The organism is Leclercia sp. UBA1284 (assembly GCF_002308415.1).
Lineage (GTDB): Bacteria > Pseudomonadota > Gammaproteobacteria > Enterobacterales > Enterobacteriaceae > Enterobacter > Enterobacter pneumoniae.
Genome location: NZ_DBUS01000007.1, coordinates 383,674 through 596,326 on the forward strand (window position 1 = coordinate 383,674; position 212,653 = coordinate 596,326).

At 54.8% G+C, this 212,653-nt stretch carries 195 protein-coding genes and 4 tRNA genes; 92 read left to right on the top strand and 107 right to left on the bottom strand.

Annotated elements, in window-relative coordinates:
• Positions 1-199: 199 nt before the first annotated feature.
• Positions 200-1,783, top strand: coding sequence for a methyl-accepting chemotaxis protein (locus B3511_RS16570; protein ID WP_286783826.1), 1,584 nt, complete (start codon positions 200-202; stop codon positions 1,781-1,783).
• 36 nt (positions 1,784-1,819) lie between these two features.
• On the opposite strand, the gene B3511_RS16575 is transcribed toward B3511_RS16570, so the two are convergent.
• From B3511_RS16575 to tamA, 5 genes are all read right to left on the bottom strand, one after another.
• Positions 1,820-2,170, bottom strand: coding sequence for a type II toxin-antitoxin system ChpB family toxin (locus B3511_RS16575; protein WP_286783827.1), 351 nt, complete (start codon positions 2,168-2,170; stop codon positions 1,820-1,822).
• Positions 2,164-2,415: an AbrB/MazE/SpoVT family DNA-binding domain-containing protein gene (locus B3511_RS16580; protein ID WP_040077462.1), complete on the bottom strand. Its 252-nt coding sequence runs from the start codon at positions 2,413-2,415 to the stop codon at positions 2,164-2,166. The genes B3511_RS16575 and B3511_RS16580 overlap by 7 nt, the downstream gene beginning before the upstream one ends.
• Before the next feature lie 223 nt (positions 2,416-2,638).
• A complete protein-coding gene (locus B3511_RS16585; RefSeq protein ID WP_040077463.1) occupies positions 2,639-2,983 on the bottom strand; it encodes a gamma-glutamylcyclotransferase family protein in 345 nt (114 codons plus the stop codon).
• Between the two features lie 2 nt (positions 2,984-2,985).
• On the bottom strand, positions 2,986-6,762 hold the full coding sequence (tamB, locus tag B3511_RS16590) for an autotransporter assembly complex protein TamB (RefSeq protein WP_286783828.1): 3,777 nt from the start codon (positions 6,760-6,762) through the stop codon (positions 2,986-2,988).
• Positions 6,759-8,492 (bottom strand): autotransporter assembly complex protein TamA, encoded by a 1,734-nt coding sequence (tamA, locus tag B3511_RS16595; protein ID WP_040077465.1) that lies wholly within the window; start codon positions 8,490-8,492, stop codon positions 6,759-6,761. Before tamA ends, tamB begins: the two co-directional genes overlap by 4 nt.
• Positions 8,493-8,715: 223 nt before the next feature.
• Between tamA and msrA the strand changes: the two genes are divergently transcribed.
• Both msrA and B3511_RS16605 read left to right on the top strand, forming a co-directional pair.
• The gene (gene msrA / locus B3511_RS16600; protein ID WP_040077466.1) at positions 8,716-9,357 is read left to right on the top strand and encodes a peptide-methionine (S)-S-oxide reductase MsrA; all 642 of its coding nucleotides are present in this window, start codon (positions 8,716-8,718) and stop codon (positions 9,355-9,357) included.
• Between the two features lie 193 nt (positions 9,358-9,550).
• Positions 9,551-10,888, top strand: a complete 1,338-nt coding sequence (locus B3511_RS16605) for a hemolysin family protein (RefSeq protein ID WP_207292873.1) — start codon at positions 9,551-9,553, stop codon at positions 10,886-10,888.
• Between the two features lie 66 nt (positions 10,889-10,954).
• On the opposite strand, the gene B3511_RS16610 is transcribed toward B3511_RS16605, so the two are convergent.
• Entirely contained in the window at positions 10,955-11,161 is a 207-nt protein-coding gene (locus tag B3511_RS16610; RefSeq protein ID WP_012015808.1) for a DUF1107 domain-containing protein, read from the bottom strand.
• A 328-nt stretch (positions 11,162-11,489) separates the two neighbouring features.
• On the opposite strand from B3511_RS16610, the gene B3511_RS16615 reads away from it, so the two are divergent.
• Entirely contained in the window at positions 11,490-12,047 is a 558-nt protein-coding gene (locus B3511_RS16615) for a YtfJ family protein (protein WP_040077468.1), read from the top strand.
• Here B3511_RS16615 and cysQ read toward each other — a convergent pair.
• Complete coding sequence (cysQ, locus tag B3511_RS16620) at positions 12,041-12,781, bottom strand: 3'(2'),5'-bisphosphate nucleotidase CysQ (protein WP_286783829.1); 741 nt, start codon at positions 12,779-12,781, stop codon at positions 12,041-12,043. The genes B3511_RS16615 and cysQ overlap by 7 nt on opposite strands.
• 190 nt (positions 12,782-12,971) lie before the next feature.
• Between cysQ and B3511_RS16625 the strand changes: the two genes are divergently transcribed.
• Positions 12,972-14,915, top strand: coding sequence for a bifunctional 2',3'-cyclic-nucleotide 2'-phosphodiesterase/3'-nucleotidase (locus B3511_RS16625; protein ID WP_046886405.1), 1,944 nt, complete (start codon positions 12,972-12,974; stop codon positions 14,913-14,915).
• A gap of 33 nt (positions 14,916-14,948) precedes the next feature.
• Here B3511_RS16625 and B3511_RS16630 read toward each other — a convergent pair whose 3' ends face one another.
• On the bottom strand, positions 14,949-15,329 hold the full coding sequence (locus B3511_RS16630) for a winged helix-turn-helix transcriptional regulator (RefSeq protein ID WP_212478340.1): 381 nt from the start codon (positions 15,327-15,329) through the stop codon (positions 14,949-14,951).
• A gap of 89 nt (positions 15,330-15,418) precedes the next feature.
• Between B3511_RS16630 and B3511_RS16635 the strand changes: the two genes are divergently transcribed.
• The 3 genes from B3511_RS16635 to B3511_RS16645 all read left to right on the top strand — a co-directional run bounded on the left by B3511_RS16635 (position 15,419) and on the right by B3511_RS16645 (position 18,214).
• Positions 15,419-16,267, top strand: coding sequence for an SDR family oxidoreductase (locus B3511_RS16635; RefSeq protein ID WP_233803582.1), 849 nt, complete (start codon positions 15,419-15,421; stop codon positions 16,265-16,267).
• A gap of 81 nt (positions 16,268-16,348) precedes the next feature.
• The gene (locus B3511_RS16640) at positions 16,349-17,173 is read left to right on the top strand and encodes an AraC family transcriptional regulator (RefSeq protein ID WP_212478342.1); all 825 of its coding nucleotides are present in this window, start codon (positions 16,349-16,351) and stop codon (positions 17,171-17,173) included.
• Positions 17,174-17,248: 75 nt separating this feature from the next.
• Positions 17,249-18,214 carry a DMT family transporter gene (locus B3511_RS16645; protein WP_046886402.1) on the top strand — a complete coding sequence of 322 codons (966 nt, stop codon included), beginning with the start codon at positions 17,249-17,251 and terminating at the stop codon, positions 18,212-18,214.
• Between the two features lie 7 nt (positions 18,215-18,221).
• On the opposite strand, the gene B3511_RS16650 is transcribed toward B3511_RS16645, so the two are convergent.
• Positions 18,222-19,871, bottom strand: coding sequence for a methyl-accepting chemotaxis protein (locus B3511_RS16650; RefSeq protein WP_212478343.1), 1,650 nt, complete (start codon positions 19,869-19,871; stop codon positions 18,222-18,224).
• 243 nt (positions 19,872-20,114) lie between these two features.
• On the opposite strand from B3511_RS16650, the gene ytfE reads away from it, so the two are divergent.
• Entirely contained in the window at positions 20,115-20,777 is a 663-nt protein-coding gene (gene ytfE / locus B3511_RS16655) for an iron-sulfur cluster repair protein YtfE (RefSeq protein WP_046886400.1), read from the top strand.
• Between the two features lie 62 nt (positions 20,778-20,839).
• On the opposite strand, the gene cycA is transcribed toward ytfE, so the two are convergent.
• Entirely contained in the window at positions 20,840-22,249 is a 1,410-nt protein-coding gene (gene cycA / locus B3511_RS16660; RefSeq protein ID WP_040077479.1) for a D-serine/D-alanine/glycine transporter, read from the bottom strand.
• 307 nt (positions 22,250-22,556) lie between these two features.
• A complete protein-coding gene (gene fklB, locus B3511_RS16665) occupies positions 22,557-23,177 on the bottom strand; it encodes an FKBP-type peptidyl-prolyl cis-trans isomerase (RefSeq protein WP_040077480.1) in 621 nt (206 codons plus the stop codon).
• A 231-nt stretch (positions 23,178-23,408) separates the two neighbouring features.
• Between fklB and B3511_RS16670 the strand changes: the two genes are divergently transcribed.
• Positions 23,409-24,050, top strand: a complete 642-nt coding sequence (locus B3511_RS16670; protein ID WP_046886399.1) for a LysM-like peptidoglycan-binding domain-containing protein — start codon at positions 23,409-23,411, stop codon at positions 24,048-24,050.
• Between the two features lie 42 nt (positions 24,051-24,092).
• Here the strand turns inward: B3511_RS16670 and B3511_RS16675 are convergent, their stop codons facing one another.
• The 5 genes from B3511_RS16675 to rpsF form a co-directional block, all read right to left on the bottom strand.
• Positions 24,093-25,022, bottom strand: a complete 930-nt coding sequence (locus B3511_RS16675) for a DMT family transporter (protein ID WP_286783830.1) — start codon at positions 25,020-25,022, stop codon at positions 24,093-24,095.
• Between the two features lie 150 nt (positions 25,023-25,172).
• Entirely contained in the window at positions 25,173-25,622 is a 450-nt protein-coding gene (gene rplI, locus B3511_RS16680) for a 50S ribosomal protein L9 (RefSeq protein ID WP_040077484.1), read from the bottom strand.
• Positions 25,623-25,663: 41 nt separating this feature from the next.
• Positions 25,664-25,891: a 30S ribosomal protein S18 gene (gene rpsR / locus B3511_RS16685; RefSeq protein ID WP_000135199.1), complete on the bottom strand. Its 228-nt coding sequence runs from the start codon at positions 25,889-25,891 to the stop codon at positions 25,664-25,666.
• A 4-nt stretch (positions 25,892-25,895) separates the two neighbouring features.
• A complete protein-coding gene (gene priB / locus B3511_RS16690) occupies positions 25,896-26,210 on the bottom strand; it encodes a primosomal replication protein N (protein ID WP_006178996.1) in 315 nt (104 codons plus the stop codon).
• Positions 26,211-26,216: 6 nt separating this feature from the next.
• Positions 26,217-26,612 (bottom strand): 30S ribosomal protein S6, encoded by a 396-nt coding sequence (gene rpsF, locus B3511_RS16695; RefSeq protein ID WP_040077485.1) that lies wholly within the window; start codon positions 26,610-26,612, stop codon positions 26,217-26,219.
• A gap of 345 nt (positions 26,613-26,957) precedes the next feature.
• Here rpsF and yjfY point away from each other — a divergent pair, with 345 nt between their 5' ends.
• Positions 26,958-27,233, top strand: coding sequence for a DUF1471 family protein YjfY (yjfY, locus tag B3511_RS16700; protein ID WP_207292866.1), 276 nt, complete (start codon positions 26,958-26,960; stop codon positions 27,231-27,233).
• Between the two features lie 139 nt (positions 27,234-27,372).
• On the opposite strand, the gene B3511_RS16705 is transcribed toward yjfY, so the two are convergent.
• Genes B3511_RS16705 through ulaA form a run of 6 tightly spaced genes read right to left on the bottom strand, consistent with a single transcriptional unit; the run spans position 27,373 to position 31,780 of the window.
• Positions 27,373-28,059: an L-ribulose-5-phosphate 4-epimerase gene (locus tag B3511_RS16705; protein ID WP_286783871.1), complete on the bottom strand. Its 687-nt coding sequence runs from the start codon at positions 28,057-28,059 to the stop codon at positions 27,373-27,375.
• Positions 28,046-28,912, bottom strand: a complete 867-nt coding sequence (locus tag B3511_RS16710) for an L-ribulose-5-phosphate 3-epimerase (RefSeq protein WP_286783872.1) — start codon at positions 28,910-28,912, stop codon at positions 28,046-28,048. Before B3511_RS16710 ends, B3511_RS16705 begins: the two co-directional genes overlap by 14 nt.
• Before the next feature lie 9 nt (positions 28,913-28,921).
• Positions 28,922-29,572 (bottom strand): 3-keto-L-gulonate-6-phosphate decarboxylase UlaD, encoded by a 651-nt coding sequence (ulaD, locus tag B3511_RS16715; RefSeq protein WP_286783873.1) that lies wholly within the window; start codon positions 29,570-29,572, stop codon positions 28,922-28,924.
• A 12-nt stretch (positions 29,573-29,584) separates the two neighbouring features.
• On the bottom strand, positions 29,585-30,052 hold the full coding sequence (ulaC, locus tag B3511_RS16720) for a PTS ascorbate transporter subunit IIA (protein ID WP_006178990.1): 468 nt from the start codon (positions 30,050-30,052) through the stop codon (positions 29,585-29,587).
• A gap of 9 nt (positions 30,053-30,061) precedes the next feature.
• Positions 30,062-30,367: a PTS ascorbate transporter subunit IIB gene (gene ulaB / locus B3511_RS16725; RefSeq protein WP_006178989.1), complete on the bottom strand. Its 306-nt coding sequence runs from the start codon at positions 30,365-30,367 to the stop codon at positions 30,062-30,064.
• A gap of 12 nt (positions 30,368-30,379) precedes the next feature.
• Positions 30,380-31,780, bottom strand: a complete 1,401-nt coding sequence (gene ulaA, locus B3511_RS16730) for a PTS ascorbate transporter subunit IIC (protein ID WP_286783874.1) — start codon at positions 31,778-31,780, stop codon at positions 30,380-30,382.
• A gap of 355 nt (positions 31,781-32,135) precedes the next feature.
• On the opposite strand from ulaA, the gene ulaG reads away from it, so the two are divergent.
• On the top strand, positions 32,136-33,200 hold the full coding sequence (gene ulaG / locus B3511_RS16735; protein WP_286783875.1) for an L-ascorbate 6-phosphate lactonase: 1,065 nt from the start codon (positions 32,136-32,138) through the stop codon (positions 33,198-33,200).
• 109 nt (positions 33,201-33,309) lie between these two features.
• Positions 33,310-34,065: an HTH-type transcriptional regulator UlaR gene (ulaR, locus tag B3511_RS16740; RefSeq protein WP_286783876.1), complete on the top strand. Its 756-nt coding sequence runs from the start codon at positions 33,310-33,312 to the stop codon at positions 34,063-34,065.
• Here the strand turns inward: ulaR and yjfP are convergent.
• Positions 34,062-34,793 (bottom strand): esterase, encoded by a 732-nt coding sequence (gene yjfP / locus B3511_RS16745; RefSeq protein ID WP_286783877.1) that lies wholly within the window; start codon positions 34,791-34,793, stop codon positions 34,062-34,064. The genes ulaR and yjfP overlap by 4 nt on opposite strands.
• Positions 34,794-34,931: 138 nt before the next feature.
• On the opposite strand from yjfP, the gene bsmA reads away from it, so the two are divergent.
• The 3 genes from bsmA (at position 34,932) to B3511_RS16760 (ending at position 37,782) form a co-directional block, all read left to right on the top strand.
• The gene (bsmA, locus tag B3511_RS16750) at positions 34,932-35,261 is read left to right on the top strand and encodes a biofilm peroxide resistance protein BsmA (protein WP_040077489.1); all 330 of its coding nucleotides are present in this window, start codon (positions 34,932-34,934) and stop codon (positions 35,259-35,261) included.
• Positions 35,262-35,397: 136 nt separating this feature from the next.
• A complete protein-coding gene (yjfN, locus tag B3511_RS16755; RefSeq protein ID WP_046886395.1) occupies positions 35,398-35,685 on the top strand; it encodes a DUF1471 family protease activator YjfN in 288 nt (95 codons plus the stop codon).
• A gap of 171 nt (positions 35,686-35,856) precedes the next feature.
• Positions 35,857-37,782: a methyl-accepting chemotaxis protein gene (locus B3511_RS16760; protein ID WP_286783878.1), complete on the top strand. Its 1,926-nt coding sequence runs from the start codon at positions 35,857-35,859 to the stop codon at positions 37,780-37,782.
• Positions 37,783-37,785: 3 nt separating this feature from the next.
• Here B3511_RS16760 and B3511_RS16765 read toward each other — a convergent pair whose 3' ends face one another.
• Entirely contained in the window at positions 37,786-39,408 is a 1,623-nt protein-coding gene (locus B3511_RS16765) for an isovaleryl-CoA dehydrogenase (RefSeq protein ID WP_286783879.1), read from the bottom strand.
• A 193-nt stretch (positions 39,409-39,601) separates the two neighbouring features.
• Here B3511_RS16765 and B3511_RS16770 point away from each other — a divergent pair, with 193 nt between their 5' ends.
• The gene (locus B3511_RS16770) at positions 39,602-40,891 is read left to right on the top strand and encodes an MFS transporter (protein ID WP_286783880.1); all 1,290 of its coding nucleotides are present in this window, start codon (positions 39,602-39,604) and stop codon (positions 40,889-40,891) included.
• Between the two features lie 85 nt (positions 40,892-40,976).
• Here the strand turns inward: B3511_RS16770 and rlmB are convergent, their stop codons facing one another.
• From rlmB to B3511_RS16790, 4 genes are all read right to left on the bottom strand, one after another.
• Positions 40,977-41,708, bottom strand: coding sequence for a 23S rRNA (guanosine(2251)-2'-O)-methyltransferase RlmB (gene rlmB, locus B3511_RS16775; protein WP_023334255.1), 732 nt, complete (start codon positions 41,706-41,708; stop codon positions 40,977-40,979).
• Positions 41,709-41,772: 64 nt separating this feature from the next.
• The gene (gene rnr, locus B3511_RS16780) at positions 41,773-44,214 is read right to left on the bottom strand and encodes a ribonuclease R (RefSeq protein ID WP_040077494.1); all 2,442 of its coding nucleotides are present in this window, start codon (positions 44,212-44,214) and stop codon (positions 41,773-41,775) included.
• A gap of 38 nt (positions 44,215-44,252) precedes the next feature.
• Positions 44,253-44,678, bottom strand: a complete 426-nt coding sequence (nsrR, locus tag B3511_RS16785; protein WP_040077495.1) for a nitric oxide-sensing transcriptional repressor NsrR — start codon at positions 44,676-44,678, stop codon at positions 44,253-44,255.
• Positions 44,679-44,861: 183 nt separating this feature from the next.
• A complete protein-coding gene (locus B3511_RS16790; protein WP_040077496.1) occupies positions 44,862-46,160 on the bottom strand; it encodes an adenylosuccinate synthase in 1,299 nt (432 codons plus the stop codon).
• A 347-nt stretch (positions 46,161-46,507) separates the two neighbouring features.
• On the opposite strand from B3511_RS16790, the gene B3511_RS16795 reads away from it, so the two are divergent.
• Positions 46,508-46,816: a hypothetical protein gene (locus B3511_RS16795; protein ID WP_052452840.1), complete on the top strand. Its 309-nt coding sequence runs from the start codon at positions 46,508-46,510 to the stop codon at positions 46,814-46,816.
• Positions 46,817-46,884: 68 nt separating this feature from the next.
• On the opposite strand, the gene hflC is transcribed toward B3511_RS16795, so the two are convergent.
• From hflC to nnr, 9 genes are all read right to left on the bottom strand, one after another.
• On the bottom strand, positions 46,885-47,883 hold the full coding sequence (hflC, locus tag B3511_RS16800) for a protease modulator HflC (RefSeq protein WP_046886390.1): 999 nt from the start codon (positions 47,881-47,883) through the stop codon (positions 46,885-46,887).
• Positions 47,884-47,885: 2 nt separating this feature from the next.
• A complete protein-coding gene (gene hflK / locus B3511_RS16805) occupies positions 47,886-49,139 on the bottom strand; it encodes an FtsH protease activity modulator HflK (RefSeq protein ID WP_046886389.1) in 1,254 nt (417 codons plus the stop codon).
• A 64-nt stretch (positions 49,140-49,203) separates the two neighbouring features.
• Entirely contained in the window at positions 49,204-50,484 is a 1,281-nt protein-coding gene (hflX, locus tag B3511_RS16810) for a ribosome rescue GTPase HflX (protein ID WP_207292860.1), read from the bottom strand.
• A 77-nt stretch (positions 50,485-50,561) separates the two neighbouring features.
• Positions 50,562-50,870, bottom strand: a complete 309-nt coding sequence (hfq, locus tag B3511_RS16815; protein WP_032616179.1) for an RNA chaperone Hfq — start codon at positions 50,868-50,870, stop codon at positions 50,562-50,564.
• A gap of 85 nt (positions 50,871-50,955) precedes the next feature.
• Positions 50,956-51,906 carry a tRNA (adenosine(37)-N6)-dimethylallyltransferase MiaA gene (gene miaA / locus B3511_RS16820; RefSeq protein ID WP_040077501.1) on the bottom strand — a complete coding sequence of 317 codons (951 nt, stop codon included), beginning with the start codon at positions 51,904-51,906 and terminating at the stop codon, positions 50,956-50,958.
• Positions 51,899-53,746, bottom strand: a complete 1,848-nt coding sequence (mutL, locus tag B3511_RS16825) for a DNA mismatch repair endonuclease MutL (RefSeq protein WP_233803599.1) — start codon at positions 53,744-53,746, stop codon at positions 51,899-51,901. Before mutL ends, miaA begins: the two co-directional genes overlap by 8 nt.
• A 9-nt stretch (positions 53,747-53,755) precedes the next feature.
• Positions 53,756-55,090, bottom strand: coding sequence for an N-acetylmuramoyl-L-alanine amidase AmiB (gene amiB / locus B3511_RS16830; protein ID WP_046886387.1), 1,335 nt, complete (start codon positions 55,088-55,090; stop codon positions 53,756-53,758).
• Between the two features lie 16 nt (positions 55,091-55,106).
• The gene (gene tsaE, locus B3511_RS16835) at positions 55,107-55,568 is read right to left on the bottom strand and encodes a tRNA (adenosine(37)-N6)-threonylcarbamoyltransferase complex ATPase subunit type 1 TsaE (RefSeq protein WP_207292856.1); all 462 of its coding nucleotides are present in this window, start codon (positions 55,566-55,568) and stop codon (positions 55,107-55,109) included.
• Complete coding sequence (gene nnr / locus B3511_RS16840) at positions 55,561-57,087, bottom strand: bifunctional ADP-dependent NAD(P)H-hydrate dehydratase/NAD(P)H-hydrate epimerase (protein WP_286783881.1); 1,527 nt, start codon at positions 57,085-57,087, stop codon at positions 55,561-55,563. The genes tsaE and nnr overlap by 8 nt, the downstream gene beginning before the upstream one ends.
• Here nnr and queG point away from each other — a divergent pair.
• A complete protein-coding gene (gene queG / locus B3511_RS16845) occupies positions 57,086-58,225 on the top strand; it encodes a tRNA epoxyqueuosine(34) reductase QueG (RefSeq protein ID WP_286783882.1) in 1,140 nt (379 codons plus the stop codon). The two genes, nnr and queG, sit on opposite strands and share 2 nt — an antisense overlap.
• A gap of 268 nt (positions 58,226-58,493) precedes the next feature.
• Here the strand turns inward: queG and B3511_RS16850 are convergent.
• From B3511_RS16850 to orn, 4 genes are all read right to left on the bottom strand, one after another.
• Positions 58,494-58,569, bottom strand: a tRNA-Gly gene (locus B3511_RS16850).
• Positions 58,570-58,601: 32 nt separating this feature from the next.
• Positions 58,602-58,677, bottom strand: a tRNA-Gly gene (locus B3511_RS16855).
• A gap of 32 nt (positions 58,678-58,709) precedes the next feature.
• Positions 58,710-58,785: transfer RNA gene (locus tag B3511_RS16860), tRNA-Gly, on the bottom strand.
• 205 nt (positions 58,786-58,990) lie between these two features.
• Positions 58,991-59,536, bottom strand: coding sequence for an oligoribonuclease (gene orn, locus B3511_RS16865; protein ID WP_040077508.1), 546 nt, complete (start codon positions 59,534-59,536; stop codon positions 58,991-58,993).
• Positions 59,537-59,643: 107 nt separating this feature from the next.
• On the opposite strand from orn, the gene rsgA reads away from it, so the two are divergent.
• The 3 genes from rsgA (at position 59,644) to mscM (ending at position 65,102) form a co-directional block, all read left to right on the top strand.
• On the top strand, positions 59,644-60,696 hold the full coding sequence (gene rsgA, locus B3511_RS16870; RefSeq protein WP_040077510.1) for a small ribosomal subunit biogenesis GTPase RsgA: 1,053 nt from the start codon (positions 59,644-59,646) through the stop codon (positions 60,694-60,696).
• A 97-nt stretch (positions 60,697-60,793) separates the two neighbouring features.
• Positions 60,794-61,762 carry an archaetidylserine decarboxylase gene (gene asd, locus B3511_RS16875; RefSeq protein WP_286783883.1) on the top strand — a complete coding sequence of 323 codons (969 nt, stop codon included), beginning with the start codon at positions 60,794-60,796 and terminating at the stop codon, positions 61,760-61,762.
• A gap of 16 nt (positions 61,763-61,778) precedes the next feature.
• Complete coding sequence (gene mscM, locus B3511_RS16880) at positions 61,779-65,102, top strand: miniconductance mechanosensitive channel MscM (protein ID WP_046885479.1); 3,324 nt, start codon at positions 61,779-61,781, stop codon at positions 65,100-65,102.
• A gap of 38 nt (positions 65,103-65,140) precedes the next feature.
• Here the strand turns inward: mscM and epmA are convergent, their stop codons facing one another.
• Positions 65,141-66,118: an elongation factor P--(R)-beta-lysine ligase gene (gene epmA, locus B3511_RS16885; RefSeq protein WP_040077514.1), complete on the bottom strand. Its 978-nt coding sequence runs from the start codon at positions 66,116-66,118 to the stop codon at positions 65,141-65,143.
• Positions 66,119-66,427: 309 nt separating this feature from the next.
• On the opposite strand from epmA, the gene frdA reads away from it, so the two are divergent.
• The 5 genes from frdA (at position 66,428) to blc (ending at position 70,335) form a co-directional block, all read left to right on the top strand.
• Complete coding sequence (gene frdA / locus B3511_RS16890) at positions 66,428-68,218, top strand: fumarate reductase (quinol) flavoprotein subunit (protein ID WP_286783884.1); 1,791 nt, start codon at positions 66,428-66,430, stop codon at positions 68,216-68,218.
• Entirely contained in the window at positions 68,211-68,945 is a 735-nt protein-coding gene (locus B3511_RS16895) for a succinate dehydrogenase/fumarate reductase iron-sulfur subunit (RefSeq protein WP_286783885.1), read from the top strand. Before frdA ends, B3511_RS16895 begins: the two co-directional genes overlap by 8 nt.
• A gap of 10 nt (positions 68,946-68,955) precedes the next feature.
• The gene (frdC, locus tag B3511_RS16900; RefSeq protein ID WP_040077518.1) at positions 68,956-69,351 is read left to right on the top strand and encodes a fumarate reductase subunit FrdC; all 396 of its coding nucleotides are present in this window, start codon (positions 68,956-68,958) and stop codon (positions 69,349-69,351) included.
• 10 nt (positions 69,352-69,361) lie between these two features.
• On the top strand, positions 69,362-69,721 hold the full coding sequence (gene frdD / locus B3511_RS16905; protein WP_040077519.1) for a fumarate reductase subunit FrdD: 360 nt from the start codon (positions 69,362-69,364) through the stop codon (positions 69,719-69,721).
• A gap of 83 nt (positions 69,722-69,804) precedes the next feature.
• On the top strand, positions 69,805-70,335 hold the full coding sequence (gene blc / locus B3511_RS16910; protein ID WP_040077521.1) for an outer membrane lipoprotein Blc: 531 nt from the start codon (positions 69,805-69,807) through the stop codon (positions 70,333-70,335).
• Here blc and sugE read toward each other — a convergent pair.
• On the bottom strand, positions 70,332-70,649 hold the full coding sequence (sugE, locus tag B3511_RS16915; RefSeq protein WP_040077522.1) for a quaternary ammonium compound efflux SMR transporter SugE: 318 nt from the start codon (positions 70,647-70,649) through the stop codon (positions 70,332-70,334). The two genes, blc and sugE, sit on opposite strands and share 4 nt — an antisense overlap.
• A 268-nt stretch (positions 70,650-70,917) precedes the next feature.
• Between sugE and B3511_RS16920 the strand changes: the two genes are divergently transcribed.
• A complete protein-coding gene (locus B3511_RS16920) occupies positions 70,918-71,532 on the top strand; it encodes a helix-turn-helix transcriptional regulator (RefSeq protein ID WP_286783886.1) in 615 nt (204 codons plus the stop codon).
• Positions 71,533-71,551: 19 nt separating this feature from the next.
• Here the strand turns inward: B3511_RS16920 and ecnB are convergent, their stop codons facing one another.
• The 3 genes from ecnB to efp all read right to left on the bottom strand — a co-directional run bounded on the left by ecnB (position 71,552) and on the right by efp (position 72,566).
• On the bottom strand, positions 71,552-71,698 hold the full coding sequence (gene ecnB / locus B3511_RS16925; RefSeq protein ID WP_039055654.1) for a lipoprotein toxin entericidin B: 147 nt from the start codon (positions 71,696-71,698) through the stop codon (positions 71,552-71,554).
• Positions 71,699-71,807: 109 nt separating this feature from the next.
• Complete coding sequence (locus tag B3511_RS16930; protein WP_072056347.1) at positions 71,808-71,939, bottom strand: entericidin A/B family lipoprotein; 132 nt, start codon at positions 71,937-71,939, stop codon at positions 71,808-71,810.
• Positions 71,940-71,999: 60 nt separating this feature from the next.
• Positions 72,000-72,566 carry an elongation factor P gene (gene efp / locus B3511_RS16935; RefSeq protein ID WP_040077524.1) on the bottom strand — a complete coding sequence of 189 codons (567 nt, stop codon included), beginning with the start codon at positions 72,564-72,566 and terminating at the stop codon, positions 72,000-72,002.
• A 40-nt stretch (positions 72,567-72,606) separates the two neighbouring features.
• On the opposite strand from efp, the gene epmB reads away from it, so the two are divergent.
• Positions 72,607-73,635: an EF-P beta-lysylation protein EpmB gene (epmB, locus tag B3511_RS16940; protein WP_286783887.1), complete on the top strand. Its 1,029-nt coding sequence runs from the start codon at positions 72,607-72,609 to the stop codon at positions 73,633-73,635.
• 81 nt (positions 73,636-73,716) lie between these two features.
• On the opposite strand, the gene B3511_RS16945 is transcribed toward epmB, so the two are convergent.
• On the bottom strand, positions 73,717-74,292 hold the full coding sequence (locus tag B3511_RS16945) for a transcriptional regulator (RefSeq protein ID WP_286783888.1): 576 nt from the start codon (positions 74,290-74,292) through the stop codon (positions 73,717-73,719).
• A 1,025-nt stretch (positions 74,293-75,317) separates the two neighbouring features.
• Between B3511_RS16945 and B3511_RS16950 the strand changes: the two genes are divergently transcribed.
• From B3511_RS16950 to yjeJ, 9 genes are all read left to right on the top strand, one after another.
• Complete coding sequence (locus B3511_RS16950; RefSeq protein WP_286783889.1) at positions 75,318-75,881, top strand: fimbrial protein; 564 nt, start codon at positions 75,318-75,320, stop codon at positions 75,879-75,881.
• Between the two features lie 64 nt (positions 75,882-75,945).
• On the top strand, positions 75,946-76,641 hold the full coding sequence (locus B3511_RS16955) for a fimbrial biogenesis chaperone (protein ID WP_286783890.1): 696 nt from the start codon (positions 75,946-75,948) through the stop codon (positions 76,639-76,641).
• A 43-nt stretch (positions 76,642-76,684) separates the two neighbouring features.
• Complete coding sequence (locus tag B3511_RS16960; RefSeq protein ID WP_414671882.1) at positions 76,685-79,210, top strand: fimbria/pilus outer membrane usher protein; 2,526 nt, start codon at positions 76,685-76,687, stop codon at positions 79,208-79,210.
• Positions 79,211-79,227: 17 nt separating this feature from the next.
• Positions 79,228-80,250, top strand: coding sequence for a fimbrial protein (locus tag B3511_RS16965; protein WP_286783892.1), 1,023 nt, complete (start codon positions 79,228-79,230; stop codon positions 80,248-80,250).
• Positions 80,251-80,693: 443 nt separating this feature from the next.
• Positions 80,694-81,071, top strand: coding sequence for a hypothetical protein (locus B3511_RS16970; protein WP_046885489.1), 378 nt, complete (start codon positions 80,694-80,696; stop codon positions 81,069-81,071).
• A gap of 162 nt (positions 81,072-81,233) precedes the next feature.
• Complete coding sequence (locus B3511_RS16975) at positions 81,234-81,596, top strand: hypothetical protein (RefSeq protein WP_286783893.1); 363 nt, start codon at positions 81,234-81,236, stop codon at positions 81,594-81,596.
• A 164-nt stretch (positions 81,597-81,760) separates the two neighbouring features.
• On the top strand, positions 81,761-83,047 hold the full coding sequence (locus B3511_RS16980; protein ID WP_040077532.1) for an HlyD family secretion protein: 1,287 nt from the start codon (positions 81,761-81,763) through the stop codon (positions 83,045-83,047).
• The gene (locus tag B3511_RS16985; protein WP_286783894.1) at positions 83,040-85,154 is read left to right on the top strand and encodes a peptidase domain-containing ABC transporter; all 2,115 of its coding nucleotides are present in this window, start codon (positions 83,040-83,042) and stop codon (positions 85,152-85,154) included. The genes B3511_RS16980 and B3511_RS16985 overlap by 8 nt, the downstream gene beginning before the upstream one ends.
• Positions 85,155-85,180: 26 nt before the next feature.
• Positions 85,181-86,047 (top strand): YjeJ family protein, encoded by an 867-nt coding sequence (gene yjeJ / locus B3511_RS16990; protein ID WP_286783895.1) that lies wholly within the window; start codon positions 85,181-85,183, stop codon positions 86,045-86,047.
• Positions 86,048-86,176: 129 nt separating this feature from the next.
• On the opposite strand, the gene B3511_RS16995 is transcribed toward yjeJ, so the two are convergent.
• The 3 genes from B3511_RS16995 to B3511_RS17005 all read right to left on the bottom strand — a co-directional run bounded on the left by B3511_RS16995 (position 86,177) and on the right by B3511_RS17005 (position 88,641).
• Positions 86,177-86,530 (bottom strand): DUF4156 domain-containing protein, encoded by a 354-nt coding sequence (locus tag B3511_RS16995; RefSeq protein WP_040077535.1) that lies wholly within the window; start codon positions 86,528-86,530, stop codon positions 86,177-86,179.
• A gap of 131 nt (positions 86,531-86,661) precedes the next feature.
• Positions 86,662-88,308 (bottom strand): chaperonin GroEL, encoded by a 1,647-nt coding sequence (gene groL, locus B3511_RS17000; RefSeq protein ID WP_040077537.1) that lies wholly within the window; start codon positions 88,306-88,308, stop codon positions 86,662-86,664.
• 39 nt (positions 88,309-88,347) lie between these two features.
• On the bottom strand, positions 88,348-88,641 hold the full coding sequence (locus tag B3511_RS17005) for a co-chaperone GroES (protein WP_003855929.1): 294 nt from the start codon (positions 88,639-88,641) through the stop codon (positions 88,348-88,350).
• Between the two features lie 178 nt (positions 88,642-88,819).
• Between B3511_RS17005 and yjeH the strand changes: the two genes are divergently transcribed.
• Positions 88,820-90,061: an L-methionine/branched-chain amino acid transporter gene (yjeH, locus tag B3511_RS17010; RefSeq protein WP_286783896.1), complete on the top strand. Its 1,242-nt coding sequence runs from the start codon at positions 88,820-88,822 to the stop codon at positions 90,059-90,061.
• Positions 90,062-90,091: 30 nt separating this feature from the next.
• Here yjeH and B3511_RS17015 read toward each other — a convergent pair whose 3' ends face one another.
• Complete coding sequence (locus B3511_RS17015; RefSeq protein ID WP_040077540.1) at positions 90,092-90,562, bottom strand: FxsA family protein; 471 nt, start codon at positions 90,560-90,562, stop codon at positions 90,092-90,094.
• Positions 90,563-90,897: 335 nt separating this feature from the next.
• Here B3511_RS17015 and aspA point away from each other — a divergent pair, with 335 nt between their 5' ends.
• From aspA to B3511_RS17040, 5 genes are all read left to right on the top strand, one after another.
• Complete coding sequence (gene aspA, locus B3511_RS17020) at positions 90,898-92,334, top strand: aspartate ammonia-lyase (RefSeq protein WP_286783897.1); 1,437 nt, start codon at positions 90,898-90,900, stop codon at positions 92,332-92,334.
• Positions 92,335-92,448: 114 nt separating this feature from the next.
• Positions 92,449-93,750, top strand: coding sequence for an anaerobic C4-dicarboxylate transporter (locus tag B3511_RS17025; RefSeq protein WP_286783898.1), 1,302 nt, complete (start codon positions 92,449-92,451; stop codon positions 93,748-93,750).
• 113 nt (positions 93,751-93,863) lie between these two features.
• The gene (gene cutA, locus B3511_RS17030) at positions 93,864-94,187 is read left to right on the top strand and encodes a divalent cation tolerance protein CutA (RefSeq protein ID WP_172657815.1); all 324 of its coding nucleotides are present in this window, start codon (positions 93,864-93,866) and stop codon (positions 94,185-94,187) included.
• On the top strand, positions 94,163-95,860 hold the full coding sequence (locus B3511_RS17035; protein WP_286783899.1) for a protein-disulfide reductase DsbD: 1,698 nt from the start codon (positions 94,163-94,165) through the stop codon (positions 95,858-95,860). The genes cutA and B3511_RS17035 overlap by 25 nt, the downstream gene beginning before the upstream one ends.
• A gap of 46 nt (positions 95,861-95,906) precedes the next feature.
• Complete coding sequence (locus tag B3511_RS17040; RefSeq protein ID WP_040077545.1) at positions 95,907-96,482, top strand: transcriptional regulator; 576 nt, start codon at positions 95,907-95,909, stop codon at positions 96,480-96,482.
• On the opposite strand, the gene B3511_RS17045 is transcribed toward B3511_RS17040, so the two are convergent.
• Positions 96,479-97,069 (bottom strand): LysE family translocator, encoded by a 591-nt coding sequence (locus B3511_RS17045; protein ID WP_040077546.1) that lies wholly within the window; start codon positions 97,067-97,069, stop codon positions 96,479-96,481. The two genes, B3511_RS17040 and B3511_RS17045, sit on opposite strands and share 4 nt — an antisense overlap.
• Positions 97,070-97,104: 35 nt before the next feature.
• Positions 97,105-97,950 carry an AraC family transcriptional regulator gene (locus tag B3511_RS17050; RefSeq protein ID WP_040077547.1) on the bottom strand — a complete coding sequence of 282 codons (846 nt, stop codon included), beginning with the start codon at positions 97,948-97,950 and terminating at the stop codon, positions 97,105-97,107.
• Between the two features lie 169 nt (positions 97,951-98,119).
• Between B3511_RS17050 and B3511_RS17055 the strand changes: the two genes are divergently transcribed.
• Together B3511_RS17055 and B3511_RS17060 are read left to right on the top strand one after the other, a co-directional pair.
• Positions 98,120-98,195: transfer RNA gene (locus B3511_RS17055), tRNA-Phe, on the top strand.
• Between the two features lie 351 nt (positions 98,196-98,546).
• Positions 98,547-99,500 carry a nickel/cobalt transporter gene (locus tag B3511_RS17060; RefSeq protein ID WP_286783900.1) on the top strand — a complete coding sequence of 318 codons (954 nt, stop codon included), beginning with the start codon at positions 98,547-98,549 and terminating at the stop codon, positions 99,498-99,500.
• 30 nt (positions 99,501-99,530) lie between these two features.
• Here B3511_RS17060 and proP read toward each other — a convergent pair whose 3' ends face one another.
• On the bottom strand, positions 99,531-101,033 hold the full coding sequence (gene proP, locus B3511_RS17065) for a glycine betaine/L-proline transporter ProP (protein WP_286783901.1): 1,503 nt from the start codon (positions 101,031-101,033) through the stop codon (positions 99,531-99,533).
• Between the two features lie 653 nt (positions 101,034-101,686).
• Here proP and kdgT point away from each other — a divergent pair.
• Positions 101,687-102,682, top strand: a complete 996-nt coding sequence (kdgT, locus tag B3511_RS17070) for a 2-keto-3-deoxygluconate transporter (protein WP_040077550.1) — start codon at positions 101,687-101,689, stop codon at positions 102,680-102,682.
• A gap of 31 nt (positions 102,683-102,713) precedes the next feature.
• On the opposite strand, the gene B3511_RS17075 is transcribed toward kdgT, so the two are convergent.
• Both B3511_RS17075 and crfC read right to left on the bottom strand, forming a co-directional pair.
• Positions 102,714-103,592, bottom strand: coding sequence for a diguanylate cyclase regulator RdcB family protein (locus B3511_RS17075; RefSeq protein ID WP_046885498.1), 879 nt, complete (start codon positions 103,590-103,592; stop codon positions 102,714-102,716).
• Complete coding sequence (gene crfC, locus B3511_RS17080; RefSeq protein ID WP_286783902.1) at positions 103,589-105,940, bottom strand: clamp-binding protein CrfC; 2,352 nt, start codon at positions 105,938-105,940, stop codon at positions 103,589-103,591. The genes B3511_RS17075 and crfC overlap by 4 nt, the downstream gene beginning before the upstream one ends.
• Positions 105,941-106,538: 598 nt before the next feature.
• Here crfC and B3511_RS17085 point away from each other — a divergent pair.
• The 15 genes from B3511_RS17085 (at position 106,539) to phnP (ending at position 117,884) form a co-directional block, all read left to right on the top strand.
• Positions 106,539-106,874, top strand: a complete 336-nt coding sequence (locus tag B3511_RS17085; RefSeq protein WP_040077554.1) for a zinc ribbon domain-containing protein YjdM — start codon at positions 106,539-106,541, stop codon at positions 106,872-106,874.
• A 240-nt stretch (positions 106,875-107,114) separates the two neighbouring features.
• Positions 107,115-107,903 carry a phosphonate ABC transporter ATP-binding protein gene (phnC, locus tag B3511_RS17090; RefSeq protein ID WP_286783903.1) on the top strand — a complete coding sequence of 263 codons (789 nt, stop codon included), beginning with the start codon at positions 107,115-107,117 and terminating at the stop codon, positions 107,901-107,903.
• Between the two features lie 23 nt (positions 107,904-107,926).
• Positions 107,927-108,943, top strand: coding sequence for a phosphonate ABC transporter substrate-binding protein (gene phnD, locus B3511_RS17095; RefSeq protein WP_263616660.1), 1,017 nt, complete (start codon positions 107,927-107,929; stop codon positions 108,941-108,943).
• Between the two features lie 158 nt (positions 108,944-109,101).
• A complete protein-coding gene (gene phnE / locus B3511_RS17100; RefSeq protein WP_212478528.1) occupies positions 109,102-109,881 on the top strand; it encodes a phosphonate ABC transporter, permease protein PhnE in 780 nt (259 codons plus the stop codon).
• Between the two features lie 20 nt (positions 109,882-109,901).
• Entirely contained in the window at positions 109,902-110,627 is a 726-nt protein-coding gene (gene phnF, locus B3511_RS17105; RefSeq protein ID WP_046885503.1) for a phosphonate metabolism transcriptional regulator PhnF, read from the top strand.
• Positions 110,628-111,080 carry a phosphonate C-P lyase system protein PhnG gene (phnG, locus tag B3511_RS17110; RefSeq protein ID WP_207292827.1) on the top strand — a complete coding sequence of 151 codons (453 nt, stop codon included), beginning with the start codon at positions 110,628-110,630 and terminating at the stop codon, positions 111,078-111,080. It begins immediately after the preceding gene.
• Positions 111,077-111,661, top strand: a complete 585-nt coding sequence (phnH, locus tag B3511_RS17115; protein WP_286783904.1) for a phosphonate C-P lyase system protein PhnH — start codon at positions 111,077-111,079, stop codon at positions 111,659-111,661. Before phnG ends, phnH begins: the two co-directional genes overlap by 4 nt.
• Positions 111,661-112,725, top strand: coding sequence for a carbon-phosphorus lyase complex subunit PhnI (locus B3511_RS17120; protein ID WP_286783905.1), 1,065 nt, complete (start codon positions 111,661-111,663; stop codon positions 112,723-112,725). Before phnH ends, B3511_RS17120 begins: the two co-directional genes overlap by 1 nt.
• Entirely contained in the window at positions 112,718-113,563 is an 846-nt protein-coding gene (gene phnJ, locus B3511_RS17125; RefSeq protein ID WP_233803211.1) for an alpha-D-ribose 1-methylphosphonate 5-phosphate C-P-lyase PhnJ, read from the top strand. The genes B3511_RS17120 and phnJ overlap by 8 nt, the downstream gene beginning before the upstream one ends.
• Entirely contained in the window at positions 113,560-114,315 is a 756-nt protein-coding gene (gene phnK / locus B3511_RS17130; RefSeq protein ID WP_286783906.1) for a phosphonate C-P lyase system protein PhnK, read from the top strand. The genes phnJ and phnK overlap by 4 nt, the downstream gene beginning before the upstream one ends.
• A gap of 9 nt (positions 114,316-114,324) precedes the next feature.
• Positions 114,325-115,005, top strand: coding sequence for a phosphonate C-P lyase system protein PhnL (gene phnL, locus B3511_RS17135; protein WP_286783907.1), 681 nt, complete (start codon positions 114,325-114,327; stop codon positions 115,003-115,005).
• The gene (gene phnM / locus B3511_RS17140) at positions 115,002-116,138 is read left to right on the top strand and encodes an alpha-D-ribose 1-methylphosphonate 5-triphosphate diphosphatase (RefSeq protein WP_233803213.1); all 1,137 of its coding nucleotides are present in this window, start codon (positions 115,002-115,004) and stop codon (positions 116,136-116,138) included. Before phnL ends, phnM begins: the two co-directional genes overlap by 4 nt.
• A complete protein-coding gene (phnN, locus tag B3511_RS17145) occupies positions 116,135-116,686 on the top strand; it encodes a ribose 1,5-bisphosphokinase (protein WP_154298836.1) in 552 nt (183 codons plus the stop codon). The genes phnM and phnN overlap by 4 nt, the downstream gene beginning before the upstream one ends.
• The gene (gene phnO, locus B3511_RS17150; RefSeq protein WP_286783908.1) at positions 116,679-117,113 is read left to right on the top strand and encodes an aminoalkylphosphonate N-acetyltransferase; all 435 of its coding nucleotides are present in this window, start codon (positions 116,679-116,681) and stop codon (positions 117,111-117,113) included. The genes phnN and phnO overlap by 8 nt, the downstream gene beginning before the upstream one ends.
• A 12-nt stretch (positions 117,114-117,125) precedes the next feature.
• A complete protein-coding gene (phnP, locus tag B3511_RS17155) occupies positions 117,126-117,884 on the top strand; it encodes a phosphonate metabolism protein PhnP (RefSeq protein WP_040077570.1) in 759 nt (252 codons plus the stop codon).
• Positions 117,885-118,043: 159 nt separating this feature from the next.
• Here the strand turns inward: phnP and yjdP are convergent, their stop codons facing one another.
• Complete coding sequence (gene yjdP / locus B3511_RS17160) at positions 118,044-118,364, bottom strand: DDRRRQL repeat protein YjdP (protein WP_040077571.1); 321 nt, start codon at positions 118,362-118,364, stop codon at positions 118,044-118,046.
• A 69-nt stretch (positions 118,365-118,433) separates the two neighbouring features.
• Entirely contained in the window at positions 118,434-120,716 is a 2,283-nt protein-coding gene (locus tag B3511_RS17165) for an ATP-binding protein (RefSeq protein ID WP_286783909.1), read from the bottom strand.
• 282 nt (positions 120,717-120,998) lie between these two features.
• On the opposite strand from B3511_RS17165, the gene B3511_RS17170 reads away from it, so the two are divergent.
• The 6 genes from B3511_RS17170 (at position 120,999) to B3511_RS17195 (ending at position 127,205) form a co-directional block, all read left to right on the top strand.
• Positions 120,999-122,513 (top strand): sugar ABC transporter ATP-binding protein, encoded by a 1,515-nt coding sequence (locus tag B3511_RS17170; RefSeq protein WP_040077572.1) that lies wholly within the window; start codon positions 120,999-121,001, stop codon positions 122,511-122,513.
• 2 nt (positions 122,514-122,515) lie between these two features.
• On the top strand, positions 122,516-123,511 hold the full coding sequence (locus B3511_RS17175) for an ABC transporter permease subunit (RefSeq protein ID WP_040077573.1): 996 nt from the start codon (positions 122,516-122,518) through the stop codon (positions 123,509-123,511).
• A gap of 31 nt (positions 123,512-123,542) precedes the next feature.
• Positions 123,543-124,484, top strand: a complete 942-nt coding sequence (locus B3511_RS17180; protein WP_212478536.1) for an ABC transporter substrate-binding protein — start codon at positions 123,543-123,545, stop codon at positions 124,482-124,484.
• A 120-nt stretch (positions 124,485-124,604) separates the two neighbouring features.
• Positions 124,605-125,291 carry a D-lyxose/D-mannose family sugar isomerase gene (locus tag B3511_RS17185; RefSeq protein WP_286783910.1) on the top strand — a complete coding sequence of 229 codons (687 nt, stop codon included), beginning with the start codon at positions 124,605-124,607 and terminating at the stop codon, positions 125,289-125,291.
• A 10-nt stretch (positions 125,292-125,301) separates the two neighbouring features.
• Entirely contained in the window at positions 125,302-126,162 is an 861-nt protein-coding gene (locus B3511_RS17190) for a ketose 1,6-bisphosphate aldolase (RefSeq protein WP_286783911.1), read from the top strand.
• The gene (locus B3511_RS17195; RefSeq protein ID WP_286783912.1) at positions 126,162-127,205 is read left to right on the top strand and encodes a carbohydrate kinase family protein; all 1,044 of its coding nucleotides are present in this window, start codon (positions 126,162-126,164) and stop codon (positions 127,203-127,205) included. The genes B3511_RS17190 and B3511_RS17195 overlap by 1 nt, the downstream gene beginning before the upstream one ends.
• Here B3511_RS17195 and B3511_RS17200 read toward each other — a convergent pair.
• Positions 127,170-127,901, bottom strand: a complete 732-nt coding sequence (locus B3511_RS17200) for a response regulator (protein WP_040077577.1) — start codon at positions 127,899-127,901, stop codon at positions 127,170-127,172. The genes B3511_RS17195 and B3511_RS17200 overlap by 36 nt on opposite strands.
• A 244-nt stretch (positions 127,902-128,145) precedes the next feature.
• Between B3511_RS17200 and fdhF the strand changes: the two genes are divergently transcribed.
• The 3 genes from fdhF to B3511_RS17215 all read left to right on the top strand — a co-directional run bounded on the left by fdhF (position 128,146) and on the right by B3511_RS17215 (position 131,526).
• On the top strand, positions 128,146-130,293 hold the full coding sequence (gene fdhF, locus B3511_RS17205; protein ID WP_286783913.1) for a formate dehydrogenase subunit alpha: 2,148 nt from the start codon (positions 128,146-128,148) through the stop codon (positions 130,291-130,293).
• Between the two features lie 290 nt (positions 130,294-130,583).
• Complete coding sequence (locus B3511_RS17210) at positions 130,584-130,736, top strand: Hok/Gef family protein (RefSeq protein ID WP_040077580.1); 153 nt, start codon at positions 130,584-130,586, stop codon at positions 130,734-130,736.
• A 115-nt stretch (positions 130,737-130,851) separates the two neighbouring features.
• Complete coding sequence (locus tag B3511_RS17215) at positions 130,852-131,526, top strand: tetratricopeptide repeat protein (protein ID WP_046885519.1); 675 nt, start codon at positions 130,852-130,854, stop codon at positions 131,524-131,526.
• A 31-nt stretch (positions 131,527-131,557) separates the two neighbouring features.
• Here the strand turns inward: B3511_RS17215 and gltP are convergent, their stop codons facing one another.
• Positions 131,558-132,871, bottom strand: coding sequence for a glutamate/aspartate:proton symporter GltP (gene gltP, locus B3511_RS17220; RefSeq protein WP_286783914.1), 1,314 nt, complete (start codon positions 132,869-132,871; stop codon positions 131,558-131,560).
• 420 nt (positions 132,872-133,291) lie between these two features.
• Between gltP and acs the strand changes: the two genes are divergently transcribed.
• The 3 genes from acs (at position 133,292) to actP (ending at position 137,320) form a co-directional block, all read left to right on the top strand.
• Positions 133,292-135,250, top strand: coding sequence for an acetate--CoA ligase (gene acs / locus B3511_RS17225; RefSeq protein WP_286783915.1), 1,959 nt, complete (start codon positions 133,292-133,294; stop codon positions 135,248-135,250).
• Between the two features lie 109 nt (positions 135,251-135,359).
• Positions 135,360-135,674, top strand: coding sequence for a DUF485 domain-containing protein (locus B3511_RS17230; RefSeq protein WP_286783916.1), 315 nt, complete (start codon positions 135,360-135,362; stop codon positions 135,672-135,674).
• Entirely contained in the window at positions 135,671-137,320 is a 1,650-nt protein-coding gene (actP, locus tag B3511_RS17235; protein WP_286783917.1) for a cation/acetate symporter ActP, read from the top strand. Before B3511_RS17230 ends, actP begins: the two co-directional genes overlap by 4 nt.
• A gap of 205 nt (positions 137,321-137,525) precedes the next feature.
• On the opposite strand, the gene B3511_RS17240 is transcribed toward actP, so the two are convergent.
• Entirely contained in the window at positions 137,526-139,094 is a 1,569-nt protein-coding gene (locus tag B3511_RS17240) for a hypothetical protein (protein ID WP_286783918.1), read from the bottom strand.
• A gap of 47 nt (positions 139,095-139,141) precedes the next feature.
• Between B3511_RS17240 and B3511_RS17245 the strand changes: the two genes are divergently transcribed.
• Both B3511_RS17245 and B3511_RS17250 read left to right on the top strand, forming a co-directional pair.
• The gene (locus tag B3511_RS17245) at positions 139,142-140,437 is read left to right on the top strand and encodes a Gfo/Idh/MocA family protein (protein ID WP_046885563.1); all 1,296 of its coding nucleotides are present in this window, start codon (positions 139,142-139,144) and stop codon (positions 140,435-140,437) included.
• Positions 140,438-140,545: 108 nt separating this feature from the next.
• Entirely contained in the window at positions 140,546-141,826 is a 1,281-nt protein-coding gene (locus tag B3511_RS17250; protein WP_207292815.1) for an ABC transporter substrate-binding protein, read from the top strand.
• Positions 141,827-141,852: 26 nt separating this feature from the next.
• Here the strand turns inward: B3511_RS17250 and B3511_RS17255 are convergent, their stop codons facing one another.
• Together B3511_RS17255 and B3511_RS17260 are read right to left on the bottom strand one after the other, a co-directional pair.
• Positions 141,853-142,542, bottom strand: a complete 690-nt coding sequence (locus B3511_RS17255; RefSeq protein WP_046885526.1) for an LrgB family protein — start codon at positions 142,540-142,542, stop codon at positions 141,853-141,855.
• Positions 142,535-142,945: a CidA/LrgA family protein gene (locus B3511_RS17260; RefSeq protein ID WP_286783919.1), complete on the bottom strand. Its 411-nt coding sequence runs from the start codon at positions 142,943-142,945 to the stop codon at positions 142,535-142,537. Before B3511_RS17260 ends, B3511_RS17255 begins: the two co-directional genes overlap by 8 nt.
• Positions 142,946-143,046: 101 nt before the next feature.
• Here B3511_RS17260 and B3511_RS17265 point away from each other — a divergent pair, with 101 nt between their 5' ends.
• The gene (locus B3511_RS17265; protein ID WP_286783920.1) at positions 143,047-143,934 is read left to right on the top strand and encodes a LysR family transcriptional regulator; all 888 of its coding nucleotides are present in this window, start codon (positions 143,047-143,049) and stop codon (positions 143,932-143,934) included.
• A 19-nt stretch (positions 143,935-143,953) separates the two neighbouring features.
• Here B3511_RS17265 and B3511_RS17270 read toward each other — a convergent pair whose 3' ends face one another.
• The 4 genes from B3511_RS17270 to soxR all read right to left on the bottom strand — a co-directional run bounded on the left by B3511_RS17270 (position 143,954) and on the right by soxR (position 148,807).
• Positions 143,954-145,600 carry a Na+/H+ antiporter gene (locus B3511_RS17270; protein ID WP_046885529.1) on the bottom strand — a complete coding sequence of 549 codons (1,647 nt, stop codon included), beginning with the start codon at positions 145,598-145,600 and terminating at the stop codon, positions 143,954-143,956.
• Between the two features lie 153 nt (positions 145,601-145,753).
• A complete protein-coding gene (gene ghxP, locus B3511_RS17275) occupies positions 145,754-147,103 on the bottom strand; it encodes a guanine/hypoxanthine transporter GhxP (protein WP_040077592.1) in 1,350 nt (449 codons plus the stop codon).
• 301 nt (positions 147,104-147,404) lie between these two features.
• Positions 147,405-148,076: a glutathione S-transferase family protein gene (locus B3511_RS17280; RefSeq protein WP_233803237.1), complete on the bottom strand. Its 672-nt coding sequence runs from the start codon at positions 148,074-148,076 to the stop codon at positions 147,405-147,407.
• Between the two features lie 260 nt (positions 148,077-148,336).
• Positions 148,337-148,807: a redox-sensitive transcriptional activator SoxR gene (gene soxR, locus B3511_RS17285; RefSeq protein ID WP_040077594.1), complete on the bottom strand. Its 471-nt coding sequence runs from the start codon at positions 148,805-148,807 to the stop codon at positions 148,337-148,339.
• Positions 148,808-148,905: 98 nt separating this feature from the next.
• Between soxR and soxS the strand changes: the two genes are divergently transcribed.
• Positions 148,906-149,232: a superoxide response transcriptional regulator SoxS gene (soxS, locus tag B3511_RS17290; protein WP_040077595.1), complete on the top strand. Its 327-nt coding sequence runs from the start codon at positions 148,906-148,908 to the stop codon at positions 149,230-149,232.
• On the opposite strand, the gene B3511_RS17295 is transcribed toward soxS, so the two are convergent.
• The gene (locus B3511_RS17295; protein WP_286783923.1) at positions 149,225-150,814 is read right to left on the bottom strand and encodes an EAL domain-containing protein; all 1,590 of its coding nucleotides are present in this window, start codon (positions 150,812-150,814) and stop codon (positions 149,225-149,227) included. The genes soxS and B3511_RS17295 overlap by 8 nt on opposite strands.
• A gap of 338 nt (positions 150,815-151,152) precedes the next feature.
• Positions 151,153-152,556, bottom strand: coding sequence for a sensor domain-containing diguanylate cyclase (locus B3511_RS17300; RefSeq protein WP_286783924.1), 1,404 nt, complete (start codon positions 152,554-152,556; stop codon positions 151,153-151,155).
• Positions 152,557-153,102: 546 nt separating this feature from the next.
• On the opposite strand from B3511_RS17300, the gene B3511_RS17305 reads away from it, so the two are divergent.
• A complete protein-coding gene (locus B3511_RS17305) occupies positions 153,103-153,384 on the top strand; it encodes a YjcB family protein (RefSeq protein ID WP_207292810.1) in 282 nt (93 codons plus the stop codon).
• Positions 153,385-153,454: 70 nt separating this feature from the next.
• Here B3511_RS17305 and ssb1 read toward each other — a convergent pair whose 3' ends face one another.
• A complete protein-coding gene (ssb1, locus tag B3511_RS17310; protein WP_006177466.1) occupies positions 153,455-153,985 on the bottom strand; it encodes a single-stranded DNA-binding protein SSB1 in 531 nt (176 codons plus the stop codon).
• 247 nt (positions 153,986-154,232) lie between these two features.
• Here ssb1 and uvrA point away from each other — a divergent pair, with 247 nt between their 5' ends.
• Positions 154,233-157,055: an excinuclease ABC subunit UvrA gene (gene uvrA, locus B3511_RS17315; protein ID WP_286783927.1), complete on the top strand. Its 2,823-nt coding sequence runs from the start codon at positions 154,233-154,235 to the stop codon at positions 157,053-157,055.
• A 3-nt stretch (positions 157,056-157,058) separates the two neighbouring features.
• On the opposite strand, the gene B3511_RS17320 is transcribed toward uvrA, so the two are convergent.
• From B3511_RS17320 to dnaB, 6 genes are all read right to left on the bottom strand, one after another.
• The gene (locus B3511_RS17320; RefSeq protein WP_046885533.1) at positions 157,059-157,412 is read right to left on the bottom strand and encodes an MmcQ/YjbR family DNA-binding protein; all 354 of its coding nucleotides are present in this window, start codon (positions 157,410-157,412) and stop codon (positions 157,059-157,061) included.
• Between the two features lie 2 nt (positions 157,413-157,414).
• Positions 157,415-157,831 (bottom strand): secondary thiamine-phosphate synthase enzyme YjbQ, encoded by a 417-nt coding sequence (locus tag B3511_RS17325; protein WP_040077603.1) that lies wholly within the window; start codon positions 157,829-157,831, stop codon positions 157,415-157,417.
• A gap of 128 nt (positions 157,832-157,959) precedes the next feature.
• A complete protein-coding gene (gene aphA / locus B3511_RS17330) occupies positions 157,960-158,673 on the bottom strand; it encodes an acid phosphatase AphA (RefSeq protein WP_040077604.1) in 714 nt (237 codons plus the stop codon).
• 196 nt (positions 158,674-158,869) lie between these two features.
• Positions 158,870-160,063 (bottom strand): aromatic amino acid transaminase, encoded by a 1,194-nt coding sequence (gene tyrB, locus B3511_RS17335; RefSeq protein WP_286783928.1) that lies wholly within the window; start codon positions 160,061-160,063, stop codon positions 158,870-158,872.
• Between the two features lie 117 nt (positions 160,064-160,180).
• Complete coding sequence (gene alr, locus B3511_RS17340) at positions 160,181-161,260, bottom strand: alanine racemase (protein ID WP_286783929.1); 1,080 nt, start codon at positions 161,258-161,260, stop codon at positions 160,181-160,183.
• A 146-nt stretch (positions 161,261-161,406) separates the two neighbouring features.
• A complete protein-coding gene (gene dnaB / locus B3511_RS17345) occupies positions 161,407-162,819 on the bottom strand; it encodes a replicative DNA helicase (protein ID WP_040077606.1) in 1,413 nt (470 codons plus the stop codon).
• A gap of 108 nt (positions 162,820-162,927) precedes the next feature.
• On the opposite strand from dnaB, the gene B3511_RS17350 reads away from it, so the two are divergent.
• On the top strand, positions 162,928-163,911 hold the full coding sequence (locus tag B3511_RS17350; RefSeq protein ID WP_207292808.1) for a quinone oxidoreductase: 984 nt from the start codon (positions 162,928-162,930) through the stop codon (positions 163,909-163,911).
• A 185-nt stretch (positions 163,912-164,096) separates the two neighbouring features.
• On the opposite strand, the gene pspG is transcribed toward B3511_RS17350, so the two are convergent.
• From pspG to B3511_RS17370, 4 genes are all read right to left on the bottom strand, one after another.
• Positions 164,097-164,339, bottom strand: coding sequence for an envelope stress response protein PspG (pspG, locus tag B3511_RS17355; protein WP_040077608.1), 243 nt, complete (start codon positions 164,337-164,339; stop codon positions 164,097-164,099).
• Positions 164,340-164,477: 138 nt separating this feature from the next.
• Positions 164,478-165,473 (bottom strand): tRNA dihydrouridine(20/20a) synthase DusA, encoded by a 996-nt coding sequence (gene dusA / locus B3511_RS17360; RefSeq protein ID WP_286783930.1) that lies wholly within the window; start codon positions 165,471-165,473, stop codon positions 164,478-164,480.
• A gap of 82 nt (positions 165,474-165,555) precedes the next feature.
• Positions 165,556-166,881, bottom strand: coding sequence for a conjugal transfer protein TraF (locus tag B3511_RS17365; protein WP_286783931.1), 1,326 nt, complete (start codon positions 166,879-166,881; stop codon positions 165,556-165,558).
• A gap of 171 nt (positions 166,882-167,052) precedes the next feature.
• Positions 167,053-167,541 carry a cupin domain-containing protein gene (locus B3511_RS17370; RefSeq protein WP_040077613.1) on the bottom strand — a complete coding sequence of 163 codons (489 nt, stop codon included), beginning with the start codon at positions 167,539-167,541 and terminating at the stop codon, positions 167,053-167,055.
• Between the two features lie 112 nt (positions 167,542-167,653).
• On the opposite strand from B3511_RS17370, the gene zur reads away from it, so the two are divergent.
• The gene (gene zur, locus B3511_RS17375; protein WP_040077614.1) at positions 167,654-168,169 is read left to right on the top strand and encodes a zinc uptake transcriptional repressor Zur; all 516 of its coding nucleotides are present in this window, start codon (positions 167,654-167,656) and stop codon (positions 168,167-168,169) included.
• Positions 168,170-168,232: 63 nt separating this feature from the next.
• Here the strand turns inward: zur and B3511_RS17380 are convergent, their stop codons facing one another.
• The 4 genes from B3511_RS17380 to B3511_RS17395 all read right to left on the bottom strand — a co-directional run bounded on the left by B3511_RS17380 (position 168,233) and on the right by B3511_RS17395 (position 171,051).
• Positions 168,233-168,442, bottom strand: coding sequence for a CsbD family protein (locus tag B3511_RS17380; protein ID WP_046885537.1), 210 nt, complete (start codon positions 168,440-168,442; stop codon positions 168,233-168,235).
• Positions 168,443-168,584: 142 nt separating this feature from the next.
• Positions 168,585-169,904, bottom strand: a complete 1,320-nt coding sequence (gene dinF, locus B3511_RS17385; RefSeq protein ID WP_286783932.1) for an MATE family efflux transporter DinF — start codon at positions 169,902-169,904, stop codon at positions 168,585-168,587.
• A gap of 60 nt (positions 169,905-169,964) precedes the next feature.
• Positions 169,965-170,573 carry a transcriptional repressor LexA gene (gene lexA, locus B3511_RS17390; protein WP_040077619.1) on the bottom strand — a complete coding sequence of 203 codons (609 nt, stop codon included), beginning with the start codon at positions 170,571-170,573 and terminating at the stop codon, positions 169,965-169,967.
• Positions 170,574-170,682: 109 nt separating this feature from the next.
• On the bottom strand, positions 170,683-171,051 hold the full coding sequence (locus tag B3511_RS17395; RefSeq protein ID WP_040077620.1) for a diacylglycerol kinase: 369 nt from the start codon (positions 171,049-171,051) through the stop codon (positions 170,683-170,685).
• A gap of 154 nt (positions 171,052-171,205) precedes the next feature.
• Between B3511_RS17395 and plsB the strand changes: the two genes are divergently transcribed.
• Complete coding sequence (plsB, locus tag B3511_RS17400) at positions 171,206-173,626, top strand: glycerol-3-phosphate 1-O-acyltransferase PlsB (RefSeq protein WP_046885539.1); 2,421 nt, start codon at positions 171,206-171,208, stop codon at positions 173,624-173,626.
• Between the two features lie 54 nt (positions 173,627-173,680).
• Here the strand turns inward: plsB and ubiA are convergent, their stop codons facing one another.
• From ubiA to malK, 5 genes are all read right to left on the bottom strand, one after another.
• Positions 173,681-174,550, bottom strand: a complete 870-nt coding sequence (gene ubiA, locus B3511_RS17405) for a 4-hydroxybenzoate octaprenyltransferase (RefSeq protein WP_040077623.1) — start codon at positions 174,548-174,550, stop codon at positions 173,681-173,683.
• Between the two features lie 13 nt (positions 174,551-174,563).
• Complete coding sequence (gene ubiC / locus B3511_RS17410; protein ID WP_040077624.1) at positions 174,564-175,061, bottom strand: chorismate lyase; 498 nt, start codon at positions 175,059-175,061, stop codon at positions 174,564-174,566.
• Between the two features lie 179 nt (positions 175,062-175,240).
• Positions 175,241-176,191 carry a maltose operon protein MalM gene (gene malM, locus B3511_RS17415; RefSeq protein ID WP_212478550.1) on the bottom strand — a complete coding sequence of 317 codons (951 nt, stop codon included), beginning with the start codon at positions 176,189-176,191 and terminating at the stop codon, positions 175,241-175,243.
• Between the two features lie 113 nt (positions 176,192-176,304).
• Positions 176,305-177,642 (bottom strand): maltoporin, encoded by a 1,338-nt coding sequence (locus tag B3511_RS17420; RefSeq protein ID WP_154298841.1) that lies wholly within the window; start codon positions 177,640-177,642, stop codon positions 176,305-176,307.
• Between the two features lie 92 nt (positions 177,643-177,734).
• On the bottom strand, positions 177,735-178,844 hold the full coding sequence (gene malK / locus B3511_RS17425) for a maltose/maltodextrin ABC transporter ATP-binding protein MalK (protein ID WP_040077627.1): 1,110 nt from the start codon (positions 178,842-178,844) through the stop codon (positions 177,735-177,737).
• Positions 178,845-179,213: 369 nt separating this feature from the next.
• Here malK and malE point away from each other — a divergent pair, with 369 nt between their 5' ends.
• The 3 genes from malE (at position 179,214) to malG (ending at position 182,977) form a co-directional block, all read left to right on the top strand.
• Complete coding sequence (gene malE / locus B3511_RS17430; protein ID WP_040077628.1) at positions 179,214-180,404, top strand: maltose/maltodextrin ABC transporter substrate-binding protein MalE; 1,191 nt, start codon at positions 179,214-179,216, stop codon at positions 180,402-180,404.
• A gap of 123 nt (positions 180,405-180,527) precedes the next feature.
• The gene (malF, locus tag B3511_RS17435; protein ID WP_233803266.1) at positions 180,528-182,072 is read left to right on the top strand and encodes a maltose ABC transporter permease MalF; all 1,545 of its coding nucleotides are present in this window, start codon (positions 180,528-180,530) and stop codon (positions 182,070-182,072) included.
• Positions 182,073-182,086: 14 nt separating this feature from the next.
• A complete protein-coding gene (malG, locus tag B3511_RS17440; protein ID WP_040078625.1) occupies positions 182,087-182,977 on the top strand; it encodes a maltose ABC transporter permease MalG in 891 nt (296 codons plus the stop codon).
• 86 nt (positions 182,978-183,063) lie between these two features.
• Here malG and psiE read toward each other — a convergent pair whose 3' ends face one another.
• From psiE to pgi, 6 genes are all read right to left on the bottom strand, one after another.
• A complete protein-coding gene (gene psiE / locus B3511_RS17445; protein WP_040077630.1) occupies positions 183,064-183,474 on the bottom strand; it encodes a phosphate-starvation-inducible protein PsiE in 411 nt (136 codons plus the stop codon).
• A gap of 210 nt (positions 183,475-183,684) precedes the next feature.
• Positions 183,685-185,781: a YjbH domain-containing protein gene (locus B3511_RS17450; protein WP_286783933.1), complete on the bottom strand. Its 2,097-nt coding sequence runs from the start codon at positions 185,779-185,781 to the stop codon at positions 183,685-183,687.
• Positions 185,781-186,518, bottom strand: coding sequence for a capsule biosynthesis GfcC D2 domain-containing protein (locus B3511_RS17455; RefSeq protein WP_233803270.1), 738 nt, complete (start codon positions 186,516-186,518; stop codon positions 185,781-185,783). The genes B3511_RS17450 and B3511_RS17455 overlap by 1 nt, the downstream gene beginning before the upstream one ends.
• On the bottom strand, positions 186,515-187,153 hold the full coding sequence (locus B3511_RS17460; protein WP_040077634.1) for a YjbF family lipoprotein: 639 nt from the start codon (positions 187,151-187,153) through the stop codon (positions 186,515-186,517). The genes B3511_RS17455 and B3511_RS17460 overlap by 4 nt, the downstream gene beginning before the upstream one ends.
• Before the next feature lie 63 nt (positions 187,154-187,216).
• A complete protein-coding gene (yjbE, locus tag B3511_RS17465; protein WP_040077635.1) occupies positions 187,217-187,459 on the bottom strand; it encodes an exopolysaccharide production protein YjbE in 243 nt (80 codons plus the stop codon).
• A gap of 364 nt (positions 187,460-187,823) precedes the next feature.
• Entirely contained in the window at positions 187,824-189,473 is a 1,650-nt protein-coding gene (gene pgi, locus B3511_RS17470) for a glucose-6-phosphate isomerase (protein ID WP_286783934.1), read from the bottom strand.
• A 374-nt stretch (positions 189,474-189,847) separates the two neighbouring features.
• Here pgi and lysC point away from each other — a divergent pair, with 374 nt between their 5' ends.
• Positions 189,848-191,197, top strand: a complete 1,350-nt coding sequence (lysC, locus tag B3511_RS17475; protein WP_212478554.1) for a lysine-sensitive aspartokinase 3 — start codon at positions 189,848-189,850, stop codon at positions 191,195-191,197.
• A gap of 35 nt (positions 191,198-191,232) precedes the next feature.
• Here the strand turns inward: lysC and B3511_RS17480 are convergent, their stop codons facing one another.
• The 3 genes from B3511_RS17480 to B3511_RS17490 are packed head-to-tail and all read right to left on the bottom strand — an operon-like array spanning position 191,233 to position 194,384.
• Positions 191,233-192,021, bottom strand: coding sequence for a nucleotidyltransferase domain-containing protein (locus B3511_RS17480; protein WP_286783935.1), 789 nt, complete (start codon positions 192,019-192,021; stop codon positions 191,233-191,235).
• A 4-nt stretch (positions 192,022-192,025) separates the two neighbouring features.
• A complete protein-coding gene (locus B3511_RS17485; protein ID WP_286783936.1) occupies positions 192,026-193,252 on the bottom strand; it encodes an RtcB family protein in 1,227 nt (408 codons plus the stop codon).
• A gap of 4 nt (positions 193,253-193,256) precedes the next feature.
• Complete coding sequence (locus tag B3511_RS17490) at positions 193,257-194,384, bottom strand: slipin family protein (protein WP_286783937.1); 1,128 nt, start codon at positions 194,382-194,384, stop codon at positions 193,257-193,259.
• Positions 194,385-194,822: 438 nt separating this feature from the next.
• Between B3511_RS17490 and rtcR the strand changes: the two genes are divergently transcribed.
• From rtcR to B3511_RS17505, 3 genes are all read left to right on the top strand, one after another.
• Positions 194,823-196,397, top strand: a complete 1,575-nt coding sequence (rtcR, locus tag B3511_RS17495; protein ID WP_286783938.1) for an RNA repair transcriptional activator RtcR — start codon at positions 194,823-194,825, stop codon at positions 196,395-196,397.
• 111 nt (positions 196,398-196,508) lie between these two features.
• Positions 196,509-197,453: a ketopantoate/pantoate/pantothenate transporter PanS gene (gene panS / locus B3511_RS17500; RefSeq protein ID WP_263617148.1), complete on the top strand. Its 945-nt coding sequence runs from the start codon at positions 196,509-196,511 to the stop codon at positions 197,451-197,453.
• Between the two features lie 49 nt (positions 197,454-197,502).
• Complete coding sequence (locus B3511_RS17505; protein ID WP_040077645.1) at positions 197,503-197,775, top strand: DUF3811 domain-containing protein; 273 nt, start codon at positions 197,503-197,505, stop codon at positions 197,773-197,775.
• On the opposite strand, the gene rluF is transcribed toward B3511_RS17505, so the two are convergent.
• The 5 genes from rluF to metH all read right to left on the bottom strand — a co-directional run bounded on the left by rluF (position 197,776) and on the right by metH (position 204,903).
• A complete protein-coding gene (gene rluF / locus B3511_RS17510) occupies positions 197,776-198,645 on the bottom strand; it encodes a 23S rRNA pseudouridine(2604) synthase RluF (protein WP_046885554.1) in 870 nt (289 codons plus the stop codon). It lies immediately after the preceding gene.
• A 54-nt stretch (positions 198,646-198,699) separates the two neighbouring features.
• Positions 198,700-199,017 carry a CcdB family protein gene (locus B3511_RS17515; protein ID WP_040077647.1) on the bottom strand — a complete coding sequence of 106 codons (318 nt, stop codon included), beginning with the start codon at positions 199,015-199,017 and terminating at the stop codon, positions 198,700-198,702.
• Positions 199,017-199,310 carry a type II toxin-antitoxin system CcdA family antitoxin gene (locus B3511_RS17520; RefSeq protein ID WP_046885555.1) on the bottom strand — a complete coding sequence of 98 codons (294 nt, stop codon included), beginning with the start codon at positions 199,308-199,310 and terminating at the stop codon, positions 199,017-199,019. Before B3511_RS17520 ends, B3511_RS17515 begins: the two co-directional genes overlap by 1 nt.
• Before the next feature lie 95 nt (positions 199,311-199,405).
• On the bottom strand, positions 199,406-201,037 hold the full coding sequence (locus B3511_RS17525; protein WP_046885556.1) for a Na/Pi cotransporter family protein: 1,632 nt from the start codon (positions 201,035-201,037) through the stop codon (positions 199,406-199,408).
• A 182-nt stretch (positions 201,038-201,219) separates the two neighbouring features.
• Complete coding sequence (metH, locus tag B3511_RS17530; RefSeq protein WP_040077651.1) at positions 201,220-204,903, bottom strand: methionine synthase; 3,684 nt, start codon at positions 204,901-204,903, stop codon at positions 201,220-201,222.
• A gap of 193 nt (positions 204,904-205,096) precedes the next feature.
• On the opposite strand from metH, the gene iclR reads away from it, so the two are divergent.
• Both iclR and B3511_RS17540 read left to right on the top strand, forming a co-directional pair.
• Positions 205,097-205,921, top strand: coding sequence for a glyoxylate bypass operon transcriptional repressor IclR (iclR, locus tag B3511_RS17535; RefSeq protein ID WP_154298839.1), 825 nt, complete (start codon positions 205,097-205,099; stop codon positions 205,919-205,921).
• Positions 205,922-206,344, top strand: coding sequence for an ASCH domain-containing protein (locus tag B3511_RS17540; protein WP_046885558.1), 423 nt, complete (start codon positions 205,922-205,924; stop codon positions 206,342-206,344).
• Here the strand turns inward: B3511_RS17540 and aceK are convergent.
• The 4 genes from aceK to metA form a co-directional block, all read right to left on the bottom strand.
• Entirely contained in the window at positions 206,302-208,059 is a 1,758-nt protein-coding gene (gene aceK / locus B3511_RS17545) for a bifunctional isocitrate dehydrogenase kinase/phosphatase (RefSeq protein WP_286783939.1), read from the bottom strand. The genes B3511_RS17540 and aceK overlap by 43 nt on opposite strands.
• A gap of 56 nt (positions 208,060-208,115) precedes the next feature.
• Entirely contained in the window at positions 208,116-209,420 is a 1,305-nt protein-coding gene (gene aceA, locus B3511_RS17550; RefSeq protein ID WP_212478563.1) for an isocitrate lyase, read from the bottom strand.
• 156 nt (positions 209,421-209,576) lie between these two features.
• Positions 209,577-211,178, bottom strand: coding sequence for a malate synthase A (gene aceB, locus B3511_RS17555; protein ID WP_286783940.1), 1,602 nt, complete (start codon positions 211,176-211,178; stop codon positions 209,577-209,579).
• Positions 211,179-211,448: 270 nt separating this feature from the next.
• Positions 211,449-212,378 (bottom strand): homoserine O-acetyltransferase MetA, encoded by a 930-nt coding sequence (gene metA / locus B3511_RS17560; RefSeq protein WP_040077655.1) that lies wholly within the window; start codon positions 212,376-212,378, stop codon positions 211,449-211,451.
• Positions 212,379-212,653: the final 275 nt, after the last annotated feature.

The window sequence follows — 212,653 nt, forward strand, 5'->3', positions numbered from 1 at the left end:
TGAGCCTCGCCTCTGCCTCCCGCCAAAGTGAAATGCCACGAAATTGTCACAAAGCACTTTTCCCTATCAGTATTAATTAGATAGCGCTTTCCCCCTGCCCTAATGCCGGGTTACTGCCATAAAGTCTGCCTGATGTGGGTCGATATCTTCGGGACATGATCGCGATCGCTTTATTACCTACAGGGAATCCCCGCTACAGATGAAACTCAACACACTCACCATCGGCCAACGACTGGGGCTGCTGGCCTCGCTGCTCCTGCTTGCGACGTTATTTATCGGTTTGCGTGGGCTGGCGATAAACAGCAACAGCCTGACGCAGAATGAACAGATTATGACGATGGAACAGACCATTACCGAGAGCATTGATACCGCGCGTAATGCGCAGGTGCAGTTCAAGATCCAGGTTCAGGAGTGGAAGAACACCCTGCTGCGCGGGGCTCAGGGGCAGGAGGCGTTCGATAAATATAAAGCGGCCTTTATTCGCGAGAGCCAGAACACCCAGGCGCTCTTAACGCACCTGAGCGAACTGCTGCCGAAAATCGGGATGGATAACCAGCAGGTGCTGGCGACACGGGCGATCCACGCCGGGCTGCAGCAGCAGTATCTGTCGGCGCTGAACGCCTATCGGGTGGGTGATGTGACCAGCGCACAGGAGGTGGATAAACAGGTGACCGGCATTGACCGCGAGCCGACAAAAAGGATCGACGAGGTGGTTGCCCAAACGCTGGCCCACGCAAAAGCGCTCCACCAGCACACCATTGCCCAGAACCAGGCGCGCTTTCATGAGACGCGCTGGATGCTCCTGCTGGCCATGGCGTTGACGCTCGCGGCAGGACTGCTGGTAACCTGGTGGCTGATTCGCAGTATTACCCGCCCGCTGGCACAGGCAGTGAGCATTGCCCGCACCGTGGCGGCCGGCGATTTGCAGTCACGCTTTACCATTGCCGGTCGCGATGAGACCGCCGAACTGATGCGCGCACTGCAGGAGATGAACGTCAATCTGACGCGCATTGTCTCTGGGGTGCGTAGCGGCACCGAGACCATTGCCACCGCCTCGGCACAAATTGCCAGCGGTAGCCATGAGCTCTCTTCGCGAAATGAAGCCCAGGCCAGCGCGCTGGAACAGACAGCCGCCTCGATGGAGGAGTTGACGTCGGTGGTGAAGAGCAACGCAGAGAATTCGCAGACTGCCAGCGATCTCGCCCGTAGCGCCCATCAGGTAGCCCGGCAGGGTGAGCAAGCGGTGGAACGCGCGGTACAGACCATGAACGAGATTCATAATTTCTCCAGCGAAATCAATACCATTATTAGCATGATCGACAGTATCGCCTTCCAGACCAATATTCTGGCGCTGAACGCCGCCGTCGAAGCCGCCCGTGCCGGTAGCGAAGGGCGAGGCTTTGCGGTGGTGGCGGCCGAAGTGCGCGCCCTGGCGCAACGCTCCGCGGCTGCGGCGAAAGAGATTCGGGTGTTGATCGACCGCTCGGTCAGTCGCATCGACGAAGGGAACGGCCAGGTGAAAGAGGCCGGCGCGGCAATGGCAGATATCCTGCACAGCGTGAGTAAAGTGAGCGAGCTGATCGAGGCGATTTCTCATGCCAGCCATGAACAGAGCACCGGGATCGACCAGGTCAACGTGGCAGTCACCCATATGGACACCGCCACGCAGCAGAATGCGACGCTCTCGCAGGAGTCCTCAGCCGCGGCCAGGGCCATGCACCGCCAGGCGGAGCAGCTGTTGGACACGGTGCAGATCTTTAAGCTGCGCCAGGAAGGGAATTAAAAAAACAACGCCACCCGAGGGTGGCATTTACCTGAGTCAGTCGATGATGGCCTGCAGACGCAGCAGGGCATCCTCTACGACCTCGTCCGTTGCGATGGCGATCTTTTTCGCCTGCCGGGCATGGAGATCCATCATCCGGAGCTGATTAACCAGCACGGCCCCCTGAACATCCCCCTCTTCACAGCTTACAGGCACAGCAAACCCGGCGTAGCGGACATAACTACCGCCCTGCGTAATGGGGGCCACCAGCACCATACCGGTCTGATTAAACGTACTGAGCGAGAGCACCAGCGCTGGCCGACCAGCGCCTTGCTGTTCATGGCCGTTTGCAGGAGAAAAGTTGACCAGCACGATATCGCCCCGATCGTACGTCTGCGCCCTCACCATACTTCATTGCCCATCGGCCCTGCATTGCCCCACAGTTCATCTTCCGTGGCGGGCGCCGCGTTCGGATCGCACTGCGCCAGCAGTTCTTCAAGGGTGTAACGCTTACTGAGAGGTTTAAGTACCACCTGATTATCAACGACCTGAGCTTCCATACTCTGTCCCACCTGCATGTTAAGTTCTTTCATGATGGCGCCGGGAATGATGACCCCAGCGCTATTTCCCCATTTCTTAATCGTAATACGCATAACCCCTCCAGATTATACAAAGTATAACTCCAGAGAAGATATTATCCGTTTTACGCGAGGTTTTTTGTGCGCGCCAGCAGAAAAAGTGTCTTGTTCAACATTCGGGAAAGCGTTACGCAAGAATTTGCAATGAGGTGAGCCGTTTCCCGGCCAATCGCGAGTGCCATCGCAAAAAACAACGCCACCCGAGGGTGGCGTTGTTCATTTCAATCTTCAAGCGGGGTCAGTACTGGTCTCTGTCTAACCAATTGCCGCTTTCAATCAGCGTTAAGCCTTCGACCGGACGTTGGTACACGTACATCCATGCACTCCCGTATGGCGTCTGGATTAACTGGCGTGCATATTCACCGCCCCTGGTGCGCAAGGCATCAAGTTCGGCTAGCGTGGCATTATCAATGCGGTAGACCTCACCTTGTACCGTTCCGTTTCCCGGAACCGCGCCTGGATAGTGGCCCAGACTGTACAACTGGTAGTTCTCGACATTGTAATTACCCAGCAACTGGGCGTTGGTCATCCAGTGGCTGTTGCCTTGCTTGGTTCGTAAACTGCCGTAGACAAATATTCGCATTGCTAAAACTCAAACTGATAGAGCAGATCGAGTGCCTGGTCTACGCCAGACACCGCTTCCAGATATAGCTTAGGCATCAGGCGATAGCGTAACGTGAGAGTCGCTAAGGAGTCAAAGATCCCCACACCGTATTTTACCTGCAGACCCGGCAGAACATAGCCGCTGACCACCACCTGCGAGGAGTCACCGACCCCCTGGGTGTCCAGCGCCAGATTGCTTACGCCAAACGTCTCGCCGATTTTACCCACAACCTGCCCACTTTGTGCAACCCCCAGGCCAACTAACATTGAGGTCATAGCAGCACTGTCGCTCTGGTTGCTGTCCAGCCCCTGGCCGCGCAGCAGGTAAGAGAGCGCTTCCTGTTGCGACATCGCCGGGTCAGAGAAGATCTCCGCTTTCGGTTCGTCGGCGGTGCCGGTTACCCGCACCCCGGCAATCACGTCGTTTTCTGTCGACTCCGGATTACGGATCGCTTCAATATTCAGCAGCGGCTGGTCCGGCGGACCAGAGAAGAGCAGCTCGCCTTTACGCACAAGCAGATCCTGGCCGTAGGCATGGAAGCGCCCTTCCGGAATATTGATCTGCCCGTTAAGCCCCAGCCCCTGCTTATCCTGAGCTACCTTCAGGTCGCCGGTAAGGCGGGCCTTCAGGCCAAAGGCGTCCAGACGCACGTTGTTGCCGACGTGGACTATCAGGTTGCTGTTAATCGGAATGCCCGCGCTCTGCGCCTCTTTGGGCTGCAGATTGTTATCAAGCATCACCTCGTCGCTGGAGACGCCCACCGCGCTCTCTGGCAGGTCGTGCACCACGATTCGCGCCCAGGGCACATCTACGCGGCCATCGAGGGTGAAGAGGCTCGGCGTCGCTTCAAATACCACGTCCGGCGAGACATCCAGCCGCACCATTGGCGGCACCGTGATACGCACCTTGCTGCCCTTCGCGGCCACCCGCGCGCGCCAGTTATCAAGCTGGCTCCAGTCTGCATCGCCGCTCAGGTTGATCTGCCCCTGCTGCGTGCGCACGACCCCGGCAAGCGTCGAACTCATGCCATTGAATTTCATCGCGAGCTGGCTTGGCTGCATATCAAACGGCATAAAGTTACCGTCGATGTCCACGCCGTTCAGCTGCATCTGGCCAAACAGCTGCGGGCTCTGCGCATTCCCCGCCAGGCGCAGGTTGGCATTCAGCATCCCCGCCGCCTTTTCGCCGCGTGAGAAGATGGTGTTGACCATCGCCAGGTTGAGGTTGCGAATATTGACGTTGCCGCCCAGATTACGCTGCCCCTGTGGATCGCTTATCTGCACCTGACCATCGAGCTGGCCGTTGTTGACCAGACGAATTAACCACTCCAGCTGGGCGCGGTTGTTGTGCAGATCGGCACGCAGGTTGAGCGTACTGAAGTCCAGCGGCAGCGGTGCACCATTGACCTCCTGCGACACCTTCACGTTTCGTCCGGCAAGCGTCACGCTGCCCTGCGGCAGGCCCGGTTTGGTGGTATCCCACGCCACATCCGCTTTACCGCTGAATACGCCGCTCGCCTGCGTCGTCTCGGGCATAAAGGGTTTCAGCATCGCCAGGTCGAAGCGGTTCAGATTCACGACCGCGCGACCTTCGGCGCCGGCATCGACGGTCTGAGGGAGACACAGCTCGGCGTTCGGGTTGGTCCAGCAGTGCGGGCCAATGCTGATTTTTTGTTCCGCGTTGCGGTAATCCAGCGCGACAGAACGGGAGAGCGCCACCGGCCCCACCGGGGTGGTGAAGCGGGTGTTATCCAGCGTGCCTTTCCAGCGCTGCCCCTGACGGTCAAAGCTGCCGGTCAGATGCAGCTGGCCGGCAACCGGCTCACCCTGCACCCGTAGCTGGAGATCGTGCTGCTTCTCGCTGCCTTTGGCCTCCAGGGTCACCAGACTCAGATTGACGCTCGGCTGAGCAATGCGCTCAACGCGCAGGTTCAGGTTACCGGCAATCTGATCGGTGGATTTTACGTCGCCCTCTACGCGCACGCGGGCCACGGAGAGTTCTTGCCAGCGCAGGTTATTGGCAGTGATATCCGCCAGCAGCTGCGGCGCCTCTACCGTACCGCGCACTTTCACCAGTCCTTTGGCCGTACCGCCTAGCCCTGGCAGGGCATTATCCAGATTGGGCGCATCAATAGTGGCGTCGAGGTTGAGGTCTTTTACCCCTAGCTCGCCTTTGATATCCGCGTTATTACGTCCCAGCGCCACGTGCAGCCCCGGGATAGTCCACTGGAGATAGCTGTTGCCCTTCAGGGAACCATCAACGTTGAGCTTGTTCTGTTTCACGTTGCCGGCCAGCTTGATCTCCGGCACGTCCATTTGCCAGGTCCCGCCGTACAGACTGCCGCGCGTTTTGATCAGCCCGTCGAGCTTCGATGGCCACTCCGGGAACTCTTTTGCCGTGTTAATACCTGCCAGCTTCAGCTCACCGCGCCAGCTGATAGCCTGCTGCCAGTCGAGGAGTGCCGTCAGTTCGGTTTTGCCTTCCAGCGCTGCCACGGTGAGCTTATCGAGATTAACCTGCTGCTCATTGCCCTTTGCATCAAGGGTGATGGTCGCGGGCGGTAAACCTTCGCCCTTCACCGCCGTGCGGAACGACAGGGTGTAATCGGTCATTTTGCCGCTGAGCTTCAGCTTCAGATCATCGGCCTGGTACTGCTTCTCACCGGTGAATGGCCAGTAGAGTTGCTCGCTTACCAGCTCCAGATTGAGCGGCAGGCCGGCTTCGGCAAGGCGGGTCTGGCCGCGCAGCACCATATCCACCGGGCCAGAGAGATTAACGCCAAATTCCAGCTGGTCGCGCAGGGCACCGCCTACCTTCAGCTTCACCTTCTCGCCTTTGAGCGGATCGATATTGAGGGCACTATTAAGGGTGATATTTACCGGCCAGTTATCACGCAGCAGCGCATTACCGGTCGCATTTACGCTCCCCTGGTTGGTGTCGATATCCAGCGCATCGAGCTTCATGTTGCCGTCAATGCTGCTGACTTTAAGCAGCATGTTAAAGACGGTCAGGTCGGTGTCACCGGTCAGGCGCAGCTGCTCGCCCTTAAATTCTTCGATGTTAAGATTGAGCGGCAGATGAACGTCGGTCATCTCCGGCAGAACCGGTTTTGAGAAGAGATCCTTCAGCGTCTCGCCAAGCGGTTTTTCCTCCGGCTGCGGCTTCTGAATTTTTGGATCGACAATCTCTTCCTGCGCCACGTCGGCCACTTTTGGCAGGGCAATCAAGAGCCCCTGTAACGAGGTTGGGGTCAGGGTCAGGTTTTTCTCCTGCCAGCGCAGGCCGGACGTGAAGTCCATCACCGAGGCCGTGGTATCGTCGATTTTGACGTTAACGTTGTTCAACGCCACCCGATAAAGGGCGATTTCATACGGCGTAGAGAGGTTCAGCGGGCCGCTGTCCTCCTCTTCTGGCGGCGCCGATTTCGGCATTTTGCTCGAATCAATCGCCACGTTGACGTCTTTAAGCGAGAGGTCATTGACGCAAAGTTTGCTGTCGCGCAAACAGCCCAGCTTCACCGCAAGGTGAAAATCGCCCGCATTTACCGCCACGCCCGGCTGGGTATAACGCACGTTCCTCAAATGCAGATCGCGCCAGCCGCCGGTCACCTGGCCAATTTCCAGCCCCGGTACCCAGCGGTTCGCCGCCTTAAACAGTACATGCAGGCCGCTGGTGGTGCCCACCAGGAAGGCCACCGTCCCCAGCAGCAGCAGAATAAAAATCAGTACGCCGAGGCTTATCTTCTTCCATAAACTCATAATTCTGGCCCCAGACCGATATAAAACTGCAGATCGTGGTTGTCTTTGTCACCTATCGGCACGGCAAAGTCGAGCTTGATCGGCCCCACCGGCGATTCCCATCGCACGCCAACCCCGGCGCCGGTTTTAAAATCGCTACGGCGAATGTCACTCACCGCTTCGCCGCTGTCGATGAAGGTCGCCCCCCACCACTTACCTGTCACGTTATATTGATACTCCAGCGAGCCGGTGGCCAGCTTCGAGGCCCCGATCAGCTTGCCTTCGTTATCTTCCGGCGCGATGGATTTGTATTTATAGCCGCGAATACTGCGGTCACCACCGGCGAAGAAACGCAGGTCGGGTGGCACCTTGTCGAAATCGCCGGTTTCGATCCAGCCCAGATTACCGCGGACCACAAAGCGGTGGCGATCGTAGAGGGTGCGAATCCAGGCGTTCTGGGCCTGCACGACCACAAAGTCCACGTCCGAGCCCCAGGCGCTATTGGAGTAATCCACCGAGTAACGCTGAGAATCCCCCCACGTCGGCATCAGGCCGCCGCGGGAGCGTGTACGGCTAATCATGACCCCCGGGTAGAGCAGCATCGTGGTGTTAGTCACGTTCGCCTGGGTAAAGTGATCGAGGCTCCAGCGCAGGTTAATCGCCCGCTGCCAGCCGCTGGAGAGATCCCAGTAGCGCGATATGGCAAGGGTAGTGGAGTCTGCCTCGGTGTCGTTCAGATCGGTACGCTTGAACCCGCCCTGCAGCAGGTAATATTGCTCCAGCGGGTTTTTCAGCAGCGGCATTTTATAGCTGAAATCGAGCTGCTGCTCCGGGGCCGAGATGCTGGCGCTGGTGGTCAGGCTGTGGCCGTAGGAGTTCATCCACGGTTTTTTCCAGGTCGCTTTAACGCGCGGCCCGACGTCCGTGGAGTAACCTACCCCGGTTTCAATGGTGTTTTCGGTGCGGGGTGAGACCACGCCGTGCAGCGGTAATACCTTGCTCTGACGAGCTTTGTCGAACTCGGGTGCCACCACTACTGAGTTAAACCAGCCGGTAGCGGAAAGACGCCGGTTCAGTTCGGCCAAATCTTTTGACTCATAAAAATCCCCCTCTTTAAAGGGGATTAAGTTTTGCAGGTATTCGTCGCGGATTTGCGACCCTTCAAAAGTGACATCGCCAAAACGGTAGCGTTGGCCGCTGTCGTAGTCGATATCCCAGAAAGCCTGATGCCGGTCCAGGGCGATGCCTAACTGGCTCTTATTAAACTGGCTGTCGAAGTAACCTTTGCGCAAGGCGACACGGGTGAGATCTTTTTTGAAACCTTCGTAGTCGGAATGGTTCAGTACCGTGCCGATAGCCGGACGATCGTGCAATAACTTAATGTAATCCTGATCGTCACGCGCTCCACCGCGCAGCACCACGTCGGTGCCGCCAATTTTTACCGGCTCGCCCGGCGAGACGCGGGCAATCAGCACCTGGCGCCCTTTAGCCGGCGGCGGGCGAAGATCAAATTCGATGGTGGGTTCGTAATAACCCAACGCTTTTAACCCTTCGCGGATGGCATCGTCCACGCGTGCGCGAAAGCGCCTGTCTGGCGTGACTTCATCACTTTCGATGGTCGAAAGCTGCGCTCGCACGTTTTTTTGCAGCGCACCGGTTAACCCTTCAACCTGCAAACGGACATTCGCCGCGCTGGCGACTCCGCTTGTCAGCAATAAACTGACCAAACATAACTGGCGGATCTTTGGCACGTTTTCTCCTGAATATCCTTGTTTCCACCCTGGAAGCATTTGAAGTGCCGCTCCGCGGCGTATCACGGCATAGAGCCCAAAACCCGTGTAGTGGGTTGAAAAATGGCTGAGCACCCTAATATTTCTTATGTTTAAATCTAGACTCATTCAGCGTAATTATTGTGTTCAATTAAACGCGTCGTGACAACCTTAACCCCAATACCTTTACCCCGGAGGCCACACCGTGAGTATATTTGATAAAAAGCACCTTGTTGCTCAGGCGGATGCATTACCGGGACGTAACACCCCAATGCCTGTCGCCACCCTGCACGCCGTTAACGGCCACTCCATGACTAACGTCCCGGACGGCATGGAGATCGCGATCTTCGCCATGGGCTGCTTCTGGGGCGTTGAGCGCCTCTTCTGGCAGTTGCCCGGCGTCTACAGTACCGCAGCGGGCTACAGCGGCGGCTATACCCCTAATCCGACCTACCGCGAAGTCTGCTCCGGCCAGACCGGGCACGCTGAAGCGGTGCGCGTAGTGTACGATCCTGCAGTGATCAGCTACGAACAACTGCTGCAGGTTTTCTGGGAGAACCACGATCCCGCTCAGGGCATGCGCCAGGGTAATGACCACGGTACGCAGTACCGCTCAGCGATCTACCCGCTGACTCCGGAGCAGGATGCCGCGGCACGTGACAGCCTGGCACGCTTCCAGCAAGCGATGATCGATGCCCATGATACCCGTCATGTCACTACCGAAATCGCGACGGCCACGCCGTTCTACTACGCGGAAGATGACCATCAGCAGTATCTGCACAAAAATCCGTACGGCTACTGCGGTATCGGCGGTATTGGTGTCTGCCTGCCTCCTCAGCTGGCCTAACCGTTCTGCCTTGACCCGACTTTGCCTGCCTGCTGCAAGGTCGGGTCAAAAAGTGATCTCTGGCGGGTTTACAGTGCTTTACGCTATACTAGCCGCTGAAACAACCGGCCTACCGCTTCGGACCGGTTTTCACTATCTCTTCAAACGAAACTTAACTTCCCTTCCGAGGATCTGGCGAAAAGCCGGATAAGATATGTTAAACAGTATTTTAGTAATACTTTGTCTGATTGCCGTGAGTGCATTTTTCTCAGTTTCAGAAATTTCACTGGCCGCATCCCGTAAAATCAAACTTAAACTGCTTGCCGATGACGGTAACATCAATGCACATCGCGTTTTAAAAATGCAGGAAAACCCCGGTATGTTCTTTACCGTGGTGCAAATTGGCCTTAACGCGGTAGCGATTCTGGGCGGTATCGTCGGTGACGCAGCCTTCTCCCCAGTCTTTTACACTCTCTTCTCAAAGTACTTCTCGCCTGAACTCTCAGAGCAGTTGAGCTTTATTCTCTCGTTCTCGCTGGTGACGGGTCTGTTCATTCTCTTCGCTGACCTGACACCGAAACGCATCGGTATGATTGCGCCTGAAGCCGTGGCTTTGCGTATCATCAACCCGATGCGCTTCTGTCTGTATGTGTTCCGTCCGCTGGTGTGGTTCTTTAACGGCCTGGCGAATATGATTTTCCGCATCTTTAAACTGCCGATGGTGCGCAAAGACGACATCACCTCCGACGATATTTACGCGGTGGTCGAAGCGGGTGCGCTGGCTGGCGTGTTGCGTAAACAGGAGCACGAGCTGATTGAGAACGTGTTCGAACTGGAATCCCGTACCGTGCCGTCCTCTATGACCGGACGTGAAAGCGTGATTTGGTTCGATCTGCATGAAGACGAGCAGAGCCTGAAACAAAAAGTAGCGGAACATCCGCACTCTAAGTTCCTGGTCTGTAATGAAGATATCGACCACATCATCGGCTACGTGGACTCTAAAGACCTGCTGAACCGCGTACTGGCGAACCAGAGCCTGGCGCTGAACAGTGGCGTGCAGATCCGTAATACGCTGATCGTTCCCGATACCCTGACCCTTTCTGAAGCGCTGGAAAGTTTCAAAACCGCGGGCGAAGACTTCGCGGTCATCATGAACGAATATGCGCTGGTGGTGGGGATTATCACGCTGAACGACGTGATGACCACGCTGATGGGCGACCTGGTGGGCCAGGGGCTGGAAGAGCAGATTGTTCAGCGTGACGAGAACTCATGGCTGATCGATGGCGGCACGCCGATTGAAGATGTAATGCGTGTTCTGGACATTGATGAGTTCCCGCAGTCAGGTAACTACGAGACCATCGGCGGCTTTATGATGTTTATGCTGCGTAAGATCCCGAAACGTACCGACTCGGTGAAGTTCTCAGGCTTTAAATTCGAAGTGGTGGATATCGACAACTACCGTATCGATCAGCTGCTGGTCACCCGCATCGATAACAAACCGACCGTGCTGGTACCGAAGCTGCCGGATGCACAAGAGAAAGTGTCGGAATAACGCTGTCCCAGAAACATCAACGGCTCCCATCGGGAGCCGTTTCTTTATTACTGCATAGCACGTTGGTTAAGCCATCTCAGTCTGCAGACGCATAACCTGACGGTTGACTTCGGACATCACAGAATAGTGCTGTTTGTCCTTCACTTTTGGGATAAGGATCTTGCCCTTATCGAACTCAAAAGCGCCAACATCCTTGATATACAACCGTCCACGGAACAGGATTTTTACGTATTTCGCTACCTGAAGCGGATTGTAGCGTTGGAAAATTTTCATTTTAATATCTCCTGCGAATCATACGCCCTTGCGGTGCCACATTCAGCCCGACTTTCCAGAGCGCAAATTTTGATGCCCAATGACTATAGACCAGAAAATCAGTGATACCCAGTGTGCATAAGTTTATTTACCTTTTGATGACAGTTATTCAGAATTTTCTTTGCAAAGCTTACCTACAGGCAGTATAAGCCGTCGTTTTTGTCCAGTTATGTGCGTTCCACCGCAATCTGGCACCGGGATTGCGGGTAAACAGAGACGATCGCACATATCATTAAAAACGTATGACCAAGTGGTCGGATCACCTGCAATTTATAAAAAAGGAAAAACCATGACCCTACGTAACGTTCTGGCAGTCGCCTGCCTGATGCTTCCGCTGATGGCCAGTGCACATAATTTTGAAAAGGGGCAACGTGTGCCGCCGGTGGGCGTTGCCGACCGGGGAGAATTGATCCTCGACAATAATAAGTTTAGCTATAAAAGCTGGAATAGCGCGCAGCTCGCAGGAAAAGTGAGAGTTGTCATGCATATTGCCGGTCGCACCTCCGCAAAAGAGAAAAATGCCACACTTATTGAAGCGATCAAGACCGCAAATTTGCCACATGACCGCTATCAAACGACCACCATTGTCAACACCGATGATGCCATTCCCGGCTCCGGCATGTTTGTGCGCAGCAGCCTGGAGAGCAATAAAAAGCTCTACCCCTGGTCACAGTTCATCGTGGACAGCAACGGCGTGGTACGCGGAGCGTGGCAGTTAGAGGAGGAGGGCTCGGCGGTTGTGGTGCTGGATAAAGCGGGACGCATCCAGTGGGCAAAAGACGGAGGCTTAAGCCAGGATGAGGTGCAGCAGGTCACTGCCCTGCTGCACAAGTTGCTCGATCAATAGAGCGACACCCGGAACCCCGGGTTAAGGAACGATTCACGCGGGGTATAGTCGAGAGGCTTACCCTGCCAGTCGTGAACATGCGCGCCGGCGGCGGCGGCCACCGCATGGCCTGCGGCAGTATCCCAGATGTTGGTTGGCCCGAAGCGGGGATAGAGCTGTGCCTGCCCTTCTGCCACCAGACAGAACTTCAGCGACGAGCCAATGGACGTGGTCTGATGCTCACCCAGCTGTTGCAAGTACTCCTGCAGTTCGTTGTCGCTGTGCGAACGGCTGATCACCACCAGCGGCGGCCTGGCATCCCGCACCTGAATCTGCTTGCGCACGCCGCACTCTTCTTTCCACGCCTTGCCTTCAGCCGCGCTGTACATCACCTTCAGCACCGGCGCATATACCACGCCGAGCACCGCTTTACCCTTTTCAATCAGGGCGATATTGACGGTGAACTCACCATTACGCTTGATGAACTCTTTCGTCCCATCCAGTGGATCCACCAGCCAGTAGCGTTGCCAGTGCTGGCGTTCATCCCAGCTTTGCGGTGCCTCTTCAGAGAGTACCGGGATTTCCGGCGTCAGCGCCTGCAGGCCTTTTAGAATCACGCTATGCGCCGCAATATCCGCCGCCGTCACCGGCGAGTCATCCACTTTGTTCACGACATCGAGCGGCACCTTGCCATCATAGACCTGCATGATGGCATCCCCCGCCTCCCGTGCGAGCTGACAAATTTTATCTAACATTCTCCACCTCTTTGTTATCACAGTGGGTATAACTCTTTGTTTTATTTATATCGTATTGTGAATAAATCCGCTATCTGTGAAGCAATTCCGGTTTCGCGGTCCTTTTTTCTGGCAGGATTCACAATTCTGTAAGCAAAAAAATATACATACATATTCTTTTGTGGCCTGGATCGAAAAAAAGGACCCCTCAATGATTAAGTTTAGTGCAACGCTCCTGGCGACGCTGATTGCCGCGAGTGTACAGGCAGCGACGGTAGATCTACGTATTCTGGAAACCACCGATCTGCACAGTAACATGATGGACTTCGATTACTACAAAGATGCCCCGACAGAGAAATTTGGCCTGGTACGTACCGCAAGCCTGATCAACGCCGCCCGTGGCGAAGTGAAAAATAGCGTACTGGTCGACAACGGAGACTTAATTCAGGGTAGTCCGCTCGGTGATTACATGGCGGCAAAAGGGCTGAAAAAAGGGGATATTCACCCGGTCTATAAGGCCCTGAACACCCTTGATTACGCCGTGGGCAACCTCGGGAATCATGAGTTCAACTACGGGCTGGACTACCTGCATATGGCCCTCGCTGGCGCCAAATTCCCGTACGTTAATGCCAATATCATCGACGTTAAGACCCAAAAGCCGCTGTTTACCCCCTACCTGATTAAAGAGACTGAGGTGGTCGATCAGGATGGCAAAAAGCAGACCCTGAAGATTGGCTATATCGGTTTTGTCCCGCCGCAGATCATGACCTGGGATAAAGCCAACCTGAGCGGCAAAGTTACGGTGAATGACATCACCGAAACCGCGCGCAAATATGTGCCGGAGATGCGCGAAAAAGGCGCCGACCTGGTGGTGGTAGTCGCCCACTCCGGGCTGTCAGCCGACCCGTACCAGGCGATGGCAGAGAACTCGGTTTACTACCTGAGCGAAGTGCCGGGCGTCGACACCATCCTGTTTGGTCACGCGCACGCGGTCTTCCCGGGGAAAGATTTCGCCAGTATTAAAGGGGCGGACATCGCCAAAGGGACGTTGAACGGCATTCCGGCCGTCATGCCGGGGATGTGGGGCGATCACCTGGGGGTGGTGGATTTGGTGCTGAATAACGACAGCGGTAAATGGCAGGTCACCACCTCGAAAGCGGAAGCGCGCCCCATCTACGATGCCGCCGCGAAAAAGGCGCTGGTAGGCGAAGATAAGGATCTGGTGCAGGTACTGAAGCACGATCACGACGCGACCCGCGAGTTCGTTAGCAAGCCGGTGGGGAAATCCTCCGACAATATGTACAGCTTCCTGGCACTGGTGCAGGACGACCCCACCGTGCAGGTGGTGAACATGGCGCAAAAAGCTTATACCGAGCGCTTTATTCAGGGCGACCCGGACCTCGCGAAGCTGCCGGTGCTCTCTGCCGCCGCACCGTTTAAAGTGGGCGGGCGTAAAAACGACCCGGCCAGCTACGTTGAGGTGGAAAAAGGCCAGCTCACCTTCCGCAATGCCGCCGATCTCTATCTCTATCCCAACACCCTTGTGGTGGTAAAAGCCACCGGCAAAGAGGTGAAGGAGTGGCTGGAGTGCTCTGCCGGGCAGTTTAACCAGATTGACCCGACCAGCACAAAACCGCAGTCTCTGATTAACTGGGACGGTTTCCGCACCTATAACTTCGACGTGATCGATGGGGTGGATTACCAGATTGATGTGACTCAGCCAGCGAAATATGACGGCGAATGCCAGACCATTAACCCGCAGGCAGAGCGTATTACGCATCTGACCTTTAACGGCAAGCCAATCGATCCCAATGCCACTTTCCTGGTCGCCACCAATAACTATCGTGCCTACGGCGGGAAATTTGCCGGAACGGGCGATAGCCATATCGCCTTTGCTTCACCCGATGAGAACCGCTCGGTACTGGCGGCGTGGATTGGCGAACAGTCGAAGCAGTCGGGTGCAATCCATCCGGCCGCCGACAACAACTGGCGCCTGGCTCCGATTCACAGCGATGTGAAGCTGGATATTCGCTTTGAAACCTCACCGTCGGAGAAAGCGGCGGCATTCATCAAAGAGAAAGCCCAGTATCCGATGCATAAAGTCGGCAATGATGAGATCGGCTTTGCCCTCTATCAGCTGGATTTAGGTAAGTAATGCCCTGTCCCGGCAGCGTTATGCTGCCGGGGTTCAGGCTGCGCGCCCTTCCCGGTTGCCGATCACCTCTGGGGTATGCAGCTCAATCCAGTCGGCCAGTGCGGCCACCTTCTCACTCACCTCACTCCCCAGCGGGGTCAGGCTGTACTCCACATGCGGAGGCACCACCGGAAATGACACCCTATTGAGAAAGCCGTCCTGCTCCAGCGCCTGCAGTGACTGCGAGAGCATCTTTTCGCTGACGCCCCCCATTTTGCGTCGTAGATCGCTAAAACGGTGGGTCCCTTCACGCAGCGCCACCAGAATCAGAACACCCCAGCGGCTGGTAACGTGCTTAAGCACCTCTCGCGACGGACACTGTTCGGCAAACAGATTGCCATCACGCATTTGCTCGGTGAGCGTTTGTTGACCCATTTAATACTTACCTTTTTGTACGTACTTACTAAAAGTTAGCGTTGGTGCTAGTGTGCCATAACACTCTCCTGAAACGAAGGATCTTCATCATGATCGCAATTACCGGTGCTACCGGCCAGCTTGGCCATCATGTTATCGAGCAGCTGTTGAAAACCGTTCCAGCCAGTCAAATTGTGGCGATTGTGCGTAATCCGGCGAAAGCCGGGGCCCTGAGCCAGCAAGGCCTTGACGTGCGTCAGGCAGATTACGCCGACCAGGCGGCGTTCACCTCCGCGCTGCAGGGCGTAGAAAAGCTGCTGCTGATCTCCTCCAGCGAAGTGGGCCAGCGCGCACCACAACACCAGAACGTCATTAACGCCGCCAAAGCGGCGGGCGTAAAATTTATTGCTTATACCAGTCTGCTACATGCTGACACCTCCCCACTGGGCCTGCACGTTGAGCACGTCGCCACCGAAAAAGCGCTGGCCGAATCGGGTATTCCGTTCACCCTGCTGCGTAACGGCTGGTATACCGAAAACTATCTTGCCAGCGCGCCGCCTGCCCTGGAGCATGGCGTGTTTATTGGCTCAGCGGGGGATGGCAAAATCGCCTCTGCCACCCGTGCAGATTACGCAGCGGCCGCAGCCAAAGTGATCGCCGAAGAGGGCCATGCCGGAAAAGTCTACGAACTGGCGGGTGATAACGCCTGGACCCTGAGCGAACTGGCGGCCGAACTGAGCAAACAGAGCGGGAAGAGCGTGAAGTACCAGAATCTTAGCGAAGCCGATTTTTCTGCCGCGCTGAAGAGCGTGGGTCTTCCGGCCGGGCTGGCGGAGATGCTGGCAGACTCTGACACGGGCGCTTCAAAAGGGGGCCTATTTGACGACAGCCATACCCTGAGTGCGCTGATTGGCCGCCCGACCACGCCGCTGGCGGAGAGCGTCAAAGCGATTCTGTAATTGTTAAAGACAGGTTATTTTTTGTAGCATCCCCACGGGTCATCTCTGATAATGAAAGAATGACCCGTGAGGAGTGTGGCTGTGCAAGGCGTACCTGAACAGTTTATTGATGAGAGAGACAGCGCCCGCTTTCGCCATCTGGCGCAGCTACCCGGCGTGGAGCTTTACCATGCCCATATCTCCCGCTATGCCTTTGAACCCCATACCCATGAAGCCTTTGGTATCGGCACTATCGAAACCGGTGCCGAGCGCTTTCGTTATCGCGGCTCCCACTACCTCGCCCCTGAGAAATCTGTCGTCACCATGAACCCGGATGAGATCCATACCGGCGAGTCCGCGACCGATGGCGGCTGGCGTTACCGTATGGTTTATCTTGAACCCGACCTGCTGGAAGAGGTAACCGGCGTGCGTCACTGGTGGTTTAGCGATGTCACCCGTTACGATCCGCTACGCTCCCGGCAAATCGGCCAGCTTATCTACGCCCTGTGGCATACCGACGATCCGCTGGCTCAGAAAGGGTTGCTGCTGGATTTGATTGAGACTTTCCAGCCGCTGGCACGCCATGCACCGCAGATTCAGGAGGGGGCGCACCGATTTGAGCGAGTGCGTGACTATCTGCACGACAACTATATGCACGCCCTGACCCTGGACGAACTGGCGCAGGTGGTGGCGCTCAGCCCGTATCATTTCCAGCGCCAGTTTAAGGCCCATTTTCACGTCACCCCGCACCAGATGCTGATGGCTATTCGCCTGTGGCGCGCCAAGGCTTTTCTTACCCACGGCATGCCCGCCGCCGAAGTGGCCGCCGCCACCGGTTTAACCGATCAATCGCACCTGACCCGGGCCTTTACCCGCCGTTATGGCATCACCCCGGTTCGCTATCAGAAGCAGGTGGCGAGGCGTTAATGCGCAACCTCGTACAATACTCTCCGCGCCTCCCTTTCTACACTTACCGCAGGTTTCTAAGATGTGGATAACAAAATGATTAGCGGTGTGTTGTATGCCCTGCTTGCAGGCTTGATGTGGGGGCTGATTTTTGTCGGCCCGTTAATCGTACCCGAATACCCGGCGATGCTGCAGTCGATGGGGCGTTACCTGGCGCTGGGGTTAATCGCCCTACCGCTCGCCTGGCTGGGACGCGCCCGCCTGCGCCAACTTACCCGCCGGGACTGGCTCACCGCCCTCGCTCTCACCATGATGGGCAACCTGATCTATTACCTCTGCCTGGCAAGCGCCATTCAGCGCACCGGGGCACCGGTCTCGACCATGATCATTGGCACCTTGCCGGTGGTGATCCCGGTCTTCGCCAATCTTCTATATAGCCAGCGCGATGGCAAACTGGCATGGTCGAAAATGGTCCCGGCGCTGATCTGTATTGCGCTGGGGCTGGTGTGTGTCAACGTCGCCGAGCTGGGACATGGTCTGGTAAACGCCAGCGGTTGGCGTTACGTCTCTGGCATTATCCTGGCGTTTTTGTCGGTAGTCTGTTGGGCGTGGTATGCCCTGCGCAATGCCCGCTGGCTGCGGGAGAACCCGGATAAACATCCGATGATGTGGGCCACCGCGCAGGCGCTGGTGACGCTACCGGTCTCATTGCTGGGCTATATCGCGGCTTGCCTGTGGCTGAATGTCGAACTGCCGGCGTTTGACCTGCCGTTTGGACCCCGACCGGGGCTATTTGTGGGGCTGATGGTGGCGATTGCGGTGCTTTGTTCCTGGGTCGGTGCGCTGTGCTGGAACGTCGCCAGCCAGAAGTTGCCGACGGTGATCCTCGGCCCGTTAATCGTTTTTGAAACGCTGGCGGGGTTACTCTATACCTTCCTGATGCGCCAGAGTTTGCCGCCATTATTGACGCTGGGCGGGATCGCGCTGCTGGTGGTGGGCGTGGTGGTTGCGGTAAGCGCGAAACCGGAAAAACCAACGGTCGTTCCGGTTTCGCAAGGCTAATTAGCGATTAAAAGGTTTCCCAGTTCGCTTCAGAAACCGTAGCAACCGGTTTTGCCTTCGGCGTAGCGGCTTTGACGGCTGGGGTTTTCAGCGTCTGACCGCGGGCGATTTTAAATACCGCCACAGCTTCGTTCAGACGTGCGGCCTGTTCTTCCAGCGCGGCGGCGGCAGCGGCAGACTCCTCCACCAGCGAGGCGTTCTGCTGAGTTACGCGATCCATTTCAGCAACCGCCTGACCTACCTGGTCAATGCCACGGCTCTGCTCATCAGACGCCGAGGCGATTTCGCCCATAATGTCGGTGACGCGCGTCACGGCATTGACGATCTCCGCCATGGTCGTGCCGGCTTCATTGACTAACGCCGAGCCTGCGCTGACGCGCTCGCCAGAGTCATCGATCAGGGCTTTGATCTCTTTTGCTGCCTGAGCGCTACGGCTTGCCAGCGTACGCACTTCCCCGGCGACAACCGCAAAACCGCGACCCTGCTCACCCGCACGGGCGGCTTCTACCGCGGCGTTCAGAGCCAGGATATTGGTCTGGAACGCGATGCCGTCAATCACGTTGGTGATCTGCGCAATTTTGCTGGAGCTGGTGGCTATCTCATCCATGGTGCGCACCACGCCTTCCACCACGCTGCCGCCTTTTTTCGCGGTAGACGAGGCGTCCAGTGCCAGACGGGAAGCCTGACGTGCGTTGTCGGCGTTCTGCTTCACCGTTGCGGTCAGCTGTTCCATGCTGGCGGCGGTCTCTTCCAGAGAGGCAGCCTGCTGCTCAGTACGGGAAGAGAGATCGTTACTGCCCGCGGAGATTTCGCCCGCACCGGTATAGATGGTATCGGCACCTTCACGTACCACACCAACGGTGCGAGAGAGCGAGGTCTGCATCTCGTGTACATTGCGCGCCAGCACCGCCATCTCGTTTTTACCTGACGGATCGATAGACTGGGTCAAATCTCCCGCCGCAATGGCACGGATATGATCAATCACGTCCTGCAGCGGCAGCAACAGCACGCGGCGCATCGCAATCCAGCTGGAGATAATCGTCGCGATGACCAGCGCCATCATTGTAGAGAGGATCCACAGGATGCGCTTATAGTCGCTCTCGTTATCCTTAATTCCCTTGTCGGTAAGCGCGGCCTGCGCCTCACGCCATTCACGGTAGACTTTCTGCATCGCGGTTTGCTTCTGCTCCGCGTTTTGTTTGAACATCTCTTCCAGGTTGCCCTGCGCCAGCAGAACGTTCATCTGCGCCAGAGTCGCGGAGTAGATGCGGTACTGCTCTTCCAGCTGGCTGGACAGCTTGTCATCCAGACCCGGCGTTTCCGGCAACGCATAGTATTTGTCGTAATGGGCCTGGGCATCTGCCAGCAGATTTTTCGCTGTGCTGACCAGCTCATTCAGTTGCCCACCGTTGATCTGCGTCGCTACGCTGCTTTGCAGACGGAGCATGCCGCGGTTCAGCGTCACGCGAGCCTGGTTGAGGCTGATCCACGCGTCAGTAAACTCTGCCACGTTCTGGCTGGAGACCTGAGAAACCGTGAAGTTTTCTTTATCGTTGTTCAGGGCATTGATAAAAATGCCCGCAGAGATCAGCTGTATGATCCCGAGTGCCAGCAGCACTGAAATCAGCAGGGTAATGACTTTTATTCGTTTAAACATGCGTAGCCTTTATATTTGCAGGTATTGTCTGGGAGGGTATATCGGCAACCTCCGCCGCTTATTTACGCTCTCTACGCCTTTAAAAAGTTTCTAAACTGGTTTCCTGCATTCATTCAAGGAGTTAAAACCGGTATTTTTTTGTGATCTAACTCTCTTTTTTACCCCTTCCTCTAAAGGGTTATAGCCTGCAATAAAAGATGTATTTAAAATGCACCTTATATTCCTGATGACGAGGTAACTTCCATGGCCTTCCGCGACCAACCTTTAGGTGAGCTTGCGCTCTCTATCCCACGCGCCTCGGCGCTGTTCCGCAAATATGATATGGATTACTGCTGTGGCGGTAAGCAAACGCTGGCGCGTGCCGCCTCCCGTAAGGCGCTGGACGTGGAGGTTATCGAGAGCGAGCTGGCGGAACTGGCCGAGCAGCCTGTCGATAAAGACTGGCGCAGCGCCCCGCTGGCAGAGATCATCGACCATATCATCGTGCGGTATCATGACCGCCACCGTGAACAGCTGCCGGAGCTAATTCTGCAGGCGACCAAAGTAGAACGCGTGCATGCGGACAAAGCCTCTGTACCGCGCGGGCTGGCCAAATACCTGACCATGCTGCACCAGGAACTCTCCAGCCATATGATGAAAGAAGAGCAGATCCTCTTTCCGATGATTAAACAAGGGATGGGCAGCCAGGCGATGGGGCCAATCAGCGTGATGGAGAGCGAACACGATGAAGCCGGCGAGCTGCTGGAAGTGATCAAACACACCACCAATAACGTTACGCCGCCTGCTGATGCCTGTACAACCTGGCGCGCCATGTACAACGGTATTAACGAAATGATTGACGATCTGATGGAGCACATCAGTCTGGAAAACAACGTCTTGTTCCCGCGTGCCCTCGCAGGCGAATAAAAAAGGCGCCTGAGAGCGCCTTGATAGAGTGTTTAGTTTGGCCACCCGCAGGTGGCCTTTTTTTAACGCACGCCTGCCATGCGTTTCTTGCCGATGAAAATCCAGCCCAGCCCCAGAACAATGAACCAAAGCGGCGTAACAATCAGCGCCTGACGGGTATCATCTTCCAGCGTCAGCAATACCAGCACGAAGACAAAGAACGCCATACAGACCCAGCACATCAGTTTGCCCAGCGGCATCTTGTATTTGGAAGCGGCATGCAGCTCTGGACGCTGTTTGCGGTACACCAGGTACGAGCAGAGAATGATCGTCCAGACGAACATAAACAGAATCGCCGACACGGTGGTGATCATGGTGAAGGCGCCAATAACGCTTGGGTTCACATACAGCATGACCACGCCGCCCAGCAGGCAGATGCAGGAGAAGGTCAAGCCTTTCGCCGGCACAGCGCGTTTAGAGAGCTTAGCGAAGGCGCTCGGGGCCACCCCCTCCTGCGCCAGGCCGAACAGCATACGGCTGGTGGAGAAGACGCCGCTGTTCGCGGATGAGGCCGCAGAGGTCAGGACCACGAAGTTAATCAGGCTCGCCGCCGCCGGCAGACCCACCAGCACGAACAGTTCGACGAACGGGCTCTTGGTTGGCACCACTGAGCTCCACGGGGTGACCGACATAATCACGATCAGCGCGAATACGTAGAACATAATGATACGGATCGGAATAGAGTTGATCGCGCGCGGCAGGGATTTCTCCGGGTCTTTGGTCTCTGCGGCGGTGGTACCCACCAGCTCAATGCCCACAAAGGCAAAGACCGCTATCTGGAACCCTGCGAAGAAGCCGCTAATCCCTTTCGGGAACCAGCCGCCGTCATTCCACAGATGCGCGAAGGAGGCTTCAACGCCGGTTGGTGACTGGAAGTGCGTCAGCACCATCACCAGCCCGACCACGATCAGCGCCACGATGGCGACAATCTTGATCATCGCAAACCAGAACTCCATCTCACCGAACATCTTCACGGTCGCGAGGTTCAGCCCCAGCAGCAGAACAATTACCGCCAGCGAGGCGACCCAGTCCGACAGGCCGGGGAACCAGAACTGCGCATAGGCCGTGATGGCGACCACATCGGCCATGCCGGTAACAACCCAGCAGAACCAGTAAGTCCAGCCGGTAAAATAGCCCGCCCACGGCCCTAACAGGTCGGAAGCGAAGTCGCTAAAAGATTTGTACTCAAGGTTCGAGAGCAGCAATTCGCCCATCGCACGCATCACAAAAAACAGCATAAAACCGATGATCATATAGACAAAGATGATCGACGGCCCGGCAAGACTGATGGTTTTACCGGAGCCCATAAACAGCCCGGTACCAATAGCACCACCGATGGCAATAAGTTGTATATGACGATTTGTAAGATTTCGCCGAAGCGATTGTTCAGTCGATGCCTCTTCTGTAGCAATGACTTTTGCCTGATCTACCATGTAATTTTCCTGTATTGCCTGTCTGTGTTGTTTAGGCTCTTCTGGCCTTTTATTGCGTCAAAATGCGACGACCCCTTGTTAAGGACTCATCGATATTAGGTAAGATTCGGCGGGATGAATACTATGATTTAGATATTATGTTAATAATATGTTGAAAGTGAGTGTCATATCACTCATACAGCGCGAAACAGCTCACAAAAATACACTCAAAATTCGCGTTTGCAACATTAAATGTTGATTAAGTTCTAACTATAGGTTTTTACGCTATTTTCCCCTCCCGCGGAGGGAGAGGAAAAACGCATGACGATTACAGGATTTCCAGTAACTCGACTTCGAAGACCAGGGTGCTGAATGGCGGAATAGACGCGCCTGCGCCACGCTCACCATAGGCCAGGTTCTGCGGAATAGTCAGTTCCCATTTAGAACCTACCGGCATCAGGGTCAGCGCTTCAATCCAGCCTGGGATCACGCCGTTAACCGGGAATTCAGCCGGTTCACCACGGGCAACGGAGCTGTCGAAAACGGTGCCGTCGATCAGTTTACCGGTGTAGTGAACGCGAACGTGGTTAGTACGTGCCGGGATAGCGCCTTCGCCCTGGGTGATAACACGGAACTGCAGGCCGGATTCGGTGCTGTTCACGCCTTCACGCTGGCTGTTCTCTTGCAGGTACTTCTCGCCTTCTGCCGCCATCTCTTCGAAACGCGCACGACGTACGGCATCAGCACGCTCGTGGATTTCGCGCAGCGCACGGTGCACCACATCTACCGGCACGGCAGGCTGCTTGCCTTCCAGCGCGTCGGCAATACCCGCCACCAGCGCTTCAGGTAACAGTCCTTCCAGACCAGATTCGCTCAACTGCTGGCCTACCTGCAAACCGATACCGTAGCTCGCCTGCGCTTCGATTGTGTCAAAAGTCGGGGTGGTCATGGGTTTTCCTTCCATCACATTTAAAGTAGCGGGCAGCATAGCAGCCACGCTCCGACGGGTAAAACTTTGTCTTAAGTAAAGATGACAAATCGCGGCGAAACAGAAACAATAGCGTGGATCAGGATTATTCCCGAATGTGTGTCACGGAAGCCCACTTTGCTACGCCCTTCAGGCAGTTAGCAAACTATACTTCCCGGAACAGGATTAAAGACGCGGAGCAGGAGGAGAGCCATGCCCGGGCGATTTGAACTGAAACCTACCCTGGCGAGGATCTGGCATGCGCCGGACGATCTTCGCCTCATGGACCCGCTGCCGCCGATGCACCGTCGGGGCATCATACTCGGCCTGCTGCTGATGATTATCGGGTTCCTGCTGCCCTCCGGTGACGATGGCGATACAACGCCGGTGAGCCGGGACGCACAGCTTGATATGCAGTCGCAATCGCAACCTCAGTCGGAGAGCCAGCCGATGCAAACCCAGCTGGTGACGCCGTCGAACGATCCGGGGCTGGTCGCACCGGCCGAGCCCGAGCCGATTCAGGAAGAACAGCCGCAGGAGCAGGCGGCAGCGCCGGCGACCTCTCAGCCGCAGCAGGCGACCGGCATTGATCAGCAGTGGCGCAGCTACCGGATAGAGCCGGGTAAAACCCTGGCGCAGCTATTCCGCGACCATAATTTACCGCCAACCGATGTCTATTCCATGGCACAGGTAGAGGGGGCAGGTAAGCCGCTGAGTAACCTGCAGAATGGGCAGATGGTCCAGATTCGTCAGAACGCCAGCGGCGTGGTGACAGGGCTGACGATTGACGCAGGGAATGGCCAGCAAGTGCTGTTTACCCGCCAGCCGGACGGCTCGTTTTTACGTGTGAAATAACGCCTCAGGCCGGGCGCAATTCGCCGCCCGGCCGCCAGCGCCTTATGCGCTACGCTTGTTGACCCACCAGATCCCCGAACAGACCAGCACCAGCGCCACGGCGTATTTGATCTCCAGGATGTTCTCCCCAAGGAACAGGGCTGAGAGCAACGTCCCGGCCACCGGCACCACAAAGTTAAAGGGGGCGATCATACTGACGCGGTTCACCTTCAGCAGCACGCTCCAGAGCGCAAAGGCGACCGAGGAGAGCAAGGTTAAATATCCCAGAATCGCCAGCGCACTGAAGCTATGTAACTCCAGCGTACCGCCCGTCGCATACCCTCCTCCTAACAAAACCGCGCCGCCGATCGCCAGCTGCCAGCCGGTCATTACCGTCGGATCCACGGTTTGTGAGATGCGTTTGCCATACAGCGTGGCGGCGGAGAGGATAAAGGCGGCCAGCACCACAAAACCATCACCGTGCCAGACGAAGCTAAAATCCTGCAGGCCGCTACTGAAGTTCACCAGCATCACCCCGGCAAAACCCAGAATACAGCCGAGCGTCTTGTTATAGCTGAGTTTATCGTTGTGGTAGATAAAGTGCGCCAGCAGCACGCTAAAGAAAGTGCCGGTGGCGTTCATGATCGAGCCTTTAACGCCGGTGGTGAACGCCAGCCCTACGTAGAAGAAGATGTACTGAATAGTGGTCTGCGTCAGGCCAAGCAGAGAGAGCTGTCCAAACTGGCGTGGGCTCAGGCGGGCGATCGGTTTGCGCTGCGCCAGCGCAAAGAGCAACAGCAGCAGGCCAGCAAAGAGAAAACGATAGCCAGCGAACACCACCTTAGAGGGGATATCGTCGGTCGCAATCTGGAAGAGTTCATAGCCGCTTTTAATGGCTGGGTAGGAGCTTCCCCACAGCAGACAGCAGAGGGTCGCGCAGGCATAGGCAACATTTTTGCGGGCAAAGACGGGCGTGGGCAGAGGGGTATCCATGACAGATCTCATAAATAAAATCGCGTTTCATTTTATTATCTGAGAATGCGCAGAGAATAGCGACCCTTAAAGCGCTAAAGCGTGGTACGTGACGCTAAAAAGCAAAACGCCGGCACAAGGCCGGCGCTTCGACGTGAGCAGAGTAAAAAATTACTCAGCTACTACGTTAACAACCAGTTTAGCGAATACTTCGCTGTGAACCTGGAAGTCAACTTCGTGCTCACCAGTGGTACGCAGAACGCCGTTCGGCAGACGAACTTCGCTCTTAGCCACTTTAACGCCTGCTGCAGAAACTGCATCAGCGATATCGCGGGTACCGATGGAACCGAACAGTTTACCTTCGTCGCCAGCTTTAGACGCGATGGTAACGGTGCCCAGTGCGTTGATTTCTTCAGCGCGAGCGTTAGCAGCCGCCAGAACGTCAGCCAGTTTGGCTTCCAGTTCAGCACGACGTGCTTCGAAAAACTCTACGTTTTTCTTGGTAGCTGGAACAGCTTTACCCTGTGGAACCAGGAAGTTACGAGCGTAGCCCGCTTTAACATTTACCTGATCACCCAGGCTGCCCAGGTTTGCTACTTTATCAAGCAGAATAACTTGCATTACCTTATCCTCTTAAAGTCGTATTAATGGACCGTGCCCGATTACTGATGACGATCAGTGTACGGCAGCAGGGACAGGTAGCGAGCGCGTTTGATAGCGCGAGCCAGCTGGCGCTGGTATTTTGCACGAGTACCGGTGATACGGCTTGGGACAATCTTACCGCTTTCGGTGATGTAGTTTTTCAGCGTTGCGATATCTTTATAGTCGATCTCTTGAACGCCTTCCGCGGTGAAACGGCAGAACTTGCGACGACGGAAATAACGTGCCATATGGCTAGTCTCCAGAATCTATCAAATCAATCTGCTCGGCATGCAGAACCATCTTGCTCAGGCCGTTCTTTGCCTTGTGGCAAGAGATGAACCCCTGAACGGTTACTGCGCTACCGACCGTTATACTGTGAGTAATGGCCTGGTTTTCGTGTCCGCTAATAATCACGGGCATTTGGCACCACGCCTGCCGGTGAAAACCGGCTTCCTCCTGCACTGAACGATGCTCAAGCACGAACTGGCAGTGAGGAATTCCTGATGGGCTGACCTTACGAAGGGGGGTCCTGCACACGGTACCGGACAACACCAGACGGTTGGTCATCAGAAATTACTCTTCAGAATCCCCAGCATCAGAATCATCTGCGGTTTCGTTTGCGAAATCATCGCGACGCTCACGGCGCTCGTCTTTCGCTTTAACCATCGGAGATGCTTCGGTCACTGCGTTTTTGGTACGCATAACCATGCTGCGGATAACGGCATCGTTGAAGCGGAAGTTAGTTTCCAGCTCATCGATCGCTTCCTGCGGAGCTTCAACGTTCAGCAGAACGTAGTGAGCTTTGTGCAGTTTGTTGATCGGATAAGCCAGCTGACGGCGGCCCCAGTCTTCCAGACGGTGGATCTTGCCTTCTGCTGCAGTGATTGCACCAGTGTAGCGTTCGATCATACCCGGAACCTGTTCGCTCTGGTCAGGATGGACCATAAAAACGATTTCGTAATGACGCATCGAATTGCTCCTTACGGATTATTCAGCCTCCTGTCTGGGTCAGCCGAGGCCCGGGGAGGCAAGGAACGTGTTAAAGGTCGGCTGAAAAATTGACGCGTCATAATACTTGCGACCCCCGCTAAACACAAGGTCATTGCACAAATAATTCGCACAAAGGGCAAAGCGAGTCTAAGTGGGTGATTTAACATTGAACAGCCTCGATTGCGGCGTTTTTTTGAACAACAGCATCAGAAATGGTCGTCAATGCCCCTCGCAGAAGAGATTACACTTTAATCAAACCTCAACCGAGGATCAGAAGGAGAGAGAAACAACCGATTCACAGCATGTCGTCGTGGAGCGCATATCATGAAAAAGATCACTGTAGCGGTACTGGCTGCGCTTTTGCTGAGTGCAAACGCCATGGCAGCCATTCAGATCGACGGCCGACAGGCCAGAAACATGGATGATGTGCAGAGCTTAGGCGTGATTTATATCAACCATAACTTCGCCACTGAAAGTGAAGCAGATCAAGCCCTTAATCAAGAAGCCGATGTGCAGAATGCCCGCTATTATCACGTCATACTTACCCGGGAGCCGGGCAGCAACGGGAATATGCACGCCAGCGCAGACATCTATCAGTAATGCATTAACGCTAGCACCAGGAAAGCCAACAACGAAAATAACGTCATCCTTTCATTCGCCCCCGGTTCGGGGGCTTTTTTTAATAAATGGCTCCGGAATACCGCCGGTTACAACTGTTTTGGTATTCCAGAGCACTTATTTACTTCTGCCCATAATAGGCATTTGGGCCGTGCTTGCGCATAAAATGCTTATTCATCAGGTAATCATCGATGTCGCGCAGCTGCGGGTTAATGCCGCGGGCAATCCACGCCATTTTTGCGACCTCTTCCATCACCACCGCGTTATGCACTGCGTCATGGGCATCTTTACCCCATGAGAACGGGCCGTGCTGATAGACCACAATCCCCGGCGTATGCAGGGGCTCACACTCGCCCAACGTGTCGATAATTACCTTCCCGGTATTGAGCTCGTACTCGCCTTCCACTTCGGCCTGCGTTAATGCACGCGTGCACGGAATGTTGCCAAAAAAGTAGTCCGCATGCGTCGTGCCCAGCGCCGGGATCGCCAGCCCCGCCTGTGCCCATGCGGTGGCGTGCGTAGAGTGAGTATGCACCACACCGCCCAGGGAGGGATAACGCCGGTACAGCGCCAGGTGCGTGGCCGTATCCGACGAGGGCCGCCAGCTGCCGTCGACGACGTTTCCGTCGAGATCCACCACGACCATGTCGTCAGCCTTCATGACCTCATACGCTACGCCGCTGGGCTTAATCACTATTAACCCCCGCTCGCGATCGATGGCGCTGACGTTGCCCCAGGTGAACGTCACCAGGCCATAGCGCGGGAGATCCATATTGGCTTCAAACACCTGCTGCTTAAGCCTCTGCATATTGAGCCTCCAGCAACCCTGCCCGGGCCATGCGCTCGCGCACCCAGTCGCGCGCTTTCGCCACTTCAGCCGCCGGGTCTTCCGACGTTTCGCTCCACATCTCAATCAGGTAGGGCCCGCAATAGCCGGTCTGTTTGAGCGTTTCGAAGCAGCGCTCGAAATCCACCACCCCGGTGCCGAACGGCACGTTTTTGAACACGCCAGGGCGGGTGTCTTTAACATGCACCGCCACGATATGCCCGATGCCCGCCTGCAGCTCCATCTGTACGTCGTTATCCCACGCCGATAAATTGCCGATGTCCGGGTAGAGCTGGAACCATGGATTGTTCAGGTAATGGGCATAACCAAGCGCTTTGCTGATGGAGTTCATGAGTGGGTAGTCCATGATCTCCATGGCCAGCGTCACCTGCGCGCGGCTTGCCATCTCAACGCTCTCTTTCAGGCCGTCCCGAAAACGTCGGCGCGTTTCGTCGTTGGCTTCCTGATAGTAAACATCGTAACCCGCCAGCTGGATCACGCGGATACCGACATCCTGCGCGAAACGAATGGCTTTCCGCATAATCGCCAGACCTTCAGCGCGTACCGCATCATCTTCGCTGCCAAGCGGAAAACGTCGGTGGGCGCTAAGGCACATGGACGGCACGCGCACGCCGGTTTCCGCAACCGCGTTCACCAGCGCAAGCCGCTGCTCGCGGCTCCAGTCGAGGCGTGCCAGACGCGCGTCCGTCTCGTCCACAGACATTTCGACAAAATCAAATCCCAGCTGTTTTGCCAGCTGCAACCGCTCCAGCCAGCACTCCCCCGCAGGGAGTGCCTTTTCATAAATGCCAAGCGGGACCTGTTTAAACAACATACCCGCTCCTTAGCCCCAAAGCTGAGCGATTGAACGTTTGAACTGGCGCGCGGCTTCTACCGGAGACGCCGCATCACGGATGCTACGGCCCGCAATAAAGACGTGAATCGGAATGCCCTGGAACAGCGGCAGATCTTCCAGCGCCAGGCCACCGGTCACGGTGACTTTAAAGCCCATGTCCGCCAGTCGTTTAATCGCGCTGATGTCGGCCTCACCCCAGGCAACGCCCGCGGCCTGCGCATCGCGGCTGCGGTGATACACCACCTGTTGAATACCGGCATCGCGCCACTCCTGTGCCTGTTCCCAGGTCCAGAAGCCGGTCAGCTCAATCTGCACGTCGCCATTAAACTCTTTCGCCACGTCCAGCGCCCCTTTGGCGGTGTTGATATCCGCACAGCAGATCACGGTGACGCAGTCCGCGTTGGCTTCAAAACACATACGGGAGAGAATTTTGCCCGCATCGGCAATTTTGGCATCGGCCAGCACGATTTTGTGCGGATAAAGCGCTTTCAGGTCGCGAACGGCGCGGACACCTTCGCCCACGCACAGAATGGTGCCCACTTCGATAATGTCCACTTCTTCCGCAATCAGGCGGGTCGTTTCATAAGCGTGAGAGAGCGTCTGGTTGTCCAGCGCAACCTGTAACATCGGTAATGCCATGATAAGTTCCTCTTAAACGGCCGCCGCAGTGGCGTGATCAATTAAATCCAGGACGTCCTGCGCGGTACGGCAGGCGCGTAAACGGTCAAAATTCGCTTCGTCATCAAACAGGTTGACGATCTGCATAATGCCGACCTCCTGATGGGTGTTGGCATCGACAGCCGCCATGGTGATCAGGATGTCGACCGGGTCGTTATCTTCATGGTTGAACGCCAGCGGCGTTTTCAGCGTCACCAGCGCAAAACCGGTTTTCTTGACGCCCTCTTCCGGACGGCCATGCGGCATCGCCAGCCCTGGCGCAATGACGAAATAGGGACCATGCTGCTCAACCCCGTCGAGGATCGCCTGGTAGTAGCGCGGTTCGACAACGTCGGCGTTAACCAACAGATCCACACCAAGCTTCACCGCCTCTTGCCATGTGCTGGCCTCGGCCTGTAAAAGAATGGAATTATTCTCTGCCAGCGAATCACGTAGTTTCATGTGGCGTCCTTACTTCACGTCTTGAGGGAAGTGTTCTTTGATTACGTCCAGCAGCTTTGGACCAAAATCAGCCGGCGAGAGCATGTTGCGCACGCCCACCACATGCTTGTTGCCCGTCACGGTGATTTCACCGGCGATATGGGTAGAGGCGATGATGATGTCCGCGCCGTTCAGTTCACTTTTGTATTCACCCACCGCGCAGCTATTCACCGTGTGGTCAATGTTTGACTGGGTTAAAAACTGATCCACTTTCATCTTCATGATCATGGAACTACCTTGCCCATTGCCACACACAGCCAGGATACGTACGGTCATAATCGAAACTCCTTAGTGAGCAGAAACTTCTGCTGTTTGTTTTTCCGCATCTTCTTCAGCTCGCAGCGTACGGCCAGCGAAGAACATATAAACCAGTGCAATCAGGATGATGACGGCCATAAAGACCAGCCCAACGGAGGCGAAGCCCTGCATCATTGGCGGCGCCAGAATTGACCAGTCGGCCATGCCCATCCAGGCGCTCATGCCGGTGAGCTTGACCGCCCACACGCAGCCGAAGATCTCAACCATGCCCATCACCAGGCAGATCTTGAGCGCCGCGCGCCAGCCGCCGAAGTGGTTCGCAAAAACGCCGATAGTTGCGTTGGAGAAGAACATCGGGATAAAGCCAGGAATGATCAGAATGGACGAGCCGCAGCCCACCAGGATACCCACCGCAATCAACTGGCCGATGGTGCCCCACATAAAGCCCCAGACCACGGCGTTTGGCGCGAAGCTATAGATAGCCGCACAGTCAATTGCCAGCACTGCGCCAGGGATCAGCCGCTGAGAGATACCGTTAAAGGCCTCTGACAGTTCAGCGACGAACATGCGCACGCCCTGAGTGATGATGAAAATGGCGACGGCGAAGGAGAAACCGGTCTGCAGGATATAGACCGTCCAGTGGGCTTTGCCCGCCATCGCCTGCACCACGTCAATGCCAAAGGAGAGCAGAATGGCGCCGAAGAAGATAGTCATTACAATCGCCGTCGAGACGATATTGTCGTGGAAAATATTCAGCCAGCCAGGCAGCTTGAGGTCTTCGACGCTCTCCTCTTTTTTGCCCAGGTACGGCGCAACTTTATAGGCGATCCAGGAGGCAAACTGCTGCTGGTGGCCGATGGAAAAGCCGCAGCCGTCGGTCACTTCTTGGGTCGGCTTGTACATCATGTTGGAGGTGATGCCCCAGTAGAGCGACACCATCACCGCCGTGAAGATGATGGTGGTCCACATTGGGTAGCCGAAAATATAGAGGGAAACCGCAATCAGCCCCGCCTGCTGAAACATAATGTGACCCGTCAGCATGATGGTGCGAATGCCCGTTATCCGGCGTAGCAGCACATAAATAATGTTCAGCGCCAGCGCGAGCAGAACCGCATAGCCCACCCAGCTGTAGGCGTCACCCATACGTTCGATGGTGGCCATCATGGAGGCGTAGGTATCTGAGATCGCACCGTTAATGCCATACACGTCCGACATTTTGGCCACCACCGGTTTAAAGGTGCCGGTCAAAATGCCCGACCCTGCCTGCAACAGCATAAAACCGATAATGGTTTTGATGGTGCCTTTGATGATGACGCTAACGCTTTTACGCAGAAGGATGTAGCCCAGGCACGTCACGATACCCAGCAGCAGCGGGGCATTGGTCATCACCTGGTTAAAAAAGACGGTAAAGACGCTGTAGAGGAACTCCATAACACTCTCCGATTTATACGCGCATCATGCGCAATGCGCTGACAAGGTGCCCACACTCTAGTAATCACAAATAATCACCACAAGATTGAATTTGATTATTTGTGATGTATGACGCAAATTATTTCCATATTTTTGAGGCGGTCTCTTTACCCTTACTTTTCCTAAAAATAATTACTATATATTCAATGAGTTAATGCGTTAAAGCATGGGGTGCAATCACCACTATTGGATTAAACCTCTCCATATCCGACCCCAGCACTCTTGTTTTTCACATTGCAAAGCTGATTCTCTGATGTCAGTATCAGTCAAAACAAATCATGCAGTGATTTAATTTGACTGAAATGAGGAGATGACCATGAGTAAAGTGAATACCATCACCCGCGAATCCTGGATTTTGAGCACCTTTCCAGAATGGGGAAGCTGGCTGAACGAAGAGATTGAGCAAGAGAAGGTCGCGCCAGGTACTTTTGCCATGTGGTGGCTCGGCTGTACGGGAATTTGGCTAAAGTCGCAGGGGGGAGCAAATGTCTGTGTCGATTTCTGGTGCGGAACCGGAAAGCAGAGCCACGGCAATCCGCTGATGAAGAAAGGCCATCAGATGCAGCGCATGGCCGGGGTGCAAAAGCTGCAGCCCAACCTGCGTACCACCCCGTTTGTGCTTGATCCCTTTGCCATTCGCGAGATCGACGCAGTGCTCGCGACCCACGATCATAACGATCATATCGACGTGAACGTGGCGGCGGCGGTAATACAGAATTGCCCGGACAGCGTGCCTTTCATCGGCCCACAAACCTGTGTAGACATCTGGACAGGCTGGGGCGTACCGGCGTCGCGCTGCATCGTAGTTAAACCGGGTGATGTGGTAAAAATCAAAGATATAGAGATCCACGCGCTGGATGCCTTTGACCGTACAGCCTTGATTACCTTGCCTGCAGAGCAAAAAGCAGCGGGCGTGCTGCCGGATGGTATGGATGAGCGCGCGGTCAACTATCTGTTCAAAACCCCTGCTGGCACGCTGTATCACAGCGGCGATTCGCACTATTCCAACTATTATGCGAAACACGGCAACGAACACCATATCGACGTGGCGCTGGGTTCATACGGCGAAAACCCTCGCGGGATAACCGACAAAATGACCAGCGCAGATATTCTGCGCATGGCAGAGGCGCTAAACACCCAGGTTGTGATCCCGTTCCATCATGATATATGGTCAAATTTCCAGGCCGATCCGCAAGAAATCCGCGTCTTGTGGGAGATGAAAAAAGACCGCCTGAAGTATGGCTTCAAGCCCTTTATCTGGCAGGTTGGCGGCAAATTTACCTGGCCGCTGGATAAAGACAATTTCGAGTACCATTACCCACGTGGTTTTGACGACTGCTTTACGATCGAGCCTGATCTACCGTTCAAATCATTCTTATAAATTATTCGTTTATCGCCAGGCACCATGCCTGGCGAATTCATCATTTCCTTAGTAATTTCAGGCTATTTCAAATATCATCTTTTCACATCAATTTTTTTCGGAATAGCTCATGACCGAAGCACAACGACATCAAATTTTACTCGAACTGCTGGCACAATCCGGGTTCGTTACCGTCGAGCAGGTCATCTCACGTCTGGGGATCTCTCCCGCTACCGCACGGCGCGATATCAACAAGCTTGATGAGAGCGGCAAGCTGAAAAAAGTCCGCAACGGGGCAGAAGCCATTACCCAGCAACGGCAGCGCTGGTCCCCGATGAATATTCATCAGGCGCAGAATCATGATGAGAAAGTGCGCATCGCCAGAGCGGCATCCCAGTTGGTGAGTCCGGGTGAAAGCGTGGTGATTAACTGTGGTTCCACCGCCTTTCTTTTGGGTCAAGAAATGTGCGGCAGACCCGTGCAAATCATCACAAACTATCTGCCTCTGGCGAACTACCTGATAGATCAGGAGCATGAGAGTGTGGTGATCATGGGTGGTCAGTACAACAAAAGCCAGTCCATTACCTTAAGCCCACAAGACAGCGAAAACAGCCTCTATGCCGGACACTGGATGTTCACCAGCGGCAAGGGGCTAACCGCCGAGGGCTTGTATAAAACAGACATGCTGACGGCAATGGCTGAACAGAATATGCTCAATATGGTCGGTAAGCTGGTGGTGCTGGTCGACAGCAGCAAAGTAGGCGCGCGCGCGGGCATGCTCTTTAGTCGGGCAGAGCAGATCGACATGGTCATTACCGGCAAGCAGGCCGACCCGCAGCTCCTCCAGAAACTGGAGGAGCAAGGGGTGCAGGTTCTGCGCGTTTAAAGGTGCGTTTCAAAGAACCTGACGGTGGCATCCAGCGCCGTGGGCGTGATCCGATGACGGACACCGGCCTCCCACAGGCAGGTGAGGTTGCCATCCAGCCCATCGCGCTGTAAGGCTTGCTGTAAACGAAACGTCTCCGTAGCCGGCACGACATCGTCCGCCTCGCCGTGCCAAAGCAGCAGTGGGCGGTCTGCCAGCCGGGGCAGCGCCCTGGTCACTTCCCAGTGGGCTAACGGCGCCAGCACGGCCTCCCGAGTCTGTTCATCCTGCGGTGGAAAGAGCGTGTGGGCAAGCGTGGTGAAGTATCCCGATCCCATCAGGCTGGCCACGCATTTTACCTCTGGATGGCGGGTCATAATGCCCAGCGCCGTCATCCCGCCCATCGACGCCCCCGCCACGGCCAGACGGTCGCCTGCGACCCACCCGGCCTGACAGATCGTGTCACGTAACCCGCTGAACTCGGTAAGACTGCCGTGCAAAATGGACCAGAACTGCCCTAACCGCGCCTGCTCATCGCCATTAAACCGTGCGCCATGCTCCGGGGCATCAGGCATCACTACGCGAAACCCTGCCTGCGCCAGTGCCACGGCAAAGTAGCTGTACACCAGCTTAGAGGAGGTAAAACCATGATAAAAAATGATCGTCGGCAAAGGCTGTTCACCTAACCCTGCCGGAAAAGCCTGTAAAATTTCATAATCTCCAGGCTGTTCTGTTTTAACTTCAATCATTGAGGATCCTTTACTCGCGGGGTGATTCATAATGTTGAGAAGTGGATTACGCTTTCACACCATTTTCATTCGAAATTTACGTTACAGATAACAGTTTGGGAACATTCCCCCAAAATGAAATTATCAGGCATCTACACTATGGCTATCAGGAAACGAGATAGGGTTATGCGAAAGTTTGTCGCTTTATTGCTGGTGTTGCTGTCATGCGGCTGTAGCGTGTTACAAGGCACGCCCCAACCCGCTCCGCCAGTGGCTGACCATCCCCAGGAAATTCGCCGTAATCAAACGGAAGGATTACAGCGTATGGGAACCATCACCGCCCTTGAGCGCGGTTCGCCGATGGATGTGGAAAATGCAATTAAAGCCCAGGCCGCCGCAGCGAAAGCAGATTATTACGTCATCATCCTCGTCGATGAAACCGTTATTACGGGACAATGGTATTCGCAGGCCATTTTGTATCGTAAATAACTGAAGGTATTTAAACGACATTTACACTGCTTTGCGTCCATAGACGTTTTCCTGTCCACAATAAACTCCGTGACTGTGACAATGGAAGTGAGTTTATTTGCGAAGGATTGCCCGGCGGATACCGGGGACACGTAGAATGGAGCTAACGATGAAACGAACTCTTGCTTTATCCTCACTGTTGCTCTCAGCAGGGCTGTTGAGCACGACGGCACAGTCGGCGGATTTTGCCAGCGCAGATTGTGTGACAGGACTGAATGAAATTGGGTTGATCTCCGTGAATGATATTTCCGGAAGCCAGCAGGACGTCGAACGTGTCATCGCCCTGAAAGCCGATGAGCAAGGCGCGTCCTGGTATCGAATCATCCGGATGCAGGAAGATGTTCATGTTGATCGCTGGCGGGTACAAGCCATTCTGTACGCGTGATAAAGCCTTTGAAAAGCCACTAAAAATTAGTGGCTTTTCAATATTTACAAATCAGTTATCCTTGTCGTTACTACATTGAGACGTTTCCGTAACATCCTGTTACATCTTCCCCTTAAATGTTAGCCCTGCCCTGCCGTTGAAGAGCCATACCTTTTCAATGCTGAGCAATTTATGATCACTTTTTTTCGCCGTGCAGGTCTTGGCACAAAGCTATCGCTGCTTACCGGCCTGAGTGTTGCCACACTCTTTTTGCTGTTCACTTTTCTCCTGAGTTACAACACCAGTAAAAAACTCGAAACCTTAGCTGTTGAAGATCTGCATAACCAGGCCACGGGCGTGGTGGATATGGTACAGATGTTTAATACCAGCCTTACCGAAGAGGTGGAGAGCTATACCCGCCTGTTCACGACTTTTCTGCCCCAGCCGCTGAGCGTTGATGCCAGCCAGAGCCGCACCATTAACGGCCTGAACGTGCCGTTGCTAAAGGGTGGTGAGTCCGAGCTGCATGAAAACAACGCGACGCCGGATGATTTCCTTGCGCGCACGGGGGCTATCTCTACCCTGTTTGTCCGCAGCGGAGATGATTTTGTGCGCGTGGCGACTTCGCTGCGCAAAGAGAATGGCGACAGAGCGATGGGTACGGTGCTGGATGTCGCCAGTCCGGCCTATGCTGCGGTAACCAAAGGTGAGGTCTATCGCGGCCTGGCCCTGCTCTTCGGAAAGCGCTATATCACGCAGTATCAACCGGTGAAGGGTGCCGATGGACAAGTGATCGCTATCCTCTTCGTCGGAGTCGATATCACGCACTCCTGGAACGTCATGCGCGAAAAGATCCTCAGCCGCCGCCTGGGCGAGAGTGGCCATTTCTTCGTTCTGGATCGCAGTAATGGCAAGAACCATGGCCAATACCTCTTCCATAGCACCAATGAAGGGAAATTGCCGGAGTGGGATAATGGCATCCAACAGCAACTCTTGGACGATCAATCCGGCACCCTGGAGCGCCAGAGTGCCGATGGACGCACCCTGATTATGGCCTGGACCCCATTACCGGGCTGGAACTGGACGATTGTAGGTGAAGTGGACAAGCGCGTGCTGCTGGCCAGCGTCACGACCCTGCGTAATCAGTTTTTAATCGCCGGTGTTGTCCTTTCCGCCCTGTTCGCCCTGCTGTTCGTGATGATTATTCGCCGCTGGCTCTCGCGTCCACTTCGCGATGTGATTGGCCTGGCAGAGCAATATGCCGCCGGGGATCTGCGCGCTACGCTTCCCGCCACGCGACAGGATGAGGTCGGCCAGCTGATTACGGCAATTAACGGCATTGGCGGCGGGTTACAAAAAATCGTGCGTCAGGTAAGGGAAGCCGCAGGAGAGATCCACCAGGGCACTACTGCGCTGGCTTCTGATACCGGTGAGATCTCTGAGCAGATCAACAAGCAGGCTAGCAGCGTAGAAGAAACGTCCGCCAGCATGGAACAGCTGGCCGCCACCGTGCAGCAAAACGCCGCGAATATGGAACAGACCCAGCAACTGGTGGGTGAAACGTCACGCGCGGTACATCAGGGCGGCGAGACCGTCAGCAACGCCGTCTCAACTATGGATGATATTCGCGACGCATCGAAACGTATCGAAGCTATTACCCACGTGATTGAGGGCATCGCCTTCCAGACCAATATCCTGGCGCTGAATGCGGCGGTAGAAGCGGCTCGTGCGGGTGAGCATGGTAAAGGCTTCGCGGTTGTCGCGCAGGAAGTGCGCGCCCTGGCGGCACGCAGCGCCAACGCCGTGAAGGAGATCGAGCAGTTGATTGGCGATACGCTCAGTAAAGTGAGCGAGGGGCATGCGCTTTCAGAACAGACCCGCCAGGCGATGGAGAGCATCATTACGCATATCGACAACATCAACCAGCTGGTCACCGAGATCAATCACGCCTCACATGAGCAGTCAGCAGGGATTGGCCAGGTGAATCTGGCGATGACCCATATCGGCGAAGCATCCCACATCAACGCCGATCGCGTCTCGCGCAGCGAACAGACGGCCCAGACCCTGCGGGAAAAGGGCTCACACCTCAGCGAGCTGGTGAGTCTGTTCCGTCTGTAGTTATCAGGCCACACCGCCCGTGGCGCGTAAGAGCAGGTCGTCCTGAACCTGCTCGCTGAGCAGGGAGCCACCACGGGCATCGAGCATTTCACGGCACCATGACTGCGCGATGGGCGGCGAGGCATGGCGCAACATCTGTGCCCCTGCGCCCAGCAGGAAGATCTGCCGGGTTATCTCCCTGCCCTGCGCCTCTTGCGGTTTGCGTAGACGTTGCTGAAGCTGGCGCCAGCTACGATCGAAATGGCGATCTTGCCCTTTTACTTCAGCAAAATCGTCGGCCAGCAGATCCATGACGCCAGGCTGTTTTGCCAGCACGCGCAAAACATCCAGGCACATGATATTTCCCGACCCTTCCCAGATACTGTTAACCGGCATCTCGCGATAAATGCGCGGCAGCTCGCTCTCTTCGCAATAGCCGATACCGCCCAGCACCTCCATCGCCTCTGCCACGAAGGGAATGCCCGCCTTGCAGACGCTGAATTTTGCCGCCGGGGTAAATAACCTGGCCCACAGCGCTTCCTGCTCATCGCTGCGGCGATCCCATGCCCGTGCCAGACGGAACAATAGTGCCGTCTGCCCTTCGAGCTGCAACGCCATCCGGCTGAGTCCATCCCGCATCAGAGGCTGATTTATCAGAGTCTTGCCAAAGGTCTGGCGTTGATGGGCGTGATAGAGCGCCACCGACAGGGCGCGGCGCATCAAACCGTGACTACCCAGCGCACAATCAAAGCGAGTCAGGCCGCCCATCTTCAGGATCTGGCGAATCCCCTCACCTTCTTCTCCCAGCAGCCAGCCGGTGGCATCCAGCATTTCGGCTTCAGTGCTGGCGTTTGAACGATTACCGAGCTTCTCTTTCAGCCGTTCCAGCCGCACGTGGTTACGCAGCCCGTCGGGTAAAAAGCGCGGTACAAAAAAACAGGACAGGCCCCCTTTCGCCTGGGCTAACACCAGATGGGCATCGCTTTGCGGTACCGAGAAGAACCATTTATGACCCACCAGCCGATAGCTACCGTCGCTGCACTTTTCCGCCCGGGTAGTGTTACTCAGCACATCTGAGCCGCCCTGCTTCTCCGTCATTCCCATGCCTATCAGCAGGCCGCGCTTCTGGTTACCCGGCGCCAGATGAGGGTCGTAGCGATCGCTCATCAACGGGGTTAGCCAGTCGTGAAAGGCATGCGGCAGGCTCTGCTGCAATAGCGGCGTGGCGGCGAAGGTCATGGTGATGGGGCACAGGGTCCCGGCTTCCACCTGCGCATGCAGAATAAAACGTGCCGCCCGGGCCACAAACGCGCCCCGCCGCGCGTCCTCTTCCCACGCCAGGTTATGCACCCGGTTGGCGCACAGCCCCTGCATGAGCAAATGCCAGGCGGGATGGAAACGCACATCATCCAGCCGTGCCCCGGTGGCGTCGTAGCGGAGCAGTTCCGGTGGATTGGCGTTAGCCAGCCTCCCTAGCTCCAGCGACTCTGCCGTGCCCAGCTGCTGGCCGATACTGGCGAGCAGTTCCCCATCCCACTCCGCCCCCTCCCGGTTCACCGCCTCGCACAGGGCGCGATCTGAAAGAAACAGGTTGCTATTACTCAGCGGCGAAGGCTGATTAAAAACGGTATGCGTCTGCCAGTGCATTGTGTCTCCCTCCTTCAATGGCAAGTGAGGCTAAGTATGGACAGAGCTGGCCGCGGCTGCATGGGAGGAGGGTCACAAGGCAAGGAGATCGTTGAAATCATTCGTGAATCAGCTCACATAACGTACGAATAAACTATTTCAATCCGCGATTTATATAGAATAATTTATTCCCACCTTCCAGAAGAGAGTGATTATGCACGCTTCACAACATACGCCGGACGCACATAAACGTGCATTGATTGCCGGTTCTATTGGCAATTTTATCGAATGGTACGAATTCGCGGTCTATGGTTTCCTGGCGACGGTCATCGCGAAAAACTTCTTTCAACTGGAGGGGGAAAGCGGGCTGACGAGCCTAATCCTTACCTATGCCTCTTTCGCCATCGCCTTTTTCTTCCGCCCGCTGGGCGCGGTGGTTTTTGGACGCCTTGGCGATCGTATCGGACGTAAACCTACGCTGATCATCGTTTTAATTATGATGACCCTGGCGACGGCGGTCATCGGCCTGGTGCCGGTGTATGCCAGTATCGGCATTGCCGCACCGCTGATCATTACCGGGCTGCGCATTCTGCAAGGGCTGTTTGCGGGTGGCGAATATGGCGGCGCGGTGTCGCTGATGACCGAGTTTGCCCCTCGTGGCAAGCGTGGGCTGTACGGTGCCTGGCAGTCGTTTACCGTTGCGCTGGGTCTGCTGGCGGGGGCCGGTATTGTGGCGCTGCTGTCGGCGCTACTTACGCCCGAGGCGTTGTACGACTGGGGCTGGCGGATCCCGTTCTTTATCGCCCTGCCGCTGGGTGCCGTCGCGTTATGGCTGCGGGTCAGCATGGAAGAGACGCCAAGCTTTGTGAAGCAGCAGGCGCAGGCGGAGGTTCAGCAGGCTGAAACCGGCGCCACGCTAAAAGCCATTGTCATGGGGATTGGTCGTGTGATGGTCTGGTCGGCGGCGGGATATACCTATCTGGTGATTATGCCCGCTTATCTGCAGTCCGCTCTGCATACGGGCTTTAACCAGGCGCTGTTGATTGCGGTGATTTCGAATATTGGCTTTGCCCTGACCATTATCCCGGCTGGGATGCTGAGCGACCGGGTTGGCCGCCGGACGGTAATGGTGGTTGCCACCGTGCTGTTACTGCTTCTCGCCCTGCCACTACTGAAGATTTTGCAGGCGGAGTCCAGCACGCTGGTGGTGAAAGCTCTCGTGGTGCTGATTGCGGGCGGCCTGGTGGGCATGCTGGCAGGACCGGGGCCGGCCATGCTCTCTGAGATGTTCCCGACCCGCGTTCGTTATACGGGGCTGGGCCTGGCCTACTCGCTGTCGAATGCGATTTTTTCGGGCTGCGCCGGGTTGATCATTACCGGGCTGATTAAAGAGACGGGGAACCTGGATATTCCGGCTTACTACGTGATGGCAACGGCGGTGGTGAGTATCGCGGCTCTCATGACGCTCAGGAAGGATGACCACTTGCGGTCATTGGAGGAGTGAGGTGATCACTGTCTGATGCCCTCCCGCCCTTACAGGGAGAGGAAGAAAACACGCAAGGCCGTGCCCTGGACGGCCTTGCTGTTTATTACCCGCGCTGACGTACCGCTTCAAACAGGCAGATGCCCGTCGCAACGGAGACGTTCAGTGACGACACGCTGCCTGCCATCGGAATGCTGATCAGCTCATCGCAATGCTCGCGCGTTAAACGGCGCATGCCTTCCCCTTCTGCACCCATCACCAGTGCCAGACGGCCCGTCATTTTGCTCTGATAGAGCGTATGATCGGCTTCACCGGCAGTGCCCACGATCCAGATGTTCTCTTCCTGCAGCAGGCGCATGGTGCGTGCGAGGTTGGTTACGCGGATCAGCGGCACATTCTCAGCCGCGCCACAGGCTACTTTTTTGGCCGTGGCGTTCAACTGTGCTGAACGATCTTTGGGGACGATCACCGCATGCACGCCCGCCGCATCGGCACTACGCAGGCAAGCGCCCAGGTTATGGGGATCGGTTACGCCATCGAGGATCAGGAAGAACGGATTATCCAGCTCGGCGATCAGATCCGGCAGATCGTTCTCCTGATACTGCCGACCCGGTTTCACGCGGGCGATAATGCCCTGATGCACCGCACCCTCGCTTTTCTCATCCAGGAACTGACGGTTCGCCAGCTGGATCACCACGCCCTGTGCTTCCAGGGCATGAATCAGCGGCATCAGACGTTTATCTTCACGTCCTTTCAGAATAAAAACTTCCTGAAAACGCTCCGGTGCGCGCTCCAGCAGGGCTTGCACCGCGTGGATGCCGTAAATCATTTCACTCATTGATGGTTCTCGTAATGTACATTTCCCCTCTCCGCAGAGGGAGAGGGTCAGGATGAGGGGAATATTACTCCGCCTGCTTTTTCTTCGCTGCACGCTTCGCTTTGGTCGCAGCAGCTATTTTCTGCGTCTTCGCGGAAGGCTTCTTCTCTGAGCGCGCCTCTTTCTTTGCCGCTTTTGGCTTCTGTTTTTTCTCACCACGGAAGGCACTATCAGGCTCGAAATTCACACGCTTACCGGCCTGACGGCGTTTACCGCCTGCCTTACCATTTCCGCCTTTTTTCGCCTTCTCACGCTCGGTTTTACCCACATTGCGTGGCGCACGTTCGCTGGAGATCAAGCTGAAGTCGATTTTACGCTCGTCCATATTAACGGCTTCAACTTTCACTTCAACGCGATCGCCAAGGCGATAGGTCTGGCCGCCGGATTCGCCAATCAAACGCTGGCCTACCTGATCGAAACGGTAGTAGTCATTGTCCAGACTGGAGACATGCACCAGGCCGTCAATGAACAGCTCATCCAGTCGGACAAAGAAGCCAAAGCCAGTCACGCTGGCAATTACCCCTTTAAAGACGTTGCCCACCTGATCCAGCATGAAATCACATTTCAGCCAGTCAGAGACCTCACGGGTCGCTTCATCGGCACGGCGCTCCGTCATAGAACAGTGCTGACCAAGCTGCAGCATCTCTTCCAGGGAATAGTGATAGCCACCGGTTTCAGTGGTTTTGCCTTTGTGACCCTGCTCCTGCGCCAGCAGATACTTAATGGCACGGTGTAGCGAAAGATCCGGATAACGGCGAATCGGCGAGGTGAAGTGCGCATATGACTGCAGCGCCAGGCCGAAGTGTCCCCGGTTTTCTGGGTCGTAGATCGCCTGTTTCATCGAGCGCAGCAGCATGGTTTGCAGCATCTCGGCATCCGGACGATCGCTGATGGATTCAAGCAGTTCCGCATAATCGCGCGGCTCTGGTTTATTGCCGCCCGGCAGTTCAAGGCCCAGCTCTGCCAGCACGGTACGGAAAGAGGTGATCGCTTCCGTCGTTGGCTTATCATGAATTCGGAACAGCGCAGGCTCTTTCGCTTTCTCAACAAAACGTGCAGCCGAGATGTTAGCGAGGATCATGCACTCTTCAATCAGTTTGTGCGCATCGTTACGCTGAGTCTGCTCAATACGCTCGATACGGCGCTCGGCATTGAAGATGAATTTAGCTTCTTCACTTTCAAATGAGATACCGCCGCGCTCTTCACGAGCCTGATCCAGGGTTTTATAGAGGTTATGAAGCTCTTCAATATGCTTCACCAGCGGCGCGTACTGCTGGCGCAGCTCCTGGTCGCCCTGCAGCATATGCCAGACCTTGGTGTAGGTCAGACGTGCGTGCGAGCTCATCACCGCTTCGTAGAATTTGTAGCCTGTCAGGCGCCCCTTCGTGGAGATGGTCATCTCACAGACCATGCACAGCCGGTCAACCTGCGGGTTCAGCGAGCAGAGACCGTTTGAGAGGACTTCCGGCAGCATCGGCACCACTTGCGACGGGAAATAGACCGACGTACCGCGGCCACGCGCTTCGTTATCCAGTGGCGTATTCGGCCGGACGTAGTAGCTTACGTCCGCGATAGCGACCCATAAACGCCAGCCGCCACCCCGTTTTTTCTCACAGTAGACGGCATCATCGAAGTCGCGGGCATCTTCACCATCGATAGTGACCAGCGGCAGGTCGCGCAGATCGACGCGTCCAGCCTTGGCCTCTTCTGGCACCTGTTCTTTCAGGTCTTTGATCTGCTCTTCAACGGCGGTTGGCCAGACGTAAGGGATCTCATGGGTGCGCAGCGCCATATCAACGGCCATGCCGGTACCCATGTTATCGCCCAGCACTTCAACAATTTTACCTACCGCTTTGGTACGGCGGGTTGGACGCTGGGTAAGTTCAACCACCACCACAAAGCCCATGCGCGCGCCCATCACCTCTTCCGGCGGGATCAGAATGTCAAAGCTCAGGCGGCTGTCATCGGGTACGACAAAGCCCACGCCCGCATCGGTAAAGTAACGGCCTACGATCTGACTGGTTTTTGGTACCAGCACGCGCACTACGCGCGCTTCCCGGCGGCCTTTACGGTCTGCACCCAGCGGTTGCGCCAGGATTTGATCGCCATGAATACACATCTTCATCTGTTCAGATGAGAGATAGAGATCATCTTTGCGGCCTTCAACGCGCAAGAACCCGAAGCCGTCGCGGTGGCCAATCACCACCCCTTTCAGCAGATCGAGACGTTCAGGCAGTGCGTAGCACTGGCGCCGCGTAAAGACCAGTTGCCCGTCACGCTCCATGGCGCGCAGGCGGCGGCGAAGAGCCTCTATTTGCTCTTCACCTTCAATATTGAGTTCAACGGCAAGTTCTTCACGATTGGCGGGTTTTTCGCGTTTAGTTAAGTGTTCAATGATGAACTCGCGGCTGGGGATAGGATTCGCGTATTTTTCGGCTTCGCGTTCCTGGAAAGGATCTTGTGACATTTCGGTTCCTCCGTTGTCATCTCCGGTGGATATTCTCTTCATTCCACCAGCAATAATTTATAAAGCGGTTGATTCTCTTCAACCAAATCGGCCAGCGTGTAGTTATCCAGTTCCTTGAGAAAACTTTGCACGGCCGTAGAAAGCGCCTGTTTCAGGCGACAAGCGGGTGTGATATGGCAGAACGCGCTGCTGCAGTTCACCAGCGACAAGGGCTCCAGCTCTCGTACCACATCCCCAACACGAATACTCTGTGCCGGTTTGCCGAGGCGGATCCCGCCATTTTTCCCGCGGACGGCAGCAACGTATCCGGCACGGCTAAGTTGATTGATTATTTTGACCATATGATTACGGGACACGCCGTAGACCTCTGTCACCTCAGAGATACTGGTCATCTGTCCTTCGGGTAATGACGCCATATAGATCAGCGCACGTAATCCGTAATCGGTGAAACTTGTTAACTGCACATCAACCTCAGGAAAAGGGCAAAACGCGGTATAACCGCAGAGATATTCACTATTGATGATAAACCAGCCAGATGGTAAGCGGCTAATTTATTTAAACTGAAGCGGGGTGAAAAGCGGGAAAGAGAGGACAAAAACCGGGGTTGCAAGCCTGCAGGTTACCCAACAGGCTTGCAGAAACGCGTCTTATGCGTCGAACGGATCGCGCAGAATCATCGTTTCACTACGATCCGGGCCGGTAGAGATAATATCGATCGGCACTTCGGTCAGTTCTTCAATACGCTTGATGTAGTCCAGCGCTGCTTGTGGCAGGCCGCTACGCTCTTTCACGCCGAAGGTGGTTTCGGACCAGCCCGGCATGGTTTCGTAAATTGGCTCAATGCCTTCCCAGTCATCTGCCGCCAGCGGCGTGGTGGTCACTTCGCGGCCATCTGGCATGCGGTAGCCCACACAGATTTTAACCTCTTTCAGGCCGTCCAGGACGTCCAGTTTGGTCAGGCAGAAGCCAGAAAGGGAGTTGATCTGTACTGCACGACGCACTGCAACAGCGTCCAGCCAGCCGGTACGACGACGACGACCAGTGGTCGCGCCAAACTCGTTACCCTGCTTGCAAAGGAACTCGCCGGTTTCATCAAACAGCTCGGTCGGGAACGGACCTGCACCCACGCGAGTGGAGTAAGCTTTGATGATCCCCAGAACGTAATCCACATAACGCGGACCCAGGCCAGAACCGGTCGCCACGCCACCTGCGGTGGTGTTAGAGGAGGTGACGTACGGATAGGTACCGTGGTCGATATCCAGCAGCGTACCCTGTGCGCCTTCGAACATCACGAAGTCGCCACGTTTACGCGCCTGATCCAGCAGATCGGAGACATCAACAACCATACCGGTCAGGATGTCGGCAATCGCCATCACGTCGTCGAGCACTTTCTGGTAGTCAACGGCGTCAGCTTTATAGAAATTCACCAGCTGGAAGTTGTGATATTCCATCACCTCTTTCAGCTTTTCAGCGAAGGTGGCTTTGTCGAACAGATCGCCAACGCGCAGACCGCGACGGGCTACTTTGTCTTCGTAGGCTGGGCCGATACCACGACCAGTAGTACCAATCGCTTTCGCACCACGTGCTTTCTCACGTGCCACATCCAGCGCGACATGATAGTCGAGGATCAGCGGACATGCTTCAGAGAGGAGAAGGCGCTCACGCACCGGGATACCACGGTCTTCCAGGCCTTTCATCTCTTTCATCAGGGCAGCAGGAGACAGCACAACACCGTTACCGATGATGCTGGTCACATTGTCACGAAGAATGCCTGATGGAATAAGATGGAGGACGGTTTTTTCACCGTTGATTACGAGAGTATGACCTGCGTTGTGACCGCCCTGGTAGCGTACAACATATTTAGCGCGTTCAGTCAGGAGATCAACGATCTTCCCTTTACCTTCGTCACCCCATTGGGTGCCCAGTACGACGACGTTGTTACCCATTTTTCAAAATCACCGTTTGCTTAAAAATGGATTCTACCATCGGTTTTGTTGATGTTCAGCTTTTTTTGTATACAAATTTCGGCGATATGGGCCGATTTGCAGAGAGTTAAACGATTACCTCAATATGTTGTGTAATCAGCTGGCTTTGATCACTAGTTAGACTCAGGCGCATCGTATTGTCCTGCATCTCTGTACGGCTATTTCATCTGTGACCGCCGGAATATGTGATTCAAGATGTGAAATAAAATTCATAATCTCATCGTATTGCTGGATATTTTAAAAGTTGTCACCATCCCTCATGCGCAACCGGAGGGTCGCGTAATAACAACATAATTAGGATGATTATCATGAAAGAATTAACCGTAATGGAGCTCGAACTCGTTAGCGGCGCAGGCTGGCTGCAAGATGGTCTGGCAACGCTGGGCGGGCAATTTGGCACCGCATTGTGGTCAACGGCCAGCGATATGCTCAACGTTGATCTGCCGCTGATCGGTAGAGTCAATCTGGGTATTTTTGCGCCGGATCTGGGTACAGAAGTGGGAACGTCTCTGGGTTCAACCATTGGCGGTTTTATCGAAACTTCGTTGTCAGCACTGCCTAAAACAGGTTCTTTCTTCACAAAGCTCTTCAGAGCTAACGTTAGCACTACCGCTTAAGATTCAACCTTAAGCAAAAATGGCGCCTCAATGAGGCGCCATTTTTATTTCATCAGCTGCTGAACCTGTTAGTTTGCAGCCGGTGATTTCATATACCGGAAGAAATCGCTATCCGGGCTCAGAACCATAACGTCCTGGTTGCTCTTAAAGCTGTTTTCGTAAGCACGCAGGCTACGGATAAAGGCGTAGAAGTCTGGATCCTGACTAAACGCATCCGCAAACAGCTTCGCCGCTTCGGCATCGCCTTCACCGCGCTGAATACGGCCCTGACGTTCTGCTTCAGCCAGGGTTTTGGTGACTTCATAGTCTGCGGCTGCGCGCAGCTTTTCAGCCTCTTCCTGACCCTGTGAACGGTGACGACGGGCGACCGCTTCACGCTCAGCACGCATACGGTTATAGATGGCCTCAGAGACTTCGGTCGGCAGGTTGATCTGCTTAATACGCACATCCACCACCTCGATACCCAGCGCAGCCATACTGTTCGGGTTGATCACCGGCACATTGCCGTTGGTTTCAGCCTGAACGCGCTCAGCGGCTTTGGCAATCGCGTCATCCGCCGCCGGGGTTTCTACTTCATCTTCGGTGCCTGCAGAGCCGGAGTTCAGCGCATCGCGCACTTCCGAGGTCAAACGACCACGGGAGTCGGTCACGATGTCTTTCACATCCAGACGACCAATCTCAGAACGCAGACGGTCAGAGAACTTACGTTTCAGCAGCACTTCCGCCTGGGAGACGTCGCCGCCACCGGTGGCCAGGAAGTAACGACTGAAGTCGCTGATACGCCATTTGATATAGGAATCAACGATCAGGTCTTTTTTCTCTTTCGTCACGAAGCGATCGGCCTGGTTATCCATGGTCTGGATACGCGCATCAAGCGTCTTAACGGACTGAATGAAAGGCACCTTGAAGTGCAGACCTGGCTCATAGATCAGCGGCTTTTTGTCGCCGTCGCGCACAACGCTGCTGAACTGGAACTTGATCCCACGCTCGCCCTCTTTCACGACGAAGATAGAGGTATAAAGCACGACCAGCACGATGACAATGATCGCAATAACTGACTTACGCATCGTTATTCCCCCTGACGCTGGTAGTCGTTACGCTGCGCGTTAGCGCGGCGTTGGTCCATGATGTCACCCTCGTTCGTAGAGGTTGTATTCGCACTGGAATTGCCTGATGAAGACGGAGGCAGACGTAGCATGCTGTTTGCACCGCTATTGCTATCTTTCGCCGCAGGCGCGTTACCGCCCTTCAGCATCTGGTCCAGCGGCAGAACCATGAGGTTGCCACCTTTGTTATCATTAACCAGCACTTTGCGGGTATGGCTCAGCACTTTCTCCATGGTCTCAATATAGAGACGCTCACGGGTAATTTCCGGCGCAGCTTTATACTCCGGCAGAATCTTCGCGAAACGAGCCACTTCACCCTGAGCTTCAAGGATGGTCTGGGTCTTGTACGCGCGGGCCTCTTCCAGAATACGCTGTGCCTGGCCGTTAGCACGCGGCTGAACTTCGTTGGTGTACGCTTCAGCTTCACGGATGTACTGCTGTTCGTTTTCACGAGCGGCAATCGCATCGTCAAACGCCGCTTTCACCTCTTCCGGCGGACGCGCAGCCTGGAAGTTGACGTCCAGCAGGGTGATACCCATGTTGTAAGGACGGATGGTCTCTTCCAGCTCACGCTGGGTATCGCTACGAATAACGGTACGACCTTCGGTCAGAATGCGGTCCATGGTGTATTTACCGATAACACCACGCAGAGCGCTGTCGGTCGCCTGACGCAGACTGTCGTCGGGGCTGGTGACGCTAAACAGGTAGTTCTTCGGATCGGTCACGCGGTACTGCACGTTCATCTCAACGCGCACCACGTTTTCGTCAGACGTCAGCATCACGCCAGAGGCTGCCAGCTCACGCACCGATTCAACGTTCACCGCAGTGACGTTATCAATAAAGGTGGGTTTCCAGTTCAGGCCCGGCTCAACCAGATGGCTGAACTTACCAAAACGGGTAACCACGCCACGCTCCGCTTCTTTAATGGTGTAGAACCCGCTGGCTGCCCAGATGATTACCGCAGCGGCGGCAACAATCCCGACCACACGGCCACCCATATGAGGACGCGGCCCCTGACCAGTACCGCCGCCAGTGCCTTTACCGCCGCCAAGACCACCGAGCTTTTTGCTCAGCTTGCGGAAGATATCATCCAGATCCGGCGGCCCCTGCTCGCGACCACCTTTGTTGCCATTTCCCCCAGAGTTGCCGCCTTGATTATTGCTGCTTCCCCACGGGTCGCGGTCTTGTCCGTTATTACCGGGCTGATTCCACGCCATGTATATGCTCCATATTTGTTATGCAAGGGCGAATTTTTTCAGGCCTTGTGTAAACCTTTTCTGGTCAGACGACGTAGTCCACCAGCGCAGGTTCTTGTTTGCAGAGGCGACGCCAGTCAACGATCGGCATACGCACCTGCATCCCCACGCTGCCGTCATCCTCCATCCACTCTTTTTCTATCGCCTGAAGCTGATAAAAACGGCTGCGCAGTCGGCCTTCCTGTGGCGGGAGGCGCAGCGTATGCTGAGCTACCTCACCGGAGAGACGTTCTGTTAAAGCCTGGAAAAGCAGTGGCACACCAACACCGGTCTGGGCTGAAAGCCAGACCCGAATCGGCTTATTCTCTTCATCACGGTCAATACGGGGCTCGAAGTCATCCAGCATGTCGATCTTATTCATCACCAGCAGCGATGGGATCTCATGCGCGTCTATCTCTTCAAGCACGGTATTAACTGCATCAATGTTTTCCTGCACGCGGACATCCGCGCCATCAATTATGTGCAGTAGCAGGGTCGCCTGACGCGTCTCCTGCAGGGTGGCTTTAAACGCCGCCACCAGGTCGTGTGGCAAATGACGGATAAACCCTACGGTATCCGCCAGTACGGTTTCCCCCACATCCGCCACGTTAATGCGGCGCAGCGTTGGGTCCAGGGTCGCAAAAAGTTGGTCTGCGGCGTAAACCTGGGCCTCGGTGATCTGGTTAAACAGGGTGGATTTACCGGCGTTGGTATAACCGACAAGCGAAACCGTTGGGATATCGGCTTTCATTCGGGAACGTCGCCCCTGCTCACGCTGCTTCTCGACTCTTTCCAGCCGTGAGAGGATCTGGGTTATACGGCCACGCAGTAAGCGACGGTCGGTTTCGAGCTGGGTTTCACCCGGGCCACGCAAACCGATCCCGCCTTTCTGTCTTTCAAGGTGTGTCCAGCCGCGCACCAGACGCGTGGCCAGGTGGCGCAACTGCGCCAGCTCAACCTGCAATTTCCCTTCATGGGTACGTGCACGTTGGGCAAAGATGTCTAAAATCAAACCCGTACGGTCGATAACACGGCATTCGCACAGGCGCTCCAGGTTACGTTCCTGGGCTGGGGTCAGGGCGTGATCAAATAGCACGACTGAAGCACCAGTCGCTTTTACGGCATCCGCAATCTCAACTGCTTTACCTTCACCAACAAAATACTTTGGGTGCGGCGCTTTACGGCTACCGGTAATCACCTGCATTGCTTCGACACCGGCGGAAGAGACCAGAGATTCAAACTCCTGGAGGTCTTCCATATCTTTGTCTTGCGAAAAATAGATGTGTACCAGCACCGCCTGCTCACCGGCATCATAACGGTCAAACAAGCGTAAACCCCTTAAAAAAGATCAGCGGGGAACACAGAAAACCTGGCTCCCCGACGTGGAAAAAACAGCCAGAAACCTTATTCGGTCTCTTCACTGTCCTGCGCAGGCGCTGAAGAACCCTGCGCGTTGCTGCCATGATGGTAGTTACTGGAACCGCCGCCTGCGTTATTGCTGTGATGAGATACCGGACGAGACGGAACAACAGTAGAAATCGCGTGCTTATAGACCATCTGGCTGACCGTGTTTTTCAACAGGATCACGAACTGATCGAAAGACTCAATCTGACCTTGCAGCTTAATACCATTCACCAAATAAATAGAAACTGGAACACGTTCACGACGCAGTGCGTTCAGGAACGGGTCTTGTAAAGATTGCCCCTTAGCCATTCTATCTTTTCCTTATATGCTTGTTTTGTACTTAGAATCTTGCGACTCTGAAAAATTGCGCACGATACGTCTCAATTGTACACATTCAGTCCGTGATAGCACCAACAACCTGTAATACTTCGTTGAACGCTTGTTGCGGTTTTTCACTGTCTAACCAATGAACACCTTCCCAACCGCGCAACCAGGTGATCTGGCGCTTCGCTAACTGTCTCGTGGCGCAAACACCTCGATAAACCATTTCATCATGAGATATTTCGCCTTCAATGTATGACCACATCTGGCGATAACCGACACAACGAATGGAAGGCATGTCCGTATGCAAATCTCCACGGGCAAAAAGCGCCCGCACTTCTGCTTCAAAACCTGAAGCTAACATCTGATGAAAACGCTGCTCAATTCGCTGATGGAGCAGTTCACGGCTCGCCGGGGCGATGGCGAACTGATGCACCTGATACGGCAGAGCCTCTCCTGACGTTTGCGTCAGTTCCGTTAAAGTTTTACCCGAAATGAAAAAAACTTCCAGTGCCCGGGAAAGCCTTTGCGGATCATTTGGATGAATACGTGCCGCAGCAACCGGATCGATCTGTTCCAGTTGTTGGTGCAACGCGCCCCATCCCTGCTCTGCTGCCTGCTGCTCAATCTTTGCTCTTACCGCCGGGTCTGCCGACGGCAATGGCGATAACCCTTCAAGTAACGCCTTGAAATAGAGCATAGTTCCGCCCACCAGAAGCGGAATGCGCCCCGCCTCGGTGATCCTGGCCATCTCTGCCAGCGCATCGCGGCGGAAATCTGCCGCCGAGTACGCCAGGGCCGGGTCAAGAATATCTAATAAACGGTGTGGAGCCGCGCGCAGCTCCTCGGCGCTGGGCTTTGCCGTGCCGATATCCATCCCTTTGTAGATGAGGGCGGAATCCACGCTGATCAACTCTACTGGCAAAACTTTACGTAGCTCAATGGCTAACGCCGTCTTGCCCGAGGCCGTAGGCCCCATCAAAAAAATCGCCTTAGGCAGGCCAGTCTTACTTACATCACTCATCTTTCAGGGCGTTCTTCGCCGATTGTAAATCAACAGGTTGTAATAAACCGCCCGGCGGCGCTTTCACCAGATGCGGGCAGAGGCGTTCTACCTCCGCCAGCACGGTGATGGCCTGCGCCATACTCCACACAGGATGATCGCTGGCCAGATGGCGTGCGATCCACTGTGCCGTATTGGCTGCATCAAAGGTCGTTTGCTGCGCCAGGTAGCCTATCAGTTCAGGAATCAAGTTTTGTAAATTTTGTTGGCGTAAGGGTAAAGGCACCGCGCGAAGGGTCACATGCTGGGCCTCTACTGCCGTTTCTATGCCCATTTCTGCCAACAGGGGCTGGAAACGCTGTAATACCCGGGTTTCTTCCGGGGTTATCTTTAAACGAACCGGGATTAATAGCGGTTGCGCACAGGCGCGATGTTCGCCAGGGGTTAACTGCGTCTGTTTCAGCCAGCGCTCCGCCACCGGCAGTGCCAGCAACGCCAGCTTACCGTCGCGCTCCAGAAGAGCGATATCCGGGGCGACTATCGTCAACACGCGGCCAAAACTCTGGCTATGTCCTTCCAGCGTGTCGGCCGTCGGCGCGACATCGGCGCTACGTCTTTCAACCGGTGGGGTTTCCAACAGCTTGCGATAATTGGCTCCCTGCTGTTTCTGGTATCCCGTATGCGCATGCGGGTAGTTTGCTCCCGTCGCGCGCGACGCTTTGTCGCTGGCCGCATACCCCGGCGCAGGTGGCGCTTTGGCCACCACCGGCTCGGCGAATTGGTTACGTCCTGCAGCGGCCCGGTTTTCAGGTATCGCACGGGGTGCAACGGGCTCGTCTGCCAACGGTAATGCAGGCTCGGCCTGTTGTTGCAGCACGCTCAATACGCCCTGATAGATAAAATCATGCACCAGCCGGGATTGATGAAAACGCACTTCATGTTTGGCGGGATGAACGTTGACGTCTACCTGATGTGGGTCGATCTCCAGATAGAGTACAAAAGCGGGCTGTTGATCGGCGCCCAGCTTGTCTTCGCAGGCCTGACGGATGGCGTGGTTGATCAGCCGGTCGCGCATCATACGGCCATTGACGTAACAGTACTGAATTTCGGCAAACGCGGCGCTGCTTACTTTAGGATCGGCCACCCAGCCGCGCAGGGTTAGATCCCCGTGCTGCCATTCGATAGCCAGAGCCTGTTCAAGGAATGGCGTACCGCAGATGGCACCAAGACGGCGCTCTTTCTGTCCGCCTTGTGCGACAGCGCGGTATTGCCGCATCACTTTACCGTTATGGCTTAGGTTGAGAGTCACGTCGAAACGCGCCAGCGCGATGCGGCGAATGACCTCATCGATATGGCTGAATTCGGTTTTTTCAGTGCGCATAAACTTGCGACGCGCCGGCGTGTTGTAAAAGAGATCTAATACTTCCAGCGTGGTACCCACCGGGTGAGCCGCAGGCTTTACCGTCACGTCCTGGTCGCGTCCTTCCGCATAGGCTTGCCAGGCTTCTTGCTGCTCAGCCGTACGTGAGGTCAGCGTTAAGCGGGAGACGGAGCTGATACTGGCCAGGGCTTCACCACGAAAACCGAGGCTGATTATGGCTTCAAGATCATCAAGCGAGGCAATTTTACTGGTGGCGTGACGCGCCAGCGCAAGCGCCAGCTCCTCTTTTTTGATGCCACAGCCGTTATCGCGAATGCGGATCAGCTTGGCCCCACCGCGTTCAATATCGATATCAATGCGGGTGGCCCCCGCATCAAGGCTGTTTTCAACCAGCTCTTTCACGACCGATGCCGGGCGCTCTACCACCTCGCCGGCGGCGATTTGGTTCGCAAGCTGCGGCGGCAGAACCTGAATCGGCATGAATGCTCCTTAGTTAGTGGCGGTTATCCCGCCCGGTAGTTCGGCACTGGCGGTCTGTCCGACACCACCCTGCGGCGCAGACTGGAGTGGATGGGCATCGAAATACTTGCGCAGCCCGTTATAAATCGCCTCGGCAATTTGTTGCTGATAACTGTCGCTGCCTAACAGACGCTCTTCGCCGTTGTTACTGATAAACCCGGTCTCTACAAGAATGGAAGGGATATCTGGCGAGCGCAGTACGCCCAGACTCGCATGCTCAGGGCGACGCTTGTGCAGGGATCCGATACCGTCTAACTGGCTCAGTACGTTAGTGGCAACATCATACCCGACGCGCTGAGAATGGCCGAACTGTAAATCGAGAACCGCCTGGCTAAGGTAAGGATCGGACTGGCTGTTTGCCAGCACATCGCCCGCCCCGCCTAACAGCTCGGACTGTTTCTCATGTTCTTCCAGCCAGTTCGCCATTTCGCTGTTGGCGCGACGGTTGGACAACACCCAGACCGAAGCCCCCGTCGCACTCCGGTTTGGCGCGGCATCAGCATGAATAGAGACCAGGAAGTTCGCATTCTGTTTACGCGCCACGTCAGAGCGCCCCATCACAGAGATGAAATAGTCGCCGTCACGGGTGAGCACGCCTTTAAACATCGGGTCATTGTTCAGCAGCGTACGCAGCTTACGGGCAATAGCGATAGTGACGTTTTTCTCACGCGTACCGCCAGGGCCTATCGCCCCTGGATCCTGCCCACCGTGGCCGGCATCGATAGCAATAATCACTTTATCGCCCGTGACGGCACGACGCGCACTGGACGCAGGCCGGGTCGCGGTATTACTGCTGGTCACGGTGGTGATACGATCGCTGCCCGATTTGAATGGGTTACGGGCAGGCTCTGCGGGCCGTGGCGTGTAAGCGGGGGTCTCCACACGTTTCGCGACAACCGGTGGTGGTGGTGGTGGCGGCGTATCGGCTTTGATGGTGAAGACCACGGTGTAGTTCGCACCGTTCTGCTGCTTCACCGCCTGGGTTTTACCCTTTTCTGTAAGATCGACCACCAGCCTCAGCGACTGGGCATCCTTCGGTGTTCCCGAACGGATGGTTTTCACCAGATTGTTACCACTGAATTGCAGCGGCAGCCCCTGAATCACGCCCGTCTGTTTGATATCCAGCGCCACGCTGCGGCTATCAGGCTGTGAAAAAGCATATTCAGGATCGCCCATAAAACTGAAGGTAATCCGCGCCTGGCTATCGCCATTCGACACCTGAATATCCGAAAGTGTGGCCGCTCCGGCTTGTGCACAAAGCAATACCGTTGCTGCTAATAACCAATTTTTAACGCGATTAAACATCCCGTCATCCCTTCGCTTAACCGGCTAAACGCGCCAGTAGGGAACTGCCTGATGAGGAGACTGCGCTGATGCGAGCCTCACGCCCTTGCGCCTGGTAATCTAAGTGGATTTCGACATCCGGGTCAGGTAAGACACCCGCACCTTGTTGCGGCCACTCCACCAGGCAAATGGCGTCGTTGGCAAAATAGTCGCGGATCCCCATAAATTCCAGCTCCTCGGGATCCGCAAGACGGTACAGATCGAAATGGTAAACCATTAAATTTTCAAGCGTGTAGGGCTCAACCAGGGTGTAAGTGGGACTTTTTACGTTACCCTTGTGGCCTAGCGCCTGTAAAAAACCGCGGCTAAAGGTCGTTTTCCCCGCGCCCAGATCGCCATACAGATAAATCACCGTTGCGCCCTGGCAAGCCTCTGCCAGACGTTTACCCAGTGCTAAAGTGGCCTGCTCGTCAGGTAATGGAATCACTCGATTAGTCATTTTCTACATCAATCACATTCGGGTTTACAACACGCCGCAGCGTGTCAAAAAGATCGGTGGCCAGCATACCGCGCGTGCCGTAGTGAACGGCAAGTTTGTCGGCTGCTGCGCCATGGGCTACACAACCCGCGCAGGCGGCATCGTAAAGGGGAAGTTTTTGTCCGAGCAACGCGCCGATAATACCGGAGAGTACATCACCCATACCGCCGCTCGCCATGCCCGCATTGCCGGCATCAACAATGCCCAGCGTGCCTGATTCACAGGCTACAACGGTTCCCGCCCCTTTTAAAACGACAACACCACCGTAACGTTGTACCAGACGTTGCGCAGAAAGTAAGCGATCGCTTTCAATTTCTGCGATGCTGCAATTTAGCAGCCGCGCGGCCTCGCCAGGGTGTGGCGTCAGGATGCGATTGTGACGTTTATCCGGATTGATTGCCAGAAGGTTCAGCGCGTCGGCATCCCAGAGCATCGGTTTCCGGACGTTTTCAACTTTCTGCAGCGCCTGTTTGCCCCATGCTTGCTGGCCGAGTCCGGGTCCTATCACCACGACATCCGCCCAGGCGAGGCTCTCTTCCAGTGAGTGCGCGGTCAGTTCATGCAGCATCAGCTCTGGCCGGGCAGTGATAATAGGCGCGATGTTCTCTGCGCGCGTCAGCACGCGTACCAGACCTGCACCTGCACGCAGGGCAGCCTCACCCGTCATCCGTATCGCCCCCGCCGTACCGTGATCGCCACCGATAATCACCAGCTTACCGTGGTCCCCTTTTTGCGAAGTCGCCCGACGCGGTGCCAGCCAGTCTGATAACTGACTGGCCTCAAAGCGGGTCATTGCCGTCTCCTGCCCTGCCAGCCACGCGTCTAGCCCGAGGGCGTTATGGTGAAGCTTGCCGACTACGTCCCGCGCTTTGCCCGTCAACAGACCGGGTTTTAGCGCGATAAAGGTCACCGTCCGGGCAGCCTGAATAACCGCACCAGGTGTGGCCCCCGTCTGAGCCAGTAATCCCGAGGGAATATCGAGCGCCATCACGGGCGCGGGATGCACATTAGCATGGTCAATCAGCGCGGCAACCGGGTCGCGCGGCGCGCTGCGAAGCCCGGTACCAAGCAGCCCATCAATGATCAGATCGACCTCTTCTGGCCAGCATACGTCGGGAGCATGAATGACACCGCCCGCGTTAAGCCAGGCGTCCCTTGCCGCCTGGGCTTCTTCTGGTAAAGGGTTGTCGCTCTCTAATGCCAGCAACGTGACGCTAAACCCGGCGGCAAGCGCCAGCCGGGCCACCACGTAGCCATCGCCGCCGTTGTTGCCGTGCCCGCAAAGGATGAGCCAGTGTGCTGCATCCGGCCAGGCTTCACGCGCCACGGTAAACGCCGCCTCGCCCGCGCGCTGCATCAGCTCATAAAGGGTAATGCCAAGGCTATCAGCAGCCTCTTTTTCGGCGCGACGGAGGTCATCCGCAGGCCAGATGGAATGTGGTATACTTGCGGGGTTTTTCTTCACAGTATGGTCCGTCATGTCACAGCCCCTCGATCTCAATCAGTTAGCGCTAAATATTAAACAGTGGGGCGCCGAGCTTGGCTTTCAGAAAGTCGGCATCACGGATACCGATCTCTCTGCCAGCGAGCCAAAACTGCAGGCATGGCTGGATAAACAATACCACGGCGAAATGGAGTGGATGGCGCGACACGGCATGATGCGTGCCCGTCCGCATGAACTCTTACCGGGTACCCTGCGCGTCATTAGCGTACGCATGAACTACCTTCCCGCTAATGCGGCATTTGCCCGCACGCTGAAAGATCCGACATTAGGTTACGTGAGCCGTTATGCCCTGGGGCGTGATTATCATAAGCTTCTGCGTAACCGACTAAAAAAACTGGGCGAGATCATTCAGCAGCATTGCGATTCGCTGAATTTTAGACCCTTTGTCGACTCTGCGCCTATTCTTGAGCGCCCGCTTGCGGAAAAAGCCGGTCTCGGCTGGACTGGTAAGCACTCACTTATCCTGAGCCGTGATGCCGGTTCGTTCTTTTTTTTAGGCGAGTTACTGATCGATCTCCCTCTCCCGGTGGATAGCCCGGTTGAAGAGGGCTGCGGTCGCTGTGTGGCCTGCATGACCATCTGCCCTACGGGAGCGATTGTTGAGCCCTACACGGTGGATGCCCGCCGCTGTATCTCTTATCTCACCATCGAACTGGAAGGGGCCATCCCTGAAGCGTTCCGACCGCTTATCGGCAACCGTATTTACGGCTGCGATGATTGCCAGCTGATCTGCCCCTGGAACCGCTATTCACAGTTAACGGATGAAGATGATTTCAGCCCGCGTAAGGCGCTACATGCCCCACCGCTTGTCGAACTGTTTGCCTGGAGCGAAGCCTGGTTCTTAAAGGTGACGGAAGGTTCGGCTATTCGCCGCATCGGCCATTTACGCTGGCTGCGAAATGTCGCAGTGGCGCTGGGCAATGCGCCGTGGAGCGAGGCGAATATTCAGGCGCTGGAAAGTCGTAGAGGTGAGCACCCACTTCTCGATGAACACATCGAATGGGCGATTGCGCAGCAGATTGAGAAGCGGAATGCGTGCGTTATCGAAGTGCAGCTACCGCAAAAACAACGCCTTGTAAGGGTGATCGAAAAGGGGTTACCGCGGGATGCGTGATATATTCACACCCTGTGAATAAAATTAAAAACCGAGGAATCATCATGGGTAGCTTACAGGTCAAGAGATCGCCATAACATTTTGAAATGAAATTTTATTGCGAAATTTCAGTGAGTTATAAAGATACTATTCACCAGGCGAAGTTTTTACATATTGACGCAAATCGGACAAACCTGTGGATAAGTCTGTTGAGGAAAGTTTTTCAGAAACAATACAAATCACCCGCGGCGAGGGTTCTCGCTGTGGATATCTAAGAGGAGAGAAAATTTGGAGCGGGAAACGAGACTCGAACTCGCGACCCCGACCTTGGCAAGGTCGTGCTCTACCAACTGAGCTATTCCCGCTTGGGTGGTCTTACTGTGTAGCGAACAAATTTTGGAGCGGGAAACGAGACTCGAACTCGCGACCCCGACCTTGGCAAGGTCGTGCTCTACCAACTGAGCTATTCCCGCTTGGGTGGTCTTACTGCGTAGCGAACAAATTTTGGAGCGGGAAACGAGACTCGAACTCGCGACCCCGACCTTGGCAAGGTCGTGCTCTACCAACTGAGCTATTCCCGCAAATCTGTTGCTGTCGTAACGAATAAATCCTGTCGTTACGGGAGGCGCATTATACGAGAAATCCTTTTAGCTGCAACCCCCCTCAAAGCGTTTTTTTAGAAATTCAGTTCAAGTGATGGAATATTCATCGCTTTGCGCGTTTTTACACCATGCAGCCTTTCTGACGGCCGGGTAAGGCACAAGCACTACCCGGCAACGCCCTGAATCAGAGCTGAATAAAGTGTTCGCGATAGTATGCCAGCTCCGCCACTGACTCACGAATATCGTCCATTGCCTGGTGCGTGCCCTGCTTCTTGAAGCCATCCAGGATTTCAGGTTTCCAGCGACGCGCCAGCTCTTTCAAGGTGCTTACGTCCAGATAGCGGTAATGGAAGTACGATTCCAGTTCCGGCATATATTTAAAAAGAAAACGGCGATCCTGCCCGATGCTATTGCCACAGATAGGCGATTTACCCGCAGGTACCCACTGTTTCAGAAATTCAATAGTGGCCAGTTCCGCTTCGCGATCGCCCTGGTTACTGGCTTTGACACGATCCACTAGCCCACTGCCGGTATGGGTGCGTACGTTCCAGTCATCCATTAGCGCGAGCTGTTCGTCGCTTTGATGAACCGCAATGGTCGGCCCTTCCGCCAGGATATTGAGGTTCGCATCGGTGACCAGGGTCGCAATCTCAATGATGCGATCGCGCTCGGGATCCAGCCCGGTCATCTCAAGATCGATCCAAATCAGGTTATTTTCATCCGCGCTCATGTTATTTTCCACCCTTCTCGCATAACCCGCCGCGGCAGGTTAACTAGTATTGATTAGTGTGTATCATAGAGGTTTTGCCCGTTACGGGCGACCAGGAGCCAGCACGATTGAGTAAAAATAAACTCTCCAAGGGGCAGCAGCGCCGGGTGAAAGCCAATCACCAGCGTCGTCTTAAAACCACTGCGGAGAAAGCCGACTACGATGACAACCTGTTTGGCGATACGGCTGAAGGCACGGTTATTAGCCGCTTTGGTATGCACGCCGATGTGGAATCTGAAGACGGCAGCGTGCACCGCTGCAATATTCGTCGCACCATCCGTTCGCTGGTTACCGGCGATCGCGTCGTCTGGCGTCCAGGCAAAGTGGCAGCGGAAGGGGTGCTGGTAAAAGGCATCGTAGAGGCGGTACATGAGCGCACGTCGGTGCTGACGCGCCCTGATTTCTACGACGGCGTTAAGCCGATCGCTGCCAATATCAATCAGATCGTCATCGTTTCGGCCATATTGCCTGAGCTGTCGTTGAATATCATCGACCGGTATCTGGTGGCCTGCGAAACCTTGCAAGTTGAGCCGTTGATCGTACTGAATAAAATCGATCTGCTCGACGACGAAGGCATGGCGTTCGTGAACGAACAAATGGATATTTACCGCAAGATTGGCTATCGGGTACTGATGGTCTCCAGCCATAAAAAAGATGGACTGTTACCGCTGGAAGAAGCGTTGACTGACCGCATCAGTATCTTTGCCGGGCAATCAGGCGTGGGTAAATCGAGCCTGCTAAATAACTTACTGGGGCTGCAGAAAGAGATCCTGACCAATGATGTCTCTGATGTCTCCGGACTTGGCCAACATACCACTACTGCCTCACGCCTGTATCACTTCCCTCACGGCGGCGACGTGATTGACTCGCCTGGCGTGCGCGAATTCGGTTTATGGCACCTCGAACCGGAACAAATCTTTAACGGATTTGTCGAATTCCATGACTATTTAGGCGCTTGTAAATACCGCGACTGCAAGCATGATAACGACCCTGGCTGCGCAATTCGCGAAGCGGTCGAAAACGGTGACATTGCGGAGACCCGTTTCGAAAACTATCACCGCATTCTCGAAAGCATGTCTCAGGTAAAAACGCGTAAAAGCTTTTCTGAATCTGATGACTGACAACTAAGCTTAGCGTCGCTAAAATCGTCCCCCATTTTCAGGTTCCGGCTGTTAACAGCCGGATCAGGAACGACAAAACAATGGCCTGGAGGCTACCTTGTTAAACTCATTTAAACTTTCGCTTCAATACATTCTGCCAAAACTGTGGCTCACTCGCCTGGCGGGCTGGGGCGCGAGCAAACGAGCGGGCTGGCTGACAAAGCTGGTAATCGACCTGTTCGTAAAATATTACAAGGTCGACATGAAAGAGGCGCAGAAGCCGGATACAGCCAGCTACCGCACCTTTAACGACTTCTTTGTTCGCCCGCTGCGCGACGAAGTTCGCCCACTGAATACCGACCCAAATGTCCTGGTCATGCCTGCCGATGGGGTCATCAGCCAGTTGGGTAAAATCGAAGAAGATAAGATTTTGCAGGCGAAAGGCCATAACTACAGCATGGAAGCGCTGCTGGCAGGTAACTACCTGATGGCTGACAAGTTCCGCAATGGCTCTTTCGTGACCACTTACCTGTCACCGCGCGACTACCACCGTGTGCATATGCCTTGTAACGGTATTCTGCGCGAAATGATCTACGTACCGGGCGACCTCTTTTCCGTTAACCACCTGACCGCGCAGAACGTACCGAATTTGTTCGCCCGTAACGAGCGCGTCATTTGCCTGTTTGATACTGAATTTGGCCCCATGGCGCAGATTTTAGTCGGTGCGACCATTGTGGGCAGCATTGAAACCGTCTGGGCTGGCACCATCACGCCACCGCGTGAAGGCGTGATCAAGCGCTGGACATGGCCTGAAGGTGAAAGCGAAGGTTCCGTCGCTCTGCTGAAAGGCCAGGAGATGGGTCGCTTCAAGCTCGGCTCGACCGTTATCAACCTGTTCGCACCGGGCAAGGTGGATCTGGTCGAGTCGTTGCAGAGCCTCTCCGTAACGAAGATTGGCCAACCGTTAGCCCTCTCTACCGAGACCTTCGTTACGCCGGACGCGGAACCTGCCCCGCTTGCTGAGGAAGAGATTGCCGCTGAACTTGACGCCAGCCCGCTTGTTGACCATAAGAAAGCTGAAAGCTAATTAAAGGACCGCTGACGTGCGCCCGATTATCATTTTTCTGATGGCCTGGTGCCTCAGTACGGGGGCGTACGCTGCGACGGCCCCTGATGCCAAACAGATAACCCAGGAGCTGGAGCAGGCGAAAGCGGCTAAACCCGCGCAGCCTGAAGCCGTTGAGGCACTCCAGACCGCACTGAACGCCCTCGAGGAGCGTAAAGGTTCCCTCGAGCGCGCTCAGCAATATCAGCAGGTTATCGATAACTTCCCCAAACTCTCTCAGACGTTACGCTCTCAGCTGAATAATCTGCGCGATGAACCGCGTGAGGTGCCAGTGGGAATGACCACCGACGCCCTCAATCAGGAGATCCTGCAGGTCAGTAGCCAACTGCTGGAAAAAAGCCGTCAGGCGCAGCAAGAGCAAGAGCGCGCCCGTGAAATTGGCGACTCCCTGAACCAACTGCCGCAACAGCAAACCGACGCCCGCCGACAGCTTAATGACGTTGAGCGTCGCGTAGGAACACAAGCCGGCAACACAGCCCAGAGTCAGGCGCAAAATATCGCCATTCAGGCCGAGTCCGCCAAACTCAAAGCGCTGGTGGATGAACTTGAGCTGGCACAGCTGTCTGCGAATAACCGACAGGAACTGGCGCGCATGCGCTCTGAGCTTGCGCAGAAGCAGAGCCAACAGCTTGATGGCTACTTACAGGCCCTACGTAATCAGTTAAATAGCCAGCGCCAGCGCGAAGCAGAACGCGCGCTGGAGAGCACAGAACTGCTGGCTGAAAACAGCGCCAACTTGCCACCGGACCTGATCGCCCAGTTCAAAGTCAACCGTGAGCTGTCGGCTGCCCTTAACCAGCAGGCCCAGCGGATGGATCTGGTCGCATCGCAGCAGCGTCAGGCCACCAATCAAACCTTACAGGTACGCCAGGCGCTAAATACCCTGCGCGAACAGTCTCAGTGGCTGGGATCGTCGAATCTGCTTGGCGAAGCCCTGCGTGCCCAGGTGGCACGTCTGCCTGAGATGCCGAAACCACAGCAGCTTGATACCGAGCTGGCGCAGTTGCGAGTGCAGCGTTTGCGCTATGAGGATCAACTCAACAAACAGCCGCAGCTACGTCAGATCCGCCAGGCCGACGGCGCGCCGCTGACAGCCGAGCAAAACCGCATTCTGGAAGCCCAGTTGCGTACTCAGCGCGAACTGCTGAACTCGCTTTTGCAGGGTGGTGATACCCTGATTCTGGAGCTGACCAAGCTGAAGGTGTCTAACAGCCAGCTCGAAGATGCGCTAAAAGAGGTGAACGAGGCGACCCACCGCTATCTGTTCTGGACGTCTGACGTACGCCCGATGACCATCTCCTGGCCGATTGAAATTGTGCAGGATTTACGGCGCCTCATCTCGCTGGATACTGTCAATCAGCTCGGCAAAGCCAGCATCATGATGCTGACCAGCAAGGAGACCATATTCCCGCTGCTGGGGGCGCTGATTCTGGTCGGATGCAGTATCTACTCCCGCCGCCACTTTACTCGCTTCCTGGAACGTTCTAGCGCTAAAGTCGGAAAAGTGACGCAAGACCATTTCTGGCTCACTCTGCGTACCGTGTTTTGGTCTATCCTGGTGGCGTCACCCTTGCCGGTGCTGTGGATGACGCTGGGTTACGGCCTGCGTGAAGCCTGGCCTTATCCGCTGGCCGTAGCGATCGGCGATGGGGTAACAGCCACGGTACCGCTGCTATGGGTTGTTATGATCTGCGCCACTTTCGCCAGACCCAATGGGCTTTTTATTACCCACTTCGCCTGGCCGCGTCACCGCGTCACACGAGCGATGCGTTACTACCTGATGAGCATCGGGCTGATTGTGCCGCTCATCATGGCGCTGATCATGTTCGATAACCTGAGCGACCGAGAGTTCTCTGGCTCGCTTGGTCGCCTGTGCTTTATTTTGATCTGTGGCGCGCTGGCGATAGTTACCCTGAGCCTGAAGCGTGCGGGGATCCCGCTCTATGTCGATAAAACCGGCAGCGGCGACAATATGTTTAACCGTCTGCTCTGGAATATGCTGCTCAGCGCTCCGCTGGTTGCCATTCTGGCCTCTGCCGTAGGCTATCTGGCTACCGCACAGGCCCTGCTGGCGCGTCTTGAGACCTCGGTCGCCATCTGGTTCTTGCTGCTGGTGGTGTATCACATTATCCGTCGCTGGATGCTGATTCAGCGGCGGCGTCTGGCTTTCGATCGGGCTAAACATCGCCGCGCGGAAATTCTTGCTCAGCGCGCCCGTGGTGAGGACGAACCGCAGCACACCACCAGCACTGAAGGCACCGCGGAGATTGATGAGGTTGAGCTGGACCTGGATGCCATCAGTACCCAGTCTTTGCGTCTGGTGCGTTCCATTCTGATGCTGATTGCCCTGCTGTCAGTGATTGTGTTGTGGTCTGAAATTCACTCGGCGTTTGGCTTCCTTGAGAACATCTCGCTGTGGGATGCCACCTCAACCGTCCAGGGCGTTGAGAGCCTTGAACCCATCACGCTTGGCGCCGTTCTGATCGCAATTCTGGTGCTGATTATCACCACCCAGCTGGTACGGAACTTCCCTGCCCTGCTGGAACTCGCCCTGCTGCAGCATCTGGATCTCACGCCAGGCACCGGCTACGCCATTACCACCATCACCAAATACCTCATCCTGCTGCTGGGTGGGCTGGTCGGTTTCTCGATGATTGGTATTGAGTGGTCGAAACTGCAGTGGCTGGTCGCCGCATTGGGTGTGGGGCTCGGCTTTGGTTTGCAGGAGATTTTTGCCAACTTCATTTCTGGCCTGATCATCCTGTTCGAAAAACCGATTCGTATCGGCGATACCGTGACGATCCGCGATTTGACGGGCAGTATTACGAAGATCAATACCCGCGCGACCACCATCAGCGACTGGGATCGCAAAGAGATCATCGTGCCGAATAAAGCGTTCATCACCGAGCAGTTTATCAACTGGTCACTGTCGGATTCGGTGACGCGTGTGGTCTTAACCGTGCCCGCCCCTTCCGATGCCGACAGCGAAGAGGTGACGAAGATCCTCTATACGGCGGCCGATCGCTGCTCGCTGGTGATCAATACACCGGAACCGGAAGTCTTCCTTGTTGACCTTCAGCAGGGGATCCAGATCTTCGAGCTGCGCATTTATGCCGCTGAAATGGGACATCGTATGCCGTTGCGTCATGAGATCCACCAGCTGATCCTCGCTGGCTTCCGTGAGCATGGCCTGGAAATGCCGTTCCCGCCTTTCCAGATGCGTCTGGAAAGTCTGGATGGGCGTAAAACGGGAAGAACTTTGACGTCGGCGGCGCGTTCCCGTCCGGCGGGAAGTTTGTAACGCCTTCACCCTCTCCTGCGGGAGAGGGTGAAAAAGAATTACGCGCGATCAACCGTAAAGGCAATCACGTCGCCCAGTTGCTCGGCGCCCAGCGCCAGCATCACCAGACGGTCTACGCCCAGCGCGACGCCGGAACAGTCCGGAAGACCGGCTGTTAATGCGTCCAGCAGGTTAGTATCAATAGGCTGCTGCGGAAGACCGCGGGCATTGCGCTTGCGGTTATCCTGCTCGAAACGTTGCTGCTGTTCACGAGCATCGGTTAATTCGTGGAAGCCATTCGCCAGTTCAATGCCCTTGTAATAGACCTCAAAACGTTCCGCAACGCGGTGATCTTCGGTGCTGATCTGCGCGAGCGAGGCCTGACTTGCCGGGAAGTGATAGACGAACGTCGGGCGGTCTTTACCAATCTGTGGCTCAACGCCAAAGGCAAACAGCAGCTGCAGTAAGGTATCGCGATCTTCTTCGGTGTCGGCCACATTGCTCAGATCGAGTTTGGCTGCCACTTCACGTAGCTGGGTTTTATCCGCTGAAAGAGGATCAATCTCCAGATAGCGCTGGAATGCTTGCTGATAAGAGAGCGTTTCGGCTTCTGCACACTCCAGAACCTGCTGCAGCAGATCGTCCACCTCGTTCATCAGGCGATACATATCGTAATGCGGACGGTACCACTCCAGCATGGTGAACTCAGGGTTGTGATGACGTCCCATCTCTTCATTACGGAAACTACGACATAGCTGGAATACCGGGCCACAACCCGCCGCCAGCAAGCGCTTCATGTGGTATTCCGGGCTGGTCATCAGATAGAGGTTCATCCCCTGAGAGTGGCCAGGTCCAACAAAACGGGTTTCAAACGGGACCAGATGAATATCAGTCACCGTCGCCTGACTCATGCAGGGCGTCTCCACCTCCAGCACACCGCGATCGGCAAAGAAACGGCGAATTTCCGCCATAATTGCTGCGCGTTTTAACAGGTTTGGGATGGATGCGCTCGGCTGCCAGGTGGCCGTTTCGCTCATGAGATTTTCTCCGATTTCAGACAAGGGGACGAAGTCTACTCGTTACCCCGAGCGGAGACAAATTTTGCACAGTGAAATAGCCATTTTTTATTTAGGACATTAATTGCGTGTCGCAATTCATCAATCACGATGATAAATCGCGCGGTAGAACCGCAAAAAAATCGAACACGTCAAATTTCCCTCACGTCTGTGCGGCTATACTGCTTTACCCATAAAGGAGCAGTGGAATCGTTTTTGCATCCGCCCATTCGGAAAAGAACCCTCTTGATGGTCGCCGTGATGCGAAATAACAATATCTGGAGGAATGTCGTGCAAACCTTTCAAGCCGATCTCGCCATCGTTGGCGCTGGCGGAGCAGGATTACGCGCTGCAATTGCTGCAGCGCAGGCCAATCCGAACGCCAAAATCGCTCTGATTTCCAAAGTTTATCCCATGCGCAGCCATACGGTTGCCGCGGAAGGCGGTTCTGCCGCCGTTGCGCAGGATCATGATAGCTTTGAGTACCATTTTCACGACACCGTCGCCGGGGGCGACTGGCTTTGCGAGCAGGATGTCGTCGATTATTTCGTACATCATTGCCCAACCGAGATGACGCAACTGGAACAGTGGGGCTGCCCGTGGAGCCGCCGCCCGGACGGCAGCGTCAATGTGCGCCGTTTTGGTGGCATGAAGATTGAGCGCACCTGGTTTGCCGCCGACAAGACCGGCTTCCATATGCTTCACACCCTCTTCCAGACCTCCCTCCAGTTCCCACAAATTCACCGCTTCGATGAGCACTTCGTGCTGGATATCCTGGTCGATGACGGGCAGGCGCGCGGCCTGGTGGCAATGAATATGATGGAAGGCACGCTGGTGCAGATCCGCGCGAATGCGGTGGTGATGGCGACCGGGGGTGCAGGCCGGGTATATCGCTATAATACCAATGGCGGCATCGTTACCGGCGATGGCATGGGTATGGCGCTCAGCCACGGCGTGCCGCTGCGTGATATGGAATTTGTGCAATATCACCCCACCGGCCTGCCGGGTTCGGGCATTTTGATGACGGAGGGTTGCCGCGGTGAAGGCGGGATCCTGGTCAATAAAGATGGCTACCGTTATTTGCAAGATTACGGCATGGGCCCTGAGACTCCACTCGGCGAGCCGAAGAATAAATATATGGAGCTTGGCCCACGCGACAAGGTATCTCAGGCATTCTGGCACGAGTGGCGTAAAGGCAACACGGTTCCGACGCCGCGCGGCGATGTGGTCTGGCTGGATCTTCGTCATCTGGGCGAGAAAAAGTTACTTGAACGCCTACCGTTCATTTGTGAACTGGCGAAAGCCTACGTGGGCGTGGACCCCGTGAAAGATCCCATTCCGGTACGCCCGACAGCACACTACACCATGGGCGGCATTGAAACCGATCAGCAGTGTGAAACCCGTATTCAGGGGCTGTTTGCCGTGGGCGAATGCTCCTCTGTAGGCCTGCACGGGGCAAACCGTCTGGGGTCCAACTCGCTGGCCGAACTGGTAGTCTTTGGCCGCATGGCAGGCGAAAAAGCGATGGCGCGAGCAGCAACCTCAGGCGAGGCCAATAGCGCCGCGCTGGATGCACAGGCTGCGGATGTCGAAAAACGCCTGAAAGCGCTCGTTAACCAGGAAGGCAGTGAAAACTGGGCGAAGATCCGCGATGAGATGGGCCTCTCCATGGAAGAGGGCTGCGGCATCTACCGTACACCTGAGCTCATGCAGAAAACCATCGACAAGCTGGCGGAGCTCCAGGAGCGTTTTAAACGCGTACGTATTACCGACACCTCCAGCGTGTTCAATACCGACCTGCTGTACACCATCGAGCTGGGCCACGGCCTGAACGTAGCCGAATGTATGGCTCACTCTGCAATGGCGCGCAAAGAGTCACGCGGTGCGCATCAGCGTCTGGATGAAGGCTGCACCGAGCGCGACGATGTCAATTTCCTCAAGCATACCCTCGCTTATCGCGATGCAGACGGCACAACGCGTTTGGACTATAGCGATGTGAAGATTACTACGCTGCCACCGGCGAAGCGTGTGTACGGTGCAGAAGCGGAAGCAGCCGATAAGAAGGAGACGGCGAATGGCTGAGATGCAAACGCTGAAAGTTGAAGTGGTGCGCTACAACCCGGAAGTGGATTCCGCACCACACAGCGCTTTCTATGAAGTGCCCTATGACGAGCAAACCTCCCTGCTGGATGCGCTCGGTTACATAAAAGATAATCTGGCCCCGGACCTGAGTTACCGCTGGTCATGCCGCATGGCGATTTGCGGTTCATGCGGCATGATGGTCAATAAAGTGCCGAAGCTTGCCTGTAAAACCTTCCTGCGAGATTACCCCAAAGGCCTCAGGGTTGAAGCCCTGGGCAACTTCCCGATCGAGCGCGACCTGGTTGTCGATATGACCCACTTTATCGAAAGCCTGGAGGCGATTAAACCGTACATCATTGGTAACCCACGCACCCCGGATCAGGGGCCGAACGTGCAAACGCCGGCACAGATGGCGAAATACCATCAATTCTCCGGCTGCATCAACTGCGGCCTCTGTTACGCTGCTTGCCCACAGTTTGGCCTGAACCCGGAGTTCATCGGCCCGGCCGCCATCACGCTGGCACACCGCTATAACGAAGACAGCCGCGATCGCGGTAAAAAAGAGCGTATGGCACAGCTCAATGGCCAGAACGGCGTCTGGACCTGTACGTTTGTGGGTTACTGCTCGGAAGTCTGTCCGAAGCACGTCGACCCGGCCGCCGCTATCCAGCAGGGTAAAGTTGAAAGCTCGAAAGACTTTCTTATCGCCACCCTGAAACCACGCTAAGGAGTGCGTAATGACGACTAAACGCAAAGCCTATATACGGCCAGTGCCGTCCACCTGGTGGAAAAATCTGCCGTTTTATCGCTTCTACATGCTGCGCGAAGGTACGGCAGTCCCCGCGGTGTGGTTCAGCATTGAATTGATGTACGGCCTGTTTGCCCTGAAGCACGGTCCGGAATCCTGGGCCGGATTTGTGGGTTTCCTGCAAAACCCCATAGTGGTGCTGCTAAATATCATTGTGCTGGCGGCCGCGCTGCTACATACCAAAACCTGGTTTGAGCTGGCGCCTAAAGCGGCCAACATTATCGTCAAAGGCGAAAAAATGGGGCCAGAGCCTGTGATCAAAGGGCTTTGGGTAGTCACAGCCGTTGTGACTGTGGTGATCCTTGGCGTTGCCCTGTTCTGGTAAGGAGGCCAGTATGATCAATCAAAATCCAAAACGATCTGATGAACCTCTCTTTTGGGGGCTATTTGGCGCAGGCGGCATGTGGTGCGCCATTATCGCGCCTGCGATCATCTTGCTGGTGGGAATTATGCTGCCGCTGGGACTGTATCCCGGTGATGCCCTGAGCTATGAGCGAGTACTCGCTTTTGCCCACAGCTTCATCGGTCGCGTCTTCATCTTCCTGATGATCGTTCTGCCGCTATGGTGTGGGTTACACCGTATCCATCATGCCATGCACGACCTGAAAATCCATGTGCCAAACGGTAAGTGGGTATTTTATGGTCTGGCGGCGATCCTGACCGTTGTCACGCTGGTGGCTGTCGTATTTATGTAATTATCCTCGCTCTCCTGTCGCGGCAGGAGAGCAAATTTCTCGCCAGGTTCTACACTTAACAAAAAACCTCTCAGGACATCTCTATGCGCATCCTGCCTGCTTTCGCTGCTATTGCCGCTGCGTTTCTGGTTGTTGCCTGTAGTACCCCTACCCCGCCGCCTGGCGTCACCGTCGTGAATAATTTTAACGCCCAACGTTTCCTGGGTACCTGGTATGAGATCGCCCGCTACGACCACCGTTTTGAACGCGGATTAGAGAAAGTGACGGCAAACTATAGCCCGATGCGCGACGGCGGCATCCAGGTCATCAACCGGGGCTATAACGCTGAGCGTGGAATGTGGCAGCAGGTGAAAGGGAAAGCTTATTTTACTGGCTCGCCGAGCAGAGGGGCGCTGAAAGTCTCTTTCATTGGCCCCTTCTATGGTGGGTATAATGTCATTGGACTGGATCGAGACTATCAGCATGCGCTGATATGCGGACCGGATCGCAACTATCTTTGGCTGCTGTCTCGTACGCCAACGGTCACGGCAGAGATGAAACAGCAGCTCCTCGATGTTGCGACCCGTCAGGGTTTCGACGTCAGCAAATTAATGTGGATTGAACAGCCACACTAATGGGTGCTGAGTTTTAGCCCAATGATTCCGGCAACGATCAACGCGAGGCTGGCAATTCGTGCCAGGCTCGCTGACTCGCCCAGAAGTAAAATACCTGTGATAGCAGCGCCCACCGCGCCGATACCCGTCCACACCGCGTAGGCCGTCCCTACCGGTAGCGAACGCATCGCCCAGGAGAGCAAAACAATACTGATAATCATGGCAGAGACAGTGATGATGCTTGGAGTCAGGCGGGTAAAACCATGGGTATATTTCAGGCCAATGGCCCATACCACTTCCAGCAAGCCGGCAATAAAAAGAATAATCCAGGACATAGGGGCTCCTTAACTTAGAAAACAGTATGGGGCCGTCCCCGATGATAAGGCCTTTATGGGTCGTCCCATAAAGGTAGGTCATTCTCATTGTGAAGAGCATGGGTTCACAATTCAATATATTTGTTCAGCGAATAAATGAGAGCTTAAAAGCAAGAAATAGGCGCTGTTAGCTACGAAGTTCAGGCATTTACCACTCATCGGACTTCCCTATGATGGGGGGCTTGCTGAGAGCAGATCGTAGCCACCTCTTACCGATTGCGAAAATAATATGTTCAAAATACTTTTGATTGACCGATGTCACTTCACCCGCACCGGGCTAGAAGAGTGGCTCAATCATTCAGGGCTGTTTCCACACTCCCTGTTAGTTACCAGTCTTAATAACCTCTTTCTTGCCAAAGAGCATATCCTGCAGTGGAAACCGGCACTGGTTATTGCTGATTTAAACGGTTTTCAGTCAGATATACACCATCTTGAGCAGCTCTCTCCTCTGATGGCGGCCAGTGAAAATGTTCCTTTTATCTCTTTGCATACGGGCGAAGCGCCAGAGATGTCTGCATTTATGCAGCGCTTTCCGGTCTGGGCATCATTACAAAAAAACACGGCTCTGGACACCCTATCCGAAACCATTAACGACGCGCTCACCACTCACGAAGTATGTGAGCCTGCGTATATGGTGACGCCATTATTGACCAAACAGGAAGAGAGAGTGTTATCGCTATGGATGGAGGGGGACAGTAATCAAAAGATTGCCAGCAAGCTGAGTATTAACGGCAAAACCGTGTACACCTACAAACGAAATATTCGTATGAAACTACATATGGATACGCGGTATTCGCCGTTTTTATCACTACCTGAACATAAACTGGACGGTACGGTGACCTGAAGCCCCGTACCGTTCAGCATTACTGTTGTGCTTTCGTTGCGGCGCCAGAGATTGCGCTGCCACCGTCAGAAATATCCTCACCAACCCCACGGGTGGTATTACAGGCGGTTAAAACTGATGAAAGCACCAGAACAGAAAAGATCGCTGCAATTGTTTTCTTAACCATAATTTCTTCCTTTTTAAGCCAAAGTTATTTTTGTATAGCCACTTAAGCATAGCCAAAATCGCGCCATTCGACGGAAAAGGGAAAAATTTTAGGAATAAATGAGAAGAGATTAACTGGCAGCGCGAGAAATGATGTGGCCCAGGCCCTGAATATCCTCACCAACACCGCGCGCGGTATTGCATCCGCACAGCAAAGTGCCTGCGATAGTCATCATCAAGACGAGAGCGATTTTACGTTTCATCTTCCCTGAACCTCAAAAAAATCAGGCGCAGCAAACGCTGCGCCTTCGATCAAGAGTGAATTACTTGACGCGGGATACGTACTCGCCAGAGCGGGTATCCACTTTAATAACTTCACCGATCTGTACGAACAGCGGAACTTTAACCACTGCGCCAGTAGACAGCGTAGCGGGTTTGCCACCTGTACCTGCGGTATCACCTTTCAGGCCTGGATCGGTTTCGATAATTTCCAGTTCAACGAAGTTCGGCGGAGTGACAGCGATTGGCTGGCCATTCCACAGGGTCACGATGCACTCAGCCTGATCCAGCAGCCATTTGCCGTTATCACCGATAGCTTTTGCATCAGCGGACAGCTGCTCGAAGGTTTCGTTGTTCATGAAGTGCCAGAACTCACCATCGTTGTACAGGTAAGTCAGGTTCATATCGACAACATCTGCGCCTTCTGCAGAGTCGGTGGATTTGAAGGTTTTCTCAACACGGGTACCCGTCAGCAGGCGGCGCAGCTTAACACGTGCGAATGCCTGACCTTTGCCGGGTTTAACGAATTCACTGGCTTCAACCGCGTACGGTTCGCCGTCCATCATGATTTTGAGACCGGCACGAAAATCGTTGCTATAGTAAGTCGCCATAAGGCCCTCTGAAATTGTTAATTGGTAGCTAAGCCACAAAATGGCGCATATTGTAACCCTAAATACCCCATCCAGAGAAGATTGGTTATCGCAACTTGCCGATGTAATCACCAGTCCTGATGAACTGCTTCGTCTTTTAGATTTGGACGCCGATGAAACATTGCTTGCAGGTAGAGAGGCAAGACGCCTCTTTGCGCTGCGTGTCCCCCGCGCGTTTGTTGCGCGAATGGAGAAAGGCAACCCTAACGATCCTCTTTTAAGACAGGTACTTACTTCTCAAGAAGAGTTTATTTCTACCCCGGGATACAGCACCGATCCCCTCGACGAGCAGAACAGCGTCGTGCCGGGTTTGCTGCACAAATACCGCAATCGGGCTTTGCTGCTTGTAAAAGGAGGTTGCGCGGTAAATTGTCGCTACTGTTTCCGTCGCCACTTCCCTTACGCTGATAATCAGGGCAACAAGCGCAACTGGCAAGGTGCACTGGATTACATTACCCAGCATCCGGAGCTGGATGAGATTATTTTCTCCGGCGGCGATCCGCTTATGGCGAAAGACCATGAGCTGGATTGGCTGATGACGCAGCTTGAGAACATTCCACATATTAAGCGGCTGCGGATTCATAGCCGTTTGCCGATTGTTATCCCGGCACGTATTACAGAACCGCTAGTTGCACGCTTTGCAGCCTCATCGTTACAAATCTTGCTCGTGAACCATATAAACCACGGCAATGAGATTGATGAAGAATTCAGTCAAGCAATGGCACGGCTACGAAAAGCGGGTGTGACACTGCTCAACCAGAGCGTCTTGTTGCGTGGTGTCAATGATAATGCCTTTACGCTAGCGGCCCTAAGCAACAAACTGTTTGATGCCGGAATCATCCCTTACTATCTCCATGTTTTGGACAAGGTTCAGGGAGGGGCTCATTTTATGGTGAGTGATAGTGAAGCGCGGGCGATAATGCGCGAGTTGATGGCCAGTATCTCTGGGTATCTGGTACCCAAATTGACGCGAGAAATAGGCGGAGAGCCTAGTAAGACGACACTCGATCTAGGCCTTAAGCAACATTAAAATCATAGTTGTCCGGGTATCCCTTTCTATCCGGACAAGACTCCAAATCCCTCTAATTCTAAACTTAAAATATCCATAAGCTTAAAATAACATTTTAAAATGTTTGATAATGAGGGAAATTAGCTCAGCGACTATCAAAATAACAAAAAGTACTATAACCCATTTCGGTAATTTCAAAATCACGCCCGAAGAGCCTGAAGGCGCTGCGTTATTGTCCATAACGTTGTAACCTGTGAGAGCACCCGGCTGACTTTTTATGGAAGCATGTCCTGAGATAGTCATTGATGGGATAGTATTCTCACTGTCCTCCTCCTCAACGATCTCCAGATGCGTACCTGGGGCAAGAATAAACCCATTTCGGCGCACAGTAACAATGATTTCATCAGTCAAACCTGCTTTTTTAAGGGATTTCCTTAATAAGGAAATATTTTGATAAAAGGTATTCTGTGACACAACAATACCTCTGGCCATCCAGACGCGCTCCAGGAAATCATCGCGTGAAACAACCTTTCCGCCATTTTCAATTAAGAGCTGCAAGCAACGCGCAGTTGGCGCATTAAGAGTCACCTTTGTACCATCAGGTTTAAGCGTTCTCAATTCGCATGAATTGACATCGAAAATAATTTCTTTATTTATTAGAAATAAATTATATGCCATAACCCTTCAGCCTTCCTTTACTGTCAAGACGGTTAAAACGTAGCGGTTATTCCCAACCACCTGTGAAATCATTTCATCACAACGATTTTGATGTATGAATCCTACCGATTCATGATGACCTACAAACAACAGTTGAATATCGTATCATAATTTTCGTATTCGATGAAAGATACCACTCGCAGCCAAAAAACATGTCTAAGATCATTTTTAACTTTTTGATTATACTGAAATGAGAATAAAGTTAGCTTAAACAATGGTACCGTTTATCAAATACATAAATAAATCATACTATTCATGTAGTTGGATACTTTAGAAGTCTTATCCAAATCCCCGCAGCCCATGGAAACCCAGCATTGATGTGTGGCTCGGAAAAATCGAATGTAGTTCTATTTCATTCTGATTTATTGATTTCTAATGCTAACCAGGCAATGTGATGTCAGAGGGAAGAGAATGCTGATAGTTGTTATGAATTTATGAAGGTTATGGCAGGTTATTTTTCTGAGTAGCGTATCCATCAAAGGCGACAAGCACCCTATTGTGATACTCAAACAACTAACAATAAGGTGGCTAAAGCCCTCCATTATCGCATCGCTAAAGTATGACTGGAACATGAATTATTTGCGGGAAGAATGCCTTGCATCTAAACATATCTTAATTCAACGTTAAATTATTCTTCTTAGTTAATAAAAATCAATACAAATAGGATAAGACCGATTATTAACAACTAAACAATTCACCAACAAAATTAAATTCATCTTGCGACTATAACCAGAATCTATCATCTATAAAAAAACTAAATGATCCCTACTTCTGTCAACATGATATTTAATTCAATCAAATTCATATGCGCACACACATAAAAAGAAATACATTTACTCAGCTTTCTCGTTGCATAGACCTCTGATTACCATCGCATGGCGATAGATAAAAGGTTTGTGCCCAGGAGCAAAAGGGTAGGCCTAATCGCATGCATTAGCCGCTACTTAAATAGGATTGCTGTCGTTTTATATGAATGGAACAAACAAATGAAAAAGAATATTCTCGCCGTTTTAGTCGCCGCAACAACAGTTCTGAGCGCTCAGGCATTTGCAGCTGGCAACACAGCTCAACTGGTTATTCACGGTACCGTGTCTAACTCTGATGAATCCTGTAACGTTACCCCAGGTGCTGGTGCTATCAGCGGTGGTACCGTGGTACTGGACAACGTCAAAGCATCTGTACTGGAAGCTGCTTCTGCCAACGTTCCGGTATTAGCCTCTGCTAAAGATATCACTTACAAAATTGAAGATTGTAAGAAAGGTGGCAATGCGTACACAGGTAATCTGACTGTGAACGTTGCAGGTAACTATGTTTCAGGTCAGCCTCAGATTCTGACTAACGAAGCAGCAAATCCTGCAGCGAAAACAGGTATCGCATTGCTCAATGGTGACTCTACCCGCGTTAAATTCGATGGTACTGAAGCAAAAACCGTTGCTTATAAAGCCGGTAGCCCAACCATCCTGAGTTATAAAGCAGCATATGTTAAAACTGCAAATGGCGTAACTGCTGGTGATGTAAAAGGTGTTGCTACCTTTACTATTACTTATTGATCGTTTGAGGGGCCTGCTACGGCAGGCCCTTTTGTTTTGCTTTTATTTTTTTTGAGAATACATTATGCGCAAGTCATTATTAAAATTAGTGGCAATGTTAATTTGCTCCACCAGTTTCGTAGCTAATGGCGGCGTGGTTGTCGAGTCCACTCGTTATCTTTATAAAGAGGGCTCGCGTGAAATCAGCGCCCAGTTAGATAACAAAGATGATACACCTTACCTGATGAAATCATGGGTTGAAGCATCGGGTACAAGTACAGTCTCCGCTTTTATGGTTACCCCTCCTCTTTTTCGATTAGAGGGTAAACAGAAAAACACGGTCCGCATTTTTCCCAATGCACATATCTCATCTGCAGCAAAAGACAGAGATACATTATTTTATTTCAACGTAATGTCGATTCCGCCAACAAACAGTGATGACGCTGAGAGTCAGAACAGGCTACAGCTTGCGGTTCGCCACAGAATGCGATTGATCTATCGTCCAAAAGCAATACAAAATTTATCCGTGATTGAAGAGTCAAAGAAAATAAAATGGCGGAAAAGTAACGGAAAAATCACCATTGCAAACCCAACTCCATTTTTCATTTATTTTACATCAGTGAAAATAAATGGAAAAGAAATGGTCGATAACATTCCTAACATTGAGGCGTTTGAATCAAAACAAGCAGACTTGCCAGCAGGGATAACTGGAGGAAAAGTCACATGGAGCGTCGCAACCGAATATGGAAGCGCGGGTCCGGAATATTCATCATCAATATAACTTAAAAATTCTGACCGGTTAGGGTGAAACTATGTCTGCATTCATAAAAAAAAGGGAGCACATCCTAGCAGGAGTATCCCAAAAATTTGTGGCGCTGATGCCAGCATTACTGATTGGCTTCAGTGGAAATGTTGCTGCTCGTGATTTTTTTGATCCTGCATTCATACGAAGTGTTGGTCAAAACGACACATCAAAGCTGCCGGATTTATCGATATATGCAACCCAGAATGCCCAGGCACCTGGGGAATATCGCGTTGAAGTCATGCTCAACAATGAGTACATCGAAACAACGACAGTACATTTCGTCGAAGTCGCTAAAAACGATGGGATCGCACTCGTTCCTTGTCTCAGCCTAACCAAGCTTTCTGCCTATGGCTTACGTCTGAGTGCATTTCCTGATCTAAAGGAAGATACTAAAGGTTGCACTAATACAAATATTATTCCTGATTTCAAAGCTGAATTCAACTTCAATACGCAACAATTAAATATATCCATACCGCAAGCCGCATTAACACATATAGCGCAAGATGTAATACCTGTTGAAGAATTTGACGAAGGCATAACTAGCCTTTTAGCCAACTACCAATTTACCGGTGGTAAAGATTTTGAAAATGAGCATGAAAGTTACAATCTCAACCTGCAGTCAGGCTTGAACGTTGGTCCATGGCGAATCCGTAATTTAGGTGCATGGAGTAAAACTGACGGTAATAAATCAGAATGGGATTCTGTCTATTTATATGCGCAAAGAAGTATTGTGCCACTGAAGAGCACCCTGGTATTAGGTGAAAGTTCATCTCTATCGAATATTTTTGATAGCGTTCCTTTTACTGGCTTACAATTAAGCACCGATCTCGATATGTTACCGGAAAGCGTTCGTGGTTATGCTCCTGTTATTCGAGGCATTGCAAAAACCAATGCGCGTGTTGTTGTCAAACAAAACGGATACCAGGTCTATCAGGCTTTTGTCTCTCCTGGCGCGTTTGAAATTAATGATATGTATGCTACGGGTGGCAACGGAGACCTCTATGTAACCGTAGAAGAAGCAGATGGAACAGAACAAAAATTTATAGTCCCATTTGCATCGCTGCCATTAATGCTTCGCGAAGGGCAAGTCGAGTATGAAGTGACGAGCGGTAAATACCGCCCTTATGACAACAATACCGATGAAACACCTTTCACTCAGGCAACCGTTAGTTATGGAGCATTTAGTAACACCACCTTCTATACGGGTTTGCAGGCGGCTTCGAAATATAAGTCTTTAGTATTCGGTATTGGCCATAACCTTGGCGAAATTGGTGCAATCTCCGCAGATATCACCCAAGCCTGGTCAAAAAGAAAAGATGAAGATAAAACTTCAGGTCAATCATGGCGTATTCGGTATGGTAAAAATATCATTGAAACCGGTACGAATATCACGGTAGCCGGCTACCGCTATTCTACTAAAGGTTTTAATACCCTCTCAGAGGTACTTGATACTTACGTAAGTGACACGCTATCAAGGACTTCGCGTTCAGTGCGTAACAGAACAAACTTAACGGTAAACCAAAGCCTCGGCGATGGCCTTGGGAATATTGCCGTCACCGGTCTGTTTGAAGACTATTGGGATAGCAGCCGTAAAAATCAGTCGTTAAGCATTGGCTATAATGGCGGCTGGAAAAGAATCAACTACTATGTGGGCTACAGCTATAGCAGATATAGCTGGGAAAATAGCCAAAGCGATAAAATAAAAGAAGATAACCATCTTTTCTCTTTGAACATCTCCGTACCGTTAGCCGATTGGTTGCCGAACACTTATGCTTCGTATCAATTGAATAATAGTAACCCAGGCTCTACTGAACAATTTGTCTCATTAAATGGCGTTGCATTAGAAAACAACCAGCTGGACTGGAATGTTCAGCAAGGTTATAGCAACCGCGACAGTACCAGTGGAGGCGTCTACAGCTCGTACAAAGGCTCAAAAGGCTCAGTTAACGGTGGTTACAGTTACAGTAGCAGTAGCCAACAGATCAACTATGGCGCCAGTGGCGGTGTCTTGCTCCATGAGAATGGGATCACCTTTGGACAGGAAATGTCAGACACTGCAGCATTGGTTAAGGCTCCCGGTCTCAGTCATGTTCGGCTGGAGTCTGATTCAACAATTGAAACTGATTCTCGTGGATATGCCATCGTTCCTTACGTCAGCCCTTATCGCAGAACGGGTATCACACTCGACAGCACAACATTAGCCGACAATATGGAATTACCTGTTACGTCGAAAAAAGTGGTACCGACTCGAGGCGCAATCGTAAGCGCAGATTTCGAGGGTAATATCGGCCGTCGGGCATTCCTCATATTGAAACAGCTATCAGGTGCAGACGTCCCTTATGGTGCAATGGTAACCTCCTCTGCCACACCTAAAGCTCAGGCCAGTATCGTTTCCGATGCAGGCATGGTTTACATGTCAGGTCTGAAAGACACGGGTGAGGTTTATGCTAAATGGGGTACAAATGCAGATCAACAGTGTACAGCATCATATAATTTAGCTTCAGTTACAGGAAGTATTGCGCAAACAACAGTGGTTTGCCGCTAATAAGGATCGTTAACACCATGAAAAAATTATTCTTACTAATAAGTTTATTTACCACAAGCTTGCACGTAGCGGCTGAATGTAGTTACAGCGGTACTGGTGGCGGTATTAACGTATCCTTTACCAATGTAAAAATATTATCTGATTCAAGCCAGCCCAACGGAGCAATATTAGCGGCCGCAACTCGCGGTGGTAACGTAACGAATGTCAAAACATTCTCAAACTGCGGTCCTGGTGATGTATATGTCATACATTCCACTAAAGATATCGATTCCGGGATAAAAGGTGTTCAGGGTATGCCTGTTTATAATACGGGTATACCCGGCATAGGGTATCAAATAACGGACATTACTACCGGTACGAAAATACGACCTATTGCTGCAGAGTTCAACTCACCTGTACCCGCTGACACACGTTACTTTTCTAAGTCCTATATTCCAGAACAAGTGACCGTCTGGCTGGTCAAAACAGGCCCAATTACACCGCAAACTTTAAGCGGCATGATTACAGTTTATTATTTGGCCGGAAATGCTACGGATACCGCGGGTACGGGTGCTCAGAACAAAGGGCAGCTCTTCAGGATTGGTATTAACTTATCTACTATTAAATTTAAGCAAACCAGTTGCAACATTACACCACGTAATGGAAATACGGTGATCCTTGATAAGATCACTGCGGCACAGTTGAAAGCAACACCTCAGGGGGGAGATACAGGGAAGCAAAAAAATATCAGGCTCGATATTGACTGCCCTTCAACTGAGGTTGGGAAAAATTATCTCTATTGGTTCAACCCAATTAGCGAAAACTCACCCACTAAAGATGGTGTTTTGCTGAACGATATTTCGAGCGGGGTAAGAGGGGTTGGTCTCATCATAAAACAAGAAAACAAACCAATCACATTCTATGATCTTAATAAATATAAAATTTCTAACATTAAAAATAACCAATCGTTAAATCTAACAGCAGACTACTATTTGATGTCCAATGATGTCACGTCAGGGGCTGTTAAGGGACAATTTGAAGTCATACTGCAGGAAAAGTGACTTTCAATTTGAGTCCATTAAGTAGCCCTGTGTAATTTTTCATCATCAGCCTAACCATCGGCTGATGTTTTTTTTTATAGTTCTGCGGTCCGCTCTGAAAACACACCAATTAATAATGGCCATTAACACCTCAGCCAAAGCTGCCATATCGAACCAGGGAAACATCAAAAACGCAATTTAGAAAAGTCTTTTTTATCAGTTGGATATTTTAAAATGAGACAGAGTTCACGATAAACTTCATAAGTGAAGTATGTTTCTTTTTTAGATTAACCAATCAAAATTCAACATCAAAGTATAATAAAAGTATTGGCATTGATATTTTATCGTTTTACCTTATTGCGAAAGAATGTCAGGGCACCGATTCCTGACATGCTTTTGTCTGTAAAGCACTCGTTAAGATTAATTACATACAAATTTAAATCATCATTATATAAGGAAATACAATGAAAGAATTAACTTCAATTGAAATGGCGAATGTGTCAGGAGCGGCTCTCAAATCTTTTATTAATGGTACACAAGGTTTTGGTGCCGCAGTCGTTGACGGTGTTCTGGGTGGCCTGCTTTCCGCTATCGTTTGTTCATCAGCGGGTGGTCTGCAGGGCGCTACAACTGCAAGCGGCGCGGGCGGCGGTCTGATTGGGGTAGGCGTTATTACTATGGCTGTAGGTTCAATCTGGGGTGCCATCCACGGCGGTATTCTTGGTGTTTGTTATGGTGCTTACAATGGCGTTGCAGAGGCGCAGGTAATCTCTAATCAGGTGTTAGACGGCATGTCTGATGGCACCATCGGTGGTTACAAACCTATCCAGTGGTTTAAATAAAAATAAAGCCACTATAAGCGTGATTATTAATTTAAACGCTTAGTTTCCCCCTCAAGCATTCATAAAGAATGCTTACTTTTTAAGTTTAATGACTGCAGGATAAAGTTAATCCTCATTCATTAGTTAATAACGAATACAGCAATATTAAAACAGGAATTAAAAATGAAAGAGTTAACTTCAATTGAAATGAATGAAATTTCAGGTGCCGGTATTCTGAGTTTCCTGAATGGTGAACAAAGTTTTGGCGCGGCGCTTGTTGACTCCGTAGTGGGTGGTATTTACGGCGCGGTCGTTCTGTCTGCTCAGGGCGCATTACAGGGGGCTACGACTGGTAACAGCACTGGCGGCGGTATGCTGGGCGTTGGCTCAGTGATGGCCTGGACGGGTTCCATCTGGGCAGCAGTTCAGGGTGGCGTTTGGGGTGCCGTCATTGGTGCCTATGAAGGTACTGCTGCCATTGACGATCGCACCCGTATCTTCTTTGACAGCGTAGTATTTGGTACTGGCGGCGGCTTCAAAAACTAATTTTTCTTATTGATCGTGGAGAGCACATCGATATCACTTGTCGATGTGCTCTCCATTCTCTTTTTAAAATTCACGCCCATAGGGATCATAATTTCAAATTTACTGATAAAGAATCATTCTTTTTATTAACGATTTTAAACACTATAAAATAAAAGTGATTGAACATGACTAATAAACTTTATCGCAAGGAAGCGATTGAATACAAAAAGAATCACTGGAAAGGGAAAGCACTTTTATTAGCAGGCATGCCAGCATGGTTAATAAGCATACTTTCGCTGTGTTTTTTTTGCATGCTTATCTTTTCGTTGATTTTCTGTAGCTATACGCAGCGTATCGATGTGCGCGGCGAGGTCATTACATTGCCTCATTCGGTAAACGTCTTCTCTCCGCAGCAAGGTTTTGTTGTTAACAAATACGTGGAGCCAGGCGATATAGTGACTAAAGGAACACCACTGTATGAACTGGATGTCTCTCGCTCCACCGCAAGCGGCAATGTTAACGATTCCATGACGGCAGTCATTACTGAGAAAATTAGTAATGGCGAAGAGATTATCGCCAAAATTGCATCTAACAAGAATGAAACATTAGAGGCATTAAACACCCAGCTGCATCAATATGAATTTTCGTTAAAAGAGACTAACGAAATGTTGCGCAATGCCTCGAGTGGTCTGCGAAAAATGAAAGAAAACCTGCAGAGTTACGACCAATATCTTAAGCAAGGGTTGATCACTAAAGATCAGTATAACTACCAGCACTCATTATTCTTTCAACAGCAGAGTACTTATCAATCGCTGGTCAGCCAAAAAATGCAGCTTGAATCGCAATTAACTCAGCTTAAAAGCGATATTGTGACTAAAGGCTCAGATTTTGATAACCAAATATCAAGTCAAAAGAACCAAATTAACGATTACAAAAACCAACGACTGGAATCTAATGCAAACGGAAATCTGGTTGTTAAAGCCACTACGGACGGCAAGATAGAATCAATATCCGTCACCACGGGCCAGATGGTTGATAAAGGAAGCAGCCTTGCTCAAATAAAACCAACGGGCAACGTCGAGTATTACTTAATTTTGTGGCTGCCTAATAACAGCATTCCCTATGTCAAAACCGGGGATACTGTAAATATTCGTTATGATGCTTTCCCTTCTGACAAATTTGGCCAGTTCCCGGGAAAAATTGTCTCTATATCCTCCGTTCCTGCATCGCGTCAGGAAATGGCTGAATATACGAACACCGCATCTGGCCCTAATCAACAAGAACTCGCGCTCTATAAAACAGTTGTTGCAATCAAAGATAAGAAAATAAGTTACAACGGCAAAACACTTGAACTTTCTAATGGACTTAAGGCCCAGGCGATTGTTTTTCTTGAAGAAAGACCACTGTACATGTGGATGTTTACCCCAGTTTATAAAATTGCACAAAGCGTGAGTGGTCCGATCAATGAATAAAGCGTTATTTGAAAACATTATTTCCAAACTGAATTTTTCGTTCAGAAAAAGCACCCCTGTCATTTTGCAGTCCGAGGTTTCAGAGTGCGGAATCGCTTGCTTAGCAATGATTTCAGGCTACTACGGCCTGAATATTGACTTGTTCAATTTCCGTGAGCGTTTTGGTAGCCCTTCCCAGGGTGTGAGTCTGTTGTCATTATCTCATACAGCCGATCGTGCTGGCTTAAAGAACCGTGCATTGTCTCTGGATCTTGATGAAATTCATCAGTTGAAGTTGCCATGCGTAATTCACTGGGGAATGAACCACTACGTTGTACTGACTAAAGTACGTAGATCAAGCTTTGTGGTGCATGACCCCGCTCTTGGCAAACGTATTATTGGCATCCAGGAGATGTCTAATAACTTCACGGGCATTGCCATGGAGTTATGGCCAGATCAAAACTTCCAGCAGGAGAAAGCAAAGTCCCGTTTACGCTTATTAGATTTAATGCGTAATATTGTCGGACTTAAGAGTACGCTTATTAAACTCTTCGCCTTCTCTGTCGTCATCGAAGCGATAGGTCTGCTTTTGCCAATTGGTACGCAGATGGTTACGGACCATGTGATCATGGCTCACGATCAAAGTTTGCTGGCAGTCATCTGTATCGGTCTGGTGACCTTTACACTGTTCCGTACCTTCCTGAGCATGTTACGTGGCTGGACATCATTAACGTTGAATACGCTGACCAGTATTCAGTGGAAAACAACGTTATTTGATCATCTTGTCCGTCTGCCGCTGGCTTTCTTTGAGAAACGGCAGCTTGGTGATATTCAGTCGCGCTTTGGTTCGTTAGACACTATTCGTTCAACCTTTACGAATAGTATCGTCACCGGTGTTATCGACTCGATTATGACTATCGGGCTCCTGGTTATGCTCACCCTTTACGGTGGCTGGCTAGTCTGGGTAGTTGTCGGTTTTACAGTGTGCTATGCCATCATCCGTTTAGCCACTTATCGCTTCTATCGCCGCGTATCGGAAGAACAGGTTATTAAAGGAGCCAGAGCAAACTCGCACTTTATGGAGTCCTTGTATGGTATCGCAACCATTAAAGCCCTCAATATAAAAGAGCGTCGCTCACAGAACTGGCTGAATTTGAATATCGATGCCTGTAACGCTGGTATCAAGCAGACGCGATTTGACATGCTATTTGGTGGAATAAACACTTTTATTTCGTCAATTGATCAAGTGGTTATCCTTTGGCTTGGCGCACTTATGGTTATCGACAACAATATGTCGCTGGGTATGTTTATGGCCTTTAATGCTTATCGCGGTCAGTTCTCGCAGCGCGCATCCAGTTTGATCGACCTGGTCATGCAGTTACGCATGCTTTCTTTACATAATGAAAGGCTTTCTGAAATTGCATTTAGCGAGCCAGAAGCTGAAATGCCGGTTCGTCGGGTCTTTGCAGAAAACGAAGGCATTAAGCTGGAGATCAAAAACCTTAGCTATCAATACGATCCCTTTTCACAGCCTATATTCTCGAATCTCGACATTACCATCGAGCCAGGGGAATCGCTGGCGTTGGTTGGCCCGTCAGGTGTGGGCAAAACCACATTACTCAAAGTGATGTGCGGGTTACTTTCGCCTACCAGCGGCGATGTGAAGGCCAACAATTTAAGTATTGAGAAGATTGGTTTAAATAATTATCGCCTCAGCACGGCTTGTGTTCTTCAGGAGGACCGTCTGTTTTCGGGTTCCATCGCTGAAAACATAAGCTGCTTTGAAGATAATGCCGATATGGATTTCATTATTGAATGTGCACGCCATTGTAATATTCATGATGAGATTATTAACATGCCTATGGGATATGAAACGCTGGTTGGTGAATTAGGGACAGGCTTGTCAGGCGGGCAAAAACAACGTTTGCTTATTGCTCGTGCCTTATACCGGAAACCAGGCATTCTGTTTATGGATGAAGCAACCAGCCATCTGGATTTAAACAACGAAGCTAACATTAACCAGTCTATCTCATCGTTAAGTATTACCCGCGTTATTGTTGCCCACCGTCCATCGACGATTGCATCAGCAGACCGCGTAATTGATTTAAGTAAACTGGCTAAACATTAAACCTATTCACAGGTAAGGAACAACCTATGACGATAAAAGTAAAAGGGATTAATACAGGATCGATTAAAAGCAATGAACGCTTTGCCCTCATGGCGTTCAAAATCAGAGATATCGATAATGTTGAACATACTTTCTTTTTCCAGTTGAATCAGTTGATCGATTTACTTTTGATCCTACGCTTTCGTATAGCAAAAGTATCGCAGCGCCTCGCTGAGCGTGGGGAAAGTTATAAAGAAAAGCTTATCGCTGAAAGAGACAGTTTGATGGCTAACGTCCCCAATATTGATGTCATGGAAGTCAATAACCCGGACATTTCTAAAGTCATTATGTCTATGGCACCGAAGCAGAAAGATGAAAAATTCGAGCTCGTCGCTATGTTGCAAAATGAACAAATCGAGTGTATTGAAATAGATGATACTCAAATTGAGTTTATCGTCTTCGCTATTCAACAATCGCTCAATACAACAAATGACAAGCAAACCATACAACTGGTTACTTCATTGCTTGATTTTGTCATGCTGTATTTTGTTGATCTGTCAGATATGACTAATCTTAACTTCCGAAAAGTTGAACATGAGAAATGGAAGCTAGATTTGTTTACGCACTATATTGCCGTTCTGTTTTGCTTTGAACATGAAGAGGGCAAAAAAATATTGGCGGGTACCATCCTTAAAACAGAGGCCGAACCTAATACGGAGCAATTGCAGAGTATTCTTCACCGGGTTGCGATGATGTCGCCTGGCGTGAAAGCCCTTCAGGATCAGCATCCGATATGCCAGACTTTTGCCAAAATCATTCCGTCACAACCAAACCAGCTTCTTACCATGGAGGAGTGCATGCAGCCGCTGCATGATTTCTGTGTGGAAGTGAAGGCGGCGATGCTCAACGCATAAGAATTTGAGCGTCTACAAGGATGTAGAAAACGGTAATCTTTCCCTCCGTTTGCTCAGGTTTCCCTCTCATTTATGAGAGGGCGAACCAGAGCGTCCAGACAAGATATTAATGCTTTTGCTTTGATAATATCAGTTCGGGCACTTATACACCTGGCCGTTCATCTCACTGGCCGTCGGGACAAAGCTTGATAACATCCCCTGCGTCGGGCTGCTCACGCCATAAATCACGTTACCGCCCATTGCAGCTGCCTGGTTACGCAGCGCATTAGCCGCACCACGCATTGAGCCGCCCTCTTCCCCGTGCTGCCCAGAAAGCCAGTTGCTCTGTTTGCCATTGGCCGTGCCCAACAGCTGACATTCACTCCCGGGTTTATCTTCTACGAAGCGGACATTCTGCCCACCCGCAGATAACTCATTACCGGAACTGCAACCCGCCAGCAGCAACGCTGCCCCTACGATCCCTGCACAGACTTTTACGCGCATGTTATTCCTCGATTTTAATAAGATGGACAACCGTTGCCCTGTGTAAACCTTATACTAAAAAGATGACCAAAAGAAAAACCCCCAGCCATTTCTGACTGGGGGTTTCTTCATTTCTGCGAGGTGCAGGGCAATTACATCATGCCGCCCATACCACCCATGCCGCCCATACCGCCAGCAGCACCTAAGTCAGGCGCGTCGCTTTTCGGCAGGTCAGTCACCATGCACTCGGTGGTGATCATCAGGCCAGCAACAGAGGCCGCGTACTGCAGCGCAGAACGGGTCACTTTGGTTGGGTCCAGAATACCGAAGTCGATCATGTTGCCGTATTCTTCAGTAGCTGCGTTGTAACCGTAGTTACCTTCGCCCGCTTTCACGTTGTTAGTCACAACAGACGGTTCTTCACCGGCGTTAGACACGATCTGACGCAGAGGTGCTTCCATTGCGCGCAGCGCAACTTTGATACCCACGTTCTGATCTTCGTTCTGAGCAGTTAGGTTAGCCAGTTTAGCGGCAACGCGCACCAGCGCTACACCACCACCAGCAACAACGCCTTCTTCTACTGCAGCGCGGGTTGCATGCAGAGCATCGTCAACGCGTGCTTTTTTCTCTTTCATTTCAACTTCGGTCGCAGCACCCACTTTGATTACTGCAACGCCGCCTGCCAGTTTCGCTACGCGCTCCTGCAGTTTTTCACGGTCGTAATCAGAAGTCGCTTCTTCGATCTGCTTACGGATCTGACCAACACGGCCCTGAATCGCCGCTTCTTCACCCACGCCATCAATGATGGTGGTGGTGTCTTTGTTGATCACAACACGTTTAGCCTGACCCAGATCTTCCAGGGTCGCTTTTTCCAGCTCCATACCGATCTCTTCAGAGATAACGGTACCGCCGGTCAGGGTAGCGATATCCTGCAGCATCGCTTTACGGCGATCGCCGAAGCCAGGTGCTTTAACCGCAGCCACTTTCACAATGCCACGCATGGTGTTAACCACCAGGGTCGCCAGCGCTTCGCCTTCAACGTCTTCAGCAATGATAAGCAGCGGCTTGCCTGCTTTCGCAACGGCTTCCAGCACTGGCAGCATTTCGCGGATGTTGGAGATTTTCTTGTCAGCCAGCAGAATGAACGGGCTTTCCAGTTCAACAGCGCCAGTTTCTGGCTTGTTGATGAAGTATGGGGACAGGTAACCGCGGTCGAACTGCATACCTTCAACCACGTCCAGTTCGTCTTCCAGACCGGTACCGTCTTCAACGGTGATAACGCCTTCTTTACCGACTTTGTCCATCGCTTCTGCGATCAGTTTACCTACGGTTTCGTCGGAGTTAGCGGAGATGGTGCCAACCTGAGCAATCGCTTTAGAGTCAGAGCACGGTACGGAGAGCGCTTTCAGTTCTTCAACAGCGGAAGCGACAGCTTTGTCGATACCACGTTTCAGATCCATTGGGTTCATACCCGCAGCTACGGCTTTCAGACCTTCAGTGATGATAGCCTGCGCCAGTACGGTCGCGGTGGTGGTACCGTCGCCTGCAGCGTCGTTCGCTTTAGAGGCAACTTCTTTCACCATCTGCGCGCCCATGTTTTCGAACTTGTCTTCCAGCTCGATTTCACGTGCAACAGAAACACCATCTTTAGTAATGGTTGGCGCGCCGAAGGATTTATCCAGCACTACGTTACGACCTTTCGGGCCCAGAGTGACTTTAACTGCATCTGCCAGTACGTTCACGCCGCGGAGCATTTTAACACGAGCGTCGTTACCGAATTTTACGTCTTTAGCTGCCATGTTCTTATTTCCTCAAATTCGTACAGTTTCGTGCGTAAATTACGCTTCAACAATTGCCAGAATGTCGCTTTCGGACATGATCAACACTTCTTCATTGTCGATCTTCTCGGATTTCACGCCGTAGCCATCGTTGAAAATGACGATGTCACCAACTTTAACGTCCAGTGGCTGCACAGTTCCGTTTTCCAGGATGCGGCCCTTACCGACAGCGATGATTTCGCCACGCGTTGATTTTGCTGCTGCAGAACCGGTCAGAACGATGCCGCCTGCAGACTTGGTTTCAACTTCTTTACGTTTGACGATCACACGATCATGTAACGGACGAATACTCATTGATAGCTCTCCTTTGAGAAAGTCTTTATCAGTTATGGATGACGCCGGCCCGTATCCGGTTTTCCGGCTAGTGCCCTGAGAGATGGGGATAGGTTTTTCCCCCTTCAAGGGGGAGTCGAAAAAAAATTTGCGAAAGTGTTACCATCGCCTCTCTTTTGATAGTGGCAGGACGAAGTAGATGAGTGGACTCAAACAGGAGTTGGGCCTGGCGCAAGGCGTCGGCTTGCTCTCGACCTCTTTATTAGGAACAGGCGTCTTTGCCGTACCCGCTCTTGCGGCGCTGGTTGCAGGCGATAATAGCCTGTGGGCGTGGCCGCTCTTAATCGTGCTGGTGTTCCCGGTGGCGATTGTCTTTGCGATTCTGGGTCGTCACTTTCCCAGCGCCGGCGGCGTAGCGCATTTTGTCGGCATGGCGTTTGGCCCTCGTCTTGAACGGGTAACGGGGTGGCTATTCTTATCCGTGATTCCGGTAGGTCTGCCCGCTGCGTTGCACATCGCCGCCGGTTTCGGTCAGGCGCTCTTTGGCTGGCACGATGAGCAGTTGCTGTTTGCCGAGCTGGGGACGCTGGCGATTGTCTGGTGGGTCGGTTCACGGGGTGCCAGTTCCAGCGCTAACTTACAAACGTTGATTGCGCTGCTTATTGTGGCGTTGATTGTCGCTATCTGGTGGGCGGGCAATATCCAGCTGCACGAAATCGCCTTCCCAACGTTCAGCGAGGTGGAAATGCCCCCGCTGTTTGCCGCATTGTCGGTGATGTTCTGGTGTTTTGTCGGGCTGGAGGCCTTTGCCCACCTGGCGTCAGAGTTTAAACAGCCCGAGCGAGATTTCCCGCGCGCATTGATGATCGGCCTGCTGTTGGCAGGCACGGTCTACTGGGCCTGTACGGTGCTGGTGTTGCACTTCAACGCCTTTGGTGAAGATAAAGCGGCGGCGGCGTCGCTGCCCGGTATTGTGGTGCAGTTGTTTGGCACAAAAGCGTTGTGGGTCGCCTGCGTGATTGGCTATCTGGCCTGCTTTGCCAGTCTAAATATCTACATCCAGAGTTTCGCACGTCTGGTCTGGTCGCAGGCGCTCTACAAACCCACCAGCCCGCTGGCAAGACTTTCTCAGCGTCAGCTACCGCTGAATGCCCTCAATGCCGTACTGGGCTGCTGTGTGCTGAGTACGTTGGGCATCTACTGGCTTAACATTAATCTGGATGCCCTTATCGTCTATGCCAACGGTATCTTCATTATGATCTACCTGCTCTGTATGCTGGCAGGCGCGCGGCTGCTGAAAGGACGTTATAAGGCGTTGGCGGTTGTGGGCGGCGTGCTCTGTCTGTTGTTGCTGGCGATGGTGGGCTGGAAGAGTTTGTATGCCATTGTCATGCTGGCGGGGCTGTGGTGCTTTTTACCCGTGCGCGGCCGCCCAGCATAAAAAAACGCCCGGCAATGCCGGGCGCTTTTCTTAGCGGTCGTCTTTATGGTCAAGACGATCGCGCTCATCGTCCTTGCGATGATACTCACCGTCAAAGGTTTCGCCCCCGCCCGTCCCCGCGCTAAAGCCACCACCCGGCATACGATTGAAGCGCAGGTGCGGCATCAGCTTCATGGTCAGATGTTTTTGCACCGGCGGCAGCAGCAATAGCAGCCCCAGGAAATCGGTGAAAAATCCGGGCAGTAACAGCAGCAGGCCCGCAATAATCAGCGAGACGCTTTTGATCATTTCTGCCGCCGGACTCTCGCCTGCAGCCATCTTTTGCTGCATTAACAGGAAATTTTTGAAACCCTGGTTCCGTACCAGAGACATCCCAATCACCGACGTAAAGATGACGAGAATCAGAGTCAGCAGGACGCCAAAGACGTGGGCGACCTGAATAAAAATCGAAATCTCAATATAAACATAGAGAAAAATAGCAACTAACGGTATCCAGCGCACTGGCTTCTCCTGTGTGGCAGAGGCCCTGTGGCCCCTGTCTGAACATTTTCGCGATTCGCGTCTGTTCGAAATGAGGGCGGTTAGCCAAAATTCAATCGGTTTGCACGGATATTTTTTTTGGAAACATTAAAGCGGTGACTCATTTCACAAATTGATAATTATCATGCAACAGGGTCGATAATAAGTGATCCAGATTACGGCATTTCGCTATCATCAGCATATGATCTCGGATATCTGGTCGCTCATTGGGATAATCGTCGGTCAGTAAATAGACATAACCACAGATATACTGTGTGTTTAGTGCAATCAATCGGCAGCTTGAAAAGAAGGTTCACATGTTAAACAACATTCGTATCGAAGAAGATTTGTTGGGTACCAGGGAAGTTCCAGCGGATGCCTATTACGGTATTCATACTCTGAGAGCGATTGAAAACTTCTACATCAGCAACAGCAAAATCAGTGATATCCCTGAGTTTGTACGCGGCATGGTAATGGTGAAGAAAGCGGCAGCGCTGGCAAATAAAGAGCTGCAAACCATTCCTAAAAGCGTTGCAAACGCGATCATCGCCGCCTGCGATGAGGTGCTGAACAACGGCAAGTGCATGGACCAATTCCCGGTGGACGTCTACCAGGGCGGCGCGGGCACTTCTGTTAATATGAATACTAACGAGGTACTGGCCAACATCGGCCTGGAGCTGATGGGTCACCAGAAAGGTGAGTACCAGTACCTGAATCCGAACGACCACGTTAACAAATGCCAGTCCACCAACGATGCCTACCCTACCGGCTTCCGTATTGCGGTCTACGCCTCTGTGGTGAAACTGGTGGATGCCATTAATCAACTGGGCGAAGGTTTCCAGAACAAAGCGGTCGAGTTCCAGGACATTCTGAAAATGGGTCGCACCCAGCTGCAAGACGCGGTGCCAATGACCCTCGGCCAGGAATTCCACGCATTTAACGTGCTGCTGAACGAAGAGACCAAAAACCTGATGCGCACTTCCGAGCTGCTGCTGGAAGTGAACCTGGGCGCTACCGCTATCGGTACACGCCTGAATACGCCGGATGGCTACCAGCAGCTGGCGGTACAGAAGCTGGCAGAAGTCTCCAACCTGGCTGTCAGCCCGGCAGAAGATCTTATTGAAGCCACCTCCGACTGCGGCGCCTACGTCATGGTGCATAGCGCCCTGAAGCGTCTGGCCGTTAAGCTGTCTAAAATTTGTAATGACCTGCGCCTGCTCTCTTCCGGCCCGCGTGCTGGCCTGAATGAGATCAACCTGCCAGAGTTGCAGGCTGGCTCCTCTATCATGCCGGCTAAAGTGAACCCGGTGGTGCCAGAGGTGGTTAACCAGGTCTGCTTCAAAGTGATCGGTAATGACATCACCGTTACCATGGCCTCTGAAGCAGGTCAGTTGCAGCTGAACGTAATGGAGCCGGTCATCGGCCAGGCGATGTTTGAGTCCATTCATATTCTGACCAACGCCTGTTATAACCTGCTGGAAAAATGCATTAACGGCATTACCGCCAACAAAGCGGTATGTGAAAGCTACGTCTATAACTCCATCGGCATCGTGACCTACCTCAACCCGTTCATTGGCCACCATAACGGCGATATCGTCGGTAAGATTTGTACTGAAACAGGTAAGAGCGTGCGAGAGGTCGTACTTGAGCGTGGCTTGCTGACAGAAGCCGAACTGGATGATATCTTCTCGGCGCAAAACTTAATGCACCCGGCCTACAAAGCGAAAAGATATACTGATGAAAGTGAACAATAACAGTTCAGGTTAAAATTCATGAAGGCACGTCAATTGACGTGCCTTTTTTCTTTTTGGGGTTTACCAAACCACAACAATTCAATATCAACTTGTTAATAAACAAGGAAGGCACCTATGTTTGGAGCAGAACTCGTCATCGTGCTGTTGGCGATATACCTTGGCGCAAGGCTTGGAGGGATCGGTATCGGTTTCGCCGGTGGGCTCGGCGTCCTTGTTCTTACCCTCATTTTTCAAATCAAACCCGGCGCAATTCCCTTTGACGTCATCGAAATCATCATGGCCGTTATCGCCGCCATTGCTGCCATGCAGGTGGCCGGTGGGATGGACTACCTGGTAAGCCTCGCCGAGCGTATGCTGCGCCGCCATCCAAAATACATTACCTTCCTGGCACCGCTGGTCACCTGGTTTATGACCATTCTCGCCGGCACGGGCCATACCGCTTTTTCCACCCTGCCCGTTATTACCGAAGTGGCAAAAGAGCAAGGGATTCGTCCGTCTCGCCCGCTCTCCATTGCTGTGGTGGCGTCTCAGATTGCGATCACCGCATCACCCATCTCCGCTGCGGTGGTCTTCTTCGCGGGTATCCTTGAACCGATGGGCGTCAGCTATCTCACCCTGCTGGCGATCTGTATTCCGGTGACGCTGATCGCCGTGATGATCACCGCCGTCCTCTGTAACTTCCTCGGCGCCGAACTGAAAGACGATCCGGTTTACCAGGAGCGCCTGGCGAAGGGGGAAGTCAAACTGCGCGGGAGCCAGGTCTTCGAACTGAAGCCGCACGCTAAACGTTCCGTACTGCTGTTCCTGATCGGGATCGTGGCGGTGATGTTCTACGCTACCGCCATCAGCGACACCGTGGGTCTGATTGAAAATCCGGTACTGCCACGTAACGAAGCGATTGTGGTCTTTATGCTGACCATCGCCACGCTTATCAGCATTACCTGTAAAATCGATACCAGCGAAGTGCTCAATGCCAGCACCTTCAAATCCGGGATGAGCGCCTGCGTATGCGTACTGGGCGTGGCCTGGCTGGGTGATACCTTTGTAAAAGCCCACATCAGGGATATCCAGACCGTAGCGGGCGATCTGTTACATAGCTATCCATGGCTGCTGGCGGTCGTTCTGTTCTTCGCCGCCACCCTGCTTTACTCCCAGGCGGCAACCACCAAAGCCCTGATGCCCGCGGCGCTGATGCTGGGCGTTACTCCGCTGACCGCTATCGCCTCTTTCGCCGCGGTGTCTGCGCTGTTCGTCCTCCCGACCTATCCCACCCTGCTGGCGGCGGTAGAGATGGATGACACAGGCTCTACACGTATCGGTAAATATGTATTTAACCATGCCTTCCTCATCCCGGGTGTGGTGGCGATTTCCCTCTGCGTCATCCTCGGTTTCATCTTCGGCGGCATGCTGTTGTAAAAGGCTTTTCGCTGTAAAAATCATTAAAGTCGGGCCGCTTAGCGGCCCGATTCATTAATTCTCCACTGCCCGGCATGCTATAGTGGTTTTTTTCGCGATAACGAGGTCGACCTGTGAACATGTCTGACGCTGTTGTTGTTCTCTGCACCGCACCCGATGAAGCCACTGCCCAGGATCTGGCCGCTAAAGTCCTGGCTGAAAAGCTTGCCGCCTGCGTGACTATTCTGCCTGGCGCCACCTCGCTCTATTACTGGGAGGGCAAGCTGGAGCAGGAGTACGAAGTGCAGATGCTGCTGAAATCCCGAGTCTCACTCCAGCAGGCGCTCCTCGATTGTCTTAAGTCTCACCACCCTTACCAGACCCCGGAGTTACTGGTGTTGCCAGTCTCCCACGGTGATAACGATTATCTATCATGGCTCAACGCTTCCTTACGCTGATCCTGCTGCTGTGCAGCACCTCAGTTTTTGCCGGGTTGTTTGATGCACCCGGCCGTTCAAACTTCGTTCCTGCCGACCAGGCGTTCGTTTTTGATTTTCAGCAAAACCAACATGAACTGAACCTGAACTGGAGTGTGAAGCCGGGGTTTTACCTCTATCGCAAACAGATCAGCATTACCCCTGCTCAGGCCACTATCGGTGCGCCAACGCTGCCCGCAGGGGAGTGGCATGAAGATGAATTTTACGGCAAAAGTGAGATCTACCGGCAACAGCTCACCGTACCGGTGACCATTAACCAGGCCGGGAAAGGGGCGACCCTCACCGTCACCTACCAGGGCTGTGCCGATGCCGGTTTGTGTTATCCACCCGAAACCAAAGTGGTGCCGCTGAGTGAGGTGCAAGCTGCCGCCTTAGCGCCTTCCGCACCTGCCACAAATGCGCCTGACCCCGCGCCGAAAAGCGAGCTGCCCTTCTCCGCGCTGTGGGCGCTGCTGATCGGCATTGGCATCGCCTTTACGCCCTGCGTATTACCGATGTACCCGCTTATTTCGGGCATTGTCCTTGGCGGTAAAACGCGTCTCTCCACGGGCCGGGCATTACTGCTGGCATTTATCTACGTGCAGGGGATGGCCCTGACGTATACCGCCCTCGGTCTGGTCGTGGCTGCGGCGGGGTTGCAATTCCAGGCTGCGCTTCAGCATCCGTACGTTCTGATCGGCCTCTCGGTACTCTTTACTTTGCTGGCGCTGTCGATGTTTGGTCTCTTCAGCCTGCAATTGCCTTCATCGCTGCAAACCCGCTTAACGTTAATGAGCAATCGCCAGCAGGGCGGCTCCGTGGGGGGCGTTTTTGCCATGGGCGCTATCGCCGGGCTCATCTGCTCCCCCTGCACCACCGCCCCGCTGAGCGCGATTCTGCTCTATATCGCCCAGAGCGGTAATTTGTGGCTCGGTGGCGGCACGCTCTATCTCTACGCGCTGGGTATGGGATTGCCGCTGATCCTGGTGACCCTGTTTGGCAACCGACTATTACCCAAAAATGGCCCCTGGATGACGCAGGTGAAAACCGCGTTCGGGTTTGTGATCCTGGCGCTGCCGGTTTTCCTGCTGGAGCGCATTGTCGGCGACGCCTGGGGATTACGTCTCTGGTCGATGCTCGGCGTCGCCTTCTTCTTATGGGCCTTTATTACCAGTTTGTCGGCAAAACAAGCATGGATGCGCGTGATGCAAATCCTCCTTCTGGCCGCCGCGCTGGTAAGCGTACGTCCTCTGCAGGACTGGGCATTTGGCGTCAACGTGACGCAATCTCAGGCCCACCTTAACTTCACGCCAGTACGCAACGTAGATGAGCTGCAACGCGCGCTGGCACAGGCCAACGGCAAACCGGTCATGCTCGATCTCTATGCCGACTGGTGCGTGGCTTGCAAAGAGTTCGAAAAATACACCTTTAGCGATCCGCAGGTGCAAAATGCGCTAAAAGAGACGGTTCTGCTTCAGGCAAACGTGACGGCCAATAACGCAGAAGATAAGGCCCTGCTGAAGAGATTAAACGTGCTTGGCCTGCCGACGATTCTGTTCTTTAACGGAGAGGGCGAGGAGCAGGCGGCCCAGAGAGTGACCGGGTTTATGGATGCCACGGCTTTCAGCGCACATTTGCGCGATCGACAACCGTAAACGACACTGTAGACGGGACGTTCGACGGTATGCAGAGGAGATAATCATGCAACGCGAAGATGTTTTGGGAGAAACCCTGCAATTACTTGAGATCCAGGGAATAGCCAGCACAACGCTGGAGATGGTCGCCGAACGGGTGGATTATCCGCTGGATGAGCTGATGCGCTTCTGGCCTGATAAAGAGGCGTTGCTATACGATGCGCTGCGCTATCTTAGCCAGCAGGTCGATACCTGGCGCACGCAATTGCGGCTCAACGACGAGCTCAGCGCCGAGCAAAAATTGCTGGCGCGCTATAACGCGCTCGCTGAGTGCGTGCGTAATCACCGCTATCCCGGCTGTCTGTTTATTGCCGCCTGTACCTTCTTCCCGGATCCAGACCACCCTATCCATCAGTTGGCCGATCAGCAAAAGCGCGCTTCCCATGATTTTACTCATGAGCTGCTTACCACCCTGGAAGTGGACGATCCGGCGATGGTCGCAAAGCAGATGGATTTGGTGCTGGAGGGGTGCCTGAGCCGTATGATGGTCAACCGTAGCCAGGCCGATGTCGATACCGCACAACGCCTGGCAGAGGATATCCTGCACTTTGCTCAGTGCCGCAAAGGCGGGGCGCTCACTTAAGCCAGTATTCCCGCCCAGGCTGAAATAAACAGGCACAATGCCATCAGCCGCTGAAAGCGCACCATCGCAACGGTGGTGCGAAAGAGACGGGTCACCGCCTTTCCCAGCCATGCCCAGCACATCAGGCAGGCGATAGAAATCAGTAAAAACCAGAAGGCCATGAGCGCCACATCGTGCAACCCATTCCGCCCGGCCGGGGCAAAAAGCGTGACCACCGCCAGCGCCATCATCCAGGTTTTGGGATTCACCACCTGCAGCAGCGCAGCCGCTCGCGGGGTAAACCGCACAGGCGAGCGTCCGGAAATATCAGTCGCCGGCGCGCGAAACAACTGCCAGCTCATCCAGCTTAGCCAGAGCACCCCGGCCCAGCTCATCAGCTGTCGTATCAGCGGAGACTGGCGCAGGATCTCCCCGGCTCCGGCACCGGAGATCAGGACTATCGCGCTGGCCGCAGCGCAGGCGCTCACCAGCGCAGGAAGCGTGGATTTAACGCCATGTTGCTGGCTATGCGTAAACACAAGAATATTAGTCGGCCCGGGGGTAATCGAGGCGACGAAAGCAAATAGCAGAAATGGCATCAAATTCACAGGTGGCTCCTTATTATAGAGCTCTGACTGTGCCGCTATTTTTTAGAAAGATCTGGAAGGTTTGTGCACAAACGCCGGTAGTGGGCAGGCGTGATGCGATAGGCTCGCTGGAACCAGCGTCCCAGATGACTTTGATCGGAAAAGCCCAGCGCCGCGGCCACATCAACCGGCTGCTCGCCTTGTGCCAGACGCTGACGCGCTTTCGCCAGACGCAGCTGGATAAGCCAGGCGTGTGGGGCCAGGTGGAACTCGCGTTTAAAGCTGCGCGTAAGAGTAAAACGGTCAGTGCCTGTCTCACGTGCCAGATCGGTTAAACCGATATTTTCGCCCATATGCGCGAAGAGATAATCTCTTGCCCGGTGAGCGATGGCGGCACTTTGTATCTGGGAAGGGACTTTTTTACGCCAGTGGCAGTGGGCGGTGATCTGCGCCAGCAGGGTATCCATGCTGCTCTGCTGTACGATTTTCATCTCATCGTTATGCAGGCTCGAGAACGTTTCACCGATGGCGAGCGCCAGATGTGGCTCGCGCGTCAGCGTCTGCGGAAAGTGCAGCGAATAGCTGCCAGGCGTAGATTCATACAACCCCTGCAGGGTGTTAGTCAACCATCGTTCATCCAGATAAAAGGTCAGGTAGGTAAAGCCGCCTTCTACGGGCGCATCGCCGTCGTGGATCTCCCCCGGCTCAAGCAGAAACGCATCGCCCGGACGGCTATGATAACGCTCGCGACGGCAGTGAAACTGCTGCGTGCCGGAGAGAGTAATCCCCACCAGATAACTGTCGTGCCAGTGCGGATCGAAGGCGTGCCCTTCAAAGTGCGCCTTAATCGTTTCGATACCCGTTTCTGCATGCTGACGTAGCTCAAGCCAGTCTTTCGCCATACTTCCCCCTCTTTCACCGCCAGCATTGCCTGGCCTTGCGCGCCTGTCTGGAAGATTTGTGCAAATGCGACGCGCAAACCGCCAGATTGCCGTAATCTTAAGCAGTTGAACAGCTTTTCCCGAAATAGGGTTGACGGCGTTACGCGATTGCGGTTTAATGCGCCCCGTTGCCCGGATAGCTCAGTCGGTAGAGCAGGGGATTGAAAATCCCCGTGTCCTTGGTTCGATTCCGAGTCCGGGCACCACTATTTAGAAGAACCCGCCTATGGCGGGTTTTTTGCTTTCAGAGAGCGGACTCTCCATCGAACTTCGTTCGATTATTCGCCGCAGGCGGCTCACCCCTTCGGGGCCAGCGCGACAGGCGCGCTGTTCAACGCTTTCAGCGTTAGTCCGAGTCCGGGCACCACTATTTAGAAGAACCCGCCTATGGCGGGTTTTTTGCTTTCAGAGAGCGGACTCTCCCCTTCGGAACCAGTGCGACAGGCGCGCGATTCCACGCTTTCTACATAAGTCCCTGGCAAGCCATCACGAAATACCCATCCTCCCCTCATTCTGCGCTTGCTATAATTCAGCCACACTCACCCGCAGGCTTCCTTATGAATACATACCGTCTAACGCGCGACTGGCGATTGCCCACGGCAGGGTTGCTGGCCTTGATAGTCCTCTTTGCTGGCTTCACGCTGCACACTCACTGGAACGACTTTATCCAGTGGTGCCTCGCCACCCAAATCACGCTGCATCGTTATCTGGTGATGTATCTGCTGCAACTGAATAACCATCAGTTCAGCGACGGGCTATGGCTACTGACGGGGGCCTTTTTTTATGGCGTGCTGCACGCTATCGGCCCGGGGCATGGCAAATTTATCGTCACCACCTGGCTCAGCACCAATACCGAGAGCCAGCGGGCATCTCGCGTGGTGCCGTTTCTCGGGAGCCTGATGCAGGGCGTCAGCGCTATTCTGTTTGTGTTTATCCTCGCCGTCGGCCTGAATATGGCGTCTGGCGATCTCAGCACCAGCCGCTGGTACGTCGAGAAAATCAGCGCCGTGATGATCGGTTCATTCGGTGCCTTCATCATCTATCAGGCGCTAAAAAGCCTGCTGCCCCGCAAAATGACCCTCTTTGCCATCAAACCGCTGCACGAACACAGTGACCAGTGTGGATGCGGACATCACGGCGTAGGGGCTGGGATGACGCAAGGCGACTGGAAAACGCGTCTGGGTGTGATTCTGGCGATTGGTGCGCGGCCCTGCAGCGGCGCCATCATGATTTTGCTGTTCTCGAATGCGCTGGGGATTGTCAGTTGGGGAATGGCGGCGGTCATGACCATGTCGCTTGGTACCGCGTTATCCATTATGGGCCTGTCCCTGGCGGTACGTTATGCCCGTGAGCGCACCGTGGCGCTGTTTGATAGCCCTGCGTCGTTACGCTGGCTGGCGCCCGCAGCCAGGATAGCCGGAGGCGTGGTGCTTATTCTGTTTGCCGTCGTGCTCTTTTTAACGGTGATCCCTATCAGCGCGGACGGCGACTTTATCGCCGCTGGCTGCTAATAAAAAACCCGGCGCAAGCCGGGTTTTTTATTACTCATTAATTCTCGGATGTTGATCAACAAGGCGAGAACGTTTTTTCTGTAACGCCTCAATTTCGGCGTCAATATCTTCAATCTTCTGCTCGACGTTATCGTAATGTTCGCGCAGGATCTCTTTCGCTTCCGCAATATCCGATGCCGCCGGTGTAGCGCCTTTCAGAGGACGGTTCGCCGTCTCCTTCATAGTCAGACCGGTCGCCAGACCAATGACCGCAATCACCATCAGGTAGTAGGCAGGCATCATCAGGTTCTGCGTGCTCTCTACCAGCGAGGCCGCCAGGGTCGGCGTCAGGCCGGCAATCAGCACTGAAATGTTAAACGCTGCCGCCAGGGCGCTATAACGAATATGCGTCGGGAACATCGCCGGCAGAGTGGATGCCATTACGCCAATAAAGCAGTTCAGGATCACCGCCAGCATCAGCAGACCGGCGAAAATCAGCCCCAGCACGTTACTGTTGATCAGAATAAAGGCCGGAATCGAGAGCGCGAACAGAGCAACGCTGCCGAGAATAATGAACGGTCGACGACCGAAACGGTCACTCAGCAGGCCCATAATCGGCTGCACAAACAACATCCCCACCATGATGGCGATGATAATGAGTACACCGTGATCTTCCGAGTAGTGCAGGTTATGCGACAGATAGCTCGGCATGTAGGTCAACAGCATGTAGTAGGTCACGTTGGTGGAGATCACCAGACCAATACAGGTCAGCAGGCTACGCCAGTGTTTAGTGGCAATCTCTTTAAACGAGACTTTAGGCCCTTCCTGCAATCCTTCGCGATCGCCCTGCTCCAGCTTTTCGACATGCTGCTGGAAAGCCGGTGTCTCTTCAAGCGCGTGACGCAGATAGAGGCCAATCACCCCGAGCGGCAGCGCCAGGAAGAACGGAATACGCCAGCCCCACTCCAGGAAGTTCGCTTCACCCAATACGGTGGAAATCAGGACCACGACACCCGCACCCAGCACAAAGCCTGCGATGGAGCCAAAGTCCAGCCAGCTTCCCATAAAGCCACGCTTACGGTCCGGCGAATACTCAGCCACAAAGATAGACGCGCCGGTGTACTCACCACCGACCGAGAAGCCCTGGGCCATCTTACACAGCAGCAGCAGGATGGGCGCCCAGATACCAATACTGGCGTACGACGGTATCAAGCCAATACAGAAGGTACTGACGGACATGATAACAATAGTAATCGCGAGTATTTTCTGGCGACCATATTTATCGCCAAGCATCCCGAAGAACAGACCACCCAGCGGGCGGATTAAGAAGGGAACGGAGAACGTACCTAACGCTGCAATCATCTGCAGGCTAGGATCGGCGCCGGGGAAGAATACTTTACCTAACGCGTAGGCCACAAAGCCATACACGCCAAAATCGAACCATTCCATTGCGTTACCGAGCGAAGCCGCGGTTATCGCTTTGCGCAATTTACCGTCGTCAATGATAGTGACGTCACGCAGGGTGATGGGTTTAACCTTTTTCCTTTTAAGCATTGCTAACCTCGTAGACTAAGCCCTGTCCTTACCACAGTGCTTTAAGAGCACCTTGTGGACCCGGGAAGCGCATCGTGCGCATTCTCCTCTTTCAAGCGTAGCAGGTTTACTTACACTGACGTTCAAAGTCAGTACAACCGAACCTGTTGACGCCTGTCTGGGCAGTTAATGACCTCCTTACCCTACCAGCGTTTATATTTGTGATCAACTTCACATATATATTTAGCGACCTTAAGCCTACGTAATGAAAGGTCAATTTTCTCAATTGAGATACGTCTCAACCCCCACCTCTTAAATATCATTCCTTAAGTTATTATTCACACGAAAACAAAAAATAAACGACATTTCTTCACATCCAATTTACAGCAATTTTAATAATCAAAAGGGCGCCGATCGGTTTCCGAAAAATATGTGATCCAGATAACTAAAACACTGTTTTATTTTCATTGAATCACCATTCCATCGATCGCATCATAAGTCTGGTCAACAGGGTTTAAATGCTTTCAGTCGAAGGCCAAAACCCAAACCGAATTATGTTTGCTGTATGAATAACGGATTGCCAGGCGCACAAAGCCCTCAATGCGTTGAATTCATTAAATTATTGGTTTCTAACTTGTCCGCCGGCGATGCGTGATGAGATGCGAGGGTACACGATGAAAATTAAAGCCGCGATTGAGCGCATTCCCGGTGGGATGATGTTGGTTCCGCTGGTGCTGGGTGCCATTTTAAATACCTTAGCGCCTAACACCGGGGCTTATTTCGGTGGATTCACTAAAGGTATGATTACCGGTACGGTGCCGATCCTGGCGGTATGGTTCTTCTGTATCGGTGCTTCCATTAATTTACGTGCAACCGGAACGGTATTACGTAAGTCCGGCACGCTGGTACTGACTAAAATTGCCGTTGCATGGATTGTGGCGATGCTCTGCGCGATGTTCATCCCAGAGAATGGGATCCAGACGGGCTTCTTTGCGGGTCTCTCCGTACTTGCCATCGTCTCTGCCATGGACATGACTAACGGCGGTCTCTACGCCAGTCTGATGAACCAGTATGGCACCAAAGAGGAGTCCGGTGCTTTCGTTCTGATGTCGCTGGAGTCCGGCCCGCTGATGACCATGCTGATCCTCGGCTCTGCAGGTCTGGCCTCGTTTGAAGCGCACCATTTTGTTGGCGCCATCCTGCCATTCCTGATCGGTTTCGCCCTCGGTAACCTGGACCACGACCTGCGTGACTTCTTCAGCAAAGCAACGCCGGTACTGATTCCCTTCTTCGGTTTTGCCCTGGGTAACACCATCAACCTGAACGTGATCCTTCAGACCGGTCTGCTGGGTATCGTGCTGGGCGTGGCGGTGATCATCATCACCGGTATTCCGCTGATTATTGCCGACCGCGTCATTGGCGGTGGCAACGGGACTGCGGGGGTGGCGGCATCATCCGCCGCGGGCGCTGCGGTGGCTAACCCGGTCATCATCGCGCAGATTAACCCGGCCTTTGAACCGGTTGCTGCATCCGCTACCGCACTGGTTGCGGCCAGCGTGATCGTCACCGCGATTCTGGTGCCAATCATCACTGCACTGTACGCCAGACGCTTCGGTAACATCCCGGCGCCGGAAGCAGAAGAACAAAGAGTGGAATCGCTGCACCACTAAGTGACTGACCCTCTCCCACGGGAGAGGGTTTTTACTCTGCGAAGACCTCTTCTACCATGGCTTTCGCCAGTCTTGTCGCCGAACAGAGTCTCGGCATCCCCAGCGCCACGTTTTGCCAGCTTTGCGTCACCGACCAGCAGACCGGATGACGGTCCACATCACACCAGTCGCCCAGCCAGCCCAGCATATCTTTATGATCGATCAGACCCGGAGACGCCGGTGTGGCAAGCCATTGATGGTAAAAATGGCGCGTGGCTGGCGCCGCATTAATGCCCAGCGCCAGGTAGTTCGCCACCTGATTTTGCAGCTCATCTTTCAGCATGGCGCTCACGTCGGCATTGGCCAGCCGGCAGGCGTCGCCAAACGCTCCCCAGCGCAACTCTTCCAGCGCCACATAACCGCGCCCGGCCAGGGACCAGCCGTCGTAATGGCCGGCCCGCCAGCGGGTAAAGATCTGTTCGGTATGCTCACCGGCCTGCACCGTTAAGCCGCGCTGGCCTAACGCTTTGACTTTCCAGACCGCACGCTGCTGGAAATGAGAAGAGAGGGTATCGTACTGCTGCAACAAGCCTGGCGGGGGCGCATTGCGCAGACCCGTGTGCTGGCGTAATGCGTCCAGTTTCTGTGTCATGCGGGTAAGCGCAAGATGGCCGGGATCAAACATGCCCGCCAGTTTCTCTGCCAGCCCAAGCCGCAGCGCAGCATTTTCGCTGAACATTCCCGCCATCGCCCATGGACGAAGCTGAGTCTGCGTCATGATCTCCTGGGTTAAACGTTCACGAAACTGCTGTTGCTGTGGCACGAGCGGGGTTTGACGCGTGGCATCCACCCCTTGCACCAAATCGACCATAAATTTGGGATGGATACACTCCAGCGTCCGCCCGGGACCGTCCAGTAGTTGTTTTGTCATGGTTGCTCTGCCGCGAATAGAGTTTGAATATCATCGCGTAACAGTCGGGTATCTTCCTGAATCCACGTCGCGGTGGAGATACACTGTGAAAGCAGCTGAGTGAGCGACCGGGTAGCATGCTCATTCTGCTGGCGCACCGCGAGGCTATCACGCAAGCTTTCTTGTAATCCTGCAAGACATAGCGAAAATTCCGCAAAGAAAGTCGCCATGCCTGCCGTAACAGAGACATCGACCTGCGCGGCCAAAGCTTTACGGATTTGTGCACAAAACTGCTCAATATGGTGATTAATTTTGTCATGCAGCTCAGCCACGTTGATCACGTAACGGGTATGTGTCACGACGTAGTCATCCCAACCCCAGCCGGGATTATTCAGCCAGCGAGAGACCGTTTCACGCACGCTACTCGTGCCTGCCACCTGGCTCGCAGGAAGGTTCTCACGGGCAATCACGTCGTTAAACAGGCCGCGGGTATTAAAGTTAAGCTGGCTGGCCTGGAAGGCCGGGAAGCTGATCCGCGCCCGGAAACCGGCGTGGCTCAACTCTTCTTTGATACGTGTCTCAATGGGGCGCATGGCATCATTCAGCGAGCGCGCCAGGGTGGATTCAAGCTGATCGAAACGCAGAGCCAGTTCACGGCTGATACGCTCTTGCGCCGCCAGCAGAATCATTTCGCAGGAGGAGCGGATTTTACTGAGCACAATCTGCGCCTGGCCTTCATCTTCCAGCACCAGTAGCTCCGCGGCTGCAGGATCATCACTACGCAAACGCAGGTCATAGCCGGTTAGATCGCGCAGATTATCGCTGCTGAAGACCTGACTTATCGCCTGCTGGATTTGCCCCTTCTGCTCGTTAATAAACCCCTCTGCCGTGCAGAGCGCCTCTTCGACTTCATGCCTCACCTCATCGCTGACCGACTCCTGACGACGCTGTAACAGGGCCATGTCCTCTTCCAGACGGGTGATATTGAGCTGTAGCTCATCAAAGGCTACCGTCAGCCCCTGATAGCGAAAATCGAGATATTCACGGGCATTTTGCGCGTAGTTTAATAACTTATGCGATGCAGAACGCAGGGCATACAGCGAAGCATTAGCATAAGCAGCATAAATCAGCTTGCGGATCGGCTGTTCAAACAGGGAATCTTCCCACAGCAGATCGGCAGAGTGACGAACATGCTCAATGTCGTCGAGATCGGCGGTGCGCCAGCGGCGGCCAAGCGCCGCTTCGGCAAAATCCTGTACCCAGCGCTGGCTCTGGTGATCCGGCAATTTACCGCGTTGATCCAGTTCGTGACGCGCACGGTTTGCCAGATATCCCCACATGGAAGAGACCGGGTAAATCTGCCCCGGAGAGATATACCCCTTCATCAGGGTGCCGGAGATCATCGCCCGCACCTGCTCTTCGTCATCGCTATTACGATCTTTCTGGTCGAATTTATTGACCAGCGCATAGAGCGGCACTGATCTCCCTGCCGCCGAAATGGCCTGACGCACCTCTTCGTCGGAGATCGACTTAAGTTGGGTGTAATCCATCACCGCCAGCACCGCCGAGGCGCGGGAGATCTGTTCTGCCAGCATCTTCTGCAGATGCGGTTGCCCGGCCTCGTTCGGCCCGGGGGTATCAAGAAGTGTTAAGTGTCCGAGATGCGCATCCAGCCCGGCCAGATGAACAAACTCCACCTCAATGACCGGAATGTGTTCGATAGCCGCATATTCAGAGAAGGGAAAGTCGGTTTCCAGCGCCTGAGAAAGCCGCACCAGATCATTTAAGTTTTTCAAACAATAAAAGATGGGCTGGGCGCCAAGATAACGTTTTTCAAACGCCTCCCCTTTTTCAATACGCCCCAGCAGGGCATTCATGTCTTTATCAATTTCCAGCTGTTGCGCCAGCTTGCCACGATCGCAATTTCTCAGCTTTATTTGCAGTTGCTTAATTAAGGTATCGATCGGCGCGACGTGCGAAAAGTTCAGCACCGGCTCCTTCTGGCCCGGCGTATGACGAATAAGCGTGGGGAGGGCCGTCATCGGGCGGTTGCGGTTTGGCAACACCTCCGTACCGACAATGGCATTGATGGTGGTCGATTTCCCGGCCTTCATGGTGCCAACAATCGCCAGCACCATCTCCAGACGGGTAATTTTGCGCAGTTCATTGTTCAGCATCGACTGCTGGGCGTCTAAACCCCGGGCGCTGAAATGCAGCGGCAAGACATTATTGCTTTCACCCGTCAACGCCGTGGTAGTACTGTCCATTATCGCGACAGGCATCGCTTTTAAGGTTTCAAGGTTTTGCAAAGAGAGTTGCAGTAGCCGTTCCGCTTCCTGGCTCAATTCAAATATTGTTTGTGTGTGCATGCAATAACTTCCCTTAACGCAAATTTCTTAATTTTATTAAACCGAATAATTTTAATAATGAAGGATCGGTTTTATTGATTACATGTGGAAAATATCCCCACTAAAATATAAGCGATTGATGCTGTTGAAATTTTATATTTAAAAAATGCATTAACAACGGAGCGAGCCCCTCGGTCAGGGAAACCGAAAGAGTAAGAGCGTAGCTCAAATTTAAGAAAGGTCAGGATATATCATTATTATTTCCCCTACCCAAAATGAGAGGGAGGAGAGCCCTACCCAAACAAAGTGTGGGTAGTTCGGGAAATCTAAAAAATAGCAAAGCTGCTCTTACCTTATCCGAAATGGCAGTACGTAGCAATTTGCCGCAATAAAATTCTGATTAATTCAATCATGGCCGTTACTCCGTTGGATGTGGGAGTTAGCATCGCTTAATTGACTGACAGAAAATGTCATCCGCCATACTTTTTTTAAATTTCTTGATAAAAACAATGTCACCGACAACAGTAAGGTTTTACGTTATACTTGCCGCCTTTTTCGACAATACGTCGGTTTTTGGCGGGCACACTCCCGCCGCTTCGCACTATTTCAGGAGTCCATCATGCAGCTACCTCATTGCCCGAAATGCAATTCCGAGTACACCTACGAAGACAACGGTCTGTTTATTTGCCCGGAATGCGCCCACGAGTGGAACGATGCCGAACCGGCACCAGACAGTGACGCACTGATCGTGAAAGATGCGAACGGCAACCTGCTGGCCGATGGCGATAACGTTACCGTAATTAAAGATCTGAAAGTAAAAGGCAGCTCTTCCATGCTGAAAATCGGCACCAAAGTGAAGGGCATCCGTCTGGTTGAAGGCGATCACAACATTGACTGCAAAATCGACGGCTTTGGCCCTATGAAATTGAAATCTGAGTTCGTCAAAAAGAACTGATTTCTCCGCCCGGTGAGGCTTCGCTTACCGGGCGGACGAGAACGACACGTAACGGGCTTCTCTTACCTGAGGTAACGATTATGCCGTTACGTCCCTGCCTCTCCTTCGCCGGCACTTGTGCAGAGGCAATCGCCTGTCATCGCCATCGCTTCAACTCTTCAAACTCCCGCAACCAGCACTTAACCTAAATGTCACATTGATCCGCCAGCATGAGGCCACATTTATCGTGAGGCCCAACACATGCACACTGTCATTCGCGTCGAAAAACTGAGTAAGTCTTTTAACCATAATAGGGCGCTGCATGCCGTTGATCTGACCGTCCAGCAGGGCGAAATGGTGGCGCTGCTGGGGCCTTCCGGTTCAGGAAAGTCGACCCTGCTGCGCCATTTAAGCGGCCTCATTACCTGCGATAAAACGCCGGAAAGCCACGTCGAGCTGCTGGGTAACACCGTCCAGCGCGCCGGCCGCCTGGCGCGTGACATCCGTAAAAGTCGCGCCCAGACAGGCTACATCTTCCAGCAGTTCAACCTGGTGAACCGCCTGACGGTGCTGGAGAACGTGCTGATTGGCGCGCTTGGCAGCACCCCGTTCTGGCGCACCTGTCTGCGCTGGTTCTCTCCTTCCCAGAAACAAGAAGCCCTGCAGGCGCTGACCCGCGTCGGCATGACCCACTTCGCCCACCAGCGCGTCTCCACCCTCTCCGGTGGACAACAGCAGCGCGTCGCCATTGCCCGTGCCCTGATGCAGAAAGCGAAAATCATTCTGGCCGACGAACCCATCGCCTCGCTGGACCCCGAGTCGGCGCGCATCGTGATGGAGACCCTGCGCGACATCAACCAGAACGACGGCATCACCGTGGTGGTCACGCTACACCAGGTGGACTATGCCCTGCGCTACTGCGAGCGCATCGTCGCCCTGCGTCAGGGACATGTCTTCTTTGATGGCGCAAGCCATCAGTTCGATAACGAACGCTTTGACCATCTCTACCGCAGCATTAACCGCGTCGAAGAGCGCGCGCAAGCTGCTTAATTCACCCGATCCGAGGAAAGTACATGAGCTACAAAGCCGTTGCCGCGCTGGCCTTCACCAGCCTGTTCAGCATCAGCACCCTGTTAAGCCCGGCGTATGCCGAGGAGCAGGAGAAAGCGCTGAACTTTGGCATTATTTCGACGGAATCACAGCAGAACCTGAAACCTCAGTGGGAACCGTTCCTGAAAGATATGGAAACCAAACTGGGGATCAAAGTAAACGCCTTCTTCGCCCCGGACTACGCGGGCATCATCCAGGGGATGCGCTTTAACAAAGTCGACATCGCCTGGTACGGCAACCTCTCCGCGATGGAAGCGGTAGACCGCGCCAACGGCCAGGTCTTTGCGCAGACCGTGGCGGCAGATGGCTCCCCGGGCTACTGGAGCGTGCTGATCGTGAACAAAGACAGCCCAATCAATAACCTCAACGACATGCTCGCCAAACGTAAAGAGCTGACCTTTGGCAACGGCGATCCGAACTCCACTTCCGGGTTCCTGGTGCCGGGCTATTACGTCTTCGCCAAAAACAATATTTCAACCAACGAATTCAAACGCACCGTCAACGCCGGGCACGAAACCAACGCCCTGGCCGTGGCCAACAAGCAGGTGGACGTGGCAACTAACAACACCGAAAACCTCGACAAGCTGAAGACCTCCGCGCCGGACAAGCTGAAAGAACTGAAGGTGATCTGGAAATCACCGCTGATCCCGGGCGACCCGATCGTGTGGCGTAAAAACCTCTCAGAAAGCACCAAGGACAAGGTGTACGACTTCTTTATGGCCTACGGCAAAACGCCGGAAGAGAAAGCCGTTCTGGAGAAGCTGGGCTGGGCACCGTTCCGCGCCTCAAGCGACCTGCAGCTGGTGCCGATTCGCCAGCTGGCGCTGTTCAAACAGATGCAGGGCGTGAAGGACAACAAGGGGCTGAAGGAGGAAGAGAAGAGCAGCAAAGTGTCTGAAATTCAGGCACAGCTGGACGATCTCGACCGCCTGACCGCCGCGCTCGGCGCGATGACCAGCGTGAATAAAGCGGTGCAGTAAATCTTTTCTCCCTCTCCCTGTGGGAGAGGGTAAAAACCGCACCGGACAGTCCCCTCTCCCTTGAGGGAGAGGGTTAGGGTGAGGGGGAAATGCACACGCTGATGCCCTCACCCCGGCCCTCTCCCACAGGGAGAGGGAGAACAGATAAAGGAGTTACTATGCAAACCATCACTCTCCCACCGCCAAAGCGCAGCTGGTTCTCGCTGATCAGCTGGGCCATCCTGCTGGCGGTGCTTGTTATCTCCTGGAAGGGCGCGGAAATGGACCCACTGCTGCTGGTGAAAGATTCCGGCAACATGGCCACCTTCGCCGCCGACTTCTTCCCGCCGGACTTCAGCCAGTGGCAGGACTACCTCGGCGAAATGGCCATCACCCTGCAAATCGCCGTCTGGGGCACCGCCCTCGCGGTCATCCTCTCCATCCCGTTTGGCCTGATGAGCGCCGAAAACATCGTGCCATGGTGGGTGTACCAGCCGATGCGCCGCCTGATGGACGCCTGCCGCGCCATTAACGAAATGGTCTTCGCCATGCTGTTCGTGGTCGCCGTCGGTCTCGGTCCCTTTGCCGGCGTAATGGCGCTGTTTATTCACACCACCGGCGTGCTCTCCAAGCTGCTCTCCGAGGCGGTGGAAGCCATCGAGCCTGGCCCGGTCGAAGGCATCCGCGCCACCGGCGCCAACAAAATTGAAGAGATTCTGTATGGCGTGTTGCCACAGGTGATGCCGCTGTTGATCTCCTACTCCCTCTACCGCTTTGAATCCAACGTTCGCTCGGCCACCGTGGTCGGCATGGTTGGCGCAGGCGGTATCGGCGTCACCCTGTGGGAAGCGATTCGTGGTTTCCAGTTCCAGCAAACCTGCGCCCTGATGGTACTCATCATCATCACCGTCAGCCTGCTGGATTTCCTCTCTCAACGTTTGCGTAAGCACTTCATCTGAGAAGCGAGGCTTTGATTTCTATGCACTTATCCAGACATCCGACCAGCTACCCGACCCGTTGGCAAGAGATTGCGGCAAAGCTCGAAGTAGAACTTCGCACCCACTACCGCTGCGGGGACTATCTGCCCGCCGAGCAGCAGCTTGCCGACCGCTACGAAGTGAATCGCCACACCCTGCGCCGCGCCATTGACCAACTGGTGGAGCGCGGATGGGTACAGCGCCGCCAGGGCGTCGGCGTGCTGGTGCTGATGCGCCCGTTCGACTACCCGCTTAACGCGCAGGCGCGCTTTAGCCAGAACCTGCTCGACCAGGGCAGCCACCCCACCAGCGAAAAACTGCTCTCAGTATTACGCCCGGCCTCCAGCCACGTGGCGGACGCACTGGGCATTACCGAGGGTGAAAACGTTGTACACCTGCGCACCCTGCGCCGGGTCAACGGCGTGGCGGTGTGCCAGATCGACCACTACTTTGCCGACCTCTCCCTCTGGCCGGTGCTGCAACATTTCGCCAGCGGTTCGCTGCATGATTTTCTGCAGGAGGCCACGGGCATCGCGCTCAAGCGCACACAGACGCGCATCAGCGCCCGCCGCGCGCAGGCAAAAGAGAGCAAGGTGCTGGAGATCCCCAACATGGCTCCGCTGCTCTGTGTGCGCACCCTCAACCACCGTGACGGCGAGATCAACGCGACGGAGTACTCCGTCAGCCTGACCCGCGCCGACATGATTGAATTCACCATGGAGCACTGAATGCACTTCGATACCGCCACCCGTCAGCACTGGATGCGCGTCCTGGCACATAGCGACCCCGGGGCGTTACAGGCGCGCGTCTCTGCCCTTGCCCTCACGCCGACCTATGAACTGATCCGCGCACCGGAGAGTGGCCTGGTGCAGATCCAGGCGCGCATGGGCGGCACCGGAGAACGCTTTTTTGCCGGTGACGCCACCCTCACCCGTGCTGTTGTGCGCCTGTCCAGCGGTACTCTGGGTTACAGCTATCAGCTGGGGCGTAACAAACACCATGCCGAGCAGTGCGCCGTTATCGACGCCCTGTTGCAAGAACAACCCTATTTCCAGTCATTGATGGAAACCTTGATTACCCCGCTGGAAGCTGACCGCGCCGCACGCCTTGCCGCGCGTCAGGCTGAAGTCAACACCAGCCGGGTCGACTTCTTTACGCTCGTTCGCGGAGATAACGCATGACGCTTCAACCCGCTTTTACCCTCGCCGTCCAGGATGCCCAACAAAGTTTTCGTCGCCTGCTGAAAGCCATGAGCGAGCCGGGCGTCATCGTCTCGCTGCATCAGCTTGCGCAGGGCTGGTTGCCGCTGAACCTCGCCACCACCAGCGTGCTGCTGACGCTGGCCGACAATGATACCCCGGTGTGGCTCTCCGGTGCGCTGATCAACGACATCGCCTGTCAGAACCTGCGTTTTCACACCAACGCGCCACTGGTTGAACAGCCCCAGCAGGCGGTCTTCGCCGTGGCCGACGAGCAGATCAGCCACGAGCAGCTCAACGCCCTGAGCGAAGGCACTGCCGTGGCGCCAGAGGCCAGCGCCACGTTGATTTTGCAGGTCACCAGCCTGAGCGGTGGCCGCATGCTGCGCCTGACCGGGGCAGGCATTGCCGAGGAGCGTATGGTCGCTCCTCAGCTGCCGGAGTGCATTATTCATGAGCTGACCGAGCGTCCGCACCCGTTCCCGCTGGGTATCGACCTGATCCTCACCTGCGGCGAGCGCCTGCTGGCCATCCCGCGAACCACCCACGTGGAGGTGTGCTGATGTACGTTGCCGTCAAGGGGGGCGAGAAGGCGATTGCCGCCGCCCACATGCTGCAAGAGCAGAGACGACGGGGTGATGAACAGCTTCCCGAGCTGAGCGTCGCCCAGATAGAACAGCAGTTAAACCTGGCCGTCGATCGGGTGATGACCGAAGGGGGCATCGCAGATCGCGAACTGGCGGCGCTGGCGCTGAAGCAGGCCAGCGGCGATAACGTCGAAGCGATTTTTCTGCTGCGCGCCTACCGCACCACGCTGGCGAAACTGGCGGTAAGCGAGCCGGTGAGTACCCCGGAGATGCGTCTGGAACGCCGCATTTCGGCCGTTTATAAAGATATTCCCGGCGGTCAGCTGCTTGGCCCCACCTACGACTATACCCACCGCCTGCTCGATTTCACCCTGCTGGCGAACGGCGACGCACCGTCGCTTGCCACCTCCGATGCCGCGCAGAAAGCCTCTCCGCACGTCTTTAGCCTGCTGGCGAAGCAGGGCCTCGCAAAAGCGGAAGAAGATTCCGGCACGGTACCTGACGACATTACCCGCACGCCGCCGGTCTATCCGTGCTCGCGATCGTCGCGCCTGCAGCAACTGATGCGCGGCGACGAGGGGTATCTGCTGGCGCTGGCCTACTCCACTCAGCGCGGCTACGGGCGCAACCACCCGTTCGCGGCGGAGATCCGCTGCGGCTACCTCGACATCGAAATCGTGCCAGAAGAGCTCGGTTTTGCAGTAAACGTCGGCGAACTGCTGGTTACCGAGTGTGAAATGGTTAACGGCTTTGTCGCACCGGAAAATGATGACCCGCACTTTACCCGTGGCTACGGGCTGGTGTTCGGCATGAGCGAGCGCAAGGCAATGGCAATGGCGCTGGTTGACCGCGCCCTGCAGGCAGCGGACTACGGTGAGCACGCTGCCGGCCCGGCGCAGGACGAAGAGTTCGTGCTGGCCCACGCGGATAACGTCGAAGCCGCAGGCTTTGTCTCACACCTCAAGCTACCCCATTACGTCGACTTCCAGGCCGAACTGGAACTGCTGAAACGCCTGCAACGGGAGCGCAGAAATGGCTAACTTAAGCGGCTATAACTTTGCCTATCTGGATGAGCAAACCAAACGCATGATCCGCCGCGCCATTCTGAAAGCCGTGGCCATTCCGGGCTATCAGGTGCCGTTCGGCGGCCGCGAAATGCCCATGCCCTACGGCTGGGGGACCGGCGGCATTCAGCTTACCGCCAGCGTGATTGGCGAAGCGGACGTGCTGAAGGTTATCGACCAGGGGGCGGACGACACCACCAATGCGGTGTCGATTCGCAATTTCTTCAAGCGCGTCACGGGCGTGAACACCACTGAAAAAACCGAAGACGCGACGCTGATCCAGACCCGTCACCGCATCCCAGAAACGCCGCTCGCGGAAGATCAGATCCTGATTTTCCAGGTGCCGATCCCGGAGCCGCTGCGCTTTATCGAGCCGCGTGAAACCGAAACCCGCACTATGCACGCGCTGGAAGAGTACGGCGTGATGCAGGTGAAGCTGTACGAGGATATCGCCCGCTTCGGCCATATCGCCACCACCTACGCCTACCCGGTGAAGGTGAACGGACGCTACGTGATGGACCCGTCGCCGATCCCGAAATTCGATAACCCGAAGATGGACATGATGCCCGCCCTGCAGCTGTTTGGCGCCGGGCGCGAAAAACGCATCTATGCCGTCCCGCCGTATACCCGCGTGGAGAGTCTCGATTTTGACGACCACCCGTTTACGGTGCAGGCCTGGGACGAGCCGTGCGCCATCTGCGGCTCGCAGCACAGCTATCTGGATGAAGTGGTGCTGGACGATACCGGCAAACGGATGTTTGTCTGCTCCGACACCGACTACTGCCGCCAACAGAGCGAGGCGAAAAGCCAATGAAACCGCTGCTTTCGGTTAACAACCTGACCCACCTTTACGCGCCGGGCAAAGGCTTTAGCGACGTGGCATTCGAACTCTGGCCGGGGGAAGTGCTGGGGATTGTCGGCGAGTCCGGCTCCGGCAAAACCACCTTGCTGAAATCGATCTCCGCGCGCCTGACGCCGCATAACGGCGACATTCTCTACGAAGGCGCCTCGCTGTACGGCATGAGCGAGGCCGAGCGCCGCCGCCTGCTGCGCACCGAGTGGGGCGTGGTGCATCAGCACCCGATGGACGGCCTGCGCCGTCAGGTTTCGGCGGGGGGCAATATCGGCGAACGGCTGATGGCGACCGGCGCGCGCCACTACGGCAACATCCGCGCCACGGCGCAGCACTGGCTGGAGGAGGTGGAGATCCCCGCCTCGCGCATCGACGACCTGCCCACCACCTTTTCCGGTGGGATGCAGCAGCGGTTACAGATTGCCCGCAATCTGGTGACCCATCCGAAGCTGGTGTTTATGGATGAGCCAACGGGCGGGCTGGACGTCTCCGTGCAGGCCCGCCTGCTCGACCTGCTGCGCGGCCTGGTGGTGGAGCTGAACCTTGCGGTGGTAATTGTCACCCACGATCTGGGTGTTGCGCGCCTGCTGGCGGACCGTCTGCTGGTGATGAAACAGGGTCAGGTGGTGGAAAGTGGGTTAACCGACCGCGTACTTGACGATCCCCATCATCCGTACACCCAGCTGCTGGTGTCATCGGTATTGCAGAACTAAGAGGCCAACATGATCCGCGTAGAAAACGTGAGTAAGACCTTTGTGCTCCACCAGCAAAGCGGCGTGCGCCTGCCGGTACTGCAACACACCTCGCTGGAGGTCAGCAACGGCGAATGCGTGGTGCTGCATGGCCACTCCGGCAGCGGAAAATCGACCCTGCTGCGCTCCCTGTATGCCAACTACCTGCCGGACGAAGGCCACATTCATATTCGCCATCACAACGAGTGGGTGGATCTGGTGCAGGCTCCGGCGCGCAAAGTGCTGGAGGTGCGTCGCTCAACGATCGGCTGGGTCAGCCAGTTCCTGCGGGTGATCCCGCGGATCTCAGCTCTGGATGTGGTGATGCAGCCCCTGCTGGATCTGGGCGTGCCGCGTGAAACCTGCGCCGCCAAAGCCGCCAGCCTGCTAACGCGCCTGAACGTGCCGGAGCGCCTGTGGCACCTTGCCCCCTCGACCTTTTCCGGCGGCGAACAGCAGCGCGTCAACATTGCCCGGGGGTTTATCGTCGATTATCCCATTTTGTTGCTCGACGAACCCACCGCCTCGCTCGACAACAAAAACAGCGCAGCGGTAATTGAACTGATCGAACAGGCCAAAGCGCGCGGCGCAGCGATCGTCGGGATCTTCCACGACGACGCCGTACGCGATCGCGTCGCAGACAGATTGCACCCGATGGGGACCCACGCATGATTATTAATAACGTCAAACTGGTGCTGGAAAATGAGGTCGTTGATGGCTCGGTTGAAATTCAGGAGGGCATCATCCGCGCCTTTGCCGAAACCCAGAGCCGCTCCCCGGAGGCGATGGATGGCGACGGCGGCTGGCTGCTGCCGGGGCTGATTGAACTGCATACCGATAATCTGGATAAATTTTTCACCCCGCGCCCGAAAGTCGACTGGCCCGCCCATTCGGCGATGAGCAGCCACGACGCATTGATGGTCGCCAGCGGCATCACCACGGTGCTGGACGCGGTGGCAATTGGCGACGTGCGCGACGGTGGCGATCGTCTTGAGAATCTGGAGAAGATGATCAACGCCGTGGAAGAGACGCAGAAACGCGGCCTCAACCGTGCCGAGCACCGTCTGCATCTGCGCTGCGAACTGCCGCACCACACCACCCTGCCGCTCTTTGAAAAGCTGGTAGAGCGCGAGCCGGTTTCGCTGGTCTCGCTGATGGATCACTCGCCCGGCCAGCGTCAGTTCGCCAATATTGAAAAATACCGTGAGTACTACCAGGGCAAATATTCTCTGAACAACGAAGAGATGGCCCGCTACGAAGAAGAACAGCTTCAGCTTGCAGCACGGTGGTCTCAGCCGAATCGCCTCGCCATAGCCGCATTGTGCCGGGATCGTCACATCGCGTTGGCCAGCCACGACGACGCCACGCCCGAGCATGTACGCGAATCTCATCAACTTGGCAGCGTGATCGCCGAATTTCCTACCACGTTTGCAGCGGCAGACGCCTCGCGCCAGCACGGCATGAATGTGCTGATGGGGGCACCTAACATCGTGCGCGGCGGCTCGCACTCCGGCAACGTGGCGGCCAGCAAACTGGCATCCCTTGGCCTGCTGGATATTCTCTCTTCCGATTACTACCCGGCGAGCCTGCTGGACGCGGCTTTTCGCGTGGCGGATGACGAAGGCAATAGTTTCACCTTGTCTCAGGCCATTCGCCTGGTGACAAAAAACCCGGCAACGGCGCTCAATCTTCACGATCGGGGCGACATTGCCGAGGGCAAACGGGCGGATCTGGTGCTCGCGCATCGCAAGGGCGAGCACATCCATATCGACCACGTCTGGCGTCAGGGTAAACGGGTGTTCTGATGGGACGACTTATCTGGTTAATGGGCCCCTCGGGCTCCGGTAAAGACAGCTTATTGTCGGCGTTACGGCAGCAAGAACATACCCAACTGCTGGTGGCGCATCGCTACATTACTCGCGCGGCCAACGCCGGGAGTGAAAACCATATTGCCCTCAGCGAGCAGGAATTTTTTACCCGCGCCGGGCAAAATCTGCTGGCGCTGAGCTGGCACGCCAACGGCTTCTATTACGGGGTCGGTATTGAGATTGACCTATGGCTACATGCAGGGTTTGACGTGCTGGTCAATGGCTCACGCGCCCACCTGCCGCAGGCCCGTGCCCGCTATGAAGCGGCGCTGATGCCCGTCTGCCTGCAGGTGTCGCCAGAGATTCTGCGTAGCCGACTGCAAAGCCGGGGACGCGAGTCGGATCATGAGATAGAGCAGCGACTGGCGCGCGCGGCGCGCTATACCCCAGCGGACTGCCATCTCCTCAATAACGACGGAAGTTTGCTACAGTCAGTCGGTACCTTTTTATCGCTTATCCGTCAAAAGGAGAAACTGCATGCCTGACTGCCATCTTCGCCCCGCCATCGCCGACGACGCCCAGACGGTTTACGCCCTGATCTGCGAACTGAAGCAGGCCGAGTTCGATCACCAGGCGTTTCACGCCGGTTTTCTTGCCAATCTTCAGGATCACAATATGCGCTATCAACTGGCCGAACTGGAGGGGCAGGTCATCGGCATGATCGGCCTGCATATGCAGTTTCATCTGCATCACGCCCGCTGGATCGGCGAGATCCAGGAGCTGGTGGTGATGCCGCAGGCGCGCGGCCTGAAGGTGGGCAGTCAGCTGCTGGCCTGGGCCGAGGAGGTTGCCCGCCAGGCTGGAGCGGAACTGACAGAGCTCTCCACCAGCGTGAAGCGCACCGACGCTCACCGTTTTTACCTTCGTGAAGGCTATACGCAGAGCCATTTTCGCTTCACCAAACCGCTGTAGAGAGGGTGAGTGATGAGTTTGACGATTACGTTGACAGGCACCGGTGGTGCCCAGCTGGTACCGGTGTTTGGTTGCGACTGCATGGCGTGTCGTCGGGCGCGCTTGCAGGAGGAGTACCGCCGCCGTCCCTGTAGCGCGGTGGTCAAATTCAACGACGCAGTGACCTTGCTGGATGCGGGGATCCCGCAATTGATGGACGACTGGCCCGCGGGCAGCTTCCAGCAATTTCTCCTCACCCATTACCATATGGATCACGTTCAGGGGCTGTTCCCGCTTCGCTGGGGCGTGGGCGCGACCATACCGGTCTACGGCCCGCCGGACGACGCGGGCTGCGACGATTTGTTTAAACACCCTGGACTGCTGGATTTTAGCCATACGCTTGAGCCCTTTGTGGTTTTTGAACTCCAGGGGCTGCGGGTCACGCCCCTGCCGCTTAACCACTCAAAACTCACGTTTGGCTACCTGCTGGAGAGCGCCCATAGCCGCGTAGCGTGGCTTTCGGATACCAGCACGCTGCCCGAGAAAACGGTCAAGTTCTTACTCAATAACCAACCGCAGGTGATTATCATCGACTGCAGCCACGCACCGCGCGATGAAGCGCCGCGCAACCACTGCGATTTAAATACCGTGATTGCGCTAAATGAGGTCATTGGCTGTCCGCAGGTGATCCTCACCCACATTAGCCATCAATTCGACGTGTGGATGATGGATAACCCGCTACCGGAAGGGTTTGAAGCAGGATATGACGGGATGGTGCTGGCGCTGGACTAGTTTTCTCCCTTCAGGAAAGCCGGAACCGATTTCCTCCCTCTCCCCGTACGAGAGAGTCGGAACGGTTTTCCTCCCTCTCCCCGTACGAGAGGGTTGGAACGGTTTTCCTCCCTCTCCCCGTGGGAGAGGGTCGGGGTGAGGGCATCAGACCGCACAATGTCACCGATCATAATCCTCTTCCAGCCTGCGCTCATCATCCTCTAAGCGACGCCTGTCATCATCAAGCTGGCGCTGACGCTCATCCAGGCGCTGGCGACGGTCCTCTAGCTGCCTGCGGCGCTCGTCATACTGACGGCTGTCGCTACGCCGTCTCTGATCATAACGATCGTCGTCATCATTGTTGCGGTTGCTATTAGGGTTATAGGCGTCGTTGATCGCCTGCTGAATATTGCCAATGGCGTCATCAACAATATCGGCATGCGCCAGCTGACTGGTGAAAGACAGCAGGCAAAATATCAGGGCGGTAGAGTAACGTTTCATAGAGCCAGTCTCGCAAAGGGGCTGGCTTTACGGTAATGAAAGGCCGATAACGCGAGTAGCGGAGGAATCTCAATTCAGCGTCACCTTCCGCAGCGCCTGCGCCAGCTGAGCGCGGGTAAAAGGTTTACGCAACAGCTCCACGTCGGGCAGCGCAGGGTTATGGGCCGGGCGCAGATCCTGGCCGCTCATCAGCAGCAGCGGCAGGTGGGGGAAATGGACGCGAACATGGTTGATCACCTCTGCGCCGCTTAACGCGCCAGGCAGCATTAAATCACTGATAAAGATCTCAATATCCGGCGAGGCCTCCAGCATCCGCAGTGCCTGCTGGCCGGTTTCAGCCTCCAGAGTCAGATAACCCAGTTGGTGCAGCTGTTCGCACAACGTCTGACGCACATCGGCTTCGTCCTCCAGCACCAGTACCAGCCGGTCACTGTGCGGTGCCGCTTCAGCATGCGTCGTTTCGCTGTGGATCACTGCCTGCTGGGTAGCCCGTGGCAGCTGCAGCCTGACGACGGTGCCCTGTCCCGGCGCACTCTCGATCTCGACCCGCCCGCCAGACTGACGCACAAAGCCATAGACCATCGACAACCCCAGCCCGCTGCCGCTCCCGGTCTGTTTGGTGGTGAAGAAGGGCTCAAATACCTGGGCTTTGATCGCCTGTGACATGCCGCAGCCATGATCGATAACCTCCAGCGCCACCATGTCCTGTCGCCGCCCGTCGCTACGGGTCACGCGCTGGTTCCAGGTGCGGATCTTAATCACGCCACTCTGCCCCTCCATCGCATCGCGTGCGTTCATCACCAGATTGATGATGGCGTTTTCCAGTTGACTGACGTCGATCCACGCCGGCCATGCCGGGTGCTGGGCTTCGATGTCCAGCGAAAGCGTGGCGGGCAGCGAGTGGCGCATCAGCTCCCCGAGGTTTTCCAGCATCGGTTTCATCTCTATCGCCCGTGGATGCAGCGACTGTTTACGCGAAAAGGCCAGCAAGCGCTGCGTGAGGAGCGCCCCGCGCTCCGCCGCCTTCAGGGCGCGCCCCACCCTTGACGCCTCTGGCGATGCGGGGTCAATCAGCTCCAGGCTGCCAATAATCACCGCCAACAGATTGTTAAAATCATGCGCCAGTCCGCCCGTCAGTTGCCCGACGGCCTTCATCTTCTGGCTATGCAGCAGCGCCTCTTCCAGCCCCTGACGTTCAATACGGTCAATCTCCATCTGGCCACTCTTCTCCTTCAGCAACCGGGTCGTGTGCTGCAGAGACGCGGTATTTCGGGCAAAGACGCTGAACGAACGCGCCAGTTCCCCCAGTTCATCCCGGCGTTGCAGACCGGGTACCGACACCTCCTGCTCGCCATGAGCAAGGCGTGACATCGCCCGGGAGATCGCCGTCAGGTTCGACCCCAGATTGCGATAGATATACCAGCCGGCAAAACCGGTGATCACCAGCGCCAGCAGGGCAAACACCGTGATAAACAGGCTGATTGAGCGCAGCTCCTGGTGGCTCTGGCGGGTACGCAGTTCGGAGGCCGCCGCCACCTGCTCCACATAGAGATTAATGTCGCTGTTCAATATCGCTACCAGCGCCTTGATGTGGAACATATACCAGCTAATGGCCAGATCGCTCTCCTCCAGTTGCCTGGATAAGGGAGCCAGTCTGCGTAACTCGGCGTTAAAGTCCGGCAGCACGAAATTAACCAGAGGCTGCGCGGCGGCGTGCGGCAGCGAGGCCATCACCGCCTCCAGTTGCTGAATGGTCGCCCGGGGAGAGGGGGTTTCGATGGCCGCGATCAGTAACCGCGCCATCTCGCTCAGTAACTGCCCATCCGGCTGGTTACCGCCAAAACGGCGGTTAATATCCTGCAGGTGTCGTAAATAACTCTGGCTCTGCCAGAGTGCGCTCAGTAACGCATTGCGCTCCAGATGGCGGCGCTGGCCGCGCTCCAGCATCCCGGTTACGCTTTGCTGCAACGCATTGCTGCGCTCAATAATTCGCGCCACCAGCGCAGGCTCTTTGCGGGCCAGCGGCGCCGCTGCCAGCGTCTCCAGCGAGCGGCGCAGCGCCGTTTGCGTCTGCTTCAGCCGTTCCGCTTCGCTTTTGTACTCCAGCGCGCCTACCACCTGCGATAAACGTACTGCGGAGGTGGCCACATTCGCCGTCTCCCGCGCCAGATTCATGCTGCCGGTCATGTCGTCCAGCGTCTGCTGCTGCACCTGTTCCTGAATCTGGCTGGCGTGGCGAAACCCGAGTATCGCCACCCCGCTTACCATCAGCGTTACCGCAACGACCAGTAGATTGAAGATCAACAGGCGGCCGCGGGCGCTGGCAAAAAACGAGGGGCGGCGTGATGACATAGGGTTAGGTTCCTCGGCGTTTTTTGTCCCCTCACCCCGGCCCTCTCCCCAAAGGGGCGAGGGGGAAAGGCATGCACCGTGCGGTCCCCTCTCCCCGGTGGGGCGAGGGAGAAAGGCATGCACCGCGCGGTCCCCTCTCCCCTGCGGGGAGAGGGTTAGGGTGAGGGGAAATGTGATCCACATTACTTATTCATAACTATGACAAATATGAATGGCTTCTGACATTTTGCATTTATCAGGGTGTGATGAAGTGCGGATATCTACCCCCTCAGGAGAGCCGCCATGAGCAGGACCCCGGTCTTAGAGATGCGCAACATTGCCAAAACCTTTGGCAACTTCCATGCGCTTAAGGGTGTGGATCTGACGGTCTTCCCCGGCGAAATCCATGCTCTGATGGGCGAAAACGGCGCCGGGAAGAGCACGCTGATGAAGATCCTCGCAGGCGCCTATACCGCCACCAGCGGTGAGATCCTGATTGATGGTCAGCCGTTTCATATCAAAGGGCCGAAGGATGCGCTGGCCGCAGGTATCACCCTGATCTACCAGGAGATGCAGCTGGCCCCCAACCTCACCGTGGCGGAAAACATCTTCCTCGGCAGCGAACTGTCACGCGGGGGGCTGGTGCAGCGCAAAGAGATGGCCGCCCAGGCGCAGGCGGTAATTGACCGTCTCGGCGCCCAGTTCAAAGCCACCGACCTGGTGATGAGGCTGACCATCGCCGAGCAGCAGCAGGTGGAGATTGCCCGCGCCCTGCACCGCAATAGCCGCATCCTGGTGATGGACGAACCCACCGCCGCCCTCTCCTCACGCGAAACTCACCGCCTGTTCGAACTCATTATGCGCCTGCGCGATGAAGGGATGGCGATCATCTACATCAGCCACCGCATGGCAGAGGTGTACGAGCTTTCCGACCGCGTCAGCGTGCTGCGCGACGGGCAATACGTAGGTAGCCTGACCCGCGACAGGCTTAACGCCCCGGAGCTGGTGCGCATGATGGTGGGCCGGCCTCTCAGCGATCTGTTTAACAAAGAACGGGATATCCCTCTCGGCAGCCCGCGGCTCAACGTTCATCACCTGACCGACAGCGGCAAAGTACAGCCGTGCAGCCTGCAGGTAAGATCCGGAGAAATCGTGGGTCTGGCCGGGCTTGTCGGGGCGGGGCGTTCCGAGCTGGCGCAGCTGATCTTCGGGGTGCGCAAGGCCACCGGCGGCATGATTGAGGTAGACGGCGAGCCGGTGGTCATTCACTCCCCTCGCGCGGCCATCGACCAGGGCATCGGCTTTTTAACCGAAAACCGCAAAGAACAGGGGCTGTTCCTGGAACTGGCAGCCCAGGAGAACATCACCATGGCGACGCTCGAGCGCGATGCCAGTTGGGGAATGTTAAACCGCAAAAAAGCCCAGTCGATCTCGGACGATGCCATCGCCCTGCTCAATATCCGCGTCCCCCACTCACAGGTGCGGGCGGGTGGCCTGTCGGGCGGCAATCAGCAAAAACTGCTTATCTCCCGCTGGGTCGCTATCGGCCCGCGCATTTTGATCCTCGATGAACCTACGCGCGGCGTGGATGTCGGCGCCAAAAGTGAGATCTACCGGATCATGAACCAGATGGCCCGCAAAGGGGTGGCGATCCTGATGATCTCCAGCGAATTACCCGAGGTGGTGGGAATGAGCGATCGGGTGTATGTCATGCGTGAAGGCAGCATTGCGGGTGAGTTGCACGGCGGGGATATCACGCAAGAAAACATCATGACGCTGGCAACCGGCGTTAACGACTCTCATCAACGGGCGGTATAACCATGACGCACTCCAACACTCCGCAGCAGGTGGCCAAATCGGCCTCCGCCAAAAAAATGCTAATGGGCGATCTGATGCAAACCATCGGCATTTTGCCGATTTTGATTCTGATCGTGGCGGTATTTGGTTTTATCGCCCCCAACTTCTTTACCGAGAGTAATCTGCTGAATATTACCCGCCAGGCGTCGATCAACATCGTGCTGGCAGCGGGAATGACCTTCATTATTTTGACCGGCGGCATTGACCTCTCGGTGGGCTCGATTCTGGGTACCACCGCGGTAGCGGCGATGGTGGTCTCGCTAATCCCGGAGTTCGCCATGTTGTCGGTGCCGGCGGCGCTGATGCTCGGCATGGTACTGGGGCTGTTTAACGGCGCGCTGGTGGCCTTCGCCGGACTGCCGCCCTTTATTGTCACCCTGGGTACCTATACCGCGCTGCGCGGAGCGGCCTATCTGCTGGCCGACGGCACGACGGTGATCAACTCCAATATCAACTTCGAGTGGATCGGCAATAACTATCTCGGCCCGGTGCCCTGGCTGGTGGTGATCGCGCTGGCGGTGATCGTCGTCTGCTGGTTTATTTTGCGCCGCACCACCCTGGGGGTACACATCTACGCAGTCGGCGGCAACATGCAGGCGGCGCGCTTAACCGGTATCAAGGTATGGATGGTGCTGTTGTTTGTCTACGGCATGAGCGGCCTGCTCTCTGGCCTGGGTGGCGTGATGAGCGCTTCCCGCCTCTACAGCGCCAACGGCAACCTGGGCACCGGCTATGAGCTGGACGCCATTGCGGCGGTGATCCTCGGCGGAACCAGCTTTGTGGGGGGCATTGGCACCATCACCGGCACTCTGGTGGGGGCGCTGATTATCGCCACGCTTAATAACGGTATGACCCTGATGGGGGTCTCTTATTTCTGGCAACTGGTGATCAAAGGGGCGGTGATCATCATTGCAGTGCTGATCGATAAATACCGTACCCGACACCATCAAAGTGCATAACAACAATACCCTACGAATCGAGGAAAAAAGTATGCGTTTAAAACCTCTTGTTACCGCGCTCTGTGCCGGCGCACTGCTTGCCGCAACGCCGTTTGCGCAGGCAAAAGAACTGAAGTCCATCGGCGTGACGGTAGGTGACCTCGCCAACCCGTTCTTTGTGCAGATCACCAAAGGCGCCGAGCTGGAAGCGCGCAAACTGGCGGGGGATAACGTGAAAGTGACGCTGGTCTCCAGCGGCTACGACCTCGGTCAACAGGTGTCGCAGATTGATAACTTTATTGCGGCGAAGGTCGACATGATCATTCTCAACGCCGCAGATTCTAAGGGTATCGGCCCGGCGGTGAAGCGGGCGAAGGAGGCGGGCATTATTGTGGTCGCGGTTGACGTGGCGGCAGAAGGTGCCGACGCGACCATCACCTCCGATAACACCCAGGCGGGGGAGATGGCCTGCAAATACATTACTGATCGCCTGAAAGGCAAAGGCAATGTGGTGATCATCAACGGGCCGCCGGTCTCTGCGGTACAAAACCGCGTGGAAGGCTGCCAGACCGAGTTCAAGCGTCATCCGGATATCAAAGTGCTTTCCGATAACCAGAACGCCAAAGGGAGCCGCGAAGGCGGGCTGGAGGTGATGACCTCCCTGCTGGCGGCTAATCCGAAGATTGATGGGGTCTTCGCGATAAACGATCCCACGGCGATCGGCGCCGATCTGGCAGCAAAACAGGCACAGCGTAAGGAGTTCTTTATCGTGGGGGTGGATGGCAGCCCGGATGCGGAGGAGGCGCTGAAGCGGGAGAACTCGCTGTTCGTGGCAACCCCGGCGCAGGACCCGCAGGTGATGGCGGCCAAAGCGGTCGAGATTGGCTATGACATCCTGCAGGGCAAACCGGCACCAAAAGAGCCGGTGCTGATCCCGGTCACGATGATTGATAAGAACAGTGTGGGTAATTACAAAGGCTGGACGGTGAAGTAACCGTTGTACGGCCTGTTTCCCCTCACCCTCTCCCGCCTGAAGGCCGCAGGAGCTTTCCTCCCTCTCCCTTGAGGGAGAGGGTCGGGGTGAGGGGGACAGCACATCATTCAAGGAGTCCCCATGAAACGCTCCGACATAAACGAAATCCTCGGCCACACGCGGCAATTTTTCTCTATGCACAATGTGCATTTACCCCCTTTCGCCAGCTTTCCCCCCACCCAGTGGCAGCAGTTGAATCGCCACGCCTGGCGTGAAGTATTTGACCTGAAACTGGGCTGGGACGTGACGACCTTTGGCAGCAATAACTTTTACGCCCAGGGGCTGACGCTGTTTACCCTGCGCAACGGTTCCCCCAACGGCGTGCCTTATGAGAAGTGCTACGCCGAAAAAATCATGCACGTCCGCGACGGGCAAGTTACCCCCATGCACTTCCACTGGCGAAAACGCGAAGACATCGTTAACCGCGGTGGGGGAAATTTAATTATCGAGCTGTGGAATGCGGACGGGCACGAAGAGACCGAAAACACCGACGTGACGGTGGTTATCGACGGCAACATCCAGACTCATGCACCGGGAAGCCAGCTACGCCTGACGCCTGGCGAGAGCATCTGCCTGACGCCGGGTTTGTATCACAGCTTCTGGGGCGAGCGCGGCTTTGGCGATGTGCTGGTTGGCGAGGTGTCATCGGTCAATGACGATGAACACGATAACCACTTTTTGCAGCCATTAGCCCGCTACAACCCTGTCGAAGAGGACGAGCCCGCCGTACTGGTGCGGTGCAACGAGTACAACCTGTTTCGCCTGTAAGGAGTGAACCATGCCATTAATCTCTCTCGCCGACGGGCTGGCTCACGCCCGTGAGCATCGCTACGCCCTGGGGGCGTTTAACGTTCTCGACTCCCATTTCCTGCGGGCGCTGTTTGCCGCCGCCAGGCAAGAAATCTCCCCGTTTATCATCAACATCGCCGAAGTGCATTTTAAGTATCTCTCCCTCGACTCGCTGGTGGAAGCGGTAAGGTTCGAAGCTGCCCGACATGATATCCCTGTGGTACTTAACCTCGATCATGGCCTCCATTTTGAGGCGGTAGTGCGGGCATTGCGCTTAGGATTCAGTTCGGTGATGTTCGACGGCTCCACCCTCAGCTACGAGGAGAATATTCGCCAGACCCGCGAAGTGGTGAAAATGTGCCATGCGGTTGGGGTGTCGGTAGAGGCCGAACTGGGAGCGGTGGGAGGCGATGAAGGGGGGGCGCTCTACGGTCATGCGGATGAAGCATTCTTTACCGATCCGCGGCTCGCCCGTGATTTCGTCGATCAAACCGGTATTGATGCCCTGGCGGTGGCGATCGGCAATGCGCACGGCAAATACAAAGGTGAGCCGAAGCTGGATTTCGCCCGGCTCGACGCCATTCGTCAGCAGACCGGTCTGCCGCTGGTGCTGCATGGGGGTTCCGGTATTAGCGATGCGGATTTCCGCCGCGCCATCGAACTGGGAATTCATAAAATCAATTTCTATACCGGTATGTCGCAGGCGGCGTTGACCTCGGTAGAGCAGCGGATGGCCAACCGACAGCCGATTTATGACGAGTTCGCAGAGTTGCTGCTGGGCATTGAAGAGGCGATCACCGACACCGTGGCTGAGCAGATGCGCATCTTCGGCAGCGCGGGGCAAGCCTGATGGAACGCAAGGGCATTATCGCCGCAGGCAATATGCTGGTGGATCATGTTCACCAGGTCGTCGACTGGCCAGAGCGCGGCTGGCTGGCAGAGATCACCCACAGCGAGCGCGCCACCGGAGGCGCTCCGCTCAACGTCCTGCTTACGCTGGCAAAAATGCACACAGGCCTGCCTTTGCAGGCGGTGGGGCTGATTGGCGAAGATAACGACGGCGATTACATTATGGCGATGCTCGACCAGTATCACGTCAACCGCCAGCGGGTAGAGCGTACCAGCTTTGCCCCCACATCCATGTCGCAGGTCATGACCGACCCCAGCGGCCAGCGCACCTTTTTCCACTCTCCCGGCGCCAATCGTCTGCTGGATCTTCCGGCCTTCGAGCGGCTGGACGACAGCCTGAAAATCTTTCACCTCGGTTATCTGTTGCTGCTGGATAGCCTGGACATGCCGGACGCGTCGTTCGGTACCCGCGGGGCTCGCCTGCTGGCGCAAATGCGCGATCGGGGCTTCAAAACCTCCCTCGACCTGGTCTCCCGCAAGGGCGACCCACGCTATCAGCCGCTGGTGCGCCCTGCCCTGTGTCACGTTGATTATCTGGTCATTAACGAGCTGGAAGCGGGGGAGTTCAGCGGGCTGGAGATGCGCGACAGCCAGGATACGCCCGATCTGGCCAATATCGCCCAGGCGGCCGCGCGGCTGCTGGCGGCAGGGGTCAACGAGCGGCTGGTAATTCACTGCCCGGAAGGCGCATGGGGGCAAGAGCCCGGTCAGGAAGGGCGCTGGATCCCCTCCTGGCGGCTGTCGCAAGCAGAGATCATCGGTAGCGTGGGGGCGGGCGACGCGTTTTGCGCCGGTTTTTTATACGGTTGCCATGAGTCGCGGCCGCTGGAGGAGAGTATCCTGCTGGCCCACGCCTGCGCTCGCGCCAGCCTGCTGGCGGCCAATGCTATCGACGGTGCGAAAACGTTGCCGGAGTTACAGCAGTTTATTGATGAGCATCGTCAGGGGTTAAGCGGCGCGGTCGCCGTCCAGCACATCGGCTGAAAAGACATAGCCCAGCCCGCGGATGGTTTTAATGAGCAGCGGCTGATGTGGATTCACCTCAATTTTGCGCCGCAGACGCATAATCAGCACATCAATGGTGCGGTCAAACACGTCGGCGCTTTCGCTATGCGTCAGCTCCAGCAGCTGTTCACGGCTCAGCACCCGGCGGGCGTTTTGCGTCAGCGCCAGCAGCAGGCTGTACTCTCCCTGGGTAAGCGGCACTACGCTGCGCTGGGCGTCGCTCAGTTCGCAGCGTTGGGTATCCAGCGTCCAGCCGTTAAAGCTGATACCGCCGTGACGAACGGCGACCGGCTCGGCGGCCAGCGCCCCGGTACGACGTAACACCGCTTTGACCCGGGCCACCACCACCCGGGGATTGAAAGGCTTACCGATGTAGTCGTCGGCCCCCATCTCCAGCCCCACCACCACATCCGATTCGCTGCCTAAGCCAGTAAGCATGATGACCGGAAGCGCCGGACGCTGTTTTTGTAGCTGCTGTAAAACCTGCAACCCGTTGATGTCAGGCAACATCATATCCAGCAGCACCAGCGCGATGGAGGCGTCGCTCTGCGCCAGGCGCAGGGCTTCATGGCCGGTATGGCACACATGCACCGTAAAGACATGCTCGTTCAGCACATCCTGCAGCAGTTCGCACACGGCGGTATCGTCATCGACGACCAGGATCGCGGGTTTCATCGCACAGTTCCGTCAGGGAGATCACTTTCAGTCTGGCCGATTCTGCCACTGGCTCCAGCCGTTTCGACTTTTGTGTATCGAAATTTCAGGCGACATCACATCCCGCAGGGGATTTTGTCGAATGACTGTTTTCTATCAGGGTATTGACCAGAGATCCGCCGTAAAGTCAGGGTATTTCCACAATAAAAATAGGTCTTATGGGCCTGCATAATAACCATGAATTCGATTATCTGGAGCGATACCGATGAAAAACGTCATCACGGTTTGCCCCTATTGCGCCTCCGGTTGCAAGTTAACGCTGGTGGTCGATAACGGCAAAATCGTTCGGGCCGAGCCCGCACAGGGTAAGACCAATCAAGGAACGTTGTGCCTGAAGGGCTACTACGGCTGGGACTTTATTAACGATACCGGGATCCTGACCCCGCGGTTAAAAACCCCCATGATCCGCCCTGTCCGCGGCGGTAAGCTCGTCGCCGTAAGCTGGGACGAGGCGCTGGACTATGTTGCCCGGCGCCTGAGCGCCATCAAAGAACAATACGGGCCGGATGCCATCCAGACGACGGGCTCGTCTCGCGGTACCGGGAATGAAACCAACTATGTGATGCAGAAATTTGCCCGCGCCGTTATTGGCACCAATAACGTCGACTGCTGCGCGCGCGTCTGACACGGCCCCTCGGTTGCAGGTCTGCACCAGTCGGTGGGTAACGGCGCCATGAGCAATGCCATCAATGAGATCGATAATACCGATCTGGTCTTTATTTTTGGCTACAACCCGGCCGATTCACACCCAATCGTGGCGAATCACATCATTCAGGCGAAACAGAACGGCGCGAAAATTATTGTCTGCGATCCCCGGCGGATAGAGACTGCCCGCATCGCCGACCTGCATATCGCGCTGAAAAATGGTTCGAATATCGCCCTGCTCAATGCTATCGGGCAGGTGATCATTACCGAGAAATTGTATGACGCGAGCTTTATCGCCGCACGAACGGAAGGTTTCGACGAATATCGAAACGTTGTCGAAAACTATTCGCCGGAGTCGGTAGAAGCCATCATCGGCGTCAGCGCCCGTGATATCCGTCAGGCCGCGCGGATGTATGCCGGGGCAAAAACCGCCACCCTGCTGTGGGGCATGGGGGTAACGCAGTTCTGGCAAGGCGTGGAGACTGTACGTGTCCTCACCAGCCTGGCGATGCTGACGGGCAATCTCGGCAAGGCGCACGTGGGCGTTAATCCGGTACGTGGGCAAAATAATGTTCAGGGGGCCTGCGATATGGGCGCCCTGCCGGATGTCTATCCGGGCTATCAGCCGGTAACCGTCGCGGCAAATCGCGAAAAATTTGCCCGGGCCTGGGGCGTTGAGCATCTGCCCGAGCGGCCCGGCTATCGGATAAGCGAGCTGCCGCATCGCGTTGCGCAGGGTGAGGTGCGGGCCGCGTACATCATGGGCGAAGATCCCTTACAAACTGATGCTGAACTGTCGGCGGTGCGTGAAGCTTTCGCGGCGCTGGATCTGGTCATTGTGCAGGATATCTTTATGACCAAAACGGCCGCCGCCGCCGACGTCATACTGCCGTCTACGTCCTGGGGCGAACATGAAGGGGTCTACACCGCAGCAGATCGGGGATTCCAGCGTTTTTTCAAGGCGGTGGAGCCCCAGTGGGATTTGAAAACGGACTGGCAGATCATCAGCGAGATCGCGACCCGAATGGGTTATCCCATGCACTATGACAACACGCAGCAGATCTGGGATGAACTGCGCTATCTCTGCCCCAACTTTACCGGCGCCACCTACGAAAAAATGGGCGAGCTGGGGTATATCCAGTGGCCGTGCCGGGATGAGTCCGCCCACGATCAAGGAACCTCCTGGCTCTTTGCCGAATCCTTCGATACCCCGAACGGGCTGGCACAGTTCTACACCTGCGACTGGTCGGCACCGATAGATAAGCTGAGCGCTGCGTATCCGATGGTGCTCTCTACCGTACGCGAGGTAGGCCATTACTCCTGCCGCTCCATGACCGGTAACTGCGCCGCCCTCTCTGCCCTGGCGGATGAACCCGGCTATGTGCAGATCAATACCGCCGATGCCGCCCGGTTAGGCATTGAAGATGAGGCGCTGGTCTGGGTGCAATCGCGCAAAGGACGCGTAATGACCCGGGCGCAGGTCAGCGAACGGCCAAACCGAGGCGCGGTATATATGACCTATCAATGGTGGATTGGGGCCTGCAACGAACTGGTGACGGAAAACCTGAGCCCGATAACAAAAACGCCGGAATATAAATATTGTGCCGTAAGGGTTGAGCCGATTGCCGATCAGGCGGCGGCCGAACGCGATGTACAAGAGGAATATAAGCAGCTTAAAAACCGACTTCGTGAAAGCGCTGCGGGATAGTTTATTTATCCCGCTTTTATAATATTCACAGAAACTCATTTCTGTGAATATTATTATGCGGCCTTCCTTCCAGAAAAATGTAATTAACCCGGTATGTATTTACATCTTTGCTTTTTATTTCATACGAATAAGAATAACGGCGGGTGCTTAAGGCTTTCTGTCTTAAGCCGTGTTGAGAGACAGAAAGTGAAAAGCCCCGGTAATGTTTCCATTAACCGAGGCTACCTTCTCTCAACTCCCAACAAGTTGAAGGTAGCCTCTTATTCTTTTCTTTGCAAGGAGTAAAAGGCATGACGCCATTAAAGTATGCGTTGGGCATCATATTAATTATTTGCCTGACAATTGTGTTATTCACCTTTATTAATCGCGGTGCATTATGCGAACTCACAATAAAGAGTGGGCAACATGAAGTGGCGGCTAAATTAGCCTGCGGTGCAGGCTAACTTCAGCGGGCGGGGTTTCCCGCCCGATTGTGGGATGTTGTGCCTTAACGCACCCTTTTTTTTCTTCTCGTACCCCGCTTATACTGCGCGCAATCTCCTTAAAAGAAATGAACAGATGAAACATCTTCTCTACCTGCTGCTGCTCTCCTCTTCCCTGGCCTGCGCCGATGAGATTGGTAGCCAGTACCAGGCTCAGGCCGAGGCGGGCGACAGTCGCGCCCAGTATCTTCTTGCAGAGACCTGGTACAGCTCCGGTAACGATAAACAGGCTGAGGTGTGGGCCGAAAAAGCGGCCACCGGCGGCGATGTTGATGCCATGGCGCTGCTGTCGCAGATCAAGTTCAAGCACGGCGATTACCCGCAGGCAAAAGGGCTGGCCCAGCAGGCAATGCTGGCTGGCAGTATGCCCGGCACCGTGATGCTGGCGCGCCTGCTGGTCAATACCGAAGCCGGAACCCCCGACTATCCGCAGGCGCTTACCTTGCTGCAAAAAGCGGCAGCCAATACCGAAGATGACGCCGCCGTGGATGCCCAACTGCTGCTGGGGCTGATCTACGCGAACGGTGTGGAAGTGGCGCAGGATGATGTTCAGGCTGCAGACTGGTTTAAGCGCAGCTCTACCCTTTCGCGCACCGGTTATGCCGAGTACTGGGCAGGGAAGGTATTTCAGCAGGGAGAGAAAGGCTTTATCACGCCGAATAAACAGAAAGCGCTGTACTGGTTTAATCTGAGCTGTACTGAAGGGTTTGATACCGGCTGCGAAGAGTTTGAGGCGTTAAGCGGGGAGTAAATTCCGCCCTCGCAAGAGGGCGGAAGCGGCATTACCGATCGGCAGTCTTATCAAAACGGCCCAGCACCTCGCGTTCATACGCCAGCGCTTTTTTATGGTCGAATTTGTGTTCCCATTTAGAGATAACCAGTACCGCCAGGGCATTGCCCACCACATTCAGCGCGGTACGCGCCATGTCGAGAATACGGTCAACACCGGCGATAAACGCCAGTCCTTCCAGCGGGATCCCCACGCTTCCCAGCGTGGCCAGCAACACCACAAAGGAGACGCCCGGCACGCCCGCGATCCCTTTCGAGGTCACCATCAGGGTCAGTACCAGCACGATTTCCTGCCACAGCGAGAGGTCAATACCGTACAGCTGGGCGATAAAGATCGCGGCAATACTCTGGTACAGCGTTGAGCCATCGAGATTAAAGGAGTAGCCGGTCGGCACCACGAAGCTGGTAATCGACGCCGGTGCGCCATAGGCTTCCATCTTCTCGATGATACGCGGCAGTACACTCTCGGAGCTGGCGGTAGAGTAGGCCAGAATCAGCTCATCTTTCAGGATACGAATCAAAACCCAGATGCTTAACCCGCACAGTCGCGCCACGATGCCCAGCACCACCAGCGCGAAGAACAGGATGGCGAAGTGTACCAGGATCACCAGCTTCGCCAGCGGCCACAGGGAGGCAAAACCGAAGTTGGCCACGGTGACGGAGATCAGCGCGAACACCCCTACCGGCGCATAACGCATCACCATGTGGGTAACTTTGAACATGGTTTCGGAGATGGAGCGGAACACGGTGACCAGCGGCTCGCGGTGGGTAGAAGGCAGCGATGCCAGACCCAGGCCAAACAGGACGGAGAAGAAGATAATTGGCAGCATTTCGCCCTTCGCCATGGAGGCCACGATATTGGTGGGAACCAGCGCGAGGATCGTGCCCATCAGGCCATGGGAATGGCTTTGCACGTCGGCCGTTGTGCTTTGGTATTTCGAAATATCCACCGTTGCCAGCTGCGACATATCAATACCCGCACCAGGCTGGAATACGTTTGCCAGCGTGATGCCAAGAATGATAGCCACCGTAGTGATCACTTCGAAATAAAGGATGGTTTTTGCCCCGATACGTCCCAGCTGTTTCGCATCACCCACGCCAGCAATACCTACCACCAGCGTCGAGATAACGATTGGGACCACAATCATCTTGATCAGATGAATAAAGATATCGCCTGCCGGCGACAGCAAGTTGGCGATCAACCATTCGCGGCTGTCACTGTGATAATGCAGATAACTACCCAACAAGATACCCAGCACAAGGGCCAGCAAAATTTGCCAGGCCAGGCTGACTTTCAAATTTTTCATAAAAACAGACTTCCTCAATGAAGTGATCGGCCTCGCGAAAGCGTGAGGACGACACATACTGAAAGGGTATGAATTGTGTTGCGTTCATTTATGGGGTTTTTTAACGCGGCGTATCAGTATCATTTGCATGCCATGCTGCGCAAGCCTTTAAGAACGAGGCATTTGACTGACAAAATGCTTTATGACGCTAATTTCCACCAGTGATGATTAATAACCTTTTGTTATAAAAACGCTTTTTTATCCATAAATGTAAATAATCATTGAGGGCAATTATTTTAAGATAAAGTGTTATTCGGTCGTTTTTTGAACTCCTGAATTATTGCGTGATCTGTCGCCCAAATAGTAAACAAAGCTGGCAAAGCCCCTACTATTAACGTTTTTGCGACATATTATTAACATCTTACAAGGAGAAAAAAAGCCATGAGCCAAATCCACAAACACGACATTCCCGCAAACATTGCGGACCGCTGCCTGATCAATCCGGAGCAGTACAAGGAGAAGTACCAACAGTCTGTCTCCAGCCCTGAAATCTTTTGGGGTGAGCAGGGAAAAATCCTCGACTGGATGACCCCTTATCAGAAGGTAAAGAACACCTCCTTCGCGCCGGGTAACGTCTCGATTAAATGGTATGAAGACGGCACCCTGAACCTGGCCGCGAATTGTCTCGATCGCCATCTCGCCGAGCGCGGCGACCAGACGGCCATTATCTGGGAAGGCGACGACGCCTCGCAGAGCAAAAACATCACGTACCGCGAACTGCATCGCGACGTCTGCCGCTTTGCCAACGTGCTGCTCTCTCAGGGCATCAAAAAAGGTGATGTGGTCGCTATCTATATGCCAATGGTACCCGAAGCTGCGGTTGCCATGCTGGCCTGCGCCCGCATCGGTGCCGTGCACTCCGTGATTTTTGGCGGCTTCTCGCCGGAAGCGGTTGCCGGGCGCATTATCGACTCCAGCTCAAAACTGGTGATCACCGCCGACGAGGGCGTACGTGCCGGCCGTACCATTCCGCTGAAAAAGAACGTCGATGACGCCCTGAAAAACCCGAACGTCACAAGCGTAAGCAACGTAGTGGTGTTCAAACGCACCGGTAGCAACATTGAGTGGCAGGCGGGCCGCGATCTCTGGTGGAGCGATCTGATTGAGCAAGCCAGCGACCAGCATCAGCCTGAGGAGATGAACGCGGAAGATCCGCTGTTTATCCTTTATACCTCTGGCTCCACCGGCAAGCCGAAAGGGGTACTGCATACCACCGGCGGCTACCTGGTGTATGCGGCGACCACCTTCAAATATGTTTTTGATTACCATCCGGGCGACATCTATTGGTGCACCGCTGACGTAGGCTGGGTCACCGGCCACAGCTATTTGCTGTATGGTCCGCTGGCCTGTGGCGCCGCCACGCTGATGTTCGAAGGGGTGCCAAACTGGCCAACCCCGGCGCGCATGAGCCAGGTGGTGGATAAGCATAAAGTGAATATTCTCTACACCGCCCCTACCGCGATTCGTGCCCTGATGGCAGAAGGCGATAAAGCGATTGAAGGGACCGATCGCTCCTCCCTGCGTATCCTGGGCTCCGTGGGTGAACCCATCAACCCGGAAGCGTGGGAGTGGTACTGGAAGAAGATTGGTAATGAAAAATGCCCGGTCATCGACACCTGGTGGCAGACCGAAACCGGCGGTTTCATGATCACCCCGCTGCCGGGTGCGACCGAACTGAAAGCGGGCTCTGCCACGCGTCCTTTCTTTGGCGTCCAGCCTGCGCTGGTGGATAACGAAGGCAATGCGCTGGAGGGGGCTACCGAGGGCAACCTGGTGATCACCGACTCCTGGCCAGGCCAGGCGCGTACGCTGTTTGGCGATCATGACCGCTTCGAGCAGACCTACTTCTCTACCTTTAAAAACATGTATTTCAGCGGTGACGGTGCCCGTCGCGATGAAGACGGTTACTACTGGATCACCGGCCGCGTGGATGATGTGCTGAACGTCTCTGGCCACCGTCTGGGTACCGCTGAAATCGAATCGGCGCTGGTGTCGCATCCGAAGATCGCGGAAGCCGCTGTCGTCGGCATCCCCCACAATATTAAAGGCCAGGCGATTTATGCCTATGTCACGTTAAATCATGGCGAAGAGCCAACGCCGGAGCTCTATGCCGAGGTGCGCAACTGGGTACGTAAAGAGATAGGCCCGCTTGCCACGCCGGATGTGCTGCACTGGACAGACTCCCTGCCGAAAACCCGTTCCGGCAAGATTATGCGCCGTATTCTGCGCAAAATCGCCGCAGGCGATACCAGTAATCTTGGCGATACCTCAACGCTCGCGGATCCTGGCGTGGTGGAAAAACTGCTCGAAGAGAAGCAGGCCATCGCAATGCCTTCATAATTTTCTCCCTCTCCCCGTGGGAGAGGGGCGGTCTGATGCCCTCACCCTAACCCTCTCCCTCAGGGAGAGGGAACAAAAACAAACCAACCTTACCTTTGGAGACTCTGTGATGAATGACCATATTTGTCAGCAGATAGAGAATAGTGCGCACTACAGGGAGCTCGTGGAAAAACGGCAACGGTTTGCCTTCATGCTGTCCATCATTATGCTGATTATCTATATCGGCTTTATTCTGCTGATTGCGTTCGCGCCGCACTGGCTCGGCACGCCACTGCATGCGGGCACCAGCGTCACGCGCGGGATCCCGATTGGCATTGGCGTGATTGTAATTTCTTTTGTGCTGACGGGCGTCTATGTCTGGCGCGCTAACGGCGAATTTGACCGTCTGAACAAGGCCGTACTGCGCGAGGTAAAAGCATCATGAAGAGAGTTTTGACGGCGCTCGCCGCCACCCTTCCCTTTGCGGCAAACGCTGCGGATGCCATTACCGGTGCGGTTGAACGCCAGCCCACCAACTGGCAAGCCATTGTGATGTTCCTTCTTTTTGTGGTGTTTACGCTCTACATCACTTACTGGGCATCAAAACGCGTTCGCTCCCGTAACGACTACTACACCGCAGGCGGTAACATTACCGGCTTCCAGAACGGGCTGGCGATTGCCGGTGACTTTATGTCTGCCGCCTCCTTCCTCGGGATCTCCGCGCTGGTGTACACCTCCGGCTACGACGGGCTGATTTACTCTCTCGGCTTCCTGGTCGGCTGGCCGATTATCCTGTTCCTGATCGCCGAGCGTCTGCGTAACCTCGGGCGTTATACCTTTGCCGACGTGGCATCCTATCGTTTGAAGCAAGGTCCTATCCGCACGCTTTCCGCCTGCGGCTCGCTGGTGGTGGTCGCCCTTTACCTCATCGCCCAGATGGTGGGTGCCGGTAAGCTTATCCAGCTGCTGTTCGGCCTCAACTACCACATTGCCGTGGTGCTGGTGGGCGTACTGATGGTGATGTATGTACTGTTTGGCGGCATGCTCGCCACCACCTGGGTTCAGATCATCAAAGCCGTGCTGCTGCTGTTTGGTGCCAGCTTTATGGCCTTTATGGTGATGAAGCACGTTGGATTTAGCTTCAATAACCTGTTTACCGAAGCGATGGCAGTCCACCCGAAAGGGGAAGCGATCATGAGCCCCGGCGGGCTGGTGAAAGATCCGATATCCGCCCTGTCGTTAGGGCTGGGGCTGATGTTTGGTACCGCAGGCCTGCCGCACATCCTGATGCGTTTCTTCACCGTGAGCGATGCACGTGAAGCGCGTAAGAGCGTCTTCTACGCCACCGGCTTTATGGGTTACTTCTACATCCTGACCTTTATCATCGGTTTTGGTGCGATCATGCTGGTGGGGGCGAACCCGGCCTTCAAAGACGCAGCGGGCGCGCTGATTGGCGGCAACAACATGGCGGCGGTGCACCTGGCCGATGCCGTGGGCGGTAACTTGTTCCTCGGCTTTATCTCTGCCGTGGCCTTCGCCACCATTCTGGCGGTGGTCGCCGGCCTGACGCTGGCGGGCGCATCTGCGGTTTCTCACGACCTGTATGCCAACGTCTGGCGTAAAGGGGCGAGCGAGCGCGATGAGCTGAAAGTGTCCAAAATCACGGTACTGGTGCTGGGGGTGGTCGCCATCCTGCTGGGGATCCTGTTTGAAAACCAGAACATCGCCTTCATGGTCGGCCTGGCCTTCTCCATCGCAGCGAGCTGTAACTTCCCTATCATTCTGCTCTCCATGTACTGGTCAAAACTGACGACGCGTGGCGCGATGATTGGCGGCTGGCTTGGCCTGCTGACGGCGGTGATCCTGATGATCCTTGGCCCGACCATCTGGGTACAGATCCTCGGACATGAAAGCGCGATCTTCCCGTATGAATATCCGGCGCTCTTCTCTATCGCGGTGGCCTTCATCGGTATCTGGCTCTTCTCTGCCACTGACAATTCAGCGGAAGGTAATCTTGAGCGCGAGAAATTCCGCGCCCAGTTTATCCGTTCACAAACCGGTCTCGGCGTTGAGCAGGGCCGCGCACACTAAAATGGCTCCCCGGCCTCTGGTCGGGGATCACAGTTTTCCCCTCTTCAGGTGACGTTAATCACGTCACCAAAACAAAAAAAGCCGACCCACTTCACAGGCTTTATCTCTGTTTCATAAAGGCCATCACACTTTTCCCGTTTTTACCTCAAACCCCCCCTTTCCCTCTGAGGCCAGTACAGACAACCCTGGCCACAGTTTTTATGCTTTAACGCAAGCTTTCGGCAAATTGCGTGAGACGCGCCGGGCTAAGCAGGAGCGGCAGGAACAGCGGCCCACCGGCGGGAGGATGCGCCAGCCAGTGCGCCAGCGTCTCGGCGTATTCGTGCAGATGTTGTTGGTGTCGCTGCAGGGTCGTCGCGGGCAGGCTGTTTGCACCGTAATGGTCAAGCCACAGCACATCGGTGACAGCCGCCGCCACGCGGGAGAACATCTGGCTGTAGATTTCTGCGCTACGCCAGGCGGCCAGCAGGATCTCCAGGGTGTCGTTCGGGCAGGCGATAAGCGGCATCAACTCACGCAGGTTTTGCACCGTGCGCGACGCGAGGAAGCAGGCGGCCTCTTTTTCCAGCGCGACCCGCTCTCGCTGCTCTTTGCCAAGCGCGGGATCGTCGGCTGGCATCAGCGGTTGCCAGGCATGCAGCCAGTTGGCACTGCGGGTGTCCATATGCAGCAGTTGCTGCGCCTGGGCCACGCTCTCCGGGATTTGGCTTTGATAGTGCAGTCGCCGCCCAAGGAAGTTTGGCGTCTTACAGAGCCAGTCGTAGCTGGCATGCAAAATGGCCGCGAGCTGATGCTTGTCCTGCAGGGAGCGAAAACCGAGCTGCTGTTGCTCTGCCCAGCGCTCAAACGGCGTGGTCCGTGCGGCATCGTCCTGCTGGTTTGCGGCGGACAGACCGAAGAGATTGATGGCGTTAGCCGAGTCCATCACCCGGCTATCCGGTAGCCACTGCCAGCTCACCCGTGAGGTAATGGCTTCGATTTCGTTTTCAGCCGCGCTTAGCGCCCAGCTCAGGCGCCCACTGATCTCATCGGCCAGATAGCAAGGCAGCGCGGTCCAGCCATATCCGGTGCCGAAAAGATCGTATTCGATCCACTTTTTATGCCCCGGCAGCGTGGCGATGTGGGGATGGTTGGCAAAACCGGGGTGGTAATCCAGCTCCGTGGCTTTAATCGAGGCGCGTACATCGTCTGATAAACGGGCCAGGATGCCGGACAGCTGCTGTCGCGGCCAGCTGTCATCAATGAAATCACGCAGGATCAGTTTCTTGCCCTGCCCGCGCAGTAGGCTCCAGACATCATGCAGGCTCTGCTGCCAGCGGGTGGTCTGAAAATCGGGGGTGGTGAGGCTAAGAATCAGGCCGCTGAGATGAGGCAAAGAGGCTAATAACGGATGCAGAATTGACGCATAGAAAGGGTGCCAGAAATCGGGCGTGCTTTTTTCATCAAAGCTCAGTTCAGGAAATTTACGCTTAATAATGTCGTCGTTCGGCGCGGCCTCTCCCTGAAGCCAGAACGTTAAATTATTTTCCGCCAGGTAACGATCGACACGTTTTAAATATTGCAGCGCGTAATTTTGCTGATGAATTAAGTTCTCGACGTTAAGTTTCGCGCTTAACGGCGAGGGCGTCGCAAGAAGAGAGAGCAGTTCCTGTTGGTGCAGGATGATGCCGGTGAAACCATGCTGCTTTGCGCTTGCCACTCCCTGAATAAACCAGGGCCAGTGCCAAATAAAGGTGCTATTCAGCTCCATCAATTGATGTGGAATACGTTTCATTGCGCCACCTTGCTGATATTTATTTTCTTATCTTAATCGAGGATGCCATGAAAAAATATGCGCTGGTCGGAACGGGAGGTCGTGCGGGTTTATATATCTCTGCCATTGGGGGAGCCTGGCGTGAAAATGCCAGGATGGTCGCGTTTTGCGATACCAACCAGACGCGCATGGACTATGCGAACCAGTTACTCCAGAACGAAGGGGCCGCGCCGGTCTCTACCTGGAAAGCGGAGCAGTTTGAAGAGATGATCCGCGAAACCCGCCCGGACAGCATCATCGTGACCACAATGGACCGCACCCACGATGACTATATCGTTCGCGCCCTGCACGCCGGGTGCGATGTGATCACCGAAAAGCCGATGACCATCGATGAGAAACGTGCGCTGCGCATTCTTGATGCCATTGAGGAGACGGGCCGTAGCGTGCGCGTGGCCTTTAACTACCGCTATGCGCCGCACCACAGCAAAGTGCGTGAACTGCTGATGCAGGGGGTGATTGGCAAGGTCACCTCCGTTCACTTCGAATGGCTGCTTAACACCGAACACGGCGCGGATTATTTCCGTCGCTGGCACCGCGAAAAGCGCAACAGCGGTGGCCTGCTGGTGCATAAATCCACCCACCACTTCGACCTGATGAACTTCTGGCTGGGCAGCTATCCGGAGCGGGTCTACGCCGAAGGTAGCCTGCAGTTCTACGGTAAAGAGAACGCAGAAAAACGCGGCGTGACCCGGTTCTATCCCCGCGCCCACGGCTTCGCCGAAGCGAAAGACGATCCGTTCGCGCTGCATATGGCAGATAACGCCCAGCTTAAAGCGCTCTATCTGGATGCCGAACATGAAGATAACTACTTCCGCGATCAGAGCGTATTCAGTGATGGCATCACCATCGAAGACACTATGTCTGTGCTGGTGAAGTATCAGAATCAGGTCCAGCTTACCTACTCACTGAACGCCTATCTGCCCTGGGAAGGGCTCAACGTGGTCTTCAACGGCACCGAAGGTCGTCTGGAGATGAAAATCATTGAGAAATCTTACGTTAACGCCGGGGGTAAACGCGAAAACGAGGGGAGCCTGGAGCAGTGCGACATCACCGTCTTCCCGATGTTCGCCGAGCCGTGGAAGGCAGAATTCAGCCTGGGCGAAGGGGGGCATGGCGGCGGCGATAACGCCATGCTGGCCGATCTCTTTGGCGAGCCGGGCAACGATCCGCTGCAGCGTGCAGCCGATCACCGCGCCGGGGCGATGTCTATCCTCACCGGCATTGCGGGCAATCTCTCTATGCAGCTGCAGCGACCGGTGAACTTTACGGAGTTTGAGCTGGTCTCCCGTCTCACTAAATCTTAAGTGCTTCTCAACGGCGCGGCAGGACGCTGCGCCGAAACTGCTGGTCAGTATTGTGCAGTTACTCACCTGTTTAATAACAATAATGCTGCCTCTGTCCCGGAGACAAAAATGAATAAACTCGTATCAGGTGTCATCGCATCGCTGTTATTTTCCTGTACTTCCACCTGGGCGCAACAGCCCGTTGAATTACGTATGTCCTGGTGGGGGGGCAACAGCCGCCATCAGGCCACGCTGAAGGCGCTGGAAGCCTTCGAGAAAACCTATCCCCATATCCACGTGAAGGCCGAATACACCGGCTGGGACGGGCACCTCGCGCGCCTGACCACACAAATGGCCAGCGGCACCGAACCGGACGTCATGCAAACCAACTGGCCGTGGCTAAGTATCTTTTCTAAAAACGGCGAAGGGTATTACGACCTATATAAACTCAAAGATACGCTGGATTTAGGCCAGTATTCCGCCAACGATCTCGCCTCAACCACGGTGAAAGGCAAACTTAACGGCTTGCCTATCTCGGTCAACGCGCCGGTCTTTTACTATAACGACGTCACCTGGCAAAAGGCCGGGCTGGCTTATCCCAAAGACTGGGATGCGTTTTTTGCCGCCGGAAAGGTGTTCCAGCAAAAATTAGGCAATAACGCCTATCCCTACGCGATGGTGGATCAGGATGTCATCTTGCTGCTGAATACCTGGATGATGCAGAAGTATCAAAAACCGATGTTTAACCGCGACGGGTCGTTCGGCTGGGACGATGCTCAGTGGGCGGAAGCGTTTAGCTTTTTGAAGCGCTTAAGTGACGAGCATGTCCTGCCCTCGCCAAAAACACTCTCCGCCTACGGCAAGGGGAATCTCTATGAGATGAAGCCCTGGATTAACGGCGAATGGGGCGGCCTGTTTACCTGGAATATCACGATCCGGATGTTTGCCAACAACATGACGCCACCGGCGAAGCTGGTGCTGGGAGATTACGTAATGCAGCCTGGCGCAAAAGAGTCTGGCGCTTACTTTAAAACTGCGCAGATGTTGTCGGTGGCGAAATCCACAAAACATCCGAAAGAGGCCGCTTTACTGATCAATTTCTTGCTCAACGATCCGCAGTCGGTGGAAGCACTGGGGCTGGAGCGCGGTATTCCGCTGAACAAATCGGCAGAAACGCTGCTCACCGGGAAGGGGATTATCGACCCGAACGACCCCGTGATTGCCGGTTTGCGCCAGGCCCAGGCGCTGCACACCACCGTGGTCGCCACTCCGTATATTGAGGATTTACAAATCATCGATCAGTTCACCTCGGCGCGTGAAAAGCTAGACCAGGGCCAGCTCACGCCTGCCCAGGTTGCGGCCGAGTTTCGCCAGCAGGTTGAACGCATTGTGCGCCGTCTGAATCGCTAATCCAGCAGGTCGCTGGCAACGGCGGCCTAAAACATCACCCACGCCACCAGCGGCGCAATCAGTACCATCACTACGCCAGAGAGCATCATCACCAGACTGGCGACCACCCCCTCCTGCTGACCCAGCTCATAGGATCGGGCGGTGCCCGCCCCGTGGGAGGCGGCACCGAAGCCGGCCCCTTTCGCCATCCCCTCGCGGATGGAGAGGCGTAAAAACAGCATATCGCCTACCGCCATGCCAAACACCCCAGTGACGACAACAAACAGCGCCACCAGATCGGGCTGTCCGCCGAGCGGTTTCGCCGCGGCCAGAGCAAAAGGGGTCGTGACCGAGCGCACCGCGAGGCTACGCTGGATCTCGTCAGAGAGCGTGAACAGCCGCGCCAGCCAGACTGAACTGGTGACGGCCACCACCGTCGCGGTGATGACGCCCGCGGTGAGCGACATCCAGTGGCGCTTAATCACCGCCAGGTTGTCGTAAACCGGTACCGCAAAAGCAATGGTCGCCGGCCCAAGCAGCCACAGCAGCCAGTGCGATTCGCCAATATAGTTTTGCCAGGAGATATGGCCCAGGATCAGCATCAACACCAGCAGGATCGGCGTGAAGACCAGCGGCATTAGCGGCAATTTATGAAAGCGGCGATAGAGGCGTTTATTGGCGAAATAGATCACCAGCGTAATCACCAGACAGAAGAGGCTTATCTGAAAATTACTCATCTTTCAGCCTGCTGACCTCAAAGCGGTAGACTCTGTCCACCACCCACGCGGTGGCGCCCAATACCATCAGCGTACTGAGGGCAATCACCGCAAAGATACGCCAGCCGTCCACCATCAGCAGTTGGGCATAATTCACCACCGCCACCACCGCAGGGACAAAGAAGAGGAGCATCTCCGCCAGCAGCCAGCGGGCCCCCGCGCGTACCCACTTCAGGGGGAGAATGCGACAGAGGATCAGGGCCAACATCAGTAACATGCCCACCAGGTTGGCGGGCAGCGGCAGATGCAGCCAGTTCACCAGATACTCCGCAAAAACGAACAGCGCGGCATACAGCAGCACCTGTACGGGCACCTGGAGTCGTTGCACAACGGCAGGCGTAACACGACTTAACGCCACGGCCATGGCTTATTCCTCAAAAATGAGACGGAGCGCCAGTATAGTGAGCACACCTAATCCACTGAAATGAATTAAAATCATCGAATGTATAGTTTCGAGGAATAGTTATGGACATCAGAACGCTGCGCTATTTTGTCGAAGTGGTACGCCAGCAGAGTTTTACTCGCGCAGCGGAGAAGTTGTTTGTCACCCAACCCACCATCAGCAAGATGCTGAAAAACCTCGAAGATGAACTCAACTGTAATTTGCTCATTCGCGACGGACGCAAGCTGCTGCTCACTGATACAGGCCGGGTGGTGTTCGAACGTGGGCTGGCGATTCTGGCCGAGTTTCGGCAACTCGAAGCTGAACTCAGTGATATCAACCACCTGAACAAAGGCTTACTGCGTCTGGGCATTCCGCCGATGGTCGGGATGATGATGGCCGGGCCCATCAGCCTGTTCCGTCAGCGCTATCCGGGCGTGGAGCTTAAAATCGCCGAGTTTGGCGGGCTAACCGTGCAACAGGCGGTGATTAACGGCGAGCTGGATCTGGCGATGACCGCCCTCCCCGTTGAAGAGGAGAGCGGCCTCGCGACCCTGCCGCTGTTCAGCCACCCACTGTGCGTACTGGTACCACGCTCGGGTGACTGGCTTAAGATTGACAAGGTTAAACCCGAGCTGCTGGCCGGGCATCCACTGCTCATTTATAACGAAGACTTCGCCCTTAGCCGCCAGTTAATGCAGCTCTTTAATCAACACGACGTGAAACCCCGCATTGCCGTGCGCAGCGGGCAGTGGGATTTTCTGGCCGCCATGGTGCAGGCCGGGGTAGGCATTGCGATTCTGCCGCAGCCCATCTGCGAGCGGCTGGACAAAAATACGCTGCGCTGGATCCCGCTGGAGAGCGATCTCTACTGGCAGTTGGGGATGATTTGGCGTGAAGGGGTCTATTTATCCCACAGCGCACGGGCGTGGCTGCAGTGTTGCGAAGGATTCTGGAGCCCCTCACCCTGAACGGATGAGGGGCAAAAGACTACGGGTTCTCAACCAGCAGCGCTTCCAGCAAATCGAGGTCGTGGAGCATCTTTTGCAGCGTTTCGTTACTGATCTCGCGCGTGGCGCGCAGGTGGTACAGCTCAGCACGCTCTGAACGCAGCGCCGCCAGACGGAATCGACGTTCCAGTCTCTCTTCCTGCATTGAACTCTCTACATCGTTACGGCCATCGGCGCGGCGACGCAGATTACCAATGACGCGAGAACTCACCTCGGTGAGCAGTTGAGTATCAATATTCTCTTCGGTATCTGCCGCCAGGCGCTCTTCCATCTTCTGGATCGCCACGATAGCGACCTCGGCGATGGCCGCACGGGCAATACGCTCTTCTTTGTGCTGCTGAACGTGGTCAGCCACCTCCATGTGTTGCAGCAGAATAGGCAGCATCACCACGCCGACAAACAGCGAGAACAGAATTACCCCAGCCGCCAGGAACACCAGCTCATAACGCGCCGGGAAGACATCGCCGGTGGGCAGCAGCAGCGGAATAGAGAGCACACCGGCGAGGGTGATCGCCCCACGTACTCCGGCGAAGGTCGAAATCAGCAGTTCGCGCGTGGTCCAGGAACCGAACTCCATCGGTTTTTTATTCAGGAAACGCACGCTAAACCGTTTCATGGTCCACAGCCAGCCAAAACGTACCAGCATCAGCGCGGCGTAGATCAGCACGATATCGGTAAAGAGCATCCAGGTTTCGACATTAGGGTCCGCCTCTGCCGCCACCAGCGAGGATTCAAGAATGCCCGGCAGCTGTAGACCCAACAGCAGAAAGACCATGCCGTTAAAGACAAATTCCAGCATCGACCAGGTGCTGTTAGCACGCAGACGCATCGCCAGCGGCGCCCGGCGCATCACGCCGGCGCGGGTGATGGTCATCCCCGCCGCCACGGCCGCCAGGATGCCCGACACGCCGATGTGTTCGGCAATCAGGTATGAGGCGAATGGCAGCAGGAACAGCAGCACAATCTGCGTTGCCGGCTCATCCCCGCCCCAGCGGCTGAGGAAGCCCAGTGAACGGCCATAAAGCCAGCTGACCACGAAGCCCGCCAAAATACCGCCAATCGCCACCTTGAGGAACTCCATGGTCGCGCCGCCGACGGTAAAGATCATGGTGCCCATCGCTACGGCGACGGCAAATTTCAGCGCCACCAGGCCAGAGGCGTCGTTCATCAGCGCCTCGCCCTGCAAAATGCCCATGATTTTCTTTGGAATTCGCCCTTCTCCGACGATCCCTGACAGGGCCACGGCATCGGTGGGTGAGAGCACGGCCGCCAGCGCGAAAGCCGGAATCAGCGGAATACCGGGTACTACCCAGTAAATCAGGAAGCCAATACCCACGACGGTGACCACCACCAGCGCCAGCGCCAGGCCTAAAATCTCGCGACCGTGTTCCAGGAACTCACGGGTCGGGGTTTTCCAGCCGTCGGCAAAGAGCAGCGGCGGAATAAAGAGAACCAGAAACAGCTCAGGATCGAACTCGACGTGCAGCCCAAACGTGGGCCACGCCAGCAGCGCACCGATTGCGATTTGCATCAGCGGCAGCGGTAACTGGAAGGGTAATACGCGGGTTATTACCCCGGAAAGTGAGACCACAAGGGTCATGATCAATATGGTGAAGAAAATTTCCATGCGTTCCCTGTTTGCGATGTGTCTGTTTTAGTCAATCGTAAGGCGTCGTGCCTTAAGTCTATCTTCTTCAGAGTAACGCAATTGACAACGCGATGGGGTCCGAAAATAAAAAACGGGCGGCCTGAGCCACCCGTTTTAGCAAGAAAGATCAAATTAGATGGCCCAGCCACCCGCGTAGAAGGTCACCAGCGCCACGGCGATCACCACGGTACCGATGTTCAGCTTACGCCACTCTCCCGAGACCAGACGGCCAATCACCAGCGAGGCGAAACCGATCATGATGCCGGTCACGATGTTGCAGGTCAGCACGATGAAGACGGCAGTAATCAGCCCCGCCATGGCATCCACGAAATCGGCAAAGTCGATTTTCGCGACGTTGCTCAGCATCAGCAGACCTACATACATCAGCGCTGGCGCCGTTGCGTAAGCCGGTACCAGGTAAGAGAGCGGAGAGAGGAACAGGATCAGCAGGAAGAGCACGCCCACGGTAATGGCCGTCAGGCCGGTTTTACCGCCCGCCGCCGTACCCGCTGCGGATTCGATATAAACCGCCGCCGGAGCCGCCCCCACCAGGCCTGAGAAGACGCTGCTCAGGGAGTCGGTGGTCAGCGCCTTGCCGCCATCGATAATCTGACCGTCTTTATCCAGCAAGTTGGCCTGGCCCGCTACGGCACGGATGGTACCGGTGGCATCAAACACAGCGGTCATGACCAGCGCCAGCACGCTTGGCAGGATCACCGGATTCAGCGCGCCCACAATATCCAGGCTACCAATCAGGGAGTTACCTTTGTCATCACTCAGGGATGGCATGGCGAAAATACCGGAGAAGTGCACCGTCGGGTCGAAAATCAGCCCCACAATGGAGATACCGATAATGGTCAGCAGAATGCCGCCCGGCACTTTCAGTTTTTCCAGACCAATGATCACCGCCAGGCCAATAAGGGACATGATCACCGGGAAGCTGGCGAAGTGGCCCAGCGCAACCGGCAGGCCGTCCAGCGGGTTCTTGATTACCAGACCCACGCCGTTCGCGGCGATGAGCAGCAGAAACAGGCCGATACCGATACCGGTGCCGTGCGCCACGCCCTGCGGTAGATTGCGCAAGATCCAGCTACGAATACCGGTGGCGGAGATAACCGTAAAGAGCACCCCCATCAGGAACACGGCACCCAGTGCTACGGGAACGCTAATCTGCTGTCCCAGCACCAGGCTGAACGCGGTAAAAGCGGTCAGTGAAATGGCGCAGCCAATCGCCAGCGGCAGATTGGCCCACAGCCCCATCACGATGGAGCCTACGCCCGCAACCAGACAGGTCGCCACGAAGACCGCCGCCGGCGGGAAACCCGCTTTGCCCAGCATACCCGGTACCACGATGACGGAATAAACCATCGCGAGGAAGGTCGTCAGACCGGCCAGAACCTCCTGACGCACGGTGCTGCCGCGAGCAGAAATTTTAAACATGGCGTCAAGCGAACCGCCATTACGCGCAGATGGCGTAGACATAGAAAACATCCCCTGAAGATTTTTTTATCGTTCGTTGTTAAGCGTGGTGGACACTCCACTGCCAGCGAAACGTCATATCCTTGTGCTGCGTTTGCGACGAAAAAGGGGCGTCACAAAAAAAGCAAACGTTTAGCTCCGCGCTTAAAAACGGGTGGTGAAATTAAGGCAAACGATTATCCAGCCTAAAGACCGGGCTTTTCAACTGAACTTTGCTGTTTTTCGCTAAAATTCACTTTTGACGATGAAGAAATAACCAGCGGATGCGCAAACGTTATCGTTTATGCGCAATAGGGTTACAGGTTTACGACTCGCCAGGCAGTTCGAACGGGCCGCCTTGTTGTATGGCGCGCTGCCAGGCCGGTCTCATTTCAACTTTTTTCTTCCATGCCTGCAGATGCGGGAGATCGTTAATACCGCCGCGCGCCAGCAGCGCCATGACCGGAAAACTCATCTGAACATCAGCCATGCTAAGGCGATCGCCGGCAAACCAGCTGTTATGTGCCAGACACGACTCCAGATACCGGGCGTGGGTTTCGAGCTGTTTATTGAGATACGCTTTCTGCACCCCTTGCCCCAGCACTTTTCCCAGCGAACGCAGCCCAAAGGGCACCGGCGGTTTACCGAGGCTGGCAAACACCAGCTTCATTAATAGCAGTGGCATGAGCGAACCTTCCGCATAATGCAGCCAGAAGCGGTAGTTCAGTCGCTGCTCGGGGTTGTCAGGCTTGAGCTGCGACGCGCTGTCATAGGTTTCCTGCAGATACTCCAGAATCGCGCCCGACTCCGCCAGAATCAGACCGTTATCTTCCACCACCGGGGACTTGCCCAGAGGGTGGATTTTTTTCAACGCAGGCGGCGCCAGCATGGTTTTCTCACGCTGATAGCGAACAATCTGGTAAGGCAGAGAGAGCTCCTCAAGAGCCCAAAGTACCCGCTGTGATCGGGACTGGTTTAGGTGGTGAACCGTAATCATGGGCAGCTCCTGATATTCATACAAACTAACTATAGAAAATTGCACAACCTGGCGAAAATATTTCGCCGAGTTTTTACCCTTTTACGCTGGCGAAGCTCCCGTCCCTGGATAGACTTAAAGTGTCAGCACAAACCGGAACCTCGCAACGGCTCGACTGAGGGGTGTTGATGTCGGGGGAAACCCTCCTGTGAAATAAGCGGGATAGAGAGAAAGACAAAGACCGGGAATAAACTAAAGCGCCTTTATGGCGCTTTAGTTTTTTACAGACCCTGCGGATCCTCTTCCAGCAGGCGTGCGCCGGTACCCTGTTGGCCCAGTTTGTCGCCAGGGTTACGCAACGGACAATCGCTTCGCGACAAACAACCACACCCGATACAGCCGTCCAGCTCATCGCGCAGCGCGACCAGCGTATGAATGCGTCGATCCAGTTCATCACGCCACTGGGAGGAGAGCGCTTTCCACTCCTTCGCGCTCAGCGTATGCCCTTCCGGCAGCACGCCTAACGCATCACCAATCGTCGCCAAAGGGATGCCGATACGCTGAGCAATCTTGATGATCGCAACGTAACGCAACACATCACGCGTATAGCGCCGCTGATTCCCGGCGTTCCGGATGCTTTTAATTAACCCTTTGCTTTCATAGAAATGGAGCGCCGATACCGCCACCCCGCTACGCTTCGCCACTTCACCTGGCGTCAATAGCGCTTTAATACGCGGTAATTTCTTTTCCATAAAACCTCTTTACCTCAAGTTAACTTGAGGAATTATACTCGCCCGCAGACAAAACGACGAATCAACAGATACAGGTGTATCCAGAGAGAGGCAGCTTTATGTCGCATCAACAGATTATTGAGACACTTATTGAATGGATTGATGATCACATCGACCAGCCATTAAACATTGATGTGGTAGCCAAAAAATCGGGTTACTCGAAATGGTACCTGCAGAGAATGTTCCGCAATGTTATGCGTCAGACGTTGGGTGAGTATATCCGCCAGCGCAGATTGTTAATGGCAGCGCAGGCACTGCGCACTACCCAGCGGCCGATTTTTGATATCGCGATGGATCTCGGATATGTGTCGCAGCAGACGTTTTCCCGCGTTTTCCGCCGGGAGTTCGATCGTACCCCCAGCGACTATCGCCACCAGCTTAACTAACAGGCCGGGCAACCAGCCCCGCAATAGGCTGCTGTTGCCAGGTCATAAACTCGTGGGGTGGCATCGCCTTTGCGAAGTGCCAGCCCTGGCAGTATTGCACCCCGCGTTTGTGTAGCCAGGCGACCTGCTCTGCCGTCTCCACCCCTTCGGCGATGGTCTTCAGACGCAGGCTTTGTGCCATTTCAATAATGTGCTCGGCAATCAGATGGCTGGTACTGTTGGTGGTGAGAGTGTCGATAAAGGTCTTATCAATTTTGAGAATATCGACATTCAGCGAGTAGAGATTGTGCAGGTTAGAGTAACCTGTACCGAAATCATCGATCGCCACCTCGTAACCCGCCTGCCGGAAGGCCTGAATCACCGGGGTCGTTTTGGGCACGTCGATAAAACCACGTTCGGTCACTTCAATTTTAATTTGCTGCGCGCGTACGGAATAGTGGCGAGCCTTGTCGCTAATCATGGCGATGAGCCGTGAGGAGTGGAAATCTGACGCCGAGAGGTTAATGGTGACGTAGAGGTGCGGTCTGGACGCCAGAAAATGGCCCAGGTCGTTAAAGACCTCTTCGACCACGTAGTCGGTGATGCGCTCGATCATCCCCTCTTTTTCTGCCAGAGGAATAAATTCCGCCGGGCTCATCACCGGGCCGCTAAAACCGGGCCAACGCAGTAACGCTTCCGCGCCTACACACTCGTTATTTTTGATATCGATAATTGGCTGATAATGCACGCAAAGCTGGCGATTATTTAACGCCCGGTGCAATAAACGCCCCGGCGAATTTAATTCACGGCGAGTTCGCGACCAGACTAATAATATGATGACGCTACAGATCATTCCCAGCGGCAGCGTTAATGTGGCTTCGTGGTAAAGCACATCGTAGAAACGCTGATTGGTAGTTGAAACAATTGCCGCAACGGGGCGCTTTTCTGAATGAACGATGGTGTAAAAACGGTCATCCTCCTGAAACGTGGTTTCCTTATCGCCAGTTAGCGTTTTTAATAAATTTTTATCTGCGTTTTCACTGACCGAGAAAAAAGCATTGGTGACCGTATCAAATATACCCCACGCCAGGGAGTGATCGGTTGACATTACTTCACTGTATGAGAGCGGATTCACCACCACCACATAATTGCCGCGCTGCATATACGTCATTTTATATCCCGCAAAGAAGGGCGTATCGCGGAAATAATATATAGCCACATCAGGCTTACGCGTGTAATTGGCGTGTGGGATGGTATATGCTGTGGCGGGCGTTAATACGGTGGAACAGCGAAATTCACGCCCTTCGGCATAGATTAAATCAGCAATATAGAGACGCCCGCGAACAATATTCAACATATACTGGCGGTGAGCAGGCGAGCAAACATTACCCTGATAGTGTTCAGCGGCATTGCGCGCTAAATCCACTTGATGAATGACGAGTTCAGTTTTATCTAAGGCAAGCTGTGCGAAAGAGCGCAATTGATTACGGGTTTCTGAAACAGCACGCAGTTGGGCAAACCAAAGCGCAAGCATCACCGGTAGTAAAACTACCATGATGATCCCCACACCTCTCAGCACCTTGCCGCGCGCGCTATGATTCATTTCCGCCCTATATCCCTGCTTTTAATGTGCCTGTAGTATTGAAGGCCGGATGCTTTGATAAACAGGTGATTACGTTGCATGAATCATGCGAAGTTAGCAACTGACTTTTATCATCAAAATCCTAATATTTGGTTATGACGATAATATTTGTCCGTAAGCCAAACTAAAAGTATGCGTTCAGTTTTTATTAAGTTAAATAATTTTCCAGCACCGACGGCAGATTTTTTCGATTACGCCACAGCGGATCGCTGATTAAGTCAAACTCCTGACAGCATGAAAAAAGCACAATCGGGTGATGTCAGTTCTGGCTATTTGCCCATTCAACAGAGTTGAGTGATTTATAAATAATCAACGGCGACGATTGTTTTTCCTCTTCCTGCCCGCTTGGCATCATAAAGTGCTTTATCGGCGCGAATGAGTAATGAGGAAGTATCATGTCCACCGCCCATCACCTCTACTATCCCCGCACTGAAGGAGAGCGTGAGCGCCCTGTTGCCCACCTGTAACGGCCGGGTCAACAGCGTCTGATGCAGCATGAGTGAGAGCTGCAGCGCCGCGTCGCTGTGCGTGCCTGGCATCAAGAGCAGAAATTCTTCTCCGCCCACCCGCCCGAGTGCGGCGTCGGCCGGGGTCATCTCGCGGATGCGTTCGCAAAAGTGTACCAGCGCCCGATCGCCGACCAGATGGCCCCATTGATCGTTGATTTGTTTAAAGAAATCCAAATCAAACATCACCACGCAGAAGGGGGTTTCGGCTGCGAGACCATGACTGACCTCCAGCGCGGTGGTGAGCTGCTGAAGAATAGCCGATCGATTAAAGCAGCCGGTCAGATCATCGGTTGTCGCCTTTTTCTCAAGCTGTTTCTCGACGCGCTTACGCTCAGTAATATCCAGCCCAATGTTAAGGATTGAACCGTCCGGCAATAAGATATTCGACCAAAGAATGGTCAGCTGTGCCCCATCCCGGCGTACCGGGTGCCATTCGTACATATCATTTAGCGGAACCGTATTGACGGATTCACGCACACGCCGGCGAACCTCAGGATCGGGATAGAAGAGCGCCAGCGGATCGGCATGCTCATTGAGCTCGGCCATTTTCCAGCCAAAGACCTTTTCACACTCGGCGTTCCAAAGCACGCAGCGGCTACGGCGATCGAATGAATTCATCAGCACCGGGGCACGTTCGAAAAGGGTTTGGTATTGGGTGACGACCCGCTGCATTTCAATGGCGGTACGTTCGCGCGCAATAATTTCGACAAAATAGTCTTTCAGCTTTTCCACCAGGATCACCACGATATCTTTCAGCACAGAGAGTGGCGTCTGCGGATCAGAAAAACCGAGGAAAAAATAGCCGCTACAGAGGTGACCGTGAGGGGTGATTTTGCAAAGTACGCCGCTTTGCAGCTGGGTATAACCGGGATGACGGTCAGAAAAGAGGTGTTTACCCATGTTGTCTTTCCAGTAAATGACACGCCACGCGCGGTGATGTCGCTGCAACAGGGTGCTCGCCAGAAAATTGCCGACCTCCAGTGAATGACAGGTGAGCTCTCCGGCACTGACTATCTGCTGAAGGCCGTTCTCATCATCGACGGTAATCCAGCTCAGGCGGGCGCCAAAGGCGTGGTTAATTGTCTCAAGCAACTCCAGCAACGTTGATTGCGAAGACAACTGCGGCATAAGTTTTGCCAGCGTGCGCAGGGCCACCGTACTGTCATTAACGATCCCGCGATATGATTCATTCATCGTTTATTCGCGCTCATTAAATAAGAGAGAATGACCGCAACGAATAAGTCAGGATTGGAAAAGCAATACCATGATTATTTGCTTTTCGATGCCATTTAAGGACGCGTGTGTATTGAAAAAATAACAGTTAAATAATAAAAGCCAAGAAATTCAAAAACCTGAATTATTTATTACGAGTAAATTTTTTTGTCCGTTCAAGCATAATCCATACTTTAATACCTGTAAATATTGCACAAATTGCTTATTGCTGTGCAAGTTTATCTATCATGATGAATTCGCTGGAAACACCTGTGAAACAGGTCGCTTAGCAAGCGAAGATATATTTATTTGGTCCTAATAACCATGCAATTAAAATGGCTAAAAAGATGCCGTTTTTTTGCGCTCCGCTACTGGCGAATAAAAGAGCAAATGTGATATAGTTCACACATATTGTGTAACGAGAAACGCTGTTTCATTGTTGTATGTCTAAGTCTGCCGATAGCCAGTTTGCCACCTCTGTGAGCAATATCGCTATTTCCGGCGACGTTCATTTTGAGGATCGGTTTTATGGCAACCCTTACTACCGGCGTAGTGCTTTTGCGCTGGCCGCTGTTTAGCGCTGTACTGATGTTTCTGGCCAGCACGCTGAATATCCAGTTCCGGAAAGCAGATTACGCGGGGCTGGCGGTGATTAGCACCTTCCTGGGTGTCGCTGCTGCCTGCTGGTTTGCGACGGGGTTACTGGGTATCACGCTGATCGATGCGGCAGTGATCTGGAATAACGTAAAAGAGATCATGGTAGAGGCAATGAGCCATACCCCGCCAGACTGGCCGATGATGTACACCTGATGCTGAAAATAAGCGAAAAAAAACCCAGACATGGTCTGGGTTTTTTTATGTGCATCGCAAATGCGGATAATCAGAACGGAATGTCGTCGTCAAAATCCATTGGCGGTTCGTTAGACGGTGCCGGAGCAGATTGCTGCTGCGGACGGGACTGTGCGCCGCCGCTGAACTGGTTTCCGCCCTGCGGCTGCTGAGGCTGACCCCAACCGCCCTGCTGCTGGTTCTGACCGCCACCCGCCGGTGCGCCGCCGCCCTGACGGCCACCCAGCATCTGCATGGTGCCGCCCACGTTCACCACCACTTCAGTGGTGTATTTTTCTGCGCCGGACTGATCGGTCCATTTGCGAGTACGCAGCTGGCCTTCGATGTAGACCTGAGAACCTTTACGCAGATATTCGCCGGCCACTTCTGCCAGCTTGCCAAACAGCACGACACGGTGCCATTCGGTCTGCTCTTTCATCTCACCGGTCGCTTTATCACGCCAGGATTCGGAAGTAGCCAGCGTAATGTTGGCAACTGCACCACCACTCGGCATGTAGCGTACTTCCGGGTCCTGGCCCAGATTACCGACGAGAATCACCTTGTTTACGCCTCTGCTGGCCATGATCGTGTCTCCTGAATACGTTTCTTAATAGTGTAAACGCGCGAGTGTACCATTTCCACGCGTCAATTTGCATAGTTGCGTGGCGGGTCCAGAAAACTCTCGCGAGCTCGACATTGTTACACAACCCGCCGGAATTTGCATTCCAATACTGTATATTCAAACAGGTTAATTTGTGTCATAATTAGCCGTTTATGCCGGTTGTCCTTCAAACAAACCAGGCATTCCGTGTTCCAACCGGGAAAGGTGAATGGATAAGATCGAAGTTCGGGGCGCCCGCACCCACAATCTCAAGAATATCAACCTCGTCATCCCTCGCGACAAACTGATCGTCGTGACCGGGTTGTCGGGTTCTGGCAAATCTTCTCTGGCTTTCGACACCTTATATGCCGAAGGGCAGCGTCGTTACGTTGAATCACTCTCAGCCTATGCGCGTCAGTTCCTGTCGCTCATGGAGAAGCCGGATGTAGACCATATTGAAGGGCTATCGCCGGCCATCTCAATCGAGCAGAAATCCACCTCGCACAACCCGCGCTCGACGGTAGGGACAATCACGGAAATCCATGATTACCTGCGTCTGCTGTATGCCCGCGTTGGTGAGCCACGCTGCCCGGACCACGACGTGCCGCTGGCCGCGCAAACCGTCAGTCAGATGGTGGATAACGTACTGGCGCAGCCAGAGGGCAAACGCCTGATGCTGCTGGCTCCCATTATCAAAGAGCGTAAAGGCGAGCACACAAAAACGCTGGAAAACCTGGCCAACCAGGGTTACATCCGCGCCCGTATCGACGGAGAAGTGTGCGATCTCTCCGATCCGCCAAAGCTAGAGCTGCAAAAGAAACACACCATCGAAGTGGTTATCGACCGCTTTAAGGTGCGTGAAGATCTGGCTACGCGTCTGGCCGAGTCGTTTGAAACCGCACTGGATCTCTCCGGCGGTACGGCGGTGGTGGCAGATATGGACGATACCAAAGCGGAAGAGATGCTCTTTTCCGCCAACTTCGCCTGCCCGATTTGCGGCTACAGCATGCGCGAGCTTGAGCCGCGTCTGTTCTCGTTTAACAACCCGGCGGGCGCCTGCCCAACCTGTGACGGCCTGGGCGTGCAGCAGTACTTCGATCCTGACCGCGTGATCCAGAATCCGGAACTGTCGCTGGCCGGCGGCGCGATCCGCGGCTGGGATAAGCGTAACTTCTATTACTTCCAGATGCTGAAGTCGCTGGCTGAGCACTATAAGTTCGACGTTGAAGCCCCCTGGGCCAGCCTGAGCGCAAACGTGCACAAAGTGATCCTGTCCGGTTCCGCTAAAGAGAACATCGAGTTCAAGTACATGAACGACCGCGGTGACACTTCCGTGCGACGCCATCCTTTTGAAGGGGTGCTGCACAACATGGAGCGCCGCTACAAAGAGACAGAATCCAGCGCGGTGCGAGAAGAGCTGGCGAAGTTCATCAGCAACCGCTCCTGCGCCACCTGCGACGGCACGCGTCTGCGTCGTGAAGCGCGCCACGTCTTTGTTGAAAATACCCCGCTGCCGACCATCTCAGACATGAGCATCGGTCACGCGATGGACTTCTTCAACAACCTGAAGCTCTCCGGCCAGCGAGCAAAAATCGCGGAAAAAGTGCTGAAAGAGATTGGCGATCGCCTCAAATTCCTGGTGAACGTGGGTCTGAACTACCTGACGCTTTCTCGCTCCGCAGAGACCCTTTCCGGCGGTGAAGCCCAGCGTATCCGTCTGGCCAGCCAGATCGGCGCAGGGCTGGTTGGGGTAATGTACGTACTGGATGAACCCTCCATCGGCCTGCACCAGCGCGATAACGAACGTCTGCTGGGTACGCTTATCCATCTGCGTAACCTCGGCAACACGGTGATTGTGGTCGAGCACGACGAAGACGCCATTCGCGCTGCCGACCACGTGATTGATATTGGCCCCGGTGCGGGTGTACATGGTGGCCAGGTCGTGGCAGAAGGTACCCTGAACGACATCATGGCGGTGCCCGAGTCGCTGACCGGCCAGTACATGAGCGGTAAGCGTAAAATCGACGTGCCAAAACAGCGCGTTTCGGCGGATCCGGAAAAAGTGCTTAAGTTGACCGGCGCGCGCGGCAATAACCTGAAAGATGTGACGCTGACGCTGCCGGTTGGGCTGTTTACCTGCATCACCGGGGTATCCGGTTCCGGTAAATCGACGCTGATCAACGATACGCTGTTCCCTATTGCGCAGACGCAGCTTAACGGCGCGACCCTGGCGGAGCCGGCACCGTATCGCGAAATTTCAGGTCTGGAACACTTCGATAAGGTAATCGATATCGACCAGAGCCCTATCGGGCGAACGCCACGTTCCAACCCGGCGACCTATACCGGCGTCTTCACGCCCGTGCGTGAACTCTTTGCTGGTGTGCCGGAATCACGTTCGCGTGGGTATACGCCTGGACGTTTCAGCTTTAACGTTCGCGGCGGCCGCTGCGAGGCCTGTCAGGGCGACGGCGTGATCAAGGTTGAAATGCACTTCCTGCCGGATATTTACGTCCCCTGCGATCAGTGCAAAGGCAAACGCTATAACCGCGAAACGCTGGAGATTAAGTACAAAGGCAAGACCATCCACGAAGTGCTGGATATGACCATCGAAGAGGCGCGTGAGTTCTTTGATGCCGTACCGGCGCTGGCGCGTAAACTACAAACGCTGATGGATGTGGGTCTGACCTATATTCGCCTGGGGCAGTCGGCAACCACCCTTTCCGGCGGTGAAGCTCAGCGCGTGAAGCTGGCGCGTGAACTCTCTAAACGTGGTACCGGTCAGACATTGTATATTCTCGATGAGCCGACCACCGGTCTGCACTTTGCGGATATCCAGCAGTTGCTCGACGTACTGCATCAGCTCCGGGATCAGGGCAACACCATTGTGGTCATTGAGCACAACCTTGACGTGATCAAAACCGCGGACTGGATTGTTGACCTCGGTCCGGAAGGCGGTAGCGGCGGCGGTGAGATCCTGGTCTCCGGTACCCCAGAGACCGTCGCGGAGTGCGAAGCCTCGCACACCGCACGTTTCCTTAAGCCGATGCTGTAGTCATCACACTGAAAGTTGCTGTCGGGTCGCTTCCGGCAGCAACTCAATTGCCTGCTGATACGAGGCATCTACCAGATAGTAAATTTGCGAATCCGGTAGCGATCCATCGAGATAGACGGTGCTCCAGTGTGCTTTATTCAGATGTTTACTGGGACGGACATCGCTGTGTTGCTGACGCAGCAGTTCTGCCAGTTCCGGGCTGGTTTTCAGTGACGCCGCCGGTCGCCCTTCGACCTCTTTCACCATCGCGAACAGGACATCCGCCACTTTAATCTGGGTGGCTTTCCAGTCGCTGTGCACGCTCTGCTCCGCGCCGGTTTTGTTCATGCAGTACTGTAATATCTCCGAAATTGTCATCTTTATTCCCCCGTGATGGTGGCGATAATCGTGCGCGAGCCGCCGTGGATGCGATGTTCCCCCAGCCAGATTCCCTGCCATGTGCCCAACTGTATCCGCCCTTTATGCAGCGGCAGCATTAACGAGACGCCCATCAGAGACGATTTGATGTGCGAAGGCATGTCGTCATCGCCTTCGTAGTCATGCTCATAAGGGGCATTGTCTGGCACAGTTTGCAGAAAATGTCGTTCCATATCGGCACGCACCGTGGGATCGCAATTTTCATTGAGGGTAAGGGAGGCGGAAGTGTGTTGCAGGAGCAGATGCAGCAGCCCGACGTTAATACGGCTCAGGTCGCGAAGTTGCCCGATGACTTCGTCCGTCACCAGATGAAATCCGCGAGGTTTCGCGCTTAAGGTCAGGGTTTGCTGATACCACATGAACGGCTCCGTATTGAAAGAATTGTCCTTCTAAGTGTGCAGCAATACGGCAAAAGGTAAAACCCGAAGAGCCCGATCGGGCTAAAAAATAATCAAATGCCCGGTGCGCTGACTGCACCGGGCAGCGATCAGTATTCCGAATTAACAATGACCTCTTCGCCAAACGCCCCTGCCATCGGTAGTGGTCGGTATGTAGAGTTAGAGGCGCGCAGCACGCGGATACCTCTGGCGCCCACGTCGCGGGCCGCGGAGATATCGTTATCCGAGTCGCCATAGAACACTTTGATCTGCTTTTGCTGCAACCACTCGGTTTTGGTGTTCTGGCCTGGCTGATCGCCCGCGAAAATCACCGGATTCATGTTGGCGGCCGGGATGCCGAAAAGGCCCTGCAGGGTTTTAGAGACGGTCTCGGTTTTGGTCTGGCTACGACCCGTCACGAAATAGATGCTATCGCCGCGTTTTACGTGCATGGCAATCAGCGAGCGAGCCACCTCTTTTGGAATACTGAACTCATCCCAGCCGTTATTCATCTTTTCCCAAAACTCGGGATTTTTCAGGTACGCCTCACTCTCAGGCGAGTATGTTTTTTTCCCGCGCCAGAAGCCGGGGCTGGAAAAGAGGACGGTATCATCTATATCAAAGCCCACCGCCATCGCCGGACGGCCGAGCAGGCTATTTTCAATCTGGGCAACAGAAACCCAATGAATTGGGGCTTGTTCCGCCAGTTTTGCGGCGGTAGTGCCGTTATACAACGGCGTGGGCGCGGAGGCGCGGGCAACAACGGAACTGTTAAGAGAGAAGAGTAAGCAGGCGGCGCTGAGCGCCAGTGTGATCTTGCGCATGTTTTCCCCTGAATATTCAGACATTTATTCTTTTAATTTGAGTGGATGGTCAAAAAACTCTCCGACCATAACCCCTGAAAGCGGTGAAGGAAAGGAGTTTTTACTTATGAATATGAAGAAAAAAGAAGACGATCACAGAGTGTTGAGCGTGACCCGATGCCCTCACTCAGCGAGAGAGGGCATGGTAAGTAAGTGCTTACATTACAGCAGCAAAGGCCTGTGCAACGCGCTGGACGTTATGGGTATTCAGCCCCGCTACGCACATGCGGCCGCTGGCGATAAGATAAACGCCAAACTCTTCTCGCAGACGATCAACCTGCGCTGCGCTGAGACCGGTGTAACTGAACATACCGCGTTGCTTAAGCAGATAAGCGAAGTTATGCCCCGGCACCGCCTCTTTTAGCACCTCAACCAGCGTCTGACGCATTGTCAGGATACGACTACGCATGACTTCGACTTCAGCAAGCCAGCTGGCTTTTAATGCCTCATCGCCCAGCACGGTGGCCACGACCTGCGCCCCAAACGCCGGTGGGCTGGAGTAGATGCGGCGCACCGTCGCCTTCAACTGTCCAAGCACGCGGCTGGCCGCTTCGGCATCTTCACATACCACAGACAGGCCACCCACGCGTTCGCCGTAGAGCGAGAAGATTTTGGAGAAGGAGTTGCTCACCAGTGCGGGCAGCCCGGCGCTGGCAATGGCGCGAATGGCGTAAGCGTCCTCTTCCATTCCCGCGCCAAAGCCCTGATAGGCGATGTCGAGGAACGGGATCAGATTACGCGCTTTCAGCACCTCAATAACCGCATCCCACTGCTCGTTTGTGAGATCCGCGCCGGTTGGGTTATGGCAGCATGGATGCAGCAGCACAATGCTGCGTTCTGGCAGAGTCGTGAGCTTTTCCAGCAACGCCGAAACGCGTACGCCGTTGGTTTCCGTGTCAAACCATGGATAAGTATCTACCGTAAAGCCCGCGCCTTCAAAGATGGCGACGTGGTTTTCCCACGTTGGGTCGCTGACCCACACGCCGGAATCCGGGAAGTATTTTTTCAGGAAATCCGCACCGACTTTCAATGCCCCCGAGCCGCCCAGCGTCTGGATGGTAGCCACACGTTTGTTTTGCAACACCGGATGGTCGGCACCAAACAGCAGCGGCGCAATGGTATTGCGGTAGGTATTGAGTCCTTCCATTGGCAGGTAGAGTGAGGCACCGTGCGGCACCGCATTCAGGCGCGCTTCGGCTTCGGCTACGGCCTTAAGCTGAGGAATAATGCCGTCTTCGTTGTAATAAAGACCGATGCTCAGGTTCACTTTATCGCTGCGGGGATCGTCCTTAAAACGCTCCATTAAGGAGAGGATGGGATCGCCGGCGTAGGCGTCTACTTTCTGGAACACGCGATGGTTCTCCGGATTTTTATAAGGCAGGGATTTCAACAATAAACCGGAAGCGAAAGAAGATCGAGCCTTGTGAAGGGAATCGGGGCGCGGCATCTCACCGCGCTCCAATCTGTCTTAATCTAGGTAATGCATGGCCACGCGGGAGGTGAGCCGCGTAATAAGTTCGTAAGCGCTCACTTTTGTTATTTCTGCAATGCGCTCAACCGGGAGGCCATCCCCCCACATCACCACCGGATCGCCCGCGCGCTCGTTAGCCGCCGGCCCCAGGTCAACGCAGATCATGTCCATCGCCACGCGGCCAACAATCGGCACTTCGCGGCCATTTACCAGTACGGGGGTGCCGGTGGGCGCCGCACGCGGATAGCCGTCGCCGTAGCCCATCGCCACCACGCCTAAACGGGTATCGCGTTCGCTTACCCAGGTGCCACCGTAGCCGACCGGCTCTCCGGCTTTGTGCTCGCGCACGGCAATAAGCGTTGAAACCAGAGACATCACCGGCTGAAAACCGAAGTCCGCTCCGCAGGATTGGCCTTCAAGCGGCGACACGCCATACAGAATAATGCCCGGGCGCACCCAGTCGAAGTGCGACTGAGGCCACAGCAGAATACCGCCAGAGGCCGCGATGGAACGCTGACCGGGTTTGCCTTCGCAGAAGGTGTTAAACAGATCCAGCTGCTGTTCCGTGGCGCCACACTCGGGCTCATCGGCGCGGGCAAAATGGCTGACGATATTGACTGGCTGACGCACGTTTTTGCACTGACTCAGACGCTGCCAGAACGCTTCAGCCTGCTCTGGACGCACCCCGAGCCGGTGCATACCGGTATCCAGTTTCATCCACACGGTGACTGGCGTGCTGAGCTGTGCGGCTTCCAGAGCGGCCAGCTGCTCTTCGTTATGCACCGCGGTATGCAGTTGCTGCGCTGCGATGACATCCAGATCCGCGGCGTTGAAAAAGCCTTCGAGCAGTAAGATGGGTTGAGAGATGCCCCCTGCGCGTAGGCGGAGGGCCTCTTCAAGACGGGCGACACCAAAAGCATCGGCATCGGGGAGCGTTCGCGCGGTCTCAAGAAGACCGTGTCCGTAAGCGTTCGCTTTCACGACTGCAACCAGTTTACTGGCGGGTGCCCGTTCACGCAGGCATTGCAGGTTGTGACGCAGAGCGCGGCGGTTAATGATTACAGTTGCCGCTTGCATGTGAATTCCTTAATAAAAAGACTCTCCAAAATCCTTTGCGTTGCAGGAAGGCGACAAGCCCGTGAATCCCCGGGAGCTGAGTAAACTAAGTGACCGGGGTGAGCGGGCGCAGTCAATGCCCCTGCGGCGTGAAGAATGATGGAGAGTTATTCGTCGTCGTACTGCGGTCCCGCATAGTTATCGAAGCGCGACCATTGCCCATTAAAGGTCAGGCGCACGGTGCCGATGGGGCCGTTACGCTGCTTACCAATAATGATTTCCGCGATCCCTTTCAGATCGCTGTTCTCGTGATACACCTCATCACGATAGATAAACATGATTAAGTCGGCATCCTGCTCGATAGAGCCCGATTCACGCAGGTCGGAGTTGACCGGGCGTTTATCGGCGCGCTGTTCCAGAGAGCGGTTCAGCTGCGAGAGGGCGACAACAGGCACCTGAAGTTCTTTGGCGAGCGCTTTGAGCGAGCGGGAGATTTCGGCAATCTCCAGCGTACGGTTGTCGGACAGTGACGGCACACGCATCAGTTGCAGGTAGTCGATCATGATAAGACCGATCCCGCCATGTTCACGCGCGATACGCCGCGCGCGGGAGCGCACCTCCGTTGGCGTCAGGCCGGAGGAGTCATCAATGTAGATGTTACGTTTTTCCAGCAAGATGCCCATGGTGCCAGAGATGCGTGCCCAGTCCTCGTCATCAAGCTGGCCGGTACGGATGCGGGTCTGATCCACGCGCGAGAGCGACGCCAGAGAACGCATCATAATCTGCTCAGAGGGCATCTCGAGGCTGAAAATAAGAACCGGTTTATCTTGCAGCATCGCCGCATTTTCGACGAGGTTCATCGCAAATGTCGTTTTACCCATCGATGGACGCGCCGCGACGATAATCAGATCCGAAGGCTGAAGCCCGGCGGTCTTTTTATTCAAATCGTCATAGCCGGTATTAACCCCGGTGACGCCGTCGTGCGGCTGCTGGAAGAGCTGCTCTATACGCGATACGGTGGCATCAAGCACTTCCGCGATGTTTTTCGGCCCTTCATCCTTGTTCGCCCGGCTTTCAGCGATTTTGAATACGCGAGACTCCGCCAAATCCAGCAGTTCGTCGCTATTACGTCCCTGGGGATCGAAACCGGCTTCGGCGATCTCATTGGCCACAGAGATCATGTCGCGAACAACAGCACGTTCGCGGACGATGTCGGCATAAGCGCTGATGTTTGCGGCACTTGGAGTATTTTTTGACAGCTCGGCCAGGTAGGCGAAGCCGCCTACGGTATCCAGTTGACCCTGACGCTCGAGCGATTCCGCCAGCGTAATCAGGTCGATGGGGCTTCCTGACTCCTGCAAACGCGCCATTTCAGTAAAGATATGGCGGTGCGGACGGGTATAGAAATCATCCGTCACAACGCGCTCGGCGACGTCGTCCCAGCGCTCGTTATCCAGCATTAACCCACCCAACACCGACTGTTCCGCTTCAATCGAGTGCGGCGGGACTTTCAGCCCGGCGAGTTGTGGATCGCGCTCACGAGGTTCAGTCTGTTTGTTGAAGGGTTTGTTTCCTGCCATAGTGAATGGAGTTACCGAGATAAAGAGTGGGTCGAAAGATTACCATACCTGTTGAATTATGACACCCGACCCTAATGAGACCCCAGTTAAATTCTTTTGGGAGGAATAATGGCAACACGCATTGAGTTCCAGAAACATGGCGGTCCGGACGTGTTGAGGGCGGTAGAGTTTACCCCCGCACCGCCTGGCGATAACGAGGTTCAGGTCGAGAACAAAGCGATTGGTATTAACTATATTGATACCTATATCCGGGGCGGTTTGTACCCACCGCCGTCGCTGCCCAGCGGACTGGGCACCGAAGCTGCCGGTGTCGTTGTAAAAGTGGGCAGCGCGGTGAAACACATCAAGGAGGGCGATCGTGTCGTGTATGCGCAATCCGCCCTTGGGGCCTACAGCTCGGTGCATAACGTGCCGGCGGATAAAGCCGCCATCCTTCCTGGGGCTATCTCGTTTGAGCAGGCGGCGGCATCATTCCTGAAGGGGCTGACGGTCTTCTACCTGCTGCGCAAAACCTATGAGATCAAGCCGGACGAGCCGTTTCTGTTCCATGCTGCCGCAGGCGGCGTAGGGCTAATTGCCTGCCAGTGGGCAAAAGCGCTGGGGGCGAAGCTGATTGGTACCGTCGGCAGTGCGCAAAAAGCGCAGCGCGCACAGCAGGCGGGGGCGTGGCAGGTGATTAACTACCGCGAAGAGAGCATTGTTGAGCGGGTCAAAGAGATCACCGGCGGCAAAAAGCTGCGGGTTGTGTATGACTCGGTGGGGAAAGATACCTGGGAGGCGTCGCTGGATTGTCTGCAACGTCGAGGCCTGATGGTGAGCTTCGGGAATGCCTCCGGGGCCGTTACAGGGGTGAATCTTGGCATTCTGAATCAGAAGGGCTCGCTGTACGTGACCCGCCCTTCCCTGCAGGGCTACATCACCAGCCGCGAAGAGTTAGAGGAGGCCAGCAATGAGCTCTTCTCGCTGATTGCCAGCGGCGTTATCAAAGTCGATGTTGCAAAGGCGCAGAAATATGCGCTAAGCGATGCGCAGCGCGCGCATGAAATTCTGGAGAGTCGGGCGACGCAGGGGTCGAGTCTGTTAATTCCATGATGCGTATAAAGAATTAGGGCTTCCCGTAGGAAGCCCTTTCTTTTTTTTAGTTCGGCTGTATGTAGGGTACAGCACGATGAATTCTTTAACGGCAGTCATAGTGACAGATTTGATAAGTAAATCCTATTCCGTTCTAAGCCCCGCTGCCGGAAAAGTTGCAGGGTTGTGACGAACCCCTCAATACCTTAGTAACGAAAACGGTTATTGCGCTGATACTTCGGGACTTTTGGCGATTTTATCGCCCGTATCGCCCAGACGACGGCCACGGCCAGCAACAACCAGGGCAGAACTTTAAACATCAGGGCGAACAATCCGCCGACAAACATGACTGCGGTTGCCACCACCAGCGCGGCAATAATTCCCAACAGGGATACCCCTGTGACCAGGAGCATCACAAAAAATCCCACAACAAACAGCAATTCCAGCATGACTCTCTCCCAGCTAATGTCACCATGATATGCACATCATTACAAGATTCATGCCAGTTTTTAGCGCTTTGATTTATATACAAAAACGCCCTGTCACAATGACAGGGCGTGGTCTATTTGACGATTTTTTAGCGAAATTTATCGCTTGTCCGCCACCAGGCGGAGCGCCTGTTCGAGCACCTCGATATCCGCTCCGGCTTTATGGGCGTTTTCACTCAGGTGACGGCGCCACTGGCGCGCCCCCGGGATGCCCTGGAACAGGCCGAGCATATGGCGAGTCACATGGCCAAGATAGGTCCCTTGACTGAGCTCGCGCTCAATGTAGGGGTACATCGCCCGCACGACAGAGACCGGATCGTTGTCGATGCCGTCGACAGCAAAAATTTCGCGGTCAACGGAGGCCAGAATACCCGGGTTTTGATAGGCCTCACGGCCCACCATGACTCCATCCATGTGCTCCAGATGCGCTTTCGCCTCATCCAGCGATTTGATACCACCGTTAATAGACAGGGTCAGGTGCGGAAAATCGCGCTTCAGCTGGTAGACGCGCGGGTAGTCCAGCGGCGGGATCTCGCGGTTCTCTTTTGGACTCAGGCCAGAGAGCCAGGCTTTGCGGGCGTGGATGATAAACATCTCGCATTCACCGCGGCCGGAAACCGTATTAATGAAATCACACAGGAATTCATAGCTGTCCTGGTCATCAATGCCGATACGGGTTTTAACCGTTACCGGAATAGAGACCACATCGCGCATCGCTTTCACGCAGTCGGCAACCAGTTGAGCATTGCCCATCAGGCAGGCGCCGAACATACCGTTCTGCACACGGTCGGAAGGACAGCCGACGTTGAGGTTGATCTCATCGTAGCCGCGCGCTTCCGCAAGCCTGGCACAGTGAGCCAAAGCCACCGGATCGGTACCGCCCAGCTGCAGGGCAACCGGATGCTCCTCTTCGCTGTAGGCCAGATAGTCACCCTTACCGTGAATGATCGCGCCGGTCGTCACCATTTCGGTGTAGAGCAGCGTATTGCGCGACAGCAAACGCAGGAAATAACGGCAGTGCCTGTCTGTCCAGTCGAGCATCGGCGCGATGGAGAAACGGTGGGCTGGGTAAACAGACTGAAGTTCTGACGACATGGCGAAGTTTTAAGCATCTGGTAAAAAGGGGGCGTAACTATAGCACAAAGAGAAGCCGGAGGCGCAGCGCCTCCGGTTTACTTTAGAAGGTCATGGTGAGCTGCGCACCGGCACCCCAGGTCTCATCTTCCCCGTAAATACCGGTCAGATCGACATGGACGGTGTTAAAGGGCGCAAAGCCCAGACCGCCAGTAAAGACATTGCTGTCGTTACCTTTCACATCGCCACGGAAGCCTGCACGTACCGCCAGCCAGCTCAGCGGCGTCACTTCGGCACCCACGCCCACATACTGCGAGGTGTCTTCCGATTTAAAGCCTTTGGTTTCGGTCAGATCGCCATCCGCGCTGATGGTGACCAGGTCGGTGTGCCAGGCCAGCCCTGCGGTAACCAGCGGTCGAATCTGGTAGGTATCTTTGTAGTTCACCACCTCACCCGTGTAGCCATTGGTGATGCGGACATCTCGAGTATCAATATCGCGTGAGATAAGGTTCTGCCCGCTCAGACCCAGGGTCCAGTTCTCGCCCAGATCGGCGGCAATACCCACGTCAACGTTGAAGCCGGTGTCGTCATTACGGTAGCGACTGCTGTTCCAGTCGTTGCTGTCGTAGTCATAAATAGAGGTGGTGTAGTTATAGAGCCAGGTTTTTTGCAGCTTTGGCGTCACGCCTAAGGACACGGGCACATCGCCCATCTCAAACTGACGAGCAATCGCAATACCGTAATCAGAGACAATGGCTACTCTGCCCGATGCGGTTGAGTTCAGGTTTTTGGTGATTTCGTCAGATCCGCCCAGCGCCGCCTTCCCGGCTTCCAGATAAACAGGGCTTAACGGATTATTCAGGTTACTGTTTTGAATCCCGCGTAAATAATCCACATCATGTTGATCGATGGAGGTGCTTACGCGACCGCGCGCATAACCCTTCGCCACAAACGCCATGGAGAGTTGCTGGGTGGGAATAGCAACGGTGAGTCCGGCCCCCGCGCTGGCACGGGCAGTTTTGCCGCGCAGGTAATCGAGCTCATCCGCCAGTTCGCCCGCCGCCCCCTGGAACTGCAATGCGGTTCCGCGCGGATCGAGCAGAATATTCTCCAGAGTTAAGTTATCAACCACATCATCGTAATAATCGACACGATCGTTAATGTGATCAATTTCATCCTGCAAATTGTCTTTATCGCTAATTTGCGCGCCAACCGTCGGAAGGATAATCGTAACGTTATCTTCCTGTTGTGCGCGTGCCAGCAACGCGGGGTTAATTAGCGCCGCGCTGCCATAATGTGCCGATGCTACGCCTGTGCCACCCATCGCGTCGCCGCGAGCTTCTGTCCAGGTATTGGCTGCCCCCGCCTGATTTGCCACAAAAAAGGAGACAGCGATGCTAACCACCGAAAATTTAAAATGTTTTTTCACAGTATTCTCGTCTTATAGTCTGTTATTAAACAACCCCTGTCTGTTATCACCCATACAGGGGCAAACTATTGCTGTGAATAAGTGCAAAAAGACCTGCTATTTCCTTAAGTTAAATTCCCTGTCCGGCCTGTTCTAATATGTGACGACCCTCAATATTTATAGAAGAGGAAATTATTTTCGCCCAGGTTTTCCATCGTGAGGGCCAAAAAATTGCGGTGGATGGTCAACCCAGCGATCTTCACGTGTGGCGCCGTAGACGGCATTTTTCGGGTAATAGATACGGTTGTGTTTTTTATTCGCTTCACCAATGACCAGCAGGCGAACCTCCGCGTCGGTATTATTGATAAAGGTGTGGCAGATGCCCGTCCCGGCGGGGAATCCGACGCTGTCGCCAGGCTCCAGCTCCCAGAGATAGCCATTTATCCACACCTGCGGGTACCCCTCCAGCACGTGCACAAACTCCTCTTCATCACTTTCTGCATGCGGATACGAGGTACGGCGTCCTGGCGGCAGGCGCTCATGATGGATACCTATCCGACCCAGTCCCAGCGCACGCGCCAGCGGAGCACCAATAGAAAAGCGCTCGTCGCTGTCGGGATAGGTAGAATCATCGGGACCCTCAAGGTCGCGCCAATGCCGTATACAGTCAGGTTTTTTCATCGTTTTATTCCTCTGTTTATTGGCTCAGGTATAGCACAAGGCGCGGATCTCGGTGTTTTGACCAGAACATGGTAAAGTGATGACTTGTTATTCCACGTTTTCGAGGTGCTTAATGGAAAAGACCACAACGCAGGATCTGCTGGCGCAGGCTGAAAAGCTCTGTGCACAACGCAATGTGCGCCTGACCCCGCAGCGCCTTGAAGTGTTGCGCCTGCTCAGTCTGCAGCAAGGGGCCATCAGCGCCTATGATTTGCTGGATCTGCTGCGTGCCAGTGAACCGCAGGCGAAGCCGCCAACGGTCTATCGTGCGCTGGATTTTTTACTGGAACAGGGATTTGTCCACAAGGTGGAGTCGACGAACAGCTACGTGCTTTGCCATCTGTTCGATCAGCCGACCCACACATCAGCCATGTTTATCTGCGATCGCTGCGGTAGCGTGAAGGAAGAGAGTGCGGAAGGCATTGAAGACATTATGCACACTCTCGCGGCAAAGATGGGCTTCGCTCTGTGGCACAATGTGATTGAAGCGCACGGCCTGTGCGTGGATTGCGTTGAAGTTGAGGCGTGTAGCCATCAAAGTGAATGTCAGCACGATCACTCCATTCAGTTGAAGAAGAAGCCGCGCTAAAAACAACGTGGGCGGCCTGAGGCCGCCCTGGGTGTACTTCCTTGTACTACGGGTATTACCGGCTTACCAGCGGTAATCGTTACGGGTTTCCCAGTCTTTCACTTCCGATTCAGCCTGGTCTTTCTGATAACCATAACGTTCCTGAATTTTACCTACCAGCTGGTCGCGCTTACCTTCGATGATAGTCATATCATCATCAGTCAGCTTACCCCACTGTTCTTTAGCTTTACCTTTGAACTGTTTCCAGTTACCGCCGACTTCGTCTTTATTCATAATCGCATCCTCATCGTTCGGTGATTAGCCTTCGTATCGTCCGTTACGTTCATTTCCTGTTGGACTTGATAATTATTATAGTTAAGGCTTCGGCGAACGAGGCACTATTCAGAATCTTTTACCGTTACGCCAAACGAAACCGCTACATAAACCAGGTATTATTACGCCAGTGATGGCGCCAGATAAGCGCCAGCGACAGGCCACGCAGAGCCAGAAACACGGCCAGCGCCAGCCATAAACCATGGTTTCCCAGCCAGGGCAATGTGAGTAGCGTGAGGCCAAACCCGGCGGCGGCGATCGCCATACTGTTGCGCATTTCAGCGCCCCGCGTGGCGCCAATAAACATGCCATCCAGCAGGTAACACCACACCCCCACCACCGGTAATATTATCTGCCAGACCAGGTAATGATTCGCCAGTTCGCGAAGTTCGGGCAGCGAGGTGAGTAAGGCGATGATGCTATCGCCCATTAAGGCATAAATGAGAGCAAACCCCAGCGCCACCAGCCCGGCCTGACGACAGGCGGCGCGCCATACCTCGCGTAGCTGGCCACTTTCGCGGGCACCATACGCCTGGCCGGAGTGCGCCTCCACCGCATAGGCAAAGCCATCCAGCGCGTAGGCAGTAAACGTCAGCAGGGTCATCAGAACCGCGTTGACGGCGACGATTTCGGGCCCCAGTCGGGCGCCAAATACGGTTAGTGCGCCAAAGCAGAGCTGTAACAGCAGCGAGCGCAACATGATGTCGCGGTTCAGAGCCATGAGTTTGCGGATATTACCGCGCCAGCTCGCTTTCAACATCGCCAGTGAGATGCCGCGCAGGGCCAGTACCCGCCAGACCATCCACAAGCCAATCAATAACGTGGCGTACTCTGCCACCGCCGTGGCCAGCGCGGCACCCTGCACGTTCATCTTCAGGCCCATTACCAGCCACAGGTCGAGCACGATATTAATCAGGTTACCCACTACCAGCAGGATCACCGGGGCGCGGGCATATTGCACCCCCAGCAACCAGCCGAGCAATACCAGGTTTGCCAGCGATGCCGGCGCGCTGAGCCAGCGTATTTCCAGGAAACGACGTGCCTGAAGCAGCACCGCGTCGCTCCCCCCCACAATATGCAGGGCAAGATCGATAAGCGGGGTTCGCAGTAACACAATCAGCAGCCCGGCCCCCAGCGCCATCAGCAGCGGCTGCACCAGCGCACGTGCCAGACGCAGCGGATCTTTCGCACCATAGGCCTGGGCAGTTAAACCGGTAGTGCTCATGCGCAGGAAGAGCAGCAGCATAAAGAGGAAACTGGTCGCCGTCGCGCCGATGGCCACGCCGCCAAGATAGACAGGGGAATCCAGATGACCTATCACCGCCGTATCGACCAGCCCCAGCAGCGGCACGCTGATATTGGAGAAGATCATCGGCAGCGCAAGACGCCATAACGCCTTATCGGCGGTAGTCAGCAGAGACATGTGAATAACCAGAGAGAAAGAGAGCAGGCTACGACACAGTCGTAGCCTGTCAGGAAGAGATTACAGCCAGTCGCCGTTGCGGATAACGCCAACCGCTAAGCCTTCAATGGAGAAGTTGTTTTCACGCAGGTCAACAACGATGGGGGAGAATTCGCTGTTTTCCGGCAGAAGCTGAACAATGTTGCCCTGCTTCTTCAGGCGCTTCACGGTCACTTCATCGTCGATACGCGCCACGACCACCTGGCCGTTACGCACATCCTGCGTTTTATGCACTGCCAGCAGATCGCCGTCGATAATGCCGATATCCTTCATGGACATGCCGCTAACGCGCAGTAAAAAGTCTGCACTCGGCTTAAACATACCGGGATCAACCTGATAGTGACCTTCAATGTGCTGCTGCGCCAGCAGCGGCTCACCCGCTGCTACGCGGCCTACCAGCGGCAGGCCCTCTTCTTCTTCAACCAGCAAACGAATGCCGCGAGACGCGCCGGAGACGATCTCCAGAACGCCCTTACGTGCCAGGGCTTTGAGATGCTCTTCAGCGGCGTTCGGAGAACGGAATCCCAGACGCTGCGCGATTTCCGCACGCGTGGGTGGCATCCCCGTCTGGCCGATATGATCCCGAATGAGATCAAACACCTCTTGCTGCCTGGTCGTTAACGCTTTCATTCCGCCCCCTGGGTGTATATACAGTTATGCTGTGAGTATATACAGTCAAAGGCGATTTTGGAACCATAAACCGCACAAAAAACCAGAGACTTATTCGTTTTGTCGAGGCTTATCGAAAATGTCCCCACAGCAGTGAGACCCAGGTAAAGAGCGCGACAAAGATACTTAACAATACCGCCGCCGAGCCCATGTCTTTGGCCCGCCCGGAAAGTTCGTGATAATCAGACCCGATACGATCCACTACCGCTTCAATCGCACTGTTTAAAATTTCGACTATCATCACCAACATCACCGAGCCAATCAGCAGCACGCGGGTAATAGGATCGACATCCAGCCAGCAGGCAATAATGATTGCCGCAATCACGGCAACGCTCTCCTGGCGGAAGGCCGCCTCGTTGATCCAGGCTGCACGGATCCCTTTCCATGAATAACCAGCAGCTTTAATGATACGGGTTAACCCAGTGGTATTATTGGCCATCAAAAGAACCTTTATTGAAAAATAGCGTCAGTAACTATAGCTATAGAGCGTTGCCATACCGCCTGAAGTATGACGGGTAACAACAGAAATTTTGTGCGCATTCTGTTATCCTTGCGCCGCAATTGCATTTTTAACCAGAGGCTTTACATCGTTTATGTCTGGCTGGCCAAGAATTTACTACAAATTACTTAATTTACCATTAAGCGTCCTGGTAAAAAGCAAGTCTATCCCGGCAAATCCTGCGCCGGAATTAGGGCTCGATACCTCGCGTCCTATTATGTACGTTTTGCCTTATAACTCTAAGGCCGACTTGCTGACGCTGCGCGCGCAGTGCCTGGCGCATGATTTACCTGACCCGCTGGAGCCGCTGGAGATCGACGGCACCCTGCTGCCGCGCTATGTCTTTATCCACGGCGGGCCGCGCGTGTTCACCTATTACACGCCGAAAGAAGAGTCCATCAAACTGTTCCACGACTACCTCGATCTGCACCGCAGCAACCCGAATCTGGATGTGCAGATGGTGCCGGTCTCGGTCATGTTTGGCCGTCGCCCGGGACGCGAAAAAGGGGAAGAGAACCCGCCGCTGCGTATGCTGAACGGCGTGCAGAAGTTCTTCGCCGTGACCTGGCTTGGTCGCGACAGCTTTGTGCGCTTCTCGCCGTCCGTCTCTCTGCGCCGGATGGCGGATGAGCACGGCACCGATAAGATTATCGCGCAAAAGCTGGCGCGCGTGGCGCGTATGCACTTTGCCCGCCAGCGTCTGGCTGCCGTAGGGCCACGTCTGCCTGCCCGTCAGGATCTCTTCAACAAACTGCTGGCATCCAAAGCGATTGCCCGTGCGGTTGAAGACGAAGCGCGCAGCAAAAAAATCTCCCACGAAAAAGCGCAGCAGAACGCCATTGCGCTGATGGAAGAGATCGCCGCGAACTTCTCTTACGAGATGATTCGCCTCTCCGATCGTATCCTGAGCTTTACGTGGAACCGCCTCTATCAGGGCATTAACGTTCATAACGCCGAACGGGTGCGCCAGCTGGCGCACGACGGTCATGAAATTGTCTATGTGCCCTGCCACCGCAGCCACATGGACTACCTGCTGCTCTCGTATGTGCTCTATCATCAGGGCCTGGTACCGCCGCATATCGCAGCCGGTATTAACCTGAACTTCTGGCCAGCAGGGCCGATTTTCCGTCGCCTGGGTGCGTTCTTTATTCGCCGTACCTTTAAGGGCAACAAGCTCTACTCCACCGTCTTCCGCGAGTATCTCGGCGAGCTGTTCAGCCGCGGCTATTCCGTTGAGTACTTCGTTGAGGGCGGTCGTTCCCGCACCGGGCGCCTGCTCGATCCGAAGACCGGAACCCTGTCGATGACGATTCAGGCGATGCTGCGCGGCGGTACACGTCCTATCACCCTGGTGCCGATTTACATCGGTTACGAGCATGTGATGGAGGTGGGAACCTATGCAAAAGAGCTGCGCGGTGCCACCAAAGAGAAAGAGAGCCTGCCGCAGATGCTGCGTGGGCTGAGCAAGCTGCGTAATCTCGGCCAGGGCTATGTGAACTTTGGCGAACCCATGCCGCTGATGACCTACCTGAATAACCATGTTCCGGAGTGGCGTGAGTCTATCGATCCGATTGAAGCCGTACGCCCGGCCTGGCTGACGCCAACGGTGAACGGTATCGCCGCAGAGCTGATGGTGCGTATTAACAACGCAGGTGCGGCTAACGCCATGAACCTGTGCTGTACGGCGTTGCTGGCGTCGCGTCAGCGTTCGCTTACCCGCGAGCAACTGACCGAACAGCTCGACTGTTACCTCAATCTGATGCGCAATGTGCCTTATTCACCGGACTCCACCGTGCCAACGGTCAGCGCCAGCGATCTGATCGACCACGCACTGCAGATGAATAAGTTCGAGGTAGAGAAAGACACCATCGGCGATATCATCATTCTGCCGCGCGAGCAGGCGGTGCTGATGACCTACTATCGCAACAACATTGCCCATATGCTGATGTTGCCTTCGCTGATGGCGGCCATTATCACCCAGCATCGTCACATCACGCGTCAGGCGCTGCTGCATCATGTTGAAGTGCTCTATCCGATGCTTAAAACCGAGCTGTTCTTGCGCTGGGATAAGGACGAGCTGGCAAGCGTACTGGATCAGCAGAGCGAAGAGCTGGTGCGCCAGGGGCTGATTACGTTGAAGGATGACGTACTGCAGATTAATCCGTCCCGCTCCCGGACCTTGCAACTGCTGGCCGCAGGCGCGCGTGAGACGCTGCAACGCTATGCCATTACGTTCTGGCTGCTGAGCGCGAACCCGTCTATTAATCGGGGTACGCTGGAGAAAGAGAGCCGCACGCTGGCACAGCGCCTGTCGATGCTGCATGGCATTAACGCGCCAGAGTTCTTTGATAAGGCAGTGTTCAGCTCGCTGGTGCTGACGCTGCGTGACGAAGGCTATATTAGCGACAGCGGTGATGCCGAGCCGGAAGAGACAATGAAGGTTTATCAGATGCTGGCAGAGCTGATTACCTCGGATGTGCGCTTAACCATTGAGAGCGCCACCCAGGGCGAATAGCGCTGAAAAGCAGGTCGATAATGTTAAAACGGCAGCCTTCTGGCTGCCGTTTCATTATGCCCAGTAACTCGCCGCCAGGCCTAAAAACAGCACCAGCCCCACGTAGTTATTGTTCAGGAAGGCCTTAAAACAGGCGTCACGATCGCGATTCGCAATTAGTTTTTGCTGATAAACAAACAGCCCACCCGCGGCCACCACGGCGGCATAAAATACCCCGTTCAGCCCGTTCAGATAGCCAATCGCCACCATCAGGGCCAGTACCGCCACCTGCAGGATGCCGATAATCAACTTATCCTGGCGGCCAAACAGAATCGCCGTCGACTTGATACCGATTTTGAGATCGTCATCGCGGTCAACCATCGCGTACTCGGTGTCGTAAGCCACGGCCCAGAGAATGTTGGCAAGAAACATCAACCAGCAGCTCAGCGGCACGGTCTCGCTGACGGCGGCAAAGGCCATCGGAATCGACCAGCCAAACGCCGCCCCCAGCACCACCTGCGGCAGATGGGTGTAGCGCTTCATAAAGGGATAGACCCACGCCAGCGCCAGCGCTGCCACCGAAAGCAAGATGGTCATGGTGTTGAGGGTTAACACCAGCAGGAAGGAGATAAGTATCAGCACCACAAACAGCGTGCGAGCCTCTTTCTCGGTCACTGCGCCACTGGGCAGCGGGCGGTTAGCGGTGCGCTTCACGTGGCCATCGAATTTCCGATCGGCGTAATCATTCACCACACAGCCTGCGGCACGCATCAGCCAGACGCCGGCTACAAACACCGCCAGGATCCACAGCGGCGGCAGGCCAGGCGTGGCCACCCACAGCGCCCACAGGGTTGGCCACAGCAGCAACAGCGCCCCAATCGGCTTATCCGTGCGCATCAGGCGGTGATAAGCCAGCAGCTTGTTCTGCGTCAGACTCCACTCCATATCTCTCTTCCTCTTAGTACAACGGCGATGCCGGTAAAAAAAGCTCCGTCAGCATTAACGGTTTACCACTTAAGCGCAGGCGTGAGCGACGCCCCCACAGATCGGCATCGCGACCAATTTCAATAAAGTCCCGGGTGAGCTCTGACGATGTAAACAGATAGCGCCCCAGCGGGGTCTTGCCCATCTTCTGCAGAGCCAGCTCTGGTCCGGTGAGGGTCGACTCGGGCACCACGGTGCGTCCGGCAAGCCAGGGTTCTCCGTCGGCACAGAGTAAAATTTCTCGCAACCAGTAGCGCGGCTCTTGTGGCAAAAGCGGCAGTTCGTCCTGCACGGCATCGGCAGTGACAAACCCTTCCTGAATGAGGGTGACGGTGACCTGTTTGCCCTGCTGCTCAAAACGTTTGGTCATGGAATCTTCCAGCAACAACCAGTCGAGTTGCGCCGCATCCAGAGGGGGAATTTCTTCAAAGTAACGCAGCGCACGCAGTTGCGTTAGCGCAGGATGTGACATGCCAGACTCTCCGTTACATAACGTAAGGCTATTGTATCGCAGAAATGGCAACAGAGGGGGGGCAAACGCAACTTAGCGATCATTATCGCAACAGGGATGCAACAGGCTGCATCCGCAAAAAAAGTGCGCCCGACAGGGCGCACCAAACTACTGACAAAATCAGCATTGTGGGGAGACGGTCACCCCTTGCCTTTTACACTGCTGATAAAGGTGGAACGGGCCGATGTGGAGCCCAGACGCTCTGCTTCATCAAGGAGTTTCAGCGCTTTGTCGACATCGCCGCTGTTTACCGCCTGCTTAATCGCGTTATTGAAGTAAGCTTCGGTGTCGTTCAGTACCGGCTCGGCTTTCTTCGCCGGGGCAGGCGCTGGCGCGGCGACCGGAGCTGGCGCTGGCGCGGCATAGGCTGTGGCCGGGGCGGCGGTATTCCCTACGGTCACCGGGCCGTTTGAGGAGGAGCCAAACAGCGGGCCAACCAGTACGCTGGAGGCGGTATTGGTCGACACTTTCAGCTTCACGGTGCCGTCGGTGGTATGACGGGCGATAGGATCGGGGATGTCCGGAATCGCGTTGCCGATCCCTTTGGCATATGCTTTAGCCGGATCGAGCAGCGTGGTCGTTTTCTGAAGATCCTGAGGGGTGGTGAAGACCAGCACGTAGAGCTTTTGCTGTCCCAGCGCCGGGGTCAGACGCATCACGCCTTCCAGACGATCTGCGCTCATCACGCCCGGCTCCTGGTACGGGAAGTAGTCAGACGGGAAGAACGCCGCTGGCGTCAGGTTTTGATCCAGGATCAACACGTTCGGGGCAAAGACGCTGGTTTGTTTGTTCACTTCGCTCGTGAGGGTCAGCGCGATTTCGCCGATATTCGCTGGCACGCTAAAGGCCAGCACCGGGCCAGAAATACCGGGAACGTTCAACGGCTGGCCGCCCGTTGCAAGCTGGGCGGTTTTTGGTTTTGACTGATCGACAGGCGTCCAGACCAGCTGCTGCAATGCTGCGGTCGGTACAGACGGCGCCGCCGTGGTGTTTTGTGGTACGAAATTTACGTCAGCAAAGGTAACGGCAGGCACGCTGGCCAGCAGCCCTGCGGATAGACAAAGGGCAACGAGACTTTTTTTCATTTTCATTGTAATCACCTCAAAAGCACAGGTTCAGCGGTAGCCAGGCAATAGCGCGCCGTCCCGAAGGAATTGAGGGGCTTTCGCCCCTCGTTTGGTCTGTACGTCAGATTAAGACGTTATTACCACCAGATTTCCATCTGGGCACCGAAGGACCACTCGTCGTTGTCACCGCGGCTAAAGGTTCTTGCCGAGGTATCGCTATAAGCGATGCCAGGGGCATAGCCTGCGATAGTGTTTTTACCTGTTGGCGCATAACCCCATTTTTCGTCCCACTTCGCGTAAGTGGCGAAGATACGGATAGCCGGACGAGACCAGATGCTATCACCCGCCTGCCATTGCTGTGCGAGAGTGACTTTAACCTGATTGTTGGTATCGCCTGTTTCCTGAGACTTAACGTTGTCGTAGCCAACTTCAAGCAGGGTACTCATGATTGGGGTCCATTTGTACATAGGACGCACGCCCACAGTCCACCATTTAGTCCCATTGTTGCTGTCCAGATTGATGTCCTGGTACATACCGACATACATCAGATCCCAGCTGTCACCCAGAGAGACCGCACCGTGGTCAAGGAGTCGTATCAGGTGACCGTTATTATCCATGGCATAGTTAATGTCATCGGAAGTTCCGATACTTGCGCCCTGCGACAGTCCTTTACCATGAGAAGTCATTGAATCCGTTGCGTACTGGACAACGAATTTGTTAAAGCCTTTCAGCATGCTCTGGGTATGTTCAGCGGTGAACATCCAGCCATCTTTAGATGCGCCATCAACCAGATAGTAGTCATCACGCTCGTTTGCACGACCATAATCCACACCCAGCTCCAGCGTACCGCCCGGGTTGATTTCCATCTGGGCTAAGCGAACGTCGAAAACATCGTTTGCTGTACGGGTGGTGTAGTCGTAGATGTTGTTGCTAGCGAAGGCAGAAGAGCCACCCGCTTCAGAGGAACGTGTTGCCGCCAGAGAGAGTTTACCGAAACCGACATCGATATTTTCCAGACCCGCACCCGGACCTGAAATATCCCAGTAGTAGAAGTCGATCATGTGAACGTCATGACGCTGATAGAAGCGCTTACCGGCCCAGATAGTGGAGCCTGGCAGCCATTCAATCAGGTTTTTACCCTGCACGTTGGCTTCACGGAAGGCCGGGTCAGTGGCTTCCCAGTCGTTCTGCTGTGCAACGGAGTAGGCTACGTTGGTGTCGAAGTAGAAGCTCTTATCGCCCTCTTTCCACACTTCCTGGCCCAGTTTAATTTCGGCATAGGTTTCACATTCGTTACCAAGACGATATTTAGAACCCGCACCCGTTGCCTGGAAACACTGTTGTTCGCCGCCACTCCCGGTCCAGCCAATGCCAGAACGAGCATAACCTTTAAAGTCGACAGCGCCGGCCTGGGCAGACAGGATGCCTGCCGCAATGGCGACCGCCAGAGGGACTTTGCGCAGAGTAATCATTATTCTATCTCCTGAGATCATTGCTTTTCTTTTTTACACTTCACTCGTCAGGCCACGGGTGGCGGCCTCGTGAGCTTGTGTATGTTTTGGAATGCTTAAACGCCGGGCTCTTTATGCAGCCGACGACATGCGGTGCCATCCTCACGGAACAGATGGCAGCGCTCTGGCGGCAAGCCAATAGCGAATGTGGCACCCTCTTTTACCAACACCACGTCATTCTGGCGGTAAACCAGGTTCTGACGGATGGCGGGGATCTGGATATGAATCTGAGTTTCGTGGCCTAACTGTTCTACTACCTGCACCTCACCTTCCAGCGTCACATCGGCGATGTGGCTAGGCAGTAAGTGCTCCGGGCGAATGCCCAAAGACATGTTGGCGCCAACGGTCACGTTGGTGCTCTCGACGGGTAACCACACCTGCTGGCGGTTCGGCAGCTCAACCTGAACCTGTTCGATGGCGGTCGCCGTCACTTTCACCGGCAGGAAGTTCATCTTCGGCGAGCCGATAAAGCCCGCAACAAAGCGATCTGCCGGATAGTGATAGAGTTCCAGCGGTTTACCCACCTGCGCCACGCGGCCGGCATCCAGCACCACAATTTTGTCGGCCAGCGTCATCGCCTCGACCTGATCGTGGGTGACGTAAATCATGGTGCGACCCAGACGTTTGTGCAGACGGGAAATCTCGATACGCATCTGCACGCGCAGCGCGGCATCAAGGTTCGACAGGGGTTCATCCAGTAAGAAGACGCGCGGTTCAGCCACCAGCGTACGACCAATCGCGACGCGCTGACGCTGGCCGCCCGAGAGCGCCTTCGGTTTACGCTCCAGCAGGTGCGCCAGCTGCAGCACTTCGGCAACCTGAGTCACACGCTGGTTGATAATCTCTTTCTTCGCGCCGGCCAGCTTAAGGCCGAAAGACATGTTCTCTGCAACCGAGAGATGGGGATAGAGGGCATAAGACTGGAACACCATGCCCACGCCGCGCTCAGCGGGCGGCACATCGTTCATACGGGTGTCGCCAATGAACAAATCACCGCTGGTGATGGTTTCAAGACCGGCAATCATGCGCAGCAGCGTGGATTTACCACAACCTGACGGGCCAACAAACACCACGAATTCACCTTCCTGGATATCCAGGTTGATGTCTTTCGACACCACCACGTCGCCCCAGGCTTTCGTTACATTACGCAGCTGTACGCTCGCCATCCCCTACTCCCTTTGTTACAACCCGTCATCGACAGAAACATTCAAGATGGGCTGACTATGCGGTAACGCGTCGCGTCGCGAATCCTCCACCCCCTGGCTTTTTTATGGGGGAGGAGGCGGGAGGATGAGAGAGCAGGCTCTGCCCCCGGCGAGCGGGGGCGGAGGCGAAAATCGTGATGCAGACGGCAAAATTCACTGCCTGTTTATGTGCGCCAGTACGCATAACTCAAATTTATGCAACGCAGATCACACATTGAGGGGGTGGGGCGTAGGGTCAAGGAGGATGGAAAGAGGATGTCAAATAAGGAGACTGAGCCACGTTGAACTACCTCATTGTATCCACAGCACATCATAAAAAGGATGGCAGATATGAATATCAAGACTGGCGCACGCGTTTTCGCATTGTCCGCCCTGGCAGCAATGATGATTTCCGCCCCGGCTCTGGCCAAGATCGAAGAAGGTAAGTTGGTTATCTGGATTAACGGCGATAAAGGCTATAACGGCCTGGCCGAAGTGGGCAAAAAATTCGAGAAAGACACCGGTATCAAAGTCACCGTCGAACACCCGGATAAGCTGGAAGAGAAATTCCCGCAGGTTGCAGCGACCGGCGACGGCCCGGACATCATCTTCTGGGCGCATGACCGTTTCGGTGGTTACGCACAGTCTGGCCTGCTGGCGGAAGTCTCGCCGGATAAAGCCTTCCAGGACAAGCTGGTCCCGTTCACCTGGGATGCCGTGCGTTACAACGGCAAGCTGATCGCCTACCCGGTGGCGGTTGAGTCGCTCTCCCTGATTTACAACAAAGACCTCGTACCTAACCCGCCGAAAACCTGGGAAGAGATCCCGGCGCTGGATAAAGAGCTGAAGGCCAAAGGTAAGAGCGCGCTGATGTTCAACCTGCAAGAGCCGTACTTCACCTGGCCGCTGATTGCTGCCGATGGCGGTTATGCGTTCAAGTTTGAAAACGGCAAATACGACGTCAAAGACGTCGGCGTGGACAACGCAGGCGCGAAAGCGGGTCTGACCTTCCTGGTTGATCTGATCAAGAACAAACACATGAACGCGGATACCGATTACTCCATCGCCGAAGCCGCCTTCAACAAGGGCGAAACTGCGATGACCATCAACGGTCCGTGGGCGTGGTCCAACATCGACAAGAGCAAAATCAACTACGGCGTAGCGGTGCTGCCAACCTTCAAAGGCAAGCCGTCTAAAACCTTCGTTGGCGTGCTGAGTGCCGGTATCAACGCCGCCAGCCCGAACAAAGAGCTGGCGAAAGAGTTCCTGGAGAACTACCTGTTGACCGACGACGGTCTGGACATGGTGAACAAAGACAAACCGCTGGGCGCCGTGGCGCTGAAATCCTTCCAGGATAAGCTGGCAAAAGATCCACGTATTGCGGCCACTATGGATAACGCCCAGAAAGGCGAAATCATGCCGAACATCCCGCAAATGGCAGCGTTCTGGTACGCCACCCGTACCGCGGTCATCAACGCGGCAAGCGGTCGTCAGACTGTCGATGCGGCGCTGAAAGATGCTCAGGGACGTATTACCAAGTAATGCCGTAATTCCCTCTCCCCCGGGAGAGGGTTAGGGTGAGAGTTGTCGCTATCTGTACCCCTCGCCCCGGCCCTCTCTCGCAGGAGAGGAAGAAAAGATAAAACGCTGTTGAGGAAGAACCCCATGGATGTCATTAAAAAGAAACACTGGTGGCAAAGCGACACGCTGAAATGGTCAGTGATTGGTCTGCTTGCCCTGCTGGTGGGTTACCTTGTTGTTTTGATGTACGCCCAGGGGGAGTACCTGTTTGCCGGCATGACGCTGATTTTGAGCGCGGTTGGCCTCTATATCTTCGCAAATCGAAAAGCCTACGCGTGGCGTTATGTCTATCCGGGCGTGGCCGGGATGGGTCTGTTTGTCCTGTTCCCGTTAATCTGTACTATCGCGATCGCGTTTACTAACTACAGTAGCACCAACCAGCTTGCGCAAGAGCGCGCCCAGCAGGTGCTGATGGATCGCTCATACCAGGCGGGTAAAAGCTTTAATTTTGGCTTGTATCCTGACGGTGACCAATGGAAGTTAGCGCTTACTGACCAGGAAAGCCAAAAGGTCTTTGTTTCTGATGCCTTTAAATTTGGCGGTGAACAAAAGCTGACTCTGAAAGAGGCCGCGGCCCTGCCGGAAGGCGAACGCGCGAATCTGCGTGTCATTACCCAAAATCGTCAGGCGCTGACCCAGCTCACCGCCATGCTGCCGGATGAGAGCAAAGTGACCATGAGCTCGCTGCGCCAATTCTCCGGCACCCGGCCGCTGTATACCCTGGCCGATGACGGTACCCTGACCAACAACCAGAGCGGCGTGAAGTACCGTCCGAATAACGATGTCGGTTTTTATCAGGCGGTAAACGCCGACGGCACCTGGGGTGATGAGAAGCTCAGCCCGGGCTATACCGTGACCATCGGCTGGGACAACTTTACCCGCGTCTTTACTGATGAAGGTATCCAGAAACCGTTCTTCGCGATCTTCATCTGGACGGTAGTCTTCTCGGTACTGACGGTGATCCTGACCGTGGCCGTCGGCATGGTGCTGGCCTGTCTGGTGCAGTGGGAGTCGCTCAAAGGTAAAGCGATTTACCGGGTGCTGCTCATTCTGCCCTACGCTGTGCCCTCGTTTATCTCGATTCTGATATTCAAAGGGCTGTTTAACCAGAGCTTTGGTGAGATCAACATGATGCTGAGCGCGCTGTTTGGCATCAAACCGGCCTGGTTCAGCGACCCGACCACCGCCCGTACCATGATTGTTATCGTCAATACCTGGCTTGGCTATCCGTACATGATGATTCTGTGCATGGGGCTGCTGAAGGCGATTCCGGACGATCTGTACGAAGCCTCGGCGATGGACGGTGCAACCCCGTTCCAGAACTTCTTCAAAATTACGCTGCCGCTACTGATTAAGCCGCTCACGCCGCTGATGATCGCCAGCTTCGCCTTTAACTTTAACAACTTCGTGCTGATCCAGCTGTTAACCAACGGCGGCCCGGATCGCCTGGGCACCACCACCCCGGCAGGCTATACCGACCTGCTGGTGAGTTATACCTACCGTATCGCCTTTGAGGGCGGCGGTGGCCAGGACTTTGGTCTGGCGGCAGCGATTGCCACGCTGATCTTCCTGCTGGTGGGCGCGCTGGCTATCGTGAACCTGAAAGCAACCCGCATGAAGTTTGACTAAGGAGGGTAATGAATATGGCTATGGTCCAACCCAAATCGCAAAAGTTACGTTTACTGATTACCCACCTGGGGCTGCTGATTTTTATCGCGGCGATCATGTTCCCGCTGCTGATGGTTATCGCTATTTCGCTGCGTTCAGGGAACTTTGCCACCGGCAGTCTCATCCCGGAACAGATCTCCTGGGAGCACTGGAAGCTGGCGCTGGGCTTCAGCGTTGAACATGCAGATGGCCGCGTGACGCCGCCGCCGTTCCCGGTGCTGTTATGGCTGTGGAACTCGGTGAAGGTGGCCACCATTACGGCCATCGGCATCGTGACCCTTTCCACCACCTGCGCCTATGCCTTTGCCCGTATGCGCTTCCCGGGGAAAGCCACGCTGCTGAAAGGGATGCTTATTTTCCAGATGTTCCCGGCGGTACTGTCGCTGGTAGCGTTATATGCCTTGTTTGACCGTCTGGGTCAGTATGTGCCCTTTATCGGCCTCAATACCCACGGCGGCGTGATCTTCGCCTATCTGGGCGGGATTGCGCTGCATGTCTGGACGATTAAGGGCTATTTCGAAACCATCGACAACTCGCTGGAAGAGGCGGCGTCGCTCGATGGCGCAACCCCTTGGCAGGCATTCCGTCTGGTGCTGCTGCCGCTGTCGGTGCCGATTCTGGCAGTGGTGTTTATTCTGTCGTTCATTGCGGCCATCACCGAAGTGCCGGTCGCGTCTCTGCTACTGCGTGATGTAAACAGCTATACGCTGGCGGTTGGGATGCAGCAATACCTGAACCCACAAAACTACCTGTGGGGCGACTTTGCCGCCGCCGCTGTGCTCTCTGCCATTCCGATCACCGTTGTATTCCTGCTGGCTCAACGCTGGCTGGTTAACGGCCTGACCGCAGGCGGAGTGAAAGGTTAAGTTTCATTGTTCTATGCCACTGTTATCCCTCAAATTGCCTTAAATTCACTGTGACTGTTGTTGGCGCTCTTCGGAGCGCCTTTTTTTTATTCCCGCTTCAGGCGTTTGGAATTGCACAGCCAGAGGGTGATCACCAGCAGCAGAATGGCGGCCGAGTAGATCAGCACGTCGAGCGGCGAGGTATGATCAACGATAATCAACCGCACAATCGCCGTAATGCCAATGTAGACAAAGTAACGCAGCGGAAAGTGAAAGCCAGACTGGAAGTACTTCACGATCAGGGCGATAAATTCAAAGTAGAGAAAGTAGACCACCAGCCCTTCGACCAACTCGTATTTGCTGGTTTGTTCAGGGGCAAACAGGACATCGGCCAGATGCAGCGTCTCTTTGCCGAGAAAGACGACCAGAATCAGACCAAGGCTCAGCAGACCGAGGTTCAGCACGGTCTGGAGGATGGTTGAGATGAACTCAACGCGCGGGCGGGTCAGGGATGTCATACAGCACCTCATTCTCCAGGACGAGGTTCCTGTATAACGCAAAAATGTGACGGGGATCTATATTTTTTGTTTATGTTTTACTCGATTCGGAGTTTGTTACCCTCTCCCTCAGGGAGAGAGGAAAACCATGCCCTCACCCCGGCCCTCTCCCTCAGGGAGAGGGAGAAAACCGAACCCTCGCCACTGAGGAGAGGGTTAGGGCGAGGAGCCTCAGCGGAAGTTAATACTCTTATCGCTGGTCATATCGTACAGCTGGAACTTACGTCCAAGCTGTTGCCCCCCGTCGCGGGTCAGCGGCGTCCAGCCAATGGCCGCGCGGCTGCGGGTCGGGCCCGATGAGAAGAGATCCAGTGGAATAGAGACATACACCCCTTTGGTGAAGTCCCCTTCCCCGTACTCATCCGGCGACACGTTGGTGAGGGTCGCATAGCCACCGACAACCACGCCGCTGTCGAAGTGTTTCGAGATATCCAGCGTGCCGCCTTTATCCCCCGCCAGATACTGTCCAACGCTCGCTTTCACCAGCACATCCTGAGCAAAGGACGGCGTCCAGTAGGCGGTGAGATGGCCCGTTTTCACGCTGTAATCGGTGAACTTCATCATGTCCTGCGCGCTGCGCCAGTCACGCTGTTTCACGTAGTTGGCATCCAGACCGAACGCCCAGTTGCTGTCGACAGGACGGTAAAGCACTTCGGCCCCCGCGCCGCCATACATGGTCTCCAGATAGCCTCCGTACACCTGGCCGTAGAAGCCGTTGCCAAAGTACTGGAAATAGTTGGCCTGCAGGTTGTTCACGTACGCGTTGTTTTGCACATAGTCACGTACATGTGTACGCACGCGCGGCAGCTTCGAATCGCTTGGCGGGTTGGTGTAGTTGAACTTGTCGTAGTTATTCGCCAGGTTGCCAAACAGACTCCCGGTGGTCAGGAGGTGATCCGTCACCCACAGATCCGCCGTGGCCATCACCCCCAACTGGTACATATAGAAGTTTTCTGGCCCACCGACGGACTGGTTTAGCACCGGATCGATATGGAAATCGAAGCGCGGTTTATCAATATACCAGCCCTGCTCGGTGCGCTCTGGCACTATCGGCTCCACCCGTTTTTGAACCAGTTCGGTCTCGTGTCCCAGTGGCTCTCCCGCCAGATGGCGCTGCAGGCTTGCCACATCCGTTTCAGTGGTCACCTGAGGCAGGTTAAGTCTGTTTTCAGTTACGCGGATCGTGCGGATCCCGTCGGGAAGATCGTTCATGATGATCCGGTTGGCGCGTTCGATCCCTTCTCCTGAATCGCGGTATTTCACCTGCTCGCCGGTCACGTACAGGGTATCGCCCTTCACCTGGATCTTCGCATCCGCGAGGCCGGCGTTGTATTTCAACAGCGTGAGCTGGTTGGCAACAACCGTATGCTGGAGGATGGCATCCTGCGGCTCCGGCTGGTATTTCGGCCGGGCGTTATCGTTGTATGACGGTCGCATATCATTGAAGTTAGTGCGCAGGGTCACGCCAAACATCAGGGTATTGCCCCGCTCATAGCTGAGGTTCACGTCGGCCCAGTCGGTTACGCGATAAATGGCGCCAACGTTAAACTTGCTCTTCTGTTCCAGCTTGCCGGCAAAATCTTCGCTGTAGTTATTCCCTTCATACTCCAGCTTCAGGCGTAGCGGCTGCCAGGGCGTCTGATACTCTACGCCGCCAAACAGTGAAGCGGGGCCGTGGAACATCTGATCGCCATTGACCGAACCGGCCTTTTTATAGCTGTTGTCACGGTAGCAATATTTGTCGCTGTATGAACAGAACGGGTTACTGACGTTACCGCTGGTGCCGAGATATCCCCAGCCCAGGCCGAGGCTGAAATCAAACGGGCCCCAGGCTTTACTGGCCACCAGGTACTCGGCATCGAACAAACCTGTACCGCCGATATCGCGCGCGCCGACGGAGACCTGCGGCATCCAGTAGCTCTCTTCCCACAGGCGCAGTTTTACGTCGAAGGCTTTATCTTTGTAAGTCTGATTGCCAGAGAAAGACTCTACGCTGCTGTATTTTTTGGTGCGAACGTCGGTATAGCGCAGGGTGGTTTCCAGCCACGGGAAAAGCTGTACCGAGGCGGAGTAGTAACGATACTGATCGTTATCGCGATAGTTAAGGCTGATCTCCCCTTCCCGCGCCATGCGGGCGGTAGGCGTTTGCAGTAGCCCCACACCACCAAAGTCCGACTGCGACGGCCCGATCGGGGCCGGATACGTTTCTGCGTGGCAGGCGGCGCTCACACACAGCGCCAGGGCGCTGTAGAGATAAGTTTTTTTCATCAATCCGGTATCCGATGCGTCAGGGAGTGAAGGATGTCGGTATTGAGACCGTCATACGCCTTCGTCCAGAAGTGATCGGCAAAGCCGACAAAAATCACGCTGCCCGGCATGGGCTCCACATGACGCTTGTTCCAGTAGGCCACCGGGACGTTCTGCGTACGGCCATCCGGATAAACGACCCACGCATAGCTCTTCTCAGCACCCGCTAACAGGCTCTGCTCGTCGAGATAGCTCGCCACATCACGCCCCGGCGTAAACGGCTTTTTGCCCGGGCTGCTGACCAGCCCCATCACCGTCACGGTGCCGGGTTTGGCGGGGATCCACAGGCTGTACTCCCCCAGCAGCGTCGGATTGCCGTTTTCCGCTATGCGCACTTCATCAGGATCGAGATTTATCCGCTGACGTCCGGTCACGGCAATCTGCTCCAGCTGCTGGCGCACGGCGTTGATTGCCGCCGTATCGTCGCCAGAGGCCTGGCCAGCAAGCCCGGTCAGCCTTGCCAGCAACGCCTTGTGCTGCTGCTCTGCACGCACCGTGGCCTGACGCTCACTGATTACGGCTCCCGGCCACCAGCTGTTTGCCAGACGAGGCTGTCCAACCAGATCGAGGAGGTGTTCCGCATTGGATAAGGTTTTGGGTTCTTTGCTGTCGGCGATATAGACCTTAACCGTGCCCGCCGACCACGCCAGCGGCGCACTCAGGCACATTAACAGCGCAACGCAGAGTTTGATGTTCATTGTTTCGCTGCCTTAATCAGGGTCGCTTTCACCGGGAAGAAATCGGCGCCCAGGTACTGCAACGACTGGCGTATCTGCCCTTCGTCGTCCACCCAGTAACGGTTATGCCAGCTGGCCTGATCGGTCGTGACGGCTTCATCCAGCACGCGAACGCGAGTCTCGTCGCTGCCGACTTTTACGCTGTCGCTGCCATCCCAGCGAAAGACCGACCGTGCAGTGGCATAGCGCACCTGTTTGTGTTCGGTCCAGCCCATCGTCCGCGTCCAGCTTGCGCCGTCGGTAATTTGATTGGGCTTGATAAGCGGGTCATCCGCGAGGTTATTCACCTCCAGCAGATTGTCGCCGCCGAGCAGTGTTTTCACTATGCGGCCATGCTGCGTAACAATGGTGGCCTGATCCTGCGTCACCCATTTCTGCTGCCCGTTTTCATCGAAAGCGAGTACCACAAACAGTTGCGGGCCATCGTTTAACTGCATGTATTGGCTGGCGTAGGGCATGTTCTGGATATCGTCATCGGTCAGGTGTACACCCGGCGTTCCGAACAGACTCTCCCACAGTGAGTTGCCCAGCCCTTTAGTGGTGGCTGAGCAGGCCTGTAAAAGCAGGCAAATCAGGATGATTGCAGGTCGCTTCACGACTCTTCTCCGAAGGGGCGAAATAACCACACCGAAGTGTGGTTAGAGTTAATACACCCGGTATTACTGGGTGCTTGTTGTGGTTGTGGTCGTGGTTCCGGTATTGGAACCATCACCGCCACCGGTTGCCGCCAGCGCGACACCCACGGCCGAGCCTACGGTGCTGGTCGCGGTTGCGGTAGAACTCCCCGCAGACGCAGACGTCGCAGCCGAACCCGCCGCTTCACCGACCTGAACCGGTGCTGCCCAGGCAGACGTTGCCGCAAGCGCAGATATGGCAAAAATGCCATAAAGTACTTTCTTCATATCAATTTCCCTTCAATGAATGAATGGAGATTTACCTGAAAAGAAATTCAGGCGGGATCGAGTATACACAACTAAAGCAGACGGATTGACGCAGCGGGAAATAACAGAAAGGTTTTCAGATAATTGGATGCAGGGAAATAAAAAGTCTATTTAATGAATTAAAAAACCATTAATTTCAATTAATTAAAATATACAGCGAGAGATGGGTTCTGCGTATACTCCTAAAATAGACCCTGATAACTATTGGGCTATTTGGCCTTTTCAGATAAAACTTATAATAGAAATTTGCGTAAGGTAACGGACAACAAGAATAGTCCGATAAAAAAATGCCGGCATGGCGCCGGCATCATTTATGACTCATTTATTACGCGCGCCACGCTTTATAACGGTTAATCAGACCGTTGGTTGAACTATCGTGGCTGGCGATATCTTTATCATCACTCAGCTCAGGCAGGATGCGGTTAGCCAGCTGTTTGCCCAGCTCTACGCCCCACTGGTCAAAGGTGAAGATATTCAGGATCGCACCCTGGGTGAAGATCTTGTGCTCATACAGCGCAATCAACGCCCCCAGGCTGAATGGAGTGATTTCGCGCAGCAGGATGGAGTTGGTTGGGCGGTTGCCTTCGAACACTTTAAACGGCACCACGTGGTCCAGCTGAGCCGGATCTTTACCCTGGTCGCGGTACTCCTGCTCTACCACTTCACGCGCTTTACCAAACGCCAGCGCTTCGGTCTGGGCGAAGAAGTTAGACAGCAGCTTCTGGTGGTGGTCAGACAGGGCATTATGGGTGATAGCCGGGGCGATGAAATCGCACGGTACCATTTTGGTGCCCTGGTGAATCAGCTGATAGAAGGCGTGTTGACCATTGGTGCCCGGTTCACCCCAAATAATTGGGCCGGTCTGGTAATCCACCGCGTTGCCATTACGGTCAACGTACTTACCGTTGGATTCCATGTTGCCCTGCTGGAAGTAGGCCGCAAAGCGGTGCATGTACTGGTCGTACGGCAGGATGGCTTCTGTTTCCGCACCGAAGAAGTTGTTGTACCAGATCCCGATCAGCGCCAGCAGCACCGGCAGGTTTTTCTCGGCAGGCGTCGTGGAGAAGTGTTTATCCATCGCGTGTGCGCCGGAGAGCAGTTCAACAAAGTTGTCGAAGCCTACGGAGAGGATGATCGACAGGCCAATGGCGGACCACAGGGAGTAACGGCCGCCCACCCAGTCCCAGAACTCGAACATGTTGGCCGTATCGATACCGAATTCGCCAACCGCTTTACCATTGGTAGAGAGCGCCGCGAAGTGTTTCGCCACGTGTTTGTTGTCGCCCGCGGTTTTCAGGAACCAGTCACGCGCGCTGTGGGCGTTGGTCATGGTCTCTTGGGTGGTGAAGGTTTTAGATGCCACCAGGAACAGCGTGGTTTCCGGGTTCACTTTCTTCAACACTTCCGCGATATGAGTGCCATCGACGTTAGAAACGAAGTGCATATTCAGATGATTTTTGTAAGGGCGCAGCGCTTCGGTCACCATGAACGGACCCAGGTCGGAGCCGCCGATACCGATGTTCACCACGTCGGTGATCGCTTTACCGGTATAGCCTTTCCAGTCACCCGAAATAATGGCTTCTGAGAAGGTTTTCATTTTTTCCAGCACCGCGTTCACTTCCGGCATCACATCTTTGCCGTCAACGATGATAGGTGTATTGCTACGGTTACGCAGAGCCACGTGCAGCACGGCACGGTCTTCGGTGCGGTTGATCTTCTCGCCAGAGAACATGGACTTGATCGCCCCGGCCAGATCGATCTCTTTCGCCAGGTCCAGCAGTTTGGCCAGCGTCTCTTCAGTGATACGGTTTTTAGAGAAGTCCACCAGCATCTGATCGTCAAAGGTCGCGGAGAACTTACTGAAACGATCTGCGTCTTTTGCGAAGAGGTCCGCGATCGAAACGTCTTTCATTTCGTCAAAGTGCTTTTGTAAAGCCTGCCAGGATGAAGTCTGCGTTGGATTGATGTTTTTCATAGCAATACTCTTCTGAATTGAGAATTGTGACTGCGGTCGATTGTAGCGCCTGCGAACAGAAATTGTGATGGTTTTTATGCCATTGCCCTGGTCTGCATCAAACGCATGTGAAAAGACCCGGAAAGTATAGCTGCTGTACTCTCTCCCTGACGCGGTGGATTGTTGTCCAGAAAGGGCAAAAACGAAGGATAAAATAATGGCCTGTTATAAGTCCTGTTACTGAGGGGTACCCCCCCATGAAAAATCCGCATAATCCCAGCATTGACAGGACTTCCCCCGCATTTTATTTATAGGGCCGTAATCTGCGGCTGCACCTGTTTTTGTTTCAATCTTGTGCCACGGTCGCTTTATTCATTCCCTGACACGAGGTTGTTATGACGAGTTTTGTGGTCGCTAAATTTGGCGGCACCAGTGTGGCTGATTATGAAGCCATGAACCGCAGCGCCGATGTGGTGCTGGCCGATCCGAATACTCGCCTGGTGGTGCTCTCTGCATCCGCTGGCGTGACGAATCTGCTGGTTGCGCTGTCAGAAGGACTGGAAGCGACTGAACGCTTCGTTAAACTCGACGCCTTGCGCAAAATTCAGTTCGATATTCTTGAGCATATGCAGAATCCAAACGTGATTCGCGAGGAGATCGAACGTCTGCTTGAGAACATCACCACCCTGGCAGAAGCCGCCTCGCTGGCGACCTCTACCGCGCTCACCGACGAGCTGGTCAGCCACGGTGAGTTGATGTCCACCCTGCTGTTTGTCGAAATTCTGCGTGAACGTCAGGTTCAGGCCCAGTGGTTTGATGTGCGTAAAGTGATGCGCACCAACGACCGTTTTGGCCGCGCCGAACCCGACATTGCCGCGCTGGCAGAGCTTACCGCGCAACAGCTGGCCCCGCGCCTGGCGGAAGGCATGGTCATTACTCAGGGCTTTATTGGTAGCGAAGCGAAAGGCCGTACCACCACCCTGGGCCGTGGTGGCAGCGACTACACCGCCGCACTGCTGGGCGAAGCGCTGCACGCGTCTCGCGTCGATATCTGGACCGACGTACCAGGCATTTACACCACCGATCCTCGCGTAGTACCGGCAGCAAAACGTATTGATGTTATCGCCTTCGAAGAGGCGGCAGAGATGGCCACCTTTGGGGCGAAAGTTCTGCACCCGGCGACGCTGTTGCCGGCCGTTCGCAGCGATATTCCGGTCTTTGTGGGTTCAAGTAAAGATCCAAAAGCCGGCGGAACCCTGGTGTGTAAAAACACCGAAAACCCACCGCTGTTCCGCGCGCTGGCCCTGCGTCGCAAGCAAACCCTGGTGACCCTGCACAGCCTGAATATGCTGCATTCCCGCGGTTTTCTGGCAGAAGTGTTTGGTATCCTGGCGCGCCATAATATCTCGGTAGATTTGATCACCACTTCTGAGGTAAGCATCGCCCTGACGCTGGATACCACCGGCTCAACCTCTACCGGCGATACGCTGCTGACTCAGTCGCTGCTGATGGAGCTCTCTTCGCTGTGCCGCGTCGAGGTCGAAGAGAACCTGGCGCTGGTGGCAATTATCGGTAACCAGCTCTCTCGCGCCTGTGGCGTGGGCAAAGAGGTCTTCGGGGTATTGGATCCGTTTAATATCCGCATGATTTGCTATGGCGCTTCCAGCTATAACCTCTGTTTCCTGGTACCGGGTGCCGAAGCGGAGCAGGTCGTGCAGAAGCTGCACCAGAACCTGTTCGAATAATAAAAAAGCCCGGTGCCATCGCAACCGGGCTTTTTTTAGCTCGCCAGCACTGTTTTCATCAACAGGGCATCCAGCGTTTTTATGTCGCCTTCACGGCCATCAGGCAGCGCAGGCGGCACCTCACCCCGCGCCAGCTCTTGCTGCAAAAACGCGTGCAGAAGCGGCCGTCGGGGGCCGTACTGCGCTTCACCGGCGCGCTGTTTGATGGCCAGGAGTTCATCTATTTCCTGGCGTAGCGGCGGCTCCAGCTCGCTTCCTGCCAACAGCTCGGCAAATCGCATCGGCGGCACCCCTCTGCCCGCTTCGACCCAGCGCACCGCTAACAGCGGACGCAGAACGTAAAAGTACTTCTTAAGCCGAACCTCATCCCCCTGCAAATAGCCGCGGAAGTTTTTCCGTGCCATTGAGTAGTAGTGCCAGCGTGCCCGCACCGGAGAAAACCACTGCGGGACTAATGCTCGCAGCTCCGCTAATACCGCGTCGTTCTGCTGATAGACCACCGGTGAATCGAGCCACTCGATTAAGGTGGGGTTCGCCGCCTTGAGCAAGCCCAGCGCTTTGCGCCATTCCCAGCCGCAAACATCCAGTTCGTAATCTATCGGCAGCTCTATCACATCGCGCTGCGGCTCAACGCGCAGGTACCATTCAGGTTGATGCACATAGAGAAAGCGTACGTCGTAGTCGCTATCCGGTGAGGCAAAGCCCCAGCCCCGGCTGCCCGATTCGCAGGCGTAAAGCACCTTCACGTTAAAGCGCTGTTCGACCTCTTCTAGCTGCTGCCGCACGCGGTCACGCATGGCGGCATCGACTCCGTTATTTGCCATCTTTTTATCCTTTTACACAGACCACCTGACGCAAGGTATGGACCACTTCGACCAGGGACGATTGCGCCGCCATCACGGCTTCGATGTCTTTATATGCCATGGGGATCTCATCGATCACCTCGCTGTCTTTTCGGCACTCCACGTGGGCGGTGGCGCGGATATGATCCGCCACGGTGAACCGTTTTTTCGCCGCCGTCCGGCTCATTACACGTCCGGCCCCGTGGCTGCAGGAGCAAAAACTCTCTTCATTGCCCAACCCGCGCACGATAAAGCTCTTCGCCCCCATTGAACCGGGGATAATCCCCAACTGCCCCTTTTGCGCCGACACCGCCCCTTTACGCGTAACCAGCACTTCTTCGCCAAAATGGTGCTCTTTCTGCACGTAGTTATGGTGGCAATTGACCGCCTCTTGCTGAGTCATAAAGGGTTTGGCGATTATGTGTGACAGTGCGCTCAGTACCCGGGACATCATCACTTCGCGGTTATGACGCGCAAAATCCTGCGCCCACTCCACGGCTTCGATGTAGTCGTTATAGTGGCGGCTCCCCTCCTGGAAATACGCCAGGTTTTTATCCGGCAAATGCGCGAGATGTTGCTGCATATCTTTCTGGGCCAGGGTGATAAACAGGTTGCCAATCGCATTTCCTACGCCGCGCGAACCGCTGTGCAGCATCACCCATACTCGCTGCTGTTCATCGAGGCACACTTCAATAAAGTGGTTACCGGTGCCCAGCGTACCCAGATGCTGATAATGGTTAGTTTTCAGCAACTGAGGGTATTTATCCGTCAGCCGTTTGAAGCGCGGCGCCAGCCCGGCCCAGTGGGTATCCACTTCCGCAGGAGGCGTTTCCCAGGCCCCTTTATCGCGACGAGAACGGGTGTTGGTCCGTCCGTGCGGCACCGCCCGCTCAATGGCGCTACGCAATCCGCTGAGGTTATCTGGCAGATCGCTGGCCACCAGCGAGGTGCGCACGGCGATCATCCCACAGCCGATATCGACGCCCACCGCCGCCGGAATAATGGCCCCTTTGGTCGGAATGACGCTGCCAATGGTCGACCCTTTACCGAGATGCACATCCGGCATCACCGCCAGATGTTTAAAGATAAAGGGCATTCTTGCGGTGTTCAGCAGTTGCTCTTGCGCCTCGGGCTCGACCGGAACCCCATGGGTCCACATTTTTACCGGCGCACTGTTCTGCGCCGTCAAAAGTTGAAATTCGTGATGCTGCATTGCACTACCCCTTTAGATTCACTAATCCGTGCAGGACTTGATCCAGGCCACCAAACACCGAGATTTTATCGATGCGTTCTGCCACTCTTTCCAGCGTTTCCAGCTCTTTTAAGCGCAGAGCGACCGGGTTGTTTTCCATCACTTTCGCCGTATTTAACAGCGAACGGGTGGCGGCGGTCTCTTCGCGTCGGCGGATGACGTTAGCCTGCGCCGATTTTTCAGCCTCAACCAGGCGGGAGAGGATGGTTTTCATATCCCCCGGTAAGACAATGTCTTTCACCCCTAAAGAGGCGATATCGATCCCAAAGGGTGCCATTCGGGCATCAACCTGCTTGCTCACCACCTCGTCGATGACCTGCTTATCTTCGAGCAGTTCGTCCAGCGTACGGGTACCTACCGCTTCGCGCAGAGCAAACTGCAATTCGCGGTACAGATGATCAAGCGGACGGGTAAGCTGGCCAAATGCCTGCAACACATCGCGATAACGCCAGTTCGCCGCAAGATTGAGGCGCAGGTTCACTTTATCCTTCGTCAGGATCTCCTGCCCCGCCACTTCCAGCACCTGCAAACGGGTATCGACTACCTCCGCCTCGACCAGATGATTCACTTTCCACCAGGCGCTCATGCCCGGCATTAACAACGGCTGGGTTTCACCATCGATTTTTAATACCCCCACGTGCCAGGCGGGCACCTGAACCACCTGTATCGCGTCGCGCCCTTTCACCGCGCCGTTACGACGGGGCTGCAATACGGCAGCCATCACGTCGTCGGGCACCTGAACCTGGCGCGTGTCGAACTGCACCAGCTTCAGCGCGTCATCGTCCTGCCAGAACAGACGTCGGGAGGCGGGAGGGATCACCTCCTCAATAACGCCATTCCTGTACAACACCCCGACTTCATTATCTGTTAATTCCACGACCAGGCAGTATGTGTCTACCCAGGCTGGCTGGAAGCGGCGTAAATAGTCGGCGAGGGCTGCCGGGACTTCACTGCCATCGCGGCTAACCACTAATACGTCCGGCGTGTTGAACCATGGCAGGCGGTATTCACCCGCCTCCAGTACCTTGTAGTAATCGCCACGCTTCGCCAGCAGCGCCAGTTGACCTTTGCGTACCGTAATTTTTTTTATCATTTTATTTTCCTTTTAAAATCAGGGGCGGGTGCAGGAGCGAAATCGCAGGGGAGATCCCTCTTGCCTGCGATCCGGCACCGTTACCGGCCACCTTCTTTGGGGCTAAACACCGCCCCTCTTTACCATTTATGAGTCACAACCAGTTTTCATTGGGGAAATGAATGGGGAATCGAACCCCTGGGTGTCATTGGTTGACGGAACGCCCCGGGAAAACAGTGTTCGCCGTTCCTGGTGCGCCGGCGGGGCCTTAACCCCCTGCGTGCTCAACGTGCTGACAGAGGAGTTATTGCCATAAGCGTGCCAACAAAAGGAAAATGGCGAATAAATTTTTATGTGTTTGAATTAATGGATATTTATTTTTTATCTTCTATTTTGACATTGCATAATCTGCAGATAATTTTTATCTTTTGATATCGACTTTTATCTTTTGGGATAAACATGAAGAAACGGCGGGTAGTGATTGGCGTGCTCGGCACGGTGATGGATAAACGTGGAAAACGGGCAAACCGCTTTCGCAAATGGCGGCCTACCGTCGGGCTGTGTCAGCAGCCAGACTTTCCTGTCGACAGGCTGGAGCTCATTCACCAGCCGCACGATCAGAGCATGGCTCAGCAGATCGCAGAAGATATCGCCCTTCTTTCACCCCATACCGAGGTTCGCCCTTGCCCGGTCATCATAAAAGACCCCTGGGATTTTGAAGAGGTGTACGCCGCGTTTCTCGACTTTGCGACCCACTACCCCTTCGATACGGATAATGAAGAGTACCTGGTGCACATCACCACCGGGACGCACGTGGCGCAGATTTGCTGGTTTTTGCTGACCGAAGCGCGCTATCTCCCTGCCAGCCTGTTGCAAACCGGTCCGGCCGCCAGAGGCGCGCCGGAAGAGGCCATCGCCGCGGGCAGTTACTCAATCATCGACCTGGATTTGAGCCGGTATACGACCTTAACCAGCCGCTTTCAGCGCGAGCAGCAGCAGTCCGTTTCGTTCCTGAAAGCCGGAATCGACACCCGCAATGCCACTTTTAACGCCCTTATCGATCAGATTGAGCGCGTTGCGCTGCGTTCTACGGCGCCTCTACTGCTGACAGGCCCGACGGGGGCTGGCAAGTCGTTTCTCGCCAACCGCATTTATCAGCTTAAACAGGCGCGCCATCGGGTCTCTGGCAGATTAGTCGCGGTGAACTGCGCCACGCTGCGCGGCGACAACGCCATGTCAACGTTGTTCGGCCATGTGAAAGGGGCCTTTACCGGCGCGCAGACGGCCCGAGCGGGGCTATTACGCGAGGCCGACGGCGGCGTGCTGTTCTTAGATGAGATTGCGGAACTGGGCCTCGACGAACAGGCCATGCTGTTAAAGGCCATTGAAGAGAAGACCTTTTTGCCGTTTGGCTCGGATAAAGAGGTGCAGAGTGATTTTCAGCTGATCGCGGGCACGCACCGGGATCTGCGCCAGTGGGTGGCGGAAGGTCGTTTTCGCGAAGATCTCTACGCCCGTATCAATATGTGGAGCTTCGCGCTGCCGGGGCTGGCACAGCGCCGGGAGGATATTGCGCCGAACGTAGAGTACGAACTGCACCTTTTTTCGACCGAAGCGCAGGCGCAGGTACGATTTGATAAAGACGCGCGCGAGCGCTATCTGCGCTTCGCCAGTTCTCCCTCCGCGCTGTGGCGCGGTAATTTCCGCGAACTGAGCGCATCGATAGCGCGCATGGCGACCCTTGCCGAACAGGGACGCATTACCCTGGTGCTGGTAGAAGAGGAAATTGAGCGCCTGCAGGCCAGCTGGCAAACAGCGTCGACAACGCCACTGCCTGAGATCGATCTCTTCGAGCAGCGTCAGTTGGAGACGGTGCTGGAGGTGTGTCGGCGCAGTGCTTCACTCTCCGAGGCGGGCCGTGAGCTTTTTGCTGTTTCGCGATTAAAAAAGGCCAATCCAAACGATGCCGACAGGTTACGTAAATACCTGGCCCGCTTTGGGCTGAGCTGGGAGAGCCTCCGCGCGGGATCATGAAGAGAATTTGTTTGAATAAAATTCATTAGCAGGATAAACAATACCTATGGCCGGGCTCGAACCCGGCTTTTTTTATAAAGAAACAACACAACACAATCGCAAGGAAAACCTATGTTAGCCGTTATCACCAGGCTGTTCCCGCTATGGGCACTGCTGCTCTCTGTACTCGCGTATTACACGCCCACCCATTTCACCGCCATTGGCCCCTGGATCACAACCCTGCTGATGCTGATTATGTTCGGCATGGGCGTCCATTTAAAAATCGACGACTTTAAGCGCGTGCTGTCGCGCCCGGCACCGGTCGCGGCGGGCACTTTCCTGCACTACCTGATCATGCCGCTCGCCGCCTGGCTGCTGGCGATGGCGTTTAAAATGCCGCCTGACCTCTCTGCCGGCATGGTACTGGTGGGCAGCGTTGCCAGCGGAACCGCCTCTAACGTAATGATCTATCTGGCGAAAGGGGATGTCGCACTTTCGGTGACTATCTCTTCGGTGTCGACCCTGGTGGGCGTGATCGCCACCCCGCTGTTAACCCGCCTGTACGTTGATGCGCATATTCAGGTGGATGTGATGGGAATGCTGCTCAGCATCCTGCAAATCGTGGTGATCCCTATTGCGCTGGGTCTGGTTATTCACCATCTTTTCCCGCGCATGGTAAAGGCGGTTGAGCCGTATCTGCCCGCCTTTTCGATGGTCTGTATTCTGGCCATTATCAGCGCCGTGGTGGCCGGCTCGGCTGCACATATCGCCTCCGTCGGCTTTGTCGTTATTATTGCGGTGGTGCTGCACAACATTATCGGGCTGCTGAGTGGCTACTGGGGCGGTAAGCTCTTTGGCTTTGATGAATCCACCTGCCGCACGCTGGCCATTGAAGTGGGGATGCAGAACTCCGGCCTGGCGGCGGCGCTTGGCAAGATCTACTTTTCACCGCTGGCGGCATTGCCGGGCGCGCTGTTCTCCGTCTGGCACAACCTGTCCGGCTCTCTGCTGGCGGGCTACTGGTCCGGTAAAGCGATTGATGAACAACCGAAAAAAGATGCGGTAAAGCAGGGTTAATTGGCGACACTTGCTTTACACTGAAGCCTCCCCTTCAGGAGGCTTCGCAATGGCGACACCCCGTTTGACCCAGAAAGAGATGACAGAAGCCGAGCAGCGCGAACTCAAAACGCTACTCGATCGCGCCCGTATCGCGCATGGCCGTACGCTAACGAACGCCGAAACCAATCAGGTTAAAAAAGAGTACATCGATAAACTGATGGCGCAGCGTGAAGCCGCGGCGAAGAAAGCCCGCAAGCTGAAAAAAGAGCAGGCTTATAAACCGGATGCAGAGGCGACCTTCTCCTGGTCAGCCAGTACATCAACCCGTGGAAGGCGCTAATTAGCGCCCTTTCTTTTTACGGCCCGGCTGGGTAAAGCGTTTCCCCGCGGGCTTGCCCCGCCCTTTTTCTTCAGCAGGCGGCGCCTTCACGACCGGGCGCTTAATCGCCTGCGTTTTCGGTTTTGCTTTCGCCTTTGGCTTCGCTTCAGAAGAGGAGTTTTCGATCAGCCTGAACAGCTCAATCAGCTCGTCGCCGGTCAGGTCGCGCCACTCGCCCAGCGGAATACCGGACAGGCTGACGTTCATAATGCGCGTGCGTTCGAGCTTTGTGACTTCATAGCCGAAATGCTCGCACATACGACGGATCTGGCGGTTTAGTCCCTGCACCAGCGTAATACGGAACGAGAATGGCCCCTCTTTCTTCACCTTACATTTCTTCGTGACGGTGCCCAAAATCGGCACGCCTGCGCCCATGCCCTGGATAAATTCATCGGTGACCGCTTTGTTCACCGTCACAATGTACTCTTTCTCGTGATCGTTACCGGCACGCAGAATTTTGTTAACCAGATCGCCATGGTTGGTGAGGAAAATCAGCCCCTGAGAGTCTTTATCCAGGCGGCCAATCGGGAAGATGCGGGTGCTGTGGTTGACGAAATCAACGATGTTATCGCGCTCGCCATCTTCGGTGGTGCTAACGATGCCAACCGGTTTGTTCAACGCGATAAATACCAGGTCTTCTGCATCACGCGGCTCGATGAGTTGACCATTTACTTTCACCACGTCGCCGGGCGTAACCTGGTCGCCAATGGTGGCGCGTTTGCCGTTGATAAACACGTTACCCTGTTCGATGTAACGGTCTGCTTCGCGACGTGAGCAAATTCCGCTCTCGCTAATGTATTTATTTAATCGGGTTGATTGTTCTGGCAGCATAGTTTCTCCTGTGAAGGGCGAAATATACCTTACCTTGCGGCTGACAAAAAAGGCTTAGTAACCGTTGATGAGAAAATCGAGCGCATCACGCAATGACGCCCGGTTTTGCGTAAGATCGGCGACACACCTGCCCAACTCTGTTGGTGAAATGCCTGCCATCATGTGCATCATGACCACGCAAGGCTTACCTGCTATCTCTACGACAGGGCATACTTTCGCAGGTGGCTGAACGCCTCGAAGATGGCTAAGTTCAACGGCGGGGGCGACAAGAAGGTGCTTCATCACATTGGCCACGGGATGCTGCATATTGATTAGCCAGGGATATGCCGTTTTACCCCTACCTTCATTCTCATAAGCAAAATATTGCTTCATCAGAAAGATCTCTGAAAGTCACTAAAGGAGCCGTTTTCCTCTACCCACTGGTTAATAGCCTCGATAGAGGCTTTATTTTCTTCTAACCACGCGGCGCGCTGATGCACACGAAACTGCTCCTGAAGTGCAGCCGTGAGTACAGCGGAGAGATTAAGATTAAGACGTCGCGCCTCTTCAAGAATTTCTGGTGCTAAAGACACATTAACTGATTTTTTATTGCCAGAAGTAGTGCGCATGAGAACCCCCATCGAAATGCGCATGAATTGGCGAAGTGTAGCGTAATAAACAACCATTTTCTATTCCCTTAAAATCATAAGGTCTTAAGCGTAAATGGCGCTTTAAAAGGTGTCACGCCTCGCAACATGGTTTTGCGAGGCGCTTTCAGAGATTAATACTCATCCCGCTCATCATCTTCGTCCGGCTGCTCCATCACGCTATACGCCACCGCGCAGAACAGCGAATTGAGACGCTTCATATCCCCCAGCAGGCCCAGGTGCAGGGAGCTGGTTTCGATGCTTTGCACGTTCTGCTGATGCAGACGCTCGACGTGAGCGTGGGAATAACGGCGGTTAAGGATGCGGAAACGGTGCTTGTTACGGCGCAGGCGGCGGGCGCTGGGCACGTCTCCGGAGAAGAAGACCGACATGGCCAGCTTCAGGTTACTCACCAGCTGTTCGTGTAACGCTTCCAGCTCTTGTAACCCTTCAAGGGAGAATGCGCGACGGGCCGCCAGCGATTTGTCGGCGATTTCACTGCCCATGCGTTCAACAATATCGGACGCCTGCTCAAGGTTAAGCGACATTTCGATAATCTCCGCCCAGCGGCGGGACTCCTCTTCCGCCAGTTCATCCTGCGGCATGCGAGCCAGATAGAGCTTGATAGCGGTGTAGAGCACGTTGATGTCGTCGGCGAGTTTACGCAGCGCTTTCTCTTCCCGCGGTTCGCCACGCATCACTTTTTGCAGCCCATCGAGCATGGTTTCCATGGCATCGCCCATCCGCAACGTCTCACGGGCGGCATTGGCCAGCGCCAGCGCTGGCGTATCCAGCGCGGAGGTATCCAGGTGCTTGGGTTTGAGGCGCGAATCCAGTTCGGGCTCGTCGCGGATCATCCGTTCGCAGAAGCGCGCCATCGGCCCGGCGAAAGGCACCATCGCCAGGCAGCGTACCAGGTTGTAGAAGACGTGGAAGTAGATCACCAGCTCTGCCTTCGGCAGCGGCAGGTTATCCATCAGATTCGCCAGCGGGTGAACAAACGGCAGGATGATCAAACTGCCCACCAGCTTAAACAGCAGGCTGCCCAGCGCCACGCGGCGGGCAGCGGCATTGGCGGCGCTGTTGTTGAGCATTGCCAGCAGGCCGGAGCCAAGGTTAGCGCCAATCACCAGACAGAGCGCCACCGGGAAAGAGATGGCACCGGCGGCCGTTAATGTCGCCGTCAGTAGCACCGCCGCCAGGCTGGAGTAGCTGACAATGGCAAAGACCGCGCCGATGAGCGCATCCAGCATGATATCGCCGGTCAGGGAGGCAAAGATGACCTGCACACCGTTGGCCTGGGTGATCGGCGTAACGGCCTGCACAATCAGCTCCAGCGCCAGCAGGATCAGACCGAGGCCAATCCCCACGCGCCCGAGTTGCCCGGCGCGGGTCTGCTTACGCCCCAGAAAGAAGATAACGCCGATAAAAATCAGCAGCGGCGAGAGCCAGGAGAGATCGAACGTCAGGACACGCGCCATTAGCGCGGTACCCACATCGGCACCGAGCACGATCACCAGCGCAGGGGTCAACGCCACCAGGTCCTGCGCCACAAAGGAGGTGACCAGCATGGTCGTAGCATTACTGCTTTGCACCAAAGCAGTCACGCCAATGCCCGCGCAAAAGGCGAGCGGCTTCTTCTCAACGCTTCGGCTAAGAACGGTACGTAAACGTGCGCCGAACACGCGCATCACGCCGGTACGGACAATATGGGTACCCCATACCAGCAGCGCCACTGCAGAGAGCAGGTGTAACAGAGTCAGCACGGAAGTGGTTTCTCCTTATCGTTAATTCATCCTTACTCCAGTATAAGGGTTTAAATGTAAGAAAGAGAAAGGGCGCCCGATGAGCGCCCTGTTAGTTGTAAGGAAAGGTGACGTGAGTTCTGGCACAGCCAGATCAGGCACAGGGCGTCCCGAGTGAGGCAGTCCTGCTGCGAGCGGGCAGGTTAATCGGCATCGTAACCGAGGTTAGGTGCTAACCAGCGCTCCACTTCCGACACGCTCATCCCTTTGCGCCGGGCATAGTCTTCAATCTGATCGCGCTGAAGCTGCGCCACGGCGAAGTATTTACTGTCGGGATGGCTGAAGTACCAGCCGGAAACGGACGCGCCAGGCCACATGGCGAAGGACTCAGTGAGCTTCATTCCGGTATGGGCCTCTACGTCCAGTAATTTCCAGATGGTGCCCTTTTCAGTGTGTTCCGGACAGGCCGGATAGCCCGGCGCCGGACGGATACCCTGGTAGTTTTCGCGGATTAGATCCTCGTTGCTGAGGTTCTCGTTCGCCGCATAGCCCCAGTGCACTTTACGTACGCGCTCGTGCAGATACTCTGCAAAGGCCTCCGCCAGACGGTCGGCGATCGCTTTCACCATGATTTTGTTGTAATCATCATGCTGCGCGTCAAACGCGTCTGCCAGCGCATCCTCTTCCAGGCCGCCGGTTACGGCGAAGGCGCCGATGTAATCTGCTTTTCCGGAAAGCTTCGGCGCCACAAAATCGGCGAGGCAGTAGTTGGCAAAGCCGATTTTCTCGGTTTGCTGACGCAGATGGCGACTGACGGCCAGCACCTGGGTACGCGTTTCATCCCGATAAATTTCCACGTCGTCGCCCACGCGGTTGGCCGGGAACAGGCCCACTACGCCGCGCGGATTAAGGGTTTTCTCCGCACTCAGGGTATCGAGCATGTCGTTGGCATCTTTGAACAGGCGCTTCGCCTCTTCCCCCACCACCTCGTCTTCGAGGATGCGCGGGTACTTGCCCGCCAGCGACCAGGTCATAAAGAACGGCGTCCAGTCGATGTAGTTACGCAGCGTTTCGATGCTGGCGGTAACCTCCTGCACGCCCAGACGGTGTGCCACCGGCGGCGTATAGGCAGACCAGTCAAACGCCAGATCGTTTTCCCGTGCCGCCTGCAGCGTGACCGGCGGCGTGCGTGGTTTTTTACGACCATGCTGGATGCGCACAGTTTCGTACTCTTTACGGGTACGCGCGACAAAGTCATCGCGCTGAGTTTCGGAGAGCAGCGCGGATACCACGCCCACGGTGCGCGAGGCGTTCTGCACGTATACCGTCGGCCCGCTGTAGTTCTGCTCGATTTTCACCGCCGTGTGCGCTTTTGAGGTGGTGGCTCCGCCAATCAGCAGCGGAATGGTAAAGCCCTGCCGCTCCATCTCCTTCGCCACGTTGACCATCTCGTCCAGCGACGGGGTAATCAGCCCGGAGAGGCCAATCAGGTCGGCGTTCACTTCCCGCGCGGTTTTGAGGATTTTCTCCGCCGGGACCATGACGCCGAGGTCGATAATCTCGTAGTTGTTGCACTGCAAAACCACGCCGACGATATTCTTGCCGATGTCGTGCACGTCGCCTTTTACCGTGGCGATGACCATTTTGCCGTTGCTGGAGCCTTTCTCTTTGCTGGCTTCGATGTACGGCTCAAGGTAGGCCACCGCCTGTTTCATTACGCGTGCGGATTTCACCACCTGCGGCAGGAACATTTTGCCCTCGCCGAAGAGATCGCCCACCACGTTCATGCCGTCCATCAGCGGACCTTCAATCACCTCTATCGGGCGCGCAGCCTGCTGACGGGCCTCTTCGGTATCGATTTCAATAAATTCGGTAATGCCTTTAACCAGTGAATACTCCAGACGCTTTTTCACGTCCCAGGCGCGCCATTCGGCCTGCTGAACATTGACTGCGTCATCGGATTTACTGCCGCGGTATTTCTCCGCCAGCTCCAGCATACGCTCGGTGGCGTCGTCGCGGCGGTTAAGGATCACGTCCTCTACCGCGTCGCGCAGTTCGGCGGGCAGGTCGTCGTAAATTGCCAGCTGTCCGGCGTTGACGATGCCCATGTCCATGCCGTTGCGGATGGCATAGTAGAGGAACACGGCGTGAATGGCCTCACGTACCGGGTCGTTACCGCGGAACGAGAACGAGACGTTCGATACGCCGCCGGAGATCAGCGCGTGCGGCAGCTCGCGTTTGATGTCTTCACAGGCGCCAATAAAGTCCTGCGCGTAGTTGTTATGCTCTTCAATGCCGGTTGCCACGGCAAAGATATTCGGGTCGAAGATGATGTCTTCCGGTGGGAAGCCTACCTCTTCGGTCAAAATCTTGTATGCGCGGCGGCAGATCTCAATTTTGCGCTCGCGGGTATCGGCCTGGCCGACTTCGTCAAAGGCCATCACCACCACGGCGGCGCCGTAACGACGCACCTGCTTCGCATGGTGGATAAAACTCTCGACCCCCTCTTTCATCGAAATCGAGTTAACGATGCCTTTGCCCTGGATACACTTCAGCCCTTTTTCGATGACGTCCCATTTGGAGGAGTCGATCATGATCGGTACGCGGGCGATGTCCGGCTCACCGGCAATCAGATTCAGGAAACGCACCATCGCCGCTTCGGCGTCGAGCATCCCCTCATCCATATTGATGTCGATGATCTGCGCACCGCTCTCTACCTGCTGACGCGCTACGTCCAGCGCTTCGCTGTACTTCTCTTCTTTGATCAGACGTTTAAACTTCGCGGAACCGGTCACGTTAGTACGTTCCCCGACGTTCACAAACAGGCTGTCATCGCCGATGGTCAACGGCTCAAGGCCGGAGAGGCGGCAGGCAACCGGGATGTCCGGCAGCTTGCGCGGCGGCAGCCCGGCTACCGCGTTACTCATGGCGGCGATGTGTTCCGGTGTGGTACCGCAGCAGCCGCCGACGATATTCAGGAAGCCAGACTCGGCCCACTCGCGGATTTGTGCCGCCATGGTGTCGGCATCCAGATCGTATTCACCGAAGGCGTTTGGCAGCCCGGCGTTCGGGTGCGCGGTGACGTAGCACTCTGCGATGCGGGACAGCTCCTGCACGTACTGGCGCAGTTCGTCCGGCCCCAGGGCGCAGTTCAGGCCGAAGGTGAGCGCGTCGGCGTGGCGCAGGGAGTTGTAAAATGCTTCGGTGGTCTGCCCGGAGAGGGTACGCCCGGAGGCGTCGGTGATAGTGCCGGAAATCATGATCGGCAGATCCACGCCCAGCGCCTCGAACTCCTCTTTGACGGCGTAAATCGCGGCTTTCGCGTTCAGGGTGTCGAAAACGGTTTCAATCAGAATCAGATCGGAACCGCCCTCCACCAGCGCACGGGTCGATTCACGGTAGGCAGCCACCAGTTGATCGAAACTGATATTGCGAAACGCCGGGTCGTTAACATCCGGAGAGATAGAGGCGGTGCGGTTTGTCGGCCCCAGTACGCCGGCAACGTAGCGCGGTTTTTCTGGCGTGCGGGCGGTCCACTCATCGGCGCAGGCGCGGGCCAGCTTTGCCGCCTCGTAGTTGATCTCCGCCGACAGGGATTCCATCTCATAATCCGCCATGGCGATAGTGGTCGAGTTAAAGGTGTTCGTCTCAACGATATCGGCACCCGCCTCGAAGTAGGCGTAATGGATAGCCGCGATGATCTCAGGCTTACTAAGCACCAGCAGATCGTTGTTACCTTTCAGATCGCAGGGCCAGTCGGCGAAGCGCTCGCCGCGGAAATCCTCTTCACTCAGACGATAGCTCTGGATCATGGTGCCCATGCCGCCATCCAGCACCAGAATGCGTTCATTTAACTGCGCGCGCAGTTGATCTACTTTGCTACTCACACTCGCTCCCGACTACGCTCAACAAGGCCATAAGGCTGCATTCCATACTGGCATAATCTTGCAGGGTGGAAAAGTCACACAGCGGTAACATGAGACAAGTTCAGCATCACACCTCCGACCAGCAATGAAAGCGGTTGCAAAAGCAGCGAATAAAACGAAAATGATTTCCACGATACAGAAAAAGGAGCCCATCATGGTCGCTACCGTTCCCGCCAAACGTGGCAGAAAACCTGCTGCCAACGCCGCACCGCAAAGTGGGCAAGTTCAGTCATTGACCCGTGGGTTAAAACTGCTGGAGTGGATTGCCGAATCACACAGTAGCGTCGCGCTGACCGAGCTGGCACAGCAGGCTGGCCTGCCGAACTCCACGACGCACCGCCTGCTCACCACCATGCAGCAGTTGGGCTTTGTGCGTCAGGTGGGTGAGCTGGGCCACTGGGCAGTGGGTGCGCACGCGTTTATCGTCGGCAGCAGCTTTTTGCAGACGCGCAATCTGCTGGCCATCGTCCACCCTATCCTGCGTAAACTGATGGAAGAGTCTGGCGAGACGGTGAACCTGGCGGTGCTGGACCAGAGCGATCATCAGGCGATTATTATCGACCAGGTGCAGTGTACACAGCTGATGCGTATGTCAGCCCCCATTGGCGGTAAACTGCCGATGCACGCCTCGGGTGCAGGGAAGGCGTTTCTTTCTCAGTTGAGCGAAGAGCAGGTGACGGGGCTGTTGCACCGCAAAGGGCTGCACGCTTATACCCATGCCACGCTGGTCTCTCCCGTGCACCTGAAAGAGGACCTGGCCCTGACCCGCAAGCGCGGTTACTCCTTTGATGACGAAGAGCATGCGCTGGGTCTGCGCTGTCTGGCAGCCTGTATTTTTGACGAGCACCGCGAGCCGTTTGCGGCCATCTCTATCTCCGGCCCCATTTCGCGCATGACCGACGATCGGGTGACCGAGCTGGGGGCGCTGGTCATCAAAGCCGCGAAAGAGGTGACGCTGGCCTATGGAGGAGTGCGCTGAATGAGCAATTTAAAAGCGTACTGGCAGGATAAATATCCTCAGGCTTTTTGCTGGTCGTTCGGCGATTCACCCGAAATGGCCGATGAGCTGGCCGCCCTGGTCGTCGCCGGGAAGAAGCGCGGCACCTGCGGCTCGTTAGCCAGTTATCAGCAAGAGCTGCCACCCGTCACGCCCGGCGCCATGCATATTGTACTCAACGGTAAAGGCGATGCCGTCTGCGTCATTCGCACCATGGCGCTTCGAATCATACGCTTTAACGAAATGAGCCCTGAACTGGCGGCCCTGGAAGGCGAAGGCGATCTCAGCCTGGCTTACTGGCAATCGGCCCACCAGGCCTTCTTCGAGCGCGAAGGCAGCTGGTCGCCGGAGATGGAGCTGGTTTATGAAGAGTTCACCGTCGTCGAGACCGCCGAAACGCCGTAACGAATACAAAACCGTTGGCGGCGGCGGTAGGCGTAAACATCCTCGACATGCCCCTGTTTAATGCGTGACTGCAAACCGCGCCAGTAATCGGCGCGGAACAGGTCGGCGTGCATCTCTTCAAATAGCGGCCCGATGCGCGGGTCAGCGCATAACCAGTGACGAAACTCCTCCGGGAAAACATCCCCCGGCGAGACGCTGTACCAGGGTTCACTGGCCAGCTCATCTTCGGGATAGCGCGGCGGCGGGATATCGCGGAAATTCACCTCCGTCATGTAGCAAATTTCATCGTAATCGTAGAACACCACCCTTCCATGTCGGGTGACGCCGAAGTTTTTGAAGAGCATATCGCCAGGAAAGATATTGGCTGCCGCCAGCTGCCGGATGGCATTGCCGTACTCTTCAATGGCATCGCGCAGCGCCTGCCCTTCAACCTGCTCCAGCCAGATATTGAGCGGCACCATACGCCGCTCGATATAAAGATGGCTGATGGCAATCTGATCGCCAAGATCGGTGATTTTGCCGGAGGCCTCCTGCAACAGAAGCGCCATTAAAGCCGGGTCTATCTGCCGCTTATCCAGAACAAAATTTTCAAACTCCTGGGTATCGGCCATCCGCCCCACGCGGTCATGCTCTTTAACCAGCTGATAGCAGGCGCGGACATGCGCAGCGGTCATCTCCTTTTGCGGCGCGAACTGATCTTTAATGACTTTAAAAACCCGATCAAATCCCGGCAGGGTAAAGACCAGCATCACCATGCCACGAATCCCGGGCGCCTCAATAAATCGCTCATCCGCGCGGCTGACGTACTGTACATACTCGCGGTAGCTTTCCGTTTTGCCGTGCTTCTGACAGCCAATCGCCATATACAGCTCGGCCGTGGTTTTACCCGGCAGGAGCTCGCGCAGCCACTCTACCAGGGCCGCAGGCAACGGTGCATACACCATGAAATAGGAGCGGGCGAAGCCAAACACGATGCTGGCTTCGGCATGGGTGGTCAGGCAGGTATCGATAAACAGCTCGCCCGCATCGCTACGATGAATGGGCAACAGCAGCGGGACCGTGGCGGAGGGCATGACCAGCTTCCCCACCAGCCAGGCGGCCTTATTGCGATAAAAGAGTTCGTTCGCCACCTGTAAATGGCTCTGCCTGAGTAGCGCGTCGCCGAACGATTCACGCAGATGCGCATGGATAAACCCGATATCGCGCGATTTATCCTGCCAGGGTAAACGCAGTGGCAAATCACTTAATACCCGGTGGAGCAGCGCTTCCCAGCCATTATCGGGCCAAAAATCTTTCGCCAGCGGGCGCGGGATGGTGCGAAATCGGCGCTCTGGCTGAGAGCTGAAAATAAATAACCGCTCAGGCGATAACGAGCGGTGGTCAAATAACCGGCAATAGACGGAGTTGAAAAAGCTCTCCGCAATCTCGAAGCGCGGGTAATCCGGCAATAGCTGGGTATAGTGCGCCTTCACGCATAGCAGGAAGGCCTCATCGGTGCTTTTGCCCTCGGTAATACAGTGCAACTGCTCTACCACCAGGCCGACGTGATGATCGTAAAGGTGGATGCGCTGCTTCATGGCCTGTTGCACGGCATGCCAGTCGGCATTTTCAAAGCGCTGCTGGGCACCGGAGGTCACTTCCAGAAAACGGCCGTACTGGGCGTCGAAGCCCTGCAGAATGGTTTGTGCAATCAGTAATTCCAGGCCACGCGACATAACGTTCTCCAGTGCCCCTCACCCTCTTCTCATGGAGAGAGGGTGAGGGGAAAATATCAGAACTGGGCTTCTTCGGTTGACCCCGTTAACGCGGTCACGGAGGAGGTTCCACCCTGGATGATGGTGGTGACGTTATCGAAGTAGCCTGTTCCCACCTCCTGTTGATGTGAAACGAAGGTGTAACCCTCTTTACCCGCTGCAAATTCAGGCTGCTGCACTTTTTCAACATAGTGCTTCATGCCCTCTCCCTGTGCGTAAGCATGCGCCAGGTCGAACATGTTGAACCACATGCTATGAATACCCGCCAGGGTGATGAACTGGTATTTGTAGCCCATATCAGAGAGCTGCTGCTGGAAGCTGGCGATGGTTTTATCGTCGAGATTTTTCTGCCAGTTAAAGGACGGGGAGCAGTTATACGCCAACAGTTTGCCCGGGTACTTCGCGTGGATGGCGTCGGCAAAGCGTTTTGCCAGCGCCAGGTCTGGCGTGGAGGTTTCGCACCACACCAGGTCAGCATAGGGGGCGTAGGCCAGACCACGGCTAATAGCCTGCTCAATGCCGGCGTGGGTGCGGTAGAACCCCTCGCGAGTGCGCTCGCCGGTGATAAATTCGCTGTCGTAGGGGTCGCAATCCGAGGTGATCAGATCTGCCGCATCTGCGTCAGTTCGGGCGATGACCAGCGTTGGTACGCCCAGCACGTCCGCTGCCAGACGAGCCGCAACCAATTTCTGAATGGCTTCCTGCGTGGGAACCAGTACCTTGCCCCCCATATGGCCACACTTCTTCACCGAGGCGAGCTGATCTTCAAAGTGAACGGCCGCTGCACCGGCTTCAATCATCGATTTCATCAATTCGAAGGCGTTAAGTACACCACCAAACCCGGCTTCCGCATCGGCAACGATCGGCAGGAAGTAATCTACAAAACGGGGATCGTTAGGCTCAATCCCGGCCGCCCACTGGATCTGATCCGCCCGACGGAAGCTATTGTTGATCCGATCCACCACCGAAGGGACAGAGTTCGCCGGGTAGAGCGATTGATCCGGATACATGCTTGAGGCCAGGTTAGCATCTGCTGCCACCTGCCAGCCGGAGAGATAGATCGCCTCAATCCCGGCCTTTGCCTGCTGCAGCGCCTGGCCGCCGGTTAACGCGCCGAGGCTATTGATATAACCTTTTTTGGCGCCCCCGTGCAGCAGCTTCCACATTTTTGCCGCGCCATGCTGAGCAAGCGTGCACTCCGGGTTGACCGAGCCGCGTAATTTCACCACTTCTTCTGCGCTGTACGGGCGGCAGATGCCTTCCCAGCGCGGTTGGGTCCACTCTTTTTGTAATTCTTCGATTTGTTGGGTACGGGTTTTCATGTGCAGATGCTCCATATTATATTCCTGGCTTCCCAGGCGTTATCAGTGAAGACAGTTTGGCCACGGGAGCAGCGCAGAAACCGGCACGTACTTATAGTACGGGAGGGTTTTGAGCACTGCCCCGCGCCAAAATGGCGAACAATACAGCCCGGGCCTTTACGCCAGCAGGCGATAGCCTGGCAGGGTGAGGAAGTCGATTAAGTCATCTGATGTCGTGATTTGCTCCATCAGGCGGGCGGCGTCGGCAAAACGTCCGCTACTGAAACGGTGTTCTCCCAGCTCTTCCTGAATGTTTTGCATCTCTTCTGCCAGCATCTGGCGGAACAGGGATTTGGTTACCGGCTTGCCGTTGCTGAGTGTTTTTTGATGATGAATCCACTGCCAGATGGACGTGCGCGATATTTCCGCCGTGGCCGCATCTTCCATCAGACCGTAGATGGGCACGCAGCCATTGCCGGAGATCCAGGCTTCGATGTACTGCACGGCGACACGGATGTTGGCACGCATCCCCTCTTCCGTACGCTCGCCGTCACTCGGCTCCAGCAATTGGCTGGCGATGACTGGCGCATCATCGGCGCGGGTAACATGCAGCTGGTTTGGGTTCTCTCCGAGGATGCGACTGAAGACCTCCATCGCTGTGTCAGCCAGGCCCGGGTGTGCCACCCAGGTGCCATCGTGGCCGTTACGCGCTTCCAGCTCTTTATCTGCCTTCACTTTGGTCAGCACCTGGTTGTTACGTTCGGCATCTTTGCTCGGAATAAAGGCCGCCATGCCGCCCATGGCAAACGCGCCGCGTCTGTGACAGGTTTTGATCAGCAGGCGTGAATAGGCACTGAGGAACGCTTTATCCATGGTTACTACCTGACGATCCGGTAAGACGCGGTCCGGGTAGTTTTTCAGGGTTTTGATATAGCTAAAGATGTAATCCCAGCGTCCACAGTTCAGCCCAACGATGTGATCGCGCAGGGCGTGAAGGATTTCATCCATCTGGAAGACGGCCGGCAGCGTCTCAATAAGCAGCGTGGCTTTAATGGTGCCGCGCGGCAAATTGACGCGATCCTCGGCATAACTGAAGACTTCGCTCCACCAGGCAGCTTCTTGCCATGACTGAGTTTTTGGCAGATAGAAGTAAGGGCCGCTGCCTTTGGCCAGCAGGCTTTTGTGGTTATGGAAAAAGTAGAGTGCGAAATCAAACAGGCTGCCCGGAATCGCTTCCCCACGCCAGGTGACATGTTTTTCCGGCAGATGCAGGCCGCGAACGCGGCAGATCAATACTGCCGGGTTAGGCTTGAGCTGGTAAATTTTCCCCGCTTCGTTGGTATAACTGATGGTGCCGTTTACGGCATCGCGCAGATTGATCTGTCCCTCGATTACTTTACGCCAGTCCGGTGCCAGTGAGTCTTCAAAATCTGCCATAAAGACTTTGACGTTAGCGTTCATGGCGTTGATCACCATTTTACGTTCAACCGGGCCGGTGATCTCTACACGGCGATCCTGCAAATCAGCAGGAATACCGCGAATTTGCCAGTCACTTTCACGAATGGAAGCTGTTTCCGAAATAAAGTCAGGCAACCTGCCATTATCAATCTCTTGCTGCTGCTGGATGCGCGCAGCCAGCAGTTTGTTGCGCTTTGGCGTAAAGCGCGTCACCAGCTCAGTCAGGAACTCGACCGCCTCTGGCGTCAAAATTTGTTGCTCCCGCTCGCTATACGGCTGAGTAAACGTCAGTTCAGCGTCTGTGGTTGCCTGTTGAGTCATTGTGTTGCTCCTCTTCAAAGATCCAAAAACAGTTTCCCAATGCGCGCGAAAGATCGTTGTTCGGTTTTCGCTCAGCAAAGATAAGACTATCTATAATTTTCTTAAAATCAAAAACAATTTCCATTTTAATTTAGAATGTCATTTAAGCCTTTGATTAGACTGTTTTTTAAAAAATATCTGAAGGTGAGGGGTATTTCGGAAATAAAAAAGGCACCCGAAGGTGCCTGATAAAGAGTGCTGAAACGCTTTAGGATCGTTTCGGGCAGGAGATTACTCCAGCGTTGGATTCATGTGGCGCAGATCGTATGGCGTGATCTGGTAGACGTAATAGTTGAGCCAGTTGGTAAACAGCAAATTCCCATGGCTGCGCCAGGATGCTCTCGGCGTGTTCTGCGGATCATTTTTTGGAAAATAGTTGTACGGCAACTCAGGCGACAAACCGGCTTCCACGTCGCGGAAATATTCGCCCGCCAGCGTATCGGGATCATACTCCGGATGGCCGGTCACAAACGCGATTCGCTTGTCTTTACTGGCAAACAGATAGGCATCACCGTCTTCAGTCTCTGCGAGGATGTCGAGATCCGTGTAATCACGAATGAGCGCCGCCGGGAAATCGGCATAACGGGAATGGGGCGCCAGGAAGGTGTCATCGAACCCACGCGTCAGCAGTGCGTGGGGATGAAGAATATGGTGCTCATAAACGCCAGACAGCTTTTCGCTACGGGTTTGCTTCGGTATACCGTAGAGAATATTCAGCGCGGCTTGTACTGCCCAACAGACAAAAAGCGTTGAAGTGACATGATCCTTTGCCCATTCAAGCACTTGCTTGATCTGCGGCCAGTACGCAACGTCATTAAATTCCACCAGGCCGAGCGGGGCTCCCGTGACAATCAGGCCATCGAAGTTATCGTTGCGGATATCGTCGAAATTACAATAAAAGTTATTGAGGTGTTCTGATGGTGTATTGCGAGACTCTCGCGCATCGATACGAAGCAACTGGATATCGACCTGCAGCGGCGAGTTGGAGAGCAGGCGAAGAAACTGATTTTCAGTCTCGATCTTTTTCGGCATCAGGTTGAGGATAAGAACCTTCAGAGGACGAATTTCCTGACCTGTAGCACGTGAAGCCGTCATTACAAAGACGTTCTCATCACGCAAGAAATTGACGGCTGGTAGCTCGTCCTGCACCCGAATTGGCATAACCTTACATCCTCAAAGCATACGTATAAACGTTTAGACATCCAGATAGCTGACAATAACCAGAAATCGTCGAAATGTCGAGTAAGGGATGGGAAAGGTGAGAAAGTTTCAAGGAAGGTAAATGGTAGGATCGGATGGGCTCTACAATGGATAATATTGCAAAGCAAAAAACCCCGCACCTTACGGTACGGGGTTCTTCTAATTAATGCCTGGTAGTTCCCTACTCTCGCATGAGGAGACCCCACATTACCATCGGCGCTACGGCGTTTCACTTC

Coding starts and splice junctions, on each gene's coding strand:
- pspG (WP_040077608.1), bottom strand. CDS start 164,339: ATGCTGGAATTGCTGTTTGTTGTGGGATTTTTTGTGATGCTCCTGGTC.
- B3511_RS16930 (WP_072056347.1), bottom strand. CDS start 71,939: ATGAAACGTAAAATCGCTCTCGTCTTGATGATGACTATCGCAGGCACT.
- dnaB (WP_040077606.1), bottom strand. CDS start 162,819: ATGGCAGGAAACAAACCCTTCAACAAACAGACTGAACCTCGTGAGCGC.
- dinF (WP_286783932.1), bottom strand. CDS start 169,904: ATGTCTCTGCTGACTACCGCCGATAAGGCGTTATGGCGTCTTGCGCTG.
- cycA (WP_040077479.1), bottom strand. CDS start 22,249: ATGGTAGATCAGGCAAAAGTCATTGCTACAGAAGAGGCATCGACTGAA.
- zur (WP_040077614.1), top strand. CDS start 167,654: ATGGAAAAGACCACAACGCAGGATCTGCTGGCGCAGGCTGAAAAGCTC.
- B3511_RS16765 (WP_286783879.1), bottom strand. CDS start 39,408: ATGCACTGGCAGACGCATACCGTTTTTAATCAGCCTTCGCCGCTGAGT.
- B3511_RS17270 (WP_046885529.1), bottom strand. CDS start 145,600: ATGGAAATTTTCTTCACCATATTGATCATGACCCTTGTGGTCTCACTT.
- B3511_RS16980 (WP_040077532.1), top strand. CDS start 81,761: ATGACTAATAAACTTTATCGCAAGGAAGCGATTGAATACAAAAAGAAT.
- yjfY (WP_207292866.1), top strand. CDS start 26,958: ATGAAAAAGATCACTGTAGCGGTACTGGCTGCGCTTTTGCTGAGTGCA.
- B3511_RS17060 (WP_286783900.1), top strand. CDS start 98,547: ATGAATACATACCGTCTAACGCGCGACTGGCGATTGCCCACGGCAGGG.
- phnK (WP_286783906.1), top strand. CDS start 113,560: ATGAAACCGCTGCTTTCGGTTAACAACCTGACCCACCTTTACGCGCCG.
- B3511_RS17185 (WP_286783910.1), top strand. CDS start 124,605: ATGAAACGCTCCGACATAAACGAAATCCTCGGCCACACGCGGCAATTT.
- B3511_RS16580 (WP_040077462.1), bottom strand. CDS start 2,415: ATGCGTATTACGATTAAGAAATGGGGAAATAGCGCTGGGGTCATCATT.
- blc (WP_040077521.1), top strand. CDS start 69,805: ATGCGCATCCTGCCTGCTTTCGCTGCTATTGCCGCTGCGTTTCTGGTT.
- B3511_RS17395 (WP_040077620.1), bottom strand. CDS start 171,051: ATGGCCAATAATACCACTGGGTTAACCCGTATCATTAAAGCTGCTGGT.
- rlmB (WP_023334255.1), bottom strand. CDS start 41,708: ATGAGTGAAATGATTTACGGCATCCACGCGGTGCAAGCCCTGCTGGAG.
- phnF (WP_046885503.1), top strand. CDS start 109,902: ATGCACTTATCCAGACATCCGACCAGCTACCCGACCCGTTGGCAAGAG.
- queG (WP_286783882.1), top strand. CDS start 57,086: ATGTCACAGCCCCTCGATCTCAATCAGTTAGCGCTAAATATTAAACAG.
- B3511_RS17210 (WP_040077580.1), top strand. CDS start 130,584: ATGACGCCATTAAAGTATGCGTTGGGCATCATATTAATTATTTGCCTG.
- proP (WP_286783901.1), bottom strand. CDS start 101,033: ATGCTTAAAAGGAAAAAGGTTAAACCCATCACCCTGCGTGACGTCACT.
- malM (WP_212478550.1), bottom strand. CDS start 176,191: ATGAAAATGAAAAAAAGTCTCGTTGCCCTTTGTCTATCCGCAGGGCTG.
- B3511_RS17190 (WP_286783911.1), top strand. CDS start 125,302: ATGCCATTAATCTCTCTCGCCGACGGGCTGGCTCACGCCCGTGAGCAT.
- B3511_RS16705 (WP_286783871.1), bottom strand. CDS start 28,059: ATGCAGAGGCTTAAGCAGCAGGTGTTTGAAGCCAATATGGATCTCCCG.
- B3511_RS16625 (WP_046886405.1), top strand. CDS start 12,972: ATGATTAAGTTTAGTGCAACGCTCCTGGCGACGCTGATTGCCGCGAGT.
- B3511_RS17245 (WP_046885563.1), top strand. CDS start 139,142: ATGAAAAAATATGCGCTGGTCGGAACGGGAGGTCGTGCGGGTTTATAT.
- ubiC (WP_040077624.1), bottom strand. CDS start 175,061: ATGTCACATCCTGCGCTAACGCAACTGCGTGCGCTGCGTTACTTTGAA.
- psiE (WP_040077630.1), bottom strand. CDS start 183,474: ATGACATCCCTGACCCGCCCGCGCGTTGAGTTCATCTCAACCATCCTC.
- hflK (WP_046886389.1), bottom strand. CDS start 49,139: ATGGCGTGGAATCAGCCCGGTAATAACGGACAAGACCGCGACCCGTGG.
- soxR (WP_040077594.1), bottom strand. CDS start 148,807: ATGGAAAAGAAATTACCGCGTATTAAAGCGCTATTGACGCCAGGTGAA.
- phnH (WP_286783904.1), top strand. CDS start 111,077: ATGACGCTTCAACCCGCTTTTACCCTCGCCGTCCAGGATGCCCAACAA.
- kdgT (WP_040077550.1), top strand. CDS start 101,687: ATGAAAATTAAAGCCGCGATTGAGCGCATTCCCGGTGGGATGATGTTG.
- aphA (WP_040077604.1), bottom strand. CDS start 158,673: ATGCGCAAGATCACACTGGCGCTCAGCGCCGCCTGCTTACTCTTCTCT.
- B3511_RS16770 (WP_286783880.1), top strand. CDS start 39,602: ATGCACGCTTCACAACATACGCCGGACGCACATAAACGTGCATTGATT.
- uvrA (WP_286783927.1), top strand. CDS start 154,233: ATGGATAAGATCGAAGTTCGGGGCGCCCGCACCCACAATCTCAAGAAT.
- acs (WP_286783915.1), top strand. CDS start 133,292: ATGAGCCAAATCCACAAACACGACATTCCCGCAAACATTGCGGACCGC.
- B3511_RS17005 (WP_003855929.1), bottom strand. CDS start 88,641: ATGAGTATTCGTCCGTTACATGATCGTGTGATCGTCAAACGTAAAGAA.
- B3511_RS17085 (WP_040077554.1), top strand. CDS start 106,539: ATGCAGCTACCTCATTGCCCGAAATGCAATTCCGAGTACACCTACGAA.
- B3511_RS16975 (WP_286783893.1), top strand. CDS start 81,234: ATGAAAGAGTTAACTTCAATTGAAATGAATGAAATTTCAGGTGCCGGT.
- B3511_RS17540 (WP_046885558.1), top strand. CDS start 205,922: ATGAGCAATTTAAAAGCGTACTGGCAGGATAAATATCCTCAGGCTTTT.
- hfq (WP_032616179.1), bottom strand. CDS start 50,870: ATGGCTAAGGGGCAATCTTTACAAGACCCGTTCCTGAACGCACTGCGT.
- B3511_RS17325 (WP_040077603.1), bottom strand. CDS start 157,831: ATGTGGTATCAGCAAACCCTGACCTTAAGCGCGAAACCTCGCGGATTT.
- dusA (WP_286783930.1), bottom strand. CDS start 165,473: ATGTCGTCAGAACTTCAGTCTGTTTACCCAGCCCACCGTTTCTCCATC.
- aceB (WP_286783940.1), bottom strand. CDS start 211,178: ATGACTCAACAGGCAACCACAGACGCTGAACTGACGTTTACTCAGCCG.
- efp (WP_040077524.1), bottom strand. CDS start 72,566: ATGGCGACTTACTATAGCAACGATTTTCGTGCCGGTCTCAAAATCATG.
- priB (WP_006178996.1), bottom strand. CDS start 26,210: ATGACCAACCGTCTGGTGTTGTCCGGTACCGTGTGCAGGACCCCCCTT.
- ulaA (WP_286783874.1), bottom strand. CDS start 31,780: ATGGAGTTCCTCTACAGCGTCTTTACCGTCTTTTTTAACCAGGTGATG.
- plsB (WP_046885539.1), top strand. CDS start 171,206: ATGTCTGGCTGGCCAAGAATTTACTACAAATTACTTAATTTACCATTA.
- tsaE (WP_207292856.1), bottom strand. CDS start 55,568: ATGACTAATCGAGTGATTCCATTACCTGACGAGCAGGCCACTTTAGCA.
- B3511_RS16630 (WP_212478340.1), bottom strand. CDS start 15,329: ATGGGTCAACAAACGCTCACCGAGCAAATGCGTGATGGCAATCTGTTT.
- B3511_RS16965 (WP_286783892.1), top strand. CDS start 79,228: ATGAAAAAATTATTCTTACTAATAAGTTTATTTACCACAAGCTTGCAC.
- ulaB (WP_006178989.1), bottom strand. CDS start 30,367: ATGACCGTACGTATCCTGGCTGTGTGTGGCAATGGGCAAGGTAGTTCC.
- B3511_RS17455 (WP_233803270.1), bottom strand. CDS start 186,518: ATGAACATCAAACTCTGCGTTGCGCTGTTAATGTGCCTGAGTGCGCCG.
- B3511_RS16945 (WP_286783888.1), bottom strand. CDS start 74,292: ATGGCATATAATTTATTTCTAATAAATAAAGAAATTATTTTCGATGTC.
- epmB (WP_286783887.1), top strand. CDS start 72,607: ATGGCGCATATTGTAACCCTAAATACCCCATCCAGAGAAGATTGGTTA.
- B3511_RS17505 (WP_040077645.1), top strand. CDS start 197,503: ATGGCGACACCCCGTTTGACCCAGAAAGAGATGACAGAAGCCGAGCAG.
- yjfN (WP_046886395.1), top strand. CDS start 35,398: ATGGAGCTAACGATGAAACGAACTCTTGCTTTATCCTCACTGTTGCTC.
- rpsF (WP_040077485.1), bottom strand. CDS start 26,612: ATGCGTCATTACGAAATCGTTTTTATGGTCCATCCTGACCAGAGCGAA.
- B3511_RS16795 (WP_052452840.1), top strand. CDS start 46,508: ATGAAAGAATTAACCGTAATGGAGCTCGAACTCGTTAGCGGCGCAGGC.
- B3511_RS17265 (WP_286783920.1), top strand. CDS start 143,047: ATGGACATCAGAACGCTGCGCTATTTTGTCGAAGTGGTACGCCAGCAG.
- B3511_RS16585 (WP_040077463.1), bottom strand. CDS start 2,983: ATGCGAATATTTGTCTACGGCAGTTTACGAACCAAGCAAGGCAACAGC.
- B3511_RS16895 (WP_286783885.1), top strand. CDS start 68,211: ATGGCTGAGATGCAAACGCTGAAAGTTGAAGTGGTGCGCTACAACCCG.
- aceK (WP_286783939.1), bottom strand. CDS start 208,059: ATGTCGCGTGGCCTGGAATTACTGATTGCACAAACCATTCTGCAGGGC.
- B3511_RS16970 (WP_046885489.1), top strand. CDS start 80,694: ATGAAAGAATTAACTTCAATTGAAATGGCGAATGTGTCAGGAGCGGCT.
- B3511_RS17175 (WP_040077573.1), top strand. CDS start 122,516: ATGACGCACTCCAACACTCCGCAGCAGGTGGCCAAATCGGCCTCCGCC.
- B3511_RS17350 (WP_207292808.1), top strand. CDS start 162,928: ATGGCAACACGCATTGAGTTCCAGAAACATGGCGGTCCGGACGTGTTG.
- yjeJ (WP_286783895.1), top strand. CDS start 85,181: ATGACGATAAAAGTAAAAGGGATTAATACAGGATCGATTAAAAGCAAT.
- B3511_RS17300 (WP_286783924.1), bottom strand. CDS start 152,556: ATGAATGAATCATATCGCGGGATCGTTAATGACAGTACGGTGGCCCTG.
- B3511_RS16995 (WP_040077535.1), bottom strand. CDS start 86,530: ATGCGCGTAAAAGTCTGTGCAGGGATCGTAGGGGCAGCGTTGCTGCTG.
- phnC (WP_286783903.1), top strand. CDS start 107,115: ATGCACACTGTCATTCGCGTCGAAAAACTGAGTAAGTCTTTTAACCAT.
- groL (WP_040077537.1), bottom strand. CDS start 88,308: ATGGCAGCTAAAGACGTAAAATTCGGTAACGACGCTCGTGTTAAAATG.
- nnr (WP_286783881.1), bottom strand. CDS start 57,087: ATGACGGACCATACTGTGAAGAAAAACCCCGCAAGTATACCACATTCC.
- phnL (WP_286783907.1), top strand. CDS start 114,325: ATGATCCGCGTAGAAAACGTGAGTAAGACCTTTGTGCTCCACCAGCAA.
- mutL (WP_233803599.1), bottom strand. CDS start 53,746: ATGCCGATTCAGGTTCTGCCGCCGCAGCTTGCGAACCAAATCGCCGCC.
- crfC (WP_286783902.1), bottom strand. CDS start 105,940: ATGCACACACAAACAATATTTGAATTGAGCCAGGAAGCGGAACGGCTA.
- malK (WP_040077627.1), bottom strand. CDS start 178,844: ATGGCGAGCGTACAGCTGCGTAATGTAACGAAAGCCTGGGGCGACGTG.
- aspA (WP_286783897.1), top strand. CDS start 90,898: ATGTTAAACAACATTCGTATCGAAGAAGATTTGTTGGGTACCAGGGAA.
- actP (WP_286783917.1), top strand. CDS start 135,671: ATGAAGAGAGTTTTGACGGCGCTCGCCGCCACCCTTCCCTTTGCGGCA.
- B3511_RS17480 (WP_286783935.1), bottom strand. CDS start 192,021: ATGGCAAATAACGGAGTCGATGCCGCCATGCGTGACCGCGTGCGGCAG.
- frdD (WP_040077519.1), top strand. CDS start 69,362: ATGATCAATCAAAATCCAAAACGATCTGATGAACCTCTCTTTTGGGGG.
- B3511_RS17295 (WP_286783923.1), bottom strand. CDS start 150,814: ATGAATCATAGCGCGCGCGGCAAGGTGCTGAGAGGTGTGGGGATCATC.
- hflC (WP_046886390.1), bottom strand. CDS start 47,883: ATGCGTAAGTCAGTTATTGCGATCATTGTCATCGTGCTGGTCGTGCTT.
- lysC (WP_212478554.1), top strand. CDS start 189,848: ATGACGAGTTTTGTGGTCGCTAAATTTGGCGGCACCAGTGTGGCTGAT.
- phnD (WP_263616660.1), top strand. CDS start 107,927: ATGAGCTACAAAGCCGTTGCCGCGCTGGCCTTCACCAGCCTGTTCAGC.
- pgi (WP_286783934.1), bottom strand. CDS start 189,473: ATGAAAAACATCAATCCAACGCAGACTTCATCCTGGCAGGCTTTACAA.
- B3511_RS16605 (WP_207292873.1), top strand. CDS start 9,551: ATGTTAAACAGTATTTTAGTAATACTTTGTCTGATTGCCGTGAGTGCA.
- B3511_RS17450 (WP_286783933.1), bottom strand. CDS start 185,781: ATGAAAAAAACTTATCTCTACAGCGCCCTGGCGCTGTGTGTGAGCGCC.
- metA (WP_040077655.1), bottom strand. CDS start 212,378: ATGCCAATTCGGGTGCAGGACGAGCTACCAGCCGTCAATTTCTTGCGT.
- B3511_RS17215 (WP_046885519.1), top strand. CDS start 130,852: ATGAAACATCTTCTCTACCTGCTGCTGCTCTCCTCTTCCCTGGCCTGC.
- phnG (WP_207292827.1), top strand. CDS start 110,628: ATGCACTTCGATACCGCCACCCGTCAGCACTGGATGCGCGTCCTGGCA.
- rluF (WP_046885554.1), bottom strand. CDS start 198,645: ATGCTGCCAGAACAATCAACCCGATTAAATAAATACATTAGCGAGAGC.
- phnO (WP_286783908.1), top strand. CDS start 116,679: ATGCCTGACTGCCATCTTCGCCCCGCCATCGCCGACGACGCCCAGACG.
- B3511_RS16950 (WP_286783889.1), top strand. CDS start 75,318: ATGAAAAAGAATATTCTCGCCGTTTTAGTCGCCGCAACAACAGTTCTG.
- B3511_RS17520 (WP_046885555.1), bottom strand. CDS start 199,310: ATGGTTGTTTATTACGCTACACTTCGCCAATTCATGCGCATTTCGATG.
- cysQ (WP_286783829.1), bottom strand. CDS start 12,781: ATGTTAGATAAAATTTGTCAGCTCGCACGGGAGGCGGGGGATGCCATC.
- B3511_RS17165 (WP_286783909.1), bottom strand. CDS start 120,716: ATGTCATCACGCCGCCCCTCGTTTTTTGCCAGCGCCCGCGGCCGCCTG.
- B3511_RS16985 (WP_286783894.1), top strand. CDS start 83,040: ATGAATAAAGCGTTATTTGAAAACATTATTTCCAAACTGAATTTTTCG.
- malG (WP_040078625.1), top strand. CDS start 182,087: ATGGCTATGGTCCAACCCAAATCGCAAAAGTTACGTTTACTGATTACC.
- B3511_RS16710 (WP_286783872.1), bottom strand. CDS start 28,912: ATGTTGTTTAAACAGGTCCCGCTTGGCATTTATGAAAAGGCACTCCCT.
- B3511_RS17040 (WP_040077545.1), top strand. CDS start 95,907: ATGCAACGCGAAGATGTTTTGGGAGAAACCCTGCAATTACTTGAGATC.
- B3511_RS17305 (WP_207292810.1), top strand. CDS start 153,103: ATGGCAACCCTTACTACCGGCGTAGTGCTTTTGCGCTGGCCGCTGTTT.
- B3511_RS17490 (WP_286783937.1), bottom strand. CDS start 194,384: ATGATAAAAAAAATTACGGTACGCAAAGGTCAACTGGCGCTGCTGGCG.
- B3511_RS16615 (WP_040077468.1), top strand. CDS start 11,490: ATGACCCTACGTAACGTTCTGGCAGTCGCCTGCCTGATGCTTCCGCTG.
- phnM (WP_233803213.1), top strand. CDS start 115,002: ATGATTATTAATAACGTCAAACTGGTGCTGGAAAATGAGGTCGTTGAT.
- B3511_RS17380 (WP_046885537.1), bottom strand. CDS start 168,442: ATGAATAAAGACGAAGTCGGCGGTAACTGGAAACAGTTCAAAGGTAAA.
- B3511_RS16920 (WP_286783886.1), top strand. CDS start 70,918: ATGTTCAAAATACTTTTGATTGACCGATGTCACTTCACCCGCACCGGG.
- B3511_RS17170 (WP_040077572.1), top strand. CDS start 120,999: ATGAGCAGGACCCCGGTCTTAGAGATGCGCAACATTGCCAAAACCTTT.
- B3511_RS17320 (WP_046885533.1), bottom strand. CDS start 157,412: ATGACAATTTCGGAGATATTACAGTACTGCATGAACAAAACCGGCGCG.
- ulaC (WP_006178990.1), bottom strand. CDS start 30,052: ATGAAACTACGTGATTCGCTGGCAGAGAATAATTCCATTCTTTTACAG.
- rpsR (WP_000135199.1), bottom strand. CDS start 25,891: ATGGCACGTTATTTCCGTCGTCGCAAGTTCTGCCGTTTCACCGCGGAA.
- B3511_RS16760 (WP_286783878.1), top strand. CDS start 35,857: ATGATCACTTTTTTTCGCCGTGCAGGTCTTGGCACAAAGCTATCGCTG.
- epmA (WP_040077514.1), bottom strand. CDS start 66,118: ATGAGCGAAACGGCCACCTGGCAGCCGAGCGCATCCATCCCAAACCTG.
- B3511_RS17180 (WP_212478536.1), top strand. CDS start 123,543: ATGCGTTTAAAACCTCTTGTTACCGCGCTCTGTGCCGGCGCACTGCTT.
- rplI (WP_040077484.1), bottom strand. CDS start 25,622: ATGCAAGTTATTCTGCTTGATAAAGTAGCAAACCTGGGCAGCCTGGGT.
- rnr (WP_040077494.1), bottom strand. CDS start 44,214: ATGTCACAAGATCCTTTCCAGGAACGCGAAGCCGAAAAATACGCGAAT.
- B3511_RS17195 (WP_286783912.1), top strand. CDS start 126,162: ATGGAACGCAAGGGCATTATCGCCGCAGGCAATATGCTGGTGGATCAT.
- ulaD (WP_286783873.1), bottom strand. CDS start 29,572: ATGGCATTACCGATGTTACAGGTTGCGCTGGACAACCAGACGCTCTCT.
- B3511_RS17255 (WP_046885526.1), bottom strand. CDS start 142,542: ATGAGTAATTTTCAGATAAGCCTCTTCTGTCTGGTGATTACGCTGGTG.
- B3511_RS16675 (WP_286783830.1), bottom strand. CDS start 25,022: ATGGATACCCCTCTGCCCACGCCCGTCTTTGCCCGCAAAAATGTTGCC.
- B3511_RS16570 (WP_286783826.1), top strand. CDS start 200: ATGAAACTCAACACACTCACCATCGGCCAACGACTGGGGCTGCTGGCC.
- panS (WP_263617148.1), top strand. CDS start 196,509: ATGTTAGCCGTTATCACCAGGCTGTTCCCGCTATGGGCACTGCTGCTC.
- fklB (WP_040077480.1), bottom strand. CDS start 23,177: ATGACCACCCCGACTTTTGACACAATCGAAGCGCAGGCGAGCTACGGT.
- yjbE (WP_040077635.1), bottom strand. CDS start 187,459: ATGAAGAAAGTACTTTATGGCATTTTTGCCATATCTGCGCTTGCGGCA.
- B3511_RS17240 (WP_286783918.1), bottom strand. CDS start 139,094: ATGAAACGTATTCCACATCAATTGATGGAGCTGAATAGCACCTTTATT.
- B3511_RS17485 (WP_286783936.1), bottom strand. CDS start 193,252: ATGCAGCATCACGAATTTCAACTTTTGACGGCGCAGAACAGTGCGCCG.
- B3511_RS16645 (WP_046886402.1), top strand. CDS start 17,249: ATGATTAGCGGTGTGTTGTATGCCCTGCTTGCAGGCTTGATGTGGGGG.
- B3511_RS17515 (WP_040077647.1), bottom strand. CDS start 199,017: ATGAAGCAATATTTTGCTTATGAGAATGAAGGTAGGGGTAAAACGGCA.
- sugE (WP_040077522.1), bottom strand. CDS start 70,649: ATGTCCTGGATTATTCTTTTTATTGCCGGCTTGCTGGAAGTGGTATGG.
- B3511_RS16670 (WP_046886399.1), top strand. CDS start 23,409: ATGCCCGGGCGATTTGAACTGAAACCTACCCTGGCGAGGATCTGGCAT.
- B3511_RS16610 (WP_012015808.1), bottom strand. CDS start 11,161: ATGAAAATTTTCCAACGCTACAATCCGCTTCAGGTAGCGAAATACGTA.
- aceA (WP_212478563.1), bottom strand. CDS start 209,420: ATGAAAACCCGTACCCAACAAATCGAAGAATTACAAAAAGAGTGGACC.
- B3511_RS17035 (WP_286783899.1), top strand. CDS start 94,163: ATGGCTCAACGCTTCCTTACGCTGATCCTGCTGCTGTGCAGCACCTCA.
- bsmA (WP_040077489.1), top strand. CDS start 34,932: ATGGCTATCAGGAAACGAGATAGGGTTATGCGAAAGTTTGTCGCTTTA.
- ssb1 (WP_006177466.1), bottom strand. CDS start 153,985: ATGGCCAGCAGAGGCGTAAACAAGGTGATTCTCGTCGGTAATCTGGGC.
- B3511_RS16575 (WP_286783827.1), bottom strand. CDS start 2,170: ATGGTGAGGGCGCAGACGTACGATCGGGGCGATATCGTGCTGGTCAAC.
- B3511_RS17120 (WP_286783905.1), top strand. CDS start 111,661: ATGTACGTTGCCGTCAAGGGGGGCGAGAAGGCGATTGCCGCCGCCCAC.
- B3511_RS16650 (WP_212478343.1), bottom strand. CDS start 19,871: ATGTTTAAACGAATAAAAGTCATTACCCTGCTGATTTCAGTGCTGCTG.
- amiB (WP_046886387.1), bottom strand. CDS start 55,090: ATGTTTAATCGCGTTAAAAATTGGTTATTAGCAGCAACGGTATTGCTT.
- B3511_RS17280 (WP_233803237.1), bottom strand. CDS start 148,076: ATGATTACGGTTCACCACCTAAACCAGTCCCGATCACAGCGGGTACTT.
- rtcR (WP_286783938.1), top strand. CDS start 194,823: ATGAAGAAACGGCGGGTAGTGATTGGCGTGCTCGGCACGGTGATGGAT.
- yjdP (WP_040077571.1), bottom strand. CDS start 118,364: ATGAAACGTTACTCTACCGCCCTGATATTTTGCCTGCTGTCTTTCACC.
- ubiA (WP_040077623.1), bottom strand. CDS start 174,550: ATGGAGTGGAGTCTGACGCAGAACAAGCTGCTGGCTTATCACCGCCTG.
- miaA (WP_040077501.1), bottom strand. CDS start 51,906: ATGAGTGATGTAAGTAAGACTGGCCTGCCTAAGGCGATTTTTTTGATG.
- phnJ (WP_233803211.1), top strand. CDS start 112,718: ATGGCTAACTTAAGCGGCTATAACTTTGCCTATCTGGATGAGCAAACC.
- gltP (WP_286783914.1), bottom strand. CDS start 132,871: ATGAAAAATTTGAAAGTCAGCCTGGCCTGGCAAATTTTGCTGGCCCTT.
- B3511_RS17250 (WP_207292815.1), top strand. CDS start 140,546: ATGAATAAACTCGTATCAGGTGTCATCGCATCGCTGTTATTTTCCTGT.
- tamB (WP_286783828.1), bottom strand. CDS start 6,762: ATGAGTTTATGGAAGAAGATAAGCCTCGGCGTACTGATTTTTATTCTG.
- malF (WP_233803266.1), top strand. CDS start 180,528: ATGGATGTCATTAAAAAGAAACACTGGTGGCAAAGCGACACGCTGAAA.
- frdC (WP_040077518.1), top strand. CDS start 68,956: ATGACGACTAAACGCAAAGCCTATATACGGCCAGTGCCGTCCACCTGG.
- lexA (WP_040077619.1), bottom strand. CDS start 170,573: ATGAAAGCGTTAACGACCAGGCAGCAAGAGGTGTTTGATCTCATTCGG.
- ecnB (WP_039055654.1), bottom strand. CDS start 71,698: ATGGTTAAGAAAACAATTGCAGCGATCTTTTCTGTTCTGGTGCTTTCA.
- phnP (WP_040077570.1), top strand. CDS start 117,126: ATGAGTTTGACGATTACGTTGACAGGCACCGGTGGTGCCCAGCTGGTA.
- ulaG (WP_286783875.1), top strand. CDS start 32,136: ATGAGTAAAGTGAATACCATCACCCGCGAATCCTGGATTTTGAGCACC.
- B3511_RS17200 (WP_040077577.1), bottom strand. CDS start 127,901: ATGAAACCCGCGATCCTGGTCGTCGATGACGATACCGCCGTGTGCGAA.
- B3511_RS17230 (WP_286783916.1), top strand. CDS start 135,360: ATGAATGACCATATTTGTCAGCAGATAGAGAATAGTGCGCACTACAGG.
- B3511_RS17025 (WP_286783898.1), top strand. CDS start 92,449: ATGTTTGGAGCAGAACTCGTCATCGTGCTGTTGGCGATATACCTTGGC.
- ulaR (WP_286783876.1), top strand. CDS start 33,310: ATGACCGAAGCACAACGACATCAAATTTTACTCGAACTGCTGGCACAA.
- ghxP (WP_040077592.1), bottom strand. CDS start 147,103: ATGTCTACGCCATCTGCGCGTAATGGCGGTTCGCTTGACGCCATGTTT.
- B3511_RS17370 (WP_040077613.1), bottom strand. CDS start 167,541: ATGAAAAAACCTGACTGTATACGGCATTGGCGCGACCTTGAGGGTCCC.
- B3511_RS17050 (WP_040077547.1), bottom strand. CDS start 97,950: ATGGCGAAAGACTGGCTTGAGCTACGTCAGCATGCAGAAACGGGTATC.
- B3511_RS16790 (WP_040077496.1), bottom strand. CDS start 46,160: ATGGGTAACAACGTCGTCGTACTGGGCACCCAATGGGGTGACGAAGGT.
- B3511_RS16955 (WP_286783890.1), top strand. CDS start 75,946: ATGCGCAAGTCATTATTAAAATTAGTGGCAATGTTAATTTGCTCCACC.
- orn (WP_040077508.1), bottom strand. CDS start 59,536: ATGAGCGCGGATGAAAATAACCTGATTTGGATCGATCTTGAGATGACC.
- B3511_RS17260 (WP_286783919.1), bottom strand. CDS start 142,945: ATGGCCGTGGCGTTAAGTCGTGTTACGCCTGCCGTTGTGCAACGACTC.
- ytfE (WP_046886400.1), top strand. CDS start 20,115: ATGGCCTTCCGCGACCAACCTTTAGGTGAGCTTGCGCTCTCTATCCCA.
- yjfP (WP_286783877.1), bottom strand. CDS start 34,793: ATGATTGAAGTTAAAACAGAACAGCCTGGAGATTATGAAATTTTACAG.
- alr (WP_286783929.1), bottom strand. CDS start 161,260: ATGCAAGCGGCAACTGTAATCATTAACCGCCGCGCTCTGCGTCACAAC.
- soxS (WP_040077595.1), top strand. CDS start 148,906: ATGTCGCATCAACAGATTATTGAGACACTTATTGAATGGATTGATGAT.
- iclR (WP_154298839.1), top strand. CDS start 205,097: ATGGTCGCTACCGTTCCCGCCAAACGTGGCAGAAAACCTGCTGCCAAC.
- malE (WP_040077628.1), top strand. CDS start 179,214: ATGAATATCAAGACTGGCGCACGCGTTTTCGCATTGTCCGCCCTGGCA.
- B3511_RS16635 (WP_233803582.1), top strand. CDS start 15,419: ATGATCGCAATTACCGGTGCTACCGGCCAGCTTGGCCATCATGTTATC.
- B3511_RS17075 (WP_046885498.1), bottom strand. CDS start 103,592: ATGACAAAACAACTACTGGACGGTCCCGGGCGGACGCTGGAGTGTATC.
- phnE (WP_212478528.1), top strand. CDS start 109,102: ATGCAAACCATCACTCTCCCACCGCCAAAGCGCAGCTGGTTCTCGCTG.
- yjeH (WP_286783896.1), top strand. CDS start 88,820: ATGAGTGGACTCAAACAGGAGTTGGGCCTGGCGCAAGGCGTCGGCTTG.